This is a genomic window from Aeromicrobium sp. SP1, from assembly GCF_055663785.1.
On record NZ_JBQVVK010000001.1, the window covers coordinates 1416097 to 1642921 of the forward strand.

At 70.9% G+C, this 226825-nt stretch carries 216 protein-coding genes and 3 rRNA genes (2 of these 219 running past the window's edge); 46 read left to right on the forward strand and 173 right to left on the reverse strand.

The features are described 5' to 3' along the window. The 10 genes from recA to dapA all read right to left on the reverse strand — a co-directional run. A protein-coding gene (recA, locus tag ACT26F_RS06910) for a recombinase RecA (protein WP_471669771.1) crosses the window boundary here: on the reverse strand, positions 1-549 show its 5' end (the start). It extends 561 nt beyond the left edge of the window; only the first 549 of its 1110 coding nucleotides appear in the window; it begins with the start codon at positions 547-549; the stop codon falls past the left edge of the window. A gap of 184 nt (positions 550-733) precedes the next feature. Next, on the reverse strand, positions 734-1282 hold the full coding sequence (locus tag ACT26F_RS06915) for a type 1 glutamine amidotransferase domain-containing protein (protein WP_471669773.1): 549 nt from the start codon (positions 1280-1282) through the stop codon (positions 734-736). A gap of 14 nt (positions 1283-1296) precedes the next feature. Beyond that, positions 1297-1491 carry a DUF3046 domain-containing protein gene (locus ACT26F_RS06920; RefSeq protein ID WP_471669774.1) on the reverse strand — a complete coding sequence of 65 codons (195 nt, stop codon included), beginning with the start codon at positions 1489-1491 and terminating at the stop codon, positions 1297-1299. Further along, positions 1488-1790: a helix-turn-helix domain-containing protein gene (locus tag ACT26F_RS06925; RefSeq protein WP_471669775.1), complete on the reverse strand. Its 303-nt coding sequence runs from the start codon at positions 1788-1790 to the stop codon at positions 1488-1490. The genes ACT26F_RS06920 and ACT26F_RS06925 overlap by 4 nt, the downstream gene beginning before the upstream one ends. Then, entirely contained in the window at positions 1774-2307 is a 534-nt protein-coding gene (locus tag ACT26F_RS06930) for a CinA family protein (RefSeq protein WP_471669776.1), read from the reverse strand. The genes ACT26F_RS06925 and ACT26F_RS06930 overlap by 17 nt, the downstream gene beginning before the upstream one ends. Further along, a complete protein-coding gene (gene pgsA, locus ACT26F_RS06935; protein ID WP_471669777.1) occupies positions 2304-2942 on the reverse strand; it encodes a CDP-diacylglycerol--glycerol-3-phosphate 3-phosphatidyltransferase in 639 nt (212 codons plus the stop codon). The genes ACT26F_RS06930 and pgsA overlap by 4 nt, the downstream gene beginning before the upstream one ends. A 37-nt stretch (positions 2943-2979) precedes the next feature. Beyond that, complete coding sequence (locus tag ACT26F_RS06940; protein WP_471669779.1) at positions 2980-5403, reverse strand: FtsK/SpoIIIE family DNA translocase; 2424 nt, start codon at positions 5401-5403, stop codon at positions 2980-2982. A 66-nt stretch (positions 5404-5469) separates the two neighbouring features. Beyond that, positions 5470-6174, reverse strand: a complete 705-nt coding sequence (locus ACT26F_RS06945) for a sirohydrochlorin chelatase (RefSeq protein ID WP_471669780.1) — start codon at positions 6172-6174, stop codon at positions 5470-5472. A gap of 80 nt (positions 6175-6254) precedes the next feature. Continuing rightward, positions 6255-7934 (reverse strand): ribonuclease J, encoded by a 1680-nt coding sequence (locus ACT26F_RS06950; protein WP_471669781.1) that lies wholly within the window; start codon positions 7932-7934, stop codon positions 6255-6257. Then, complete coding sequence (dapA, locus tag ACT26F_RS06955) at positions 7934-8842, reverse strand: 4-hydroxy-tetrahydrodipicolinate synthase (protein WP_471669782.1); 909 nt, start codon at positions 8840-8842, stop codon at positions 7934-7936. The genes ACT26F_RS06950 and dapA overlap by 1 nt, the downstream gene beginning before the upstream one ends. Before the next feature lie 49 nt (positions 8843-8891). On the opposite strand from dapA, the gene ACT26F_RS06960 reads away from it, so the two are divergent. After that, a complete protein-coding gene (locus tag ACT26F_RS06960) occupies positions 8892-9680 on the forward strand; it encodes a thioesterase family protein (RefSeq protein WP_471669783.1) in 789 nt (262 codons plus the stop codon). A gap of 6 nt (positions 9681-9686) precedes the next feature. Here the strand turns inward: ACT26F_RS06960 and ACT26F_RS06965 are convergent, their stop codons facing one another. The 3 genes from ACT26F_RS06965 to ACT26F_RS06975 are packed head-to-tail and all read right to left on the reverse strand — an operon-like array spanning position 9687 to position 11400. Then, positions 9687-10058 carry a VOC family protein gene (locus ACT26F_RS06965; RefSeq protein WP_471669784.1) on the reverse strand — a complete coding sequence of 124 codons (372 nt, stop codon included), beginning with the start codon at positions 10056-10058 and terminating at the stop codon, positions 9687-9689. Positions 10059-10112: 54 nt separating this feature from the next. Further along, positions 10113-10601 carry a dihydrofolate reductase gene (locus ACT26F_RS06970; RefSeq protein WP_471669785.1) on the reverse strand — a complete coding sequence of 163 codons (489 nt, stop codon included), beginning with the start codon at positions 10599-10601 and terminating at the stop codon, positions 10113-10115. A gap of 4 nt (positions 10602-10605) precedes the next feature. Beyond that, entirely contained in the window at positions 10606-11400 is a 795-nt protein-coding gene (locus tag ACT26F_RS06975) for a thymidylate synthase (RefSeq protein WP_471669786.1), read from the reverse strand. Between the two features lie 134 nt (positions 11401-11534). On the opposite strand from ACT26F_RS06975, the gene ACT26F_RS06980 reads away from it, so the two are divergent. Genes ACT26F_RS06980 through ACT26F_RS06990 form a run of 3 tightly spaced genes read left to right on the forward strand, consistent with a single transcriptional unit; the run spans position 11535 to position 13055 of the window. Further along, positions 11535-12065 carry a GNAT family N-acetyltransferase gene (locus ACT26F_RS06980; RefSeq protein ID WP_471669787.1) on the forward strand — a complete coding sequence of 177 codons (531 nt, stop codon included), beginning with the start codon at positions 11535-11537 and terminating at the stop codon, positions 12063-12065. Beyond that, a complete protein-coding gene (locus tag ACT26F_RS06985; RefSeq protein ID WP_471669788.1) occupies positions 12062-12751 on the forward strand; it encodes an AzlC family ABC transporter permease in 690 nt (229 codons plus the stop codon). Before ACT26F_RS06980 ends, ACT26F_RS06985 begins: the two co-directional genes overlap by 4 nt. Beyond that, a complete protein-coding gene (locus tag ACT26F_RS06990; protein ID WP_471669789.1) occupies positions 12744-13055 on the forward strand; it encodes an AzlD domain-containing protein in 312 nt (103 codons plus the stop codon). The genes ACT26F_RS06985 and ACT26F_RS06990 overlap by 8 nt, the downstream gene beginning before the upstream one ends. Positions 13056-13092: 37 nt before the next feature. Here ACT26F_RS06990 and dapB read toward each other — a convergent pair whose 3' ends face one another. The 7 genes from dapB to ACT26F_RS07025 form a co-directional block, all read right to left on the reverse strand. Beyond that, on the reverse strand, positions 13093-13839 hold the full coding sequence (gene dapB, locus ACT26F_RS06995; RefSeq protein ID WP_471669790.1) for a 4-hydroxy-tetrahydrodipicolinate reductase: 747 nt from the start codon (positions 13837-13839) through the stop codon (positions 13093-13095). A gap of 39 nt (positions 13840-13878) precedes the next feature. Further along, on the reverse strand, positions 13879-14949 hold the full coding sequence (locus ACT26F_RS07000; RefSeq protein ID WP_471669791.1) for an ABC transporter ATP-binding protein: 1071 nt from the start codon (positions 14947-14949) through the stop codon (positions 13879-13881). Then, complete coding sequence (locus ACT26F_RS07005; protein WP_471669792.1) at positions 14946-15950, reverse strand: LacI family DNA-binding transcriptional regulator; 1005 nt, start codon at positions 15948-15950, stop codon at positions 14946-14948. The genes ACT26F_RS07000 and ACT26F_RS07005 overlap by 4 nt, the downstream gene beginning before the upstream one ends. Continuing rightward, the gene (locus ACT26F_RS07010) at positions 15947-17308 is read right to left on the reverse strand and encodes a GH1 family beta-glucosidase (protein ID WP_471669793.1); all 1362 of its coding nucleotides are present in this window, start codon (positions 17306-17308) and stop codon (positions 15947-15949) included. The genes ACT26F_RS07005 and ACT26F_RS07010 overlap by 4 nt, the downstream gene beginning before the upstream one ends. Beyond that, complete coding sequence (locus ACT26F_RS07015) at positions 17305-18144, reverse strand: carbohydrate ABC transporter permease (RefSeq protein WP_471669794.1); 840 nt, start codon at positions 18142-18144, stop codon at positions 17305-17307. The genes ACT26F_RS07010 and ACT26F_RS07015 overlap by 4 nt, the downstream gene beginning before the upstream one ends. 1 nt (position 18145) lies before the next feature. Further along, entirely contained in the window at positions 18146-19048 is a 903-nt protein-coding gene (locus tag ACT26F_RS07020) for a carbohydrate ABC transporter permease (protein ID WP_471669795.1), read from the reverse strand. A 98-nt stretch (positions 19049-19146) separates the two neighbouring features. Further along, positions 19147-20385 carry an extracellular solute-binding protein gene (locus ACT26F_RS07025; RefSeq protein WP_471669796.1) on the reverse strand — a complete coding sequence of 413 codons (1239 nt, stop codon included), beginning with the start codon at positions 20383-20385 and terminating at the stop codon, positions 19147-19149. 300 nt (positions 20386-20685) lie between these two features. On the opposite strand from ACT26F_RS07025, the gene ACT26F_RS07030 reads away from it, so the two are divergent. Then, a complete protein-coding gene (locus ACT26F_RS07030; protein WP_471669797.1) occupies positions 20686-23757 on the forward strand; it encodes a hypothetical protein in 3072 nt (1023 codons plus the stop codon). 88 nt (positions 23758-23845) lie between these two features. Here ACT26F_RS07030 and ACT26F_RS07035 read toward each other — a convergent pair whose 3' ends face one another. From ACT26F_RS07035 to hppD, 8 genes are all read right to left on the reverse strand, one after another. Next, the gene (locus ACT26F_RS07035) at positions 23846-26059 is read right to left on the reverse strand and encodes a polyribonucleotide nucleotidyltransferase (protein ID WP_471669798.1); all 2214 of its coding nucleotides are present in this window, start codon (positions 26057-26059) and stop codon (positions 23846-23848) included. 237 nt (positions 26060-26296) lie between these two features. Beyond that, positions 26297-26560, reverse strand: a complete 264-nt coding sequence (rpsO, locus tag ACT26F_RS07040; RefSeq protein WP_471671665.1) for a 30S ribosomal protein S15 — start codon at positions 26558-26560, stop codon at positions 26297-26299. 140 nt (positions 26561-26700) lie between these two features. Continuing rightward, a complete protein-coding gene (locus ACT26F_RS07045) occupies positions 26701-27630 on the reverse strand; it encodes a bifunctional riboflavin kinase/FAD synthetase (RefSeq protein WP_471669799.1) in 930 nt (309 codons plus the stop codon). 20 nt (positions 27631-27650) lie between these two features. Beyond that, positions 27651-28535 carry a phenylalanine 4-monooxygenase gene (locus ACT26F_RS07050; RefSeq protein WP_471669800.1) on the reverse strand — a complete coding sequence of 295 codons (885 nt, stop codon included), beginning with the start codon at positions 28533-28535 and terminating at the stop codon, positions 27651-27653. Between the two features lie 10 nt (positions 28536-28545). Then, complete coding sequence (locus tag ACT26F_RS07055; RefSeq protein ID WP_471669801.1) at positions 28546-29676, reverse strand: fumarylacetoacetate hydrolase family protein; 1131 nt, start codon at positions 29674-29676, stop codon at positions 28546-28548. Continuing rightward, positions 29673-30302 (reverse strand): hypothetical protein, encoded by a 630-nt coding sequence (locus tag ACT26F_RS07060; RefSeq protein ID WP_471669802.1) that lies wholly within the window; start codon positions 30300-30302, stop codon positions 29673-29675. The genes ACT26F_RS07055 and ACT26F_RS07060 overlap by 4 nt, the downstream gene beginning before the upstream one ends. Further along, positions 30299-31477: a cupin domain-containing protein gene (locus ACT26F_RS07065; RefSeq protein WP_471669803.1), complete on the reverse strand. Its 1179-nt coding sequence runs from the start codon at positions 31475-31477 to the stop codon at positions 30299-30301. The genes ACT26F_RS07060 and ACT26F_RS07065 overlap by 4 nt, the downstream gene beginning before the upstream one ends. A gap of 15 nt (positions 31478-31492) precedes the next feature. Next, a complete protein-coding gene (hppD, locus tag ACT26F_RS07070; RefSeq protein ID WP_471669804.1) occupies positions 31493-32692 on the reverse strand; it encodes a 4-hydroxyphenylpyruvate dioxygenase in 1200 nt (399 codons plus the stop codon). A 118-nt stretch (positions 32693-32810) separates the two neighbouring features. Here hppD and ACT26F_RS07075 point away from each other — a divergent pair, with 118 nt between their 5' ends. From ACT26F_RS07075 to ACT26F_RS07095, 5 genes are read left to right on the forward strand one after another with little or no spacing between them, the layout of a single operon-like run. Next, complete coding sequence (locus ACT26F_RS07075) at positions 32811-33302, forward strand: Lrp/AsnC family transcriptional regulator (RefSeq protein ID WP_471669805.1); 492 nt, start codon at positions 32811-32813, stop codon at positions 33300-33302. A gap of 29 nt (positions 33303-33331) precedes the next feature. Then, positions 33332-34273, forward strand: a complete 942-nt coding sequence (locus tag ACT26F_RS07080) for a cation diffusion facilitator family transporter (protein ID WP_471669806.1) — start codon at positions 33332-33334, stop codon at positions 34271-34273. 30 nt (positions 34274-34303) lie between these two features. After that, on the forward strand, positions 34304-34768 hold the full coding sequence (locus ACT26F_RS07085; protein WP_471669807.1) for a hypothetical protein: 465 nt from the start codon (positions 34304-34306) through the stop codon (positions 34766-34768). Beyond that, a complete protein-coding gene (locus ACT26F_RS07090) occupies positions 34765-36129 on the forward strand; it encodes an ATP-binding protein (protein WP_471669808.1) in 1365 nt (454 codons plus the stop codon). The genes ACT26F_RS07085 and ACT26F_RS07090 overlap by 4 nt, the downstream gene beginning before the upstream one ends. Next, the gene (locus ACT26F_RS07095) at positions 36126-36788 is read left to right on the forward strand and encodes a response regulator transcription factor (protein WP_471669809.1); all 663 of its coding nucleotides are present in this window, start codon (positions 36126-36128) and stop codon (positions 36786-36788) included. The genes ACT26F_RS07090 and ACT26F_RS07095 overlap by 4 nt, the downstream gene beginning before the upstream one ends. Here ACT26F_RS07095 and ACT26F_RS07100 read toward each other — a convergent pair. The 8 genes from ACT26F_RS07100 to rimP all read right to left on the reverse strand — a co-directional run bounded on the left by ACT26F_RS07100 (position 36773) and on the right by rimP (position 44677). Beyond that, positions 36773-37246 (reverse strand): hypothetical protein, encoded by a 474-nt coding sequence (locus ACT26F_RS07100; RefSeq protein ID WP_471669810.1) that lies wholly within the window; start codon positions 37244-37246, stop codon positions 36773-36775. The genes ACT26F_RS07095 and ACT26F_RS07100 overlap by 16 nt on opposite strands. A gap of 96 nt (positions 37247-37342) precedes the next feature. Then, the gene (locus ACT26F_RS07105; protein ID WP_471669812.1) at positions 37343-38584 is read right to left on the reverse strand and encodes a phospholipase D-like domain-containing protein; all 1242 of its coding nucleotides are present in this window, start codon (positions 38582-38584) and stop codon (positions 37343-37345) included. Positions 38585-38604: 20 nt separating this feature from the next. After that, complete coding sequence (gene truB, locus ACT26F_RS07110) at positions 38605-39498, reverse strand: tRNA pseudouridine(55) synthase TruB (protein WP_471669813.1); 894 nt, start codon at positions 39496-39498, stop codon at positions 38605-38607. After that, positions 39476-39913 carry a 30S ribosome-binding factor RbfA gene (rbfA, locus tag ACT26F_RS07115; RefSeq protein WP_471669814.1) on the reverse strand — a complete coding sequence of 146 codons (438 nt, stop codon included), beginning with the start codon at positions 39911-39913 and terminating at the stop codon, positions 39476-39478. The genes truB and rbfA overlap by 23 nt, the downstream gene beginning before the upstream one ends. 3 nt (positions 39914-39916) lie before the next feature. Next, the gene (gene infB / locus ACT26F_RS07120; protein ID WP_471669815.1) at positions 39917-42715 is read right to left on the reverse strand and encodes a translation initiation factor IF-2; all 2799 of its coding nucleotides are present in this window, start codon (positions 42713-42715) and stop codon (positions 39917-39919) included. A 155-nt stretch (positions 42716-42870) separates the two neighbouring features. Next, on the reverse strand, positions 42871-43143 hold the full coding sequence (locus ACT26F_RS07125; RefSeq protein WP_471669816.1) for a YlxR family protein: 273 nt from the start codon (positions 43141-43143) through the stop codon (positions 42871-42873). Positions 43144-43151: 8 nt separating this feature from the next. Further along, positions 43152-44216, reverse strand: coding sequence for a transcription termination factor NusA (gene nusA, locus ACT26F_RS07130; protein ID WP_471669817.1), 1065 nt, complete (start codon positions 44214-44216; stop codon positions 43152-43154). Next, positions 44216-44677: a ribosome maturation factor RimP gene (gene rimP, locus ACT26F_RS07135; protein ID WP_471669818.1), complete on the reverse strand. Its 462-nt coding sequence runs from the start codon at positions 44675-44677 to the stop codon at positions 44216-44218. The genes nusA and rimP overlap by 1 nt, the downstream gene beginning before the upstream one ends. Before the next feature lie 73 nt (positions 44678-44750). Here rimP and ACT26F_RS07140 point away from each other — a divergent pair, with 73 nt between their 5' ends. Together ACT26F_RS07140 and ACT26F_RS07145 are read left to right on the forward strand one after the other, a co-directional pair. Then, positions 44751-45164, forward strand: coding sequence for a hypothetical protein (locus tag ACT26F_RS07140; RefSeq protein ID WP_471669819.1), 414 nt, complete (start codon positions 44751-44753; stop codon positions 45162-45164). Then, positions 45161-45562: a DUF4439 domain-containing protein gene (locus ACT26F_RS07145; RefSeq protein WP_471669820.1), complete on the forward strand. Its 402-nt coding sequence runs from the start codon at positions 45161-45163 to the stop codon at positions 45560-45562. The genes ACT26F_RS07140 and ACT26F_RS07145 overlap by 4 nt, the downstream gene beginning before the upstream one ends. Here the strand turns inward: ACT26F_RS07145 and ACT26F_RS07150 are convergent. The 10 genes from ACT26F_RS07150 to ACT26F_RS07195 all read right to left on the reverse strand — a co-directional run bounded on the left by ACT26F_RS07150 (position 45559) and on the right by ACT26F_RS07195 (position 55527). Next, positions 45559-47295, reverse strand: a complete 1737-nt coding sequence (locus ACT26F_RS07150; protein WP_471669821.1) for a proline--tRNA ligase — start codon at positions 47293-47295, stop codon at positions 45559-45561. The two genes, ACT26F_RS07145 and ACT26F_RS07150, sit on opposite strands and share 4 nt — an antisense overlap. 61 nt (positions 47296-47356) lie before the next feature. After that, the gene (locus ACT26F_RS07155; RefSeq protein WP_471669822.1) at positions 47357-47737 is read right to left on the reverse strand and encodes a DoxX family protein; all 381 of its coding nucleotides are present in this window, start codon (positions 47735-47737) and stop codon (positions 47357-47359) included. A gap of 26 nt (positions 47738-47763) precedes the next feature. After that, positions 47764-48630 carry a GNAT family N-acetyltransferase gene (locus ACT26F_RS07160; RefSeq protein WP_471669823.1) on the reverse strand — a complete coding sequence of 289 codons (867 nt, stop codon included), beginning with the start codon at positions 48628-48630 and terminating at the stop codon, positions 47764-47766. Positions 48631-48845: 215 nt separating this feature from the next. Continuing rightward, positions 48846-49976, reverse strand: a complete 1131-nt coding sequence (gene ispG, locus ACT26F_RS07165; protein WP_471671666.1) for a flavodoxin-dependent (E)-4-hydroxy-3-methylbut-2-enyl-diphosphate synthase — start codon at positions 49974-49976, stop codon at positions 48846-48848. A gap of 17 nt (positions 49977-49993) precedes the next feature. Beyond that, complete coding sequence (locus ACT26F_RS07170) at positions 49994-51295, reverse strand: M50 family metallopeptidase (protein ID WP_471669824.1); 1302 nt, start codon at positions 51293-51295, stop codon at positions 49994-49996. Further along, positions 51292-52512, reverse strand: a complete 1221-nt coding sequence (dxr, locus tag ACT26F_RS07175) for a 1-deoxy-D-xylulose-5-phosphate reductoisomerase (RefSeq protein WP_471669825.1) — start codon at positions 52510-52512, stop codon at positions 51292-51294. The genes ACT26F_RS07170 and dxr overlap by 4 nt, the downstream gene beginning before the upstream one ends. Positions 52513-52555: 43 nt before the next feature. Beyond that, positions 52556-53356, reverse strand: a complete 801-nt coding sequence (locus tag ACT26F_RS07180) for an ABC transporter permease (RefSeq protein WP_471669826.1) — start codon at positions 53354-53356, stop codon at positions 52556-52558. Further along, positions 53353-54267 (reverse strand): ABC transporter ATP-binding protein, encoded by a 915-nt coding sequence (locus tag ACT26F_RS07185; RefSeq protein ID WP_471669827.1) that lies wholly within the window; start codon positions 54265-54267, stop codon positions 53353-53355. Before ACT26F_RS07185 ends, ACT26F_RS07180 begins: the two co-directional genes overlap by 4 nt. Positions 54268-54334: 67 nt before the next feature. After that, positions 54335-54799, reverse strand: a complete 465-nt coding sequence (locus ACT26F_RS07190; protein WP_471669828.1) for an AMP-binding protein — start codon at positions 54797-54799, stop codon at positions 54335-54337. Then, positions 54799-55527: an enoyl-CoA hydratase gene (locus ACT26F_RS07195; RefSeq protein ID WP_471669829.1), complete on the reverse strand. Its 729-nt coding sequence runs from the start codon at positions 55525-55527 to the stop codon at positions 54799-54801. Before ACT26F_RS07195 ends, ACT26F_RS07190 begins: the two co-directional genes overlap by 1 nt. A gap of 92 nt (positions 55528-55619) precedes the next feature. On the opposite strand from ACT26F_RS07195, the gene ACT26F_RS07200 reads away from it, so the two are divergent. Further along, positions 55620-56156: a hypothetical protein gene (locus tag ACT26F_RS07200; RefSeq protein ID WP_471669830.1), complete on the forward strand. Its 537-nt coding sequence runs from the start codon at positions 55620-55622 to the stop codon at positions 56154-56156. Between the two features lie 140 nt (positions 56157-56296). Here the strand turns inward: ACT26F_RS07200 and rlmN are convergent, their stop codons facing one another. The 8 genes from rlmN to pyrH are packed head-to-tail and all read right to left on the reverse strand — an operon-like array spanning position 56297 to position 67331. Next, entirely contained in the window at positions 56297-57442 is a 1146-nt protein-coding gene (rlmN, locus tag ACT26F_RS07205) for a dual-specificity RNA methyltransferase RlmN (RefSeq protein ID WP_471669831.1), read from the reverse strand. Between the two features lie 21 nt (positions 57443-57463). Then, positions 57464-58456 (reverse strand): zinc-binding metallopeptidase family protein, encoded by a 993-nt coding sequence (locus tag ACT26F_RS07210; protein WP_471669832.1) that lies wholly within the window; start codon positions 58454-58456, stop codon positions 57464-57466. Positions 58457-58489: 33 nt separating this feature from the next. Continuing rightward, entirely contained in the window at positions 58490-59365 is an 876-nt protein-coding gene (locus tag ACT26F_RS07215) for a transglutaminase family protein (protein WP_471669833.1), read from the reverse strand. After that, positions 59362-61836 (reverse strand): circularly permuted type 2 ATP-grasp protein, encoded by a 2475-nt coding sequence (locus tag ACT26F_RS07220; RefSeq protein WP_471669834.1) that lies wholly within the window; start codon positions 61834-61836, stop codon positions 59362-59364. The genes ACT26F_RS07215 and ACT26F_RS07220 overlap by 4 nt, the downstream gene beginning before the upstream one ends. Further along, complete coding sequence (locus ACT26F_RS07225) at positions 61833-65144, reverse strand: transglutaminase family protein (RefSeq protein ID WP_471669835.1); 3312 nt, start codon at positions 65142-65144, stop codon at positions 61833-61835. The genes ACT26F_RS07220 and ACT26F_RS07225 overlap by 4 nt, the downstream gene beginning before the upstream one ends. Before the next feature lie 57 nt (positions 65145-65201). Beyond that, on the reverse strand, positions 65202-66047 hold the full coding sequence (locus tag ACT26F_RS07230) for a phosphatidate cytidylyltransferase (protein WP_471669836.1): 846 nt from the start codon (positions 66045-66047) through the stop codon (positions 65202-65204). After that, a complete protein-coding gene (gene frr / locus ACT26F_RS07235; protein WP_471671667.1) occupies positions 66037-66591 on the reverse strand; it encodes a ribosome recycling factor in 555 nt (184 codons plus the stop codon). Before frr ends, ACT26F_RS07230 begins: the two co-directional genes overlap by 11 nt. A gap of 35 nt (positions 66592-66626) precedes the next feature. Next, positions 66627-67331 carry a UMP kinase gene (gene pyrH, locus ACT26F_RS07240; protein ID WP_471669837.1) on the reverse strand — a complete coding sequence of 235 codons (705 nt, stop codon included), beginning with the start codon at positions 67329-67331 and terminating at the stop codon, positions 66627-66629. A 50-nt stretch (positions 67332-67381) separates the two neighbouring features. Here pyrH and ACT26F_RS07245 point away from each other — a divergent pair, with 50 nt between their 5' ends. Then, the gene (locus ACT26F_RS07245) at positions 67382-68290 is read left to right on the forward strand and encodes an aldose 1-epimerase family protein (RefSeq protein WP_471669838.1); all 909 of its coding nucleotides are present in this window, start codon (positions 67382-67384) and stop codon (positions 68288-68290) included. 85 nt (positions 68291-68375) lie between these two features. Continuing rightward, entirely contained in the window at positions 68376-68522 is a 147-nt protein-coding gene (locus tag ACT26F_RS07250; protein WP_471671668.1) for a sigma factor-like helix-turn-helix DNA-binding protein, read from the forward strand. Positions 68523-68581: 59 nt separating this feature from the next. Here ACT26F_RS07250 and tsf read toward each other — a convergent pair whose 3' ends face one another. Together tsf and rpsB are read right to left on the reverse strand one after the other, a co-directional pair. Next, complete coding sequence (gene tsf, locus ACT26F_RS07255; RefSeq protein WP_471669839.1) at positions 68582-69397, reverse strand: translation elongation factor Ts; 816 nt, start codon at positions 69395-69397, stop codon at positions 68582-68584. Between the two features lie 28 nt (positions 69398-69425). Next, entirely contained in the window at positions 69426-70376 is a 951-nt protein-coding gene (gene rpsB / locus ACT26F_RS07260; protein ID WP_471669840.1) for a 30S ribosomal protein S2, read from the reverse strand. Positions 70377-70664: 288 nt separating this feature from the next. On the opposite strand from rpsB, the gene ACT26F_RS07265 reads away from it, so the two are divergent. Continuing rightward, positions 70665-71543: a peptidoglycan DD-metalloendopeptidase family protein gene (locus ACT26F_RS07265; RefSeq protein WP_471669841.1), complete on the forward strand. Its 879-nt coding sequence runs from the start codon at positions 70665-70667 to the stop codon at positions 71541-71543. A 2-nt stretch (positions 71544-71545) separates the two neighbouring features. Here ACT26F_RS07265 and ACT26F_RS07270 read toward each other — a convergent pair whose 3' ends face one another. The 5 genes from ACT26F_RS07270 to ACT26F_RS07290 are packed head-to-tail and all read right to left on the reverse strand — an operon-like array spanning position 71546 to position 75472. After that, positions 71546-72466 (reverse strand): tyrosine recombinase XerC, encoded by a 921-nt coding sequence (locus tag ACT26F_RS07270; protein WP_471669842.1) that lies wholly within the window; start codon positions 72464-72466, stop codon positions 71546-71548. 18 nt (positions 72467-72484) lie between these two features. After that, positions 72485-73519: a sulfate/molybdate ABC transporter ATP-binding protein gene (locus ACT26F_RS07275; protein WP_471669843.1), complete on the reverse strand. Its 1035-nt coding sequence runs from the start codon at positions 73517-73519 to the stop codon at positions 72485-72487. Further along, on the reverse strand, positions 73516-74304 hold the full coding sequence (locus tag ACT26F_RS07280) for an ABC transporter permease (protein WP_471669844.1): 789 nt from the start codon (positions 74302-74304) through the stop codon (positions 73516-73518). The genes ACT26F_RS07275 and ACT26F_RS07280 overlap by 4 nt, the downstream gene beginning before the upstream one ends. Further along, positions 74301-75071: a molybdate ABC transporter substrate-binding protein gene (modA, locus tag ACT26F_RS07285; RefSeq protein ID WP_471669845.1), complete on the reverse strand. Its 771-nt coding sequence runs from the start codon at positions 75069-75071 to the stop codon at positions 74301-74303. Before modA ends, ACT26F_RS07280 begins: the two co-directional genes overlap by 4 nt. Then, positions 75068-75472, reverse strand: coding sequence for a TOBE domain-containing protein (locus ACT26F_RS07290; protein WP_471669846.1), 405 nt, complete (start codon positions 75470-75472; stop codon positions 75068-75070). Before ACT26F_RS07290 ends, modA begins: the two co-directional genes overlap by 4 nt. A gap of 48 nt (positions 75473-75520) precedes the next feature. Between ACT26F_RS07290 and ACT26F_RS07295 the strand changes: the two genes are divergently transcribed. The 3 genes from ACT26F_RS07295 to ACT26F_RS07305 are packed head-to-tail and all read left to right on the forward strand — an operon-like array spanning position 75521 to position 77725. Further along, entirely contained in the window at positions 75521-76744 is a 1224-nt protein-coding gene (locus tag ACT26F_RS07295; RefSeq protein ID WP_471669847.1) for a molybdopterin molybdotransferase MoeA, read from the forward strand. Then, positions 76741-77226, forward strand: a complete 486-nt coding sequence (gene moaC, locus ACT26F_RS07300) for a cyclic pyranopterin monophosphate synthase MoaC (RefSeq protein ID WP_471669848.1) — start codon at positions 76741-76743, stop codon at positions 77224-77226. Before ACT26F_RS07295 ends, moaC begins: the two co-directional genes overlap by 4 nt. Then, positions 77219-77725 carry a MogA/MoaB family molybdenum cofactor biosynthesis protein gene (locus ACT26F_RS07305; protein WP_471669849.1) on the forward strand — a complete coding sequence of 169 codons (507 nt, stop codon included), beginning with the start codon at positions 77219-77221 and terminating at the stop codon, positions 77723-77725. Before moaC ends, ACT26F_RS07305 begins: the two co-directional genes overlap by 8 nt. A 5-nt stretch (positions 77726-77730) precedes the next feature. On the opposite strand, the gene ACT26F_RS07310 is transcribed toward ACT26F_RS07305, so the two are convergent. Both ACT26F_RS07310 and ACT26F_RS07315 read right to left on the reverse strand, forming a co-directional pair. Then, the gene (locus ACT26F_RS07310; RefSeq protein WP_471669850.1) at positions 77731-78288 is read right to left on the reverse strand and encodes a nucleotidyltransferase family protein; all 558 of its coding nucleotides are present in this window, start codon (positions 78286-78288) and stop codon (positions 77731-77733) included. After that, entirely contained in the window at positions 78285-79685 is a 1401-nt protein-coding gene (locus ACT26F_RS07315; RefSeq protein WP_471669851.1) for an amidohydrolase family protein, read from the reverse strand. Before ACT26F_RS07315 ends, ACT26F_RS07310 begins: the two co-directional genes overlap by 4 nt. Before the next feature lie 137 nt (positions 79686-79822). On the opposite strand from ACT26F_RS07315, the gene ACT26F_RS07320 reads away from it, so the two are divergent. Next, positions 79823-80839 carry an XdhC family protein gene (locus tag ACT26F_RS07320; protein WP_471669852.1) on the forward strand — a complete coding sequence of 339 codons (1017 nt, stop codon included), beginning with the start codon at positions 79823-79825 and terminating at the stop codon, positions 80837-80839. Here the strand turns inward: ACT26F_RS07320 and ACT26F_RS07325 are convergent. After that, a complete protein-coding gene (locus ACT26F_RS07325) occupies positions 80745-83522 on the reverse strand; it encodes a molybdopterin-dependent oxidoreductase (RefSeq protein ID WP_471669853.1) in 2778 nt (925 codons plus the stop codon). The two genes, ACT26F_RS07320 and ACT26F_RS07325, sit on opposite strands and share 95 nt — an antisense overlap. Beyond that, a complete protein-coding gene (locus ACT26F_RS07330) occupies positions 83519-84325 on the reverse strand; it encodes an FAD binding domain-containing protein (protein WP_471669854.1) in 807 nt (268 codons plus the stop codon). Before ACT26F_RS07330 ends, ACT26F_RS07325 begins: the two co-directional genes overlap by 4 nt. A gap of 107 nt (positions 84326-84432) precedes the next feature. Here ACT26F_RS07330 and ACT26F_RS07335 point away from each other — a divergent pair, with 107 nt between their 5' ends. After that, complete coding sequence (locus ACT26F_RS07335) at positions 84433-85008, forward strand: YdeI/OmpD-associated family protein (protein ID WP_471669855.1); 576 nt, start codon at positions 84433-84435, stop codon at positions 85006-85008. 4 nt (positions 85009-85012) lie between these two features. Here ACT26F_RS07335 and ACT26F_RS07340 read toward each other — a convergent pair whose 3' ends face one another. The 37 genes from ACT26F_RS07340 to tyrS all read right to left on the reverse strand — a co-directional run bounded on the left by ACT26F_RS07340 (position 85013) and on the right by tyrS (position 119495). Further along, the gene (locus ACT26F_RS07340; protein ID WP_471669856.1) at positions 85013-85675 is read right to left on the reverse strand and encodes a class I SAM-dependent methyltransferase; all 663 of its coding nucleotides are present in this window, start codon (positions 85673-85675) and stop codon (positions 85013-85015) included. Next, the gene (dprA, locus tag ACT26F_RS07345; RefSeq protein WP_471669857.1) at positions 85672-86802 is read right to left on the reverse strand and encodes a DNA-processing protein DprA; all 1131 of its coding nucleotides are present in this window, start codon (positions 86800-86802) and stop codon (positions 85672-85674) included. Before dprA ends, ACT26F_RS07340 begins: the two co-directional genes overlap by 4 nt. After that, positions 86799-88379, reverse strand: coding sequence for a YifB family Mg chelatase-like AAA ATPase (locus ACT26F_RS07350; protein WP_471669858.1), 1581 nt, complete (start codon positions 88377-88379; stop codon positions 86799-86801). Before ACT26F_RS07350 ends, dprA begins: the two co-directional genes overlap by 4 nt. Then, a complete protein-coding gene (locus ACT26F_RS07355; RefSeq protein WP_471669859.1) occupies positions 88379-88741 on the reverse strand; it encodes a YraN family protein in 363 nt (120 codons plus the stop codon). The genes ACT26F_RS07350 and ACT26F_RS07355 overlap by 1 nt, the downstream gene beginning before the upstream one ends. A 91-nt stretch (positions 88742-88832) precedes the next feature. Beyond that, a complete protein-coding gene (locus tag ACT26F_RS07360; RefSeq protein WP_471669860.1) occupies positions 88833-90164 on the reverse strand; it encodes an MFS transporter in 1332 nt (443 codons plus the stop codon). After that, the gene (locus tag ACT26F_RS07365) at positions 90161-90469 is read right to left on the reverse strand and encodes a DUF2469 domain-containing protein (protein WP_471669862.1); all 309 of its coding nucleotides are present in this window, start codon (positions 90467-90469) and stop codon (positions 90161-90163) included. The genes ACT26F_RS07360 and ACT26F_RS07365 overlap by 4 nt, the downstream gene beginning before the upstream one ends. Beyond that, positions 90466-91188 (reverse strand): ribonuclease HII, encoded by a 723-nt coding sequence (locus ACT26F_RS07370; protein ID WP_471669863.1) that lies wholly within the window; start codon positions 91186-91188, stop codon positions 90466-90468. The genes ACT26F_RS07365 and ACT26F_RS07370 overlap by 4 nt, the downstream gene beginning before the upstream one ends. After that, positions 91185-91847: a signal peptidase I gene (gene lepB, locus ACT26F_RS07375; protein ID WP_471669864.1), complete on the reverse strand. Its 663-nt coding sequence runs from the start codon at positions 91845-91847 to the stop codon at positions 91185-91187. Before lepB ends, ACT26F_RS07370 begins: the two co-directional genes overlap by 4 nt. 87 nt (positions 91848-91934) lie before the next feature. Further along, the gene (gene rplS / locus ACT26F_RS07380; protein WP_471669865.1) at positions 91935-92285 is read right to left on the reverse strand and encodes a 50S ribosomal protein L19; all 351 of its coding nucleotides are present in this window, start codon (positions 92283-92285) and stop codon (positions 91935-91937) included. A gap of 173 nt (positions 92286-92458) precedes the next feature. Next, positions 92459-93685, reverse strand: coding sequence for an ammonium transporter (locus ACT26F_RS07385; RefSeq protein WP_471669866.1), 1227 nt, complete (start codon positions 93683-93685; stop codon positions 92459-92461). Between the two features lie 118 nt (positions 93686-93803). After that, positions 93804-94493 carry a tRNA (guanosine(37)-N1)-methyltransferase TrmD gene (gene trmD / locus ACT26F_RS07390; protein ID WP_471669867.1) on the reverse strand — a complete coding sequence of 230 codons (690 nt, stop codon included), beginning with the start codon at positions 94491-94493 and terminating at the stop codon, positions 93804-93806. Next, positions 94493-95020, reverse strand: a complete 528-nt coding sequence (gene rimM, locus ACT26F_RS07395; RefSeq protein WP_471669868.1) for a ribosome maturation factor RimM — start codon at positions 95018-95020, stop codon at positions 94493-94495. The genes trmD and rimM overlap by 1 nt, the downstream gene beginning before the upstream one ends. A gap of 4 nt (positions 95021-95024) precedes the next feature. After that, positions 95025-95276, reverse strand: coding sequence for an RNA-binding protein (locus ACT26F_RS07400; protein WP_471669869.1), 252 nt, complete (start codon positions 95274-95276; stop codon positions 95025-95027). Between the two features lie 2 nt (positions 95277-95278). Continuing rightward, positions 95279-95761: a 30S ribosomal protein S16 gene (gene rpsP / locus ACT26F_RS07405; protein WP_471669870.1), complete on the reverse strand. Its 483-nt coding sequence runs from the start codon at positions 95759-95761 to the stop codon at positions 95279-95281. 172 nt (positions 95762-95933) lie between these two features. Continuing rightward, entirely contained in the window at positions 95934-96587 is a 654-nt protein-coding gene (gene cmk / locus ACT26F_RS07410; RefSeq protein WP_471669871.1) for a (d)CMP kinase, read from the reverse strand. Between the two features lie 10 nt (positions 96588-96597). Continuing rightward, positions 96598-97662, reverse strand: a complete 1065-nt coding sequence (locus tag ACT26F_RS07415) for a prephenate dehydrogenase (RefSeq protein WP_471669872.1) — start codon at positions 97660-97662, stop codon at positions 96598-96600. After that, complete coding sequence (locus ACT26F_RS07420; protein ID WP_471669873.1) at positions 97659-98387, reverse strand: pseudouridine synthase; 729 nt, start codon at positions 98385-98387, stop codon at positions 97659-97661. The genes ACT26F_RS07415 and ACT26F_RS07420 overlap by 4 nt, the downstream gene beginning before the upstream one ends. Next, positions 98380-99009: an SMC-Scp complex subunit ScpB gene (gene scpB, locus ACT26F_RS07425; RefSeq protein WP_471669874.1), complete on the reverse strand. Its 630-nt coding sequence runs from the start codon at positions 99007-99009 to the stop codon at positions 98380-98382. The genes ACT26F_RS07420 and scpB overlap by 8 nt, the downstream gene beginning before the upstream one ends. Then, positions 98996-99871 carry a segregation and condensation protein A gene (locus ACT26F_RS07430; protein WP_471669875.1) on the reverse strand — a complete coding sequence of 292 codons (876 nt, stop codon included), beginning with the start codon at positions 99869-99871 and terminating at the stop codon, positions 98996-98998. The genes scpB and ACT26F_RS07430 overlap by 14 nt, the downstream gene beginning before the upstream one ends. A gap of 8 nt (positions 99872-99879) precedes the next feature. Further along, a complete protein-coding gene (locus ACT26F_RS07435; protein ID WP_471669876.1) occupies positions 99880-100191 on the reverse strand; it encodes a hypothetical protein in 312 nt (103 codons plus the stop codon). Next, entirely contained in the window at positions 100176-101027 is an 852-nt protein-coding gene (locus tag ACT26F_RS07440; RefSeq protein ID WP_471669877.1) for a ParA family protein, read from the reverse strand. Before ACT26F_RS07440 ends, ACT26F_RS07435 begins: the two co-directional genes overlap by 16 nt. A gap of 97 nt (positions 101028-101124) precedes the next feature. Beyond that, complete coding sequence (gene xerD / locus ACT26F_RS07445) at positions 101125-102039, reverse strand: site-specific tyrosine recombinase XerD (protein WP_471669878.1); 915 nt, start codon at positions 102037-102039, stop codon at positions 101125-101127. A gap of 14 nt (positions 102040-102053) precedes the next feature. Continuing rightward, complete coding sequence (locus ACT26F_RS07450; protein WP_471669879.1) at positions 102054-102650, reverse strand: NUDIX domain-containing protein; 597 nt, start codon at positions 102648-102650, stop codon at positions 102054-102056. A 10-nt stretch (positions 102651-102660) separates the two neighbouring features. Beyond that, positions 102661-104322, reverse strand: coding sequence for a CTP synthase (locus tag ACT26F_RS07455; RefSeq protein WP_471671669.1), 1662 nt, complete (start codon positions 104320-104322; stop codon positions 102661-102663). A 176-nt stretch (positions 104323-104498) separates the two neighbouring features. After that, on the reverse strand, positions 104499-105365 hold the full coding sequence (locus ACT26F_RS07460) for a copper transporter (protein ID WP_471669880.1): 867 nt from the start codon (positions 105363-105365) through the stop codon (positions 104499-104501). Next, positions 105362-106528, reverse strand: a complete 1167-nt coding sequence (steA, locus tag ACT26F_RS07465; RefSeq protein WP_471669881.1) for a putative cytokinetic ring protein SteA — start codon at positions 106526-106528, stop codon at positions 105362-105364. Before steA ends, ACT26F_RS07460 begins: the two co-directional genes overlap by 4 nt. 78 nt (positions 106529-106606) lie before the next feature. Next, positions 106607-108304 carry a DNA repair protein RecN gene (gene recN / locus ACT26F_RS07470; RefSeq protein ID WP_471669882.1) on the reverse strand — a complete coding sequence of 566 codons (1698 nt, stop codon included), beginning with the start codon at positions 108302-108304 and terminating at the stop codon, positions 106607-106609. Beyond that, entirely contained in the window at positions 108271-109176 is a 906-nt protein-coding gene (locus tag ACT26F_RS07475; protein WP_471669883.1) for an NAD kinase, read from the reverse strand. The genes recN and ACT26F_RS07475 overlap by 34 nt, the downstream gene beginning before the upstream one ends. Further along, entirely contained in the window at positions 109173-110021 is an 849-nt protein-coding gene (locus ACT26F_RS07480) for a TlyA family RNA methyltransferase (RefSeq protein WP_471669884.1), read from the reverse strand. The genes ACT26F_RS07475 and ACT26F_RS07480 overlap by 4 nt, the downstream gene beginning before the upstream one ends. Next, positions 110018-110179: a hypothetical protein gene (locus ACT26F_RS07485; protein ID WP_471669886.1), complete on the reverse strand. Its 162-nt coding sequence runs from the start codon at positions 110177-110179 to the stop codon at positions 110018-110020. Before ACT26F_RS07485 ends, ACT26F_RS07480 begins: the two co-directional genes overlap by 4 nt. Continuing rightward, a complete protein-coding gene (locus tag ACT26F_RS07490; protein ID WP_471669887.1) occupies positions 110176-111171 on the reverse strand; it encodes an HAD-IIA family hydrolase in 996 nt (331 codons plus the stop codon). Before ACT26F_RS07490 ends, ACT26F_RS07485 begins: the two co-directional genes overlap by 4 nt. Further along, positions 111168-111515 carry a single-stranded DNA-binding protein gene (locus tag ACT26F_RS07495; RefSeq protein ID WP_471669888.1) on the reverse strand — a complete coding sequence of 116 codons (348 nt, stop codon included), beginning with the start codon at positions 111513-111515 and terminating at the stop codon, positions 111168-111170. The genes ACT26F_RS07490 and ACT26F_RS07495 overlap by 4 nt, the downstream gene beginning before the upstream one ends. 97 nt (positions 111516-111612) lie before the next feature. Then, positions 111613-112251 (reverse strand): hypothetical protein, encoded by a 639-nt coding sequence (locus tag ACT26F_RS07500; RefSeq protein WP_471669889.1) that lies wholly within the window; start codon positions 112249-112251, stop codon positions 111613-111615. A gap of 312 nt (positions 112252-112563) precedes the next feature. Next, positions 112564-112680, reverse strand: a 5S ribosomal RNA gene (gene rrf / locus ACT26F_RS07505). Between the two features lie 93 nt (positions 112681-112773). After that, a 23S ribosomal RNA gene (locus ACT26F_RS07510) occupies positions 112774-115878 on the reverse strand. A 330-nt stretch (positions 115879-116208) separates the two neighbouring features. Further along, positions 116209-117728, reverse strand: a 16S ribosomal RNA gene (locus tag ACT26F_RS07515). Together the 16S, 23S and 5S rRNA genes form the textbook arrangement of a ribosomal RNA operon. Before the next feature lie 492 nt (positions 117729-118220). Further along, positions 118221-119495: a tyrosine--tRNA ligase gene (gene tyrS, locus ACT26F_RS07520; RefSeq protein WP_471669890.1), complete on the reverse strand. Its 1275-nt coding sequence runs from the start codon at positions 119493-119495 to the stop codon at positions 118221-118223. A 39-nt stretch (positions 119496-119534) separates the two neighbouring features. Between tyrS and ACT26F_RS07525 the strand changes: the two genes are divergently transcribed. Next, positions 119535-120686: a hypothetical protein gene (locus tag ACT26F_RS07525; RefSeq protein WP_471669891.1), complete on the forward strand. Its 1152-nt coding sequence runs from the start codon at positions 119535-119537 to the stop codon at positions 120684-120686. Positions 120687-120689: 3 nt separating this feature from the next. On the opposite strand, the gene ACT26F_RS07530 is transcribed toward ACT26F_RS07525, so the two are convergent. Then, positions 120690-121070, reverse strand: coding sequence for a universal stress protein (locus ACT26F_RS07530; RefSeq protein ID WP_471669892.1), 381 nt, complete (start codon positions 121068-121070; stop codon positions 120690-120692). 64 nt (positions 121071-121134) lie between these two features. On the opposite strand from ACT26F_RS07530, the gene ACT26F_RS07535 reads away from it, so the two are divergent. Further along, the gene (locus ACT26F_RS07535; RefSeq protein ID WP_471669893.1) at positions 121135-121800 is read left to right on the forward strand and encodes a DsbA family oxidoreductase; all 666 of its coding nucleotides are present in this window, start codon (positions 121135-121137) and stop codon (positions 121798-121800) included. 108 nt (positions 121801-121908) lie between these two features. Here ACT26F_RS07535 and ACT26F_RS07540 read toward each other — a convergent pair whose 3' ends face one another. Genes ACT26F_RS07540 through ACT26F_RS07555 form a run of 4 tightly spaced genes read right to left on the reverse strand, consistent with a single transcriptional unit; the run spans position 121909 to position 125371 of the window. Beyond that, positions 121909-122316, reverse strand: a complete 408-nt coding sequence (locus tag ACT26F_RS07540) for a universal stress protein (protein WP_471669894.1) — start codon at positions 122314-122316, stop codon at positions 121909-121911. A 12-nt stretch (positions 122317-122328) separates the two neighbouring features. Further along, entirely contained in the window at positions 122329-123858 is a 1530-nt protein-coding gene (locus ACT26F_RS07545) for a tripartite tricarboxylate transporter permease (protein ID WP_471669895.1), read from the reverse strand. Then, positions 123858-124367: a tripartite tricarboxylate transporter TctB family protein gene (locus ACT26F_RS07550; RefSeq protein ID WP_471669896.1), complete on the reverse strand. Its 510-nt coding sequence runs from the start codon at positions 124365-124367 to the stop codon at positions 123858-123860. Before ACT26F_RS07550 ends, ACT26F_RS07545 begins: the two co-directional genes overlap by 1 nt. After that, positions 124364-125371: a Bug family tripartite tricarboxylate transporter substrate binding protein gene (locus ACT26F_RS07555; RefSeq protein WP_471669897.1), complete on the reverse strand. Its 1008-nt coding sequence runs from the start codon at positions 125369-125371 to the stop codon at positions 124364-124366. The genes ACT26F_RS07550 and ACT26F_RS07555 overlap by 4 nt, the downstream gene beginning before the upstream one ends. A 75-nt stretch (positions 125372-125446) precedes the next feature. Here ACT26F_RS07555 and ACT26F_RS07560 point away from each other — a divergent pair, with 75 nt between their 5' ends. Continuing rightward, on the forward strand, positions 125447-127063 hold the full coding sequence (locus ACT26F_RS07560; protein WP_471669898.1) for a sensor histidine kinase: 1617 nt from the start codon (positions 125447-125449) through the stop codon (positions 127061-127063). Beyond that, positions 127060-127719, forward strand: coding sequence for a response regulator (locus ACT26F_RS07565; RefSeq protein ID WP_471669899.1), 660 nt, complete (start codon positions 127060-127062; stop codon positions 127717-127719). The genes ACT26F_RS07560 and ACT26F_RS07565 overlap by 4 nt, the downstream gene beginning before the upstream one ends. Here the strand turns inward: ACT26F_RS07565 and ACT26F_RS07570 are convergent. Continuing rightward, positions 127704-128273 carry a DNA-3-methyladenine glycosylase gene (locus ACT26F_RS07570; protein WP_471669900.1) on the reverse strand — a complete coding sequence of 190 codons (570 nt, stop codon included), beginning with the start codon at positions 128271-128273 and terminating at the stop codon, positions 127704-127706. The two genes, ACT26F_RS07565 and ACT26F_RS07570, sit on opposite strands and share 16 nt — an antisense overlap. A gap of 53 nt (positions 128274-128326) precedes the next feature. On the opposite strand from ACT26F_RS07570, the gene ACT26F_RS07575 reads away from it, so the two are divergent. After that, positions 128327-129283 carry a DUF2804 domain-containing protein gene (locus ACT26F_RS07575; RefSeq protein WP_471669901.1) on the forward strand — a complete coding sequence of 319 codons (957 nt, stop codon included), beginning with the start codon at positions 128327-128329 and terminating at the stop codon, positions 129281-129283. A 3-nt stretch (positions 129284-129286) separates the two neighbouring features. Here the strand turns inward: ACT26F_RS07575 and argH are convergent, their stop codons facing one another. Genes argH through argG form a run of 8 tightly spaced genes read right to left on the reverse strand, consistent with a single transcriptional unit; the run spans position 129287 to position 137959 of the window. Beyond that, on the reverse strand, positions 129287-130699 hold the full coding sequence (argH, locus tag ACT26F_RS07580) for an argininosuccinate lyase (RefSeq protein WP_471669902.1): 1413 nt from the start codon (positions 130697-130699) through the stop codon (positions 129287-129289). After that, on the reverse strand, positions 130692-131213 hold the full coding sequence (locus tag ACT26F_RS07585; RefSeq protein ID WP_471669903.1) for an arginine repressor: 522 nt from the start codon (positions 131211-131213) through the stop codon (positions 130692-130694). Before ACT26F_RS07585 ends, argH begins: the two co-directional genes overlap by 8 nt. A gap of 10 nt (positions 131214-131223) precedes the next feature. Continuing rightward, a complete protein-coding gene (argF, locus tag ACT26F_RS07590) occupies positions 131224-132147 on the reverse strand; it encodes an ornithine carbamoyltransferase (RefSeq protein ID WP_471669904.1) in 924 nt (307 codons plus the stop codon). Further along, a complete protein-coding gene (locus ACT26F_RS07595) occupies positions 132144-133358 on the reverse strand; it encodes an acetylornithine transaminase (RefSeq protein ID WP_471669905.1) in 1215 nt (404 codons plus the stop codon). Before ACT26F_RS07595 ends, argF begins: the two co-directional genes overlap by 4 nt. Next, positions 133355-134314 (reverse strand): acetylglutamate kinase, encoded by a 960-nt coding sequence (argB, locus tag ACT26F_RS07600; protein ID WP_471669906.1) that lies wholly within the window; start codon positions 134312-134314, stop codon positions 133355-133357. The genes ACT26F_RS07595 and argB overlap by 4 nt, the downstream gene beginning before the upstream one ends. 8 nt (positions 134315-134322) lie before the next feature. Beyond that, on the reverse strand, positions 134323-135474 hold the full coding sequence (argJ, locus tag ACT26F_RS07605) for a bifunctional glutamate N-acetyltransferase/amino-acid acetyltransferase ArgJ (protein ID WP_471669907.1): 1152 nt from the start codon (positions 135472-135474) through the stop codon (positions 134323-134325). Next, positions 135471-136514, reverse strand: a complete 1044-nt coding sequence (gene argC, locus ACT26F_RS07610; protein WP_471669908.1) for an N-acetyl-gamma-glutamyl-phosphate reductase — start codon at positions 136512-136514, stop codon at positions 135471-135473. The genes argJ and argC overlap by 4 nt, the downstream gene beginning before the upstream one ends. After that, a complete protein-coding gene (gene argG, locus ACT26F_RS07615; protein WP_471669909.1) occupies positions 136514-137959 on the reverse strand; it encodes an argininosuccinate synthase in 1446 nt (481 codons plus the stop codon). Before argG ends, argC begins: the two co-directional genes overlap by 1 nt. Before the next feature lie 54 nt (positions 137960-138013). Between argG and ACT26F_RS07620 the strand changes: the two genes are divergently transcribed. Next, entirely contained in the window at positions 138014-139792 is a 1779-nt protein-coding gene (locus ACT26F_RS07620) for a DUF2207 domain-containing protein (protein WP_471669910.1), read from the forward strand. A gap of 59 nt (positions 139793-139851) precedes the next feature. Continuing rightward, a complete protein-coding gene (locus ACT26F_RS07625; RefSeq protein ID WP_471669911.1) occupies positions 139852-140403 on the forward strand; it encodes a LemA family protein in 552 nt (183 codons plus the stop codon). A 15-nt stretch (positions 140404-140418) separates the two neighbouring features. Here ACT26F_RS07625 and ACT26F_RS07630 read toward each other — a convergent pair whose 3' ends face one another. From ACT26F_RS07630 to ACT26F_RS07645, 4 genes are all read right to left on the reverse strand, one after another. Further along, a complete protein-coding gene (locus ACT26F_RS07630) occupies positions 140419-141039 on the reverse strand; it encodes a pyridoxamine 5'-phosphate oxidase family protein (RefSeq protein WP_471669912.1) in 621 nt (206 codons plus the stop codon). A 131-nt stretch (positions 141040-141170) separates the two neighbouring features. Continuing rightward, a complete protein-coding gene (locus ACT26F_RS07635; protein ID WP_471669913.1) occupies positions 141171-143579 on the reverse strand; it encodes an immune inhibitor A domain-containing protein in 2409 nt (802 codons plus the stop codon). A gap of 98 nt (positions 143580-143677) precedes the next feature. Continuing rightward, complete coding sequence (locus ACT26F_RS07640) at positions 143678-144793, reverse strand: branched-chain amino acid aminotransferase (RefSeq protein ID WP_471669914.1); 1116 nt, start codon at positions 144791-144793, stop codon at positions 143678-143680. A gap of 31 nt (positions 144794-144824) precedes the next feature. Further along, entirely contained in the window at positions 144825-145883 is a 1059-nt protein-coding gene (locus ACT26F_RS07645; RefSeq protein ID WP_471669915.1) for a 3-isopropylmalate dehydrogenase, read from the reverse strand. Positions 145884-146367: 484 nt separating this feature from the next. Between ACT26F_RS07645 and ACT26F_RS07650 the strand changes: the two genes are divergently transcribed. Together ACT26F_RS07650 and ACT26F_RS07655 are read left to right on the forward strand one after the other, a co-directional pair. Further along, complete coding sequence (locus ACT26F_RS07650; protein WP_471669916.1) at positions 146368-146931, forward strand: O-methyltransferase; 564 nt, start codon at positions 146368-146370, stop codon at positions 146929-146931. Positions 146932-147013: 82 nt separating this feature from the next. Continuing rightward, on the forward strand, positions 147014-147445 hold the full coding sequence (locus tag ACT26F_RS07655; RefSeq protein ID WP_471669917.1) for an aromatic ring-opening dioxygenase LigA: 432 nt from the start codon (positions 147014-147016) through the stop codon (positions 147443-147445). Between the two features lie 69 nt (positions 147446-147514). Here the strand turns inward: ACT26F_RS07655 and yczE are convergent, their stop codons facing one another. After that, positions 147515-148123: a membrane protein YczE gene (gene yczE / locus ACT26F_RS07660; protein ID WP_471669918.1), complete on the reverse strand. Its 609-nt coding sequence runs from the start codon at positions 148121-148123 to the stop codon at positions 147515-147517. A gap of 189 nt (positions 148124-148312) precedes the next feature. Here yczE and yczR point away from each other — a divergent pair, with 189 nt between their 5' ends. Next, positions 148313-149758 (forward strand): MocR-like transcription factor YczR, encoded by a 1446-nt coding sequence (gene yczR / locus ACT26F_RS07665; RefSeq protein WP_471669919.1) that lies wholly within the window; start codon positions 148313-148315, stop codon positions 149756-149758. A 6-nt stretch (positions 149759-149764) separates the two neighbouring features. Here yczR and ACT26F_RS07670 read toward each other — a convergent pair whose 3' ends face one another. After that, on the reverse strand, positions 149765-151789 hold the full coding sequence (locus ACT26F_RS07670) for a glucose PTS transporter subunit IIA (RefSeq protein ID WP_471669920.1): 2025 nt from the start codon (positions 151787-151789) through the stop codon (positions 149765-149767). Between the two features lie 204 nt (positions 151790-151993). On the opposite strand from ACT26F_RS07670, the gene ACT26F_RS07675 reads away from it, so the two are divergent. Beyond that, positions 151994-153484, forward strand: coding sequence for an APC family permease (locus tag ACT26F_RS07675; RefSeq protein ID WP_471669921.1), 1491 nt, complete (start codon positions 151994-151996; stop codon positions 153482-153484). Next, positions 153481-154371, forward strand: coding sequence for a universal stress protein (locus ACT26F_RS07680; RefSeq protein ID WP_471669922.1), 891 nt, complete (start codon positions 153481-153483; stop codon positions 154369-154371). The genes ACT26F_RS07675 and ACT26F_RS07680 overlap by 4 nt, the downstream gene beginning before the upstream one ends. Positions 154372-154439: 68 nt before the next feature. Here ACT26F_RS07680 and ilvC read toward each other — a convergent pair whose 3' ends face one another. The 6 genes from ilvC to ilvD form a co-directional block, all read right to left on the reverse strand. Next, on the reverse strand, positions 154440-155507 hold the full coding sequence (gene ilvC / locus ACT26F_RS07685; protein WP_471671670.1) for a ketol-acid reductoisomerase: 1068 nt from the start codon (positions 155505-155507) through the stop codon (positions 154440-154442). A gap of 18 nt (positions 155508-155525) precedes the next feature. Continuing rightward, positions 155526-156056 carry an acetolactate synthase small subunit gene (gene ilvN, locus ACT26F_RS07690; RefSeq protein ID WP_471669923.1) on the reverse strand — a complete coding sequence of 177 codons (531 nt, stop codon included), beginning with the start codon at positions 156054-156056 and terminating at the stop codon, positions 155526-155528. Beyond that, positions 156056-157894, reverse strand: a complete 1839-nt coding sequence (locus tag ACT26F_RS07695; protein WP_471669924.1) for an acetolactate synthase large subunit — start codon at positions 157892-157894, stop codon at positions 156056-156058. Before ACT26F_RS07695 ends, ilvN begins: the two co-directional genes overlap by 1 nt. A gap of 216 nt (positions 157895-158110) precedes the next feature. Further along, the gene (locus ACT26F_RS07700; protein WP_471669925.1) at positions 158111-159538 is read right to left on the reverse strand and encodes an SDR family NAD(P)-dependent oxidoreductase; all 1428 of its coding nucleotides are present in this window, start codon (positions 159536-159538) and stop codon (positions 158111-158113) included. Positions 159539-159547: 9 nt separating this feature from the next. Next, positions 159548-160534 (reverse strand): hypothetical protein, encoded by a 987-nt coding sequence (locus tag ACT26F_RS07705; protein WP_471669926.1) that lies wholly within the window; start codon positions 160532-160534, stop codon positions 159548-159550. Between the two features lie 10 nt (positions 160535-160544). Continuing rightward, positions 160545-162239, reverse strand: coding sequence for a dihydroxy-acid dehydratase (gene ilvD, locus ACT26F_RS07710; protein ID WP_471669927.1), 1695 nt, complete (start codon positions 162237-162239; stop codon positions 160545-160547). Between the two features lie 76 nt (positions 162240-162315). Between ilvD and ACT26F_RS07715 the strand changes: the two genes are divergently transcribed. Continuing rightward, a complete protein-coding gene (locus ACT26F_RS07715) occupies positions 162316-164703 on the forward strand; it encodes a PKD domain-containing protein (RefSeq protein WP_471669928.1) in 2388 nt (795 codons plus the stop codon). On the opposite strand, the gene ACT26F_RS07720 is transcribed toward ACT26F_RS07715, so the two are convergent. From ACT26F_RS07720 to ACT26F_RS07735, 4 genes are read right to left on the reverse strand one after another with little or no spacing between them, the layout of a single operon-like run. Then, positions 164663-165346 (reverse strand): hypothetical protein, encoded by a 684-nt coding sequence (locus ACT26F_RS07720; protein WP_471669929.1) that lies wholly within the window; start codon positions 165344-165346, stop codon positions 164663-164665. The genes ACT26F_RS07715 and ACT26F_RS07720 overlap by 41 nt on opposite strands. Beyond that, positions 165346-165969, reverse strand: coding sequence for a SatD family protein (locus tag ACT26F_RS07725; RefSeq protein ID WP_471669930.1), 624 nt, complete (start codon positions 165967-165969; stop codon positions 165346-165348). The genes ACT26F_RS07720 and ACT26F_RS07725 overlap by 1 nt, the downstream gene beginning before the upstream one ends. Positions 165970-166015: 46 nt before the next feature. Next, positions 166016-167044 carry a patatin-like phospholipase family protein gene (locus ACT26F_RS07730; protein ID WP_471669931.1) on the reverse strand — a complete coding sequence of 343 codons (1029 nt, stop codon included), beginning with the start codon at positions 167042-167044 and terminating at the stop codon, positions 166016-166018. A gap of 41 nt (positions 167045-167085) precedes the next feature. After that, positions 167086-167565, reverse strand: coding sequence for a pyridoxamine 5'-phosphate oxidase family protein (locus ACT26F_RS07735; RefSeq protein ID WP_471669932.1), 480 nt, complete (start codon positions 167563-167565; stop codon positions 167086-167088). 75 nt (positions 167566-167640) lie between these two features. On the opposite strand from ACT26F_RS07735, the gene ACT26F_RS07740 reads away from it, so the two are divergent. After that, entirely contained in the window at positions 167641-168702 is a 1062-nt protein-coding gene (locus ACT26F_RS07740; RefSeq protein ID WP_471669933.1) for a zinc-binding metallopeptidase family protein, read from the forward strand. A gap of 37 nt (positions 168703-168739) precedes the next feature. Here the strand turns inward: ACT26F_RS07740 and gatB are convergent, their stop codons facing one another. The 3 genes from gatB to gatC are packed head-to-tail and all read right to left on the reverse strand — an operon-like array spanning position 168740 to position 172037. Further along, positions 168740-170236 (reverse strand): Asp-tRNA(Asn)/Glu-tRNA(Gln) amidotransferase subunit GatB, encoded by a 1497-nt coding sequence (gene gatB, locus ACT26F_RS07745; protein WP_471669934.1) that lies wholly within the window; start codon positions 170234-170236, stop codon positions 168740-168742. Continuing rightward, the gene (gene gatA, locus ACT26F_RS07750; RefSeq protein ID WP_471669935.1) at positions 170233-171738 is read right to left on the reverse strand and encodes an Asp-tRNA(Asn)/Glu-tRNA(Gln) amidotransferase subunit GatA; all 1506 of its coding nucleotides are present in this window, start codon (positions 171736-171738) and stop codon (positions 170233-170235) included. The genes gatB and gatA overlap by 4 nt, the downstream gene beginning before the upstream one ends. Next, positions 171735-172037, reverse strand: a complete 303-nt coding sequence (gatC, locus tag ACT26F_RS07755; protein WP_471669936.1) for an Asp-tRNA(Asn)/Glu-tRNA(Gln) amidotransferase subunit GatC — start codon at positions 172035-172037, stop codon at positions 171735-171737. Before gatC ends, gatA begins: the two co-directional genes overlap by 4 nt. Before the next feature lie 90 nt (positions 172038-172127). Between gatC and ppk2 the strand changes: the two genes are divergently transcribed. Continuing rightward, a complete protein-coding gene (gene ppk2, locus ACT26F_RS07760; RefSeq protein ID WP_471669937.1) occupies positions 172128-173027 on the forward strand; it encodes a polyphosphate kinase 2 in 900 nt (299 codons plus the stop codon). A gap of 42 nt (positions 173028-173069) precedes the next feature. Next, positions 173070-173759 (forward strand): cutinase family protein, encoded by a 690-nt coding sequence (locus ACT26F_RS07765; protein ID WP_471669938.1) that lies wholly within the window; start codon positions 173070-173072, stop codon positions 173757-173759. 10 nt (positions 173760-173769) lie between these two features. On the opposite strand, the gene ligA is transcribed toward ACT26F_RS07765, so the two are convergent. Beyond that, complete coding sequence (gene ligA, locus ACT26F_RS07770; RefSeq protein ID WP_471669939.1) at positions 173770-176043, reverse strand: NAD-dependent DNA ligase LigA; 2274 nt, start codon at positions 176041-176043, stop codon at positions 173770-173772. 73 nt (positions 176044-176116) lie between these two features. On the opposite strand from ligA, the gene ACT26F_RS07775 reads away from it, so the two are divergent. Next, positions 176117-177118 carry a DNA topoisomerase IB gene (locus ACT26F_RS07775; protein ID WP_471669940.1) on the forward strand — a complete coding sequence of 334 codons (1002 nt, stop codon included), beginning with the start codon at positions 176117-176119 and terminating at the stop codon, positions 177116-177118. Between the two features lie 24 nt (positions 177119-177142). Here the strand turns inward: ACT26F_RS07775 and ACT26F_RS07780 are convergent, their stop codons facing one another. Next, positions 177143-178054: a uroporphyrinogen decarboxylase/cobalamine-independent methonine synthase family protein gene (locus ACT26F_RS07780; RefSeq protein WP_471669941.1), complete on the reverse strand. Its 912-nt coding sequence runs from the start codon at positions 178052-178054 to the stop codon at positions 177143-177145. Positions 178055-178153: 99 nt separating this feature from the next. Here ACT26F_RS07780 and ACT26F_RS07785 point away from each other — a divergent pair, with 99 nt between their 5' ends. Continuing rightward, positions 178154-178675 (forward strand): GNAT family N-acetyltransferase, encoded by a 522-nt coding sequence (locus ACT26F_RS07785; protein ID WP_471669942.1) that lies wholly within the window; start codon positions 178154-178156, stop codon positions 178673-178675. 7 nt (positions 178676-178682) lie between these two features. On the opposite strand, the gene ACT26F_RS07790 is transcribed toward ACT26F_RS07785, so the two are convergent. From ACT26F_RS07790 to ACT26F_RS07850, 13 genes are read right to left on the reverse strand one after another with little or no spacing between them, the layout of a single operon-like run. Continuing rightward, positions 178683-179747: an NAD(P)-binding domain-containing protein gene (locus ACT26F_RS07790; RefSeq protein ID WP_471669943.1), complete on the reverse strand. Its 1065-nt coding sequence runs from the start codon at positions 179745-179747 to the stop codon at positions 178683-178685. Between the two features lie 45 nt (positions 179748-179792). Next, on the reverse strand, positions 179793-180878 hold the full coding sequence (gene mnmA / locus ACT26F_RS07795; protein WP_471669944.1) for a tRNA 2-thiouridine(34) synthase MnmA: 1086 nt from the start codon (positions 180876-180878) through the stop codon (positions 179793-179795). Continuing rightward, entirely contained in the window at positions 180875-182083 is a 1209-nt protein-coding gene (locus tag ACT26F_RS07800; protein WP_471669945.1) for a cysteine desulfurase family protein, read from the reverse strand. Before ACT26F_RS07800 ends, mnmA begins: the two co-directional genes overlap by 4 nt. 26 nt (positions 182084-182109) lie before the next feature. Then, a complete protein-coding gene (locus ACT26F_RS07805; RefSeq protein WP_471669946.1) occupies positions 182110-184755 on the reverse strand; it encodes a hypothetical protein in 2646 nt (881 codons plus the stop codon). 19 nt (positions 184756-184774) lie between these two features. Then, positions 184775-185203 (reverse strand): TadE/TadG family type IV pilus assembly protein, encoded by a 429-nt coding sequence (locus tag ACT26F_RS07810; protein WP_471669947.1) that lies wholly within the window; start codon positions 185201-185203, stop codon positions 184775-184777. Beyond that, positions 185200-185622: a TadE/TadG family type IV pilus assembly protein gene (locus ACT26F_RS07815; protein ID WP_471669948.1), complete on the reverse strand. Its 423-nt coding sequence runs from the start codon at positions 185620-185622 to the stop codon at positions 185200-185202. Before ACT26F_RS07815 ends, ACT26F_RS07810 begins: the two co-directional genes overlap by 4 nt. Next, on the reverse strand, positions 185619-186011 hold the full coding sequence (locus ACT26F_RS07820; protein WP_471669949.1) for a TadE/TadG family type IV pilus assembly protein: 393 nt from the start codon (positions 186009-186011) through the stop codon (positions 185619-185621). The genes ACT26F_RS07815 and ACT26F_RS07820 overlap by 4 nt, the downstream gene beginning before the upstream one ends. 3 nt (positions 186012-186014) lie before the next feature. Next, a complete protein-coding gene (locus tag ACT26F_RS07825; protein WP_471669950.1) occupies positions 186015-186215 on the reverse strand; it encodes a hypothetical protein in 201 nt (66 codons plus the stop codon). Between the two features lie 23 nt (positions 186216-186238). Continuing rightward, positions 186239-187132: a type II secretion system F family protein gene (locus tag ACT26F_RS07830; RefSeq protein ID WP_471669951.1), complete on the reverse strand. Its 894-nt coding sequence runs from the start codon at positions 187130-187132 to the stop codon at positions 186239-186241. After that, positions 187129-187983, reverse strand: coding sequence for a type II secretion system F family protein (locus ACT26F_RS07835; RefSeq protein WP_471669952.1), 855 nt, complete (start codon positions 187981-187983; stop codon positions 187129-187131). Before ACT26F_RS07835 ends, ACT26F_RS07830 begins: the two co-directional genes overlap by 4 nt. Before the next feature lies 1 nt (position 187984). Next, on the reverse strand, positions 187985-189292 hold the full coding sequence (locus ACT26F_RS07840) for a CpaF family protein (protein ID WP_471669953.1): 1308 nt from the start codon (positions 189290-189292) through the stop codon (positions 187985-187987). Next, positions 189292-190068 carry a hypothetical protein gene (locus ACT26F_RS07845; RefSeq protein ID WP_471669954.1) on the reverse strand — a complete coding sequence of 259 codons (777 nt, stop codon included), beginning with the start codon at positions 190066-190068 and terminating at the stop codon, positions 189292-189294. The genes ACT26F_RS07840 and ACT26F_RS07845 overlap by 1 nt, the downstream gene beginning before the upstream one ends. Beyond that, the gene (locus tag ACT26F_RS07850) at positions 190065-190832 is read right to left on the reverse strand and encodes an SAF domain-containing protein (protein ID WP_471669955.1); all 768 of its coding nucleotides are present in this window, start codon (positions 190830-190832) and stop codon (positions 190065-190067) included. Before ACT26F_RS07850 ends, ACT26F_RS07845 begins: the two co-directional genes overlap by 4 nt. A gap of 203 nt (positions 190833-191035) precedes the next feature. Between ACT26F_RS07850 and ACT26F_RS07855 the strand changes: the two genes are divergently transcribed. Next, positions 191036-195586, forward strand: a complete 4551-nt coding sequence (locus tag ACT26F_RS07855) for an FtsK/SpoIIIE domain-containing protein (RefSeq protein ID WP_471669956.1) — start codon at positions 191036-191038, stop codon at positions 195584-195586. A 49-nt stretch (positions 195587-195635) separates the two neighbouring features. Here ACT26F_RS07855 and ACT26F_RS07860 read toward each other — a convergent pair whose 3' ends face one another. Beyond that, positions 195636-195941: a WXG100 family type VII secretion target gene (locus ACT26F_RS07860; protein WP_471669957.1), complete on the reverse strand. Its 306-nt coding sequence runs from the start codon at positions 195939-195941 to the stop codon at positions 195636-195638. A 324-nt stretch (positions 195942-196265) separates the two neighbouring features. Between ACT26F_RS07860 and ACT26F_RS07865 the strand changes: the two genes are divergently transcribed. From ACT26F_RS07865 to ACT26F_RS07875, 3 genes are read left to right on the forward strand one after another with little or no spacing between them, the layout of a single operon-like run. After that, on the forward strand, positions 196266-196601 hold the full coding sequence (locus ACT26F_RS07865; protein ID WP_471669958.1) for a hypothetical protein: 336 nt from the start codon (positions 196266-196268) through the stop codon (positions 196599-196601). Between the two features lie 16 nt (positions 196602-196617). Next, on the forward strand, positions 196618-198600 hold the full coding sequence (locus ACT26F_RS07870) for a DUF6571 family protein (RefSeq protein ID WP_471669959.1): 1983 nt from the start codon (positions 196618-196620) through the stop codon (positions 198598-198600). A 2-nt stretch (positions 198601-198602) separates the two neighbouring features. Then, the gene (locus tag ACT26F_RS07875; protein WP_471669960.1) at positions 198603-199175 is read left to right on the forward strand and encodes a hypothetical protein; all 573 of its coding nucleotides are present in this window, start codon (positions 198603-198605) and stop codon (positions 199173-199175) included. 1 nt (position 199176) lies between these two features. On the opposite strand, the gene ACT26F_RS07880 is transcribed toward ACT26F_RS07875, so the two are convergent. The 16 genes from ACT26F_RS07880 to ACT26F_RS07955 form a co-directional block, all read right to left on the reverse strand. Beyond that, positions 199177-200289, reverse strand: coding sequence for a cysteine desulfurase family protein (locus ACT26F_RS07880; protein WP_471669961.1), 1113 nt, complete (start codon positions 200287-200289; stop codon positions 199177-199179). Next, a complete protein-coding gene (gene nadC, locus ACT26F_RS07885) occupies positions 200286-201122 on the reverse strand; it encodes a carboxylating nicotinate-nucleotide diphosphorylase (RefSeq protein WP_471669962.1) in 837 nt (278 codons plus the stop codon). Before nadC ends, ACT26F_RS07880 begins: the two co-directional genes overlap by 4 nt. Further along, positions 201115-202644 carry an L-aspartate oxidase gene (gene nadB / locus ACT26F_RS07890; RefSeq protein WP_471669963.1) on the reverse strand — a complete coding sequence of 510 codons (1530 nt, stop codon included), beginning with the start codon at positions 202642-202644 and terminating at the stop codon, positions 201115-201117. The genes nadC and nadB overlap by 8 nt, the downstream gene beginning before the upstream one ends. Then, positions 202641-203912, reverse strand: a complete 1272-nt coding sequence (nadA, locus tag ACT26F_RS07895) for a quinolinate synthase NadA (RefSeq protein WP_471669964.1) — start codon at positions 203910-203912, stop codon at positions 202641-202643. The genes nadB and nadA overlap by 4 nt, the downstream gene beginning before the upstream one ends. Next, positions 203909-204559 carry an NUDIX hydrolase gene (locus tag ACT26F_RS07900; protein ID WP_471669965.1) on the reverse strand — a complete coding sequence of 217 codons (651 nt, stop codon included), beginning with the start codon at positions 204557-204559 and terminating at the stop codon, positions 203909-203911. Before ACT26F_RS07900 ends, nadA begins: the two co-directional genes overlap by 4 nt. Positions 204560-204654: 95 nt before the next feature. Then, positions 204655-208005, reverse strand: a complete 3351-nt coding sequence (locus tag ACT26F_RS07905; protein ID WP_471669966.1) for an error-prone DNA polymerase — start codon at positions 208003-208005, stop codon at positions 204655-204657. A gap of 174 nt (positions 208006-208179) precedes the next feature. Next, positions 208180-209763 carry a Y-family DNA polymerase gene (locus ACT26F_RS07910; protein ID WP_471669967.1) on the reverse strand — a complete coding sequence of 528 codons (1584 nt, stop codon included), beginning with the start codon at positions 209761-209763 and terminating at the stop codon, positions 208180-208182. After that, on the reverse strand, positions 209763-210446 hold the full coding sequence (locus ACT26F_RS07915) for a hypothetical protein (RefSeq protein WP_471669968.1): 684 nt from the start codon (positions 210444-210446) through the stop codon (positions 209763-209765). Before ACT26F_RS07915 ends, ACT26F_RS07910 begins: the two co-directional genes overlap by 1 nt. Positions 210447-210517: 71 nt before the next feature. Then, positions 210518-212788: a dipeptide ABC transporter ATP-binding protein gene (locus tag ACT26F_RS07920; protein ID WP_471669969.1), complete on the reverse strand. Its 2271-nt coding sequence runs from the start codon at positions 212786-212788 to the stop codon at positions 210518-210520. Next, positions 212785-213762, reverse strand: a complete 978-nt coding sequence (locus tag ACT26F_RS07925) for an ABC transporter permease (protein WP_471669970.1) — start codon at positions 213760-213762, stop codon at positions 212785-212787. Before ACT26F_RS07925 ends, ACT26F_RS07920 begins: the two co-directional genes overlap by 4 nt. Next, complete coding sequence (locus ACT26F_RS07930) at positions 213755-214684, reverse strand: ABC transporter permease (protein WP_471669971.1); 930 nt, start codon at positions 214682-214684, stop codon at positions 213755-213757. The genes ACT26F_RS07925 and ACT26F_RS07930 overlap by 8 nt, the downstream gene beginning before the upstream one ends. Positions 214685-214827: 143 nt before the next feature. Beyond that, positions 214828-216399: a peptide ABC transporter substrate-binding protein gene (locus ACT26F_RS07935; protein ID WP_471669972.1), complete on the reverse strand. Its 1572-nt coding sequence runs from the start codon at positions 216397-216399 to the stop codon at positions 214828-214830. A 280-nt stretch (positions 216400-216679) separates the two neighbouring features. Further along, positions 216680-217627: an electron transfer flavoprotein subunit alpha/FixB family protein gene (locus tag ACT26F_RS07940; protein ID WP_471669973.1), complete on the reverse strand. Its 948-nt coding sequence runs from the start codon at positions 217625-217627 to the stop codon at positions 216680-216682. Between the two features lie 16 nt (positions 217628-217643). Continuing rightward, complete coding sequence (locus ACT26F_RS07945) at positions 217644-218423, reverse strand: electron transfer flavoprotein subunit beta/FixA family protein (protein WP_471669974.1); 780 nt, start codon at positions 218421-218423, stop codon at positions 217644-217646. A gap of 165 nt (positions 218424-218588) precedes the next feature. Further along, on the reverse strand, positions 218589-219368 hold the full coding sequence (locus ACT26F_RS07950) for an enoyl-CoA hydratase/isomerase family protein (protein ID WP_471669975.1): 780 nt from the start codon (positions 219366-219368) through the stop codon (positions 218589-218591). A gap of 43 nt (positions 219369-219411) precedes the next feature. After that, entirely contained in the window at positions 219412-219897 is a 486-nt protein-coding gene (locus ACT26F_RS07955; RefSeq protein ID WP_471669976.1) for a GNAT family N-acetyltransferase, read from the reverse strand. A gap of 38 nt (positions 219898-219935) precedes the next feature. Here ACT26F_RS07955 and ACT26F_RS07960 point away from each other — a divergent pair, with 38 nt between their 5' ends. Beyond that, positions 219936-220820 (forward strand): NUDIX hydrolase, encoded by an 885-nt coding sequence (locus tag ACT26F_RS07960; protein WP_471669977.1) that lies wholly within the window; start codon positions 219936-219938, stop codon positions 220818-220820. A gap of 97 nt (positions 220821-220917) precedes the next feature. Here ACT26F_RS07960 and ACT26F_RS07965 read toward each other — a convergent pair whose 3' ends face one another. From ACT26F_RS07965 to ACT26F_RS07990, 6 genes are all read right to left on the reverse strand, one after another. Then, on the reverse strand, positions 220918-221823 hold the full coding sequence (locus ACT26F_RS07965) for a tetratricopeptide repeat protein (protein ID WP_471669978.1): 906 nt from the start codon (positions 221821-221823) through the stop codon (positions 220918-220920). A gap of 22 nt (positions 221824-221845) precedes the next feature. Then, entirely contained in the window at positions 221846-222508 is a 663-nt protein-coding gene (locus ACT26F_RS07970; protein WP_471669979.1) for a PH domain-containing protein, read from the reverse strand. 11 nt (positions 222509-222519) lie between these two features. Continuing rightward, positions 222520-222672 carry a hypothetical protein gene (locus tag ACT26F_RS07975; RefSeq protein WP_471669981.1) on the reverse strand — a complete coding sequence of 51 codons (153 nt, stop codon included), beginning with the start codon at positions 222670-222672 and terminating at the stop codon, positions 222520-222522. A gap of 57 nt (positions 222673-222729) precedes the next feature. Beyond that, positions 222730-223686, reverse strand: a complete 957-nt coding sequence (meaB, locus tag ACT26F_RS07980; RefSeq protein WP_471669982.1) for a methylmalonyl Co-A mutase-associated GTPase MeaB — start codon at positions 223684-223686, stop codon at positions 222730-222732. A 26-nt stretch (positions 223687-223712) separates the two neighbouring features. Next, complete coding sequence (locus ACT26F_RS07985) at positions 223713-224903, reverse strand: acetyl-CoA C-acetyltransferase (protein WP_471669983.1); 1191 nt, start codon at positions 224901-224903, stop codon at positions 223713-223715. Between the two features lie 77 nt (positions 224904-224980). Next, positions 224981-225406: a pyridoxamine 5'-phosphate oxidase family protein gene (locus tag ACT26F_RS07990; protein ID WP_471669984.1), complete on the reverse strand. Its 426-nt coding sequence runs from the start codon at positions 225404-225406 to the stop codon at positions 224981-224983. 65 nt (positions 225407-225471) lie between these two features. Here ACT26F_RS07990 and mce point away from each other — a divergent pair, with 65 nt between their 5' ends. Both mce and ccrA read left to right on the forward strand, forming a co-directional pair. After that, positions 225472-225921 (forward strand): methylmalonyl-CoA epimerase, encoded by a 450-nt coding sequence (mce, locus tag ACT26F_RS07995; RefSeq protein WP_471669985.1) that lies wholly within the window; start codon positions 225472-225474, stop codon positions 225919-225921. An 83-nt stretch (positions 225922-226004) separates the two neighbouring features. Beyond that, on the forward strand, positions 226005-226825 hold the 5' portion of the coding sequence (gene ccrA / locus ACT26F_RS08000) for a crotonyl-CoA carboxylase/reductase (protein WP_471669986.1). 517 nt of this gene lie beyond the right edge of the window; only the first 821 of its 1338 coding nucleotides appear in the window; its start codon is at positions 226005-226007; the stop codon falls past the right edge of the window.

A 226825-nucleotide genomic window follows, 5' to 3' on the forward strand; every position in this document is an offset into this window, starting at 1 on the left:
TCGGGCCTGCAGGCCGACATGGCTGTCGCCCATCTCGCCGTCGATCTCGGCACGGGGCACGAGCGCCGCGACGGAGTCGATGACGATGATGTCGAGCGCACCGGAGCGGATCAGCATGTCGGCGATCTCGAGTGCCTGCTCACCGGAGTCGGGCTGCGACACGAGCAGGGCGTCGGTGTCGACGCCCAGCTTGCGGGCGTACTCCGGATCGAGGGCGTGCTCGGCGTCGATGAAGGCGGCCACACCGCCGGCGCGCTGGGCGTTGGCGACCGCGTGCAGGGCCACCGTCGTCTTGCCCGAGGACTCAGGGCCGTAGATCTCGACGACGCGGCCGCGGGGCAGTCCGCCGATTCCCAGTGCCACGTCCAACGACACCGCGCCGGTGGGGATGACCTCGATCGGCGCGCGAGCCTGGTCGCCCAGTCGCATCACGGCGCCCTTGCCGTACGAGCGATCGATCTGCGCGAGTGCGTTCTCGATCGCCTTGTCCTTGTTCGCTCGCTCCTTGGCGTAGTCCACGGCGGGCGGGCGGGTCTTGTTCGAAGCCATGTGAGGCGTCCTGTCTGTGTCGTCGGTGGCGGGCCATCTTCGACGGTAGGAGGACCCACAGACATTTCCGAGCCTCATCGACTCGCCTGTGGACGACGTCCTGCCTCACCGTCGGCCTGTGCACACGACACTAGGACGAACAGGTGTTCGATTCACGGCGACACGCCGTGTCGCCGCGGGCGGGTCAGGCCACGAGGGCGTCGGCGACCGCCGAGACGAACGCGGGCAGGTCGTCGGGGTTGCGGCTCGTGATCAGGTTCTCGTCGACGACCACCGTCTCGTCCACCCACTCTCCCCCGGCGTTGCGGACGTCATCGGCCAGACTCGGATAGCTCGTGAGTCGTCGTCCTTGCACGAGGCCGGCGGAGACGAGCAGCCACGGCGCATGGCAGATCGCGGCGACGGGACCACCGGCGGCGAGGTGCTCCGAGACGATCCGCTGCGCCTGCTCGTCGATCCGCAGGTGATCGGCGTTGACCGTGCCGCCCGGGACCACCACGGCATCGGGCCACGCCGGGTCGAAATCGTCGAAGGTGGCATCGACGTCGACCGTGATCGTCTTGTCGACGTCGCCCTGCATCGCCTGCAGCGAGCCACTCTGCGGGGCGTAGATCCGCACCTCGGCGCCCGCCTCGGCGAGCCGGTCCCGCGGCGTCGTCAGCTCGGTCTCCTCGAAGTGGTCGGTCGCGATGATCGCCACGCGCTTGCCGCTCAGATCGGGAAGACTCGTCATCCCTCGACGCTAGCTCAGCGGTCGCGCGCCGGCAGGTCGAGCGCAGCGTGCACGGCACGCCACACGGTCTGCGGGTCGACGCCGGCATCGAGGGCCTCGCCGGCCGTGCGACTGCCGAGCGACGTGATGGAGAACTGGGCCGCCCAGGAGCGCGCGTACGTGGGCCCGAGGGCGAGCTCCATCCGCTCCCAGAACTCGCTGTGCCTCACGCGGCGGAGGCGGAGGCCTGTGCCCCGCTCGGCGCGATCGACGAGATCGTGGCCAGGTCGGCGGCCTCTTCCACCTCGAGCAGCGAGCTGACGTCCAGCAGGACCTTGCTCAGGGGCACGTCGAGGGCCTGGGCGAGGGAGGCGAGCAGCTCGGAGCTGGCCTCCTTCTGGCCGCGCTCGACCTCGGAGATGTATCCGAGGCTGATCCGCGCGCGCTCGGACACGTCGCGCAGGGTCAGGCCCTGGGCGAGCCGTCGGGCCCGGAGCACGTCGCCCATGAGCTCACGCATCGCGGTCATCGCCACCACCTTCCACGTCCGTGCCAACGCCGGTCGGATCGACGTTGTTCCCCAGCCTATCTCGCAGGTCCGTCAGAACGGCGCGGACCGCCGACTCCCGGATCTGCGACCGGTCGCCGTCGAGTCGCAGTGCGCGGGTCGTGGTGCCGTCCGGCCCGGCCACCGCGACATGGACCGTGCCGGCCGGGTGTCCCTCGGCCGGACCCGGTCCGGCGACCCCGGTCGTCCCGAGGCCCCACGTCGCCCCGAGGCGCGCACGCGCACCCTCGGCCAGCTGGACCGCGACGTCCGGATGCACCGTGCCCACCCGGGCGAGGAGACCTGCGTCGACGCCGAGCAGATCCGCCTTGACGTCCTCCCGGTAGGCGACGACTGCGCCGCGAACGACGTCCGAGGCGCCGGGGACGTCGACGAGCGCGGCGCACACGAGCCCGCCCGTGAGCGACTCCCCCGTCGCCACGGTCGCACCTGCTGCACGCAATGCAGCGACGATCGCCGTGACGTCGGGCGAGGTCACCGCGTGACGCCGCCCGCCGACGGCTGGGCCGCGAGCCGTCGGGCCTCGCGCACGTACTGCACGCCCGTGACGAGGGCGACGGCGAGCGCCGCGGCCATCAGGACGTGGGTGATCCACAGCAGGATCGTGGGGATCGTGCCGCCCCAGAGCTCGAACGGCAGGCAGTAGCCCGCGATCGCGACGGACTGCAGGACGGTCTTGATCTTGCCGCCCTGGCTGGCCGGCATCACGAACCCGCGACGCACCATGACGAACCGCATCGCGGTGATGCCCCACTCGCGCACGAGCATGAGCACGATCGCGATCCAGAACAGCCAACCCCACGGCTGGTCGGTGAAGATGATCGCCAGGCCGATGAAGGCCATTCCGGTCAGTGCCTTGTCGGCGATCGGGTCGGCGATCTTGCCGAAGTCGGTGATCAGGTCGTGCTTGCGGGCCAGATCGCCGTCCACCTTGTCCGTCGCCATGAGGACCGTGAACACCGCCCACGCCGTGATGCGGTACCCGATGGACTGGCCGCCGTCGTGCAGCAGCAGCCAGCCGAAGAGCGGAACACCCAGGATCCTGATGACCGTCAGGACGTTCGGGACGTTGAGATTGCTCGGCTTGGCCCGTGCGGGCTCGGGCTGGTCCATGGTCACCAGTATGTCCGAGGCGTCTGAGCCGGCCGGCTCATCCGGCCTGGATCGACATCAGGACGTCGTCCAGATCGTCCGGCTTGACCAGCACGTCACGGGCCTTGGAGCCCTCGCTGGGACCCACGACGCCGCGGCTCTCGAGGATGTCCATGAGCCGACCGGCCTTCGCGAAGCCCACGCGCAGCTTGCGCTGCAGCATCGAGGTCGAGCCGAACTGCGTGTTCACCACGAGCTCGACGGCCTGCAGGACCAGGTCGAGGTCGTCGCCGATGTCGTCGTCCAGCTCACGCTTGGACTGCTGGACCGCCGTGACGTCCTCGCGGTACATCGGCTGCAACTGCTCCTTGCAGTGCGAGACGATCGTCCCGATCTCCTGCTCGGTGATCCACGCACCCTGCATGCGCATCGCCTTGTTCGCGCCCATCGGCAGGAACAGACCGTCGCCCTGGCCGACGAGCTTCTCGGCTCCCGGCTGGTCGAGGATGACCCGGCTGTCGGCGAGCGAGCTCGTCGCGAACGCGAGCCGGCTGGGCACGTTGGCCTTGATGAGTCCGGTGACGACGTCCACGCTGGGTCGCTGGGTCGCGAGGATCAGGTGGATGCCCGCCGCGCGCGCCAGCTGTGTGATGCGCACGATCGAGTCCTCGACGTCGCGCGGCGCGACCATCATGAGGTCGGCGAGCTCGTCGACCACGACGAGCAGGTACGGGTACGGCGTGAGGACGCGCTCGCTGCCGGGCGGCGCCTGCAGCGCACCGGTCGAGACCGCCTTGTTGAAGTCGTCGATGTGCCGGTAGCCGAAGTTGGCCAGGTCGTCGTAGCGCATGTCCATCTCGCGCACGACCCACTGCAGCGCCTCGGCCGCCTTCTTCGGGTTCGTGATGATCGGCGTGATGAGGTGCGGGATGCCCTCGTAGATGTTGAGCTCGACCCGCTTGGGGTCGACGAGGATCATGCGGACCTCGTCGGGCGTCGAGCGCATCAGGATCGACGAGATCATCGAGTTCACGAAGCTCGACTTGCCCGAGCCGGTCGCGCCGGCGACCAGCAGGTGGGGCATCTTGGCGAGGTTGGCCACGACGTAGCCGCCCTCGACGTCCTTGCCCAGGCCGATCACCATCGGGTGGTGGTCGCCGCGCGCCTTGTTCGAGCGCAGCACGTCACCGAGCGACACCATCTCCTTGTCGACGTTCGGGATCTCGACGCCGATGGCGCTCTTGCCCGGGATCGGCGAGAGGATCCGCACCTCGTTGGAGGCGACGGCGTAGGCGATGTTCTTCGACAGCGCCGTGACCTTCTCGACCTTGACGGCCGGGCCGAGCTCGACCTCGTACCGGGTCACGGTCGGGCCACGCGTGTAGCCCGTCACGGTCGCATCGATCTGGAACTGGTCGAGCACCTCGGTGAGACGTGCCACGACCTCGTCGGACGCGGCCGAGCGGGCCTTGTGCGGCGTGCCCTCCTTGAGGGCGGAGGCGTCGGGCAGCGTGTAGACGACGTCCCCGGACAGGGCGAGCTGCTCGGCGCGCACGGGGATCGGCTCGATCGGTCGCGGGTCCGGCTGCGGCTCGGGCTCGGCCACTGCGGCGGGTTCGACCACGGGGACCTGGCGGTCCTCGTCCGGACCGTCGACGAGGGGGTTCTCGAAGGGCTCGTCGAGCGGCACGGTGCGCGGGTGGCGCTTCTTCGCCGGTGTCGGCTCCGCCTCGGGCTCGGCGGTCCGCTCGCGGGCGAACAGCCCTCGGACGCGGCCGGGCACCGCGTGCAGCGGCGTCCCCGTGACGATGAGGACACCGAACAGCACGACCAGCACGAGGATCGGCGCGACGAGCCACGGCGTCTTGAGCAGGTCGACGAGGATCGCCGAGAAGAGGAAGCCGACGGCTCCCCCGGCCTCGGACATCGTGCCGTCGCTCGGCCGCGGCGTGCCGTGGGCGAGGTGCACCAGGCCGAGGACGCCGCCGACGATCGCGCCCCAGCCGATGACCTGGCGGCCGGCGGGGCCGTTGCGGTCCGGGTGGCGCAGCGTGCGCCAAGCGACGACGGCCAGCAGGATCGGGACGGCCCACGCGAGCATGCCCACGGTTCCGGTCGTGACCCGGCGGGCGACGTCGCCGACGAACCCGGTGACGTCCCACCAGACCGCGGCGGCCGTGATCAGGGCGAGCGAGACGAGCGCCAGCCCGACCCCGTCGCGACGCTGCTCGGCGTCGAGCTCACGGGCTCCGTGGCCGATGCTGCGCGCGATCGCGCCGACGAGCCCGGCGAGGCCGAGCCAGAACGCGGTGGACGCGCGCATGACCGCGTGCAGAGCAGCGGAGAAGGGACCAGGACCGGTGGAGCGCGCCGCCGGCCGACGGGCCGGTTGCCGCTTCGCCGCAGGCTTGGCTGCGGGCTTCTTGCGGGCCTGGCTGCCGGACGGCCGCTTGCGCGGCGGGGAAGACGTACGGGTCGCCATGATGGGACGTTAAACCAGAACCTGAGACTTTTCTCGTTCCCACGCCGATTCCGCGCTCGGCGGCCCTCAGCGCGAGGCGGAGTCGACCTCGACCCAGGACCCTCGGGTCGTCGCCCGCGCGAGCACGAGCGAGACCAGTTGGGGATCGGGCGCACCCGGGCCCAGCAGCGGCGCCGTGACGACGTCGGCGCCCAGTCGCCCGATCGCCGTGGAGCCCTCGCCGGACGCCAGCTCGTACATCGAGACGACGACCCGACGCTTGTAGGCGCGGGCGACGTCGAGCGCCTCCTCGACGGGGGTGCCGTCGCCGTCCACGACCCCCACGTGGACGCGCCCGCCCCACACCGCGCTCAGCAGCCGCGCTGCCTTGCCGACGTCGGCGAGGGCCTCCGGGCCGTCCGCCTGCGGAGCCACCATGACGATCGTGTCGGACGGGCGACCACCGGCCTCGATGAGCCGACGCACGCCGATCTCGGCGAGCACCCAGTCAGGTCCGACCGCCGGGGCGACCCGGACCATGTCGTCGTGCGATGCCTGTCCGAGGACCGCGGAGGCCCCGGCGTCGTGCGAGAGCAGGAGGGGAACGATGACCCGGCGCCCGGCGGTCTCGGCGACCACGTCGGCCAGCAGGGGCTGCTGGACGTCGACGAACGCGTCGACGACCTCGTGGTTGCTCGACTCCCGCCGGACGGCGTTCACGAGCGAGGCGAGGGCCGATCGGCCGCTGTGCGACGTCGTGCCGTGCGCGCACAGGATGATCCGGGTCCTCACGCAGCCCAGCGTGCTGAGGCAGTGTTACCTCGGCGTTACGGACCCCGCGACGTTCGGTTACAACTGCGGCACGCCTGCGATCAGGCCTCGAGGACGATCGGGATGATCATCGGCCGGCGACGCAGGCGGCGGCCCGCGAACGAGCCGATCACGCGGCGCATGACCTGCTGCAGGGCAGCCGTGTCGTGAGCGCCGTCGCGCAGCGCCTCCTCCAGCGCGGCCACGACCTTGGGCTGGATCTCGTCGAAGACCGAGTCGTCCTCCGCGAGGCCGCGGGCGTGGATCTCGGGACCGGAGACGATCTTGCCGGTCGTCGAGTCGATCACGGCGATGACGGAGATGAAGCCCTCGGACGCCAGGATCCGGCGGTCCTTGAGCTCGGAGTCGGTGAGGTCGCCGATCGACGCACCGTCGACGTACACGTAACCCGTGTCGTAGGCGCCGGCGATCGTCGCGTGGCCGTCGATCAGGTCGACCGCGTAGCCGTCCTCGGCGATGATGACGTTCGGCACGCCCGTCTCGGTCGCGAGCCGGGCGTTCGCGTGCAGGTGGCGGATCTCTCCGTGCACCGGCATGACGTTCGACGGCTGGACGATGTTGTAGCAGTACAGCAGCTCGCCGGCGGAGGCGTGACCCGAGACGTGGACGAGCGCGTTGCCCTTGTGGACGACGTTCGCGCCGAGCTTGGTCAGCCCGTCGATCACGCGGTAGACGGCGTTCTCGTTGCCCGGGATGAGCGAGGAGGCCAGCAGGACGGTGTCGCCCGGCTCGAGGTGGACCCGGTCGTGGGTGCGGTTCGCGATGCGCGAGAGCGCCGCCATCGGCTCGCCCTGCGAGCCGGTCGACATCAGCACCATCTTCTCCGGGGGCGCCGCGTCGATCTTGTCGACGACCAAGCCGTCGGGCACCTTGAGGTAGCCGAGCTCGCGTGCGATCTGCATGTTGCGCACCATCGAGCGTCCGACGTAGGCGACCTTGCGGCCATGCTTGGCCGCTGCGTCGAGGACCTGCTGGACGCGGTGCACGTGCGAGGCGAACGAGGCCACGATGATGCGCTTCGAGCTGCGCGCGAAGACCGCGTCGATCGCGGGGGTGATCTGGCGCTCGGCGGTCGTGAAGCCGGGGACGTCGGAGTTCGTCGAGTCGGTCAGGAACAGGTCGACACCGGCCTCGCCGAGCCGCGCGAAGGCGCGCAGGTCGGTGATCCGGCCGTCGAGCGGCAGCTGGTCCATCTTGAAGTCGCCGGTGTGCAGTGCGACGCCGGCGGGCGTCTTGATGGCGACGGCCAGGGCGTCGGGGATCGAGTGGTTGACCGCGACGAACTCGCACTCGAACGGTCCGAACGTCTCGACGTCGCCCTCGGAGACGACGTGGACGGGGACGTCCTTGAGCCGGTGCTCCTTGAGCTTCGGCTGGACGAGCGCGAGCGTGAGCCGCGAGCCGATCAGCGGGATGTTCCCGCGTTCGCGCAGGAGGTACGGCACGCCGCCGATGTGGTCCTCGTGGCCGTGCGTCAGGACGACGCCCACGACGTCGTCGAGCCGCTCCCGGATCGGGGAGAAGTCCGGCAGGATCAGGTCGACGCCCGGGTGGTGCTCCTCGGGGAACAGCACGCCGCAGTCGACGATCAGGAGCTTGCCGTCGAACTCGAAGACGGTCATGTTGCGACCGATCTCACCGAGTCCGCCGAGCGGGATGACGCGCATGGCGCCGGGTGCGAGGGGTGCCGGCGTCGCCAGCTCGTGGTGCATGTGGCTCATCAGAGGGAACCTGTGTCCTTCAGCGCGGCGCGGATGACCGCGACCTGCTCGTCGGTGGCGGGAGTGAGTGGGAGGCGCACCGTGGCATTGCCGAGGACCCCGAGCTCGACGAGTGCGGCCTTGGCGGCGATCGCGCCCTGGGTCTGGCCCATCACGGCGTGCAGGACGCCGATCATCGACGCGTCGAGCTCGCGGGCCCGGGCGAGGTCGCCGGCGTCCACCGCCTCGACGAGTGCCTTGATCCGGTCGGCGGCGACGTGCCCGATCACGCTGACGACGCCGGCGGCGCCGATCGCGAGCCACGGCAGGTTGATCGCGTCGTCGCCGGAGTAGATCGCGAAGCGGTTGCGGGCCAGCAGTCGCGTGCCGCGGGCCAGGTCGCCGGAGGCGTCCTTGATCGCGACCACGGTCTCGCGCGACTCCAGCTCGTCGTACGTCTCCTCGGCGATCTGGACGCCGGTGCGGCCGATGATGTCGTAGAGCATGATCGGCGTGTCGCCGGCGACCTCGACCACGGCGTCGATGTTCGCCAGGATGCCCGACTGCGGGGGCTTGCTGTAGTACGGGGTGACCACGAGCAGTCCGTGGGCGCCGAGTCGCACGGCCTGCTCGGTCAGCTCGACGGTGTGGCGCGTGTCGTTCGTGCCGACGCCGGCCACGATCGTGGCCCGGTCGCCGACCGCGTCGAGCACCGCCGTGAGCAACCGACCGTCCTCCTCGCCCGTCGTGGTGGGCGACTCACCGGTCGTGCCGCTCACGACGAGTCCGTCGTTGCCGGCGTCGACCAGGTGGGTCGCGACCTTGGCGGCCGCGTCCACGTCGAGCTTGCCGTCGGGGGTGAACGGGGTGACCATCGCGGTCAACACCCGCCCGAACGGTGCGGACTCGGACGCCAGCGGAGAGGTCATGGTCCGAGGTTACCGTCAGGGTGTCCCCGGCCTCGGGCAGGATGATCCGGTGACCGACTTCTACGTGCAGGACACCACACCGACCCGCGATGCGCGGGGAGATCTCACGCTGCCGATCACGGATCGGTGGAACACGCCGCTGGGCAAGCCGAACGGCGGGTGGGTCCTGGCCTCGATGATCCGGGCCTCCTGCGACCAGTTGGACGTGGGCCGGCCCGCCGCCGCCGCGATCACCTACCTCGCGTCGCCCGAGCCGGGCACCGTGGCCGAGTTCGAGGTCACCCCCGTCAAGCTGGGCCGCCGCGTGCAGACCGTCGACGCCGCGATGACCTCGGGCGGCAGACTGCTGGCCCGGCTGACCACGAACTTCGTGCGCGACCACCACGGGCTGACGCAGGAGCTCGGCACTCCCCCGGACCTGCCGGATCCGTCGTCCCTGCCCGACCCGCGCACGATGGGGATGCCGACCGAGGGACTCTTCGGCCGGGTCGAGTACCGGATGGCCGAGCCGCCGGGCTGGTCGCTCGGCAAGCCCTCGGGCGATGCCACGGCCGTCGTGTGGCAACGCCTCGACGGCGGCACCGAGATCGACTGGCCCGCGCTGGCGCTGCTGGCCGACGCGGCTCCCCCGCCGGTGCTCGAGCTGGGCCAGGTCGCCTCGATGACCGTCCAGCTCACGGTGCACCTGCACCGGTTGCCGCGGCCGGGCTCGTGGGTCGCCTCGCGCTTCACGACGCGTCACGTCGTCGACGGGTTCCACGAGGAGGACGGAGAGCTGTGGGACGAGGACGGCCACTTGCTGGCCCAGTCCCGTCAGCTCGCGATCCTGCTCGGCTGAGCCGCCCTACGCGTCGGGCCGCTCGGTGACGCCCTCGTAGAGGCCGACGACGTTGCCGTCGGGATCCTCGAAGATCGCCCACCAGCTCGTCTCGGAGATCGGCGTCTTCTCCATGAGGGTCCGGCCGCCGCTCTGGCCAACGAGTGCGAGGGTGTCCTCGATCGAGTCGACCTCCACGTAGGACCGTGGCTGGGTGAAGTCCTCGCTGCGCGGCGCGAGGCCGCCGCCGCTGATCTCATTCGGGGCCTGCCACATGGGGTAGCCCTCGAAGCCGGGGATGTCGTCGATCTGCCAGCCGAACAGTGTCGAGTAGAACGTTCGCGCCCGTCCCGAGTCCGAGACCGGGATGTCGATGTGGGTGATGTCTCCGTGCGCCATGGCTGCTCCTGTCGTCTCCTGCAGTCTGCGACGGCAGGGCGGTCAGGACAAGGCTCAGGCGCGCTCGTAGGTGGCGATCTCGAAGCCGGGAGTGCCGTCGAACGCCTCGCGAGACACCTCGTTCCACTCGGCCGGGTCGACCGGATCGAGGAACGCGTCGCCCTCGGGAGCCAGCGGGACGTGCGTGACGACCATCCGGTCGACGAGGCCCGCGGCGCGGGCCTCGGCGTACACGTGGGCGCCGCCGATCAGGAAGACCTCGTCGTCCCGCTCGAGCGCGGCGGCCAGGCCGGCCGCCAGGGAGGGTGCCACGACGACGTCGCGATGGCCGGGATCCCAGTCCGGCTGGCGGCTGAGGACGATCGACGTCCGGCCCGGCAGTGGCCGGCCGATCGACTCGTACGTGGCCCGGCCCATCACGATCGGGTGGCCCCACGTGAGTTCCTTGAACTGGCGCATGTCGCCCGTGGGCGGCCACGGCATCTGGCCGTCTCGGCCGATGACACCGTTCGTGCCGACGGCCACGGCGATGGTGACGGTCACGGCGTCAGACGGCGATCGGGGCCTTGATGGCCGCGTGCGACTGGTACCCCTCGATGACGACCGACTCGAGGGTGAAGTCGTCGATGTCGGTGACGGACGGGTCGAGGCGCAGCGTGGGCAGCGGCAGGGGCTCGCGGGTCAGCTGCTCGCGGGCCTGGTCGAGGTGGTTGACGTACAGGTGGCAGTCGCCGCCGGTCCAGACGAACTCACCGACCTCGAGTCCCGCGACCTGGGCGACCATGTGCGTGAGCAGCGCGTAGGACGCGATGTTGAACGGCACGCCGAGGAACACGTCGGCGGACCGCTGGTACAGCTGGCAGCTCAGCTTGCCGTCCGCGACGTAGAACTGGAAGAAGGCGTGGCACGGGGCGAGTGCCATCTCGTCGAGGTCGGCGACGTTCCACGCACTGACGATGTGGCGACGCGAGTTCGGATCGGCCCCGATCGCCGCGATCACGGCCTTCAGCTGGTCGATGTGCTCACCGCCGGGAGCCGGCCACGAGCGCCACTGGTAGCCGTAGATCGGGCCGAGGTCGCCGTTCTCGTCGGCCCACTCGTCCCAGATCGTGACGCCGTTCTCGCGCAGGTATGCCGTGTTGGTCTCACCGGCGATGAACCACAGCAGCTCTGCGACGACGCTCTTGAGGTGCACCTTCTTGGTGGTCACGACCGGGAATCCCTCGGCCAGGTCGAACCGCATCTGGTGGCCGAACACGCTGAGCGTGCCGGTGCCGGTGCGGTCGCCCTTGGCGACCCCCTCGTCAAGGATCCGTCGGACGAGATCGAGGTACGCCTGCATGGACGCAGACTAGCAATGTCGTGGGACAGGATCCGGTCCGGCGAACGTGTCGTGCGCGGGGCTACGGGCCCTCGACCTGCGTGAGATACTGAGCGCGTGACCGAGACCGCGATGCCGCCCCGGAACTTCGCACGGTGAGCGCCGACGTCTCGGTCCGGCTCGCGTGGCCGGACGACACCCCTGCGATCGCTGCCATCCAGCGCGCGAACTGGCTGGCCGTCTACGGGTCGAGCGTCGACGCGGCAGAGCTCGACGCCCTCGACGTCGTCACGATGACGGCACGGTGGACGCAGCTGATCAGCGCGCCCGCCGACGCTCGGATCCGCGCCCTCGTCGCCGTCGAGCGCGCCACCGTGCGAGGCTTCACGCTCGTCCATCCGTGTCACGACCCGGACGCCGACCAGGTCGGCGACGCCGAGATCGGCGAGTTCGTGGTCGACGCGGCCCACCAGCGCCAGGGCCACGGCGCGCGCCTGCTGCACGCCGCCGTCGACACGTTGCGCGCCGACGGCTTCACCCGCGCGGTGTGGTGGGTCTCGCCCTCCGACGACGTGCTGCGCGCCTACCTGCTCGAGGCCGGCTGGGCGCCCGACGGCGCCCACCGCGAATTCGCCGGCGCCACCGGTCCGGTCAAGCAGATCCGGCTGCACACCGACATCTCGTGACGGCGACGACCGACCGGCAGGTCATCTCGGACTCGCTCGGCGTCGGCATCGGCGTCGGGCTGTACGGCGTCACGTTCGGCGCACTCGCGACGACCAGTGGGCTGTCGGTCCTGCAGACCTGCGCGCTCAGCCTGCTCGCGTTCACGGGCGCCTCGCAGTTCGCGTTCATCGGCGTGATCGCCGCCGGCGGCACTCCCGTCACCGGGGCCCTGACGGCCGTCCTGCTCGGCGCCCGCAACACGTTCTACGGCATCACGCTGGCGCCGATCCTCAAGGTCCGCGGACTGCGGCGGTGGCTGACGGCGCACGTCGTGATCGACGAGTCGACGGCGATGGCCGTCACCCGGGAGACGCCGCACCAGGCGCGGCTCGGCTTCTATTGGACGGGGATCTCGATCTTCGTGATGTGGAACCTGATGACGTTCATCGGCGCCGTCGCGGGCAACGCGATCGGCGACCCGAAGGCGATCGGACTCGACGCGGCCGTCGCGGCGGCGTTCCTCGGGCTGCTGTGGCCGAGGCTGGACTCGACGGCGACGCGACTGCTGGCGTTGCTGGCCGCCGTGGTCGCCCTCGGTCTCGTGCCGTTCACGCCGGCCGGGACGCCCATCATCCTCGGTGGACTCGTCGCGGTGCTCGTCGGCCTGCAGGTCGTCAAGGCAGCACCGGGGGTCGGCGATGACTGACCTGTGGTGGGGCGTGCTGGCCGTCGCGGTCGGGTGCTACGCGCTCAAGGTGCTCGGACTGGCCGTTCCCGAGCGCCTGCTCGAGCACCCACTGACCATCCGCGCGGCCGCACTGATCCCCGTGGGCCTGCTCGCGGCCCTCGTCGCGGTGCAGGGCTTCTCGTCCGGGTCCGAGATCGTGCTCGACGCGCGCGTCGTCGGCCTCGGGGTCGCGGCATTGCTGCTGTGGCGCAACGTGCCGTTCCTGCCGATGCTGCTGGCCGCCGCCGCGTCCACGGCCCTCGTGCGCCTGCTGACCGGATAGGTACGTGGGCCACCGCCCGCCCGGAGCCGGTGAGCGGTCAGGCCAGCCCGAGGACGGGGTCGAGGCCCACGGTGACACCGGGGTTCGCGGGGATCCAGCGCAGCGCCGCGACGACGCCGGGCATGAAGGACTCCCGGGTCGAGGAGTCGTGGCGCAGGCTGAAGATCTCGCCCGGATCACCCAGGACGACCTCCTGCGAGGCGATGAAGCCCCGCGCCCGCACGGCATGGACGTGGATGCCGTCGACCGTGGCGCCGCGCGCGCCGTCGGGATCGGTCGTCGTGGCGTCCGGCAGCGGTGCGGAGCCCCCGGCGCGACGTGCCTCGGCGATCACCTCGGCCGTGCGCACGGCGGTGCCCGACGGGGCGTCGACCTTGTCGGGGTGGTGCATCTCGATGACTTCGACGGACTCGAAGAAGGGTGCGGCGGTCGCGGCGAAGCGCATCATCAGCACCGCCCCGATCGAGAAGTTCGGCACCACCAGGACGCCGACCTCCGGGTGGTCGGCCGCGACGGCGCGCAACTGCTCGACCTTGTCGTCACCGAACCCCGAGGTGCCGATCACGACGTGGACGCCGTTCTCGAGGCACCAGCGCGCGTGGTCGAACGCGACGTCGGGGGTCGTGAAGACGAGGGCGGCCTCGGCGCCGGCGCGGGTGATCGCCGCGAGGTCGTCGCCGACGTCGATCCCGGCCACGAGCTCCAGCCCGTCCGCCGCCTCGATCGCCGCCGCGGACGTCGATCCCATCCGGCCCTTCGCTCCCAGCACCGCCACGCGTGTCATGGGCTCGATGCTATCGACCGCGCGCCGCGCCGGTTCGTCCTACCCGAGGCGCTGCCCCGTGATCGGATCGAAGTGGTGGACGGCCGTGGGGTCGATCACGGCGAGGTGGGACGTGATGCCCTTCTCCGGAGGATGGCGCCAGTCGGTGCGCGCCACGACGGGCAGGTCCACCCCGTCGGCCCGGCCGTACAGGTAGGCGTCGGAGCCCAGCTCCTCGACGACCTCCACGACGATCGGCAGGCCGGCATCGGCGACGACGAGGTTCTCCGGGCGGACGCCCACCACGACCGTCTCCCCGGAGGCCGCCGCCACGGTGGACCGCGGGACCGGGAGCGTCGCCGAACCGAACGAGACGCCCCCGTCGACGACGGTCAGCTCCAGCAGGTTCATGGCGGGCGAGCCCATGAAGCCGGCCACGAACAGGTTCACCGGGTGGTCGTACAGCTCGCGGGGAGCCGCGACCTGCTGTAGGACGCCGTCCTTGAGCACCGCGACGCGGTCGCCCATCGTCATGGCCTCGACCTGGTCGTGGGTGACGTAGACGGTCGTGGTGCCCAGTCGTCGCTGCAGTGCAGCGATCTGCGTACGGGTCTGCACGCGCAGCTTGGCGTCGAGGTTCGACAGCGGCTCGTCCATCAGGAACACCTGCGGCGACCGCACGATCGCCCGGCCCATCGCGACCCGCTGCCGCTGTCCGCCCGAGAGGGCCTTGGGCTTGCGATCCAGATAGTCCGTCAGCCCCAGCAGCTCCGCCGCCTCGCCCACCCGCACCGCGATGTCGGACTTCGCGGTCCCGGCGATCCGCAGCGCGAAGCCCATGTTCTCGGCCACCGTCATGTGGGGGTACAGCGCGTAGTTCTGGAACACCATCGCGATGTCGCGATCCTTCGGCGCCAGGCTCGTGACGTCCCGATCGCCGATCCAGATCCGACCCGCGTCCACGTCCTCCAGACCCGCCAGCATGCGCAGGGTCGTCGACTTTCCACAGCCCGACGGACCCACCAGCACGAGGAACTCACCGTCCTCGATCGCGAGGTCGAGGCGATCCACGGCGGGTCGCTCCTGGTTCTCGAAGAGTCGGGTCGCCCCGTCGAATGTCACTCTGCTCATGAGGACTCCCCCGTCCGCAGCTCGGCTTGCAGGATCACGGACTCCGGCGCGGCGCCGGGGTCGTCGATGCGTCTCCCGAGCAGCTCGACGAGTGCCGTGCCGAGCGCCGCGAGGGGCTGGTCCACGGTCGTCAGCACGGGGGTCGACGCGGCCGCCGCGGGCGAGCCGTCGAAGCCGACGATCGCGACGTCCTCGGGGATCCGCACCCCGTTGCGGGACAGCTCCCGCAGCGCGCCGAGCGCCATGACGTCGTTCGCGGCGAACACCGCATCGATGTCGGCGCGGCGCTCGAGCAGGGCGGCGGCCCCGCGCACGCCGCTCGCATCGGAGAAGTCCCCCGTCTCGACGAGATCCGGGTCGAACGGCAGGCCCGCCGCGGCCAGGGCGTCGCGATAGCCGTCGAGGCGGTCGCGGCCGGAGGCCATGTCCTGCGGACCGGTGACGCACGCGATCGTGCGGCGCCCCGTCCCGACGAGGTACTCGACCGCCTGGCGCGCTCCGCCACGGTTGTCGACGTCGACGAACGACGTGCCCTCCAGCGCGGGCCGGCCCACGTAGACGACGGGCAGGTCGGAGTTGTCGGGCAGGCTCAGCCCGTCGTGCAGCGAGACCACCATGACGCCATCGACGTGCTGGGGGGTGAGGAACTGTCCGAGTCGTGCCAGCCGGGCCTCGTCGGGGACCATCGACAGCACCATCCGTCGCGAGGCGTCGTCCACGGCGCGGGAGATCCCGCGCACGAGCGCGGCGAAGAACGGCTCTCCGAACACGCGCTCCTCGTCCTCGGCGATGACCAGTGCGACCGTGTCGGTCCGCTTCGTCTTGAGTGCCCGGGCGGCCTGGTTGGGGACGTAGCCGAGCTGGCGCACGGCGCTCTCGACCGCCTCGCGGGTACGGGCGGACACGTGCTCCGAGCCGTTGACGACCCGAGATGCCGTGCCGCGGCCCACGCCCGCGAGCCGGGCCACCTCCTCCAGCGTCGGCTGGCGGTGCTCGATCATCCTGCGATCTCCTTCCTGCTGCTGCGCCGGGCGAGATCGCCGAGCCAGCGGGCACTGGCCTTCGGCGTGCGCTCCAGCGTGTCGAAGTCGACGTGGACGATGCCGAACCGCTTGGCGTAGCCCTCGGCCCACTCGAAGTTGTCCAACAGGGACCATGCGAAGTATCCCCTCACGTCCACCCCGGCATCCATCGCGTCGGCGAGTGCGCCGAGATGCCCGGAGAGGAAGTCGATCCGGTCGCCGTCGTCCACGGTGCCGTCGGGGGCCAGGACGTCGTCGAAGGCCGCACCGTTCTCGGTCACGTAGATCGGGATCGGCGGATAGTCGCGGTGCACCTGGGTCAGGACCTCGGTCAGGCCGACCGGATCGACGTCCCACCCCGACGCGGTCTTGGGCCACTCGCGGTTCACGAACTCGACCTGGGAACTGCCCGGCCACGGGCTCGCCGCGACGACGTGCCGCGTGTAGTAGTTGACGCCGAGGAAGTCCAGCGGTGCGGCGATCAGCGCGAGGTCGTCCTCGCCGATGACGTCGGTCCCGCCCACGCCGGCGACGTCGCGCAGGACGTCCTCGGGGTAGCGGCCCAGCAGTACGGGGTCGAGGAACCAGCGGTTCATGAGCCCATCGATCCGGCGGGCGGCCTCGTCGTGCCGCCCCGTCTCGTCAGCCGGCGACACGGCGTAGAGATTGAGCGTCACCCCGACCCGCGCCTCCGGCCGACCGCGGCGGAGCCGAGGCACCGCCAGGCCGTGCGCCAGGTGCAGGTGGTGGGAGGCCGCGAGCGCGGCGGCGGCATCGGTCCTGCCGGGGGCATGGATGCCCGAGCCGTAGCCGAGGAACGCCGCACACCACGGCTCGTTGAGCGTCGTCCAGTTCCGCACCCGGTCCCCCAGCGCGTCCGCGACGATCTCGGCATAGTCGGCGAACCGCTCGGCGGTGTCGCGCACGGGCCAGCCGCCCGCGTCCTCGAGCGCCTGGGGCAGGTCCCAGTGGAACAGCGTCGGCCACGGCTCGATCCCGGCGTCCAGCAACCCGTCGACGAGCCGGTCGTAGAAGGCCAGGCCGCGAGGCTCGACCCGGCCGCGGCCGTCCGGCTGCACGCGCGGCCACGAGATCGAGAACCGGTAGGCGCCCAGACCGAGGTCGCGCACCATCGCGACGTCCTCGGGCCAGCGGTGGTAGTGGTCGACCGCGACGTCGCCGCTGTGTCCCTCGAAGGTGCGTCCGGGCTGGGCGCTGAAGGTGTCCCAGATCGACGGTCCACGGCCGTCCTCGCCGGTGGCTCCCTCGATCTGGTAGGCCGACGTCGCCACGCCCCACGTGAAGCCGGGATCGAATCGTTCGTTCAGGCCGTTCATGACTTCAGTCCGCCTTCCATGATGCCGCCGACGATCTGGCGGCCGAACAGGACGAAGACCACGACGAGCGGCAGGGTGCCCATGAGGGTTCCCGCCATGACCAACGCCTGGTCCGTGTAGTAGCCGCCGGAGAGCCGCGAGAGCGCGACCTGCACCGTCGGATGGTTGAAGTCCAAGGAGATGTACGGCCACAGGAAGTCGTTCCAGCGCTCCATGAACGTCAGCAGGCCGAGCACCGCCGCAGCCGGCCGCAGGGCCGGGAAGACGATCGACCAGAAGATGCGCAGCGTCGACGCGCCGTCGACCCGGGCGGCCTCGATCAGCTCGTCGGGGATGGCCTGCGACGCGTACTGGCGCATGAAGAAGACCCCGAATCCGCTGACCAGGAACGGCAGCGTGACCGATGCCAGTCCGCCGGCCAGGCCGAGCTTCGTCATGAGCATGTAGAGCGGGATCAGGCCCAACTGGACCGGCACCATCATCGTGGCGACGACGACCACGAGCAGCACGTTGCGGCCGCGGAACCGCAGCTTCGCGAACGCGAACCCGGCGAGCGCCGACGTCACCACCACGGAGATCGTGGCGACCGTGGCGACCAGCACGGTGTTCAGCACCGCCTTCGTGAACTGGACGTCCTCGTTCGCGAGCACCCGGTCGATGTTCGTCGCGAGCTGGTCGCCCGGCAGCAGCGGCGGCGGGATGTTGAAGATCTCGCTGTTGGCCCGCGAGGCCATCACGAGCATGAAGTACAGGGGTCCGGCCGACACCATGACCACGAGGATCAGCGCCGCGTACATCGACGGCGGGGCGCCGGCGGCGCGCGTGCGAAGGGCCATGTCAGTCCGCCGATCGGATACGCCGCAGGAGCAGCAGGTTGACCGCCGAGACGACGGCGATGATGAGGAAGAGGACCCAGGCGATCGTCGAGGCGTAGCCGAACCGTTGGCCCGTGAACGCCTCCTGCACGAGGTACATGGCCACGGTCTGGAACTGGCCGCGGTTGCCTCCGGAGATCGCATTGGCACCCGGGTTGAACAGCAACGGCTCGGTGAACAGCTGGATGCCGCCGATCGTCGCGATGATCGTGACGAAGATCAGCGTGGGGCGCAGGATCGGGACCGTGATCGACCAGAACTGCCGCCACGCCGAGGCCCCGTCGATGCGGGCCGCCTCGTAGAGCTCGTTCGGCACCGACTGCAGGGCGGCCAGCAGGATCAGCGCGTTGTAGCCGGTCCATCGCCAGTCGACCATCGTCGCGATCGCGAGCCACGACGACCAGCGGTGCGCCCGCCAGTCGATCGTGTCGACGCCGAACAGTCCGAGGAACCAGTTCGCGATGCCGTAGTCACGAGCGAAGATCAGGCCGAAGATGATGCCGACGGCCGCGACCGAGACGACGTTGGGGATGAGCACGCCCATCCGCCAGAACGTCCGCGCCCGCAGCCGGGTGTTGAGCATCTGGGCCAGCACGGTCGCCAGCACCAGCTGGGGCACGGTGGCCAGGATGAAGATGCCGAACGTGTTGATGAGCGCCCGCCAGAACGCGTGGTCGACGGCCAGCTCGCGGTAGTTCGCCAGACCGATGAACTCCTCCTTGCCGGCCAGCAGCGTCCACTCGTGCAACGAGACCCACGCGGTGTACACGAGCGGAAAGAGCCCGAACGCCGCGAAGACGATGAAGTACGGAGAGACGAACGAGAGTCCCGCGCCCTGCTGCCGTGCCAGTCGCTTGCGTGCCATGACGTGATCCTCTCCGATGTCGAGGGTTTCGGACGTAGTGCAGCCGGTGCCCGCGCCAGGAGGAATCGGGCGCGGACACCGGCCGCGTCAGGGGTGCGTCAGCGTGCAGCCTTCTCGGCTGCTGCCACCGCGTCGTCCCAGCCCTGGGAGGCAGGGACCTCGCCGTTCTCCACGCTGCGCAGGGCGTTCTCGACCGCATCGCGGACGGGGACGTTCTTCGCGCCGAGGTAGACCGGCTCGAGCTGCTCCGCACCGGCCACGAACAGCTGGCCGACGGGTGCACTGTTGAAGTACTCGTTCGTCGCGTCCTTCAACTCGGGCTTGTCGTACAGCGCCGGCAGGGAGGGAAGTCGACCCTCGGCCTCGAAGGCGAGCATCTGGCCCTCCTCGTCGCTGAGGTAGTCGATCAGTTTGATCGCCATCTCCTGGTGCTTGCTGGTCTTCGGCACGGCGAGCCACGAGCCGCCCCAGTTGCCGCCTCCGCCGGGCACCGTCGCGATGTCCCACTTGCCGGCGTTCTCCTCGCCCGACTGGTCCTTGATGTAGCCGGTCATCCAGGCCGGGCACGCGACCGCTGCGAAGCTGCCGTTCTTGAAGCCCGCGTTCCACTCGTCGCTGAACGCCTTGAGCTGGGCCGACAGACCCGCATCGGTCATCTCGACCGCGTAGTCCCATGCCGTCTTGACGGCGGGGTTGGTCTCGATCACGAGGTTCTCGTCGCGGTCGAAGTACGTGTGGTCGCCCTGCTGCATGAGGATCGAGTTGTACGTGTTCGTCGAGGAGTCGATGAACCCGACCTTGTCGTCCTTGATGCCGGCCTCGAACTTCTTGCCGGTGGCGATGAAGTCGTCCCACGTGGGCCAGAGCTTGCCGACCTCCTCGCGATCGGTCGGCAGGCCGGCCTTCTCGAACAGGTCTCGGCGGTAGCACATCGCCAGGCCGCCGACATCGGTGCCGTAGCCGATCGTGGTCTTGCCATCGGACGAGGTCGCCTTGTCCCAGACCCACGGCAGCCAGCGATCCTTGAGGTCGTTGCCGCCCTCGTCCTGCAGGTTCACGAACTTGTCGGTGGCCGACAGGAAGGAGACCGTCTGGCCCTCCTCGATCGCGACCACGTCGCCCGAGTCGCCGCCGGCGGCAATCTGTTGGGTGAGCTTGGTGTTGTACTTGCCGAGGTCGCCCTCGGCGCTCTCGACGATCTTGACGCCGGGATTGGCCGCCTCGAACTTCTTGTACGCCTCCGAGTACCCGAACTTGCCGAACAGGTTCACGTGCAGCGTGATGTCGTCTCCGTCGTCGCCCGAGTCTCCCGAGCCGCACGCAGCCAGACCGCCCAAGGCGACGACTGTGGCGAGGGAGGCGGCGATCCGTCGTGTGCGATTCAACGTCGTGCCTTTCGTCGGTCTCCCACCCGTCCATGGGAGCGCTCCCATGAGTGTGGCGCGCATCACAGCCAGAAGTCAAGAGAAATTTGGGAGCGCTCCCAAAATGTTCCATCTCGGGTCGGTTCGTCGCTCGAGTGACGTATGCGCCGGGTGGGTCGCACGGACCCTTTCGTTCTGCGATTCCAGACCGTTTCTCGATTCCCGCTGCTACCTTCACGGAATCGGGATGGAGTACTCGCGCCGGAGGCCGCCATGTTCCACCGCATCGCCACCGGGGTCACCGTCGCGAGCGCGATCGCCGCAGGCTTGCTGCCCATGACGCCGACCGCCGCCTCGGCCTCCACGTCCGCGCCCTCGTCGGTGTCCGTCGTGTCGGACATCCTCGGCCTGCGAGCGAGCTGGCCGGCCGTCGACGGCGCGACCTCGTACCGGGCCTGGGTGACCGGGCTGCAGACCCAGACCGCGGTGACCGTCCCGGCGGACACCCGCGACGTCTTCCTCGGCCTGCCGGACACGACGACGGCCCGCAGCGTCTCGGTCGCCGCGGTGGTCGCCGCGACGCAGTCCGCGCCGGCCGTCTCGGCCACCCGGCGCGCGACGACCCCGGGTGGGACGGTGACGGTCCCCCGCACGCCGGGGACCGTCGTCTCCACGTCGCTGAAGGCGCGTCGCTCGACGTCGCTGGGCCTGGCCGGTCACGGGGGCATCCCCCGGACGGGCGCCGCCGGGATCTGGATCACCGTGGACGCCACGGCCGCGAAAAGGAACCGCACGGCCACGAGCGTCACCGTGTCGGCTCCAGGCGCGACGACCACGCTCACGCTCGCCCGCCGCGCCCGGTCCGTCCGCACGATGTACGTCCGCCCGGGCAGGATCACACTGCGTGCGGGCAGGGGCGCGGTCGCGGTGCGAGTCCGTGCCGTCGCCTGGAACCTGACCACACCGGCGTCCGCCGGCAGGACGGGGACGGTGAAGACGATCTCCCCGAAGTCCGTGCTCGGGTCCGCCGGGAACCTGAGGGCCGGGAGGTCCTCGTGGGTCACGGCGCGCGGAGGCTCCGTTCCCCCGACGGGCGTCGCCGGCGCCGTCGTGACGCTGACCGCAACCGGCTCGTCCAAGGTCTCGACGATCGGGGTCACCACCGTGGCGAGGGGCTCGGGGACACCCGTGCTCACGACCGTCCCGAGGCGGACCACGCAAGTCACGACTATCGTGCCGCTGGACGCAAAAGGCCGGTTCCGCGTCGTCAACGGGGCCGCGCCGGCATCGATCCGCGCGACCGTGACCGCGTGGATCTCGGCAGCGAACGCTGTCACGGCGGAACCCGGAGCTGCCGGCGAGTGGACCACGCCGCAGTCCGCCCGGGCATTGGCCACGGTGCCCCTGCGAGTGCGCGCAACGACCACGGTCGTCGTGGCCGGGCGCGCCGGGGTGCCGACGCTCACGGGCGCGACTCCCCCGACGGCCGTCCTGGTCACGGCGACCGCGTCCACGACGGCATCCGCGGCCACGATCGGCGTCGGCTCGACGACCGCCGCCCTGCGACCGCTGAGGCAGCGGCCCGACCAGTCGACCTGGTGGGTGCCGATCGCGGCGAACGGCACGATCGCCGTGCGCAACCTCGGCAGCACGAGCGCGAAGGTCGCTCTCGCGATCAGCGGCTGGACCACCGGCACGAGCCTGATCGACCCCGACACCCGCGTCGTGACCTCCGAGGCGGCGTACGGCACCCGCGACGCGGGTTCCGGTGAGCTGACCGTCCCGACGGCGAAGAAGCCGCCCGTCGGCGCCGTGCTCGCCTCGGGTCCCACGTCCGCCAACCCGCAGGGGTTCCTCGTGCGGGTCACGGACGGCACCGACAACGGCGACGGCACCACGACGCTGGCGACCCGCGACGCCTCGCTGACCGAGGCGGTTCGTCGTGGATCGCTCAGTCGCTCGTTCGACTTCGTGCCGACGCCCGACGGGCCTGCGGTCCACCGCGCGACGCGTGTGCAGCCGTCAGGACTGCTCGATCCGCACACCGTCACGTTCGACTGGGAACGAGAGGTCGGCGGCGACACGGCGGCCGCGACACTCGCGGGCTCGGCGTCGCTGACCGTGGACGGCGACATCGACATCGACGTCGGATGGCGAGGCGTGGACGGACACGCGACGCTCGAGCTGGTCGAGGCGCTGGACGCCTCGCTCGCCGCCGAGGCGGCCGCCTCCTGGTCCGAGCGGTTCGACGATCTCGCCGAGGTGTCGTTCGCGACCATCGTGTTCACGATCGGACCGGTTCCCGTCGTCATCCAACCCGGCCTCGAGGTCGACGCGTGGGCATCGGGAGCCGTCTCGGGCGCCGCGACCGTCGAAGGGCACCAGAGCGCCTCGGCCACGATCGGCATCGATCTCGACGACGGGCTCATCACCGACACCGACGCCGCATCCCCGACGGTGGAGGTCACGCGGGCCGAGGCCTCCTTGGAGGCAGAGGTCGGCATCGAGCCCGAGGCGGAGTTGGAGTTCTACGACCACGGAGAACTGGCCGTCGGCCTGCCGACCAGCCTCCGGGCCACGTGGACCTACCCGGAGTGCTCGATCGTGGTCAGCGGCCGACTCGCGTACTCGCTGAACGCGGGACTGGAGATCCTGTCGTTCGAGAAGGAGGCGTCGCACACCGGCACCATCCACGACCGCGAGTTCGGCCGGATCAAGCTCCCGTTCACGCCCGACACGTGCTTCGGACCGTGGCGGGGATCGATCGACGTCTCCACCTCGGCCACCACCTCCACCCCTGGCACTCCGTACGCCTGGGACGGTGTGGCAAGCGGCTCCTACACGGCGCTGAAGCCCACCTCGGAGTACGTCGACCCCAGGTCCTGGACGTACTACTCGGCGAACGTCTCCTACTCCGTCACGTCCAGGTCCTACGGGTGGTGCTCCCCACCTCCGGACGAGGCCGGGCCCTACTACGCCGCGCAGGTCCTCGAGGGGCAGGAATCACGAGCTGGCAACTCGGGAGACCTGAACTTCGTCGGCGGCTACGCGGTCGGGCTGCGGGACGGTCCCGACGGCACGTACGTGCACCCGGGGTCCGCCAACGTGGAGATCCCCGGCCAGTACCTGTGCCGCGGCTGGGAGGGTCCCTACAAGATCAACGAGGGGATCCTCGGCTTCACCCCGGGCGCGAGTGGCACCAGTTCGGACCGGCCCCTGAACGACACCGACCCGAGCCCCAAGCGACTCGTCGGCTCCACGACGTGGCTCGCCGATCCGGGTGGATTCCACGGCGACTCGTACGAATTCACGATCACCTACGACCTGACCCGCGAGGAGCTGTAGGCGCTCAGGCCGTGACCACGTGGTCCGTCCACCGGGGAACGACGAAGCCCCGCACCAAGGGCGCGGGGCTTCGGTCGTGATCGCGGGATCAGGCGTCGACGGACTCCTCGGCGGGGGCCGCCTCGTCCTTCTCCGTGACGGCGGTCAGCGAGATCTTGCCGCGATCACCGAGCTCGGCGATCTGGACCTGGATCTTGTCGCCGACCTTGACGACGTCCTCGACGTTGTTGACGCGCTGGCCACCGTTGAGCTCACGCAGCTTGCTGATGTGCAGCAGGCCGTCGCGGCCGGGGGCCAGCGAGACGAACGCGCCGAAGTCGACCGTCTTGACGACCGTGCCGAGGTAGCGCTCGCCGACCTCGGGCATCGTCGGGTTGGCGATCGCGTTGACGGCCGAACGGGCCGCCTCGGCCGCGTCGCCACCCTCGGCGCCGATGTAGACCGTGCCGTCGTCGTCGATCGAGATCTTCGCGCCGGTGTCGTCCTGGATCTGGTTGATCATCTTGCCCTTGGGGCCAATGACCTCGCCGATCTTGTCGACCGGGATCTTCACCGTGATGATCCGCGGGGCGTACGGGCTCATCTCGTCGGGCTCGCTGATCGCCTCGGCCATGACGTCGAGGATCGTCTGGCGCGCATCGTGGGCCTGCTGCAGGGCACCGGCCAGCACGTCGGCGGGGATGCCGTCGAGCTTGGTGTCCAGCTGCAGGGCCGTGACGAACTCGCGCGTTCCGGCGACCTTGAAGTCCATGTCGCCGTAGGCGTCCTCGGCACCGAGGATGTCGGTCAGCGTGACGAACTTCTGCTCGCCGTCGACCTCACCGGAGATCAGGCCCATCGCGATGCCCGCGACCGGGGCGCGCAGCGGCACGCCCGCGTTCAGCAGACCCAGCGTCGAGGCGCAGACCGAGCCCATCGACGTCGAGCCGTTCGAGCTGAGCGCCTCGGAGACCTGACGGATCGCGTACGGGAACTCCTCGCGCGTCGGCAGGACGGGCAGCAGGGCCCGACCGGCGAGCGCGCCGTGACCGATCTCGCGACGCTTCGGCGAGCCGACGCGGCCCGTCTCACCGGTGGAGAACGGCGGGAAGTTGTAGTTGTGCATGTAGCGACGCGTGGTCTCGGGCGAGAGCGTGTCGAGCTTCTGCTCCAGGTCGAGCATGTTCAGCGTCGTGACACCCAGGATCTGGGTCTCGCCACGCTGGAACAGCGCCGAACCGTGCACGCGCGGGATGACGCCGACCTCGGCGGACAGGGCGCGGATGTCCGCGAGCCCACGGCCGTCGATGCGGATCTGGTCGCGCAGGACGCGCTCGCGCATGAGCGACTTGGTCAGCGAGCGCAGCGCGGCGCCGAGCTCCTTCTCGCGGCCCTCGAAGCGCGCACCGAGCTGGTCGATGACGTTCGCCTTGATCTCGGACTCGCGGTCCTCACGCTCGGCCTTGCTCAGGATCGTGAGAGCCTGCGCCAGGTCGCCCGAGGCGATCTCCTTGACGGCGTCGTACGCATCGTCCTCGTAGTCGAGGAAGACCGGGAAGTCCTGGACGGGCTTGGCCGCGGAGGCGGCAAGCTCGGCCTGCGCGTCGCACAGCTGGCGGATGTACGCCTTGGCGGCCTCGAGGCCACCGGCGACGATCTCCTCGGTGGGCGCCTGGACGCCGGACTGGACGAGGTCCCAGGTCGACTCGGTGGACTCGGCCTCGACCATCATGATCGCGACGTCGTCGCCGGCGACACGGCCCGCGACGACCATGTCGAACACGGCCTCCTCGAGCTGGCTGTGCGTCGGGAACGCGACCCACTGGCCATCGATGAGGGCGACGCGGGTGGCGCCGACCGGGCCGCTGAACGGCAGGCCCGAGATCTGCGTGGACGCCGAGGCGGCGTTGATCGCGAGCACGTCGTACGGGGTGTCGGGGTTGAGCGCCAGGACCGTGATGACGACCTGGACCTCGTTGCGCAGGCCCTTCTTGAAGGTCGGGCGCAGCGGGCGGTCGATCAGGCGGCACGTGAGGATCGCGTCCTCGCTCGGGCGGCCCTCGCGACGGAAGAACGAGCCCGGGATGCGACCCGCGGCGTACATGCGCTCCTCGACGTCGACCGTCAGCGGGAAGAAGTCGAAGTGATCCTTGGGCTGCTTGCCGGCCGTGGTGGCCGAGAGCAGCATGGTGTCCTCGTCGAGGTAGGCGGCGACGGAGCCGGCCGCCTGACGGGCCAGCAGGCCGGTCTCGAAGCGAACCGTGCGGGTGCCGAAGCGACCGTTGTCGATGACGGTCTCGACGGAGTGGATGGTGTCGGACATGGACGTCCCTTCCGCAGGGCGGTGCCCTGCTTCTTCGGACGAGGCGGCACAGAACCCCGTATGGGGCGCCGGTCTTCGATCGAGGCCCTCGGGCCGCTCTGCGGTCCGGGAGCCACTACCGAGGACCGAGCCGGGGCCGACCTCGTCGGTGTCGTGGATATGGAGTTGTGCGCGTCCGGAACCAGGCCCGGACGAGAGAACGGGCGGTCATCCATGGAGGATGACCGCCCGATCAAGTCAGCGGCGCAGACCGAGGCGCTCGATGAGCGAGCGGTAGCGCTCGATGTCGTTGTTCTGCAGGTAGTTCAGCAGCCGACGACGCTGGCCGACCAGCAGGAGCAGACCACGACGGCTGTGGTGGTCGTGCTTGTGCTCCTTGAGGTGCTCGGTCAGGTGCGCGATGCGGCCGGTAAGCAGCGCGATCTGGACCTCCGGGGATCCGGTGTCGCCCTCGCTGGTGGCGTACTGCGCGATGATCTCGGACTTCGACAGGTCAGCCACCGTGGGGGCAGCAGTCTTCTTCGACACGTTTCTCCTTGGAGTTCCGTTGCACGGCGCGCCCGGGCCTGTTCACCGGGGCACTCTCGATCCGTGGCCGTTCGACGGCAACCATCAGTTTATCAGCGCCGACCCACGCGGTCCTAATCGAGGGCGGCCCGTGCGGCGCGCACGTCGCGGTGCATCTGCTCGAGCAGCGCGTCGACCGAGTCGAACGCCGTCATGTCCCGCAATCGGGCCACGAACTCGACCCGGATCCGGTGGTCGTAGAGCTCGAGGTCGTCGCGGTCGAGCACGTAGGACTCGACCCGGCGGCCGGTGACGCCCTCGAAGGTCGGATTCGTGCCCACGGAGGTCGCTGCCGGCAGTCGCGAGCCGTCCGGCAGGAGCACGCGCGTCGCGTAGACGCCGTCCGCGGGCACGACGGACGAGCCGTCCACCGGGACGTTCGCGGTCGGGAAGCCCAGTTCGCGACCACGCCGGTCCCCCGGCACGACGATGCCCTCGACCTCGTGAGGACGGCCCAGGATCGCGGCGGCCTGCTCGACGTCGCCGGCCGCGATGGCGGCCCGCACCCGCGTGGAGGAGAACGCCACGCCGTCGCCGGCCAGGGCGAACTCGGCGGCGACGAAGCCTTGGCGCTCCCCCACCTCGGTCAGGGTGTCGATCGAGCCGGACGCCTTGCTGCCGAACCGGAACCCGTGTCCGACGACCACGACGCGGGCGTCGCACTGGTCCAGGACGACGGCCCGGACGAAGTCCTCGGGGCTCCACGCGGCCATCTCGGGGGTGAAGTCGAGCACGCGCACATGGTCGGCGCCGTGGGCGTGCAGCAGCTCGATCCGCCGCTCGAGACTCGTGAGCCGACGGGGCGCGCGCTCGGGCGCGAAGATCGCGACGGGATGCGGGTCGAACGTCACCGCGACCGTCGCGACACCGCGGGCGGCCTCGCGCGTCGCGGCGAGCAGGGCCTGGTGACCGCGATGGACGCCGTCGAAGTTGCCGATCGTCACCGCAGACGGTTCGCCGACCGGGATGCCGGGTGCTCCCTCCACGGACTTCCAGATCGCCACGGCGTCACTCTAGCCACTCCTCACGCAGCGCCTCGCAGCGCGCCGATCGAATCGTCCGTGCAGGTGTCCCAGAAGCCCCCGACCACGTCGGTGATCTGGCCGAACGACGACGCCGCGAACAGGACTTCCTGGTAGTGCGTGATGTCGTAGTCGGTGGTGCCCATGTCGACGATGTCGAGCGGGCGGATCGTCATGTGGGCGAACTCCTCGATCTCCCCCGGGCTCGACAGGATGCCGGCGCCGTACGCCTTCAGTCCGTCGGGCTCGTGGACCACCCCGAACTCGAGGGTGAACCAGAACGTCTTGCTGACGAACTCCAACGCCTCGTCGGTCTCCACGCGTCGCGCCGCTGCCCCGGCCGCCTCGTACAGGTCCGTGAAGCGCCGGTCCGCGAGCGTGTTGCCGTGGCCGACGACCTCGTGCAGCACGTCGGGCTCGGGCGTGTAGAGCGGCACCGAGTGGTGGCGGACGTACTGCGTCGCCCAGAACCCGCGGTCGGCGAGCGCGCCGTAGAACTCGCGCAGCGGCACCAGACCGGCGGCCGGCTGGTAGGCGAAGCCCGTGAGCGACGCGAGCCGCTCGGTGAGCTCGGCGAGCTGCGGCACGTGGTCGTCGGGCAGGCCGAAGGCCTCCTTGCCGTCGAGGAACTCACGGCACGCGTGGGTCCGGTGCTTCTCACGCAGGTCGGCGCACACGACGCGCCAGACCTCGTGCTCCTCGTCGGTGTAGTCGATGACCGGCGGCGGCTCGCCCGGATGCCACCGCGCCGCCGCCGTGGCGATGCGGTCGCGGCGCTCCCGGTAGACCGGGTCCTCGAGCCCCGGGTGCCCCTGGCCCAACTCGACCGACACGCTGCCGTCGGACTTCTTCGTGATCGGCGCGAAGTACTGACCCTCTTCGAACATGTCCCTGCTCCTATGTCTCGATGACACCGTCGACCTCGCCGAGCGGCAGCTCCCTGCCGTCACGGGTCCGGGCCACGGCCGAGATGGTCACCCGGTCGCCGTCCTCGAGGAACGTCCGCGTGCTGCCGTCGCCGAGCGTCACCGGCTCGGCACCGTTCCAGGTCAGCTCGATGAGTGAGCCGACCTCGTCCCGCTCGGGTCCGCTGACCGTGCCCGAGGCGAACAGGTCCCCCGGCCGCAGCGACGCACCGTTGACGGTCAGGTGGGCCAGCATCTGCGCCGGGGTCCACGCCATCGACGCATAGGGCGGTCGGGAGACGACCGAGCCGTTGATCGCGACGGTCAGCCCGAGGTCGAGTCCGTGACCCGCCGGACGCAGGTAGTCCTGGAGTTCGGCGTGCGGCTCCGGGGGCTCGATCCGCGCGTCGGCGAGCGCCGCCCACGGCACGATCCACGGGGAGATCGACGTCGCGAACGACTTGCCCAGGAACGGCCCGAGCGGCACGTACTCCCAGGCCTGGATGTCGCGGGCGGACCAGTCGTTGACGACGCACACGCCGAACACGTGCTGCGCGAACTCCTCGGCGGCCACGGGGTGGCCGAGTTGCGAGCCGGCGCCGACGACGAAGCCGATCTCGGCCTCGATGTCCAACCGCGCGCTCGGCCCGAACCCGATCGTCCCGTCCGCCGCCCGGGTCTGGCCCGACGGGCGCCGCACGGGCGTTCCCGAGACGACGACCGTGCCGGCGCGCCCGTGGTAGCCGATGGGCAGGTGGTCCCAGTTCGGGGTGAGCGGATCACCGTCGGGGCGGAAGATCCGGCCGATGTTCGTCGCGTGGTTGCGCGAGGCGTAGAAGTCGACGTAGTCCGCGACCGCGAACGGTAGCACGAGCGTCACCTCCGTGGTGGGGCGCGCCCGCGGGCCGCCCTCGACGTGGGCGCCGACCGCGGCGCGCGCCTCCTCCCACGTCTCGGGTCCGGCAGCCAGCAGTGCGTCGAGCGAGCCGGCCGCGAACAGGTCGGGGCGCAGCGCCGTGACGTCGACGACGCCCGTCCCCACGCCCACGCCGACGCGCGGCCCGTCGAGGTCGGGGGCGGTGAAGCTGCAGTACGGCAGCGTGGTCGCGTCGAAGTCGGTCATGTGATCAGCCCCAGCGCCCGCAGGTCCGCGAGCGACTCGTCGATGCCGCACGTCCCGACGGAGCGGAAGAGCCGGCGTGCCTCGCCGAGTGACGCGAGATCCATCTCGTCCGCGGTGGCGTCGAGCACGGGCCGGGGGTCCTGGCCCCGGGTCGCGGCGACGACGGCGGCCATGACGTTGACGAACCCGTGTGCGCCGTCGTGCGCGACGGCGGCGTGCAGCCCCGCCGTCAGCTTGAACGGTTGGTCGTGCGCGACGCAGTGGACGACGGCCGCGGACACCTCCGCCGCACTGGGCACGTACGCCCCGCCGCACCGCAGCTTGAGGATCGCCCCGGTCGGGACGTCGAACCCCTCACCCCACGCGCGTTCGACCACCGTCGGCTCCTCGGGCAGGTCGTCGCTGCGGCCCCACACCTCCGTCGAACCGCGCACGACGGCGACGTCCAGCGGCTCGTCGAGCAACGCGAGCAGGTCGGGCCAGCGCGCCTCGTCGCACACGAACGGGCCGACGAGGGCGCCCTCGGGCGCGGCCCGTCGAGCCAGGTGCGCCTTGAGTGCGACGTCGAGCGGCGCGTTGCCCGGCGGGAAGATCGCCGCGTCGTCGAAGAACCGCTCGAACGTCATCCGCGCCCCCACGACAGGTGGTAGACGCCGTCGTCGACGGCTCGCCCGCCCTCGCCGAGCTCGAGCGGACGGAACGTGTCGACCATGACCGCGAGCTCGTCGAAGCGTTCGGCGCCGAGACTCGCCTCGATCGCCGCCGGCACCGGACCGTGCGAGTGCCCGCCCGGGTGGACCGAGATCGAGCCCTTCGCGATGCCGGAGCCCTTGCGCGCCTCGTAGTCGCCGTCGACGTAGAACATGATCTCGTCGGAGTCGACGTTCGAGTGGTAGTACGGCACCGGGATCGAGAGCGGGTGGTAGTCGACCTTGCGCGGCACGAAGTTGCACACGACGAAGTTGTTGCCCTCGAAGACCTGGTGCACCGGTGGCGGCTGGTGCACGCGGCCCGTGATCGGCTCGAAGTCGGCGACGTTGAACGCGTACGGGTAGAGGCAGCCGTCCCAGCCGACGACGTCGAACGGATGCCGTGGCACGACGTGGACCGTGCCCGACAGGCCTGCCGGTCCGGACCCGCGATGCTTCACGTACACCTCGACGTCGGTCTCGTCGCGCACCTCGGGATCGCCCGGACCGCGCAGGTCACGCTCGCAGTACGGCGCGTGCTCCAGCAGCTGCCCGAACCGCGACAGGTAGCGCTTGGGCGGGCCGATGTGGCTGTTCGCCTCGATGCAGTAGGCGCGGACGTCCCCGTCCGGCACCCACCGGTGGGTCGTGGCCCGGGGAATGACGAGGTAGTCGCCCGGCCCGAACGGCAGGTGCCCGAACACCGTCTCGAGCACTCCCCTGCCGGCCTCGACGAACACGCACTCGTCGCCTGTGGCGTTGCGGTACAGCGGCGAGGTCCGGGCCCCCACGGCGTACGAGATCCGCACGTCACCGTTCCCCAGCACGAGCCGGCGGCCCGTCACGAGGTCCCGTTCGGCGTCGTCGAACAGGTCGTGCAGCCGCAGGTGGCGCGGCAGCAGGGGCTCGTTGGGGGTCGTCGACTGATCGGGCAGCGCCCACGACCGCGCCTCGACGATCGCCGACGGGACGCCCACGTGGTACAGCAGCGACGAGTCGGAGCTGAAGCCCTCCTCGCCCATCAGCTCCTCGCGGTACAGCGAGCCGTCGGCGGCGCGATGCTGCGTGTGCCGCTTGGGCGGCACCTCCCCGGACCTGCGGTAGTGCGCCATCAGGAGCTCCCCGTCCTAGAAGTTTCCACGGCGTGCCTGCTCGCGCTCGATCGCCTCGAACAGCGCCTGGAAGTTCCCCTTGCCGAAGCCGAGCGACCCGTGCCGCTCGATCAGCTCGAAGAACACGGTGGGCCGGTCACCGACCGGCTTCGTGAAGATCTGCAGCAGGTACCCGTCCTCGTCGCGGTCCACGAGGATCCCGCGACGCTGCAGCTCCTCGATCGGCACCCGGACCTCGCCGATGCGCTCGCGAAGCTCGGGATCGGTGTAGTACGAGTCGGGCGTGGCCAGGAACTCGATGCCGGCATCGCGCAGCGCATCGACCGTCGCCAGGATGTCCTGGGTCGCGAGAGCGAGGTGCTGTGCCCCCGGACCGTCGTAGAACTCCAGGTACTCGTCGATCTGGGACTTCTTCTTGCCGACCGCCGGCTCGTTGAGCGGGAACTTGACCCGGTGGTTGCCGCTCGCCACGACCTTGCTCATCAGGGCGCTGTACTCGGTCGCGATGTCGTCGCCGACGAACTCGGCCATGTTCGTGAAGCCCATGACCCGGTTGTAGAAGTCGACCCATTCGTCCATCCGGCCGAGCTCGACGTTGCCCACGACGTGGTCGAGCGCCTCGAAGATGCGCTCCGGGGCGCCGGCCGGCCGCCTCATGGTGGACCGGCGCTCGACGTAGCCGGGCAGGTAGGGGCCCGAGTACCGGCTCCGGTCCACGAGCGTGTGCCGGGTCTCGCCGTACGCGCCGATCGCCGCCATCCGCACCGTGCCGTGCTCGTCGGTGACGTCGTGGGGTTCGGCGAGGATCGTGGCGCCCTGCTCGCGCGCGTGGCGCACGCAGGCGTCGACGTCGGGCACCTCGAGCGCGATGTCGACGATGCCGTCGCCGTGCCGGCGGTGGTGGTCCAGCACCGCACTGTGCAGGGCGACCCCGCCCTTGAGCACGAACCGCACGGCACCGCTCGCGAGGACGTACGCGTGGTGGTCGCGGTTGCCCGTCTCGGGTCCGGAGTACGCGACGAGGTCCATGCCGTAGGCGGACATGAAGAAGTGGGCGGACTGCGTCGCGTTGCCGACGTTCCACACGATGGCGTCCCAGCCGGTGACCGGGAACGGGTCGGTCGTGGGGTCGTGCTCGACGAGGCCGACCAACTGCTGCAACTGGTCGAGGTCGAGGTGCGCGAGGCGTTCGGCGTCCGTCAGATCGAGGGTCATGTGACCCAGCACACGCCTTTCCCTCGATCTGTGCAACCGGTCCATTTCGAGGTGATCAGGAACGACAGTACGACCAGTCAGACCGGCTACGGACTGGTCAGATTGCTAGGCTGAGCGCATGGTGGATCGTTTGGACGTCGCCCTCATCGAGGCGATGCACACGCACCCGCGGGTCGGCGACCTCGAGCTGTCGCGCCTCCTCGGCGTGGCCCGCGCGACGGTCCAGTCGCGCCTGCGCAAGCTGGAGGCGACCGGAGTCATCACCGGCTACGGGCCCGACATCGACCTCGCTGCGGCCGGTCACCCGGTCCAGGCCTTCGTCACGTTGCAGATCGTGCAGGGCTCGATCGACGCCGTGACGGAGGAGCTCGAGTCACTGCCGAACGTGCTCGAGGCCTTCATCACGAGTGGCGATGCGGACATCGTCTGCAAGATCGCGGCGACGTCCCATGAGGACCTCAAGGACACCCTCCTGCACATCAGCGGCTCCGGATCGGTCGCCCGCACGAGCAGTGTGATCGTGTTGTCCGAGCTCGTGCCGGCCCGCGTCCTGCCGATGCTGCGCAAGGGCGCGGCCGACCCTCCCCCGCGCGCGCCCGCGTTCCGCTGACCCGGGCACGGATGGTCCAGACTGGTCGCATGCTGACCGTGCTCGTGGCACTCGTCGCCAACGCGTTGATCGCGTGTGCCAAGAGCATCGCCGCGGCGCTGACCGGCTCGGCGTCGATGGTCGCCGAGGCGGCGCACTCGTGGGCCGACACCGGCAACGAGGTCGCCCTCGTCATCGCCGAACGTCGCGGCTCCCGCCCGCGCGACCCGTCGCACCCGCGCGGCTACGGCCGGGCCACCTACCTGTGGTCGCTGATCGCCGCGTTCGGGCTGTTCGTCGCCGGCTCGGTCGTGTCGCTGTGGCACGGCGGGGCGCAGGTGTGGGACGAACTGCAGGGTCACGGCTCGACGGAGGAGCCCGAGTACCTCGTCAACTACCTCGTGCTCGCCGTCTCGTTCGCGCTCGAGGGGACGTCGTTCCTGCAGGCCCGTCGCCAGGTCCGGGCGCAGGCCGCGCGATTCCATCTCCGCCCGATCCAGTTCGTCAACCGCACGTCCGACTCGACCTTGCGGGCCGTGTTCTTCGAGGACCTCTCCGCCCTCGTCGGTCTCGTGTTCGCGGCTGGCGGCATCGCCTTGCACGAGATCACGGGCGACGCGATCTGGGACGCGCTCGGGTCGATCGCGATCGGCCTGCTGCTCGGCGCGGTCGCGATGTTCCTGATCAGCCGCAACATGGACTACCTGCTCGGCGACGCCGTCGTGCCCGGCGTCCGCGAGCAGTTCATCGAGAAGGTGCTGGCGCATCCGGAGGTCGAGCGGCTCACCTACCTGCACATCGAGTTCGTCGGCCCGCGGCGTGTCTTCCTCGTCGCCGCCGTCGACCTCACCGGCGACGACCGCGAGACCGATCTCGCCCGGCGGCTTCGACGGCTCGAGGCGGAGCTGGAGACCGACGAGCTGATCGAGGACGCCGTGCTGACCCTCGCCGCTCCCGACGAGACCGAGCTGTTCGCCGATCGACCGAGCTGAGCCGGCCGGGGAGACTCTCATCCCCCGCTCATGCGCGGTTTCGTCGGACGCGTCACCATGGAGGGCATGGTCTCCCGTGAGCTGCTCGGCGGAATCGCCGTCGGTGCGGTGCTGGTCGCGCTCGGCGCGGTGCTGGTCGACCGCCTCACGCCGGAGCCTGTCGGCGGCGGGTCCGTGACGCCCGTCGTGATCTCCCCGAGGTCGTCCGCCGAGGACACGAGCATCGCGACGCCGGAGCCGGCCGCCACCACCGCCGCGACGGCACCGCCGGTGGCGCCACGTGCCGCGCGGACGACCCCGACGCCCGCCACCTCGCCGGCGCCGCGCGAGACCGGCGACGACAAGGCCACTTCGCCGACCGAGCCGACGACGTCCCCGCGATACCGCGCGCGCCCCGTGCGCGCCACCCCCGTCGACGGCCATGAGCACGATCACCGTCACCGTCATCGTCACGACGACGACCGGCGCGACGACGATCGTCGACGCGACCGGTGAGACGCCCCCGGCCCTCGGTACGCGATCGCATCGCGATCGCCGTGGCCGGGCTCGTCACGGCAGCCCTCGTCGGCACCGGGGTGGCGATGTGGATCGTCGAGAGCCGCCGCATCGACCAGGCCATCGACGACTCCATCCGCACCGAGATGGCGGAGTTCCGCAAGATCGGCGGCGATGACGCGGACGTGCGACTGGACACGTTCCTCGCCCAGAGCGTCCCGGCGATCGGCGAGGTGCTGTGGATGTTCCCCACGCAGGGCGACCCCAGCTACGTCGGTCAGCCCGAGTCCGGCCTGCTCGACTCGGCCACCCTCGCCCGGACGGTCGACGGCCTGCGCTCGAACGGCGGGATCACCGACCTCACGGTCGACGGGCACGCCTACCGCATCGGCGTGCTGCCGGTCATCGAGGACGACCGGAACGCGGCCCTCGTCGTCACCCGGAACCGCTCCGCGGCCCATGCCGCCCTGCGCGACCTGCTGACGACGTACGCCCTCACCGCCGCGCTCGCGCTCGTCATCGTCGTCGCGGTCTCCCGCTGGTTGGCCGGTCGCCTGCTGCGCCCGGTCACCCGCCTGCGGGACACCGCCCGGGCGATCAGCGCCGGCTCGCTCGACGAACGCATCGAGGTGACCGGGCACGACGACCTCACCGACCTGCAGGTGACCTTCAACGAGATGCTCGACCGGCTCGAGGACGCGTTCACGAGTCAGCGCCAGACCCTCGACGACGCGGGCCACGAGCTGCGCACGCCGCTCACGGTCCTGCGCGGGCACCTCGAGGTGATGGATGCGCGCGATCCGGAGGACGTCGCCGGCACCCGCGCACTCCTGCTCGACGAGATCGACCGGATGTCACGACTCGTCGACGAGCTGCTCATCCTGGCGAAGGCGCGTCGCCCCGACTTCATCCATCGCCGCGAGACGGACCTCGCCGCGCTCGGGGACGGCATCTGGGCCCGGTGTGTGGCCCTCGCCGACCGGGACTGGCGATCGGCACTCGAGGCCACCGGGACCGCCGACCTCGACGGCCAGCGCGTGACCCAGGCGGTCCTCCAGCTGGCCGACAACGCCGTGCGTCACACCCGCTCGGGCACGACGATCACGCTCGGCAGCAGGCGCTCGGGCGACACCGTCGAGTTCTGGGTGGCCGACACGGGCCCGGGCGTCCCCACGCAGGACCGCGAGGAGATCTTCGAGCGGTTCACGACCGGGGAGCACAGCTCGAGCTCCGGCCTCGGCCTGTCGATCGTGCGGGCGATCGCGGTCGCCCATGGTGGGAAGGTGGGAGTCGAGGACCCGTCGTCCGGCACCGGCGCCGTCTTCAGGATGCGCCTGCCCCGGGAAGGAGCGAGCACATGAACCGCGTGCTGGTGGTCGAGGACGAGGAGCGGATCGCCGCGTTCATCGCGAAGGGCCTGCGCTCCGAGGGGTTCACCCCGACCGTCGCCGGCGACGGCACCATCGGACTCGACCTGGCGCGCGGCGGCGAGTTCGACCTCGTCGTGCTCGACCTCGGCCTGCCGGGCACGGACGGCTTCACGGTGCTGCGGACGCTGCGCGAGACCCGTCCGGAGCTGCCGGTGATCGTGCTCACCGCTCGCGACTCGGTGTCCGACACCGTCGCGGCGCTCGAGGGCGGCGCCGCCGACCACATGACCAAGCCGTTCCGGTTCGCCGAACTCGTCGCCCGCATCCGGTTGCGCCTGCGCACTGCGTCGTCACCGACGGCGGTCGACGACGAGCTGACGGCCGGGCCGGTGCGCCTGGACCTGCAGGGTCGCCGCGCCTACGCCGACGACCGCGAGGTCGAGCTCTCGGCCCGCGAGTTCGCCCTGGCGGAGGTGCTGCTGCGCCATCGCGGACAGGTGCTCTCGCGCGAGCAGCTGCTGTCGCTCGTGTGGGGCTACGACTTCGATCCGGGCTCCAACGTCGTCGACGTCTACGTCGGCTACCTGCGCAAGAAGCTCGGCGCCGACCTGATCACCACGGTGCGCGGCATCGGCTATCGCGTGCAGTGACGACCGGCGCGGTGGGCGTGGTGCCCGTGCCGGTGGTGATGGCCGCCGCGATGCGCGCGTCGGTCATCGTGCTTCCTCGCGCCGTGACGATGGGCGTGACCCACCTTCTTGCCGCCGCACTTCGCGTCCGTGGGCTTGACGGTGGGCTTCGTCGTCGGCGCGGTCGTGGGCGTGACGGTGGGCTTCGTCGTCGGCGCGGTCGTGGGCGTGACGGTGGGCTCCGTGGTCGGGGTCGTCGTCGGCTCGGTCGTGGGGACGGAGGTGGGGACGGTCGTCGCGGCCGTCGTCGGGATGGTCGTCGGGGCGGACGTGGGATCGTTCTGCGCCCCACTCACGGCAGCCGCGGCCGAGACCGGCTCCGCGCCGCCCACGGCCGCGTGCGCGACGGCGAGGCCTCCCACGGTCAGAGCGACCGTTCCGCCCAGGGCGACGAGTCCACTGCGGAAGTTGGAGCTCATGGGGAATCCTCCTCGATCGGTGGATCCCAGCGTCCCGTCTGTCGATGAGACCGACGTGAGCCGTCGATGAGAGTGCTCTCATGGACGACCGCCCGCTCAGACCAACGGCCGCCAGACCTGCAGGATCCGCTCATAGACCCGCGAGATCGTCGGCCGGGAGCCCCACGTCTGCTGGTCGAGGGGCTTCGCGCGCTCGGCATCGCGGGCGAAGATCCGGCTCATCCCCTCGGCCAGACCCTCGTCGAGGACCTCGAGGTTGATCTCGTAGTTGCCGGTCAGGCTCAGCCGGTCGATGTTGGCGGTGCCGATCGTGGACCATTCACCGTCGATCGTCATCGTCTTGGCGTGCACCATGTGGTCGGAGTACCGCAGGATCTCGACCCCCGCGTCGAGCAGCCGGCCGAAGTAGCCGCGCGCGACGAAGTCCGCCACGACGTGGTTCGACACCCGCGGCACGAGGATCCGGACGCGCACGCCGCGGCGGCTGGCGTCGATGAGCGCCTCGAGGATGTTGCGGTCGGGGATGAAGTACGCCTGCGTGATCTCGATCGTCGACGTCGCCCGGTCGATCGCCTCGAGGTACATCCCGCGGATCGGGTAGATCAACTGGCGCGGCACGTTGCGGTGCGCGCGCACGTACGGATCCCACGTCGACTCCGCGAGGGGCTTGAGGTCGTCCTCGGGCCGGACCGCGTTCCAGAAGTCGACGAACGCGTTCTCCAGGTCCCACACGGCCGGGCCGGTGACCGCGACGTGGGTGTCGCGCCACTCCGTGGCGTACAGGCTGCCGATGTTGTAGCCACCGACGAACCCGATCATGTCGTCGACCACGAGGATCTTGCGGTGGTCCCGCCCCCACGAGCGCGGGCTGAAGAACGCCCAGCTGCGCGGCCGGATCGGGTACCGCATCACGCGGATCCCGGGCGCGAACCTGAAGAAGCTCGGTCGCACGACGAGGTTGGCGAAGCCGTCGTAGACGACGCAGACCTCGACGCCACGATCCGCGGCCTCGCGCAGGGCCCGCTTGAACCGCCGGCCCATCGGGTCGTCCTTGACGATGTACGACTCGAGCAGCACGCGCCGCCGGGCTCCGGCGATCGCCGCGAGCATGTCGTCGAAGAGCGCCTCACCCGAGACGTAGACCTGCACCTCGTTGCCGCCGCCGATCGTGAAGTGCTCCGCCTCGATCCGCGGCAGCGGTGGGGTGCCCTTGCCACGCAGGATCTTGCGGACCTTGCTGGCGGTCATCAGCGAGAACGCCGCCAGGACGGGGGCGACGAGTCCGGCGAGAACCGTGCGGCGCAGGAGGTGGTGCGGCCAGGGTCTCGCGGTGGGCATGGCCCTCAGCCTAGGGCGTGTCAGACGAAGACGGCGACCGGGCGCGCGCCGGGGCCGGCGGCCTCGTAGAGCGCGAGGAACCGACCGTCGGGATCGAACAGCGCGACCGGCCCGGCCGCGTCGAGCGTGAGGCCCGGGAGGGCGCGTCCGAAGCGCACCGCCTGCGCGTCCTGCGGACCGAGGTCGACCGACGTGAACGAGGCGCGGGCGGCGTCGTCGATGTCCACCATCGTGAATTCGGCCGCCAGCTGGTCGAGTGTGCGCGCGACATCGAGGCCGAAGCCGCCGACGCGCGTGCGCCGCAGCGCCGTGAGGTGGCCACCGACGCCGAGGGCGGCACCGAGGTCGCGGGCCAGGGCGCGCACGTACGTGCCGCTCGAGCACACAACGCGGACGTCCGCCTCGGCTCGCTCCCCGGGCCGGAACGCGAGCAGCTCGAAGGTGGAGACCTCGACGGGGCGTGCGTTGAGGATGACCTCCTCGCCGGACCGCACCCGCGCGTAGGACCGCTTGCCGTCGACCTTGATCGCCGAGACGGCCGACGGGACCTGTTCGATGTGGCCGGTCAACGGCATCATGGCGGCTCGCACGGACGCGTCCGACACGGCCGACGCGTCCGAGACGTGCGTGACGTCGCCCTGGGCGTCGTCGGTGACGGTCGTGGCGCCCAGCGCGATCGTCGCGAGGTACTCCTTGTCGGCACCGGACAGGTGCCCGAGCAGACGGGTCGCCCGGTTGACCCCGACGACGAGCACGCCCGTCGCCATGGGATCGAGCGTGCCCGCGTGACCGACCTTGCGGGTGCCCGCGAGCCGTCGGACCCTGGCGACCACGTCGTGCGACGTCCAGTCGCTCGGCTTGTCCAGGATCACCAGGCCCGCGGGCGGCTGGTCATTCAGCGGAGTCGTCCTCATCTTCGTGCTTCTTGTACGGATCGGCGTCGCCGGCGTACTGCGCACCCTGTGCCTGCTCGGCCACCCGGGCGTCGGACTCGCGGGCCTTCGCCAGCAGGTCCTCCAGCTCGCGGGCCGTCTCGGGCACCGAGTCGAGGAAGAACTCGATCGACGGCGTGTGCCGCACCCCGAGCAGCTTGCCGACCTCGGAGCGGATCAGGCCGGTGGCGCTCGTGAGCGCCGCCGCCGTGTCCGCCCGGGCCTGCTCATCTCCCAGGACCGTGTAGAACACCGACGCGTGCTGACCGTCGCCGGTCAGCCGCACGTCCGTGATCGTGACGAAGCCCAAGCGGGGGTCCTTGACCCGCCGCTCGAGCATCGCCGCGACGATGTCCTTGATCCGGTCCGACTTCTGGGCGTGACGTGGGCCCGCCATGGGTCAGTCCCGCTTCTTCTCGACGAGCTCGAAGGCCTCGATGATGTCGCCGACCTTGATGTCGCTGTAGGTCAGGACGATGCCGCACTCGAAGCCCTCGCGGACCTCGGACGCGTCGTCCTTCTCGCGACGCAGCGACGCCACATCGAGGTTGTCGGCCACGACCGCGCTGTCGCGGATGACCCGCACCTTCGCGTTGCGCCGGATGACGCCGTCGATGACCATACAGCCCGCGATGTTGCCGCCCTTGACCTTGCTCGAGCGGAAGATGTCGCGGATCTCGGCCTGGCCGAGCGTCTTCTCCTCGTAGATCGGCTTGAGCATGCCCTTGAGCGCTGCCTCGATCTCCTCGATGGCCTGGTAGATCACCGAGTAGTAGCGGATCTCGACACCCTCGCGGTCGGCCAGCTCCGTCGCCTTGCCCTGGGGCCGGACGTTGTAGCCGATGATGACCGCGTTGGACGCCGCGGCGAGGTTGACGTCGGTCTCGGTGATGGCACCGACACCACGGTCGATGACCCGCAGCGCGACCTCGTCGCCGACCTCGATACCGGCCAGCGAGTCCTCGAGGGCCTCGACCGAACCGGAGCCGTCGCCCTTGAGGATCAACAGCAGCTCGTCGGTCTCGCCCTTCTCCATCGAGGACATGAAGTCCTCGAGGGTGCGGCGGCCCGAACGCTTCGCGAGCATCGCATTGCGCTCGCGCGCCTCGCGCTTCTCGGCGATCTGGCGAGCGATCCGATCGTCCTCGACGACCATGAAGTTGTCGCCGGCTCCGGGCACGGCCGTGAGGCCGAGCACGAGGGCGGGACGCGACGGGGTCGCCTCGTCGATGTTCTGGCCGTGCTCGTCGAGCATGGCGCGGACGCGGCCGAAGGCCGGTCCCGCCACGAGCGAGTCGCCGACGCGCAGCGTGCCGCGCTGGACCAGGACGGTCGCGACCGGACCACGGCCACGGTCGAGGTGCGCCTCGATCGCGAGGCCCTCGGCGTTCTGGGTCGGGTTGGCCCGAAGGTCCAGGGACGCGTCAGCCGTCAGCACGATCGCCTCGAGCAGGTCCTCCAGACCGGTGCCGGCCTTGGCCGACACGTCGATGAACATCGACTCTCCGCCGTACTCCTCGGGAACGAGGCCGTACTCGGTGAGCTGACCGCGCACCTTGGACGGGTCGGCGCCGGGCTTGTCGACCTTGTTGACCGCCACGACGATCGGCACACCGGCCGCCTTCGCGTGGTTGAGCGCCTCGACCGTCTGCGGCATGACGCCGTCGTCGGCCGCGACGACCAGGATCGCGATGTCGGTCGCCTGGGCACCACGGGCACGCATGGCGGTGAACGCCTCGTGGCCCGGGGTGTCGATGAAGGTGATCGCGCGCTCGTTGCCGTCGACCTCGGTCGTGACCTGGTAGGCACCGATGGACTGCGTGATGCCACCGGCCTCCTTGGCCACGACGTTGGCGTTGCGCAGCGCGTCGAGCAGCTTCGTCTTGCCGTGGTCGACGTGACCCATGACGGTGACGACCGGCGGACGGGCCTCGAGATCGGCCTCGTCGCCCTCGTCCTCGCCGAACTCCAGCGAGAACGACTCGAGCAGCTCGCGGTCCTCGTCCTCGGGCGAGACGACCTGGACGTCGTAGTTCAGCTCCTCGCCGAGGATCTGCAGCGTCTCGTCGTTGACCGACTGCGTGGCCGTGACCATCTCACCGAGGTGGAACAGCACCTGCACGAGCGATGCCGCGTCCACGCCGATCTTCTCGGCGAAGTCGGTCAGCGAGGCGCCGCGCGCCATGCGCACGATCTCGCCGTTGCCCTTCTTGACCCGCACGCCGCCGATCGCCGGCGCCTGCATCTGGTCGAATTCCTGGCGCTTCGCGCGCTTGGACTTGCGGCCACGGCGCACCGGTCCCCCGGCGCGACCGAACGCGCCCTGGGTGCCACCACGCTGGTTGCGACCGGGTCCACCGGGACGACCGCCCGCGGGAGGACCGCTGAAGCCGCCGCCACCGGGACGACCCGCGCCGCCACCGGCGCCGCCGGGACGACCCGCACCGGCACCGGGACGACCGCCGGGAGCCGGCCGAGCGCCGCCACCCTGGCGGGCGCTTCCGGCCTGACGCGCCGGACCGATCGACGACTGCTTGGGCATCATCGCGGGGTTCGGACGGGGCATGCCCGGGCGAGCCGGGGCTCCGCCCTCACGCCCGGCCGGCGGACGCGGCGGACGGTCCTGCTGCATGCCCTGCTTCGACGAGAAGGGGTTGTTGCCCGGACGTGCGCCACCGGGACGCGGGCCGGGACGGGCGCCGCCACTGGTGGGCAGGCCACCGGCCTGGCCCGGACGGGGCGCCGGAGCCGGAGCCGCGGGACGCGGACCGGGGGTACGCGTCGGCGCCGGACCCGGACGGGGTCCGGCCGACGCTGCGGGGGCCTCCGCGGCAGGTGCCTGCGGCGCGGGGGCCTCGGCGGCGGCGGGGGTCTCGACGACCGGGGCGGGGGCCTCGACGACGGGCGCGGGGGCCTCGACGACCGGGGCGGGGGCCTCGGCGACGGGGGCCTCGACCGGCGCCACCTTCTCGGCGGCCGGCGCAGGCCCGGGCTTCGCGGCGGGGGCCTTCTTGGCGCCCTTCTTCGCACCCATCTCGACCAGGCGGGCGCCGTGCTCCTCCTTGAGGCGGCGCACGACGGGGGCCTCGACGGTCGAGGACGCGGACTTCACGTACTCGCCCATGTCCTTCAACGTGGACAGGACGACCTTGCTCTCAACACCGAGCTCTTTGGCGAGCTCATGGACTCTGACAGCCACTGTTCTCCTTCAGGGTGATCCCGCCCTGAAGGAGGCAAGGATCACGAATTGACGTACAGGCTCATTTCGACGTCTTCATCGAATGCTCATGAGCGTGTGCTCCGATTTCGTGTCGGTGGGCCCCCACTGAGATTCAGTGGAGCGTCCCACGATGGTCAGGCGCTCTGGTCGGCCTTGGCCCGGACCCACGAGGCGACGGCGTCCGTCCTGACGGGTCCTTCGAGACGAAGGGCCCTGACGAACGCCCGCCGGTCGAGAGCGAGCTTCAGGCACCGTTCCGTGGGGTGCAGGTGCGCTCCGCGGCCCGGTCGGGAACCGTCGAGGTCGGGGTCCACGGTCCAACCCGCTTCGTCCCGGCCGGCGACGACCCTCACCAGAGTGGTCTTGTCCACACGCTGCCGACAACCGACGCACGTGCGGATCACCATCGTCAAGTCTAGCCGCTCGCACGTGATGACGACGAATCGCCACCCCCGGCGGTCCCGGGGACGGGTGCCGTGTCAGGCCGGATGTCGATGCGCCAGCCGGTCAGCTTCGCGGCGAGCCGGGCATTCTGGCCCTCCTTGCCGATCGCGAGCGACAACTGGAAGTCCGGCACGACGACGCGCGCCGAGCGCGCCATCTCGTCGACGATCGTCACGCCCTTGACCTGGGCGGGCGACAGCGCGAAGGCGATGAACTCGGCGGGCACCTCGCTGAAGTCGACGATGTCGATCTTCTCGCCGTGCAGCTCGTGCATCACGGCGCGGACGCGCTGGCCCATCGGGCCGATGCACGCGCCCTTGGCGTTGACGCCCTGCGTGTTGGCCTTGACCGCGATCTTCGTGCGGTGACCGGCCTCGCGGGCGATCGCGGCGATCTCGACCGTGCCGTCGGCGATCTCGGGCGACTCGAGCGCGAACAGCAGCTTCACGAGGTTCGGGTGCGTGCGCGAGACCTTGACCCGCGGGCCGCGCAGGCCGCGCTCGACCTCGTAGACGTACGCCTTGAGCCGCTCGCCGTGCGCGTACCGCTCCTCGGGGACGCGCTCGGTCGCCGGCAGCACCGCCTCGATCGAGCCGATGTCGATCAGGACGTCGCCGGGCGACCGGCCCTGCTGGATGACACCGGACACGATGTCGCCCACCCGGCCGGAGAACTCGCCGAACTTCTGCTCGTCCTCGGCATCGCGGATGCGCTGCATGATCAGCTGACGTGCGACCGTCGCGGCGAACCGGCCGAAGTCCTCGGGCGTGTCGTCGAACTCCTCGGTCCACGTCGGCACGGGCGCGGCGGGCTCGTCGTCCTCGCCGGCCGGCTGCGTCTTGTCGGCGAGCCGTTCGCGGGCCCACACCGTGACATGGCCGCTCTTGCGGTCCAGTTCGACGCGCGCGTTCTGCTGGGCGCCGGCCGTCTTGTGATAGGCCGACAGCAGCGCGGTCTCGATCGCGTCGACGACGACGTCGACGCTGATCCCCTTCTCGCGCTCCAGCAGCCTCAGGGCGCTCATGTCGATGTCCATCAGACGTCCTTCCGGTTCAGCTCGATCTGCACGACGGCCTTGTCGATCTCGTCGTAGGGGAAACGCGTGGCATCGCCCTTGACCAGCAGGTCGACGCCGGTGTCGTCGCTGTCGCCGACCCGCGCCTCGAAGCGCTCGCCGTCGACGAGGTCGACCGCCACGACGCGCCCGGCGTTGCGGCGCCAGTGGCGCACCTCCGTGAGCGGCCGGTCGACACCCCGCGAGGCGACCTCGAGGGTGTAGGGGTCCTGGCCCATCACGTCGGACTCGTCGAGCACCACCGAGATGGCGCGGGTCGCCTTCGCGATCTCGTCGATGCCGATGCCGCCGTCGGCGTCGACGGCGACGAGGAGGCGGCGCTCCTTCTTGCCCCGCAGCTCGACGCTCTCGAGGTCGAGCCCCAACGAGGTGGTCACGGGCGTGAGGAGCTCCTCGATCCGGCTCGTGTCGCTGGATGTCATGGGTGCTCCTCTTCTGTTGTGAACCGTGCGGACCCCACCCTATCGAAGTCTGGGCCATGGGTACTCTGCCCACGTGAGCAGCCGACGCGTCGTCCTGACCGCCGCAGCCGGCGGAGCGGTGGCCCTGACCGGCCTCTTCGTCACCGGGACGTTCGACGACGCACTGCGCGCCGTGGGCGCCGACCCGAAGCCACTCCCCCGCCCCGAGGACTCCTCCCTGCTGAAGGCAGTCGTCGAGGACCAGCAGCGCGTGCTCTCGATCGCCCGGGGTTCCAGTGCGAACGAGGTCGTCACGCTCGTGGCGGCACAGCTCGAGCAGCTCGGCGCGACCCCCGGGACCGAGCAGGTCGCCGGTGATCTCGCGACCTCGCTGCGCGACGCGGCGAAGCACCGCGCGGCCGATGCGCGCGCGGCGATCTCCCCGGAGTTCGCCCAGGTGCTGGCCTCCATGTCGGCCGGACTCACCCAGGCGGTGACGGCGGTATGAGCGAACTCACGCTGACGCAGAACTGGCTCGCGCTGGAGCACGAGGCGATCTGGGTCTACGAGCTCGTCGGCGCCCGCGTGCGCGACGTGCGGGACGCGGCCCGGCGGCAGGCGTCGGCGCACCGGTCGACGCGCGACCGGCTCACCGCCGTCGTCACCGCGCTCGGCGGCTCGCCCGTGGCGACGCGACCTGCCTACGACGTCGCCGCTCCGGAGAACGTCGATGCGGCCCGGAAGCTCGCACGCGACGTCGAGGGCCGGATCGCGGCGACGTGCGTCGGTCTCGTCGCGGTCACCGAGGACGCCGCCCGCGACCGTGCCGTGCGAGGACTGCGGACCGCCGCCCTCGTGCAGGTGCGATGGGCGGGGACGCCCGAGCCCTTCCCCGGCCTGGACTAGCCCGCGAGCGTCGCCACGAGATCGGCCAGCGCGACGTCGGAGCGCTCGCCCGTCGCCCGGTCCTTGACCTCCACGACGCCGTCGACCAGGCCCTTGCCCACCACGACGATCGTCGGCACGCCGATCAGCTCGGCGTCCTTGAACTTCACGCCGGGCGACATCTTGGGCCGGTCGTCGTAGAGCACCTCGATGCCCGCGGCCTCGAGGTCCGCGACGAGCGAGTCGGCCGCCTCGAACAGGGCCGGATCCTTGCCCGCGACGACCAGGTGGACGTCGAACGGCGCGATCTCCTTGGGCCACACGATGCCGGCGTCGTCGAACGAGCCCTCGACGACGGCCGCGACGGCGCGCGAGATGCCGACGCCGTAGGAGCCCATCGTGACCGTGACGAGCTTGCCGTTCTCGTCCAGGACCTGCAGTCCGAGCCGTTCGGCGTACTTGCGGCCGAGCTGGAAGATGTGGCCCATCTCGATCCCGCGGGCCAGCTCGAGCGGGCCGGAGCCGTCGGGCGCGGGGTCGCCCGCGCGGACCTCGGCCGCCTCGATCGTGCCGTCGGCGGTGAAGTCGCGACCGGCCACGAGGTCGATCACGTGGGAGCCGTCGACGTTCGCGCCGGTGACCCAGCGGGTGCCGTCCACGACGCGGGGATCGACGAGGTAGCGGATGCCCGTGACGGACTCCGCCCCGAGCGCGGCGGGGCCGATGTAGCCCTTCACGAGTCCGGGGAACTTCGCGAAGTCGGCCTCGACGAACGGCTCGACGTCGGCGGGCGCGACCTGCACCTCGAGGCGCTTCGCGTCGACCTCGCGGTCGCCGGGGATGCCGATCGCGAGTGGCTCGGTCGTGCCGTCGGGGTGGCGCAGCGTGACGAGCACGTTCTTGAGCGTGTCGCCGGCGTGCCACGGCCGGTCGTCGCGCGGGAACGCCTCGTTCAGGTGGCTCACGAGCGTCTCGATCGTGGGCGTGTCGGGGGTCTGCTCGGCGTGCGCGGCCGGTGCGTCGCTCCAGTCGAGGGGCTCGGGGACGATCGTCGTGACCGCCTCGACGTTCGCCGCGTAGCCGCCGGGCGAGCGCACGAACGTGTCCTCGCCGGTCTCGGCGACGACGAGGAACTCCTCACTGGCCGAGCCGCCCATCGCGCCGGAGTCCGCATGGACGATCGCGTAGTCGAAGCCGAGCCGGTCGAAGATCCGGATGTACGCCTCGCGGTGCAGCTGGTACGCCTTCTCGAGGCCCTCGTCGGTGACGTCGAAAGAGTACGAGTCCTTCATGATGAACTCGCGCCCGCGCAGGATGCCGGCGCGGGGTCGCGCCTCGTCGCGGTACTTCGTCTGGACCTGGTAGAGGATCGCGGGAAGGTCCTTGTACGAGGAGTACGTGTCCTTCACCAGCAGGGTGAACATCTCCTCGTGCGTGGGCCCGAGCAGCATGTCGTTGCCGCGTCGGTCCTGCAGCCGGAACAGGTTGGGGCCGTACTCGGTCCACCGGTCGGTCTGGTCGTACGGCTCGCGCGGCAGCAGCGCCGGGAAGCGCACCTCCTGGCCGCCGATCGACGCCATCTCCTCGCGCACGATCGCCTCGACCTTGGCCAGCACCCGCAGTCCCAGCGGCAGCCAGGAGTAGATGCCGGGGGCGACGCGACGCACGTACCCGGCGCGCACCAGCAGCTTGTGGCTGGGCACCTCGGCATCGGCGGGGTCGTCGCGCAGGGTACGGAGGAACAACTGGCTCATGCGCATGCGACGAGGCTATCTGCTCCGACGCGGGCGCCCGTGGGCGCCCGCGTCGTCGTGATCAGGCCTTGGCCGAGCGGGACAGGCTGAGCGCCGCACGGATCAGCGGCCACTGCAACGGCAGTCGCGCGATCGTGCCGGCCTTGAACCACGTGGGCGACTTCTTGCTGCCGACGACGTCGACGGCCATCTGCACGTTGGCCGGGAACACCGCCGCGAGCAGGCCCGCCGAGGCCAGTCCGCCGAGTCGTCGCGTGGACGGGTTCAGCACGGCGGCGGCACACGCCAGCTCGGCCACACCCGACACGAGGACCAGCTCACGCTTGCGCGGCAGGGCCTTCGGCACGATCGGCTCGAACACCTCCGGCCGCACGAGGTGGATCACGCCGGAGACGACGAACGGGACGGCAACGAGGGCGAGATCGCGGGAGCGCACGGACACGGGCACCTTCTTCGGAGCGGGATGGGTCACAGCAGGATCGAGGCGAACGTCTCGACCTGTCGGAACCCTACTCGCTCGTAGGCACGGCGTGCGGCGATGTTGTGATCGTTGACGTACAGCGTCACCGCGGGTGCCACGGCCCTGCGGACCTGGCGCACGACCGAGGCGAGCGCGGGCGCGGCGACGCCGGTGCCGCGCAGGTCGGGATGGACCCAGACGCCCTGCAGTTGGCAGCCGGCGTCCGTGGCTGCGCCGACCTCCGTCTTGAACAGCACGGTGTCGTCCTCGATGATCGCCCAGGACCAGCCCATCGACACCAGTTGCGCGACACGCGCGCGGTAGCCGTGGGCCGAGCCCACCGACTCCGGATGCACGCCCACCTCCTCGGTGAACATCGCGACGCACGCGGGATAGAGCGTGTCGACCTGGTCGATCGTGACGGGTCTGACGCGGGGGTCCAACGGGACGTCGGAGTCGTGCTCCATGACCATGAACGGCTGCACGGGGCGCGGTGACCGCGCCGGCCCCCACGTCCCCTCGACGAGGTCCCACAACGGGAGCACCGCGGCCGCCGGGCCGACGAGCGAGCTGGGTCGGTGCCGGTGCGTGAGGAGCCGGTCGGCGAAGGCGGTGATCGCCGCGGGAGTCGCCTGCACGGGCACGACGTTCGCGCCGACGTGGAGCAACGAGACGGGCTCGCCGTCCTCGAAGTAGCCCCACAGCTCGGCGCCGAACCACCTCCGGTCGAGCCGCGTGGAGTCCACGCGATGGCGCACGAACATGTCGACGAGCGGCTGGCGTTCCAGCACCTCGTGCACGAGGTCGATGTCCGCACGACCCAACGCCCTCACGTACGAGGACGTGGCCGCAGGCGGATCGCAGACCTCGGTCATGGAGCAAACTGTACCCAGCCACCACCGCCCCGTCCCCGGCCAACCCGCGCGCCGCACCGCCCGCCACACCGCCCGCCTCCGGGGAACGGATCTTGAGGCATTCGGGTGGCCCAGGCGACCGATCTTGATGCGTTGGGGTGGCTATACCCACCCGAAGGCATCAAGATCCGTGACCACCCGGCCCGCCGACAGGACGAGCGCAGGACGGCGAGGCGTCAGGAGACGGTGACGGAGGCGGAGCCTCCGTCAACGGGCTCCATGGTCTCGGCGATGCGCATGGCCTCGTCGATGAGGGTCTCGACGATCTGGCTCTCCGGGACGGTCTTGACGACCTCCCCCTTGACGAAGATCTGCCCCTTGCCGTTGCCGGAGGCGACGCCGAGGTCGGCCTCACGGGCCTCGCCCGGGCCGTTGACGACGCAGCCCATGACCGCGACGCGCAGTGGCACCTCGAGGCCGTCGAGGCCGGCCGTGACCTGCTCGGCGAGCGTGTACACGTCGACCTGGGCGCGTCCGCACGACGGGCACGAGACGATCTCGAGCTTGCGGGGACGCAGGTTGAGTGACTGCAGGATCTGGATGCCGACCTTGACCTCCTCGACCGGAGGGGCCGAGAGGGAGACGCGGATCGTGTCGCCGATGCCCTTGCTCAGGAGGGCGCCGAACGCCGTGGCGCTCTTGATCGTGCCTTGGAACGCGGGTCCGGCCTCGGTCACGCCCAGGTGCAGCGGCCAGTCGCCGCGCTCGGAGAGCAGCTCGTACGCGCGCACCATGACGACGGGGTCGTTGTGCTTGACCGAGATCTTGAAGTCGTGGAAGTCGTGCTCCTCGAACAGCGACGCCTCCCACACGGCGGACTCGACGAGCGCCTCCGGCGTGGCCTTGCCGTACTTCTCCAGCAGTCGCTTGTCGAGGGACCCGGCGTTGACGCCGATCCTCAGCGAGACGCCGGCGTCCTTGGCGGCTTTCGCGATCGCGCCGACCTGGTCGTCGAACTTGCGGATGTTGCCCGGGTTGACGCGGACCGCGGCGCAACCGGCGTCGATCGCGGCGAAGACGTACTTGGGCTGGAAGTGGATGTCGGCGATGACCGGGATCTGCGACTTCTTCGCGATCGCACCGAGCGCGTCGGCATCGTCCTGGCTCGGGCACGCCACGCGCACGATGTCGCAGCCGGCGGCGGTCAGCTCGGCGATCTGCTGAAGCGTCGTGTTGACGTCGGACGTGAGCGTCGTGGTCATCGACTGCACCGAGATCGGGGCGTCGCCACCGACGTCGACCGTGCCGACCTTGATCTTGCGAGTGGGCCGTCGCGGCGCCAGCACCGGCGGCGGTGCCTCGGGCATCCCGAGGTCGATGTTCGTCACGAGATCCTCACCGGGTTGACGATGTCCGCGTAGATCAGCACCACACCCATGACTATAAGGACGACCCCCACGCCGTAGGCGACCGGCAGCATCTTCGCGACGTCGACGAACCCCGGATCGGGCCGGCCACGCCACCGCGCGATCCGGCGACGACCCTCCTCCCACAGGGCTCCGGCGATGTGGCCACCGTCGAGCGGCAGCAGCGGGATCAGGTTGAACATCCACAGGAACAGGTTCAGCCCCGCGAGCAGGCCGATCACACGCTGGGCGCGCTCGGCCCACGTCGGATCGTCGACGGTCACGAGCTCGCCGGCGACCCGGCTGGCACCGACGACGCTGACCGGCGTGTCAGCCCCGCGCTCGCCGCCCAACGCCGCCTTCGCGACGTCGACCATCCGCTCCGGCATGTGCACGAGGGCGACCGCGGTCGTGCCGATCATCGAGCCCATCTCCTGGACGACGAAGACCGGTCCCTGACGCTCGTTCACGAACTCCGGGGAAACCCCCAGGAAGCCGACCTTCTCGGTCTTGTCGGGGTCGTCGACCGACACTCGCGAGAGCACCGACGTGTTGACCGTGGCCTCGTGCTCGGCGCCGTCCCGCTCGTAGCCGATCGTGGCCTCGCGGTCGCCGTTCTTGCGGATCAGGACGGTGAGCGAGTCCCACTCGTCGATCTGCGTGCCGTTGAAGGTCGTGATGACGTCGCCGGGCTCGAGGCCGGCCTGACGGGCGGGCGTGACCGGGTCGTCGTCGGTGCACGCGCGACCGAGCTCGTCATCGGCGATCGCGCAGTCGGACACCGCGGAGACCGTCGTGGTGGGCGTCGACACGCCGAACGCCATGAACGAGATCGAGAACAGCACGGTGGCGATGAGCAGGTTCACGGTGGGACCGCCGGCCATCACGATGACCTTCTGCCACCACGGCTTGCGGTAGAAGAGCCGGTCCTCGTCCGCCGGATCGACGTCCTCGTACTCGGCGGCGCGAGCGTCGGAGGCCATCTGGGTGAACAGGCCGGTGTCGGACGAGCGGACGATGAGGTGCCCGTCGACGTCGCGCTCCTCCTTCTCCGGAGGCAGCATCCCGACCAGCTTGACGAAGCCGCCGAGCGGGAACGCCTTGAAGCCGTACTCGGTCTCACCGCGGCGGGTCGACCAGACGGTCGAGCCGAACCCGACGAAGAACTGGGTGACCTTGACGCCGAACTTCTTGGCTGGCCACATGTGACCGACCTCGTGCAGCGCGATCGAGAGGGCGACGCCGACCAGGAAGACGACGACACCGAGCGCGTACATCATCGGCCGACCACCTCCGAGCGGGCAGCGACCGCGTCGGCGGCCCGACGGCGTGCCTCGGCGTCCGCGGCGAGCACGCGCTCGACCGTGAGGTCGCCCTCCCCGGACTCGGGGTCGGCCAGATGGGCATCGACGACCTCGGCGACCGTGTCGACGATCCCGAGGAAGTCCAGCTCGCCCGCCATGAACGCGTCGACGCACACCTCGTTCGCGGCGTTGAACACCGCCGGAGCCGTGCGACCGAAGGTACCGGCGCGACGGGCGACCGAGATCGCCGGGAAGGCCGAGTCGTCGAGCGGGAAGAACTCCCACGCCTGCGGTCGCGTCCAGTCGCACGCCGGCACGGCACCCGGAACGCGCCGCGGCCAGGCCAGGCCGAGCGCGATCGGCAGTCGCATGTCCGGCGGCGAGGCCTGCGCCATCGTCGAGCCGTCGACGAACTCGACCATCGAGTGCACGACCGAGGTGGGGTGCACGACGACCTCGATCCGCTCGAACTCGACTCCGAACAGCAGGTGCGCCTCGATCACCTCGAGGCCCTTGTTGACGAGCGTGGCCGAGTTGATCGTGATGACGGGGCCCATGTCCCACGTCGGATGGGCGGACGCCTGCTCGGGCGTCACGTCGCGCAGCTCCTCGCGGGAGCGACCACGGAACGGCCCGCCGCTGGCGGTCAGGACGAGCCGCCGGACGTCGGCCGGATCCTCGCCGCGCAGGGCCTGCGCGAGGGCCGAGTGCTCGGAGTCGACCGGGACCAGCTGCCCCGGCGCGGCCGCGTCGAGGACCAGGTGCCCGCCGATGATGAGCGACTCCTTGTTGGCCAGCGCGAGGGTGGCTCCGGACTCCAGGGCCGCGAGCGTCGGCAGCAGGCCGACGGCGCCCGTCATGCCGTTGAGCACCGTGTCCGCGGGAACCCGAGCGACCTCGGTGGCGGCCTGAGGTCCGGCGAGCAACCGCGGCAGCGCGTACTCACCGGCCGACCAGCCTCGGCGCTGCGCCTCGGCGTAGAGCGCGAGCTGGACGTCCTGCGCCGCCGTGGCACTCGCGACGGCGACGACCTCGACCTCGAACTCCAGGGCCTGGGCGGCGAGCGTCGCCGGATCGGCCCCGCCCGCGGCCAGGGCGACGACGTCGAAGCGGTCCGGATTGGCCCGCACGACGTCGAGCGCCTGCGTGCCGATCGACCCGGTCGAACCGAGGATGACGACCCGAGAGCTCATGGGGTCATTGTGGCACCGCACCCTGAAGTCGGGCTGAGCGCTGCTACTTCACCTCGGCGCGCAACAGTCGCCACAGGCCGAGGCAGAACGGCAGCACGAGCCACAGGGCGCCGGACGTGGCCAACTGTCCCCACTGCTCGCCGGTCAGCGTGTAGTCGCCGGTGAACAGCGGCTGCTGGGCCGTGTTGAACTCGATCCACGGGACGACGGGCTCGAACCAGCTGATGAGGGCGCCCGCGATGTTCGCCACGGTCGGCAGCACGAGCGTGTAGATGAAGTAGGTCACGATCGCGGCGGCCGTGTTGATGAGCAGCATGGCGATCGCGAAGCCCACGAGTACGCCGATCGTGTTCGACAGCACGAAGTTGAACAACGCGTTCCCGGGCAGCGACCAGTCGATGTCGGTGCCGCGCAGGCTGGCCAAGGACGCACCGACCGCCGCGAGCGCGAACGCCAGCACGAGCACGATGAGCGAGATGATCAGCGTCGCCACCAGCTTGGCCAGCACGACGCGCCCACGACGGGGCTCGAGCGTGAATGTCACCAGGCCGGTGCGCTGGCCCCACTCCTGCGTCACGAGCATGATCGGGATGATCGGCAGGAAGTAGCCCAGCGCCCCGCCGGAAGCCTGCACGTAGAACTCGAACTGGTCGACGCCGCCGTTGGAGACCGCGAGCGACATGATCAGCATCACGATCGCGACGAGGATCAGGATCGAGATGCTCAGCCAGCGGCCGGCGCGCGTGTCGAACGACTTGCGCGCCTCGAGCCGGACCAGCCGATGGAACGGAATGCCGGGGACGTCGGTGCGGATGCCGACGTTCGGCGTGGTGTCGGTGCTCATGCGGTGACTCCCGTCGGGTTGATGACATCGCGTTGCGTGTCGGCGGTCATCTGCAGGAACAGGTCCTCGAGCGATTCGCTGTCGTCGGCACGCAGCTCGACGAGCACGGCACCGGCCGCGGCCGCGGCCCGTCCCACGTCCTCGGCCGAGGCGGACGTGCGGAAGGCGCCGTCCTGGGCCGGCTCGGCGGTGATGCCGGCCGACTGCAGCGCGGCGCCGAGGATGGCGGCATCGAGCCCGCGCACGAGCGTGCCCGAGGACTGCAGGAGTTCGGCCTTCGTGCCCTGGGCGATGATCCGGCCGTTGCCGATGACGATCAGCTCGTCGGCGATGACCTCGATCTCGTGCAGCAGGTGCGAGGACAGCATCACGGTGCCGCCCTGCTGGGCGTAGTGCTTGAGCAGCTGGCGCATCCAGTGGATGCCGGCCGGGTCGAGCCCGTTGGCCGGCTCGTCGAGGATGAGGATCTTCGGATCGCCCAGCAGCGCGTGCGCGATACCGAGCCGCTGGCGCATGCCGAGCGAGTAGTTGCGGATCCGGCGCTTGGCCTCCGAGGGCGTGAGGCCCACGAGCTCGAGCATCTCGTCGACCCGCGAGGACGGCAGACCCATCCCCATCGCGCCGAGCGTGAGCACCTCGCGGCCGGTGCGGCCGGCGTGCTGTGCCGAGGCGTCCAACAGGACGCCCACCTGGGTCGACGGGTTCGGGATGTCGGCGTAGGCGACGCCACCGATCGTGGCGGTCCCGGAGGTCGGTGGAGTCAGGCCCGCGATCATGCGCATCGCGGTGGACTTGCCGGCGCCGTTCGGACCCAGGAAGCCGGTGACCCGGCCCGGGGTGCAGGAGAACGTGATGTCGTCTACCGCGCGGAAGTCGCCGTACACCTTCGTGAGGTTCTGGACGGAGATCATGGGTCCATCCTGCCGGGCGGCACCCACAGCGGGCGGACAGGGCGCGTCCCGCGCGCGTCGTCGCAGGTCAGGTCAGGGTGCCGCCGTGCAGGAGCGTCGCGAGCACGTCGCCGTACCGCCGCTCGAGCCGCTCGGCGTAGTCGCCCGGATCGGTGACCGGGGCGGTCGCAGGCTCGTGGCGCCCGGCCCGCAGCACGAGGTCGAGGTCGAGGACCTCGTCGTCGACCTGCACCACGGCCGGGTCGTCGACGATCCGGAACCGGGCGTCGTCGCCCTCGTGGACCGGCTCCGCACCCAGCCTGACGATCGCGAGGACGCCCAGCACCCAGACGCGCCGGTCGGGCACGCTCAGTCGCAAGGGCGTACCGGCGACCACACCGAGGTCGCGCAGACCTCCGGCGAGCGATGCCGACTCGTGGAGCAGTTGCGCGTAGCTCAGCGTGCGGGTGGGCGTGACGAACGCGGGCTCGTCGGCGCGCCCGTCGACGACATGTCGGTCGAGCGCGCGGAAGGCGAGGCTGTGGATGGTCATCAGATCCCCCTGAAGATCGGGTCACGCTTCTCGAGCCGGGCCGCGGCCGCCTCGCGGACGTCCTCGCTGGCCCACACGGCCGTGAAGCTCTCGGTGATGCGGTCGTCGTCGGCTGACGAGCCGTTGAGCACGAGCTTGTTGTGCGCGAGCGTGAGCGGCGCGAGCGTGGCGATCTCGTGGGCCCAGGCGACCGCGTCCTCGAGCGTGCCCGGGCGATCCACCAGTCCGCAGGCGAGCCCCTCCTCGCGCGAGATCGTGTCGGCGGCGAGCATGACCCGCCGGGCGCGTCCGGTGCCGGCGAGCGAGGCGAGCGTGCGGATGGTCCATGCGTCCACGGCCATCCCGTTCCGCGCGGTCGGGACGGCGAAGCGGGCGGTCTCGTCGGCCACCCGCAGGTCGCACGCGATCGCGAGCTGGGTGCCCGCGCCGATCGCCGGTCCGTTGACTGCGGCGATGATCGGCACCGGCACCTCGGCCAGGTGGTGCAGCATCGCGTAGAGCGCGTCAATGAACTCGTCGCCGTAGACCCCACCGAGGTCGGCGCCGGCGCAGAATGCCGTGCCCTCCCCCGTCACCACGATCGCGCGGGCGCCGCCGGAGACGGCCTCGTCGACGGCGTCGTGCAGGGCCCGGCAGAGCTCGGTGTTCAGCGCGTTGCGGCGATCCGGACGCGTCAGGGTCAGGATCGTGACGTCGCCGTCGCGCGCGGTGCGCAGGGTGTCGGACATGACGTCCAACCTATCGAGCCGGGACGGCTCACTCGGCGGCGGCCAACTGGTCGCCGATGGGATGTCGGCCCTCGCCGGAATGATTGACGAGGATGGGTGTCCAGTACTTCATTGACGAGACCAAGGCCAAGAGCTACCTAGTCGTCGCCGTGTCCTGCCCCGACGATTCGCTGCGTGCCGCGCGCCGAACGATCGACGGACTCGTGCTTCCCCGGCAGCGCTCGATCCACATGAAGCACGAGAGTGCGCCCCGACGCCGTCTCATCGCCGATGCGGTCGCCGGACTGCGTACTGCGCGCATCGGCGCGTTCGTCCTCGATGCCGGTCGCGGTCCCGAGGCAGAGCACCGACGTCGCGAACGCGCCCTGCGGGAGATCGTCCAGCGGGCCGCGCGTGAGCCCGTCGCCCAGCTCGTCCTGGACCTCGACCACACCCTCGTGTCACGAGACGCGCGGACGATCGCCTCGGCAACTCGTGACTTCGGAGCGACGGCGATCTCCTATCGCCACCAGACCCTCTCCTCCGAGCCTCTACTCGCCCTCCCCGACGTGATCGCCTGGTGCTGGGCCCGCGGTGGTGAGTGGCGGCGCCGGGTCGCACCCCTGGTGAACGGCGTGACGCACGTGTAGGAAGCGCGAAACCCGAGCGCCACGTCCGTCCGGACGGGTCTCGGGTTCACTTTCTGACGCGGAGCGCGCCAGACGACCTCAGTATGCCGCGCACGGCAGACAGAACCAAGCAGGTGGACGGAACCTCGAGCCGGGACGGCTCACTCGGCGGCGGCCAACTGGCCGCAGGCGCCGTCGATGTCGGAGCCGCGCGTGTCGCGGACGGTCGTCGGGATGCCCTTGGCCTCGAGCCGGCGCACGAACTCGCGCTCGTCCTCGCGCCGCGACGCGGTCCACTTCGAACCCGGCGTCGGGTTGAGCGGGATCAGGTTCACGTGCACCCAGCCCCAGTCGCCGTAGGAGTTCAGCACGTCGCCCAGCATGTCGGCGCGCCACGCCTGGTCGTTGATGTCGCGCATCATGGCGTACTCGATCGAGACGCGTCGCTTCGTCGTCCGGGCGTACTCCCACGCGGCCTCGACGGTCTCGGCGACGCTGAACCGGGTGTTGATCGGGACGAGCTCGTTGCGCAGCTCGTCGTCGGGCGCGTGCAGGCTCAGCGCGAGCGTGACGGGAATGCCCTCGGTGGCGAGCTGCCTCATCCGCGGCACGAGGCCGACGGTCGAGACCGTGATGTTGCGGGCGCTCATCCCGAGGCCGTCCGGTGCCGTGGACACCATCCGGCGCACGGACCCGATCACGGCCTTGTAGTTGGCCATCGGCTCGCCCATGCCCATAAAGACGACGTTCGAGAGCCGGCCCGGCCCGCCGGGAACGGCACCGGAGGCCATCTGGTGGGCGGCGTCGACGACCTGGTCGACGATCTCGGCCGTGCTCATGTTGCGCTGCAGGCCGCCCTGGCCGGTGGCGCAGAACGGGCACGCCATGCCGCAGCCGGCCTGGCTGGACACGCAGATCGTGGCGCGGTCGGGGTAGCGCATCAGGACGGACTCGACGAGCGACCCGTCGAACAGCCGCCACAGGGTCTTGCGGGTCGTCCCGCGGTCAGCCTCGAGCACGCGCACGGTCGACAGCAGCGGCGGCAGCAGGGCGGACACGATCGCGTCGCGGTCCTTGGCCGGCAGGTCGGTCATCGCCTCGGGATCGCGCTCGAGCCGGGCGAAGTAGTGGTGCGCGACCTGCTTGACCCGGAAGCCCTTGAGGCCCAGCTCGTCGGCCGCGGCCTTGCGCTCCTCGGGCGACAGGTCCGCGAGATGGCGCGGCGGCTTGCCGCGACCTCGTGGCGGAGCCATCACGAGGGGAAGCGGCTGGGGGTTCACGTCCGCGACATCGACCTCGTTCGCCATGACCCCAGTCTCCCAGACGAACTACAACTCGGCGTACCGCGACGTCAACGACGCGACGAAGTCGAGCTTGGCGAGCACGGGCGCCGCGATCACGAAGGGGTAGAGCGGCTCCTTGCCCATCGACCGGTTGATCTGGTTGAGCGCGACGGACAGCGGCACCCACACCCCCGTGACGAGGTCGCGGAAGGCGCGGAAGGCCTCCGGGTTGACGGTCGTGAGGCCGAACGCCTGGGCCGTGTCGATCGTGTCGGTGATGTGCAGGAAGTGCGCGAAGGTCTCGGCGAAGTCCTCGAACGGGTGCATCGTCGCGTACGTGCTGATGAACGAGCCCTGCCAGCCCGCGGGCGGTCCGTCCGCGTAGTGCCGGTCGAGAGCCTGCCCGTAGTCGAGGGTCTCGTCGCCGAACACCTCCCGCGAGCGGGTGCGCAGGTCGCCCTGGACGAGCAGCTGCTCGTAGTAGTGGCCGATCTCGTGCCGGAAGTGGCCCAGCATCGTCCGGTACGGCTCGGCCAGCTGCCGGCGGACCTGCTCGCGGTGGACGCTGTCGCTCTCGGCGAGGTCGATCGTGATGACGCCGTCCTCGTGGCCCGTCGTCACGGGGTGGACCGAGCTCGAGAGCAGGTCGAAGGCGAGCCCGTTCGCGGGATCGTCGGCGCGGGTCACGATCGGCAGCGCGAGCGCGTCGAGCTCGACGATGAGGCGCCGCTTCGCCTTCTCGGCGATCGGGAACAGCGACAGGCCACCGACGTCGGCGTCACTGGGCCTGGTGCGGGTCAGCCCGCAGCTGAAGCACAGCCCGCCCTCGAAGCGCGAGAGCCACGTGCACCCGGACAGGTCCAGGTTGCCGCACACCCACCAGATGTAGCCCTCGGCGTCGATGTAGCGCCCGGCGTCGTCGACGGGCACGATCGCCCGTTCCTCGCGGGAGAAGCCGAGCGCCGACGCGCACGTGACGCACGTCGAGTTCTCGAAGTACAGGTCGTTGCCGCAGTTGCGGCACGTGAAGGCGCGCACGCACCCACGGTGCCAGAGACGGTGTGAGCCCGCTCAGCCGATGGGCGCGACGTCGACCCGGACGTCGAGCTCGGACTTCTTCGCGTCGGTGAAGATGATGCCCTTCACGGGCGGAACGTCCTTGTAGTCGCGGCCCCACGCGACGGTGACGTACCGGTCGTTGGCCCACTGGTCGTTCGTCGGATCGACCGCGAGCCACGTTCCGTCGGGCAGCCACACCGACGCCCACGCGTGCGAGGCGTCCGCGCCGACGATCCGCTCCTTGCCCGGCGGCGGAGTCGTCGCGAGGTAGCCGCTGACGTACCGGACGGCCAGTCCGTGCGAGCGCAGGCACGAGAGGGTCAGGTGCGCGAAGTCCTGGCAGACGCCGGCGCGCTTGTCGAAGACGTCGTCGATCCGCGTCGTGACGGTCGTCGCGCCCTTCTTGTACTCGAAGTCGGCGTGGATCCGGTGCATCAGGTCCGTGACCGCCTCCCCCACCGGACGCCCCGGGGTGAGCGACCGCGCGGCGTACGCGTGCGCCTCCTCCGTCTGGTCGACGAGCTTGGACGGCAGCGAGAAGTCGACGGCGCGCCACGCCTCCGCGACGTCGGTCCGCTCGGCCGGACGGGCCTGCTCCCACGGCGTGGCGAGTGCGTCGGCGTCGTACGTCGGCCGGTCGACGTCGACCTCGCTCGTGGCATCGACGACCAGCCGGCGATGTGGATCGGTGACCTGGAAGTAGGTCGTCGCGTTGCCGTAGAAGTCGACGTCGTGCGTCGAGTCCGAAGGGCTGGGGTCGATGCGGACGTCGACCGTGGCGACGTGCTGCGAGGGCAGCTGTCGGGGCACGACGTACGCGATGCCGTAGCTGTTCGACACGTCGTCGTCGTACGTGTAGGTGGTGCGGTGCCAGACGCGGTACTTCACACGTCATCGCCACCGATCGAGACGCCCAGGATCCGCTGCGAGGGTCCGGTCGCGAAGTGCACCTCGGCGACCGCGTCCGAGAGCCGCATGAGCTGCTGCGCCGTGGCCTGGCCGAAGCGGATCAGGTTCGGCCGGTTCTCACCGTCGATCGCCATGAGGGCGGGCACGTCCAGACGCGCGAGCTCCTCCAGGAGGTCGTCGACGAGCCGCTCGGGTCGGGTCGATCCCGTCGAGCCCGGCATCGCCGTGAGGTGCTCGTCGATGGCACGCAGGTTGAACAGGAGCGACCGCGGATTGGCGTCGTCGAGCAGCAGCAGGTCGAGCACCGTGGTCGCGCGCACGACGCCGCGGTACCGGCGGCGGTGGGTGACGGCGCTCTCGGCCGCCTGCAGGACCGCGGTGTTGACGTCCCGGTCGATGTCGATGCCGCGCCGCACCGTGAGGGTCGGACCGACGACGTGGCACAGTTGCAGGCTCCGCTCGATCGCGCGACCGATCTCCATGAGCCGCCATCCCTCGTCGCGGACCATGTTCCCGGTGACGCCGTGCAGCGCGAGGATGTCCGTGAGCATGCGACCGGCGCTCTCGCCGATCTGCCAGCTGTGCGGGTTGGCCGCCAACGAGCCACGGGCCCGCTCCATCGCACCGAACACGCGGAAGAGGTCGGGCGAGACCTGGTCGCGCACGCTCTGGGCGATCTCCTTGAGCCGCACGAGGGTCTGCGCGACAGATCCGCGCCGTCGGGGGTCGAGCAGCAGGGACCTGAGGTCGGACTCGTACTCGAGCGCGTCGAACGGCGAACGGCTCAGCGACCGCATCGCCTCGGCCACGACGGCCAGGGTGCGGCCACCGCTCGTGTACGGGCGGCCCTGGAAGTCCTCGGCCAGACCGTGCGTGACGATCACCAGGCGCAGCATGTCCTCGATCCGCTCGGCGTACCGGCCGAGCCAGAACAGATCGTCGAGCACGCGCGGCACGGGTGTGACGGGGGCGCGGGCGTTCGTGACCGGCAGGACGTCCAGCAGCCCCTGGTCCGGCGCGTCGGGCGACTCCTTGAGCACCCACACGTCCTTGCTGACGCCCACGTCCTCGCGCGTGACGCCGACCGGGCTCGCGCTCGCGAGTCCGCCGATCATGGGCCGGTAGCTGGAGCCGTAGCGCAGCGTGAAGGCCCGCAGCGTGACCTCGTGCGGACGCAGCGAACCGTGCTCGAGCGTGGGCGAGACCGAGACGGTGGGAATCTCCTGGCCCACCCACCGGTGCGGTTCGGCACGCACCGCCGCCTCGAGCTCGGCGCGCGACAGGCCCTCGATCTCGAAGGGCGGGTCGATCCGCCGGATCCGCAGCTGGTCGAACCGGTCCAGCACCTGGGCGAGTCCCTCGGGGGTGCCGGCCCAGAACGTGGGCACCGCCGCGAGCCGCAGGGGCTCGTCGAGCAGCTGCTCGCACATCGCCGACATGAACGGCAGCAGCGCGGGGTTCTCGAGGACGCCCGAGCCGAGTCCGTTGACGATCGTGACGTTGCCCCGTCGGACGGCCTCGGTCAGGCCGGTCACGCCCAGTCGCGACTCGCCGCGCAACTCGAGCGGATCGCTCCACTCGGCGTCGACCCGGCGCAGGATGACGTCGACGCGTTCGAGGCGGCCGAGCACGCGCATCCACACCGCACCGTCGCGCGTGACGAGGTCGCTGCCCTCCACGAGCGGGAAGCCGAGGGTGGCGGCGATGAACGCCTGGTCGTAGGCGGTCTCCGACATCGGTCCGGGCGACAGCACCACGACCCGCGGGTTGTCGAGCCCGTGCGGCGCCGCCTCCATGAGCGCGACCCGCAGCGCCTGGAAGAACGGCGACAGCCGGTGCAGGCCGGCCTCGCGGTAGGCGACCGGAAGCACGCGCGACAGGACGCGACGGTTCTCCATCGCGAAGCCGATCCCGGAGGGCGCCTGCGCGCGGTCGGCGATGACCTGCCAGTCCCCCGCGGCCGTGCGCCCCAGGTCGGTGGCCGAGACGATCAGCGGACGCTGGTTCGCGGCGCTGGGCCGCGCGACGCCACGCAGGAAGCCGCTGTGGCCGAAGACGATGCTGGGCGGCAGCGTCCCCGCCGACAGCAGTCGCTGGGCGCCGTAGAGGTCGACGAGGATGGCGTTGAGCAGCTCGGCGCGCTGGGCCAGACCCTTCTCCAGGCCCGCCCACTCCTCCGCGGAGAGCACGAGCGGCACGGGATCGAGCCGCCACGCCTGCTGCTCACTGCCGGGCGGCGTGTAGGTGACGCCCTCGTCCGACAGCAGCCGAGCGATGTCGTCGCCGACCCGGGTCAGCTGCGGCAGCGTGAGGTCGACCGCCTCGGCCGCGAGCCGCTTCCACGCCGATCGCAGCGTGCCGTCGGGGCTCGCGACCTCGTCGTAGGGCGCACCGGTCTGGCCGAGCGCCGGCTGGATCACCGACGCCGCATAGTCACGCAGAACGGTCACCGGCGCGTCCCGCCCGTCGCCGGTCGGCGCCGTGATGCGCGGGTCGGCTTGAACCGACGCAGGTCGAGGGTGAACGGGTACTCGACGCTGCGCGCCTCGAGATCGCGCCGGATCCGGTTGAGCGAGTGGCCCGAGCTCGTGTGACCGAGCGCCTCGAAGCGGTTCGAGCGACGCGACTCGGCCGCGTTGGCGTTGACCGGGAAGGTGTCGTACGAGCGTCCGCCGGGGTGGACGACGTGGTACGTGCAGCCGCCGAGGGACTGCCCGTCACGCAGGTCGACCAGCTCGACCACGATCGGCGAGTGCACCTCGATCGACGGGTGCAGCGCGGACCACGGCTGCCAGGCCCGGTAGCGGACGGCCGCGACGTACGTGCCCGGATCGGCGGTGGGCGTCAGCGGCACGGCCACCCCGCAGCACACGATCGCGTGCCGCATGAGGTCGACGCCCTTCACCGTGATCTGCAACCGCTCGATCGAGGAGTCGACGTAGCGCGCGGTACCGCCGCTCGTGGCCTCCTCGCCGAGCACGTTCCAGGGCTCGATCGCCGAGCGCAGCTCGATCCCGACGTCGGCCACCTGCGTCGTGCCGATGTGCGGGAAGCGGAACTCGAAGAAAGGCTCGAGCCAGGCCCGCTCGAAGGCGATGCCGGCGTCGTTCAGGTCGTCGATCACCTCGCGGATGTCGCGGCGCACGCCCCACGGGCTGAGCATCTCGTCGTGCAGGCGGGTCCCCCAGTCGACGAGCTCCTCGGTGTAGGGCTGCTTCCAGAACATCGCGACGAGGGAGCGGACGAGCAGCGCCTGCACGAGCGCCATGTGGGGATGGGGCGGCATCTCGAACCCGCGCAGCTCGAGCAGGCCCATCCGGCCGCGCGAGGAGTCCGGGCTGTAGAGCTTGTCGATGCAGAACTCGGCGCGGTGCGTGTTGCCGGTCAGGTCGGTCAGCAGGTGACGCAGGGCCCGATCGGTCACCCAGGGACGCGGTTCCCTCGCCCGGCCCGCGGTGCGCGCGAGCTCGGCCAGGGCGATGCGCATCTCGTACGTGGCCTCGGGGCGGCCCTCGTCGAACCGCGGGGCCTGGCTCGTCGGGCCGATGAACCTGCCGCTGAAGAGATAGGACAGGCTCGGGTGCCGCTGCCAGTACCGGATCATCGAGGCGAGCAGGTCGGGACGGCGCAGCAGCGGCGAGTCGGCCGGGGTCGTTCCGCCGAGCGTGATGTGGTTGCCGCCCCCGGTGCCCGTGTGCGATCCGTCGAGGTCGAACTTCTCGGTGCCCAGCCGCGACGTGACCGCCGTGGCATAGAGCGTGGTCGTCAGGTCGCGCAGCTCGGCCCACGTCCGGCTCGGCTGGAGGTTCACCTCGATGACCCCGGGGTCCGGGGTGACGACGAGCTGGGTCAGCCGGGAGTCCGGCGGCGGCCCGTAGCCCTCCAGCACGAGCGTCGTGCCGGTCTCGACCGCCGCCGCCTCGATGACGTGGGCGAGGTCGGCGTAGTCCTCGAGTCGCTCGGTCGGCGGCAGGAAGACGTGCACGAAGCCGTCACGGGCCTCGAACGCGAGCGCCGTCGTGGGCTGGTCGTGGGCGCCGACGCCCACCCCCGCGGGGCTGCCGGGCGTGAGCGGCGGCCCGGCATGCAGGTAGGACGGATCGCCCGAGGCCTCGGGGTCGTGCCAGCTGATGGAGTCGAGCGGCAGCCGCAGTCCGACGGGCGACGTGCCGGGCAGCAGCACGAGCCGGCCCCGCCGGAAGCGCCACACGGGGCTGCGCCACGTCTCGCCCGTGACGATCGGCAGCACCCAGCCGGAGACGGGTGCCACCGCGTCGACCTGCGCCACGTCATCGACCCGGTCGTCCTGCGGTGCCGGTCCATCGGGCCGGCGCAGCTCGTCCAGGCGCGCGGCCACGAGGTCCTCGTGCGCGGCGAGCAACTGGTCCTCGGGCAGCCCGAGCTGACGGGTGACGGCGCGGGCGAGCTGTTCTGCGTGCACCGTGGCATCGGCGTCGGTGCCCTCGGCCCACGGGTCGGCGAACAGTGCCGGATCGCCCCATAGCGGCTCGCCGTCGGTGCGCCACTGCAGCGCGACCTGCCAGCGCGGCAACGGCTCGCCCGGGTACCACTTGCCCTGCCCGCGGTGGACGAGTCCGCCCCGTGCGTAGATCTCACGCAGCTTCTCGGCCAGCACTCCCGCACGCTCGCGCTTGTGCGGTCCGTCGGCGTCGGTGTTCCACTCCGCGCCCTCCTGGTCGTCCACCGACACGAACGTCGGCTCGCCACCCTGCGTCAGCCGGACGTCACCGGCCTCGAGCAGCTCGTCGACGTACTGGCCGAGGGCGTCGACGCGTGGCCACGCCGACGCGTCGTACGGCTGGGTGACGCGCGGGTCCTCGTGGATGCGCGTGACGCGGTTGTGGAAGCTGAACTCGACCGTCGTGGCCTCGGTCGCACCGCTGATCGGCGCCGCGCTGCTGGGATGCGGCGTCGCCGACAGCGGGATGTGGCCCTCTCCGGCGAAGAGCGCACTCGTGGGATCGAGCCCGATCCAGCCGGCCCCCGGGACGAAGACCTCGGTCCACGCGTGCAGGTCGGTGAAGTCCTCGGTCGGACCGGTCGGGCCGTCGAGCGCGGCCTGCTTGACCGCCTCGTCCGGCGCCAGCTGGACGAGGTAGCCCGAGACGAATCGCGCCGCCAGGCCGTACTGGCGCAGGAGCGACACGAGCAGCCACGCCGAGTCACGGCACGAGCCGATCGCGCGGGTCAGCGTCGTGTCGGGCGTCTGCACGCCCGGCTCCATCCGCACCGAGTACGCGACGTCAGCGTTGACGGCCGAGTTGACCTGGACCAGGAAGTTCACGATCGGCAGACCACCGGCCGGCAGCTCGGGCAACCGGTCCTTGAACGCCGCGACGACCGGGCCGGGCCCCGAGCCAGCGTCGGACTCGTCGACCGGCCGCAGGTACGGCGCGAGATCGGCCTTCAGCCCGGGCTCGTACTCGAACGGGAACGTCTCGGCGTACTCCTCGACGAAGAAGTCGAAGGGGTTGATGCTCTTGAGATTGGCGACGAGGCCGACCGTGATGTCGAGCTCCTCGACCGGTTCGGGGAAGACGATCCGGGCCAGCCAGTTCCCGAACGGGTCCTGCTGCCAGTTGAGGAAGTGGCCGTCGGGCTGCACGTCGAGCGAGTACGCCTCGATCGGCGTGCGGGTGTGCGGGGCGGGACGCAGCCGTACGACGTGCGGCGAGACCTGCACCGGCCGCGGGAACCGGTAGGTGGTGCGGTGCTCCAGCGCGACCTTGACGGACATGGCTTCCATCCTGCCCAATCGAGATTACGGTGACGTCACGGACCCGCGAAGCGCCAGTCAGACCAGCAGATACATCACGAGGTAGGCCACGGGGGCGACGGCGATCAGCGAGTCGAGCCGGTCCATCAGTCCGCCATGACCCGGCAGCAGGTCGCCCATGTCCTTGATGCCGACGTCGCGCTTGATGAGCGACTCGCACAGGTCGCCCAGCGTCGCGAAGCACACGCCCGCGACACCGAGCACGAGGCCGGCCCACCACGGGCCCTCGAGGGCGAGCGTCACGATCAGGATGCCCGCGACGACGCACGCGATGAGCGAGCCGGCGAAGCCCTCCCAGGACTTCTTGGGCGAGATCGTGGGCGCCATCGGGTGCTTGCCGAACAGGACTCCGGCCACGTAGCCGCCGATGTCGGACGCGATCGTGACGAGGATGAACGCGACGACCCGCCACTGACCGTCGTCGGACGCGAGCATCCGCATGACGAACGTGCCCATCAGGAACAGGTACGACAGCAGGAAGATGCCGGCCGTGGCGTCACGGACGAAGCCGTCGGCGCCCGAGCGCAGCCGCCACGCCATCGTCGCGATGACCGTGAGCGCCATGACGGCCGCAGCCGTGTCCATGTCGTCGTAGAACCCCACCACGAGCATGGCGACGCCGCCGAGCAGGACCGGCGGCAGGGGGATCGCGATGTCCGCGGTCGCGAGCGCGCGGGTGATCTCGATCGCCGCGACGACGAGCGCGGCCGCGACGACCAGGACGAACAGGTCCTTGACCCAGAACAGCGAGAGCAGGACGACGACGACGAGGCTGACGCCCACGGTGATCGCCGCACGCAGGTCCCGGCCGGCTCGGCCGGTCTTCTTCTCCCCCGCCGCCGGGGCCGGACCGTCAGACGTCAAGGAGCTCTGCCTCTTTGGACTTGAGGGCATCGTCGATCTCGTCGACGTGCTTCTTGGTCAGGCCGTCGAGTCGCTTCTCGGCGCCGGTGTTGTCGTCCTTGCTGATCTCGGAGTCCTTCTCCGCCTTGTCGAGGGCCTGCTTGGCGTTGCGGCGGACGCCGCGCACCGCGACGCGGCCCTCCTCGGCCTTGGACCGAGCCAGCTTGATGTACTCCTTGCGCCGCTCCTCGGTGAGCTCGGGCAGCGTGATGCGCAGGACCTTGCCGTCGTCGGACGGGTTGACGCCCAGGTCGGAGTCGCGGATGGCCTTCTCGATCGCGCTCTTGGCACCCATGTCGTACGGGGCGATGATGACGGTGCGCGGCTCGGGGACCTGGAAGCCCGCCAGCTGCTGCAGCGGTGTCGGCGTGCCGTAGTAGTCCGCGGTGATCTGGGAGAACATCGCCGGATGGGCGCGGCCCGTCCGGATGGCCGCGAATTCCTCGCGGGTGTGCTCGACGGCCTTCTTCATCCGGCTGTCGGCGTCCCGCAGTGTCTCGTCGATCACGTCATGCTCCGTTTGCGTCGTGGTCTGGCCACTCAGGCGTGGACCAGTGTTCCGATCTTCTCACCCCGCAGGGCTCGGGTGATCGCACCCTCGTCGTTCATGTTGAACACCATCATCGGCAGCCGGTTCTCCATGCACAGCGCGAAGGCGGCCGCATCGACGACCTGCAGGTTGCGCTGGAGCGCCTCGGTGAAGGTGATCTCGTCGAACCGGCGGGCGTCGGGGTTCCGGCGCGGGTCGGCGTCGTACACGCCGTCGACGCCGTTCTTGCTCATCAGCACCTCGTCGGCCTTGATCTCGAGGGCGCGCTGCGCCGAGACGGTGTCGGTCGAGAAGTACGGCATGCCGGCGCCGGCGCCGAAGATCACGACGCGACCCTTCTCGAGGTGGCGGATCGCGCGGCGCGGGATGTAGGGCTCGGCGACCTGGGCCATGTTGATCGCGGACTGCACCCGCGTCTCGACGCCCTGCTTCTCGATGAAGTCCTGCAGGGCGAGCGCGTTCATGACGGTGCCCAGCATGCCGATGTAGTCGGCGCGGGCGCGCTCCATGCCGCGCTGGCTGAGCTCGGCGCCGCGGAAGAAGTTGCCACCGCCGACGACGATCGCGACCTGCACGCCCTCGCCGACCGCCGTGGCGACCTGGGCGGCGGCATCGTTGACCACGTCGGGGTCGATCCCGATGGCGCCTCCGCCGAAGACCTCACCGGACAACTTCAGAAGGACGCGGCGAGCCATGGGTCGAGGTTATCGGATCGGCGCGCGCGTGGCGCCGCTAGCCTCGGGCCATGCCGACTCGACCTCGCTCTGGTGAGCAGTACGTCCTGCGCGACGGTGCGGCCGAGGCCGTAGTCGCCGGAGTGGGCGCGTCGCTGCGCACGCTCACGCACGCCGGACGAGACCTCGTGCTGCCGTACACGGCCGACGAGGTCCGCCCCGCGTACCGCGGCGCGACGCTCGCGCCGTGGCCCAACCGCGTCGTCGACGGTCGGTACTCCTTCGCCGGCGAGGATCTCCAGCTGGCACTCACCGAGCCCGGCCGCGGGCACGCGCTGCACGGGCTCGTCCTGTGGCAGCGGTTCGAGCCGCGCGAGCACGACTCGCGACGGGTCACCCTGGCGGCGACGATCGAGCCGCAGGACGGCTACCCGTGGCGCGTCCGGGTCGAGACGACCTACGCCCTCGACGAGTCGGGCATGACCCAGACCGTGCGGGCGACGAACCTGGCCGACTCCCCCGCCCCGTTCGGAACGGGCCCGCACCCGTACCTCGTGGCGGGCGAGGGCGTCGTGGACGACTGGACGCTGACGCTGCCGGCCGACCGGGTCCTGCTGACCGACGACCGCCTCGCACCGACGTCGCTCGAGGCGGTCGAGGTCGATGCGGCGCGGTTCGACTTCCGCAGCCCGCGCCGGATCGGTGACGTCAGCCTGGACCACGCCTTCACCGGCCTCCCGGACGAGTCGGTCGTACGGGTCGTGCACCCGTCCGGAGGGGGCGTGCAGCTGCTCTGGGGGCCGTCGTGCCGGTGGGTCCAGGTGCACACCGCCGACGGCGGCGGCCGTGCCGGGCTGGCCGTCGAGCCGATGACCTGCGCCCCCGACGCCTTCAACGAGGCCGACTGGGACACCGGCCTGACGGTGCTCGAGCCGGGCGGGTCCACCGAGGCGAGCTGGACGATCTCCGCCATCGCGTGACCCGTCAGCATATGCTGACATCATTAAGGCCCCACCCACGCACGAGGAACCCGAGCCCCGCGATGTCGTCGCCGAGCTCGCCGCCATCGCCACGGCCAAGCAGGAACTCTCCCGACGCGAGGAGATCGCGGTCCGGCGCGCCCGCGTCCGCGGCCTGAGCTGGGCCGAGATCGGCACGCTGCTCGGCGTCACCCGCCAGACCGTCCACCGCAAGTACGGCCGCCGCACCTGACGGTTAACGCACGAGAGCCCCGAGCAGGTGCTCGGGGCTCTCGTGCGGTGAGGCTGGCGTCAGGCGCCGACCTCGATGTGGCTGAAGCGCGTGATGGTGATGCCAGCCTCTTCGGCGACGGCCTTCACGGTCTTCTTGTTCTCGGTGACGCTCGGCTGCTCGAGGAGGACGTTCTCCTTGAAGAAGCCGTTGACGCGACCCTCGACGATCTTCGGCAGGGCCTGCTCGGGCTTGCCCTCCTCCTTGGCGGTGGCCTCGGCGATCTCGCGCTCCTTGGCGACGATGTCGGCGGGCACCTCCTCGCGGGTGAGCCAGCGCGGACGCATCGCGGAGACCTGCATCGCGATGCCGCGGGCGGCCTGCTCGTTGTCGCCCTCGTACTCGACCAGGACGCCGATCGACGGCGGCAGGTCGCTCGCACGACGGTGCATGTAGGTCGCGACGTTGCCCGTGAGGCTGCTGACGCGGCCGAGCTCGAGCTTCTCGCCGATGACGGCGGCCAGGGCGCTGATCGCCTCGGCGACGGTGGTGCCGTCCTCGAGCTGGACGCTCGCGAACTCCTCGGCGTTGGCCGGCTTGGCGGCGTCAGCCGCGACCGCGAGGCGCTCGGCCAGTTCGATGAACTGCTCGTTCTTCGCGACGAAGTCGGTCTCGGAGTTCAGCTCGACGATGGCCGAGCCGGCGTTCGCGACCAGGCCGGAGGAGGCCTCGCGCTCGGCGCCACGCTTGGCCGCCTTCGCGGCACCCGAGATCCGCAGGATCTCGACGGCCTTGTCGAAGTCGCCATCGGCCTCGGTGAGGGCCTTCTTCGCGTCCATCATGCCCGCGCCGGTCGCGTCGCGGAGCTTCTTCACATCGGCAGCGGTGATTGCCATGTTCTACCCCTGTTCTGGTGTCTGGTGGTCAGGAGGCCGGGGTCTCGTCGGCGGCGGCCTCAGCGGGCGCCTCGACGGACTCGGCAGCGGGAGCCTCGGCGGCGTCGGCGGCAGGAGCCTCGACGGCCTCGGCGGCAGGAGCCTCGACGGCCTCGGCAGCAGGAGCCTCAGCGGCGTCGGCAGCGGCCTCGGCGGGCTTGTCGGTGCTCAGCAGCTCCTTCTCCCAGTCGGCCAGCGGCTCCTCGGCGCCGAGCTCGGTGCCCGGGGCCTCCTCGCCCGTCTTGGCGCCACCACGCGAGATGAGGCCATCGGCCACGGCGTCGGCGATGACGCGGGTCAGCAGGCCGACCGAGCGGATCGCGTCGTCGTTGCCCGGGATCGGGAAGTCGACGTCGTCGGGATCGCAGTTCGTGTCCAGGATCGCGACGATCGGGATGCCGAGCTTCTTGGCCTCGTCGACCGCGAGGTGCTCCTTCTTGGTGTCGACGATCCACACGGCGTTGGGCACGCGGCCCATGTCGCGGATGCCACCGAGCGTGCGGTTCAGCTTGGTGTACTCCCGCTTCATCTGCAGGAGCTCCTTCTTGGTGCGGTTGGAGCCGGCGACGTCGTCGAAGTCGATCTCCTCGAGCTCCTTCATGCGCTGCAGGCGAGCCGACATCGTCGTGTAGTTGGTGAGCATGCCGCCCAGCCAACGCTGGTTCACGTAGGGCATGCCGACGCGCTTGGCCTGCTCCTCGACGGGCTCCTGGGCCTGGCGCTTGGTGCCGACGAACAGGATCGTGCCGCCGCGGGCGACGGTGCTCTTGACGAACTCGTACGCCGAGTCGATGTAGGCGAGCGACTGCTGCAGGTCGATGATGTAGATGCCGTTGCGCTCCGTGAAGATGAAACGCTTCATCTTCGGGTTCCAACGGCGGGTCTGGTGCCCGAAGTGCACGCCGCTCTCGAGCAGCTGACGCATGGTGACGACGGCCATCGTCGTACTTCCTCTCTAGCCAAGTTGACGCACCACCGGTCGGCGGTGCCCTGGTGTCCGACGCGGGCCACCCACGAGTGGGACCTGGGCCGCGCCCCGTTCGGCTGTCGCTTCACGGGACCTGGACACGCGAATTTCCGCCCCGAAGGGCAGATGAGGCCATCCTAGTCCACCGCACCCCGCCGGACGAAATCGGCGTCGTCCACAGTCGGCGGGCCCTCCGGAGCCTCATCCACAGGCCCTGCGCGAGCCGTTCCCCCGGCGGCGCCGCACCGGTTGGCTCGGCTCATGCATCCCCTGACGCGCGTCCTCGGCACGGCCCTGCTCCTGCTCGCCCTCGCCGCGGCCCCGGCGGCGGCCGGCCCGTGGAGCTGGCCCCTCGGCGACCACCGGATCGAACGCGACTTCGACCCACCGGACTCCGCCTACGGTCCGGGCCACCGCGGCGTCGACCTGCCCGGAAGGGTCGGTGAGACCGTGCGGGCCGTCGCCGCCGGGCGTGTGACGTTCGCGGGTCGGGTGGCCGGGGTCGCGACGATCACGATCGACCACGGGGGCGAACGGTCGACCTACCAACCGGTCGAGGCGTCGGTCAGGGTCGGCGACGCGGTCGACCCGGGGCAACGGATCGGCCGGCTGCTCGGTGGTCACCCCTCGTGCCGGAGCACGTGCCTCAATCTCGGACGCCTGCGCGGCGAGACGTACCTCGATCCCGCGGACCTGCTCGGCGGCTCGGGCTCCTACCGCCTGATCAACCCCGACGGGCCGGTCCCGGTCGCTCCCCCGACGGCGGACGGCGACCTGCCGCTGGACGGCCCGATCACCTCGGCCTTCGGGATGCGCGTCCATCCCGTCACGGGAGTGCGCAAGCTGCACGACGGCGTGGACATCGGCGCGCCCTGCGGCACCCCCGTGCCGAGCGTCGCCGCGGGGACCATCACCAGGTCAGCCCGACGCGGCGCCTACGGTCAGCAGGTCGAGGTGCGCCACGGCGACGGCACCCATACGTCCTACTCACACCTGTCGGAACGGTCGGTGGCCCGGGGCGACCACGTCGTCGCCGGATCGATCCTCGGCCGGGTCGGCTCCACCGGCTCGTCGACGGGGTGCCACCTGCACTTCATGCGACTCGTCGACGGGGTCGCCGTCGATCCCCTGTCGCGATGACCTCAGGCGCGTGGATGGGCCTGGGTGAAGGCGGCACGCAGGCGATCGGCGCTGACGTGCGTGTAGATCTGGGTCGTCCCCAGCGAGGCGTGGCCGAGAAGCTCCTGGACGGACCGCAGATCGGCACCGCCCTCGAGCAGGTGGGTCGCGGCGGTGTGCCGCAGTCCATGGGGGCCGACGTCGGGGGCGTCCGGGACGGCGGCCACCCGGTCGTGCACGATCCGACGGATCACGCGCGCGTCGATCCGGGCTCCGCGCGCTCCCAGGAACAACGCCGGTCCGCCGTCGCTCGTCGCGAGGACGGGGCGCCCCCGGTCGAGCCACTGCGAGACCGCCTCCGCGGCGGGCAGCCCGTACGGCACCATCCGCTCCTTGTTGCCCTTGCCCAGGACTCGGAGCACCCGCCGATGGGGGTCGAGGTCGTCCACGTCCGCGCCGACCAGCTCGCCGACCCGGATCCCCGTCGCGTAGAGCAGTTCGATCACGGCAAGGTCGCGCAGTCCTTGCGGGCCCTCGTCCTCGACCGACGCGGCGATCGCATCGACGACCGCGCGCATGTCCGCCTGGTTGAGCGCGGGCGGCAGGGTCCGGTGGGCTTTCGGTGCGGCCAGCAGCGCACCGGCGTCGGTCGCGGACCGACCCGATCGCTCGAGCCACGCGGTGAAGACGCGAGCCGCCGTCGACCGCCGGGCGAGCGTCGTCCGGGCGCGGCCCCGGCTCTGCAGGCCCGCGAGCCAACTGCGCAACGTCCGGATCGTCAGGTCGGCGGGGTCGTCGACGTGCATGAGACTCGCGTGGGTGGCGAGGTTCGCCAGGTCGGTGAGGTAGGCCCGGAGCGTGTGGTCGGACAGGTCCCGCTCGTCGCGCAGGTGCCGCTCGTAGTCGGCCAGCGTCGCGGCCCACCGCTCGGAGATCTCAGCCACGCCCCCACCTTCGCACGCTCAGGCCGGATAGACGGTGACCTCGGTGGCCTTGAGGCTGAGCCACAGGTCGGCGCCCGGCTCGATCCCGAGGTCCGCCACGGCGGCGGGCGTGACGTCCACGAGCAGCCCGGCGATCTCGACCCGACACGTGCCACCGCGTTGCTCGAGGCTGGAGACCCGGCCACGCCACACGTTCCGGGGGCTGCCGTCGGGATGGTCACGGTGCAGCGCGACGGCCGCCGGGGTGAAGGTCGCCATCGCCGGCTCACCGATCACGAGCTCGCGCGCGGGCAGCCCGGTGACGGCCGCACCCTCGCCCGGCTGCACCGTGTCGGGCCCGGTGGCGCGCCCCTCCACGAGGTTGACGCCGGCGAGGGCCGCGCCGAAGGCACTGCGTGGGTGCGCCAGGACGTCCCGGCTGGGTCCGGAGTCCACGACGCGACCGGACTCCATCACGATGGTCCGGTCGGCCAGGACGAGGGCGTCGAGCGGGTCGTGCGTCACGATGATCGACGTGCGGTCCGCGAGCACCCGGCGCAGGACGCGTCGCAGCTCGGGGACCGACGGCGCGTCGAGCGCGGCCATCGGCTCGTCGAGCAGGACGACCTCGGGGTCGGTCGCGAGGGCCCGCGCCAGGGCGACCCGCTGGGCCTGGCCCCCGGACAGTCCAGCCGGACGCCGGTCGGCGAGGTCGGTGAGCCCCAACTCCACGAGCCAGCGGTCCGCAACGGCACGGACATCGCCCACGCCTCGGCTGCGCGGCCCGAACGAGACGTTCTCGCGCACGGTCAGGTGCGGGAACAGCCGCGGCGACTGGGCGAGCAGCGCCACCGACCGGCGGTGCGGGGGAACCCACGCGGACGGTCCGGCCAGGACCCGGTCGCCCACGCGCACGTGCACCTCGTCGGGGCGCAGCAACCCGGCGACCGTCGCGAGGACGGTCGACTTGCCCGATCCGTTCGGGCCCACGAGGGCCAGGGTCTCGCCGGGCGCGACCGACAGGTCGACCTCCACGCCGCGGGTCACGTCGTGCAGACCCACGGCGAGGCTCACCACGGGTTCCTGCCCGGTCGGCGGACGACGGCGATCACGACCACCGCGACGAGGACCAGCAGGAGCGACAGCGCGACCGCCGCGTCCGGATCGGTCTCGCGCTGCAGGTAGATCTCCAGCGGAAGCGTGCGGGTCACGCCCTGCAGGCTGCCGGCGAAGGTGATCGTCGCGCCGAACTCGCCCAGCGCCCGGGCGAAGCTGAGCACCGTCCCGGCCACGAGGCCCGGCGCCACGAGCGGCAGCGTCACGCGCCCGAACACGCGCGAGGGTCGCGCGCCGAGCGTCGCGGCGACTTCGGCATACCCGGGATCGGTCGCTCGCAGCGCACCCTCGAGACTCACCACGAGGAACGGCAAGGAAACGAACGTCTGCGCCAGGACGACCGCCGCGGTGCTGAAGGCGATCTGGATCCCGAGCACCGCGAGGTGCTCACCGAGCAGTCCTCGGCGACCGAACGTGTAGAGCAGCGCGATGCCGCCGACGACCGGCGGCAGCACGAGTGGGAGCAGGACGAACGGTCGGGCGACCGCGACCCACCGCGCCGACGACCGCGCCAGGATCAGGGCCAGCGGCACCCCGAACACGAGGCACAGGACGGTGCTCGCGCTGGCCGTCCGCAGGCTCAGCCACAACGCGTCGAGCGACGACTCGGACGTGATCAGCGCACCGAAGTCACTCCATTCGACCCGCAGCACCATCGCGACGAGCGGCAGCGCGACGAACGCCAGCCCGACGACCGCGGGCACGATCGTCCAGCGCGGCAGGTCGACCGAGTCGGTCCTCACGGTGCGCCGAAGCCTGCCTTCTGCAGGACCTCCTGGCCGCTCGCTCCCGTCACGAGGTCGACGAAGTCGGCGGCCAGGTCCGGCTCGCCGGCGTCCTTGAGCGCCACGATCGGATACGTGTTGACGACCAGGTCGGCCTCCGGGACGTCGACACCGTGGACGGAGTCGCCGGCGGCCACGACATCCGTGACGTAGACGAGGCCGGCGTCGGCCTCCCCACTCGTGACCTTGCCGAGCACGTCGGTGACCGACTGCTCCTCGCTCACCGGCTTCACCGTCAACCCGGTGTCCCCCAGCAGCATCTGGGACGCGGCGCCGCACGGGACCTGGGTCGCGCAGAGCACGACCTGCACGGACGGGTCCGCGAGGTCGTCGAGCGTCGTCACGCCGGCCGGGTTGTCCGGCGGCGTGGCGATCTGCAGGACGTTCGTCGCGAACGGCTCCGGCTCGTTCTCGGCGTTGCCGGCGGTGGTGACGAGCGCCATCGTGCGCTCGTCGGCCGAGGCGAAGACGTCGGCGGGCGCACCCTCGTTGATCTGGGCCGCCAGATCGGAGGAGCCGCCGAACGAGAGCCTGACCTCGACGCCGTCGTGGTCCTCCTCGAACTCGTCGGCGAGCTCGGTGAAGGTGCCCTTGAGCGATGCCGCCGCGAACACCGTGATCGTGCGCTCCTGCGTGCCGGAGTCCGAGTCGCCGCCCCCGCACGCGGCGGTGAGGCAGAGCAGGGCCGTCGAGGCGGCGACGGCGGTGAGGCGGGGCAGGCTCATCGGTGATCTCCCGGGGTCTCGACGATGACGTTGGTGGCCTTGACCACCGCGACGGCCACGACGCCGGGCTCGAGCCCGAGCTCGCGCACCGACTCGGTGCTGATGAGCGACACGACGCGGTGCGGGCCGCACTGCAGCTCGACCTGGGACATCACGGTGTCGCTGAGGACGTCGGTGACGATGCCGACGAATCGATTGCGCGCCGAACGCGCGACACTCGTCGGATCGGGCGTCGCCCCCAACTCGTCGCGGGCGTGCCGCGCGAGGCTGCGACCGTCGACCACGGTCCGGCCCGCGTCGTCCTTCCCACTGTCCAGTCGTCCCGAGGCGATCAGCCGTCGTACGGTGTCGGTGCTGACTCCGAGGAAGGTGGCAGCGTCGGAGACTCGCACTTGCGTCATGGACAGCACATTACCAACGCAGGTGCGTCACGAGCGAGAGGAGTCCCAGTGGGCAAATCCGTCGACGAGCACGTCCGCGCGGTGGCCGAGGCGATCCGCACCGCGGCCGCGCGCCGCGCGCAGGACGACCCGGAGGACCTTCCGATCACGCACGTGCGCGGCGGCCGGCTGGCCGAGGCCGTCTCGGCCCGCCTCGACGTTCCCGGCTTCGACAACAGCCAGATGGACGGCTTCGCCGTGTGCGCCGCCGACCTCGTCCACGCGGACGCCGAACCCGTCCGACTGCCGACCGTCCCGCACGTCGTGGCCGGCGGCACGGCCCCGGCGCGGCTCGAGCGTGGCACCGCCGCCCCGATCATGACGGGCGCGCCCGTGCCTCCCGGAGCCGATGCGATCGTCCCGGTGGAGCACACGGCGGCGCGCGACTTCGGACCGGTCGACGGCGGGGCGACGGTGGAGTTCACCGCTCCCGTGGAGCCGGGCACGTTCGTGCGCCGGCGAGGTGCCGACGTCCGGCGGGGCGACGTCCTGCTCGAAGCCGGAGCGGCCCTGCATCCGGCGGCCGTGGGTGCACTCGTGGCCGCCGGGGTCGACCGGGTGCGCGTCGTCCCGCCGCTGCGGATCGCAGTCGTCGGCACGGGCTCGGAGCTCGTGAGCGGCGACGTGCCCGACTCGAACACCGCGGCGCTGCTCGCCCATGCTCGAGACCTGGGACTCGCAGGCGATTCGCACGTCGTGGAGGACGATCCGGCGGCACTCACCGACCTGCTCGCGCGGCTCGCCGCCGACCACGACCTCGTCGTGACGACCGGGGGCGTCAGCGCGGGGACGCGCGAGGTCGTCCGCCAGGTGCTCGAGGGCACCCCCGACGCATGGTTCGGCCACGTCGACGTCCAGCCGGGTGGCCCGCAGGGCCTGGCGCGGATCGCGGTCCCCGGCCGCGAGGTCCCCGTCGTGTGCCTGCCCGGCAACCCGGTCAGCGTGCTCGTCTCGTTCGAGCTCTTCCTGCGTCCTCCGCTCGCGCAGTCCGCCGGGCTGCCGCCGTGGCGCCAGTCCGGCACCGCTCCCCTCGCCGCACCGCTGGAATCTCCGGCCGGGCGGCTCCAGGTCCGGCGCGGACACCTCGATCCCGACGGGCGGGTGGGCCTGGTCGGCGGCCCGGGCTCGCACCTGGTCGCCTCGTACGCGCGAGCCGACCTGCTCGTCCTGGTGCCCGAGGCCGTCACGGCACTGGCCGCCGGCGATACCGTGGAATGGTGGAGGATCGCATGAGCGGGAACGGTGACGCCGGACTGTCGCACTACCGCGACGACGGCAGCGCTCACATGGTCGACGTGACGGCCAAGTCGGCCTCGCGACGCGTCGCGACGGCGTCGGGCCTGCTGCGCACCCGCGCGGACGTCGTCGGCCGCATCATGAGCGGCGACCTGCCCAAGGGCGAGGCGCTCGCCACGGCGCGCGTCGCCGGGATCCTTGCCGCGAAGCGCACGCCCGACCTCATCCCCCTGTGCCATCCGCTGCCGCTCGGCTCGATCACGATCGACTTCACCGCACAGACCGATGCGGTCCGGATCGAGGCGACCGTCGCCACGACGGCGCCGACAGGCGTCGAGATGGAGGCCCTGACGGCCGTGTCCGTCGCGGCGCTGACCCTGTTCGACATGGTCAAGGCCGTCGACCACACCGCCGTGATCGACGCCGTCCGGGTGGAGGCCAAGACCGGCGGCACCCACGACTGGAGCCGTGATGAGTGAACCCGGGGTCCGGCGCCTCGGCGTCGTGGTCGCGTCGACCCGGGCCGCCACCGGCCGACGCGAGGACCTCACCGGCCCCCGGATCGCCGACTGGGGACGGGCGCGCGGATTCGAGGTCTCCGGTCCGCACGTCGTCGCCGACGGCCCTGAGGTCGGCGACCTGCTGCGCCGGCTCGTGGGCGAGGGCTGCGCGCTCGTCGTGACGACCGGCGGGACGGGCTTCTCGGCCGACGACCACACGCCCGAGATCACCGCGGCCCTGATCGACCGGCCGGCACCCGGTATCGCCGAGGCGATCCGCGCCCACGGCCTGCGCTCCACGCCGCACGCCGCGCTCTCACGAGGCGTGGCCGGCGTCAGTGACCGGACCCTCGTCGTCAACCTCGCGGGATCGACCGGTGCCGTCCGCGAGGGCCTCGAGATCCTCGACGGAATCGTGGACCACGCCCTGGAGCAGCTCGGCCACGGTCACGGCCCGGAACGCGTCCTGCACACCTGAGTCGTTCAGGAGGGTTCGTCGATGTCGGCGCCGTCCCACAGGTCGGCCGCCGGCACGAGCTCGACGTCGCGTTGGGCCAGCCAGGGACCGGCGCCGGCGTCACCGCGCAGGGAGGCGGTGAGCGCCGCCCAGTGCGTGCGGCCGACCAGCACCGGATGGCCGTGCGCGCCGTCGAACGTGAGCCGCCGGAGGTCCGTGCGCCCCGAGCCCGCGGCGACGAGCCGCTCCACGGCGGACCGCGGGAGCGCCGGCTGGTCGACGAGCGCGACGACGACGGCCTCCGCGCGCGAGTCCTCGAGGTCGGCGAGCCCGCGGCGCAACGAGGCGGACAGCCCCTCGGCCCAGTCCCGCGCCACCACGACCCGGGCGCCGTCCGGCACGAGCGGAGTCGCCTCCTCGGCCCCGGCGCCCAGCACCACGACCACCGGATCGAGACCGGCGTCCAGCAGCACCTGCGCCACGCGGGCGACCCACGGCGTGCCCTCGGCGTCGCGGACGGTCGCCTTGGGCCGACCGAACCGCGTGCCCGCCCCCGCGGCGAGCACCAGCCCGGCCGTCGTCACGCGACCCTCCGACCCCGCACGACGACACCCGTGATCGCCGACTCGCGCAGGCCGTGCAGCAGCGTGAACAGGGTCTCCCGATCGGCCGCGGCCTCGTCGTCGGATCGGATCCCCCACGCGAGCGCACCGGCCAGGGCCGGGACCCGGTCGGGCTCGAGGAGCAGCAGGTCGGCCTCCTTGCCGACGTCGAGGTTCCCGAACACGTGCTCCTGGTCGAGAGCCCGCGCACCCGCGAGCGTGCCGCTGAACAGCAGCTCCGCCGGGCCGATCGAGACGCTGTCGATCTCGTTCATGTGGACGCCGTGGCCGATGCCCAGGACCCGGGCCACGAGCCACTCCTCCCCCGCTCCCACGTCGGTCCCGATCGCGACGTTGACCCCCGAGTCGACGGTCCGCCGCCACGGCATCGTGCCCGACCCAAGGAACAGCTGCGACGTGGGGCAGTGCGCGATCGACGACCCCGCCGCCGCGAGCCGTTGCAGCTCGTCGTCGTGGCAGTGCACGGCGTGGGCCATGATCGTGCGCCGGCCGAGCAGCGAGTGCCCGCCGCGCTGGCTGCCGGGCAGGAACGAGCCGTCGTACGTGTCGAGGTAGTGGTGGACGCCGTACGTCGCGAGGACGGCGGCGATCTCCCCCGTTCCCGGCCGATCGTTCTCGCTCAGGTGCGAGTGGACGAACACGCCGCGGTCGCGGACCTGCGCGTAGAGCTCGCCCAGCGCCGTCAGCGTGCGCGGCGTCGTCGCGAGGCTGAACCGCGGCACGATCGCGACCTGCAGGAGGGCCTCGTGCTCGGGCCGGGCCTCCGGATCCGTCCCGTGCCAGCGGTCGATCTCGTCGCGCACGAGCTCGACCGCCTCGTCCTCGTCCGTCATGAGCGGCGCGGCGCTCGGCGGTCCGACGACCTGGATGCCGCGACCGCTGACCGTCCGCAGCCCCGCGGTCAGCGAGTGCCGGTAGAGCGCGTCCTGGGCGTGCGGGAACGCCGAGCCGAAGACCATCGCCGCGGTGGTGCCGGCGGCGAGCCGGCGCGCCGTGAAGTCGGCGGCGACCTGCTCGGCGAACTCCGGGTCGGCGAGCCGCGCCTCGGCCGGGAAGATGCAGCGCTCGAGCCACTCCAGCAACTGTCCGCCCCCGTACGCGCCCGTGCTGTACGTCTGCGGGAAGTGCACGTGGGCGTCGACGAAGCCGGGCACGATGAAGGCGCTCCGGGTCACCGGTGCATCGCCGTAGACCTCCGGAAGGCCGGCGTAGGGACCGGTCCAGCCGATCGCGCCATCGGCGTCGACCGCGACCGCCCCGTCGCGCAGCGACACGAGGTGGGAGTCCGCCTCGTGGACGCTCGGCGACCCCGCGACGTGGAACACGTGGCCGCGGTAGACACGACGTCGATCGCCCACGGGTCCCCCTTCTCGTGACGGTGCGGAACGACCACGCTAGCCGCCGTCGTCAGCGCTTCGCGACGCGACGCGAAACCTTTACGCGACCGAAACACCGGTGCGAGCCCGGCGACCCGCGACCGACCTAGCGTGGCGTCATGTTCGAGCACGCGGCCCTCGTCGTCTCCGAGGTGGCGGCCGGTCGCGCCGTCGCACTCGCGGTCGTGACGTCGGTCGGCGGCAGCGCCCCCCGGCCGCCCGGCACGACGATGGTGGTGACCTCGGACGGCAGGGTCCTGGGCAGCGTGTCGGGCGGTTGCGTGGAGTCGGCGGTGCTCCAGCGCGCCCACGCCGTGCTCGCGGGCGCCGCGCCGTCCACCGAGATCTTCGGCTACGGCGATCCGGAGGCGTTCGCCGTCGGTCTGGCCTGCGGTGGGACCGTCGAGGTGCTCGTCACGAGAGTCGATCCGGACACCGACCACCGGGCGCTCGACGTGTGGCGCGCGGCGGCCGTCGGCGACCCGACCGAGGCGGCGTTGGCCGTCGGGCTTGGCGGAGCGGAAACCGGCAGGTTGACCGTGCGATGGGGTGCCGGCGAAGGCTTCCGGCGGCACGACGAGCCCGACGGCTCCTGGCTCGTGGCGCGTCCCACCACGCCCGCCGACTTCCTCGTCTACGGGGGCGTCGACGTCGCGGGCCCGCTCGCCACTCTCGCCCGAATGGCCGGCTTCCGCGTGACGGTGGTCGACGCGCGCCCCGCGTTCGCGGGGACCGAGCGGTTCCCCGACGCGCACGAGGTCGTCCGCGCCCAGCCCGCGACCCACCTGCGAGCGCAGCCGCCACGTCCTTCCACCGTCGTGTGCGTCCTGACGCATGAGGACCGGTTCGACGTGCCGGTCCTGGTCGAGGCGTTGCGTCGCGACGTGGCGTTCGTCGGCGCGATGGGCAGCCGCTCCACGACGGCCGCGCGGCGGCGGCGACTCCTCGACGCGGGCGTCACGGCGTCGGAGCTCGACCGCCTGCACGCCCCGATCGGACTCGACCTCGGCGGCCGGACCGCGGTCGAGACGGCGATCGCCATCATGGCGGAGGTGGTGGCGGCCCGTCATTCTCGCGACGGGGGCTCCCTGAGCGCGTCGTCCGGCTCGCTGCACGCCACACCCGGTCGCGGCTGAACGGCGCCTCCGTCAACCGCTGGCCGATCGCGCGGCTCACGGCGTTGCCGACGGCTGCGGCCACCGGGTTGAACGGCGACTCGCTCATCGACTTCGCCCCGAAGGGGCCGAGCGCGTCGCTCGTGTCGGCGAACATGACCTCGGTCTCGGGGACGTCCGCGAACTGCGGGACGTGGTACGTCCGGAAGCTCGGCGAGGTCACGGTCCCCGCACCGTCGGTCAGCACCTCCTCGTACAGCGCGCTGCCGTATCCCTGGGCGACGCCGCCCTCGATCTGACCGCGACACTGCTCGGGGTTCATCACGGTTCCCGCATCCGCGGCGTGGACGGACTGCAGGATCCGCACCTCACCGGTCGTGGGGTCGACGGCCACCCGGACACCGTGCACGTTGAAGGCCAGCGAGCGCTGCGCCCCGCGCTCCTCCCCCGCGGCCACGAGTCCGGCACCGTCGCGCTCCCGCGGATCGGCCGCGGCCACGACCCGGTCGAACCCGATCCGACCCGTGGGGGTCTCGACGCCGTCGGCTCCCATCCGGCACTCGTCGGGATCGGCTCCCGCGAGCGTCCCGGCCAGCTCGCGGATGCGGCGCTCGAGACTTTTCGCCGCGGCGTGCAGCGCCTTGCCGGCGACCGTGATGCCGGCCGAGGCGAAGGCGCCCGTGTCGTACGGAGCCGCGTCGGTGTCCGCATGGTGCAGCACGACGGCGGAAGGACGCGTCCCGAGCACCTCGGCGACGATCTGCGTGTGCACCGTCGTGGACCCGTTGCCGAACTCGGCGGTGCCGACGCCCGCGAGGTAGGTGCCGTCGGGACGCAGGGTCACGGTGACCTGGGCGATGTGCCCGAAGGGTGCCATCGTCGCGATCATCGCGATCGCCATCCCCTCACCGGTGCGCCAGTGCGCGGGTGCCGCGACCCCGTTGCCCCGCGCCAACGCGGACTGCGCGAGGTCGAGGCACTGGTCGAGCCCGTAGCTGCCGTACACGAGGTCGGGATCGGGGTGCTCGTGCCCGGTGAGCAACGGGTCACCCTCACGGACGACGTTGCGCCGGCGCAGTTCGAACGGGTCGAGGCCGATCCGCTCGGCGAGCATGTCCATGGCCGACTCGACGGCGAGGATCACCTGACCCAGGCCGTAGCCGCGGAAGGCGCCCGACGGCGGGTTGTTCGTGTAGACGGCCTCGCCGGTGACCCGCTTGTTCGTCGTGCGGTAGACGCTGACCGACTCGGCGCACGAGTGGAAGAGCACCCCGCGGGCGTGGTTCCCGTAGGCGCCGGTGTCGCTGAGGACGTCGACCTCCATCGCCGTGAGGGTGCCGTCGGCATCGGCGGCCAGCGTGACCGAGACCCGCATCGGGTGGCGCAGGGTCGTGCGCTCGAACTCGTCCGTGCGGGACATCTCGTACGCGACGGGCCTGCCGAGCCGCAGGACGGCTGCCGCGACGAGGTCCTCCGTCAGCATCTCCTGCTTGCCGCCGAAGCCACCGCCGACGCGGGCCGCGAACACCCGGACGCGCTCGCGAGGCAGGTCGAAGATCCGGCACAGCTCGGCCCGGGTGAGGAAGGGAACCTGCGTGCTGGATCGGATGACGAGCCGGCCGTCCTCGTCGAGCCAACCGATGCTGCCGTGCGTCTCCAACTGCGCGTGGGTCTGGCGCTGCGTGCGCCACGTGCCGCGGACCACGACCTCGGCGTCGCGGACGGCACCGTCGACGTCCCCGCGCTCCTCCCGCAACCCGAGCACGGTGTTGCGCAGGGCGTGGTCGACCCGATCGTGCGGCGAGCGCCCGGGGTGCAGCACCGGGGCGCCCTCGGCGCGGGCCTCCTCGGGGTCGAAGACGGCAGGGAGCACCTCGTACTCGACCTCGATCAGCCGACAAGCCCGCTCGGCCAGGCCGGCGCTCGTGGCGACGACCGCGGCCACGCGTTGTCCCACGTGGCGCACCGTGTCGTCGAGCATGCGGGTGTCGTCCGGATCGTCCGTGCGGTGCTCGTGGCGCCCACTGGAGTAGTACAGGTCGGGCGCGTCGTGATGCGTCAGGACGAGCTCCACACCGTCGAGCGCGAGGGCTGCGGCGGTCTCGACCCGGACGATCCTCGCGTGCGCATGCGGACTGCCGAGCACGGCCACGTGCAGGCAGTCCTCGGGCAACTCGTCGAACGTGAACGGCTCACGGCCGCAGACGATCCGTTCGGCGGCGGGCGGCCGGACCGACCTGCCGACCGCGCCCGTGGGCGCCTCGGTGGCGGGTTGTTCGGGACCGAGGGCCGCCTCGATCGACTCGCGCACGGAGCGATAGCCCGTGCAGCGGCACAGGTTGCCCTTGAGTGCCTGGGGCAGGTCGTCGAGCGCGTCGGCCGTCAGGCACGACGCGGTCACCACCATGCCCGCCGTGCAGAAGCCGCACTGGAACCCGAAGTGGTCGACGAATGACTGCTGGACGGGCGCGAGGTCGCCCGGTGAGCCGAGTCCGGCGGCGGTCGTGACGTGCGCGTCGACCGCTCGCGCCGCGGGATAGATGCACGAGTGGACGGCCTGCCCGTCGAGCACGACCGAGCAGGCGCCGCAGTCGCCGGCATCGCAGCCCTTCTTCACCGCGGTGTGGCCGCTCTCGCGCAGGAAGGTCCGCAGGCACTGTCCCGGCCGGGGCTCGCGGTCGACCGGCCTCCCGTCGACGATCATGGCGCCGCCAGGTCTGACCTGACCCGCGCGGCGAGCTCGGCGGAGACACCCCGCCGCCAGTCGCGAGTCCCCAACGGATCGGTGTAGTACCCCGGCAGCGACGTCACGTCCGCACGCAACGCCCGCTCATCGGGCACGGTGTCGTAGCGCAGGACTTGCGGCGTGAGCGTCGCGGCCGTGACGACGACCGTGAACCGTCCGTCCTCGTCGTGACGGGCGGTGACGACCGCACCCGAACGTCCCAGGTCCGCGAGGGCGATCTTGCGCAGTGCGGTGGTCGCCCGCAGGGCGGCGGCGGGCACCTCGAAGGACCGCAGCACCTCGCCGCCGGCGAGGGTGCTCAGTCCGTTGCCGGCCACGAGGTCGACGACGTCGACCCGTCGCTGCCCACCGTCGGGCGTCCACACGATCGCGACGGCGTCGAGCGTCGCCAGCAGGCTCACCATGGCCGCAGCCGCGTAGGCACGCGCGACGTTGCCTCCGACGGTGGCGACGTTCCAGACCTTCCACGACGCCAACAGAGCTCGACAGGACTGGGCGAACAGCGGGTGGGCCCGCCAGTCGTTCCGGGCCGGGAGCGCCGCGAGCTCGGCGATCGTGCAGGTCGCGGAGATCGTGAGTCCGTCGTCACCGGCCTCCCACGCGGGCCATCCCATCCGGGTCAGGTCGACCAGGCCCGTGACGTCCAGGTCGGGCTCGGAGAACAGCCACGTCCCGCCCGCGACGAACCGCTCACCGGCGGCGAGCGCGAGGTCTGACCGCGACACGGCGAAGCGGTACGACTCGACGGTGTGCTGGTCCACGGTCCTGCGTCCTTCGGCTGGCTGACTGGCGCCGTCAGTCAAGCCGAGGAATGTTGCGGCCACGTCACGACGGGACACCCGCGACGTGACCGGCCTACGATGCCGGAGTGGCCGATCCCGCACAGCCCCGATTCGAGTCGACGACGGTCGCGATGTGGCGCGACTGGCTCGCGCAGCACCACGCGACGTCCGGCGGGGTCTGGCTCGTGTTCTGGCGGTCGGGGTCGGCGCCCAACGCTCCCCTCGACTACGAGGAGGCGGTGCGCGAGGCCCTGTGCTGGGGCTGGATCGACGGTCACACGAAGCGACTCGACGACGGGCGCGCGATGCAGTGGTTCACCCGGCGCGGACGCACGAGCGCATGGGCGGCGAGCAACAAGGCGCGGGTGGCCGAACTCATCGCCGAGGGCCGGATGCAGCCGTCGGGCCAGGCCGTGATCGACGATGCGAAGGAACGCGGCCTGTGGAACCTGCTCGACGATGCCGAGGCACTCGTTGAGTCACCCGAGTTGGCTGCCGCGCTGGACGCCGAGCCCGCGGCCCGCGCCCAGTGGGACGCCTTCCCGCCGAGCGCCCGCAAGTTCGGCCTGACCCAGTTGGCCTTCGCGAAGCGACCCGAGACGAAGACGCGCAGGATCGCCACGATCGTCGAGCAGGCCGCGCGCGGGGAGCGTCCCTCGTGAGGCGTCAGGCGGTGCGACGCACGACGAGCACGCCGTCGCGCAGCGTCACGGGATTGCCCTCGGGGCAGTAGGTCTGCCGGTCGCGCGCCTCGGCGGCCACGACCTCCCACGCGTCCTCGGACAGGTCGAGTGCCGCCAGATCGTCCTCCGGCGTCGGGAAGTGCATGTCGCTCGCGTGGTCGGACCACGGCGGGGACTCCGCGTGCGCGACGACGAGCAGGTGCCCGCCCACCGCGACCCACCCGGCAGAGCGGCGCAGGATGTCCTCACGGCTCAACGTGACCGGGGACTGCAGGAAGCAGGCGGTGACGAGGTCGAAGGCATCGTCGGGCACCCACTCCTCGAGATCGGCGGCGACCCACGTCAGCCGGTCGCTCAGGCTCGCGCGTTCGGCCGCGGCCTCGGCCCGGGCAAGTGCGGTGGGCGACACGTCGACGCCGGTGACCGTCCAGCCACGCTCGGCGAGCCACAGGGCGTCGCCGCCCTCGCCGGCCCCGAGATCGAGGGCCCGCCCCGGCGTCAGGTCGACGGCGACCGAAGCCAGCGCGGCGTTCACGTGACCCGACCAGATCCCGTCATTGGAGCCGTATTTCTCCTCCCAGAACGCGAAGACCTCGCACGGCGAGGCCTCGGCCGGGGACTGACAGGTGTGGGTCGACTCGGTCACCCGGTCAACCTACCCTCGTCGCCTGCGGCCGCGCCCGCAGGTCGGCGAAGCCAGCCGGACTCCTCGCAGCGCACCACATCGTGGCGCTGCAGCTCCTTCAGCGCACGATGGACCGCGACGGTGCCCAACCTCAGTGCACCGGCCAGTCGTTCGACGGACTGGGGCTCGGCGCCGAGCCGCAGCCACACCCGTCGCGCGCCGGCACCGACCGCGGGCTGGTCGTCCGTGACGACGCCGAAGGTGTCCGCCAGGACGTCCGCGCCGGAGGTCACGAGCAGTGCCTTGCCCTCGCGCACCGCCCGGTGCGCGCCCGCCGAGGACTGCGACGTGACCGGACCCGGCACGGCCATGGTCGTGCGACCCAGGTGATCGGCCCAGTTCAGCGTGTTGAGCGATCCGCTCCGGGACGCGGCCTCCACCACGACGACGCCGACGCTCAGCGCCGCGATGAGCCGATTGCGTACGAGGAACCGGTGCCTCTGCGGCGTCGTCCCGGGCGGGTACTCGCTGAGCACGAGGCCGTCCTCGCCGATCCTGCGCAGCAGCGCGGCGTGGGCGCGCGGGTACTCCACGTCGACCCCGCACGCGAGGACCGCGATCGTGGGTCCGCCGGCCAGCAGCGCTCCGCGGTGCGCGCAGGCGTCGATGCCGAAGGCCGCCCCGCTGACGACCGCATGTCCACGGTCGGCGCAGTCCGCCGCGATGTCGCTGGCGCACTCGGCGCCGTACGTCGTGCAACTGCGCGCCCCGACGACGGCCACGGGTGCCGTCGCGAGGTCCGTCAGGTCGCCGCCACCACTGACCCACAGGCCTGCGGGCGGCCCGGCGACCTCGCCGATTCCCGCGAGATGCCCGAGGTCGTCCAGCGCCACCGGCCAGTCCCGGGAGCCGGCGGCGACCCAGCGCGCGTCGACGAGCTCAGCCTGACGGAGTGCGGCATCGGCGCGCCCCGGTGCACGGCCCGCGGCTTCGGTCCACGCAGGCGGGATCTCGGCGCCGCCGCGACAGATCGCGGCCCACAGTTCGGTCGGGTCGCAGCGCTCGCGCCACGGCAGGACCCGAGGATCCCCCGGCTCGACGACGAGCGACGTCAGCAGGAGTGCTCGGGCCTGCGACACCGTGGTCACCCGGCCTCCACGAACCGGGCGACCTCGCCGCCGAGCGGGCTGCCGCGTCGCAGGTCGAGCGCCGTCGCGACGTCGTCCGTCGTCGGCCGCTCGTGGTCGCACAGGTCGGCGACGCTCCACGACAACCGCAGGACGCGGTCGGCCGAGCGCGGTGTGAGCTTGTGCGCGCGGATCTGCTGGTCGATCATCCGCATCCCGAGGTCCTGCGCCGGCCAGTCCCGACGCAGGTCCACCCCCGGCACGGCCGCGTTGACCCGCCACGGCGTCTCGCGCAGTCGGTGTCGCTGGCGTTCCCTGGCCCGCGCGACGAGCGCGCTCAGGTCCGGGGTCGAGAGCGACGTCGCCGTGTCCACGGCCTCCTGGAGAGTGCGCCGAGTCGGTTCGACCAGGACGCGATGGATGTCGATCCGGTCGCGAATGGGTCCGGAGAGCCGGTCTGCGTACCGGCGCCGCGCCGGGGCGGTGCACTCGCACCGGCGCACCGCGGAGCCCGCGTGACCGCACGGGCACGGGTTCGTCGCCAGCACGAGCTGGAATCGCGCCGGGAACACGGCGGTCTGGGCGGCCCGGGAGACCACCACGCGCCCGCTCTCCAGCGGTTGGCGCAGGGCCTCCAGCACGTTGATCGCGAACTCGGGAGCCTCGTCCATGAAGAGCACCCCGTGGTGGGCCAGTGACATCGCCCCGGGTCGCACCCCGCGGCTGCCGCCACCCACGACGGCCACCGCGCTCGCGGTGTGGTGCGGCTCGAGGAACGGCGGGCGGACGAGCATCGGCAGATCGCCGGGCAGGACGCCGGCGAGCGAGTGGATCGCGCTCACCTCGAGCGCCGCATCGGGCTCCAGGTCGGGCAACAGGGTGGGCAGGCGCTGGGCGAGCATCGTCTTGCCCACGCCGGGTGGTCCGGTGAGCAGCAGGTGGTGGCCGCCGGCCGCGGCGATCAGCGTCGCGAGCCGGGCGTCGTCCTGACCGACGACGTCGGCCAGGTCGAGGTCGCTCGCCGCCATGCCTGCCCAGCCGGCGTCCGCCGGGTCGACGAGCGGCGGGACGGGCGGGTCGTCCGGCTCCTCCTCGCCGCGCAGCATCGCGACGACCTGACGCAGCGAGCGCACGCCGACGACGTCCATGCCCGGGACGAGTCCGGCTTCGGCGGCGTTCGCCTCGGGCACGAAGATCCGCTCGAATCCCGCCGCTGCGGCGGCGAGCGTCGCCGGCAGCGCACCGCGTACCGCGCGAAGCCTGCCGTCGAGGGCCAGCTCACCGAGGAAGACCGAGCCGGCGAGCAGATCCGTCGGGACGATCCCCTTCGCGGCGAAGATCCCGAGGCCCATCGCGAGGTCGTAGTGCGGTCCGGTCTTCGGCAGGCTCGAGGGAGCAAGGTTGATCGTGACGCGCGTGTCGGGCCACGAGGTGCCAGCGTTGACGACGGCCGAACGGATGCGATTGCGCGCCTCGCTGACCGTGACGTCGGCCAACCCGACGACGACGGTCGCCGAGAGTCCCGAGGCGATGTCGACCTCGACCTCGACCGGGCGACCCGTCAGGCCGTCGAGAGCGATCGCGTTGACCGACACCATCACGCCACCCCGGAGATGCGCTCGACCTGGGGGCCGCCGGCGCGCGGCACCCAGACCGTGACGACGTCGATGCGCACCGCGTCGGGGGTGACGTCATGCGTCTGCAGCCACGCGTCCGCGAGCCGCCGCAACGTCGTCGCCTTGCGCCCGTTGACCGCCTCCAGCGGCGTGCCGTGGCTGGCCGTCGTGCGGGTCTTCACTTCGCAGATCACGAGCGTGTCGCCGTCGCGCGCGACGATGTCGATCTCACCGAACCGGCACGTCCAGTTCCGGTCGAGGATCACCATGTCGAGGGATCGCAGGTGGTCGGCGGCGACTCGTTCGCCGTAGTCGCCGAGGGCTCGGTTCCGCGCGTACGTCATGGCTCCGAGCCTTCCGGCCGCGCCCGCGCGGCGGAACCGTCCCGACGATGCCTGTGGACACGCGCCGCGGCGGGACCGAGGCTGTGGACGGTCAGGCGGGGGTCGAGGTGAGGTACTGCTCGCTGATCAGGCGATAGGAGCGGGTCGTGAACGCCAGTAGCGCCGCCACGACCATCACGAGGCCCGACACGAGGAAGATGAACGCGATGCCGCGGGCCTCCCCCGTGCCCAGCAGCCAGTCCCAGCGCTCCGCGCCCTCGGGCGAGTCGACCGACGGGATGACCCAGAACTGCGCCAGCGGGGCGATCAGGAACGCGGTCACCGGGGTCGCCGCGGACTCGAAGGCCTGTGCGAAGCCGAACACGCGACCCTGGTTCCGGAACTCGACGACCTTCTGGATCACCGTCTGCTCGGCGGCCTCGACGGGAGGCACGAGCACGAGGTACAGCCAGATGCCGCCGGCGTAGAGCCACCACCACTCGCGCAGCGTGAACACCGCGCCGAGCAGGCCCATCGCGGCCACCACGAGCAGCATCGTGCGGATCGGGTTGGCACCGAGGCCGAACCGCGCCACGAGGGCCCCGCCGACGATGAAGCCGGTCGCCGCCACCCCGAACACGACGCCCCACATCTCGACGCTGAACAGCTCCAGCCCGTAGGGGTCCATGAGGGCCAGGTACACGCCGCCAATGAGGTTGTTGAACGTCGTGAAGACGATCAGCGCGAACAGCCCGGGGGCCTGCCTGATCGCGGCCAGCGCCCCGCGAACGTCCACGCGTGGTGCGTCGGGGCCGGTCGTGTCGGGCTGTTCCTCGGGGATGTCGATCGCCAGCAGGTGCCCGAGCGAGACCGCCGTCATCACGATCGCGACCGCCAGGGTCCAGCCCATGCCCAGCTGACCGATCGCCAGTCCACTGAAGACGCTCGTGACGATGAACGCGATGCCCTGCACCGTGCCGACCAGTCCGTTGGCGTTGGCCCGACGCTCCTCGGGGACCAGTAGGGTCACGGTCGTCGACAGGGCGATGTTCCGCATGCTCTCGACGACCGAGCCGAACAGGACGATCCCGGCGAACAGCCAGAACCACGGGCCCGAGAGGTCGTCGATCCGGTCCGCGCCCACGGCGGCGTAGAGGACGCCGGCGAGCGCGAACGCGACGAGCGTGATCGTGCCCGAGAGGACCATGACGCGGTGCTTGCGGTGCCGGTCGACGATCGTGCCGAACAGCATCGCGAACAGCGCGAGCATCAGCATGTAGGCGCCACCGATGATCCCCGTGGCGAGCACCGAGCGCGTCTCGAGATAGGCCCAGAAGGTCAGGGCGAACCACAGGAAGCTGGTCGTCACGTTCGCCAGCAGCGTGTTCACCAGGACGTGGCCGAAGGCCCGTCCTGCCTCGGTCGGCGAGGTCGCTGGGGTCACGTCGGCGGCAGCTTGACGTCCGCGTCCTGGAGTTCCTCGACGTTGACGTCCTTGAACGTCAGCACCTTGACGTTCTTGGCGAACCGCGCGGGCCGGTAGATGTCCCACACCCAGGCGTCGGTCATCGTCACCTCGAAGTAGGCGTCACCGGACTCGGTGCGCACCTTCACATCGACGGCATTGCACAGGTAGACGCGCCGATCGGTCTCCACGACGTACTTGAAGATCGACACGACGTCGCGGTACTCGCGGTAGAGCGCGAGCTCCATCTCGATCTCGTACCGCTCCAGGTCCTCGGCACTCACGGTGCTCCCACCTCCACCATCGTCTCGTCGATCATGCTAACCGGGTTGTCGGCCGTGGCGTCGCAGCCGGGCAGCCGCCACGACCGCCGGTGATGCGGCGTGGGCCCGTGGGCGGTCAGCGCGGCGATGTGATCGGGCGCCGCGTAGCCCTTGTTGACCTCCCACCCGTACTCGGGGTGCTCCCGCGCGAGCGCGACCATGAGGTCGTCGCGGGCCGTCTTGGCCAGGATGCTGGCGGCGGCGACCGCGGCGCAGCGCAGGTCGGCCTTGATCATCGTGACGACCGGCGGCACGACGTCGATCACGACGGGCGGGCCGAACAGCGCGTCCTGGTCCGGAACGCTGAGGTAGTCGTGGTTGCCGTCGAGCAGGACGGCGTCGGGGGGCGTGCTCAACTGGGCGAGTGCGCGGTGCCCGGCCAACCGCATCGCCGGCACGATGCCGTAGCGGTCGATCTCCTCGGGTGTCGCGTGGCCGACGCCGTGCTCCGGTGCCCACCGTCTGATGAACGGGGCGAGACGCTGCCGCGCCTGCGCCGTGAGCAGCTTGCTGTCGCGCACGCCCTGCGGAGCGGTGCGGGTCTGCTCCGTGACGACGACCATCGCCACCGTGACGGGCCCGCTGAGGGCTCCGCGACCGACCTCGTCGCTGCAGGCCAGCGCCGAGCGCCCCTCGCGCAGCATGCGGCGCTCGATCCTGAGGGACGGTGCGGTGCTCACGGGTCCGGGACCTCGTCGAAGGCGTCGGTGTCCTTGATCAGCCCGAACCGGTCCAGTGGCCAGACGCGCAGCCACGCCTTGCCGACGACGTCGTCGACGGGGATGAAGCCGCCGCCGGGCTCGCCCAGGTGTGCCCGCGAATCGGCCGAGTTGCCCCGGTTGTCGCCCTGCACCCACAGGTAGCCGCGCGGCACCGTGACGTCGAAGGTCTGCTCGGCGTTGACGGACTGGTCCGCGAGGTACGGCTCGTCGATCGACGTGCCGTTGACCACCGTGCGGCCCTTCTCGTCGCAGCAGCGGACCTCGTCGCCGCCGACGCCGATGACGCGCTTGATGAGGTGTCCGCCGGACGGGAAGAGGCCGATCGACTCGAGCGTCCTCTGCACGACGTTGCCCGACGGGTCGACGTCGTCGGGGCCGAGCCAGTTGCCCGGATCGCGGAAGACCACGATGTCGCCGCGCTCGGGACCGCCGGACCAGTACGAGACCTTCTGCACGAGCAGCTTGTCGTTCTTGACCATCGTCGGGACCATCGAGTCGGACGGGATGTAGAACGCCTGGAAGAAGAACGTCTTGACGATCAGCGCCAGCACCAGCGCGGTGGCCACGAGGAGGATGGACTCCTGCCACACGGGCAGTTGACGCTTGGCCTCACTCACTCGAAGAGCGTAGCGGGCACGCCCACGAAAACGACGCGACCCCGCTCCGTGTCCGGGGCGGGGTCGCGTGCGTCGAGAGGCGGGAGGTCAGTCCTCGCGCTTCTCCTTGATCTTGGCGGCCTTGCCGCGCAGGTTGCGCAGGTAGTACAGCTTCGCGCGGCGGACGTCGCCGCGGGTCGCGATCTCGATCTTGTCGATCACGGGCGAGTGGACCGGGAAGGTGCGCTCGACGCCGACGCCGAAGCTCACCTTGCGGACGGTGAACGTGCGGCCGATGCCCGAGCCCTGCACCTTGATGCAGACGCCCTGGAACATCTGCACGCGGGAGCGGTTGCCCTCGACGATGTTGACGTGCACCTTGAGGGTGTCGCCCGCGCGGAACTCGGGGATGTCGTCGCGGCGCTGCTGAGCGGCGATCTGGTCGATGACGTTCGTCATGATGGTCTCCTCGCCGGTGCCACAAGTCACCTGCGGATGATCGATGTTGCTGGGAATCGGGTGGCGCCTCGTGGGAACTCCCTCATGGCAGAGTCGTCCGGCACCAACCAACAATGATGCCACAGCGCCCCGCCCCCACGGAAATCGGGGACGGGGCGCCGTGCGCGTGTGCGTCAGTCGAACTTGTAGGCGCCGCCGCCGTGCAGGACGTTGTCCAGACCGGCGACCTCTTCCTCCTCGGTGACCCGGAAGCCGACCGTGGCGTCGATCGCCTTGCCGAGGCCGAAGGCCACGACGAAGGAGAACACCGCGACGAACACCGACGGGATGAGCTGCGCGATCAGCTGGTCGAAGTCGCCGCCGACGAACAGGCCCGTGTCGGTGGCGAAGAAGCCCAGGTACAGGCAGCCGAGGAAGCCCGCGACCAGGTGCAGGCCGACCACGTCGAGCGAGTCGTCGTAGCCGAGCTTGTACTTGAGGTCGATCGCGAAGCAGCAGATCGCGCCGGCCAGCAGGCCCAGGACGATCGCCCAGAACGGCGAGAGGTTGGCGCACGACGGGGTGATGGCGACGAGGCCGGCGACGATGCCCGAGGCGGCACCGACGGCGGTCGGCTTGCCGTCCTTGAAGTGCTCGACGGCGATGTAGCCCAGGATGCCGGCCGCGGGGCAGGCGATCGTGTTGAGGAAGATCAGCGAGCCGGTGTTGACGTCGACCGCGGCACCGGTGTTGAAGCCGAACCAGCCGAACCACAGGATCGCGGCACCGATGAGCACGAGCGGGACGTTGTGCGGCTCGGCAGCCTCCTTGGCGAAGCCGACGGTGCGCTTGCCCAGCACGAGCGCCAGGGCGAAGGCCGCGGCACCGGCGCTGATGTGGACGACCGTGCCACCGGCCCAGTCGATCGGCGTCGCGTCGCCGATCGTGAGCGTGCCGATCCAGCCCGTCAGTCCGTCTTCGTCGAAGCCCCAGACCCACCCCTGCGAGGGGAAGTAGACGATCGTGGCCCACAGGCCGGCGAAGAGCATCCACGGGAAGAAGCGCGCACGGTCGGCGACCGCGCCCGAGATCAGGGCGGTCGTGATGACGGCGAAGGTCGATCCGAACGCGACGCCGGCCAGGGCCGAGGCGCCGTCACCGGTCGCCAGGTCCTGCAGGGCGAAGTCCGAGAACGGGTTCGCCAGCCAGCCGTTGATGATGTCGGCGTCGCCCGCCGAGCCCATGTTGAAGCCGTAGAGGATCCACAGCACGAAGACCAGACCCATGGCGCCGAAGCTCAGCATCATCATCGAGATGACGCTCTGCGCCTTGACGAGGCCACCGTAGAAGAACGCCAGGCCGGGGGTCATGAAGAGAACAAGGGCGGCGCAGATGAGCAGCCAGATTGTTCCGGGTTCCATATCAACCTCTTTGCAGTCGGTAACACGTGTGAAGGGCGCCCGGGCTCCCTTGCCGCGGCGCTGCGTCGATCCTCGTCAGGCCCCGTTACGGCGGCCGACCAGTGTCGTTACGCGTGTGTTACCCGAACTGCTCGCCGGTTAAATCCGGGCGACGCTCGGCCGTGCGGTGCTGTGCCTGCTCGCGACGCCACGCCGCGATCCGGCCGTGGTCGCCCGAGAGCAGGACGTCGGGGACGTCGAGCTCGCGCCACGTGGCGGGCTTGGTGTAGACGGGGTACTCCAGCAGCCCGTCGGCGTGCGACTCCTCGGTGAGCGACTCGGGATTTCCCATGAACCCCGGCAGCAGCCGGACGACGGCCTCGATGATCGCCAGTGCCGCGACCTCTCCCCCGTTGACGACGAAGTCGCCGAGCGAGATCTCCTCGACGCGCCACCGACTCGCGGCGTGGTCGATCACGCGTTGGTCGATGCCCTCGTACCGGCCGCACGCGAAGACGAGGTGGTTCTCCGTCGACAGCCGGACCGCGTCGGCATGCGTGAAGGGTGCTCCCGACGGCGTGGGCACGACGAGGACCGTCTCGTCCGAGCACACCGCGTCGAGCGCTTCGCCCCAGGGCTCCGGGCGCATCACCATCCCGGCGCCGCCGCCGTAGGGGGTGTCGTCGACGGTCCGGTGCCGGTCGTGCGTCCAGTCGCGTAGGTCGTGGGCCGTGAAGTCGACGAGGCCGCTGCGCCGGGCCCTGCCGGGCAGCGAGAGGTCGAGCGGGGCGAAGTAGTCGGGGAAGATCGAGAGCGCATCGATGCGCATCAGCGCGCCTCGTCCGCGGAGTCCGGGTCGAGCAGACCGGGCCGGTCGACGACCGTGACGGTGCCGGCGTCGAGGTCGACCGCGGGCACGAGCGCCTCGACGAAGGGGACCTGCACCCGTCGACCGTCGAGGTCGATGAGCAGTGTGTCGTGGGCGGGGAGGTGGAGCACCTCCACCACGGTGCCGCGGTCGACTCCTGCGACGACGACGGTCAGGCCCACGAGCTGGCGGTCGTAGAACTCGTCCTCGTCGTCGGGCAGCTCGTCGGGGTCGACCTCGACCTCGAGCGTGACGCCGTGCAACTGCTCGGCGGCGGTGCGGTCGGGCACCTCGGCGAACGAGACGAGCAGGCGGCCGCTGTGCGGCCGCGCGGAGGTGATGGTCAGGACCCGCTCGACCGTGCCGACACGACACAGGACCGACGAGCCCGGGGCGAAACGCCGTTCGGGCTCGTCGGTCCTGGTGTCGACGGACAGGTCGCCGCGGATGCCATGGGCACGGCCGATCCGGCCGACGACGACGCGCATGGGGTCAGCGACGACGGTCGACGTCCACGAAGTCGATCCGCGCGCCGTCGGCGCCGGCGATCGCCGACGCGACGGTGCGGATCGCCGTGGCCGTGCGGCCCTGACGGCCGATGACCTTGCCGAGGTCGTTCGGGTGGACCCGGACCTCGAACAGCTCGCCGCGACGGGTCTGCTTCGCGCGGACCGTGACGTCGTCGGGATGCTCGACGATGCCGGCGACGAGGTGCTCGACGACCTCCTGCAGGGGTGCGGCCACGATCAGGCCTCGTCGGCCTTCGCGTCCTCGGCCGGGGTCTCCTCGGCCTTGGGCTCCTCGGCCTTGGGCTCCTCAGCCGGGGTCTCCTCAGCCGGGATCTCCTCAGCCTTGGGCTCCTCAGCCTTCTTGGCCTTGGACGTCGTGGCCGACTTCTTCGGCTCGGCGTGCAGGTCCTTCAGGGCAGCGTCGAACAACAGGGCCTTGTCGGCCTTGGGCTCGGGCTGCTTGAGGGTGGCGTTGCCGCCGATGTCGCCGGTGAGCTTGAGGATCGCCGCGACGGCCTCGGTCGGCTGGGCGCCGACGCCGAGCCAGTACTGGGCGCGCTCGGAATCGACGTTGATCGTCGAGGGCTCCGTCTTGGGGTTGTACGTGCCGATCTCCTCGATCACGCGACCGTCGCGCTTGGTGCGCGCGTCGGCGATGACGATGCGGTAGAACGGCGTGCGGATCTTGCCCATCCGCTTGAGGCGAATCTTGACTGCCACGAGTGTGGTGTCTCCTTGAGTATCGAACTGTGGTGATTCCGGAACGACATGTGGGGCAGGTCATGCCGGATTCGAGGGGCCGGGTTCGAGAGGCTGAGAGGGGCCTCGGCGACACCGGACGCAATCACCCATTCTGCCAGAACGGGCGCGTGCACTCCAACTCGCGTCCGGTTCAGCCGCGGACGAGCCCGACGATGTGGTCGATGACCTCGTCGAGGGTCAGGTGCGTGCCGTCCACGACGACCGCGTCGTCGGCGCGGGTCAACGGTGAGGCCTTGCGATTCGAGTCGATCTCGTCGCGTCGGGCGAGCGCCTCGCGCATGGCCTCGGCGTCCTCGACACCGAGCTCGGCGGCCCGGCGACGCGCCCGCGCGACGGGGTCGGCCACGAGGTACACCTTGAGGTCCGCGTCCGGCGCCACGACGGTGCCGATGTCGCGTCCCTCGACCACGATGCCGTCGGTGGCCCGCGCGATCGCGGCACGCTGCAGCGCCACGAGCTGCTCCCGCACCGGGGCGACCGCCGCGACGGGGCTGACCGCCGCGGTGACCTCGGCGCCGCGGATCGGCTCGGACACGTCGACGCCGTCCGCCGCGATCGTCGGGTGCTGCGGGTCGGTGCCGGAGGTCAGCACGACCTCACGGGCTGCCGCGGCGACGGCGTCGGGGTCGTGCACGTCCACGCCCCGCTGCAGCATCGCCCACGTCATCGCGCGGTACATCGCGCCCGTGTCGAGGTAGGCGTACCCCAACCGGGTCGCGACCCCGCGCGAGGTGCTGGACTTGCCGGACCCGGAGGGTCCGTCGATGGCGATGACGGTGGTCACGTGATTCTCCTCAGCGGAACGCGGCCCAGCCGCGTTCGGTCAGTGCGGTGTGCAGCGCGGCGGACACGCCCGCCTGCACGACGACCTCGACGACGCCGACCTGGCGGCCGAGCTCGTGGTCGATGCGCATGTCCTCGATGTTGATGCCGGCGGCGCCGATGTCGGAGAACAGCCGGGACAGCTCACCAGGGGTGTCGTCGATCGAGACGTACACGACCTGGAGCGCCGTGGGCCGGTCGCCGTGCTTGCCCGGGACCCGGGCGACGCCCGCGCGGCCGCGGTCGAGATGGGTCGCGACGGAGCCGTCCGCCGAACGCACGGCGGTGCGCAGGTCGGCCAGCCGCTCCTGCAGGTCGTCGAGGATCGCGCCGACCTGGACGGCGTTGCTGCCGATGATGTCGACCCACAGCCCGCGGTCGCTGCCGGCGATGCGGATGACGTCGCGCAGTCCCTGCCCGGCCAGGGCGAGGTCGTCGACCGGGGCCTCGGTCAGCAGTCCGGCCGTCAGGACCGAGACGAGGTGCGGCACGTGGGACACGAGGGCGACCGCCCGGTCGTGCTCCAGCGGATCGAGGTGGCGCGGCACGGCGCCGACACGCGCCGCCAGCCGCTCGAGGGTCGCGACGGCCGATGGGTCCGTGCCCACGGTCGGCACGATCGCCCACGCCCGGCCTTCGAAGAGCTGCGCCGTCGCGGCCATCGGCCCGGAGCGTTCCTTGCCGGCCATCGGATGACCACCGACGAAGCGCGGATCGGTCACGGCCGCGCAGATGGCGCCCTTCACGCTGGCGACGTCGGTCACGACGGCGTCGGGGAACTCCGCGAGCGCTGCGCGCACCGTCTCGACGACGACGGCCGGCGGGGTCGCGACGACGACGACGGCCGGGGCATCGACCGGATCGGCGGTACCGGCGCCCACCGAGACGGCCAGTTCGACGTTGGCCGCGCTGGCGTCACGCAGGTGGACCTGGGCGCCCTGGTCGCGCAGGGCGAGGGCGACGGAGGTGCCGATCAGGCCGCAGCCGACGACGAGTACCGGGCCCGCGACGACGGCATCGGGCAGGGCGGCACTCATGCCTCAACGCTATCGAACAGCGCTCCGAGCTCGTCACGCGACAGGTCGCGCATCGCGCCCATGCGCAGGTCGCCCAGACGCAGCGGTCCGAAGGCGGTCCGGGTCAGCTCGACCACCGGGTGGCCGACCTCGGCGAGCATCCTGCGCACGATCCTGTTCCTGCCGCTGTGCAGGTCGAGCTCGACGAGGCTGCGCCCGCGGCTGCGGTCGCGCACCACGAAGCGGTCGACCGAGATCGCGCCGTCCTCGAGCTCGACTCCCCCGAGCAGCCGTCGGCCCAGGGAGGCGGGCACCGTGCCGTCGACGAGGGCGACGTAGGTCTTGCTCACCTCGAAGGAGGGGTGGGCGAGCCGGTGCGCCAGGTCGCCGTCGTTCGTCAGGATCAGCAGTCCGGAGGTGTCGGTGTCGAGCCGGCCCACGTGGAACAGCCGGTCCGAGCGGTCCGCGAGCAGGCCCGAGAGGTCGGGGCGGCCCTGCTCGTCGGCCATCGAGCTGACGACACCGCGCGGCTTGTTCAGCAGCACGTAAGCGTGGTCGGACGGGGGCGGCACGCGCACGCCGTCGACCCGGATGACGTCGTTCGCGGCGTCGACCCGGGCACCGAGCTGCGTGACGACCTCGCCGTTGACCTCGACCCGGCCCGAGGCCATCAGCTCCTCGCTGCGACGACGGCTCGCGACCCCGGCCTGGGCCAGCACCTTCTGCAGGCGGACCGGCTCACTCACCGGCGTCTCCCGGCGTCTCGGGAACCGCCTCGCGCTCGGCGGTCTGACCCGCCACGCGCTCCAGTTCGCCGTCGAGATCGTCGAGCTCGGGCAGCATCGGCGCGAGCTCGGGCAGCTCGTCGAGCCCGCCCAGTCCCATGCGCTCCAGGAAGTAGTTCGTCGTGCCGTACAGGATCGCGCCGGACTCGCCGTCGTGGCCCAGCTCGACGATGAGTCCGCGCGTCACGAGCGTGCGCACCACTCCGTCGACGTTGACACCGCGGATCGCCGAGATCCGCGATCGGCTGATCGGCTGCCGGTAGGCGACCACGGAGAGCGTCTCGAGCGCGGCCTGGCTGAGCCGCGCCTGCTGCCCTTCCAGCACGAACGCGGCGACGACGTCGGCGTACTGCTCGCGGCTGTAGAACCGCCAGCCGCCGGCGAGCTCGCGCAGCTCGAACCCACGGCCCTGTTCGGTGTACTCGGCGGCGAGCTCGCGCAACGCCTCATCGACGGTCGCCGGCGGATGCCCGACGGCCTGCGCGAGGGCGAGGTGGTCGAGCGGCTCGTCGGCGATCATCAGCACGGCCTCGAGCGCGGGGCGCAGCTCGACGGATTCGGTCCGCTCGTCAGTCTCGCTCATCGTCACTTCCGGTCGTCGGGTCGGCCTGGGCGTCGGTGGTGTCCTCGTCAGGCAGCAAGGGCTCGTCGAACTCGTCGCCGACGTCGATGTCGCCCTCGTCGCTGCCCGTCCAGCGGACGGTCAGCTCGCCGAGCGGCTCGGCCTGCTCGAACGCCAGCATGCCCTCGCGGAACAGCTCCAGCAGGGCGAGGAAGCGCGCAACCTTCGTCATGCCGTCCGGGGCGTCCTGGGTGATGGCACGGAACGTCAGCGACCGTTCACGACGGAGTCGGTCGACCACGAGATGGGCCTGCTCGCGCACACTGACCGCGGGCGCGTGCAGGTGGGCCAGCGACACCAGCGGCGGAAGCTTCGGCGCGAGCGCCGCGGCCGCGAGCTCCGCGAGGTCCTGCGCCGTCGCCGAGATCTCGACCTCGGGCAACAAGGTGGCGAAGCGCGGCTCGAGCGTCACGGCACGCGGGTGGCGCAGCTGCTGGTTCTCGAAGCGCTCGGCCAGGAAGGCGGCGACGAGCTTGAAGGCGCGGTACTGCATGAGGCGGGCGAACAACAGGTCGCGAGCCTCGAGCAGCGCGAGGTCCTCCTCGTCCTCGACCTCGGCCTGCGGCAGCAGCCGCGCGGTCTTGAGGTCGAGCAGGGTCGCCGCGACGAGCAGGAAGTGGGTCGTCTGCTCGAGGTCGTCCTCCAGTTCGCGCGTGTACGCGATGAAGTCGGAGGTGACGACCGACAGGGCGATCTCGGTGATGTCCAACTGGTGCTTGGAGATCAGCTGGAGCAGCAGGTCGAACGGGCCCTCGAAGTTCCCGAGCGAGACGGAGAACCCGGCGTCGGGTGCCTCGGCGGGGGGCGGCTCGGTGACGGACACCGCTGCCCTCACTCCTCGCCGAGCCGGCGGGCGAGCTCGCTGTCGGCGCCGCGGGTCTCGAGGTCGGCCAGGGCACCGGCGATCGCGGCCCGGACGAGTCGTCCCCGGTCGACCTTGCGGCCGAGCACGGAGCGCAGTTCGAGGCGCGCCTGCTCCACCGCCATCAACTCTTCAGCCGTGAGGTAGACGGTCATCTTCTCGTCGTGCTTGACCCGGCCGCTGCCCGACGGAGGAACCGACGGCGTGCTCTCCTGCGACTTGTTCGGTGTGGTGGGCCGGAAGAGCTCGTCCGCACCGGGCAGGTTCACGCGTCGGGGCACCGCTGCAACACTTCCCTCGCGAGCTGGCGGTAGGCCTCCGCGCCCGGTGACGTCGGGGCGTACTCGGTGATCGGCTCACCGGCCACCGTGGAGTCGGAGAACTTGACGGTGCGGCGGATGACGGTGTGGAACACCTGGTCGCCCCAGCCGTCGACGAGCGTCTGCAGCACCTCGCGGCCGTGCAGCGTGCGGCTGTCGTACATCGTGCCGAGCAGGCCGACGACCTTGAGCTCGAAGTTCGTGCGGTCGCGCACCTTCTCGATCGTCTCGTTGAGCAGGGCGACGCCGCGCAGCGCGAAGTACTCGCACTCGAGCGGGATGATCACGCCGTCGGAGGCCGTGAGCGCGTTCACGGTGAGCAGGCCCAGCGAAGGCTGGCAGTCGATCAGGATGACGTCGTAGTCCTGGCGGACGTCGCGCAGCGCGCGGGCCAGCACCTGCTCGCGACCCACCTCGGTGACGAGGCGCATCTCGGCGGCCGACAGGTCGATGTTGGCCGGGACCAGGTCGAGGTTCTCGACCGTCGTCTCCATGATGATGTCCTTCATGGACAGCTCACGGTCCATCAGGACGTGGTAGATGCTCTGCTCGATCTCGTGGGCGTTGTAGCCCAGGCCCACCGTCATCGAGCCCTGCGGATCGAAGTCCAGCAGCAGCACGCGACGGCCGGTCTCGGCGAGCGCGGCGCCGAGGTTGATCGTGGTGGTCGTCTTGCCCACCCCGCCCTTCTGGTTGCACATCGAGATGACGATGGCGGGGCCTTGGGCGGTGCGGGGGCCGGACTCTGGCAGGTCGGGCTGAGGGCGACCGGTGGGGCCGAGGTCCGAACTGGGCATGACGGCCACTGTACCTCTCATCGCGGCGCCGCCGTGAGGAAGCAACGATCGGTCCGTGCGGCGATTCGCGACCCGGATCGTCGGTCGCTGCGATCGCTCACCGCAGGGCCCGCGGGTGGGACGCCGCGTAGGTCTCACGCAGCGAGTCGATCGTCACGAGCGTGTAGATCTGGGTGGTCGTGACGGAGGCATGGCCGAGCAACTCCTGCACCACGCGCACGTCCGCCCCGCCATCGAGCAGATGGGTCGCGAACGAGTGCCGAAGGGTGTGCGGCGAGACGTCCGTGGTCACTCCGGCCCGCGCCGCGGCCTTCGTCAGGACGGTCCAGGCGCTCTGGCGTGAGAGCCGCCCACCGCGGGAGTTGAGGAACATCGCCGGGCCGCTGCCGCCGGTCGCCGTCAGGTCCGGCCGCGCCTTCGACAGGTAGGTCTCGACGGCGTCGCGGGCGAACGATCCCAGCGGCACGATGCGCTGCTTGGACCCCTTGCCGGTCAGTAGGACGGACGAGGTCTCGAGGTCGATGTCGTCGACGTCGAGCCCCACGGCCTCGGAGATGCGGGCACCGGTGCCGTAGAGCAGCTCCAGCAAGGCCCGGTCGCGCATCGCGAGCGCGGTCCCCGGCTCCCCCGCGGCGACCAGGATGGCCTCCACGTCGGACAGCGGGAGCGCCTTCGGCAGCCGGGAGGCCGGGCGGGGCGGCTTGACCGCCGCGGTCACGTCGACCTCGACGAGCTGCTCGCGCAGGCAGAACCGGTGGAATCCCCGCACCGCGACGACCGTGCGCGCGACGCTCGACGTCCCGAGCGGCGGGTGCCCCTCGTCGCCGTGGCGCAGCGCCGCCGCGAAGGCGGTCACGTCCGACTCGGCGATCCGTGCCGGCTCGTCGATCCCGCGCAGGTCGACGAAGTGGGCGTACCGACGCAGGTCGCGACGGTAGGAGGCCAGGGTGTTCTCCGCGAGTCCTCGCTCCACGGACAGGTGCGAGAGGTACTCCTCGACGACGCGCCCCACGCCACCGCCGCCCGTCACCCGCGTGCCACCGCCAGGATCGCGACGGCACTCTTGGCGTCGACGATGCGGCCGTCGAGCACGGCGGCGACGGCGTCGTCGAGGTCGACCCACCAGTGCGTCATGTCCGCCTCCTCCGCCTCGCGCTCCGTGCGCTCGGCGTCGGTGACCGGCCGCAGGTCGGTCGCGACGAACAGGGCGATCGTCTCGGTCGAGTAGCCCGCGGTGGGCGCGATCGTGACGAGCTCGCGCCACGTGCCCGCGACGACGTCGGCCTCCTCGGCCAGCTCACGTGCCGCCGTCTGCTCGGGGCTCTCGCCCTCGACGTCCATGAGTCCGGCCGGGATCTCCAGCATCCGCCGCCCCATGGGGTGCCGGTACTGCTCGACCAGCAGGACGCGGCGGTCCTCGTCGAGCGCGACGACGCCGACCGCCCCTCGCGGACGGACGATCACCCGCGGGTGCTCGGTACCGTCCGGCGCGACGATCGTGTCGATCGTGAGCGTCAGGTACGGATTCTCGAAGCCGACCTCACGACGAGCGAGCGGCCACGCGCCCGGTGCCGCCTCGACGTGCCGGGCGATCCGTCCGGGCAGTCGCGGGTGATCGGTCATCGGCTCACGCTCACGCGCCCTGGACCGGCAGGCGCGCCTCCAGCTTGCGCGTGAGCGCCGCCTTCACCAGCCCGCGGAACAGCGGGTGCGGGCGCGTCGGGCGCGACCGCAGCTCCGGGTGGGCCTGCGTCGAGACGTAGAACGGGTGCACCTCGCGCGGCAGCTCGACGAACTCGACGAGCGTCGAGTCCGGCGACGTGCCCGAGAAGACCAGTCCGGCCTGCTCGAGCTGCGTGCGGTACGCGTTGTTGACCTCGTAGCGGTGACGGTGGCGCTCCTCGACCTTGTCCGAGCCGTACAGGTCGGCCACGAGGCTCCCCTGCTGCAGGCTCGCCGGGTAGAGGCCCAGCCGCATCGTGCCGCCGAGGTCACCGGCGCCCTCGACGAAGGCCTGCTGCTCGGCCATCGTCGCGATGACCGGGTGCTCGGTGTCGGGATCGAACTCCGAGGAGCTCGCGTCCTCGATGCCCAGTTCCGTGCGGGCGTACTCGATCACCATGCACTGCAGGCCCAGGCACAGGCCCAGGACCGGGATCTGGTGGGTCCGCGCGTACGTGAGCGCACCGATCTTGCCGTCGATGCCGCGGATGCCGAAGCCGCCGGGCACGCAGATGCCGTCGACGTCGGCCAGGTGCTGTGCGGCTCCGGTCTCGGTGGCGCACTCGTCCGACGGAACCCAGCGGACCTTGATCCGCACGTCGTTGGCGAAGCCGCCGGCGCGCAGCGCCTCGGCGACCGAGAGGTAGGCGTCCGGCAGGTCGATGTACTTGCCGACGAGCCCGATCGTGACCTCCTCGGCCGGCTCGTGCACGCGCTGGAGCAGGGCGTCCCACTCGGTCCAGTTGACGTCGCGGAACGGCAGGTCGAGCCGGCGGACGACGTACGCGTCCAGACCCTCGGAGTGCAGCACCTTGGGGATGTCGTAGATCGACGGGGAGTCCACGGCGACGACCACGGCCTCCTCGTCGACGTCGCACATGAGGGAGATCTTGCGCTTCACGCCGGTCGGCACGGGCCGGTCCGAGCGGCACACGATCGCATCGGGCTGGATGCCGATCGACCGCAGCGCCGCGACGGAGTGCTGCGTGGGCTTGGTCTTCAACTCCCCCGACGGGCCGATGTAGGGAATGAGCGAGACGTGCAGGAAGAAGACGTTCTGGCGGCCGACCTCCTGGCGGACCTGGCGCGCCGACTCCAGGAACGGCTGGCTCTCGATGTCGCCGACCGTCCCGCCGATCTCGTGGATCACGACGTCGACGTCGGGACCGGACATCGACAGCATCCGCTCCTTGATCTCGTTCGTGATGTGCGGGATCACCTGGACGGTGTCGCCGAGGTAGTCGCCGCGACGCTCGCGCGCGATGACCTCGGAGTAGACCTGTCCGGTCGTGACGTTGGCGCGCCCGACGAGGTCCTCGTCGAGGAATCGCTCGTAGTGGCCGATGTCGAGGTCGGTCTCGGCGCCGTCGTCGGTCACGAAGACCTCGCCGTGCTGGAACGGGTTCATCGTGCCCGGGTCGACGTTGAGGTACGGGTCGAGCTTCTGCATCGTGACCCGCAGGCCACGGGACTTGAGCAGACGGCCGAGGCTCGACGCGGTCAGCCCCTTGCCGAGCGACGACACGACGCCGCCCGTGACGAATACATGCTTGGTGACCGCGTTAGCTGCCAACGTGACTCCCGTGGGTCCGGTTCGGATGCGGAACCGGACGGGGCCGTCGGCACCGCCCGCGTGCTGGCGAGCCACTCAGACGGCTCGGCACTGCTCGGGGTTCCACGGAACTCCAGCCTACCATCGGCGCACTCCTGCACCGGCCGGATGCGCGAACCCGTGGCGTGTCCTGCGACTCAGTTGGGGACGGGCCCGTCGGCCGCGCGCGACGTTCCCCAGGCGCCGGACTGCCCGGCAGCCTCGCGCACGAGGGCCAGAATGGCCGCGACCCGGCCCGTCCCGGTGTCGGTCACGTCGACGGTCGAGACGTTGCCGGCCGCGTCGGATCCGCGCACGGCGTTCACGACGCCGTTCTCGCCCGACGACACCGGACCGACCACCGCGACGCCGGAGCTGCCCGCGTCGAGGGCGGGCGCGATCCCTGCGACGACGGTCCCCTCGCCACTGGACGTGGCGCCGGAGGGTCCGGAGACGATGAGCGCGAGCTGTGCCGACGTCTCGGGGTCCTGCTCGGGCGCGAGCAGGCCACCCTCGACGAACGCGGACCGGATCGTGCGAGCCGTGTCGTCGAGCGTCCCGTCGCCCTTCGTCAGGTAGCCGCGCGCGATCGCGGTGCCGACCTTGTCGTACGCGGACTCGGCGGTCGCGGCGTCGGGGTCGGACTGGGCGGCGACACCCTCGACGAACTGGCGGTTGGAGACCGACAGCAGCTTCGTGGTCATCTCGATCTGACCCGTCACGCGGGCGCCGGCGGTGGTCAGGTTCTCGATCAGCGAGTCGACCTCGCTCTCGCGCGCGCCCGGCGTGCTCAGGATGAGCACGGTGCGGTTCGCGAGCTTCGTGTTGAGCAGGCCCGGCGCCGTGAGCGACGCGTAGCCGGCGTCGAAGCCGGCGAGGGCGGGACTGATCTCGACGTCGTCGTTGCCGGTCGAGCTCGTCGCGGCCTCGCTCTCGTCGAGCACACCCGCGCCGAGCGCGATGCCCGCGGCGAGCGCGAGCAGGACGGCGGCCAGGGAGATGACGTGGTAGCGCAGGTTGATCACGAGACGAGTCCTTCGGTCCAGGAGGTGATCCGGTCGAGCACGGGCGAGAGCCATTCGTGACCGAGCGGGGTGGTGGCGATCGCGGCGACGACCGCGACGGCCCCGGCGAGCAGGAGCAGCAGCGGCGTGAACCAGCTCAGTCGCTGGCGCGCGAACCAGGCCACCGCGTGGGCGTCGACGACGCGCGAGCCGGCCCGCAGCCGGGCGATGAACGTCCCGGCGGCGTCGCCGGAGTCACCGTCGACGAGGTCGACGAGGCGCGAGGCCCCGCCAACCTGCACGATGACCGCCGCCTCGTTCTGGTCGACCAGTAGCAGCGCGAGATTCTCGGGCGTCCCGGTCGCGGTGAAGACGACGGGCTGGCGACCGTGCCGTTCGTACAGCTCGGGACGATCGAGTCGACCCGAGGCCGACACCAGCACGACCTCGCCGCACCGGTCGATCGTCCGGGCGGAGAGGTCCTCGCCGCGGCCGACGACGAGATGCGGACGAAAGCCCGCGGCGACCAGGAGGTCGGCGCCGGCGCCCACGCCCACGAGGACGGGGTCCTTGTCATGGATGAAGGACCGGACCGACTTCAGGTCGGCGGCCGAGTCGGGACCATCGGTCACGACGACGACGGGCCGGTCCTTGATCGCGGTCGCGACGGCGGGGATCCCGGCGCCCTCGAGCAGCATCGCCTTGTCGCGGCGCAGGGTGTCGGCGGCATTCGTGACGATCGAGTCGAGCTGGCTGGAGAGGCCGGACGACGCCTCGTCGAGCTGGTCGCGCACCCGGGTCGGGGTCATCTCGATCCCGGTGGCCACGACGGTGTCGCCCAGGTGCACCGCGCCGGCGTCGACCCGGACGCGGTCGCCGCTGCGCAGCGACTGCCACAGACCCTCGCCGAGCCGGTCCACGAGCGGGATCCCGGCGCCGGCCAGCACCTGCGGTCCAAGGTTCGGATAGCGGCCGGAGGACGACGACGACACGTTCAGCACGGCGGCGACGCCACGCTCGACCAGGGCCTGGGCGGGATCGGCCTCGAGGTCCGTGACATCGAGGACGACGACATCACCAGAGCGGACCGAGGACAGGTCGGAGGACCGGCGGCAGAGCCGGACCGGACCGATGATTCCCGGGCCGTCGGGCACCGCGCGATTCCTGCGCTTCACAATGGGCATGATGCCTTCCATGCTGACACGCACGGCGGCCCGCACCGCGGACGTCCGGCCCGGCGTTTCGCTGGTTTCCGGAGTCGGTCAGCGGGCCCGGGCGAGCTCGAGCAGTTCGCGCGCGTGCTCCTGCGCGGCCGACGAGTCGTCCAGTCCGGCGAGCATGCGGGCGAGCTCGTCCACCCGGCCCGCGTGGTCGAGGCGCACGACGCTGCTGCTCGTGACGGACCCGTCGTCGGACTTGCTGACGACGAAGTGGGAGTCCGCGAACGCCGCGACCTGGGGCAGGTGCGTCACGGCGATGACCTGGGCGTGCTCGGCGAGCCGAGCCAGCCGCCGACCGACCTCGACGGCCGTCCGGCCGCCGATACCCGCGTCGACCTCGTCGAAGACGAGCGTCGGCACCGGGTCGCGGCCCGCCAGCACGACCTCGATCGCCAGCATGAGCCGTGAGAGCTCGCCACCGCTGGCGGCCTTCGCGAGCGGGCGCGGCTCGGAGCCGCTGTTCGCGGCGAACCACACCTCGATGTCGTCGGCGCCGTGGGCGCCCGGTTCCCCCGCGACGACGCGCACGTCCAGCTGCGCCGACGGCAGGGCCAGGTCGGCCAGCTCGCGTCCGACCTCCTCGGCCAACCGGGCGGCCGCCGCCGAGCGTGCTGCGGTGAGTTCCGCGGCGAGGTCCTGCACGATCCGACGCAGCTCGCCGGCCTCCTGCTCGAGGCGGTCGATCGCGCTGTCGTCGAGATCGAGCTCGAGCACCTCGCGCCGCGCCTCGTCCGCCCACCCGAGGACGTCGGCCAGGCCGGGGCCGTAGCGACGCTGGAGGGCGGTCAGGGCGGCGCGACGCTCCTGCACCGACGCCAACCGGGTCGGGTCGAGGTCGACGTCGGCCGCGTACCCGGCCAGCTCGGAGGCGACGTCGGCGACGTCGATCGACGCCCGCCTGAGCCGCTCGCCCAGGTCGTCGAGTCGCGGGTCGTGGCCGGCGACGCCGTCGACGGCCGCGAGGGCCGTCGCGAGCGCGGCGCCGGCGGACTGCTCGTCCTCGGCCAGCGCGGTCCCCGCGCCGGCGGCAGCCGTCGCGAGCGCCTCGGCGTGGGCGAGTCGGTTCTCCTCGGCCACGAGGAGCTCGTCCTCACCGGCCTGCGGTGCGACCTCGTCGATCTCGTCGAGACCGTGGCGCAGGAGGTCGAGCCGCCGCAACCGCTCCCCCGCGTTCGTGCGCAGCTCGTGCAGTCGCGCGACCAGGTCACGCCACCGGGCCCAGGCCGGCTCGTAGCGTTCGAGCACGGTCGAGACATCGGTACCGGCGAAGCGGTCGACCGCGGCGCGCTGCTCCTGGGGTCGGACGAGCCGCTGCTGGTCGGACTGGCCGTGGACCGCGACGAGCTCATCGGCGAGTCGCGCGAGCAGACCGGCCGGGACCGTCGCGCCGCCGGCGAGCGCGCGGCTGCGCCCCTGCGACGTCAGCACGCGGGCGAGCACGAGCTCGTCGTCGACGTGGCCTCCTGCCTCCTCGACCATGGCGCGGACCTCGGGATCGACCACGACGGATGCCTCGATCCGGGCCCGGTCGGCGCCACGGCGCACGAGCGCGAGGTCCGCGCGCTCGCCGCGCAGCAGTCCCAACGCCGTGACGACCATCGTCTTGCCGGCGCCGGTCTCACCGGTGATGACGGTGAATCCGGGTCCGAGCTCGAGCTCGGCCTCCTCGATGACGCCGAGCGACTCGAGCCTCAGGTACTGCCACATCAGCGGCGTCCGGTCCCGGGGGCGCCGCGCCATCCGGCGACGGGCAGCTCGAACTTGCGGACGAGCCGGTCGGCGAACGACGTGGGGTGGATGCGGGCGAGCCGGACGGGCTCGGCGCCACGGCGCACCTCGACCCGGGCCCCGATCGGCAGGTCGGCCGCACGCCTCCCGTCGCACCACAGGATGCCCTTCGTCGCCTCGCCGACGACCTCGACGGCAAGGGTGGACGACGGGGACACGACCATCGGTCGGGCGAAGAGGGCATGGGCGCTGATCGGGACCATCAGCAGCGCCGAGACCTCGGGCCACACGACGGGTCCTCCTGCGCTGAAGTTGTAAGCGGTCGACCCCGTGGGAGTCGCGCACACGACACCGTCACAGCCCATGCGCGAGACGGGGCGGCCGTCGATCTCGACGACGACCTCGAGCATGCGCTCGCGGGACGCCTTCTCGACGGAGGCTTCGTTGAGGGCCCAGTTCCGGGCGACCACCTCTCCCCCGACGAGCACTGCGACGTCGACCGTGAGTCGCTCCTCGACCTCGAGGTCGCCGGCGATGACGCGTTGCGCGACGTCGGCGAGGTCCTCCTCATCAGCCTCCGCGAGGAAGCCCACGTGACCGAGGTTGACGCCGAACACCGGAGTGCCCGTCCCCCGGCAGAGCTCGGCGGCGCGCAGGATCGTGCCGTCACCGCCGAAGACCACGGTGAGTTCGCAGTCGTGGGCCGCGCCCGGAGCCGTCGGCACGACGACGAGACCCGAGGCACCCGCCGCGATGATCTCGTCGGCCTCGGAGTCCAGGACGCGGACCTCGATGTCGGCGGCCTGCAGCGCCTTCGCGAAGTCGGCGGCGATCTGCGGCGCCCCGTCGCGGGCGACGTGCACGGTCAGCAGCACGGTCCTCATGACTCGCCCTCCTGGGTCGGGCTCCCGGCGGATGGTGCCGCCCCGAGCGGGCCGGCGGCGACGGCCGCACGGGCGGCCTCCGGTGACGGTGCGGGAGCATCGGTCCTCAGCCAACAAAAGTACTCGACGTTGCCCGCCGGGCCGGGCAGCGGACTGGGTGCGAGCGCCTTCGTGCCCCAGCCCTGTGCCCATGCGGCCGCGGTGACCCCGTCGACCGCCGAGGCGTGCAGGTCCGGGTCGCGCACGACGCCGTTCTTGCCCAGGTTCTCCCGGCCGACCTCGAACTGGGGCTTGACCATCAGGACCATGTCGCCGTCGGGTCGGCAGACCGAGGCGAGTGCGGGCAGCACGATGCGCAACGAGATGAACGACAGGTCCGAGACGACCAGGTCGACCTCTCCCCCGATCAGCTCGGTGTCGATCGCGCGGATGTTCGTGCGGTCGAAGACGTGGACGCGCGCGTCGGACTGCAACGACCAGACCAGTTGCCCGTACCCGACGTCGACCGCGACGACCTCGCGGACGCCGCGACGGATCAGGACGTCGGTGAAACCTCCAGTGGACGCTCCTGCATCGAGGGCGCGACGATCGGCGACCTCCAACCCGAGCGGCTCGAACACCTCGAGCGCGCCGAGCAGCTTGTGGGCGCCACGGGAGGCCCAGCCCGGATCGTCGTCCTCGCGCACGACGATCGGCTGGTCCGTGGTGACCTGCGTGGCCGCCTTACCGGCGACCTGGCCACCCACGGTGACGTGTCCCGCGGTGATCAGACTGGCGGCGTGGTCGCGCGACCGCGCGAGTCCCCGCCGGACGAGTTCGGCGTCGAGCCGTACCCGACGGCTCACGCCGGGCGGCCGGGTGAGCCGGCGAGCTGGTCGCGAAGTACTCGGTGCACCGCCTCGAAGACGGCGGGGTGGTCGGCGACCTCGAGTTCGTCCAGGTCGACCAGGGAGGCGAGGGCCTCCTCGATCGGGGACCCGTCCTGCGCAAGCTCCGTGCTCATGCGTCGATTGTCGCATCGAGGGTCACGTCACGGCCTGATTCGTCGCGGCACGCCCAGCCGAGAGCGACGACGGCACGCACGGTCGACACGGGGTCACCGGCTGCCGACACGACCACGCGGTCGTCGACCAGCTCGGCGATCGCCTCACCGCAGCGCGCTCGGGTCGCCTCGACCTCGACCGGCGCATGCGGAACATGCAGGCCGGACAGGTCGGGCGCGACGAAGTCGGGGCGCTCGTCGGGAACCGCGCTCACGACGTCGGCGAGGGAGTTCACCCCCGTGAGCACCATGAGGGACGTGATCCCCGCGCGGCGTGCACCGAGGATGTCGGTGTCCAGGCGGTCACCGACCATGAGCGGGGACTGCGGACGGATCCGGGCGATCGTCTCCTCGAACAGCGGGGCGAAGGGCTTGCCCGCGACGACCGGCTGCTGGCCCGTGGCCAGCGCGACGGCGTGGACGAGCGACCCGTTTCCCGGGGCGATCCCTTGATCGGTGGGGATCGTCAGGTCGGTGTTGCTGGCGTACCACGGCAACCCGGACTCGATGGCATACGCGGCCTCGGCGAGGTCACGCCAGCCGAGGTCGGGCGAGTAGCCCTGGACGACCGCGGCGACGCCGTCGGCCGACCTCGTGTCCGCCGGCTCGAGTCCACGAGCACGGAGCGCGGCGCGCAGTCCGTCGCCACCGACGGTGAAGACGACACTGCCGGCCGGCAGGTCCCGCGCGATCACGCCGGCGATCGCCTGGGCGGAGGTCACCACGTCCTCGTCGTGGACGTCGAGACCAAGATCACGCAGGTGCGCGACGACGGCGGCGGGAGCCCGATTGGCGTTGTTGGTGAGGTAGGCCAGCCGCACGTCCCGCGCGGCGTGGAGAGCCTCGACCGCTCCCGGGACGGCATCGCCACCGAGGTACACGACTCCGTCAAGGTCGAGCAGGACCGCGTCGTGGGCGCGGACCAGGGGCACGTCGCTCACGGCGAGGGTCATGCGGTCGAGGCTACCGGGGTGGAGGGCAGCCGGATCAGCGACCCGACATCCACGAACGTGCGACTCGACAAGGCGCCGGCGTTCGTGGAGAACAGTCGGCGCAGTTCGCCGGTGATCTCGACCCGGTCGCCCGCCGCGAGACGCATGGCCTTCGTCCGCAGCCGCGACGTCCACACCGAGCAGTCGAACGTGTCGACGAGCTGGCGTGAGCGGCGCCGGGCCGCGGCGCTGCGATCGACGATGAGACGGAAGGAGACGATCTCGTCGCCGCTGGGCAGGATGCGCGGCTCGGCGACATCGGCGACCCGACCGCGCAGCAGGACCTGGTTGTCAGAAGCACTCATACGGAGAGCCTCCCGGTGAGGGGACTCCCGCGACCAGCGGTGGCGGGCACCGTGTGGACGAGTGGCCCTGCTCAGACCTGCCTGTGGACGCCGGGGCTCAGCCCTCGAGTTCGGCGAGACGGTCCTCGACGTCGGTGACGCCGTTGCCATCGGTTCCGGCGACGCGATGGAACCACTGGATGGCCTCCTCACGTCGGCCGGCGACCGCGAGCGTGTCCGCGTACGCATAGCGCAGGCGGGTGACCCAGTCGGCGCGACCCTTGGTGTTGAGCGGCTCAGACTCCAGCACCTGCAGGGCGGCGTCGATCTGGCCCATGTCGCGACGTGCACCGGCGACGACGATCGAGAGCTCGACGTTTCCGGCCTCGTCCAATTCGGAGCGAATGGCCGGAGTGTCGAACTCGAGCGCCTTCTCGGGGCGCTTCAGAGCGCGCTCCGCGTCGGCCATCATCGGTGCATAGATCTGTCGGCCGGTCATGCGCTTGGCCGCACGGAACTCACTGAGGGCTTCGGACCAGTTGCCACAGGCGTAGGCCGTCTCGCCCGTCGCCTCGCGCACGAGACCGACGCGCATCGCGCGGGCCCGCGCCGCCAGGGCATGCTTGTGCGCCAGCTCCGGATCCTCGTGCAGCAGGATGCCTGCCATCACGAGATGCCGCGCGACCTTGTCGGCGAGCTTCTCGGGAAGGCCCTGCAGTTCCTGGCGCGCGAACTTGTCGAGGTCCTTCGAGCTCACGTCATCAGGAATCGGCGGACCGTCGTAGACCCTCTGGGCCTCGGAGCGTTCCGGCGTCTGGTCGCGACGAGGCGGCCGGCCGCCGGGCCGCGGGGCGCTGCCACCGCGGGAGCGACCTGATTGACCACCCGGGCCAGAGCGCTGCGGACCACCCCGCCCGCCATCTCGGCTTCCGCCGCTGTTGCCGCGCGGCTTGCCGCCACGGCCCTGAGGATTGGGCTTGCGCTGTTCTGCCATGGGTCGATCCTTCCTGCATCTGCAGGTGAAATGCAGCAAGGCCGCTCCCGAAGGAGCGGCCTCGCGCTAATGATTGTCCGGCGACGTCCTACTCTCCCACACCGTCTCCAGTGCAGTACCATCGGCGCTGAAGGGCTTGACTTCCGGGTTCGGAATGTAACCGGGTATTTCCCCTTCGCCATGGTCGCCGAAACTCTATAGAGATATCAACTAAAACCTTGGTCTTTCAACCTGGCTCCCGATCATATCTCGGGAACCTCACAGTGGACGCGGTGGATCTTTGTAAGAAACAAGCCCTCGGCCTATTAGTACCGGTCAGCTCCATGTGTTGCCACACTTCTACTTCCGGCCTATCAACCCAGTGGTCTGCTGGGGGCCTTACCTGGTTAAACCAGTGGGAAACCTCATCTTGAAACGTGCTTCCCGCTTAGATGCTTTCAGCGGTTATCACTTCCGAACGTAGCCAACCAGCCGTGCTCTTGGCAGAACAACTGGCACACCAGAGGTTCGTCCACCCCGGTCCTCTCGTACTAGGGGCAGCCTTTCTCAAGTTTCCTACGCGCGCGGCGGATAGGGACCGAACTGTCTCACGACGTTCTAAACCCAGCTCGCGTGCCGCTTTAATGGGCGAACAGCCCAACCCTTGGGACCTGCTACGGCCCCAGGATGCGACGAGCCGACATCGAGGTGCCAAACCATCCCGTCGATATGGACTCTTGGGGAAGATCAGCCTGTTATCCCCGGGGTACCTTTTATCCGTTGAGCGACGCCGCTTCCACATGCCAGCGCCGGATCACTAGTTCCGACTTTCGTCCCTGCTCGAGCTGTCACTCTCACAGTCAAGCTCCCTTGTGCACTTACACTCGAAACCTGATTGCCAACCAGGCTGAGGGAACCTTTGAGCGCCTCCGTTACATTTTAGGAGGCAACCGCCCCAGTTAAACTACCCATCAGGCACTGTCCCTGATCCAGATAATGGACCTAGGTTAGATATCTAGTACAGTCAGAGTGGTATTTCAACGTTGACTCCACCTGAACTGGCGTCCAAGCTTCACAGTCTCCCACCTATCCTACACAAACTGAACCAAACACCAATACCAAACTATAGTAAAGGTCCCGGGGTCTTTCCGTCCTGCCGCGCGTAACGAGCATCTTTACTCGTAGTGCAATTTCGCCGAGTTCATGGTTGAGACAGCGCCCAAGTCGTTACTCCATTCGTGCAGGTCGGAACTTACCCGACAAGGAATTTCGCTACCTTAGGATGGTTATAGTTACCACCGCCGTTTACTGGGGCTTAAGTTCTGTGCTTCGCTTGCGCTGACACGTCCCCTTAACCTTCCAGCACCGGGCAGGAGTCAGTCCGTATACGGCGTCTTTCGACTTAGCACGGACCTGTGTTTTTAGTAAACAGTCGCTTGGGCCTGGTCTCTGCGGCCTTCAACGCTTCTGGGAGCAAGTCCCATAACGCATCCGGCCCCCCTTCTCCCGAAGTTACGGGGGCATTTTGCCGAGTTCCTTAACCATGATTCTCTCGATCACCTTAGTATTCTCTACTTGACCACCTGAGTCGGTTTGGGGTACGGGCGGCTCTGAATCTCGCTAGATGCTTTTCTCGGCAGCATAGGATCACTCACACTCCACTAAGTGGGTGGCATCGGCTCTCAGGCATAAGAGTGACGGATTTGCCTATCACTCGCCCTACGACCTTACCCGTGGACTACCATCGCCACGGATGAGCTACCTTCCTGCGTCACACCATTGCTTGCCTACTACCAGATCGGGTCGTGCGCTCTGCCGGCCAATGATCCCGAAGGATCTGGAGGCCGGTTTCGGGCACTTAGCATCACTGGATTCAGCATGGGCGATTCAACGCCGGTACGGGAATATCAACCCGTTGTCCATCGACTACGCCTGTCGGCCTCGCCTTAGGTCCCGACTTACCCAGGGAAGATTAGCTTGACCCTGGAACCCTTGGTCATTCGGTGGAAGAGTTTCTCACTCTTCATTCGCTACTCATGCCTGCATTCTCACTCGTGTCGCATCCACGGCTGGGTTACCCCGCCGCTTCGCTCGCGACACGACGCTCCCCTACCGATCCACACGGCTGGACCACGAAGGCCTACCTCATGTGTGAATCCCATAGCTTCGGTGGATTGCTTGAGCCCCGCTAAATTGTCGGCGCGGAATTACTTGACCAGTGAGCTATTACGCACTCTTTCAAGGGTGGCTGCTTCTAAGCCAACCTCCTGGTTGTCTCTGCGACTCCACATCCTTTTCCACTTAGCAATCGCTTTGGGACCTTAGCTGATGGTCTGGGCTGTTTCCCTCTCGACTACGGAGCTTATCCCCCGCAGTCTCACTGCTGCGCTCTCACTTACCGGCATTCGGAGTTTGGCTGAGTTCAGTAAGCTTGTAGGCCCCCTAGCCCATCCAGTGCTCTACCTCCGGCAAGAAACACGCAACGCTGCACCTAAATGCATTTCGGGGAGAACCAGCTATCACGGAGTTTGATTGGCCTTTCACCCCTATCCACAGCTCATCCCCCCAGTTTTTAACCTAGGTGGGTTCGGTCCTCCACGCGGTCTTACCCGCGCTTCAACCTGGCCATGGATAGATCACTCCGCTTCGGGTCTAGATCCAGCAACTCAAGCGCCCTATTCGGACTCGCTTTCGCTACGGCTACGGCTCTCGCCTTAACCTTGCTACTGAACGCTAACTCGCAGGCTCATTCTTCAAAAGGCACGCTGTCACAGATCCGAAGATCTGCTCCAACGGATTGTATGCACATGGTTTCAGGTACTATTTCACTCCCCTCCCGGGGTACTTTTCACCTTTCCCTCACGGTACTTGTCCGCTATCGGTCATCGAGGAGTATTTAGGCTTAGCGGGTGGTCCCGCCAGATTCACACCGAATTTCAGGGGTTCGGTGTTACTCGGGATGACGCACAAGAGCCATGAGCTTACGGTTACGGGGATCTCACCCTCTGTGTCGCGACTTTCCAGTCGGCTTCACCTTCACTCATGGTTTATGACTCTTTGACTGCTCGGCAGAACAGTCTGTGCGGTCCCACGACCCCTTGGATGCAACGCCTGCCGGCTATCACACACCCAAGGTTTAGCCTGGATCCGGTTTCGCTCGCCACTACTTCCGGAATCACGGTTGTTTTCTCTTCCTGTGGGTACTGAGATGTTTCACTTCCCCACGTTCCCTCCAAACGCCCTATGTGTTCAGGCGCAGGTACCTGGACTTTCCTCCAGGTGGGTTTCCCCATTCGGACATCCCCGGATCACAGGTCGGTTGTCACCTCCCCGGGGCTTTTCGCAGACTCCAACGTCCTTCATCGGCTCTCGATGCCAAGGCATCCACCATGTGCACTTAGTAGCTTGTTGTTACTACAAAGATGCTCGCGTCCACTGTGAAGTTCTCAAAATACGATCGGTCCCGTACTCGGTTCCACGCCTGCTCGATCCGAGGATCGAGTGGTTCGAGGGGGTGTACGGTCCGAGGGTTCAACATCTAGTGCTGATCCCTCAGGACCCAACAGTGTGCCTGAGTTGTCGCTGCTTCACATCGAGGTTCCACGCTCCGAAGAGCAGTACTGACGATGTTCCGTCGGCGACAAGCCAAATAGTCGACGTCCACTAGTGAGCTGGACCGCGTCAAACGTGTGTTGACGAACGATCCGCCTGGACTTCTCGAGGAAGCCAGATGCTCCTTAGAAAGGAGGTGATCCAGCCGCACCTTCCGGTACGGCTACCTTGTTACGACTTCGTCCCAATCGCCAGCCCCACCTTCGACAGCTCCCTCCGTAAACGGTTGGGCCACTGGCTTCGGGTGTTGCCGACTTTCATGACGTGACGGGCGGTGTGTACAAGGCCCGGGAACGTATTCACCGCAGCGTTGCTGATCTGCGATTACTAGCGACTCCGACTTCATGGGGTCGAGTTGCAGACCCCAATCCGAACTGAGACCGGCTTTTTGGGATTCGCTCCACCTTGCGGTTTCGCAGCCCTTTGTACCGGCCATTGTAGCATGCTTGAAGCCCTGGACATAAGGGGCATGAAGACTTGACGTCATCCCCACCTTCCTCCGAGTTGACCCCGGCAGTCTCCTATGAGTCCCCACCATTACGTGCTGGCAACATAGGACGAGGGTTGCGCTCGTTGCGGGACTTAACCCAACATCTCACGACACGAGCTGACGACAGCCATGCACCACCTGTATACCGACCACAAGGGGGGCTACATCTCTGCAGCTTTCCGGTATATGTCAAACCCAGGTAAGGTTCTTCGCGTTGCATCGAATTAATCAGCATGCTCCGCCGCTTGTGCGGGCCCCCGTCAATTCCTTTGAGTTTTAGCCTTGCGGCCGTACTCCCCAGGCGGGGCGCTTAATGCGTTAGCTGCGGCACGGAGACCGTGGAAGGTCCCCACACCTAGCGCCCAACGTTTACGGCATGGACTACCAGGGTATCTAATCCTGTTCGCTCCCCATGCTTTCGCTCCTCAGCGTCAGGTAATGCCCAGAGAACCGCCTTCGCCACCGGTGTTCCTCCTGATATCTGCGCATTCCACCGCTACACCAGGAATTCCATTCTCCCCTGCATACCTCTAGTTTGCCCGTATCGGAAGCACGCTCAGGGTTGAGCCCTGAGTTTTCACTCCCGACGCGACAAACCGCCTACGAGCCCTTTACGCCCAATAATTCCGGACAACGCTCGGACCCTACGTATTACCGCGGCTGCTGGCACGTAGTTGGCCGGTCCTTCTTCTGTAGGTACCGTCACTTTCGCTTCGTCCCTACTGAAAGAGGTTTACAACCCGAAGGCCGTCATCCCTCACGCGGCGTTGCTGGATCAGGCTTTCGCCCATTGTCCAATATTCCCCACTGCTGCCTCCCGTAGGAGTCTGGGCCGTGTCTCAGTCCCAGTGTGGCCGGTCACCCTCTCAGGCCGGCTACCCGTCGTCGCCTTGGTGAGCCGTTACCTCACCAACTAGCTGATAGGCCGCGAGCCCATCCCTCTCCGCCGGAGCTTTCCACCACCAGAAGATGCCTTCGGTGGTCGTATTCGGCATTAGCCAGCGTTTCCACTGGTTATTCCGATGAAAGGGGTAGGTTGCTCACGTGTTACTCACCCGTTCGCCGCTCGTGTACTCCCGAAGGAGCCTTACCGCTCGACTTGCATGTGTTAAGCACGCCGCCAGCGTTCGTCCTGAGCCAGGATCAAACTCTCCGTTGAAAATTTCCCGAAGCCGCAGCTCCGGTCAACAACTTGAGTTGATTCCTGACGAACTGACTGCTGACAGTCAATTGTCGGAATTGTCCCTGCGGCTCCGCGCGATTCCAGGCCGAAGCCCTTCATCCTTCGTTTGCCGCCGGGGTAACTAAATTAATTCGTCGACTTTTGGCACACTGTTGAGTTCTCAAGGATCAGACGCACACCTCAGGCTTCACCGTTCCCGGTTCGGCCCTCAGGGCAACTCGTCTAACTTACATCGCCGTTTTCACCGGGTCAAATCCGGGTCGGTCACGATGTGCCTGCCGTTGTCCGCGGCCAGTTTCCGGACCTCCGTAGAGCTCCTGGCGTTGACCGTTTCGGTTCAGGCTTTCCCGCTTCGCTGCGCCGTTCGGTGCAACAAGAAGAACATTACACAGACGTTTCGGGACAATGCAAATCGGGGTGGGCGTGTCCTGAGTCACACCCACCCCGATCACTGGAATTGCAGGGAAATCAGACGACGCGCACGCCCGATACCGAGCGCTTTCCGCGACGAAGCACCGTCCAGGCCCCGCTCAGCACGTGTTCTGGACCGAGCACGAGTTCGGGGTCATCGACACGCTCGTTGTTGACGTACGCACCCCCGTCGGCGATCGCCCGGCGTGCGGCCGACTTGGAGTCGGCCAGTCCGGAGGCGATCAGGGCATCGACGAGGGAGGTCCCGGACGCCACGTCGACGGCCCCTGCCTCCCTCAGGGCGGCGCCCAGCGTGGACTCCGGGAGCTCGGCCAGGTCGCCTCGGCCGAAGAGGGCACCGGAGGCCAGCACGGCCGCGGCTGTCTCTGCCTCCCCGTGCACGAGGGTCGTCAGCTCGGCGGCGAGCCGGCGCTGCGCGGCTCGGGCCCCGGGTCGTTCGTCGTGCTCGGCCATGAGCGCGTCGATCTCGTCGACCGGCAGGAACGTGAACTGCCGGAGGTACTCCCCGACCTTGCTGTCCTCGGCCTGGATCCACGATTGGTAGAACGCGTAGGGACTCATCAGGTCGGGGTCGAGCCAGATCGTGCCGGACTCGGTCTTGCCGAACTTCGTGCCGTCGGCCTTCGTGATGAGGGGCGTCGCGACCGCATGGACCTTCCTGCCCTCCGAGCGGCGGATCAGCTCGACTCCCCCGGTGAGGTTGCCCCACTGGTCGCTGCCACCGGTCTGCAGGACGCACCCGTACCGGCGGTGCAGCTCCAGGTAGTCCATCGACTGCAGGAGCACGTAGCTGAACTCGGTGAAGCTGATGCCGGACTCGAGCCGGCTCGCCACGACGTCGCGCGCGAGCATCCGGTTGACCGGGAAGTGCTTGCCGATGTCGCGCAGGAAGTCGATCGTCGAGAGCGGTTGCGTCCAGTCGAGGTTGTTGACCAGGACGGCTCCGTTGTCGCCGCCGAAGTCGACGAAGCGCGACACCTGCTCCCGGATCCGGTCGACCCACTCCGCGACGGTCTCCTTGGAGTTCATGACCCGCTCCCCCGATTCCTTCGGGTCGCCGATCAGGCCCGTCGAGCCGCCCACCAGCAGCAGCGGCCGGTGGCCGGCCAGCTGGAGCCGTCTGGCGGTGAGGATCTGCAAGAGGTTGCCGACGTGCAGGCTGGGCGCCGTCGGGTCGAAGCCCACGTAGTACGTGATCGGCCCCTCGTCGATCTCGGCGCGCAGGGCGTCGAGGTCGGTGGAGTGCGCGATCAGGCCGCGCGCCTGCAGGTCATCGATCACATGGGTCACGGGAGTCCTTTCGTCCGCCACGAGACTAGCCTCCGGCGGCGGACCCCTACGATCTCGACCGTGACCGCTACCACGTGGACCAGGACCGAGATCGTCGTACGCCCGGTCGAGGGTGACCTCGACGCGGCGATGGCCGCCGTCCGGGCCGGCCTCGCGGAGTACCGCGTCGTCGCGGGCACCGTCGCCGGAGCGCGCGAGGGTCGACCCGAGACCGTCGTCGCCCGCGTGCTCCTCGACCCGCAGCTGCGCCTGGCGACGCAGGAGGACGGCAGCCTGTTGCCGGGGCCCGAGTGGTTCCGCGTCGGCCAGCACCTCGCGCGGCGCGTCGGGGCGCGGGTGACGTTCGACGGCGAGGTCCTCATCGATCCCGAGGGCCACATCCACGAGACGCCGACGCCCGAGGAGGTCGCGGACGTCATCGGGCCCGTGACCGATCGGACGATCGTGGCGTGCCGCTCGCTCGACGCGATGCTGGACGCCGTGTTCGCCTCGTCGTTGGGTGGGACGCGCAGCCTCGTCGTCAACGGATGGCTCCTCGTGGAGGTGTCCGGCCGCCAGAGTGGCGCCTTCTCCAGCACCGAGCTGTCGCGCGAGCGCCGGCCGCTGATCGTCATGCACGCGGCCGGCGAGCACCGCGAGGTCGCCGTCACGCGCACGGCCGACGGGCGCATCGAGAGCTGGCGCCTGGTCCGTCCCGTCCCGGTCGAGCCCGTCGACGGGACGCACGACACGAGCGACCTCGGCCCGCGATACGTCGTCCTGCAGGAGCGGCCCGACAGCGGTCCGGACGAGCGCACGGCCGCGGCGTTCGACGACGCCGTCGACGATCCCTCCACGCTGCTCGTGTTCGCGGCCGGACTGCTGCAGGGACCCGACATCGCGGCGCGCTGGGCGGTCGATCCCGAGGCCGACCGTGGCGCCGCCACCGAGGTGCGGCGGCCGCGACGACGTGAGCTGGTCAAGGACGCGATGGCCGGCGAGCTCCCCGGCAAGGGTCCCTACGCGCGTCTGCGCCGGTTCTTCATGCGCCACCCGGCGTGGTGGCTGGCGTTCGGCATCGCTGAGCTGGTGATCGCCGTCGTCATGCTGCTGCCGGGAGTCGTCAGCGTGCCGGCGCTGAGCTGGATCCTGTGCGCCGTGTGGGCCCTCGACGGCGTCACGAACACGCTCGCGGCCATCGGGGCGTTGCGCGATCGCACCGCGCCCGCGTGACCGTCAGGGCTTGACGGCGATGACGGGCATCGGGGCGTCCAGCAGGATCATCTGGGTGACCCGGCCCATGAGCATCTTGCCGACGGGCGTGCGCTTGCGGATGCCGATCACGAGCCGCTCCGCCCCGGCGGCGACCGCCTCGTCGATCACGACGTCCGAGACCGAGAGCGAGGCCGCGGTGCGGACCTCGTAGGACAGGCCCTTGAGGTCGAACTGCTCGGTGAACTCCGAGAGATCGATCTCCTGCGGCTCGTCGAACTCGGGGTCGGTCTCACTGACGGTGATGAGCACGAGGCGTTCGCCGTTCGCCTCGGCCTCGGCCGCGGCCCAGCGGACCGCCGCCCGTCCGTAGTCGTCCGGGCGGTAAGCGACGGCGATGGTCATGCCTCGAGCGTATCGCGGGGAGGGCGCGGGAATGGGCCGGACGGCCGGAGCGTTGGCACCCAGCGTGAACGCTGCAACTCCCGGCCCCGTCAAGGTCGACATCTGGTCCGACATCGCGTGCCCCTGGTGCTTCATCGGCAAGCGCCGGCTCGAGAGCGCCCTGGCGCAGTGGGACGGCGACGTCGAGATCGAGTACCACAGCTTCGAGCTCGCGCCGGACACCCCGGTCGACTTCGAGGGCAGCGAGGTCGACTTCCTCGCCCACCACAAGGGCATGCCGCAGGCGCAGGTCGAGCAGATGCTGGCGCAGATGACCCAGCTGGCGGCCGACGAGGGTCTGTCGTACGACTTCGGCGCGTTGCGCCACACCAAGACGTTGCTCGCGCACCAGGCGCTGCACTTCGCGAAGGCGCACGGACGCCAGTCGGAGCTCAAGGAGCGACTGCTCTCGGCCTACTTCGAGCAGGGTCGCCACCTGGGCCGGATCGACGACCTGGTCGAGCTGGCCGCCGAGGTCGGGCTCGACGCCGACGCACTGCGCACCGCGCTCGAGTCCGGCGAGTTCGCCGAGGCCGTCGAGGCGGACATCGCCCAGGCCCGCGCGTACGGGATCGGCGGCGTGCCGTTCTTCGTCTTCGACGGTCGGCTCGGCGTCTCCGGAGCCCAGTCGCCCGAGGTCTTCCGCCAGGTCCTCGACCGGGCCGTCGCCGAGGCGGGGGCGGCGTCGTGACGGGCCCGTTCGAGCTCGTCGGCGACGAGACCACGGCGGTCTGCGTCGACGGCGTGTGCGCGATCCCCGAGGCCGAGGCCGCCGCCGAGTCAAAGGACTGACCCAGGGTCAGATCCCGTCCGACTCCTCGTCGGGCTTGACCGCCAGGACCGGGCACGGCGCGTCGAGGATGACCCGCTGGGCGACGCTGCCCAGCAGCGCCTTGCCCACCGGGCTCCGGTGTCGGACCCCGACGACGATGAGGCTCGCCGCCGTCTGGGTCGCGGCCGCCACGACCCCTTCGGCGACGTCGCGTACCACGTCCTGGCGCACCTCGGCATCGAGCCCCAGGGTCGCCAGCCGCGAGCGCACCTGCGCGATCTCCTCCTCGTGCGCGAACCGCGTGTCCACGAGGGCGTCCCCGCGGGTGTCGTTGACGACGAGCAGGTGCTCGCCGCGCAGGGTCGCCTCGGCGGCGCCGTGGGCCAGCGCGGCCCGTCCGTACCGGTCAGGGCTGTAGGCCACCACGATCGTCATGTCGTCGTCCTCTCAGATGTCGTCGGAGTCGGTCGCCGCGGCCCGGTCGAGCACGCGGTCGATCTCGTCGGTGCCGTGGCCGCGGCGGCGCCACGCCACCACCGCCATGATCACGGCGATGACCGCCATCAGGACGTAGACCAGCACGGCGACGGGCTCGCTCCACAGCGTGCTCACGTCGCCCTGCGAGATGGCCAGCGCGGTGGTCAGCTGCTCCTCCAGCCGCGGCCCGAGGATCACGCCGATGATGAGCGGCAGCACCGGCAGCCCGAACCGGCGCATCGCGAAGCCGAGCAGGCCGATCACGAGCAGCAGCGCCAGGTCGAACGCCTGGAAGTTGACGCTGTAGGCGCCCAGTGCGGCGAAGAACAGGATGCCGGCGTAGAGGTAGGGCCGCGGGATGCGCAGCAGCTTCGCCCACACCGGCGCCATCGGCAGGTTCAGCACGAGCAGCAGCGTGTTCGCGATGAACAGGCTCGCGAGCAGGGCCCACACGAGCTCGGGCTCGGTGTCCATGAGCTGGGGTCCGGGCTGGATGCCATAGCTCTGGATCGCCAGCAGCATGACCGCGGCCGTCGCCGTGGTCGGCAGGCCGATCGCGAGCAGCGGAACGAGCGTGCCCGCGGCCGAGGCGTTGTTCGCGGCCTCGGGCCCGGCGACGCCCTCGATCGCGCCCTTGCCGAACTCCTCGGGATGCTTCGTGAGGCGGCGCTCGGTGATGTACGACAGGAAGGTCGGGACCTCCGCGCCGCCGGCCGGCAGGGCACCGAAGGGGAACCCGAACGCCGTGCCGCGCAGCCACGGCTTCCACGAGCGACCCCAGTCGACCTTGCTCATCCACGGCTGTCCGACCGGGATGATCTCGAGCGGCCGGCGGCGCAGGTGGGACGCGACCCACAGCGCCTCGCCGATCGCGAAGATCGCGACGGCGACGACCACGACGTCGATGCCGTCGGCCAGCTCGGGGCGGCCGAACGTGAGCCGCGCCTGACCCGTCTGCGAACCGACCAGCGCGAGCGTGAGCCCGAGGAAGAGCGACGTGAACCCGCGCACCTTCGACGAGCCCAGCACCGCCGTCACCGTGAACAGGGCGAACAGCATGATCGCGAAGTACGAGGGCGCGCCGAGCTGGACCACGATGTCGGCGATGTTCGGCATCAGCAGGACGAGCAGGATCGACCCGATCGTGCCGGCCACGAAGGACCCGATCGCCGCCGTCGCGAGGGCCTGGGCCGCGCGGCCCGCCTTCGCCATCTTGTTGCCCTCGAGCGCCGTGACGACCGACGACGACTCGCCCGGTGTGTTCAGCAGGATCGAGGTCGTCGAGCCGCCGTACATGCCGCCGTAGTAGATCCCGGCGAACATGATGAGCGCGCCGGCCGGCTCGATGTTGTACGTGATCGGCAGCAGCAGCGCGACCGTCATGGCCGGGCCGATGCCCGGCAGCACACCGACGGCCGTGCCCAGCAGCACGCCGATCACGGCGTACATGAGGTTCTCCGGGGTCAGCGCGTTCGCGAAGCCCTCCATGAGCAGATCCATCAGAGCACTCCGTCCAGGATGCCGGCGGGAATCGGGATCCCCAGGCCGACGTAGAAGCCGTACCAGGTCAGCAGGGACATCGCGATGCCCACGCCGAGGTCGAGCAGGAGCCGTCGGCTGCCCAGGATCCGGGCCGAGGCCGCGAACAGGAAGGCGCCCATGATCGCCCAGCCGAGCCACCCGATCAGGGCGATTACGACCACGATCACGGCGATCAGCTGCAGGAGGGTCGTCCAGTCCTGACCCCCGCTCAGGTCGACGTCCTCGCCCTCCTCCTGCTCGGCGACGTCACCGCGCCACGTCGCCACCGCGAGCAGGACGCCCAGGACGAGCAGGACCGATCCGATGGCGTAGGAGAACGCGTAGGGCTGGACCGGTTGGTCGGCGAAGCCCGGGTCGAGGCCCAGCGCGTCGACCAGCACGACGACGCCGACGAAGGCGACGAAGGCGGCCAGCCCGTACTGGGCGGTGTCCACCGTGCGCTGTGGTGTGGTGTCCGGGGTGCTCATGCCAGTCCCAGCTCCTCGAGGGTCGAGGCGACGCGGTCGTTCTGCTCCTGCAAGAACTCGCCGAACTCGTCGCCGGTGATGAAGTCGTCCGTCCAGCCGTTGCGCTCCAGGGCCTCCTGCCACTCGGGCGTGTCGTGCATCTGCTTGACCAGCTCGATGTACTCGTCCCGCGTCGCGTCGGAGACTCCCGGCGGGGCGAGCACGCCGCGCCAGTTGATGAAGCTGAAGTCGATGCCCTCCTCCTTGAGAGTCGGCGCGTCCACCGTGTCGAGGCGCTCCTCGCCGGAGACCGCGAGGACGCGCAGCGAGCCGTCCTCGATCTGCCCCTCGAACTCCCCCAGGCCCGACATGCCGACCTCGATCTTGGAGCCGAGCAGTGCCGTCGTGAGGGGTCCGCCGCCGTCGTAGGTGATGTAGTTGACGTCCGTCGGGTCGATCCCCAACTCCTGCGCGAGCTGCATCGGGAAGAGGTGGTCCGGACCGCCCGGCGACGATCCGCCGCCGATCGTCACGCTCCCCGGATCGTCCTTCCAAGCGTCGACGAGGTCCTGGACGGACGTGAACTCGGAGTCGGCCGGGACGAGGATCCCCTCGGGCTCGGAGACGAGCTGCGCGATGGGCGTCGCCTTGTCGACCGTGGCTTTCGAGCCGTTCGTGAAGACCGATCCGACGACGCCCAGGCCCATCGTCATCATGAGGTCGTCGGCGCCGCGCTCGTTCATGAGCCGCTGCATCGCGACCGTGCCGCCGGCACCGATGACGTTCGTGACCTCGAAGCGGCCCGTGAGCTCGTTCTCCTCCATCGCGCGCACCGCGGCCCGACCGGTCAGGTCGTACCCGCCGCCGGGGCTGTTGGGGATCATCATCCGCAGCCGGCGGTTGGCCGGGTCGTCGTCGGCGGCCCGGGTCACGCCGCAGCCGGCGAGCATCGCCAGCACGAGCGTCACCACGATCCCGACGCCGAGCGTCCGGCTCCGGCGGTTCGTCGTCTCCCAGGTGGTCATCGGTCCTCCTCGTCCTCCACCCTGATCATGCGGGCGGATGTGGCGTGGGTCACGATTGCGGAACCAAAGGAGGTTGTGGTCATTGTGGTCACGCGCAACGGCACACCGAGCGGGCGCCGACTGACGCTGGCGGGGCAGGTCCTGCTGCTGCAGCTGGCGGTCGTCGCCGGCGTGCTTCTCGTGGTGGCGGTCATCTCGTTCCGCCAGAGCACCGCGGCGTTCACCGACGAGCGCGGCAGCGCCATGCGATCGGTGGCCGAGTACCTCGCCGGCGGCGAGGTCGTGCGCACCGCGATCGACGACCCGGCGGCAACCCGGACGCTCGCTCCCTTCGTGGAGCGCGCCGTCGCCCTGTCGGGAGCGACGGACGTCCTGGTCACGGATCCGGACGGCGTCGTCATCGCCTCGGCCGAGCCCGCAGAGGTCGGCACGACGATCGACCTGGGCGAGAGTCGGGTGCGCGAGGGCCGGGGCTGGAGCGGCGACCTCGTCCGTGACGAACGGCGCCACGTCACCGCGCACGCGCCCGTGATCGCCGACGACGGCACGCTCGCCGGCATCGCCGTCGCGGAGCAGGCGTACCCGTCGTGGTGGGACCGGATCACCGAGTCGATGAGCGACCTCGCGCTCTACCTGGGCCTCGGAGCCCTGCTGGGCGGCCTGGGGACGTGGGCCGTGGCCCGCCTGCTGAAGCGGCGCACGCGCGGCCTGGCCGGCGAGGAGATCGCCACGCTCGCCGACCACCGCTACGCCCTGCTGCACAGCATCCGCGAGGGCGTCGTCGCCGTCGACAACTCCGGCACGGTCACCGTCATGAACGACGCCGCGCGACGCCTGCTCGACGTGGCGGACGAGCCGATCGGACGGCGACTCGACGAGCTGGGCCTCGACCCCGACCTGACGGCGCTCATCAGCGGCGATGCCGAGGCCCGGGACGCCGTCGTCCTGACGGGCGACCGGGTGCTCGTGGTCAACCGCCGCGCCGCGTCCAGCCGCGGCCTGGGCATCGGCAGCGTCACGACGATGCGCGACCGCACGGACGTGGTCGAGGTGGAGCAGCAACTCAGCTCGAACCTCTCGATCAGCGATGCCCTGCGCGCGCAGACGCACGAGTTCGCGAACCGGCTGCACACGATCTCTGGCCTCGTCGAGCTCGGCGAGTACGACGAGCTGGCGAGTCTGCTGGGGACGCTCACCCGCGAGCGGGCGGTCCTCGACACGAGCCTGCGCGAGGCCGTGCAGGACCCGGCCGTCGCGGCGCTGCTCGCGGCCAAGGCGAGCCAGGCCGCCGAGGCCGGACTGCGACTGCGGATCGACGAGGGCTCGCACCTGTCCGCCCTCGAGCCCGAGCAGGCCGCCGACCTCACGACGGTGCTGGGCAACCTCGTCGACAACGCCATCGACGCGTGCCGGGGCGGCGCGGGGCACGAGGTCGTCGTCCGGCTGGTCGACGCCGATGGCACGATCGAGGTCGTGGTGAGCGACGACGGTCCCGGTGTCCCGGCGCAGATCGCCGGGTCGATCTTCGCGCGGGGATTCTCGACGAAGCCCGAGGTCCTCGGCGGACGCGGGATCGGCCTGCCCCTCGTCCGGCTCATCGCGACCCGCAGTGGCGGCTCCGCGACCCTTGACGACGGGGGTCCGGGGGCGACCTTCCGCGTCCGACTGCCGCGCAGTGGGGGTGGCGCATGATCCGCGTCCTCGTCGTCGACGACGACTTCATGGTGGCGAGGATCCACGAACGGTTCGTGGAGCGCACGGAGGGCTTCGCCGTCGCCGGGACCGCCGGCACGGGAGCGGACGCGCTGGCCGCCGTCGCCGAGCTCGATCCGGACCTCGTGCTGCTGGACGTGCACCTGCCCGACATGGACGGCATCGACGTGCTGCGCTCCCTGCGGGCTGCGGGGCACGGCGTGGGCGTCATCATGGTCACCGCCGAGCGGGACTCCGAGGTCGTCCGCGCGGCGTTGTTGGGCGGGGCGCAGCAGTACCTCGTGAAGCCGTTCGAGTATCCCGAGCTCGCCGATCGGCTGCGGGCCGTCGCGCGGTCGCTGACGGCGCTGCGCGCCGATCCGGAGCCCGACCAGTCGGCGATCGACCGCGCCTTCGGCGGCTCCCACGGGGCGACCCCGTTGCCGAAGGGTCTCAGCGCGGAGACGGCCGCGTCGATGCTCACCGCGCTCGCGGACGCCGGCGAGGTCTCCGCCGCCGAGGCCGCCGAACTCGTGGGCCTGTCGCGGGTCAGCGCCCGCCGCTACCTCGAGCACTTCGTGGGCACCGGCCGCGCGACGGTGCGACTGCGCTACGGCTCCGCCGGGCGACCCGAGCGGCGCTACCTGCTGGAGTGAGTCGAGTCGGCCCGGGGGTGACGTCGATGGCTCGACACGGTCGGGTCGCCGGTCGCCCAGAACCGCCACGGGACGTCCGGCGCGAGCCGCACGCCGACGCGTGCACCGGCCGAGACCTCGGGACGGTCGACCCGCTCCCCCAGGCACACCGGCACGCCGTCCAGCAGGTCGGTGCCGAGGTCGGCACTCGTGATGCCGAGCGCTCGGGTCAGGTTGCCCGGGCCGCGGGCGAGCGCCGACGCGGCCACCGGTCCGCGGCGCTCGTACGCCAGCGCGAGACCGTCGACGACCTCGCCCGCGCGGACGAGCACGGCGGCGGCCTGCTCCGTCGGGCCGGTCACGACGTTCGCGGCGTGGTGGCCGTGGATCCGGTACACGTACAGCCGCCAGGGCGGGCCGTACATGATCTCCGACCGAGGGGTGCGCACGAAGGCGTGCGAGGCCGGATCGTCCACGCCGCCGTAGGCCTCGACCTCCGTGATCCGCACCGTCACGCCGTGCCCGAGCAGCAGCCGTCCGAGCAGGTCGCGGGCGTGATCGGTGACGTCGGCCATGGATCTCTCCTACCACGCGCGAGGTGGGGAGACCCCGGGCCTACGCTCGACCCATGCCCGAGATCGTCGAGCCCGTCGACCTGGCCGTCGGCCGCCGGCTCAACCCCGAGGCCGTCGGGTGGACACGGCGACCGCTGCACCGCACGGCGCTGCCGTGGACGGGGCGGGTCAAGCGCTGGGAGTACTGGGGCGTCATGACGCCGAGGTTCGTGCTGGGGCTGACGATCGCCGACCTGGACTACGCCCACCTCACGCAGGTGTACGCGTACGACCGCACCCTGGGCCACGAGGTCGTCGCGGACACGACGGGACTGGGCCCGATGCGCCCGCCGCTGTCGGACGGGTTGCCACCCATGACGGCCATCAGTGGTCCGCTGACGTTCACGGACCACGGCCGCGGCACCCGCATCGGCGTCGCCGGCGAACGGGTGCAGGCGGCGCTGGAGGTCGAGGGCGGCAGCGAGGCGCTCGGCGTCGTCGTGCCGTGGGGTCCTCGCCGGTTCCAGTACACGCTCAAGGACCTCGCCCGGCCGGTGAGCGGCACGATCACCGTCGACGGCGAGCGCGAGGCCGTCGTCGCCGGCTGGGCCGTGCTCGACCGCGGACGCGGGGTGTGGCCCTACCTCATGACGTGGAACTGGGGCGCCGGCAGCGGCACCGTGGCGGGCGCCCGACTGGGCCTGCAGCTCGGCGGCCGCTGGACCGACGGGACCGGCCAGACGGAGAACGGCCTGATCGTGGACGGGCGCCTGCACCACTGGACCGACGACCTGACCTGGACGTACGACCTCGAGGACCCCGACTCGGCGTGGGTCGTCACCGGACCCGATGTCGAAGCCGTCCTGACCCCGTTCCACCGCCGCGAGGCGAAGACCCAGCTGGGGGTCATCGCCTCACGGACGTACCAGGCGTTCGGTCGCTGGTCCGGCTGGGCCCGCGGCCCCAAGGGGGTCGACTACCGCCTCGACGGCCTCCACGGCTGGGCCGAGGAGGCGCGCAACCGCTGGTAGGCCTCAGAGGCGGGAGCGCAGCTCGGTCAGCTGCTCGGTGACGCGCGCGAGCGCCGTGCCACCGCGGCCGTCGCGCGAGCCGATGGAGCCGGAGACCGTGAGCACCTCGCGGACTCCCCCGGGCTCGGACGCACCCGCCAGGTGGGCCGAGATCTGGGTGAACTCCTCGTCGGTGAGGTCCCACAGCTCGACGCCGCGCTCCTCGCACGCGCGCACGCAGGCGCCGGAGAGCTCGTGGGCGACCCGGAAGGGCACACCGTGGCGGACGAGCCACTCGGCGATGTCGGTCGCCAGCGCGAAGCCCTGCGGTGCCAGGTCCGCCATCCGCGCCGTGTTGAACGTCATCGTCGCGACCATCCCGGTGAACGCGGGCAGCAGCACCTCGAGCGTGTCGATCGAGTCGAAGACCGGCTCCTTGTCCTCCTGCAGGTCTCGGTTGTAGGCCAGCGGCAGCGCCTTGAGCGTGGCCAGCAGCCCGGCGAGGTTGCCGATCAGGCGGCCGGCCTTGCCGCGCGCGAGCTCGGCGATGTCGGGGTTCTTCTTCTGCGGCATGATGCTCGACCCGGTCGAGTACCCGTCGTACAGCGTGACGAAGTCGAACTCCTTCGTGTTCCAGAGGATGACCTCCTCGGCCAGGCGGGAGACGTCGACGCCGATCTGGGCGGTCACGAAGGCGAACTCCGCGACGAAGTCGCGCGACGCCGTGCCGTCGATCGAGTTCGGCGTCGATCCGGTGAAGCCGAGGTCCGCCGCGACCGCCTCGGGATCGAGTCCCAACGAGGAGCCGGCGAGCGCACCGGAGCCGTACGGCGACTCCGCCGCGACGCGGACGTCCCACTCGCGCAGGCGGTCAAGGTCGCGCACGAGCGGCCAGGCGTGCGCCAGCAGGTGGTGCGACAGCAGCACGGGCTGGGCGTGCTGCAGGTGCGTGCGCCCGGGCATCGGGGCGCCGAGGTGCCGTTCGGCCTGACCCGCGATCGCCTCGACGAGCTCGCGCACGAGCGCGCCGACCTGACGACCGTGGTCGCGCAGGTACGCGCGGAACAGCGTGGCGACCTGGTCGTTGCGGGAGCGGCCCGCCCGGAGCCGCCCGCCGAGCTCGGCGCCCAGGCGTTCCATCAGGCCACGCTCGAGCGCGGAGTGGACGTCCTCGTCCTCGGGCTGCGGCCGGAAGTCACCCGAGCGCACGTCGGCGTCGAGGGCGTCGATGCCCGCGATCATCGCGGCGAGGTCGTCGTCGGACAGCAGGCTCGCGCCGTGCAGCACGCGCGCGTGGGCCCGCGACCCGGCGAGGTCGTACGGCGCCAGTCGCCAGTCGAAGTGCGTGGACCGCGAGAGCTCGGTGAGCTCGGGCGAGGGGCCGGAGGCGAACCGGCCGCCCCACAGGCGGGACTCGGATTCGGGAGTGTCAGTCATCGGTGGGCACCTTACGTGCGAGCGAGGTGAAGTGGGCGGCGAGGTCCTCGCCGCCCAGCGGGTCACGGGAGATCAGCAGGACCGTGTCGTCGCCCGCGATCGTGCCGAGCGCCTCGGTCATCTGGACGTGGTCGATCGCCGAGGCGAGGAACTGGGCGGCACCGGGCGGGGTGCGCAGGACGACGAGGTTGGCCGAGGCCTGCGACGACACGAGCAGCTCGCGCAGGAGTCGCTGCAGTCGGGCCTGGGCGGCCACGGAGTCGGTCGCGGCGCGGGCAGTGCGATCGCCACCCTCCCCCGGCACGGCGTACACGAGCGAGCCGTCGGCCTGCCGCACGCGCACCGCGTCGAGCTCGTCGAGGTCGCGCGACACGGTCGACGCGGTCGCCGAGACGCCCTCGGCCTCCAGCAGGGCCACGAGCTCGCCCTGCGACCGCACACCGCGAGTGCCCAGCAGCCGACCGATCAGCTGCTGCCGTGCGGCCTTGGTGCCCGGGATCGACGCTTCGCTCACGATGGCCCGCTCATCCCTGCTCGAGCAGCCACGTCAGGACCGCCTTCTGCGCATGGACGCGGTTCTCGGCCTCGTCCCACACGACGGACTGCGGCCCGTCGATGACCTCTGCGGCGATCTCGAGGCCGCGGTAGGCCGGCAGGCAGTGCAGGACGATCGCGTCCGGCGCAGCCTTGGCGAGCAGGTCGGTCGTCACCGAGTAGTCGCCGAACAGGGCGACGCGCTCGGCCTTCTCGGCCTCCTGGCCCATCGACACCCACGTGTCGGTGATGACGACGTCGGCTCCGGCCACGGCCTCGAGCGGATCGGTCGTCACCGCGACGGAGCCGCCCGTGCGACCGGCGATCTCGGCGGCGTCCTGCACGATCCGCGGCAGCGGGTGGTAGCCCACGGGCGCCCCGATCCGGACGTGCATGCCGGCAGTGGCGCCGCCGACGAGGTACGAGTGCGCCATGTTGTTGGCCCCGTCGCCGACGTACGCGACGGTCAGCCCCGCGAGGGCGCCCTTGTGCTCGATCACCGTCAGCCAGTCGGCCAGGATCTGGCACGGGTGGAAGTCGTCCGAGAGCGCGTTCACGACCGGCACCCCGGCGTGCAGGGCCATCTCCTCGAGTCCCACGTGGGCGTAGGTACGCCACACGATCGCGCTCGCCATCCGGCCGAACACGCGCGCGGTGTCCGCGATCGGCTCGCCGCGACCGACCTGGGTGACCCCGGAGTCCATCACGATCGGATTGCCGCCCAGCTCGGCGACGCCGGCGGCGAAGGAGACGCGGGTGCGCGTGGAGGACTTGTCGAACAGCACGACGACCGACTGCGGCCCGGCCAGCGGGCGTCGGCCGTAGGGATCGGCCTTGAGCTCGGCCGCGAGGACGAGGATCTCGGCCTGCTCGACCGGGCTGAGGTCGTCGTCGCGCAGGAAGTGCCGGGTCATGACATCACCTCGTCGATCACGGAGTTGAGCGTGCGGACGGCGTTGGCGGCCTCGTCCTCGGAGAGCACGAGCGGCGGCGCGAGCCGAAGGCGGTCGGGGGTCGGGGCGTTCACGATCAGGCCCGCGTCGAGGGCAGCCTTCTGGATCTCGGCGGCCCGCGGCTCGGTCAGGACGACACCGCGCAGCAGTCCGCGCCCGGTGACCGTCTCGACCCGCGTGTTCGCGCCCAGACCCTCGGCGAGCTGGTCGCCCCGGTTGCGGGTCGCCGCCAGCAGGTCCTCGGATTCGATCGTGGCGATCACGGCCAGTCCCGCCGCCGTCGCGACAGGGTTCCCGCCGAACGTCGTGCCGTGGTTTCCCGGCTGGAGCAGGGTCGCGGCGTCGCCGAGCGCGATGCACGCGCCGATCGGGATGCCGCCGCCGAGTCCCTTGGCCAGCGTGACGAGGTCCGGGACGACCCCGGTTCCCGAGTGGCCGAACCACTCGCCCGTGCGGCCGATGCCGGTCTGCACCTCGTCGAGCCACAGCAGCGCGCCGTGCTCGGAGGTGATCCGCCGCGCCTCGGCGAGGTAGTGCTCGGGCGGCACGATGACGCCGGCCTCGCCCTGGATCGGCTCGAGGATCACCGCCGCGACGGTCTCGTCGACCGCCGCCTCGAGCGCTGCGGCGTCGCCGTACGGCACCCAGCGGACGTCGCCCGGAAGCGGCTCGAAGGGCTCACGGTAGGCCGCCTTCGACGTCAGCGCGAGCGCCCCCATCGTGCGGCCGTGGAACGAGCCCTCGGCGGCGACGATCGTCGTGCGGCCCGTCTTGCGGGTCGCCTTGAGCGCGGCCTCGTTGGCCTCGGTGCCCGAGTTCGTGAAGAAGACGCGACCGTCCTGCCCGAGCAGGCCGAGCAGCCTCTCCGCGAGCTCGATCTGCGGTGCGCTCGTGAAGAAGTTGCTCACGTGTCCGAGCGTCTGCAGCTGGGACGTGACGGCGGCGAGGATCGCGGGGTGTGCGTGGCCGAGCACGTTCACGGCGATCCCGCCGAGCAGGTCGAGGTACCGGTTCCCGTCGGCGTCCCACACGTGGGAGCCCTCGCCGCGCACGAGGACGCGCTGCGGGTCGCCGAACGTGTTCATGAGCGCGCCGCGGTAGCGGTCGGCCCACTCCGCGCCACCGGGCCGCGGCTCGCGGCCGTGGATCACGACTCCTTCGGGCAGGCTCATGTGGCCGATCCCTTCGCACTGGTGGTGTAGAGCGCGGAGCGGATCTTCGTCCGCGCACCGTCGAGGACCTGGGTGCCCACGCCCTCGTCCGTGAAGATCTCCAGCAGCACCGAGTGCGGCTCGCGACCGTCCACGACCGTGGCGCGCTTGACCCCGCCGCGGACGGCGTTCAGGCACGCGGTCATCTTGGGGATCATGCCGCTGGCCAGCTCGGGCAGGATCGCCTCGAGCGACTCGGGGCTGATCTCGCCGATGACGTCGGTGCTGTTCGGCCAGTCGGCGTAGAGCCCCTCGACGTCGGTGAGCACGAGCAGCTTCTCGGCGCCCAGCGCGACCGCGAGCGCCGATGCCGCGGTGTCGGCGTTGACGTTGAGCACCTGGCCGTCGGCGTCGGGCGCGACGGTCGAGACGACCGGGATGCGACCGGCCTCGATGAGGTCGATGACGGCCTCGGGGCGGACGCCCACGACCTCGCCGACGAGGCCCAGATCGACCGGCTCACCGTCGACGACCGTCGTCGTGCGCTCGGCCGTGAAGAGGCCGCCGTCCTCCCCGGAGAGCCCGACGGCGAGGTCGCCGTGCGCGTTCAGCAGTCCGACGAGCTCGGAGCCGACCTGGCCCTTCAGCACCATCCGGACGACCTCCATGGCCTCCGGCGTCGTGACCCGCAGACCGCCGCGGAACTCGGACTCGATGCCGAGCCGGTCGAGCATGGAGCTGATCTGCGGCCCACCGCCGTGCACGACGACGGGCTTGAAGCCGGCCAGCCGCAGGAACACGATGTCCTCGGCGAACGCGTGCTTCAGCGCCTCGTCGGTCATGGCGTTGCCGCCGTACTTCACCACGACGATCTTGCCGTGGTACGCCTTCAGCCACGGCAGGGCGTGGGCGAGCGTGGCGGCCTTGTTGGTCGCCTTCGCCCACTCCTCGTGGCTCCACTCGGTCAGTTCGCTCATCTCGTTCCTCACGTGGAATAGGCCGAGTTCTCGTGCACGTAGGCCTGCGTCAGGTCGTTGGTCCAGATCGTCGCGCTCGCATCGCCGGACTTGAGGTCGATCGTGACCGTCACGGACCGCGGTTCCAGGTCGACCAGGTCGATCGACTCGCCCACGCCGGAGTTGCGGCAGACCCACACGTCGTTGACCGCTACGTCGAGATCGAGCGGGTCGAACTGCGCCTGCGTCGTGCCGACCGATGCGAGGATGCGGCCCCAGTTGGGGTCCTTTCCGAAGATCGCGCACTTGAACAGGTTGCTGCGGGCGACGGCGCGGCCGCACTCGAGCGCGTCCTGCTCGCTGGCGGCGTTGATCGTCGTGATGGCGATCTCGTGGTCGGCGCCCTCGGCATCGGCGAGCAGCTGCCGCGCGAGGTCGTGGCACACGTGGGTGAGCGCCTCGGTGAACGCGGCGGCGTCGGGCGTCGCGCCCGAGGCTCCCGAGGCCATCAGCAGCACCGTGTCGTTCGTGGACTGGCAGCCGTCGGAGTCGAGCCGGTCGAAGGTGGCCGCGGTCGCCGAGCGCAGTGCGGCGTCGAGCGTGGCCGCATCGAGGTCGGCGTCGGTCGTGATCACCACGAGCATCGTCGCGAGGGCCGGGGCGAGCATGCCCGCGCCCTTGGCCATGCCTCCGACGACCCAGCCGTCACCGTGCGCGACGGACTGCTTCGCGACGGTGTCGGTCGTCATGATCGCGGTCGCCGCCGCGGTTCCCCCGTCGTCGGCGAGCTCCGCCACGGCCGCGTCGACCCCGGCGAGCAGCCGCGGCTCGTCGAAGAGCCGACCGATCAGACCCGTGGAGCAGACCTGGACGTCGATCGGGCCGATGCCGAGCAACTCGGCGGCACGCTCGGCGGTGCGGTGGGTCGCGACGAAGCCGTCGGGGCCCGTGTAGCAGTTGGCGCCGCCGGAGTTCAGCACGACCGCGCGGGCCGTTCCGGTCTTGATCGCCTGCTCGCTCCAGATGACGGGGTGCGCCTTGCAGCGGTTCGACGTGAACACGGCCGCGGCCGAGGCGGACGGACCGTCGTTCACGACGACGGCCAGGTCCGGCTTTCCGGACTCCTTGAGTCCCGCGGTCACTCCCGCGGCCCGGAATCCCTGTGCTGCCGTCACGCTCATGGCGCCACTCCGATCGTGCTGAGGCCCGTGGTCTCGGGCAGGCCGAGGGCCAGGTTCATGGACTGGATCGCCCCGCCGGCAGTGCCCTTGACGAGGTTGTCGATCGCCGTGACGGTGACGAGCCGGCCCGCCTTCGCGTCGACCGCGACCTGCAGTTGCGCGGCGTTCGCGCCGAGGACGGCGGCCGTCGTGGGCCACTGGCCCTCGGGCAGCAGGTGCACGAACGGCTCGTCGGCGTAGGCCGCGTCGTACGCGGCCCGGACCTTCTCCTCGTCGACGCCGTCGACGAGCCGCGCCGTCGCGGTCGCGAGGATCCCGCGCGCCATCGGCACGAGAGTCGGCGTGAACGAGATCGTGACCTCGTCCGCCCCGGCGCGCGTGAGGTTCTGGACGATCTCGGGGATGTGCCGATGGCTGCCGCCCACCGCGTACGGGGAGGCGGAGCCGAGGCCCTCGGAGGCGAGCAGGTGCGTCTTGAGCGCCTTGCCGGCTCCGGAGAAGCCGTTCGCCAGGACGGCGACGAGGTCGGTGGACTCCACCAGGCCGGCGGCGATCGCCGGTTGCAGGCCGAGCGTCACGGCCGTGACGTTGCAGCCGGGCACGGCGATGCGCGTGGCGCCCGGCAGCGTCGCGCGCTGGCGGGTGTCGCCCGTGATGAGCTCGGGCAGACCGTACGGCCACGTGCCAGCGTGGTCCCCGCCGTAGTACTCGGCCCAGTCGGCACCGGACTCGAGCCGATGGTCGGCACCGCAGTCGATCACGAGCACGTCGTCGGGCAGCTGCGCGGCGACGGCACCCGAGGCACCGTGCGGGAGCGCGAGGAACACGACGTCGTGACCGGCGAGGTTCTCCGGCGTCGTCTCGGCGACGATCCGGTCGGCGAGCGGCACGAGGTGCGGCTGGTGCGCACCGAACCGCGTCCCGGCGGAGGAGGCGGCGGTGAGCGCGCCGATCTCGACCTCGGGATGGGCCAGCAACAGCCGCAGCACCTCTCCCCCGGCGTAGCCCGTCGCGCCGGTGACGGCGACCCTGATCGTCATCAGTCGGCCCCGAACTCCATCGCGGCGTCCTCGAGCGCGATCTCACCCTGCACCTCGTCGGAGTCCGCGTCGATCGCCGGGTTGGCCTCGATCCGCATGGCGCCGCCCTCGGGCAGTTCGCCGAAGAGCGTGCCGTTCTCGACGAGCACCTGGCCCTGGTCGAGGGGCTGGGCCGCGTACAGCTCGAGCTTGGCCCGCGAGTCGGCGATGTCGAGGTTGCGCATCGTCAACTGGCCGATCCGGTCGGTGGGACCGAAGACCGCGTTGTCGGTCCGCTCCATCGACAGCTTGTCGGGGTGGTACGAGAAGTTCTCACCCTGCGTGTCGAGGATCGAGTAGTCGTCACCGCGCCGCAGCCGCAGCGTGACGTGCCCGCTGACGAGCGAGGCGATCCAGCGCTCGATGGACTCCCGCAGCATCATCGCCTGCGGGTCGAGCCACCGGCCCTCGTACATGAGCCGGCCGAGCCGCCGGCCGTGCGCGTGGTGGTTCGCGATCGTGTCCTCGTTGTGGATCGCGTTGAGGAGCCGCTCGTAGGCGATCCACAGCAGCGCCATCCCGGGCGCCTCGTAGATGCCCCGGCTCTTGGCCTCGATGATCCGGTTCTCGATCTGGTCCGACATGCCGAGCCCGTGCCGGCCGCCGATCGCGTTCGCCTCGAGGACGAGGGCGACCGGGTCGTCGAAGGAGACGCCGTTGATCGCGACGGGCCGACCCTCGGCGAAGGTGATCGTGACGTCCTCGGTCTCGATGTCGACCGACGGGTCCCAGAACTTCACGCCCATGATCGGGTCGACGGTCTCCAGGCTCGTGTCGAGGTGCTCGAGGGTCTTGGCCTCGTGCGTCGCGCCCCAGATGTTGGCGTCGGTGGAGTAGGCCTTCTCCTGGCTGTCCCGGTAGGGCAGGTCGTGCTCGACGAGCCACTGGCTCATCTCGGACCGACCGCCCAGCTCGTGCACGAAGTCGGCGTCGAGCCACGGCTTGTAGATCCGCAGCTCGGGGTTGGCGAGCAGTCCGTAGCGGTAGAACCGCTCGATGTCGTTGCCCTTGAAGGTCGAGCCGTCGCCCCAGATGTTGACGTCGTCCTCGTGCATCGCCCGGACCAGCAGGGTGCCGGTGACGGCGCGGCCGAGCGGCGTCGTGTTGAAGTACGTCTTGCCCGCGGACCGGATGTGGAACGCCCCGCACGCGAGCGCCGCGAGGCCCTCGTCGACGAGCGGCCGCTTGCAGTCGATCGCGCGCGCCAGCTCGGCGCCGTACGCCATGGCGCGGCCGGGAACCCCGGAGATGTCCGGCTCGTCGTACTGGCCGAGGTCGGCGGTGTACGTGCACGGGACCGCGCCCTTGTCGCGCATCCACGCGACGGCGACGGACGTGTCGAGTCCGCCTGAGAAGGCGATGCCGACGCGTTCGCCGGCGGGGAGACTGGTGAGGACCTTGGACATGCGGAACATTCTTGCACAACTCTGCAAGAGTTTGCATGCCGGTACGATCCACCCATGACTCGTGTCCTGCTGCGCGTGCTCGCAGCCGTCGTGCTCGCCGGGGTCCTCGTCGTGCCCGCGCTGGCCACGATGGTCGACTCGTCGTCGTCCGGAGTCGCCGACCCGGTCACGATCTCGCGCTACCGCGCCGAGTACCGCGTCGACGCCGCCGGTGACCTCCGGGCGACCGAGACCATCACGGCCCAGTTCCCCGGCGGCCGCCACGGGATCTTCCGGTACTGGGACGTGGCGGACGTCGCGGACGCGTCCGTGCGCTACCGCCCGCACGACGTCACGATCCGGCTCGACGGCAGGCCGGTCCCGGTCGAGTCCCTGTGGGAGCAGGGCCGCCGCTTCCGGGTCGCGAAGATCGGCGACCCGGACGAGTACCTGACCGAGGGCGTCCACACCTACACGATTCGCTACCGCATCGACGGAGTGCTCGCACCGAACCCCGAGCGGGTGGCCGACGCGAGCTCGAGCTGGACCGGCGGGGACGACGACCGCTCCGAGTTCGTGTGGCAGGTCGTCGCCGCCGGCTGGAGCATGCCGATCACGCGGGCCGAGATCACCGTCGACCTGCCGGCCGACACCGACCGGCTGGAGTGCTCGATCGGGGACGGGCGCCCGTGCGAGGTCGACGGCGCGGGCACGTCCCGCGTGAGCCTCACCGCGTCCGACCTCGCCCCGAACACGGCCGTCGTGGTCCGTGCCGCGATGGACGAGCCCGCGCCCGCCCGGGCCCACGTGCCGTGGTCCGTCGGCTGGGACCGGATGCTCGGCGCGCGCTGGTGGCCGTTCCTGACCTCGCTCGTGCTGGCGGCGCTGGCGCTCCTGGCCGGCTGGCTGCTCGATCGGTCGAGCCGCGAACGGCAGCCGGGGTTCCCGGTCGTCTTCGAGCCGCCGACGGGTCTCGGGCCCGTCCAGACCGCCTTCATCGTCGACGAGCGGATCCCCCGGCGTGCCCTGACGGCGACGCTCATGCACCTCGCCGAACAGGGCCACGTCGAGCTGACCGAGTCCGGCGGCGACTGGACGGTCACGAGCCGGCTCGGTCCGCAGGCCCTCGAGGGACTCGATCCGGTCGCCCAGCGCGTCGTCGCGGACCTGGGCCTGCAGACGGCGGGCTCGACGTTCCACGCCGACGGCTCGGTCTCCTCCGGCGCGACCCTCAAGTCGTTGCAGGGCCAGTTGGCCGGAGCCACCTCGTCGTGGGGCACCTCGAGCGGTGCCACCGTCACGGCGGGGCGTGAGTGGCTCTGGCGCGGTCTCCTCGCGATCTCGCTCGCGATCGTCGTGATCGGCACGTTCCTCGGGGTGATCGGGGTGTGGCTCCTGCCGTTCGCCGCGTTCGTGGTCGGCGCCATCGGGCTCGTGCTGCCGGGCGTCGGCTCGCGCCGCACCGCCACCGGACGCGACCTGTGGTCCCGTGCGGGCGGATTCGAGCGGTTCCTCAGCACGGACGCCTCGAAGGACCGCTTCGACTTCAGCGGGCGGGAGGAGCTGTACACGTCGTTCATCCCCTACGCCGTCGCGTTCGACGTCGCCGATCGCTGGGCGCGCAGGTACGAGACCTCCACGGGCCGGTCCGCCCCGATGCCGCTCTGGTACGCCGGGGGCGCCCATTCCTCGGGCACGGGCTACTTCGGCGGCGGCGACGCGTTCAGCAGCTTCGAGAACGCGATGACCAGTTCGATCAGTGCGTACAACGCCACGCAGTCCTCGTCGTCCTCCGGCGGTGGCGGCGGCGGGTTCAGCGGCGGTGGTGGCGGCGGTGGTGGCGGTTCGTGGTGAACCCCACCGCGCGTCAGTAGAGTTCGACCAGTTCCCGAACCCCGGAGGTAGCCGTGATCATGTGGATCGTCCTGGCCGTCGTCGTCATCCTCGTGGTGTTCGGGGTCGTCGCCTTCAACAAGCTGCGCACGGCGGACATCGGCGCCCAGGAGGCGCTCGGCGGGATCGACGTGCAGCTCACCCGGCGCGCCGACCTCATCCCGAACCTCGTCAACACGGTCAAGGGCTACGCCCAGCACGAGAAGGGCGTGTTCGAGGAGGTCACCGCGGCCCGCGCCGGAGTGACCGAGGCCGCGAAGTCCGGGTCGGTCGAGCAGCGGGCCGCTGCCGAGGAGCGCCTGGACAAGGCCCTCGTGGACGTGATGGCGGTGGCCGAGGCCTACCCCGACCTGAAGGCCTCGGCCAACTTCCAGCAGCTGCAGGGTGAGCTGAGCGACACCGAGAACAAGCTGTCGTTCGCTCGCCAGTACTACAACGACGCCGTGCGCCGGCTCAACGAGCTGGTCCGCACGATCCCCTGGCTGTTCTTCAGCGGCGTCGCCGGCGTCAAGGAGCGCACCTTCTACGACGCCCCGGCCGGCCAGGAGACCCCGCCGACCGTCCAGTTCTGACCTCGTCGCGCGGGCTCAGCGCCCGAGCACCTCGCGGTCACCGGGGTCTCGAGCCGGATCGTCCGCCGGCAGGGCGTCCTTCGCCCAGTCCGAGCGCTTCCACTCCGGCACCGGCGTCGGACAGTCGCTGCGCGGCACGAACCGTGATCGCCGCACGAGCTCGTAGTGGTGGATGTACCGCGGGCAGTTCGGGTAGACCACCCGGGTGCGGACCCGGACGACGAACTGCGCCTCCGGCCAGTCGGCCTGCAGCGCATCGTCGGGGTCGATGCTCGCGGTGCCCTCCAGGCGCATCCGGTGCCCGCGCTCGAAGTCGATGAACAGCATGCCGACGTCGGGATTGAGCAGCATGTTCCCGGTCGACAGGTACATGCCGTTCCCGTCGAAGTTGGGGAAGGCGACCGTGCGCGGATCGATCACCCGGACGAACCCCGGCTCCCCGCCCTTGTACGAGCAGGTGGGTCGTCCCTCGGCGTCGGCCGTCGCGAGGAAGAACATGTCACGAGCCTCGATGAAGGCCCGGTCGCCGTCGCCGATGTCCTCCCTGACCAGCAGGTGGTCGATCCGGTCGGCCAGGGCGCGCGTGTCGAAGCGGTCCTGCAGGGTCCGACTTCCGTCGTGGAATCCGTACGTCATGTGCCCTCCAGACATCGGGACCCCTCTGCCAGTATCTCCCCGCGACGGTCGATGGTCGAGACCCTCCGGACGCGCCCGGGCGGCACGAAGGCCCCGTCCCGCGAACGGGACGGGGCCTTCGCGGCATCCTCCTACTTGCTGCCCAGCCTCACCTTCAGCGACGTGCCCTCCTGCTCGAGCACCTTGAGGGTGACGCCGGCGTTCGCGACCTTGACGCTCGCGTACGGCGTCGCCGGGTCCCAGTAGGACCTCGTGTCGTCGAACAGGGGCTGCGCGGCCTGACCCCGGATGTAGTTGGCCTGGCCGTTCACGTGCAACGTGAACGAGTCGGCCTTCTGCAGTCCGAACGTCGAGTCGTAGTTCGCCACGCGCACCCGCCACGGCTGACCGTCCAACCGGTAGATCGGCCTCGGGTGCGCGTCCACCGGCAGGATGAGGCCCGAACCCGGGTGGTTGCCCGAGTCGTTGTCGGCATAGGACGTGTCCCAGTACGACACCAGCAGACCGTCCTGCAGCGGGAAGTGCTCGACCCAGTCGGGCTTGGTCGTCGTCCAGCCGAAGTTGTACGGGCCGGACTTCAGGTACTGGTCGAACGACGAGTACGTGCGGTTCGACGCGAGGTAGAAGTTGTCGTACGACGTCGTCGATGTCGCCGCGGCAACCGTGAACCCGTCGGCCGTCCACGGACCCGTACCGAACTCCGCACCGTCGGACAACAGGGTCGAGCCGCCGGCCGTGACCGTGATGTCGTCGACGAACAGGCCCGCGACCCGGGAGGGGTCCTGGCCGGCCGCCGCGCCGTCGGTGAGGTACCGGAACCGCAGTCCTACCGTCTTGCCGGCGTAGGCCGACAGGTCGAACGACGCATCGGTCCAGCCGCTCGTGAGCCCGTCGATCCCGTTGCCCTCATCAGGCGCGGTGATCGAACCGGGAATCGCCGCCCAGCCCGTGCCGTCGTCGACCTCGACGTACGCGTAGTCGCACGGATCGGGGCCGCAGTCCTCGATGTTGTACTGCGCCTTGAAGTTCAAGGTCGCCGGATCGGCCGGCAGTGGCAGGGACACGCTCAACGTGTTGTCGAGATCGTTCCCGCTGCCGCTCCAGTACGTGAACACCCCACTGGCCGGTGGCACGAGATCGGTCGTCACGTCCTTCTTCGGCAGGACGACCGCGAGCGCCTGGGCCTTCTTCGAGTTGTACTCGTGCGGGCCCAGTTGATACGTGCGCTTCTGTCCGGCGACCGCGATCTCGTAGTCGAGCCAGCCGAGCTGCAGCTTCTCCCACGCACCCAGGTCACCGGGACGTGTGCCGATGCCGACGTCGTTCTTCGCCGAGAGTCGACTCTGCGACATCAGGCTCCAGAACTCGGGACCGCCCTGGCCGACACCGGTCGTGTCGTAGAGGTCCGGCAGGCCGAGGTCGTGACCGTACTCGTGCGCGAACACCGAGAGGCCGCCGTTCTCCGGCTGGATCGTGTAGTCGCCGACCCACAGACCCGTGTCGCCGACCTCGGTGCCGCCGAGCTCGTTGTCGGCGGGCCCGGTCTGACCGGCCAGGTTGTAGAAGGCGTACCAGCGGTGCGACCAGACGGCGTCCTCGCCCTGGTACGGATCGCCGTCGGCCTCGTCACCGCCGGCGTGCACGATCTGGAAGTGATCGATGTACCCGTCGGGCTCGTTGAAGTTGCCGTCACCGTCGAAGTCGTAGCGATCCCACTGGTCGAAGCTCTTCAGGTCCGCGGTGATCTCGGCCTGCGTGCGGCCGGCCGCCTCCTGGTCGGCGACCCAGACGTTCACCGCGTCGCGGACCAGCGCCCACGTGTTCGAGCAGACGTGGCCGGTGCACGGGTACCCGCCACTGCGCCCGTACCGGGCCTCGTTGTACGGCACCTTGACCCAGTCGGTGACCTCACCGTCGACGCTGTATCGGCCCGAGGACTGCTTCTCGTAGTAGGTCTTCAGCGACTCTCCCCGCGTCCCGAAGTACAGCTGCCGGTAGTAGTCCGGGCTGTAGTCCGCCCGCCACACGGTCGAGTTGTCCTTCGACCGGTCGGGCGACGGGATCGCGTTGTGGGCGGGGCCGTTGAACACGGTGGGCCCGGGGGTCGTCGGATCGGTGTCCTGGTCGGGATAGTTCGGGTGCCGCTGATCGCCGAACTCGGCGAGCACGACGAAGATCCGGTCGGTGGACTCACGCTGCAGCTCGACGTACTGGTCGACCTTGCGCGCCTTGACCGACTTGCCGGCATGGGCTCGCGCCCGTTGGGCCGTGGTCGACGGCGCGGCCTTCTCGCCCACCTTCACGACCGTGGACCCGTTGCGCTGGGCCGCGTCGCGCCGACCCGACAGCACGTCGGCGACGGCGGTCTGTCGCAGTTGGCTCTGCTTGTCGCCCAGCGGGTTCGGCAGGTTGTCTGCCGCGACCTGGCCGGGACTCGAACCGCCACCGACATCGGGCGCGGCCGTGGCTACCGGAGCCACCGCGACGAGGAATCCGGCCGTCGTGACGGCCCCCAGCAGCGTGAAAAATGGTGTTCGCATGGAGTCCCCCTGGACTCGCGGACCCGCAACCGTGCCCCCGCACGGTGCTCCGCTCCTGCGAAGGCTAGGCGCGGACGGCCGCGCCCGCAAGGGGTCCGTCAGACGGCGCGCGTCATCCAGCCGTGGCGATCCTCGGCGCGCCCGTACTGGATGTCGACGAGGGCCGAGCGGATGTCGGCGGTGACCTTGCCGCACTCCCCCGCACCGTCGGCGCCGCCGCTGGCGACCTCGCCGCCGTCCCACTTGAGCTTGCCGACCGGGGTGACGACCGCGGCCGTGCCGCACGCGAACACCTCCGTGATCGACCCGTCGGCGACGCCGTCGCGCCACTCCTCGATCGACACCTTCCGCTCGACGACCTCGTGGCCGAGATCGCGGGCGAGCGTGAGGATCGAGTCCCGCGTGATGCCCTCGAGGATCGATCCGCTGAGCTCGGGGGTGACGATCGATCCGTCCGCCTGCACGAAGTACAGGTTCATGCCGCCGAGCTCCTCGATCCACCGGTGCTCGACCGAGTCGAGGAAGGCGACCTGGGCGCAGCCGTGCGCGGAGGCCTCCTGCTGCGGCAGCAGGCTGGCCGCGTAGTTGCCACCGCACTTGGCCGCACCCGTGCCGCCGGCACCGGCGCGCGAGAACGACTCGGAGAGCCAGATGTCGACGGGCTTGACGCCCTCGGCGAAGTACGCGCCGGCCGGGGAGGCGATGACGGAGTACGTGACGTGCTGGCTGGGCCGCACACCGAGGAACACCTCGGAGGCGAACATGAACGGACGCAGGTACAGGCTGCGCTCCTCGCCCGTGGGCACCCAGTCTCGATCGGCCTCGACGAGCGCCTTGACCGAGCCGAGGAACCACTCCACCGGCAGTTCCGGCAGCGCGAGCCGGTGGGCCGAGCGCTGGAGCCGGGCGGCGTTCTGCTCGGGTCGGAACAGCCAGATCGACCCGTCGGCGTGGGCGTAGGCCTTGAGGCCCTCGAAGATCTCCTGCGCGTAGTGCAGGACGGCCGTCGCCGGATCGAGCTGGAGCGGTCCGTACGGCACGACCCGGGGGTCGTGCCAGCCCTGCTCCGGGGTCCACTCGGTCAGGAACATGTGGTCGGTGAAGAAGTTGCCGAAGCCCGGATCGGCGAGGATCCCGGAGCGCTCGGCGGTGCTGCGCGCGTTCGGGTTGCGGTCGGTGCGGGGTGCGAACGCGGGAGTGGTCATGCCGGACATTTTAGTCCTTTCGGGGAGGGAGGGTCATCGGTCAGGAGACCGATACCGCCCCGGCCACGCGAGTGGCGATGGCCTCCCCCACCTCCTCAGTGGAGCGCGGCTCGCCCGTGCGGGCGGCGATGTCGGACTCGACCGCGGCGGTGATCGCGGCGGCGGGCTCGGCGTGACCGAGGTGCTCCAGCAGGAGCCCGGCGGACAGGATCGCGGCCGTCGGATCGGCCTTGCCCTGACCGGCGATGTCGGGCGCCGAGCCGTGGACGGGCTCGAACATGCTGGGCGCCGTGCGGTCGGGGTTGACGTTGCCACTAGCGGCCAGCCCGATGCCGCCCGTGATCGCGGCGGCCAGGTCGGTCAGGATGTCGCCGAACAGGTTGTCGGTGACGATGACGTCGAAGCGGCCCGGATCGGTCACCAGGAAGATCGTCGCGGCGTCGACGTGTAGGTAGTCGACCGACACCTCGGGGAACTCGGGGGCGACGGCGGCGACCGTGCGGCTCCACAGGTGGCCGGCATGGACGAGCACGTTGTTCTTGTGCACGAGGGTCAGCTTGCGGCGCGGCCGGGCCTGGGCCCGCGTGAACGCGTCGCGGACGACCCGCTCGACGCCGAACGCCGTGTTGAGGCTGACCTCGGTCGCGACCTCGTGCGGCGTGCCGACGCGGATCGCGCCGCCGTTGCCGACGTACGGTCCCTCGGTGCCCTCGCGGACGACGACGAAGTCGACGTCACCGGGGTTCGCCAGCGGCGTCGGGACGCCCGGGTACAGCTTGGACGGACGCAGGTTCACGTAGTGGTCCAGGGCGAACCGCAGCTTCAGCAGCAGCCCGCGCTCGAGCACGCCCGACGGCACCGACGGGTCGCCGACCGCACCGAGCAGGATCGCGTCGTGACCCCGGATCTCCTCGAGCACCGAGTCGGGCAGCACCTCGCCGGTGGCGTGCCACCGACGAGCACCGAGGTCGTACGCCGTCCGCGAGAACGCGATGCCGGTGTCGCCCGCGACGATGTCGAGAACCTTGAGGGCCTGGTCGGTGACCTCGGGGCCGATGCCGTCGCCGGCGACGACCGCGAGGGAGTACGTGCTGTTCATGGATGCCATCCTAGAACCCGGAATCTCAGATGCTGAAACCCGGGTCTCACGATTCGATCAGTTGTCCTCGGGCGCTTCGTCGAACTCGGGTGCCTCGTCGCGCAGGTGCGCCGGTCCCCATTCGATCGTGGTGGTGGGTCCGTACATGATGTGCTCCTCTGAAGAGTGGGTGCGGTCGGGCGGGATCCGACGGGACCGGCGACTCAGCGGAGGCCGCGAGTCTCGAGTGGTGTCTCGAGTGATTTCAGAGGAGCGGGACCAGGTTGTGGTCGGCCATCTGCGGCACGGAGTCGTCGGGCCAACGCCAGAACTCCGCGGCAGGTGAGTGGCCCTTTAGGAGGTCCTGCCGCGGCGAGCGACTACTACGAGCTGCTTCCGCATGGCCGCGACTCTACACGACCGCGCGGTGGCATCGAGGTCGCCCCGCCCATCTCATTCCGTGGGCCGGCAGGTCACGGGCCGGTCATCGTGGAAGACTCGGACCATGAGCGCACCGGCCGAGGTTCCCGAACTGGTCTCGCGTGCGCTCGACCTCTCACGCCGCCGCGGCTTCATCACGTCGACGCGCAGCGAGACCGGTCGCCTGCTGGCATCGCTCGCGGCCTCGCGCCAAGGCACCCTCGCCGAACTCGGCACCGGCTGTGGCGTCGGCTCGGCCTGGCTGTCCAGCGGCGCACCCAAGGGCGCGCACATCGTGACGGCCGAGCTCGACCCGGGCCTGGCCAAGGACGTGCAGGGGATCTTCCACGACGCGGAGAACGTCGAGGTCACGTGCGGCGACTGGACCGTCCTGGAGCAGTACGCCCCGTTCTCCCTGCTGTTCGTGGACGTGCGCGACGTGATGGCGAGCATCGACGTGCTCGCCGACCTGCTGGAGCCCGGCGGCATCGCCGTGCTGGACGACTTCGTCCCGTCCGCGTTCTGGCCGCCGATCGTCGACGGTCAGGTGGACACGGTGCGCGAGCAGTGGCTCACCGACGAGCGCTTCGCGGCGGTCGAGATGCTCATCGACCCCGATGCGAGCCTCATCATCGCGACGCGCCGCTGAGACGCGACCCTCGACGGGTGACCCCTTCGATCCCTAGGCTCAGGACAACGGGCGCAACGGGGCCCCGACGGAAGGAAACTCCATGTCCGACTACTCCGCCGAAACGAGCAATCTCAAGAGCGTCCGCGTCGTGGGCCTGCTCTCGATCATCGCCGGAATCGTCCTGATCGTCGCCGGCGCCGTGACCTGGGTCGTCATCACGAACCAGCTCGACGCCGAGAACATCACCGTGTCCGAGGACGCCGACATGTTCGGCGGCAAGCAGGTCAAGGGTCCGTTCACGGCCTACGCGCAGGCGGAGGTCATCAACAAGCACGCCCTGGAGGCCACCGGCGGCAAGACCTACGCCGAGCTCGAGCAGGACGATCCGCTGCGGGCCACCGCGATGAACGCCTCGTTCCTGCGGGCATCGCTGTTCACGTCGGTCGTCGCCTACGGCGTCGCGTTCTTCGCTGTCGGCATGGGCCTGCTCTGGCTGCTGCTCGGCTGGTCGCTGCGCAAGCTCGCGCCCTGATCCATCGGCAGACGAGAAGGAGGGCGCGGTCGCCGTGGCGGCCGCGCCCTCTCTCGTCTCCGGGCCTCGTCAGGAGGTGGCGGGCTCGACTCCCCCGCGCGGCTCGGGGCCGATCTCGAACCACGGCAGGAACGCCTGCACGATCGGCCCGATCGTGACGGCGTAGAGCACCGTGCCGACGCCGACCGTGCCGCCGAGCGCGAAGCCCGTCACCAGGACGGCGACCTCGAGCGAGGTGCGGACCAGGCGCACGCTGGCACCCGTTCGGCGCACGAGGCCGGACCACAGGCCGTCGCGTGGTCCGGTTCCCAGACCCGCCCCGACGTACATGGCGCCGGCGATGCCGTTGCCCACGATGCCCGTGGCGAGCAGCAGCACCCGCACGGCCGGGTCGTGCACCGCCGGCACGATCGCGAGGGTCACGTCGACGGCGATCCCGATGAGCACCACGTTCATCACCGTGCCGATGCCGGGGCGCTGGCGCAGGGGAATCCACGCCAGCAGGACGAGCGCGCCGACGACGATCACGATCTGGCCGAAGGTCAGCGGCACGTGCCGGGTGAGGCCGTCGTGCAGGACGTCCCACGGGTCCAGGCCCAGACCCGCGCGCAGCATGAGCGCCATCGTCGCGCCGTAGAGCCAAAGGCCCGCGACGAGCTGGACGAGCCGCCGGGTCACCGACGGGCCCCAGCCGACCGCACGACTGCTGCCGTCGGGAGACGCCGATGCCCGTCCACCCGGACCGCGCGCACGGTCGCGATGATGGCCCACACCGACAGGGCCAGTAGGAGGATCAGGAAGAGCATGCCTCCAGCATGACCCCAACTGGACTTTGAATCCATGGCCAGTTCTGCCACAGTGGCCTGTATGGACCGGATCGCTCCCCTCTCCGCACGCCAACTGGCCATCCTTGTCGGCGAGCTCGACTCCGGCACCGGACCGACCTACCGCCGGCTCGCCGATCGGGTGCGCGCCGCGATCAAGGACGGCCGGATCACGGCGGACACCCGCCTCCCGAGCGAGCGGACCCTCGCGGGGGCCACCGGCCTGAGCCGGACGACCACGACCCGCGCCTACGAGCTGCTGCGCGACGAGGGCCTGCTCCGGACCCGGCAGGGCTCCGGGAGCGTCGTCGACCTGCCGCTCGGCATCGCCCGGGCGACCAGCATGCTCGCGCGGCCCTCCGGTCCGGACGGGATCGCGCTGACGACGGCGGCCACCGAGGCCCCTGCGGGCTTCGCCCAGCTCGTGGAGCGGGCGATGCGGGCACTGCCCTCGGTGCTGGCGACCGACGGCTACCTGCCCGACGGCCTGCCGGCCCTGCGCGAGCGCCTCGCCGAGAGGTACACGCAGGACGGGCTGCCCACCGATCCCGAGCAGCTGATCGTGACGAGCGGTGCGCAGGGCGCGCTCTCGCTGCTGGCCTCGACGCTCGTCCGACCCGGCGACCGGGTCCTCGTCGAGGGCTGCGGCTACCCGCACGCGTTCGACGTGCTGGGACGCGCGGGCGCGCGGCTCGCTCCCCTGCCGCTCGCCGACACGCCCTGGCCGATCGACGACGTCGCCCGGCTCGCGCCGGCCGCCCGCCTGGCCCTGCTCGTCGTCGACTTCCACAACCCCACCGGGGCGCTGCTGGACTCGGCCGGCCGGGAGCGCATCGCCGGCCTGCTGTCGACGCACGGCGTGACGACGATCCTCGACGAGACGATGCGCGACGTGAACCTGTCCGGCCGGCCCCTACCCGAGCACTTCGCCGTGCACGACCCCGAGGCGATCGTCGTCGGATCGGCCGCCAAGTCACTGTGGGGCGGACTGCGGATCGGCTGGATCCGGGCACCCCATGCGCTCGTGCCGAAGCTCGTCCAGGCCCGCATGGTGCGCGACCTCGGCACGGCGGCCCTCGACCAGGTCGTCGCCGCGGCGGCGCTGACCGGCGACGAGATCGACCACGAGGCACGTCGTGCCGAGCTGAGGCTGCGCCGTGACACGCTGCGTGCGGCCCTGACCCGTCGGCTGCCGTCGTGGCACGTCAACGAGCCCGAGGGCGGACTCTCGCTGTGGGTGACGCTGCCCGAGGCGGCGAGCTCGGCGCTGACCGTCGCCGCGGAGGCCGAGGGCGTCGCGCTGACACCCGGGCCGCGGTTCTTCCCGACCCTGCCCGCCGTCGGCGAGCATCACCTGCGACTTCCCTTCGCCTTGCCTCCGGAGCGGCTCGAGGTCGCCGTGGACCGGCTCGCCCGCGCCTGGGACCGCGTCGGCTCGACCGGGACGGGCGCGACGTGCGATCCCGACGCGGTCAACCTGATCGCCTGAGCGACCTCACGCCGGAGCGGCAGCCGCCTTCGTCTCGATCGAGAGCAGCGGATCGCCCGCCGACACCGGACCGAGCTCGATCGGGTCGACGGTGTCGAACTTGGCGCCGTTCATGACGATGACGGGTGTCACGAGCGAGTACCCGGCCTTCTCGATGACGCCCCGGTCGAAGGTGACCAGCGGCGTGCCCTGCTCGACCTTCTGACCGGCCTTGACGTGCACGTCGAAGCCCTCGCCCTGCAGGTTGACCGTGTCGATGCCGACGTGGATCAGCAGTTCGATGCCGCCGTCGAGCACGAGCCCGAAGGCATGGCCCGTCGGTTGGGCCGCGACGACCATGCCGGCACCGGGTGCGTATACCGTGTCCGACGAGGGCTCGATCCCGACACCTGGCCCCATCGTGCCGCCCGCGAAGACCGGATCGGGCACGTCCGTGAGCGCGATGACGTTGCCGTCGACCGGTGCGGCGACCTGCAGCACCGCGCCGACCCCCGCGTCCGCCGCCGGAGCCGGGGCCGAGGCGGTGGCCCCGGACGCGACCGCGGCCGCACCCGCGCCACTTCCGCCGGCCGCGGCAGTCGCGGCCGCCTCCTCCTCGGGGTTCTTGTAGCCCGAGAGGACGACCAGCGTCATCGCGACGAAGAACGCGGCCGCCACGGCGACGCCGTAGAGCAGGACGCTGTCGAATGCCGGGATCGTCAGCAGCGAGGTGAACACGAACGCGTTCGTGGTGACGCCGCCACCGATGCCGATGATCAGACCACCGACGAAGCAGCCCACGAGCATGCGTGGGTAGATCCGCTTGAACCGCAGATGGATGCCGTACAGGGACGGCTCGGAGATGCCGCCGAGCAGACCGGCCGCGAGGGCGCCGGTGGCGGTCTGCTTCATCTGCGCGTCGCGTTCACGCCACGAGAGCAGCAGGACGCCGGCGGTCGCGCCGAAGCAGGCGAAGTTCCAGGCGCCCATGGGGCCCTGGATGTAGTCGTAGCCCAGCGTCTGGATGTTCAGCAGCATGATCGCGTTGATCGGCCAGTGCAGGCCCAACGGCACCATGAACGGGTACGCCAGCGGGATCACGATCGCGAAGATGAAGGGCGAGAAGTCGTTGATCGACTTGAGCACGTCCGCCAGACCGGCACCGACGTACACACCGATCGGGCCGATCAGGAACGCCGTCAGCGGGATCATGATCAACATGGCGAAGAACGGCACGAAGATCAGCTGGATGTTCTCGGGGATGAGCTGCTTGAGGTACTTGTAGACCAGGCCCAGGACGGCCGCCATGAGCAACGGCGGGAACACCTGCGAGCTGTAGTCGAAGATCGTGAGCGGGATGCCGAAGATCGGCACCGTCGTGATCTCGGAGCCCAGGAACGTCAGCTGCTTGGCCGTGTCGGCCTCGGCGAGGGCCTTGAAGCCCGGCAGCATCAGCACCGCCATGACCGAGAAGCCGATCCACGGATCCACGTCGAGCTTCTTCGAGGCGTTGTACGCGACCATGAGCGGCAGGAACACGAAGACGCACTGCCACATGAGGTTGACGAAGTCCCACGAGGGCGGCAGGTCCGTGCGCGGGTCGGCCCAGTTGCCGATCACGTCGAGCGTCGACATGAGCGACATGAACGTGATGAACAGCGACGCGCCGAGCAGGGCGCCGATGATGGGCCGGAACGAGTCGGACAGGAACTCGAAGAGATTGTCGAGCCACGCGAGCTTCCCGCGCGGGCCCTGCGAGCGGGCCGCCGCCTTGATGTCCGCGTCGGTCGGCGTACCGGCGCCGCCGGACATCTCCGGGAGAGCCATGATCTCGTTGTAGACGGTCTGGACGGCGCCACCGATGACGACCTGGAACCGGTCGCCGGCCTGGGGCACGGCCCCCAGCACGCCGTCGATGGACTCGATCGTGTCCTTGTCCACGGCGGATCCGTCGTGCAGCTGGAAGCGCAACCGAGTGGCGCAGTGGGTCAGGCTCGCGACGTTCGCGGCGCCACCGAGCCCAGCGATGATCTCCGAGGCTGTGTTCGACATGGGACTTCTCCTTTGAAGCTTTCCCGCCGGTATGGGCCGACGCCCCTGAGAGTGACCCTAGTACCGCCCGTGGGCCACTGGCGAGACCTTGCCCACGCCGTAGCGCGGCCGTCCGACGAGCTCTTCCTATTGCGGCGGTCCCCCACGGGCACCAGAGTGCTGTGAGGCGCCTCCGGTCGGGGTGACCGCGACCCGAGGAGATCCATGGACGTCCTGAGGAAGAAGAGCGTCGACGACGTCATCCACCAGAACGACGAGCCCCACGGTGAGGGCGAGAGTCACGGGAACCTGCGCCAGCACCTGTCCGCCTGGGACCTGATCGGCTTCGGGATCGGCATCGTCATCGGCACCGGGATCTTCACCCTGACCGGACTGCAGGCGAAGAACAACGCCGGACCGGCCGTGACGATCTCGTTCCTCATCGCCGGCGCGGTCGCCCTGCTGGCGGCGCTCTGCTACGCCGAGCTGGCCTCGGCCGTGCCGACGGCGGGCAGTTCCTACACGTACAGCTACACGACGATCGGCGAGATCTTCGCCTGGATCATCGCGTGGGACCTGATCCTGGAGTTCGCGCTCGGCTCCGCGGTCGTGGCGCGTGGCTGGTCCGGCTACGTGGCCGGTGTCTTCGACCTGCCTGCGAAGTGGTTCGCCGAGGAGGGCTCGGTCGTCAACATCGGCGCGATCGGCATCACGATCGTGCTGGGCTGGGTCGCGATGCGCGGTATCCGCGAGTCGGCCTGGGTCACGAACGGCCTGGTCATCATCAAGGTCATCGTGTGCGTGTTCGTCATCGCGGTCGGCGTGTTCTACATCGACACCAAGAACCTCGTGCCGTTCATCCCGCCGTCGCAGCCGCCGTCGGGCGACGGCACCGCCGAAGGCCTCAAGGCGCCGCTGTGGCAGTTCCTCACCGGGATCGAGCCCTCGACGTACGGCGTCGCCGGCGTGTTCATCGCCGCGGCCGTCGTGTTCTTCGCCTACTCCGGCTTCGAGGCCGTCGCGAACCTCGGCGAGGAGACCAAGAACCCCAAGCGCGACATGCCGCTGGGTCTGCTCGGCACGCTCGCGATCTGCACCGTCCTGTACGTCGGCGTGTGCCTCGTGATGACGGGCATGGTCAACTACAAGGACCTCTCCGAGGGCGACGCCGTCGCGGACGTCTTCGACCAGGTCGGACTGGAGTGGGCCGGCATCCTCATCGGGATCGCCGCCGTCGCCGGTCTGACGTCCGTGATCCTCGTCGACATCGTCGCGATGGGTCGGATCGGGTTCGCCCTGTCGCGTGACGGACTGCTGCCGGACGTCTTCCGGCGCATCCACCCGACGTGGGGCACCCCCGTGCTGATGACCGCCCTGACCGTCGGTGCCGTCGTCCTGCTGGCCGGGTTCGTCCCGATCTCGGTGCTGGCCGAGATGGTGAGCATCGGCACCCTGTTCGCGTTCGTGGTCGTGGCGATCGCCGTGATCGTGCTGCGCAGGACCGAGCCGGACATGGACCGGCCGTTCCGGACGCCGTGGGTGCCCGTCCTGCCGATCATCACCGTGGCATCGTGCCTGGGCCTGATGGCCAGCCTCGCGGTCGAGACGTGGCTGCGCTTCGTCGTGTGGCTGCTGCTCGGCTTCATCGTGTACTTCGCCTACGGGTACCGCCACTCGCGGCTGAACCAGCGGACGCCCGAGAGCGACGCGGCATGACGATCGTCGTGGGCTACGGCGCCGACGCCCGCAGCGGAGCGGCGCTGGACCTCGCCGCCGACCTGGCCCGGACCTCCGGCGACGAGCTCGCCGTCGTCAGCGTGGTCCAGGACGGCTGGGAGACCCTGCGCGACTTCGCAGGCGTGGACGACGAGTGGAGGCGGCAGGTCCGCTCGCAGGCCGACGAGGCGCTCGCCCAGGCCCGCACCCGGCTCGGCACCGAGGTCACGGCGTCGATGAGTGTCCGCACCTCGCGCTCGATCCCGCAGGCGTTGCTGGAGGAGAGCCGGAAGCGGTCGGCCCGGGTGCTCGTGGCGGGCTCGGCGTCGAGCGGACCACTGGGCCACATCGCCTTCGGCAGCACGAACGACCGACTCGCGCACAGCGCCGAGACACCGGTCGCGATCGCTCCGCGCGGCCACCGCACGAGCGACGGCCGGATCGACCGCATCGTGCTGGCGGTCGATCCCACGGCGTCGGACCTGGACCTCGCGCGGATCGTCGCCGAGACCGCCTCGTGGCTGGGGTGCCGCGTCGAGGTCGTCACGTTCGCCGTCCGCAGCGAGGCACGGACGGCCTTCGCGGCGTTCGCCGACCAGGGCATCGTGGCCGCGTGGCGCGAGATCGTCCGCGACCATCAGCAGCAGGTGGTGGAACGGATCACCGACCTCGCTCCGGAGATCTCCGTCTCGGCGGCCGGGGTGGCTGCCGGCGAACGCTGGTCCCTGGCGCTCGATGCGTATCCGTGGGGCAACGGTGATCTGCTCGCCGTGGGCTCGAGCCGCCACGGCCCGGTCGCCCGAGTCTTCATCGGCTCGACGGCGACCCGCATCGTGCACCACTGCCCCGTCCCCGCGCTGCTGCTGCCGCGGCCCGGAAAGCGCTGAGCGTGACGTTCGAGGGGTGATTCGGGAGGAAACACCCCGCGAACGTCACGCTCAGCGGGTCCGGTGGGTCAGCGCGCGGCCGAGCCCTCCGTGTAGTCGTCGTCGGACTGCTTCCACGCGAAGTGGGCGCGCAGCGCCTTGCCGGTCGCCTCGATCGGGTGGCCGGCCTCCTTCTCGCGCAGCTCGAGGAACTCCTTGGCGCCGTTGTCCTGGTCCGCGATGAAGCGCTCGGCGAACGCACCGGACTGGATGTCGGCGAGGACGTCCTGCATGCGCTCCTTGACGCCCGCATCGATGACGCGCGGACCCGAGACGTAGTCGCCGTACTCGGCCGTGTCGGAGATGCTCCACCGCTGCTTGGCGATGCCGCCCTCCCACATCAGGTCGACGATGAGCTTGAGCTCGTGCAGGACCTCGAAGTACGCGATCTCGGGCTGGTAGCCCGCCTCGCTGAGCGTCTCGAAGCCGGCCTGGACGAGGTGCGACACGCCGCCGCACAGCACGGCCTGCTCGCCGAACAGATCGGTCTCGGTCTCCTCGGTGAACGTCGTCTTGATGACGCCCGCGCGGGTGCCGCCGATGCCCTTGGCGTACGACAGCGCAACGTCCCAGGCCTGGCCCGAGGCGTCCTGCTCGACCGCGATGATGTCCGGGATGCCACGGCCCGCGACGAACTCACGGCGGACGGTGTGGCCCGGCGCCTTCGGCGCGACCATGATGACGTCGATGCCCTCGGCTGGCTTGATGTAGCCGAAGCGGATGTTGAAGCCGTGGCCGAAGACCAGCGTGTCGCCCGCGGCGAGGTTCGGCGCGATCGACTCGGCGTAGACGTGACGCTGGACCTGGTCGGGCGTGAGGATCACGACGACGTCGGCCTCCTCCACGGCGTCGGCGACCGGCAGGACGCGCAGGCCCTCGGCCTCGGCCTTCGCCTTGCTCCGGCTGCCCTCGGCCAGGCCGATGCGGACGTCGACGCCGGAGTCGCGCAGGTTGAGCGCGTGGGCGTGACCCTGGCTGCCGTAGCCGATCACGGCCACGTGCTTGCCCTGGATGAGGGACAGGTCGGCGTCGTCGTCGTAGAACAGTTCAGCCACGATTCTCGGTTCTCCTTGGTTGAGGTGGTTCGCAGGGCGCAGTCGCGCCGTGGTTCGGATTCAGCCCGCGACCGTGCCGGGCACGGCGCGCAGGGTGCGGTCGGTGATCGACCGCGAGCCGCGACCGATCGCGACGCGGCCGGACTGGGCGATCTCGCGGATGCCGAACGGCTCGAGGACGTTCAGCATCGCGCCCAGCTTGCCGGCGTCGCCGGTCGCCTCGATCGTCACCGAGTCGGTGGCGACGTCGACGACCTTCGCGCGGAACAGTTGGACGGTCTCGAGGACCTGGCCACGGGTGCTCGCGTCGGTCTTGACCTTGATCAGCATGAGCTCGCGCTCGACGGCGTTGCCGGAGTCGAGCTCGACGATCTTGAGCACGTTGACGAGCTTGTTCAGCTGCTTCGTGACCTGCTCGAGCGGGAGCTCCTCGACGTTGACGACGATCGTCATGCGCGAGATCTCGGGGATCTCGGTGGGACCGACGGCCAGCGAGTCGATGTTGAAGCCGCGGCGCATGAACAGGCTCGAGACGCGGGCGAGGACGCCGGGCGTGTTCTCGACGAGCACGCTCAGGGTGTGTTGGGGCATCAGAGATCCTCTTCTTCCCACTGGGGGGCCAGATCGCGGGCGATCTTGATGTCGTCGTTGCTCGTGCCGGCGGCGACCATGGGCCAGACCATCGCGTCGCGCTCGACGACGAAGTCGATCACGACGGGAACGTCGTTGATGCCCATCGCCTTCTCGATGACCTCGTCGAGGTCGTCCTCGCTCTCGCAGCGCAGGCCGACGCAGCCGTACGCCTCGGCGAGCTTGACGAAGTCGGGGATGCGGCGCGCGCCGATCGACTCCGGACCGGTGTTGAGGTCGGTGTTGGAGTAGCGCCCGTCGTAGAACAGGGTCTGCCACTGGCGCACCATGCCGAGCGAGGAGTTGTTGATCACCGCGACCTTGATCGGGATGCCCTCGATCGCACACGTGGCCAACTCCTGGTTGGTCATCTGGAAGCAGCCGTCGCCGTCGATCGCCCACACGACTCGGTCGGGTGCACCGACCTTGGCGCCCATCGCGGCGGGCACGCCGTAGCCCATCGTGCCGGCGCCGCCGGAGTTGAGCCACTGGCGGGGACGCTCGAAGTCGATGAAGTGCGCGGCCCACATCTGGTGCTGGCCGACGCCGGAGCTGTAGATGGCCTCGGCGCCGGCGATCGCGTTGATGCGCTCGATGACGGTCTGCGGGGCGAGTCCCTCGGCCGGCTTGTCGTACGCGACCGGGAACTTCTCCTTCACACCGAGGATGTACTGGCGCCACGCGGTGTAGTCGCCGGTCAGCTCGTCCTCGTCGGACTGCTTCTGCAGCGCCCGGACCAGATCGGCGATGACCTCGCGGGCGTCGCCCACGATCGGCACGTCGGCCGTGCGGTTCTTGCTGATCTCGGCCGGATCGATGTCGGCGTGGATGACCTTGGCGCCGGGCGCGAAGGACTCGAGGTTGCCGGTCACGCGGTCGTCGAAGCGCGCGCCGAGCGTGATCAGCAGGTCGGACCTCTGCAGTCCCGCGACCGCCGCGACCGATCCGTGCATGCCGGGCATGCCGAGGTTCAGCTCGTGCGAGTCGGGGAACGCACCACGGGCCATCAGGGTCGTGACGACGGGGATCTGGGTGAGCTCGGCGAGGATCTTCAGCTCAGCCGAGGCGTTCGCCTTGATGACGCCGCCGCCGACGTACAGCACGGGGCGGCTGGCCTCCGCGATGAGCCTCGCGGCCTCGCGGACCTGCTTGTTGTGGGGGCGCGTCGTCGGCCGGTAGCCCGGCAGCGCGAGCTCGTGCGGCCACGCGAACGACGTGGTGGCCTGCAGGGCGTCCTTGGCCACGTCGACCAGGACCGGTCCCGGCCGGCCGGTCGAGGCGATGTGGAACGCCTCGGCGATGACCCGCGGGATCTCGGCGGGATCGGTCACGAGGTAGCTGTGCTTCGTGATCGGCATCGTGATGCCGCGGATGTCAGCCTCCTGGAAGGCGTCCGAGCCGATGACGCTGCTCGCGACCTGACCGGTCACCGCGACGATCGGGACGGAGTCCAGGTAGGCGTCCGCGATCGCCGTGACGAGGTTCGTCGCGCCCGGGCCCGACGTGGCCATGCAGACGCCGACCTTGCCGGTCGCCATCGCGTAGCCCTGGGCCGCGTGGCCGGCGCCCTGCTCGTGGCGCACCAGGATGTGTCGGATCGAGGAGTCGAACAGCGGGTCGTACGCCGGCAGGATCGCTCCCCCGGGGATGCCGAAGATGACTTCGACACCGGCCGTCTCCAGTGCACGGACGAGGCTCTGAGCCCCGGTCATCGTCTCCGGTGCCGTCTCGGTCATCTCCGTACCCGTCTTGTCCTCGGTCGGCCACGTCGTGATCGTGGCCGGTGCTCGGTTTCCCATCGTATTCCCTCGGTTCCGCAGTCGATTCATCGCATGAAAAAACCCTCGGCCGGTGAGGCGACGAGGGTTTGACGCGCACGCTGTCCCATCGGGAGGCGGCGCGTCAGCGGACTACGAGAAGCAGTGCATGCACGCCCACAGTCTGCGTCGTGGGGCGGATGTGGTCAAGTTCTGAGACATATCCGTCCAGAATGCGGACACATGGTCTCGGCCCGCTCACCAGGGGAAGGGGTCGTAGTCCTTGAGGAAGACGCCGTACAGGTCGTCGCCGGCCTCGCCGCGCACGATCGGGTCGTACACGCGCGCGGCACCGTCGACGAGGTCGAGCGGGGCCTTGAAGCCCTCCTCGGCCAGCCGCTTCTTCGTGACGTGGGGCCGCTCGTCGGTGATCCAGCCGGTGTCGACGGCGGTCATCAGGATGTCGTCGGACTCGAACATCTCCAGGGCGCTCGTGCGGGTGAGCATGTTGAGGGCGGCCTTCGCCATGTTGGTGTGCGGGTGTCCCGGACCCTTGTAGCCGCGCGAGAACTGACCCTCCATCGCGGAGACGTTCACGACGTACTTGCGGCGCGCGGCCGCGGCGGCCATCGCGGGGCGCAGGCGGCTGATCAGGATGAACGGCGCGACCGAGTTGCACAGCTGGACCTCGAGCAGCTCGAGGGCGTCGACCTGTCCGACGTGCTGGACCCAGCTGTTCGTGTGGACCAGGTCGGGCAGCAGTCCCCCGGCGTCGATGCGCTCGAGGTCGGCCGAGCCGGCCTCGAGGGCGATCGCGGTCAGCTCGTCGGCGGTGATCGCGTCCGCGGCGAGCATCGGGTGCGATCCGACCGAGCCGACGAGTGACGCCGGATGCGCGTCGCTCGTGTGCCCGAACGTCACGAGCTCGGGGGTGAAGCCCTGCGGCAGCGGCTGCGCCTCGGCATCGGCGATCGCCTGGTAGGCACCCGGCTGGCGCTTGACCGTCTGCGCCGCGTTGTTGATGAGGATGTCCAGCGGTCCGGAGGCCGCCACCTCGTCGGCCAGGCCGATCACCTGGGCCGGGTCGCGCAGGTCGATGCCGACGATCTTGAGCCGGTCGATCCACTCGGCACTGTCGGGCTGGGCGGTGAACCGCCGGACGGCATCGCGCGGGAAGCGCGTCGTGATCGTCAGGTGCGCGCCGTCGCGCAGCAGTCGCAGCGCGATGTACATGCCGATCTTGGCGCGGCCGCCGGTGAGCAGGGCGCGTCGTCCCGTGAGGTCGGTGCGCGCGTCGCGCTTCGCGTGGCTGCGGGCCGCGCAGTCGGGGCAGAGCTGATGGTAGAACGCGTCGACGACCGTGTACTTCTGCTTGCAGATGTAGCAGCCACGCGGGACCTGCAGGACGCCCGCGGAGGCTCCCCGGGTGTTCGAGACGAGCGCGATGCCGGCGGTCTCGTCGTCGATGCGGCGCGGCGAGCCGGTGGCGGTCAGCGAGACGACCTCGCGATCGGCCTCGTTGACGGCGTCACGGCGGGCCTTGCGGCGCTGCTTCTTGACGTCCTTGTAGAACTTCCCGCACGCACGGCGCAGGGCGACGTACGCCTCATCCTCGTCACCGAGGAACTGCGCCTGACCCAGCACCTTGAGGGCGGTCGCGAGTTCGTCGTCGGAGAAGGTCGGCACCGGGCGATTCTACGGGGCGACCGGTGGGCGCTCGGTCGCACGGGCGGCGCACCGCCAGGCCACGGCACCGACGGCGAGCACGATCGCGAGCATCGCCACGTTGTGACCGTACTTCTGCAGCGCACTGGTCTGCCCCACCACGGGGTAGTAGGTGAACGCGAGAAGAGCACGCGAGAGCAGCACCCCGAGGGCCACGGCCACCGTGTGCACCGGCGTCCACGCCCGGCGCGGGCCGAGGACCCACAGGGACCCGGCGAGGGTCGCCACGACGGTCACCAGGATCACCAGACCCCACCACGACACCGGGTAGAAGCTCAGCCCCGAGGCGATCACGAGCGCCCCGAGCAGGGTCAGCCACGGCGGGGGCACGCGACCGTCACGCGGCGCCGGCGGCCGGCTCCGCAGCGCCAGCACGACCAGCACGGCGACGACGACGGCGGCACCGAGGGCCTGGGGCGCCGAGGCACCGTCCTCGGTCCGCATCGCGTCGACGCAGATCAGCGCGGCCACGACGGCCCAGGCCAGCACCGCCGCGCCGAGGCCCCACCGTCCGACCCACGCCCGGCGGGTCCCACCGACGGCCTCGGCCAGGGCGATCGGGGCACCGAACGAGAAGATCGCGTGACCGGTGACGTACTCGACGGCGTTGAGCGCACCGAAGCCCAGCACCGGCACGAGCGTCGCGCTCGCCGAGTCGGCGACGACGTCGATGTCGCGATAGTCCACCGTGAACAGCGACTGGTCGACGAGGCCGGCCTGCAGCACGCCGGCGGCCACGGCCAGCAGCACGATGCCCGGCCAGCCGAGTCCGCGGCGCCGGGCGACCTCGCGGATCAGCAGCGCGGGCGCCCCGTAGAGCGGCACGAAGAACAGCAGCCCGAAGACCAGCGTGAACGGGCGCCCCGTCGTGTCGTCGTACGCCGAGAGGTACTCGGCACACACGGGCGACAGCAGCAGCAGGAGCCACGCTGCCGCCCATCCCCGACGCCGCGTCACGGAACGGCGATCAGCCGGTGACGGCGCCCTCGGCGGCCGAGCTGACGAGCTTGCGGTACTTCGCGAGCACGCCCGAGGTGTACTTCGGCGGGTTCGGCTCCCAGCCCTCCCGGCGGCGGGCGAGCTCGTCCTCGTCGACCTCGACCTCGAGGGTGCGGTTCGCCATGTCGAGCTCGATGATGTCGCCGTCGCGCACGAACGCGATGGGACCGCCGTCGACGGCCTCGGGGGCGACGTGGCCCACGCACAGGCCGGTCGTGCCGCCCGAGAAGCGACCGTCGGTCATCAGGAGCACGTCCTTGCCCAGGCCCGCGCCCTTGATCGCTCCGGTGATCGCGAGCATCTCGCGCATGCCGGGGCCACCCTTGGGTCCCTCGTTGCGGATGACGACGACGTCGCCCGCGGCGATCGTCCCGTCCTCGAGAGCGTCCATCGCGGCGCGCTCGCCGTCGAAGACGCGTGCCGTGCCGCGGAAGACGTCGGAGTCGAACCCGGCGCTCTTGACGACCGCTCCCTCGGGCGCGAGCGAGCCACGCAGGATGGTCAGGCCACCGGTCTTGTGGATCGGTCGGTCGAGCGGCCGGATGACGTCGCCGTCGAGCTCGATGTCGAGGTCCTCGAGGTTCTCGGCCATCGTCCGGCCCGTGACCGTGAGGCAGTCGCCGTGCATGAGGCCCGCGTCGAGCAGCGCCTTCATGATGACGGGGATGCCGCCGACCTTGTCGACGTCGTTCATGACGTAGCGCCCGAACGGCTTGAGGTCGCCCAGGTGCGGGACCTTGTCGCCGACCCGGTTGAAGTCGTCGAGGGTCAACGGGACGCCGGCCTCACGGGCGATCGCGAGCAGGTGGAGCACCGCGTTCGTCGAGCCACCGAGCGCCATCACCATCGTGATCGCGTTCTCGAACGCCTCGAGCGTCATGATGTCGCGCGTCGTGATGCCCTGGCGGAGCATGTTCACGACGGCCTCGCCGGACTTCTTGGCGTAGTCGTCGCGACGGCGGTCGGGGGCCGGCGGCGCGGCCGAGCCGGGCAGGCTCATGCCGAGCGCCTCGGCGGCCGAGGCCATCGTGTTGGCGGTGTACATGCCGCCGCACGCGCCCTCGCCGGGGCAGATCGCCCGCTCGATGCGGTCGACCTCCTCGCGCGTGATGAGGCCCTTGATGCACGCGCCGACGGCCTCGAAGGCGTCGATGATCGTGACGTCCTTGCCGTCGACGTTGCCCGGCATGATCGAGCCGGCGTAGAGGAAGACGCTGGCCAGGTCGAGCCGGGCCGCGGCCATCAGCATGCCCGGCAGGGACTTGTCACAGCCGGCGAGGAGCACGGAGCCGTCGAGGCGCTCGGCCATCATGACGGTCTCGACCGAGTCGGCGATGATCTCGCGGCTGACGAGGCTGAAGTGCATGCCCTCGTGGCCCATGCTGATGCCGTCCGAGACGCTGATCGTGCCGAACTCGAGCGGGTACCCGCCGCCGGCGTGCACGCCCACCTTGACCGCCTTCGCGAGCCGGTCGAGCGACAGGTTGCACGGCGTGATCTCGTTCCAGCTCGACGCGACGCCGATCTGGGGCTTCTCCCAGTCGTCGTCCCCCATGCCCACCGCGCGGAGCATGCCGCGCGCCGCGGTCTTCTCCAGGCCGTCGGTGACATCGCGACTGCGGGGCTTGATGTCGATCTCGCGTGAGTCGGGGGTCTCGGTCATGGCACCTAGGTTACGACCGCCGGATCTGCGCCTGCGATCCGCTCCGGCGTTCGGCGCGGCTCGGTAGGATTCGTCCGTGAATCGTGCTGCATCGGCCGTACTGACGGCCGTGGGACTCGTCGTCTCCCTCATCGTCCTGGCACCCCCGGCCGAGGCGGCGACGAAGGTGACGATGAGCGTCGCCTACGCCGGCAATGCGGTGTCGGGGCACCTCACGTCGAGCCGGACGTGCCGGGCGGCGCGCAAGGTCGTCCTGCAGCGCGCACCCTCATATCGGACCGAGCGCACGGTGAGGACCACGCGATCGGGGGCCTTTCGCATTCCCGTGACGCCCGGACCCGGCTACTACGTCGTCAAGACCACGCCGAAGAAGGGCTGTCGCCACGCCGGGCGGCTGCTCACCGTACGTCCCGCCTCGCTCAGCCTCACGATCACGTCGACCGCGGTGTCCGGTGTCCTGGCCAACCCGAGTCTCGCGACGTGCTCACGATCTCGCACAGTCGTCTTGTCAGCCCCCGGCGTCCCCACGCTCACGGCGCGCACGGATGCCGCTGGCCGATACTCCATCGCGCGCACCGCGTCGACTCTCGCGAAGGCCACCACGTACCGCGCGACGGTCGCCGCCACCTCCACGTGTCCTGCGGTGACCTCCGCCACCGCGACGACGGCTGCCAACCAGCTTCCCTACGCCACCTTCGGACCGAACAACACCGCGACCGTCGGTGTGCCCTACGAGTTCATGATCTACGGCGACCCGAAGACCCACGACCGCGACGGCCACGTCGTCAGCTACGACTGGGACTTCGGCGATGGGTCGACCGGCACCGGCCTGAAGCCGATTCACACGTTCATGAACACCGGGACCTTCCTGGTGGCACTGACAGCCACGGACGACGACGGAGCCTCTCGGACGTACTCCAACAGGATGTACGTCAACGAACCGCCCGCCAACCGGGCCCCGCGAGCCTCCTTCTCCACGACCGAACCGCGCGGCCCCGCACCCTGGGCCATCACCTTCGACTCGAGCGAGTCGGTGGACTTCGACGGCACGATCGTGAGTCGCGACTGGGACTTCGGCGACGGCACGCGGACGACCGGCGAGGTCGTCACCCACACGTTCGACGATCCGGGTACCTACACGGTCACCCTCACGCTCACCGACGACGACGGAGCCTCGGCCGCGTTCACCGAGCGGGTGTACTCCGTGGCGCCGCCCGTTCCGGGACCCAACGGCATCACGAAGATCACGAACGGCCTGGCAGGCGCGCAGGCCGACAACAGCTCCTCGGGGGCGTCCGTCTCCGCCGACGGACGCTTCGTGGCCTTCACCTCCGGTGCCGCCAATCTCGTCGAGGGTGACACGAACCGCAAGATCGACGTCTTCCTGCTCGATCGCTCCACCGGTACGACCACCCTGGTGTCACGCGCGGCCACGGGCGATCCGGCGAACGACCACTCGTCCTCTCCCCTGATCTCCGACGATGGCAGCACGATCCTGTTCGCGTCGAAGGCGACCGATCTCGTGGCCGGCACGACTCCCTCACGCCATGACAACCAGCGCTTCTACATCTGGGACCGCGCCAGCGGGAAGGTCACCGCGACCTCCGACTCGGTCGGTGGGCGGCACTTCAGCGGGCCGACCCCGGTGGCGATCTCCGAGAGCGGCCGGTACGTGACCTTCGTGGGCGATGGCTCGTCCCCCAGCGCGTACACGTGGGATCGCGAGACCGACGAACTGACGCTCGTCTCGACCGAACTCGACGGGCAGCGTGTCACGGTCGGGGGCACGTCGATGTCCGCCAACGGGCGGTACGTGGCCTTCGCTGCGGGCCAGTCCCCGATGGAGATCGTCGAAGGAGTCACCGACAACTCGGTCAAGGTGTACCGCTGGGACCGCACGACCGGGGACACCGTGCTCGCTTCGCGGGCACCCGACGGGGCCATCCCGAACGACACCTCGTACAGCCCGAGAGTCAGCGATGACGGAAGCGTCTTCTACGTCTCGGGGGCGAGCAATCTCGTCACATCCGACACGAACGACCGTGACGACGTGTTCCGTTGGGACCCGACGACCGGCACGACAACGCTGGTGTCGGCGCGCTCGGATGGTCGCGCGGCCGAGTTCAGTTCACAATCCTTCGCCGTCTCCTCCGACGGCCGCACTGTCGCCTTCGTCTCGGGCTCCGCTGACCTCGTCCCCGGCGATGCCAACGCCGCCCGCGACGTCTTCGTGTGGAGCCGCGAGTCCGGCACGGTGCGCATGATCACCCGTGCCCACGACGGCCAGCAGGCGAACGACAGCACCTACATGGACCGACTCGCCGTGTCGGCCGATGGCCGTTTCGTCGCGTTCGATTCGCTGGCGACGAATCTCGTCGTCGGCGACGGCGCCTCGGCGGACATCTTCCTGTGGGACCGCGCAGTCACAGAAGCGGCACGAGGACGAGCGCGAGGGTCCAGCTGACGAAGCTGCCGACGAGGACGTACTCGGCCCGCGAGCCGTCGCCGTCGTCGCGGGAGATCTCCGGGAAGCGCAGGATGCCCTTGGCGGCCAAGATCGCCGCGACGCCGCCGTAGTTGCCGCCGACCGCGAAGCCGAACACGAGGATCCGCTCGAGCGGGCCGATCACCCGGCCGCCCTTGAGTCGTCGCTCCTCGGCCAGCAGGCCCGAACCCACGTGGTCGAGGGCGACCCGGACGACGGCGTTCGCCGGTCCGACGAGCGCGACCACGGTGACGGCGGCCAGCACGAACTGGTCGAGCGAGACCCCGTCGAGGGCGGGAATCTCCAGCGACGTGTACCAGTCGAGCAGCGGCGGCTCGGCGCGGTCGATCGCGGGTGAGGCGATGAGGGCCAGCACGCCCGCGACGGCCGTGACGACCATCCCGGGCACCTGCCACGACGGCACGGAGCGGGCGCTGGCCCACCACAGACCGACCACGACGGGCAGCCAGCCCGCGCCGGGGCCGTAGCCGAGGCCGTAGGCGGCCAGCATCACGAGGGCGCCCATCGCGACGATCTCGAGGAGCAAGGGCCAGCCGGAGTCGAAGTGGCGCAGGTACTCGGCCAGGCATACGGCGAGCAGGACGAGGGCGAGCAGCGCCATCAGCGCACCTGCTCGAGTCCGTCGAGCACTGCGAAGGCACCGCAGCGCCGCAGTGACTGGGAGACGGCGGAGGCCGAGATGGCCTCGGCCTCGGCCAGCTCGCGCTGCGTGCGGCCCTGAAGCAGACCCAGCACGAGCCGCCGCTGGCGACCGTCGAAGTCGCTGACCAGCTGGTCGCGGCTCATGGCGTACGCGTTCACGATTCCCCCTCCTTGCACCCACGTGCGCAGACCGACCTGGCGCGACTCGCGCCGGCCGACCTCGTCGATCGCGGCGCGGGCGTCCCACCACGCGGGCCCGTCCTGGGTGAGACCGTACTCCGAGCGACCGACGACTTCGAAGGTCCCCACGCCCAGTCCCACCCTCGCATCCATCTGCTCGGGCAGAGCGAGCCGGACGACGAGCGCGGCCAGCAGTGCGTCGGCGAGGGTCTCGTGCACCGCCTGGAACTCGTCGCCGATCGTGGGCTCGAGTGGTTGGACGGCGGGCACGAGGCGGTTGGCGACGTCGAGCGCCGCGAGCAGCTCCTGCTGGACCTGCGCGCGCGACGGCAGCCGGCGCGAGCCGACGAGGTCACCGACCATGGCCACGCGCTCGTCGGAAGCCGGGGGCTTCATCTCCATGAAATGAAGCATATGCCTTTATTTGAGGAAAGTGAAGGTGAGGACTTCACTCGGTCGCGCTGTGGGCCTCGACCTCGATCGGTCCCGTGCCCGGCTCCGGCACGGCCGGACCGTGGGGATGACGCGAGATCCAGCGCGAGGCCGCGCGATGGCCCGCATCGAAGAGCCCCTGCCGCTGCTCGCTCGTCAGGTCGAAGTCGGTCCAGCGCACCCCCCGCGGCTTCGCGAAGATGCTGCGGTCGAGGGCCGCCGGATCGCTCACGTGCCGGACCTGGGTCGAGTCGACCGTCGTGAAGATCAGGTTCGTCAGCAACGACAGCGGGCCCGTCACGGGCTTGGCCTTGGCCCGCTCCCCCGCGGGCGAGCTGAGCCGCACCCCGAGCGTCGGCCACCGGCTCGGCTGCCCGTCGCGACGGTCGAAGATCTCGATCGGGTAGCTGCGCAGGAGCGAGCCGTCCGCGAGCGTCAGCGTCCCGAAGGGGGACTTCAGCCGCACGGGCTCGAACAGGAACGGGATCGCGGCCGAGGCCCGGACGGCACGGGCGACCGGGTACGCGTCCGCGTCGTGACCGTGTGCCGGCAGGTCCCACGGCAGGTACATGACCCGTTGCCGCGACAGGTCGCTCGCGGTGATGACGAGTCGGTACGACTGCCCCGGCGGCAGGGCGCTGCCGGGATCGTCGAACGCGAGATCGCCGAACGTGCGCACCCCGAGGTCGGCGAGCACGCCGCGCACCCAGTCGTCCAGGTACCGGCCGGGATGGGCGCCGAGGTGGAACAGGACTCCCCACGCATCGGCCGCGCGCGGCCACCAGCCGAGGAACCGCAGCCCCGGACGCCGATCGAGGAACGCCGTGTAGTCGATCGTGCGCATGATCTCGTCGACCCGGCCGAACGGCTCACCGGCCTGCTGCATCGCCGCCATGATCGAGCCGACGAGCGCTCCCGCGGACGAGCCGCCGATCCGGGCGAAGGTGTACCCGTGCTCGACGAGCGCCGTCGCGGCGCCGACGAGCGCGATGCCCTTGACTCCCCCGCCCTCGAGCACGAGGTCGACCGTGCGCTGCTCATCCACGACTTCGACTCTAGGCCGTCGGCTCGCCGGGGGTACCGCGCTCAGAGCCGGATCGTGTCGTTGTCCCCGAGGTCGGGCTGCGCGTCGGTCACGAGGCCCTTCACGAGCTGGATCGCGGCGCTCACCTTGCCGGGCGACTCCCAGTACTCGGCCGTCGTCGCCTCGATGCGCAGCGCCACGTTCTCGGCGTCGTCGGGACCGCCGGACATGAACGCGCCGGCGGAGGCGTCCCACAGCTGCTCGATCTTCGCGCGGTCATCGCTGACCTGGGCCGTGCCGGCGATCGAGACCCAGCCCGAGTCACTCGCGTACGCCACGTTCACGCGTGGATCGGCGGCGATCGCCTGCGCCTTCTCGCTGCTGCGCTCGGTCAGGAACCACGTCGTGCCGGGGTGGTCGAAGTCCTGCGTGCCCATCGGCGTCGACACCAGCGCTCCCTCACGCGACACGTACGTCAGGGTGGCGAACCGGGTGTCGCGCATGATCGTGGCGACCGTCTCGAGGGCATCATCCGTACTCATGTCTCGACCCTCGCACGCGCATCGGAGCCCCGCCTCCCGGGCGCGGGCCGCACGCGGCGAGGCTAGGCTCCGGACGTGCGTGCCCTCACCTGCCCCCGCTGTCATGCGTTCGTCGAGTTCGAGGACCTCGGCTGCGGGGAGTGCGAGACCGAGTTCGCGTTCCACCACCCGACCTCGACGTTCCACCCCCTCGATCGGGCGGGGATCGAGATCGACGGGACGACGTGGTTCGCGTGCACGAACCGGTCGTGGCGCTGCAACTGGCTGGCCGCCGACGACACCGGCTCGGGCACGTGCCTCGCGTGCCGGCTGATCCGCCGGCGTCCCGCCGCCGACGACACGATCGCCCTGGAGAAGCTCGCCGACACCGCTGCGCGGCTGCGCATGCTCGTGCACCAGCTGATGGACCTGGGCCTGCCGATCCTGCCGTGGGACGTCTACGAGGGCGGGCTCGGCTTCGACCTGCTCTCGAGCCTGAGCGAGGGCGAGCGGGTCACGATCGGTCACGCCAACGGGATCATCACGATCGACCTCGCCGAGTCGCTCGCCGACCACCGCGAGCGGCTGCGGATCCGCCTCGGCGAGCCCTACCGGACGATGCTCGGACACTTCCGGCACGAGGTCGGCCACTACTTCGAGATGCTGCTGTTCCGAGCTCGCCCCGAGCTGATCGACCGCGTGCGCGCCCTCTTCGGGGACGAGCGCGCGAGCTACTCCGACGCGATCGACCGCCACTACAGGTTCGGGGCACCCGACGACTGGCGCGACGCGTTCATCTCCGAGTACGCCACGATGCACCCGTGGGAGGACTTCGCGGAGTGCTTCGCCCACTACCTGCACATCACGGACACGCTCGACACCGCCGCGTGGTCCGGCCTGATCCTGCAGGCCCGCGAAGGCGGCCGCACGCCCGGCGGCGATCTCGCGCCGCCCAAGGCGACCGACGAGCCCGACTTCGACGAGATCCTCGACGACTGGCGCTGGGTCTCGGTCCTGCTCAACCGGATCAACCGGTCGATGGGCAAGGACGACCTCTACCCGTTCCTGATCAACGCCGCCGTCGCCGAGAAGCTCGGCTTCATCCACGAGACCGTCCGGCACACGTACGCCCAGTTGGAGGGCACCGGACGGGACTGAGGCCCGACCGACCCGAGGGTCAGCCGGGCTCAGACCGTCAGGACAGCTTCTCGATGATGAGCTCGCGGACGCGGCCGGCGTCGGCCTGTCCGCGCATCTCCTTCATCACGAAGCCGATCAGCGCGCCGGCCGCGGCGACCTTGCCGTCGCGGATCTTCTGCGCCGCGTCAGGGTCGTTCGCGATCGCGCGGTCGACGGCCTCGCCGAGCGCGCCGTCGTCGGAGACGACCTCGAGCCCGCGGGCCACGACGACGGCCTCCGGCTCGCCCTCGCCGGCCAGCACGCCCTCGAACACCTGACGAGCGAGCTTGTCGTTGATCCGGCCGGCGTCGATCAGGCCCTGGACCTGGGCGACCTGCACCGGCGTGATGGCCAGCGCGGACACGTCCGTGCCCTGCTCGTTCGCGGTGCGCGCGAGCTCGCCGAGCCACCACTTCTTCGCGGCGGCCGGCGGCGTGCCCGCGGCGATCGTCAGGGCGACGAGGTCGAGCGCACCGGCACCGACCGTGTCGCGCATGTCGAGATCGCTGAAGCCCCACTCGACCTGCAGCCGCTTGCGGCGCTCGGCCGGCGGCTCGGGCAGCGTGCCACGCAACTGCTCCACCCAGGCCGGGTCGGGCGCGACGGGCGCGAGATCGGGCTCGGGGAAGTAGCGGTAGTCGTCGGCGTCGGACTTGGGACGACCGGCCGACGTGCTGCCGTCGGACTCGTGGAAGTGCCGGGTCTCCTGGACGACGGAGCCGCCGGCGTCGAGGATCCCCGCGTGGCGGCCGATCTCGTAGCGGACGGCGCGCTCGACCGAGCGGAACGAGTTGACGTTCTTCGTCTCCGACCGCGTGCCCAGCACACCGCTGCCGAGCGGCGTGAGCGACAGGTTGACGTCGGCGCGCAGCGAGCCCTGGTCCATGCGCGCGTCCGAGACATCGAGGGCGACCATGAGGTCGCGCAGGTAGTTGACGTAGGCGCGGGCCACGGCGGGCGCCTTGTCACCGGGCACGTGGATCGTCCTGGTGACGATCTCGATCAGCGGGATGCCGGCGCGGTTGTAGTCCAGCAGCGAGTGGTCGGCGCCATGGATGCGGCCCGTGCTGCCGCCGACGTGCAGCGACTTCCCGGTGTCCTCCTCCATGTGGGCGCGCTCGATCTCGATCCGGTACGTCTCACCGTCGACGTCCAGGTCGACGTGGCCGTCGAAGGCGATCGGCTCGTCGTACTGCGAGGTCTGGAAGTTCTTCGGCATGTCCGGGTAGAAGTAGTTCTTCCGCGCGAACCGGCACCACGCGGCGATGTCGCAGTTGAGCGCCAGGCCGATGCGGATCGCGGACTCGATCGCCTTCGCGTTGACGACCGGCAACGCACCGGGCAGACCCAGGCACACGGGGCAGACCTGCGTGTTCGGCTCGGCGCCGAACTCGGTCGGGCACCCGCAGAACATCTTCGTGGCGGTGTTCAGCTCGACGTGGACCTCCAGGCCCATGACCGGCTCGTAGCGGGTCAGCGCGTCCTCGAACTTCACGAGCGTCGGGCTGCTCATCGGGCGACCTCCAGTTCGGGGGCGAGCGAGGCGAAGGCGGCACCGTCACGCTCGACCAGCAGGCGCTCGAGCGCGGCCGCGGCGTTGTAGAGACGGTCGTCGGCCAGCGCGGGGGCGAGGAACTGCAGGCCGACCGGCAGACCCTCGGACAGGCCGACCGGCACCGAGATGCCGGGGACGCCGGCGAGGTTGGCCGGGATCGTGGCGATGTCCTGCAGGTACATGGCCAGCGGGTCGTCGAGCTTCTCGCCCAACGGCCACGCGACCGTCGGCGCGGTGGGCGAGGCCAGCACGTCGACCTGCGCGAAGGCGTTCTCGAAGTCCTGCGCGATGAGCGTGCGGACCTTCTGCGCCGAGCCGTAGTAGGCGTCGTAGTAGCCGCTGGACAACGCGTACGTGCCCAGGATGATGCGGCGCTTGACCTCGTCGCCGAAGCCCGCGTCGCGCGATGCGGCCATGACCTGCTCGGCGCTGGGGTCCACGAGACCCTCGGGCGTGACGCGCAGTCCGTAGCGCATGGCGTCGAACTTGGCGAGGTTGCTGCTGACCTCACTGGGCATCACGAGGTAGTACGCGGCCAGACCGTGCACGAAGTTCGGGCACGAGACCTCGACGATCTGCGCGCCGGCCTTCTCGAGCAGCTCGATCGACTCGTCGAACCGCTGGCGGACGCCGGGCTCGAAGCCCTCCCCACCGAGCTCGGTGACGACGCCGATCCGCAGGCCCGCCACGTCGGCGCGACGCGCGGCCTCGACGACGGGGGGCACCGGCACGGCCAGGCTCGTGGAGTCGCGCGGATCGTGACCGGCGATGACCTCGTGCAGCAGGGCCGCGTCGAGGACCGTGCGGGTCACGGGGCCGGCCTGGTCGAGGCTGCTGGCCATCGCGACGAGGCCGTAGCGCGAGACGCCGCCGTAGGTCGGCTTGACGCCCACCGTGCCGGTGACGGCGCCGGGCTGGCGGATCGAGCCACCGGTGTCGGTGCCGATCGCCAGCGGGGCCTCGAACGCCGCGACGGCGGCGGCCGAGCCGCCACCGGATCCGCCCGGGATGCGGTCCGTGTCCCACGGGTTGCGGGTCGGACCGTACGCGGAGTGCTCGGTCGACGAGCCCATCGCGAACTCGTCCATGTTGGTCTTGCCCAGGATCGGCAGTCCCGCGGCCTTGAGCCGGCTCACGACGGTGGCGTCGTAGGGCGGGATCCAGCCCTCGAGCATCTTCGAGCCGCACGTCGTCGGCAGGCCGACGGTCGTGAGCACGTCCTTGACCGCGATCGGCACGCCGGCGAGCGCGTGCAGGTCCTCACCCGCGGCCCGGCGGCGATCGACGTCGGCCGCCGTCGCCAGCGCACCCTCGGCGTCGACGTGCAGGAAGGCGTGGATCTCACCGTCGACCGCGGCGATGCGGTCGAGGTGCTGCTGCGTGGCCTCGACCGAGGTCACGCTGCCGTCGGCGAGCGCCGCGGCGAGATCGGCCGCGGACGAGCGGGTCAGGTCGGTCATTCTTCTCCCAGGATCTTGGGCACGAGGAAGCGCTGCTCCTCGCTGGCCGGGGCCATCGCGAGTGCCTCCTCGGGCGTGAGGCCGGGGACGACCTCGTCGGGGCGGAACACGTTGGTCACCGGGACCGGGTGGCTCATGGCGGCCACGTCGTCACCGGCGACGCCCTGGACGACCTTGACGTGCTCGAGGATGGCGGGCAGCTCGGCGCCGAGTCGGTCCAGTTCCGCCTCGGACAGTTCGATCCGCGCGAGGCTCGCCAGGTGGGCGACGTCGTCGCGGGAGATCTCGGGAGACGACATGGTCTCCATCCTAGTGAGCCGGGCAGGACGGCCTCCAGCGGCGTGCCTGCTTCACCATCCGTTCACCCCGCCCGCGTATACGTTCGTGCCATGCTCCCCTCCTCCCTGCTGACGCGTATCCCCGAGGGCTTCACCGTCGTCGACGACGATGACGACGATCCCGTCCTGATCGACCCGGACGGCAACGTGGTCGAGACGTGGCGCGACGGCTATCCGTACGACACGAAGATGACGCGCGAGGAGTACGAGACGCAGAAGCGTCGGCTGCAGATCGAGCTGCTCAAGCTGCAGTACTGGATCAAGGACACGGGGCAGCGGTTCGTGCTCGTCTTCGAGGGCCGTGACGCGGCGGGCAAGGGTGGCACGATCAAGCGGTTCACCGAGTGGCTCAACCCGCGCGGTGCGCGCGTCGTGGCGCTGGAGAAGCCGACGGAGGTCGAGGCCGGCCAGTGGTACTTCCAGCGCTACGCCCGGCACCTGCCGACCCGCGGGGAGATCGTGTTCTTCGACCGGTCCTGGTACAACCGCGCGGGCGTCGAGCGGGTCATGGGCTTCGCGTCGCCCGAGCAGTACGGCGAGTTCTACCGGCAGGCGCCGGCGTTCGAGAAGATGCTCACCGGCGACGGCGTCCACCTCGTGAAGTTCTGGTTCTCCGTCGGTCGTGCCGAGCAGCTCACCCGGTTCACGATCCGCCAGATCGACCCGGTGCGGCAGTGGAAGCTCTCGCCGATGGACCTCGCCTCGCTCGACCGCTGGGACGAGTACACCGAGGCGAAGGAGGCCATGTTCAAGAAGACCGACACGAAGCGGTCCCCCTGGACGGTGGTCAAGAGCAACGACAAGAAGCGGGCCCGGCTCGAGGCGATCCGCCACGTCCTGCACCGCTTCGACTATCCCGGCAAGGACACCGACGTCGTCGGCGTTCCCGATCCGCTCATCGTCGGCGCCGCGGCGGACCTGTTCGACATCGACAACCCCGACTTCGACTGATCCGCGGGCCGGGGCGGGTCGGGCTGATGCCACGATGTGCCCATGAGACTGCCAGCCGCGATCGCGGGCGCGCTGCTCCTCGCGGGCTGCGGCTCCGGGGCCGCCGAGCGCCCGGCCGACGCCTGTCCCGACACCACGATCGTGGGGATCCGGGGCCAGGGGCAGTCGCCGGAGGCCAACGGCGGACTCGGCGCGGAGGTGCGCGGCATCGCCGCCGCGCTCTCGGACCAGCTCGGTGGTGACGTCGACGTCGAGGCGATCCGGCACCGCAGCCGACCAGCGGGGATGACCGAGTACACGCAGGACGTCGACCAGGGACGCGAGCTGCTCCGATCGGCGGTGCGGACCGCGACGGCCGACTGCCCGGACTCACGCCTCGTCGTGATCGGCTTCAGCCAGGGCTCGCAGATCGCCCGGGAGGAGTTGGCCGCCCGACCCGCCCTCGGTCGCAAGGTCGATGCCCTCGTGCTGGTCGGCAGCCCCGTGCGAGACCCGCAGTCGGACGTGCACCGCGTCGACCTCTCCGGCCCGGAGCCGACGAGCCCCGGCATCCTCGGGCCCGGGCCCGACCTCGGCGACCTCACCGAGCGCACGGTGGAGGCCTGCATCACCGGAGACGTCGTGTGCGCGCACGACGGGACCTCGCTCGACTACTCGATCCACAAGCACGCCTACGAGGATCGCGACGTCCAGCAGGCGATCGCGGACGCGACGGCCGGCCTGCTCGGCTGAGTGACGCCGGTCAGGCCAGCGCGTCGGGCCCGCCGTCGAGCAGCTTCTGGAAGCCGGCCTCGTCGAGGATCGTGACGCCCAGCTGCTCGGCCTTCTCCGCCTTGGACCCGGCGTTCTCGCCGACGACGACGTAGTCGGTCTTCTTGCTGACCGATCCGGCCGCCTTGCCACCCGCGGCGATGATCGCCTCCTTGACCGAGTCGCGGGTGAAGTTCTCCAGCGAACCGGTGACCACGAGCGTGAGCCCGTCCAGGACACCGCCCGCCGTGCTCGCCGCCCCCGGCCCGGGATGGTCGGGGATCGCGAAGCGCACCCCCGCGGCCGACCATCGCTCGACGATCTCGACGTGCCAGTCCACGGCGAACCACTCGAGCAGCGAGTCGGCGATGATCCCGCCCACGCCCTCGACGGCGGCCAGCTCGTCGCGCGAGGCCGCGCGGATCGCGTCGAGCGAGCCGAAGTACTGGGCCAGGTCGCGCGCGGCGACCGGACCGACGTGCCGGATGCTCAGTGCCACCAGTTGGCGCCACAGGTCCTTCGTCTTGGCCTTCTCCAGCTCGTCGAGGAGCACGAGCGCCTGCTTCGACGGTTCGCCGGACTTGACCCGGAACGGCGAGCGACGGACCGGCTCGCCCGCGTCGTCGAGCTTGACCTCACCGGTCTCGGCGTCGCGCACCACGACGTCGACCGGCACGAGGTCGTCGAGTGTGAGGTCGAAGATGCCGGCCTCGGTCTGCAGCGGCGCGCCGTCGCCCTGCGTGAGCGCGGCGGCGGTCACCTCGCCGAGCGCCTCGACGTCGAGCGCGCCGCGCGAGCCGATGTGCTCGACACGGCCGCGGACCTGCGCCGGGCAGGCCCGGGCGTTCGGGCACCGCAGGTCGATGTCGCCCTCCTTCATCGGGCGGAGGGCGGCACCGCACACGGGGCAGTGCGTGGGCATCACGAACTCGTGCTCGCTGCCGTCCCGGCGTTCCACGACCGGACCCAGCACCTCGGGGATGACGTCGCCGGCCTTGCGCAGCACGACCGTGTCGCCGATCAGCACGCCCTTGACCTTGACGACGTCCTGGTTGTGCAGGGTGGCCTGCCGCACGACACTGCCGGCGACCCGGACGGGCGCCATGACGGCGAACGGCGTGGCCCGGCCCGTGCGGCCCACGGACACGACGATGTCGAGCAGCGTCGTCTGGACCTCCTCGGGCGGGTACTTGTAGGCGATCGCCCACCGCGGGGCCCGGCTGGTCTCGCCCAGCTCGGGGTGCAGCGCGAGCTCGTCGACCTTGACGACGACACCGTCGATCTCGTGCAGCAGGTCGTGCCGGTGCTCGCCCAGCTCGACGACGCGGGCGATCACGTCGTCGACGGAGCCGTAGACGCGGGTGTTCGGGCTCGTGGGCAGGCCCCACGACCGGAGCAGGTCGTAGACCTCGCTCTGCGCGGCGACCGGAGGGCGGTCCCAGGCCCCGATGCCGTGCACGAACAGGGCCAGCGAGGCGATGCGCTCACGCCCGGCCTCGAGCTCGAGGCCGTCCTTCTTGTCGAGCTGCTGGCGCAGGCCGCCGCTGGCGGCGTTGCGGGGGTTGGCGAAGGCCGGGAACCGCCGGGCCGCGGACGCGTTCGCACGCTCCTCGTCGACTCCACGTGCCGTGGCCTCCGCCACGACCCGGTCGCGCAGCTCGGCCTGGAACGCGTTGAGCCGCTCGAACGCGGCGATGCCGATGAACACCTCGCCGCGCACCTCGACGATCGGCGGGTGCCCCGACCCGGAGAGTCGTTCGGGGATGCCCTCGAGCCGGACCGCGTTCACCGTGACGTCCTCGCCGACCCTTCCGTCGCCGCGGGTCGCGGCGGAGGTCAGCACGCCGTGCTCGTAGCGCAGCGAGATCGCCAGTCCGTCGATCTTGGCCTCGGTCAGCCACTCCACGTGGCGGCCGGCCGACCGCTCGGCCTTGGCACACCACTCGCGCAACTCGTCGGCGGAGAAGACGTTGTCCAGGCTCAGCATCCGCTCCGCATGCTCGATCGGCGCGAGGGCGGAGTTCGCCGCGGCGCCGACGTTGAGCGTCGGCGAGTCCTGGCCCTGGAGCGCCGGATGGAGCCGCTCGAGGTCCTCGAGCCGGTGCATCCACGCGTCGTACGTCGCATCGTCGACCAGCGAGGTGTCGCGACCGTAGTACGCGTCGCGCGCGCCCTCGATCTGCTCGGTGAGCTGCGCGACCTCGGCCCTCGCGGCATCGATGCCGGGATTGTCCGCTGGCAGGTCTGAGCCGGGTGAGTCCGCCATGGGAGCGAGCCTAGTGCGCGGGCCCGACAGTGTTCGGGTTGCCGAGCCGCCGTGGGTTCGTAGGGTGCCGAACATGAGACTGCGCCGCGTCACGACCCGGACGAAGGGCTGGACGCGCCGTCGCGCCGGGGGCGGCTGGAGCTACCTCGACGAGGACGGCGCCATCCTGACCGGCGAGGAGCGCGAGCGCGTCGAGTCCCTCGTGATCCCGCCGGCGTGGACCGACGTGTGGATCTGCCCCTGGCCGAACGGTCACCTGCAGGCGACCGGCGTCGACGAGGCGGGCCGGACGCAGTACGTGTACCACCCCGACTGGGTGCGCCGGCGCAACCTCGAGAAGTTCGACCGGGTCAGCCAGATCGCGACGTCGCTGCCGCGGCTGCGCGAGACGGTCGTCGAGCACCTCGCCCTGACGGACGGGTCGCGCGAGCATGCCGCGGCCCTCGCCGTGCGCCTGCTGGACTCGGGGGCCTTCCGGGTCGGCAACGACGTCTACGCGCGCCAGGGCAGCTTCGGCCTGACGACGCTCGAGCGCCGTCACGTGCGGGCGAAGGGCGATGCGCTCGTCGTGAGGTTCCTCGGCAAGTCCGGCATCGAGCACGAGGTCGTGCTCGACGATGCCGAGGTCGTCGCGGCGCTCAACCGCATGCGACGGCGGCGCGGCGGCGGACCCCGCCTGCTGGAGTACCGCGCCGCGGCGGCGGTCACGGCGCTGGACTCCGCCGACGTCAACGAGTACCTGCGCGAGCAGACCGGGCTCGACGTCTCGGCCAAGGACCTGCGCACGTGGGCGGCGACGGTGCTCGCCGCGGAGCTGCTCGCGCTCAGCGACGAGCCCGGCGACACGACGACCTCGCGGACCCGCGCCGTGCGCGACGTCATGAACGAGGTCGCCCTCGCGTTGGGGAACACCCCCGCCGTCGTGCGCAGTGCGTACGTCGACCCGCGGCTCGTGAGCCTGTACGAGTCCGGGACGGTGATCTCCCGCCGGACCTTCGAGAGTCTGACGACGGAGGCGGAGCGCCGCGCCGCCGTCGAGAAGGCGACCCTGCGGCTGCTCCGCGACGCCGACTGAGGAGGCAGGCGGCATGGGGCCGCCTCAGCCGAACGACGCGGCGACCTTCTTCGTGCGCTCGAGCGTCGCGCGGGCGGCGGCCGGCGACTCCCCCGCGAGGCCGCACGGCGGCGTCGCGACCGTGCGGGCCGCGAAGGACTCGGCCTCGAAGCCGAGCCGGCCCATGAAGTCCTCGATGCGCGCCGCGTCGCCACCGCCGGGCCACAGGTCGACTCCGGCCTCGAACGCCTCGGCCCAGGCATCGCCCGGGCGTGCGAGCGCGAGGTCGAACGAGATCGCGGCGAAGCCCGCGCCCGCCACGAGCGCCACGGGGACGTCGGGGGCGCACGAGTGCAGGACCGGCGTCGCGCCACCGTCGCGGATCGCCGTCGTGAGGTGCCGCAGCATGGCGTCCGCCTCCGGGGGCTGGACCGTACGGTGCCTGCCGAACCCGGACGCCGTCGGCACCGAGCCCGCGAGCACCGCGGCCATGCCCGGCTCGTCGACCTGCACGACGAGGTCGGAGTCCGGGAACCGGCGGCGCAGGTCGGCGACGTGGTCGCGCAGTCCCTCGGCGAGCGCCTCGGCGAGGTCACGCCGCGCGCCGTGGTCGGCGAGCAGCTTGTCGCCGCGGGGTCGTTCGACCGTCGCCGCGAGGGTCAGCGGCCCGGTGACCTGCTGCTTGACGGTGACGCGCAGACCGTCGAGGAGCTCCTCGAGTCGATCGAGGTCCTGGGCGAGCAGCGACCGGGCGCGGCGCTGGTCGATCCCCTCCCCCGGCGCGAGCCGCCAGCCCGCCGGCTGCAGGTCGATCGGCAGTGGCACCAGCCCGAGCGTGCGGCCGATCATGCCGGCCGGCGCCCCGCGGGTGGGCAGCTCGGGCACGAACACGAGCCCCTCGTCGCCGAACGCGTCGACGACGAACCGCGCGGTGAGGTCGAAGTCCTCTCCCGGCATGGACCCGATCCCCGTTGCGCGCACCCGCCCATCCTCCCCCACCGACCCTCGTCCCCGTCGGGTGGCGCAGAGTGGACCGCGAGACGCGACAATCGTCCGGTGACCGTTCGTCCCGCCACCGCCGCCGACCTGCCCGCCCTCGTCGACCTCGCGGCGCTCACCTTCCCGCTCGCGTGCCCGCCCGGCATGCCGCAGGCCGACATCGAGGCGTTCGTCGCCGAGCACCTCAGCCGGGCGCGCTTCGCCGAGTACCTCGCCGAGCCCGAGGCCGAGGTGCTCGTCGCCCACGACGCCTCCGGACTGGTCGGTTACACCCTCACGTTCGCCGGCGAGCCCTACGGCGAGCACGCCCAGATCGTGCGTCGGCGTCCCAGCATCGAGCTGAGCAAGTGCTACGCGGACCCGTCCGCGCACGGCTCGGGCGTCTCGACGGCGCTCATGACGGCGGTCCTCGACCGGGCCGCCACGGCCGGCGCCGCGAGCGTGTGGCTCGGCGTGAACGCGCAGAACTCGCGCGCCCAGCGCTTCTACGCCAAGCACGGCTTCGAGGTCGTCGGCGAGCGGCGCTTCGTCGTGGGCGGTCGCACGGAGGACGACCTCGTCCTCGAGCGCGCGCTCTGACTCCGGGTCAGGCCGACGCGACGTCCTCGCGATCGAGCCGCCGCGCCACCGCCTTGGCCGCGATCCGGCCGGCCCGGTTCGCGCCGATCGTGGACGCGGACGGACCGTAGCCCACGAGCTGGATCCGGGGATCGAGGACCGCGGTCGTCGCGGTCGACGTCGTGGCGCCGAGCTGGATGCCGCCGAGCGGCGAGCGCAGGCGCAGCGGGGCGAGGTGCTCGACATCGGGGCGAAAGCCGGTCGCCCACATGATCACGTCGACGCGCTCGAAGGACCCGTCGGCCCAGCGGACCCCGTCACGCTCGATCCGGGCGAACATCGGACGCCGCTCGTACGCGCCGAGGGCGGCCGCCTCCTGCTCCTGGGGACGCAGCATGAGCCCCGTGACGCTCACGACGCTGCGCGGCGGCAGGCCCCGGCGGACCCGGTCCTCGACCTGGGCGACGGCCTCGCGGCCCTCGACCTCGCCGAACCCGCCCGTGCGCCAGACCGGTTCGCGACGGGTGACCCACACGGTGTCGGTGAGGGGACGGAGCGCGCCCAGGAACTGGACCGCCGAGGCACCGCCGCCGACGACGAGGACGCGCTTGCCGCGGAAGTGGTCCGGGCCCGGGTAGTCGACGGTGTGCCACTGCTCGCCGGCGAACGTCTCGCGGCCCGGGTAGTACGGCACGAAGGGACGCCGCCACGTGCCGGTCGCGTTGACGAGGGTGCGCGTCGTCCAGCTCCGACCGTCGTCGGACTCGACCCTCAACAGGCCGTCGTCGTCGCGCACCGACGTGACGACGACGGGGCGCACGACGGGGAGCTCGTGGTGTCGCTCGTAGCCGGCGAAGTAGGCCGGGACGAAGGCGTTGGCGCGCTCGCGGCCGACCGCCTCGGGCAGGACCTCGTCGGGCAGGTCGGCGACCCGGTGCACGTCGTCCATCGTGAGCGCGTCCCAGCGATGCTGCCAGGCGCCGCCCGGCCGCGGGTTCGCGTCGAGGACGAGATGGCGCACGCCGAGCCGGCCCAGGTGGAACGAGGTCGACAATCCGGCCTGGCCGCCGCCGATGACGATGCTGTCCCACACGTCGGGGTCAACGATTCCGGCGGTCCCGCGATTCCCGACGGGTACTCAGGCTGCGACGGTCCGCGACGTGCGCGAGATCGTGGCCGAGCCGACCACCCGCGTGCCGTCGTACACGACGCACGCCTGGCCCGGGGCGATCCCGAACGCGGGGTCGTGCAGGCGCACGTGGACCTCGTCGCCGTCGACCGTGAGCGTCGCCCGGTGCTCGTCGCCGTGGGCGCGCAGCTGCACGCTGCACTCGAGGTCGCCGACGGGCGGCGCGGCGCACCACAGCGGCTTGATGGCCTCGATCCGGCCGACCGCGAGGTGGTCGCGGGGACCGACCGTCACGGTGCGGCTCACCGGCTCGATGTCGAGCACGAACCGCGGCTTGCCGTCGGCGGCCGGGACGCCGAGCCGCAGACCGCGGCGCTGCCCGATCGTGAACGCGTAGGCCCCGTCGTGCGCGCCGACGACCTCGCCCGACTCGTCGACGACGTCGCCGGGCAGCGGACCCAGCTTCTCGGCGAGCCAGCCGGCGTTGTCGCCGTCGGCGATGAAGCAGATGTCGTGGCTGTCGGGCTTGTGCGCGACCTGCAGACCCCGTCGCTCGGCCTCCTCGCGGACGAGGGTCTTCGGATCGTCGCCCAGCGGGAACACCGACCGCCGCAGCTGGTCCTGCGTCAGCACGCCCAGGACGTACGACTGGTCCTTGCCGTGGTCGGCCGCGCGATGCATCTCGACGACGCCGTCGCGGTCGACCAGCCGCGCGTAGTGGCCCGTCACGACACCGTCGAAGCCGAGCGCGAGCGCCCGGTCCAGGACGGCCGCGAACTTGATCTTCTCGTTGCAGCGCAGGCACGGGTTCGGCGTGCGGCCGGCGGTGTACTCCGCCACGAAGTCGTCGACGACCTCGTCGGCGAACTCGTCGCTCATGTCCCACACGAAGAACGGGATGCCGATGGCGTCGGCCGCCCGGCGGGCGTCGCCGGCGTCCTCGATCGAACAACACCCGCGGGCGCCGGACCGGTACGAGCGCGGATTGCGACTGAGCGCGAGGTGCACCCCCGTCACGTCGTGGCCGGCGTCGACGGCGCGGGCCGCCGCGACCGCCGAGTCGACGCCGCCGGACATCGCGGCGATGAGCCTCATGACGTCCGGCTCCGGACGAGGCCGGCGGCGCGGGCGCGCTCCTGCACCGCGGGCAGCACCGCCAGCAGGCGGTCGACGTCCGCCTCGGTCGAGGTGTGACCGAGGCTGAAGCGGATCGACCCGCGTGCGGCGGCGTCGTCGAACCCCATCGCCAGCAGGACGTGGCTGGGCTGCGGGACGCCGGCCTGGCACGCCGATCCCGTCGAGACCTCGATGCCCTGGGCGTCGAGCAGCATGAGCAGCGCGTCACCCTCGCACCCGGGGAACGTGACGTGGGCGATGTTCGGCAGCCGGTGGTCCAGACCCGCCTGCGGGTCGCCGTTGACGATCGCGTCGGGCACGACTCGCTGCAGCCCGTCGACGAGTCGCGTGCGCAGTCGCTCGATGCGCGCCGAGGTCAACGCCTGGCGCTGGACCGTGAGGTCGAGCGCCGTGCCGAACGCGGCGATCAGCGCCACCCCGACCGTGCCGGACCGCAGGTCGCGCTCCTGGCCGCCACCGTGCAGCAGCGGCGTGGCATCGCGCTCACGCCGGATCACGAGCGCGCCGACCCCGACCGGTCCGCCCAGCTTGTGCGCCGTGACCGTCATCGCGTCGAGACCGCTCGCGCCGAAGTCGAGCGGGACGTAGCCGGCCGCCTGCACCGCGTCGGAGTGGACCGGGATGCCGTACCGCCTGGCCAGGTCGACGACCTCGCGCACCGGCTGGATCGTGCCCATCTCGTTGTTGGCCCACATCGTCGTGATCGCCGCGACGTCGTGCGGGGCCGACTCGACGGACTCGGCGAGCGCCTCGATCCGGATGCGTCCCTGGCGGTCGACCGGGGTCACGTCGATGCGCGCGCCCTCGTGCGCGGCGAGCCACGTGACGGGGTCGAGCAGCGCGTGGTGCTCGATCGAGCTGAAGAGCACGCGGTCGCGCCCCGGGTCCTCGGACCGGCGCGACCAGTACAGGCCCTTGATCGCGAGGTTGTTCGCCTCGGTGCCGCCCGAGCAGAAGACGACCTCGCTGGGCCGGGCGCCGAGGCGCTCGGCGATCAGCTCGCGCGACTCCTCCACGACCCGGCGGGCCCGACGTCCCGACTCGTGCAGACTCGAGGCGTTGCCCGTCCGCTGCAGCTCGCGGTACATGACGTCGATCGCCTCCGGCCACATCGGAGTGGTCGCGGCGTGATCGAGGTACACGCGGTCGCTGACGGGGTTCATGTCCACTCCAGCGTAGTGGCCGTGCCTCAGGAGATCCGGGTCCCCCGGTCCGGCCACAGCTCGTCGACGAGCGTGGCCGTCGTGGGATCCATCGGGGCGCCGCTCAGCGCGGCCTCGAGTTGGTCGACCGCCGCGGAGAGGCCGGCCACTCCGCCGGTGGCGTGACGACTGCGCAGCAGGATCCGCCACGCCTCCTCGTGCGCGGGGTACACGCGCAGCACCGCACCGGCGGCCGCCGCGGCGCCCGCGGGGTCGCCGCCGCCCTCCAGCAGGGTCGCGAGCCGTAGTCCGGCATCGACGACGAGCTCGCCGATCGTGCGCGGCAGGCCGACGGTCACGGTCCATGCGTAGCGGCCGCGCGGCGCCTCGTCGAAGGCCGGTCCACGGACGAGCTTGAGCGCTCGGCGCAGCAGGCCGATCTCCTCGCGCACGAACTCGGCACGACGACTCGCGATCACGAGATGGCGGAACCCGTCCCAGTCGCACACGACGTCCGGGCCGAGCGACAACCGTCCGTCGGTGCCCTCGCGAAGTCTGTGGCTGCCGTCGCGGTCGGTGCCGAGCCAGCTGCGCGCACGGTCGATGTTGGCGTCGCGCACCTCCGGCGTGACGCCCAGCGGCCAGACCGCACCGGTCAGCACCGTCGGGTGCACGCCCTCGGGGTGCACCGCCAGGAACGCGACGAGCTCGGTGAGCGTCTCCGCGCGTCGGTCGTCGGGTTCGGTGGGCGCGTCGACCACGACGGTTCCGAGGATGCCGACCCGGCACGTGGCGGTGAGCCACGCGGCGTCGTCGGCGTCGCGGCGTGGCAGCGCGACCGCGACCCGGTCGTCCTCGCCGGGGCGCGTCGCGAGTCCGGCCGAGGCGAACAGCGCCGCCACGGCCTCGGCATGGCGCGCGCCGATCCGGTTCGCCGTGACACCCAGCCCCAGTTGGGGCACGTGCAGGGTGCCGTGCTCGTCGACGTGGAGGCGCCAGCGCGCGGCCTCGTGGTCGCCGATGGTCACCGCGGCCAGACCGGGGGTGCCCGCCGCGAGCGTCGCGAGTCGATGCATCGCGAACCCGGGCACCGTCGAGCCGACGGCCAGGACCGTGATCTCGTCGTCGCGGCGACGACCGCTCAGCACGTCGTCGCGCACGCCGCGATCGAGGTCGGCTGCGGCCGCCTCGACGTCGTCGACCAGGGTGATCCGCTCGGTCACGGCGGCGATCGCCGGCGGCAGTCCGCTCGCGGCGACCCGGACGCTGCGCGACCACGGGCTCACCGCTGCCTGCAGGGCGAGCGACGTGACGATCTCGCCCGCGACGTGCAGGTCGCCGCCGATCGTGATGAGGCCGCCGGAGGAGGCCAGGTCGACCAGCACGTCGCGGCCCTCCGCGTCGACGCCGAGGCTGACGAGCGACGGGTACGCCGGCGCGACGTCCTCCGGCGGCTCGAGATCGGTGAGGTCGCCGGCGAACCGCCAGAGCGAGCCGCCGTCGAGCGACTCCCAGCCGGGTACCGCCTCGGGCACGGCCGGCGCGAGGTGGAGCAGCACCTCGTCGTGTCCGACGACGGCCGCGTACGCGACGGGCACGGCGACCGCGGACCGGTCGCACGCGAAGGTCAGCTGGCGCAGGACGGCGGCGAGCGTCGCGGCGCGGCCCGGGTCGGCGGCGAGCCGCAGGTCGGCCTCGACCTCGCGCGCGTCCTCGTCGGGCTCGGTGCCGGGCCGGCGGCGGCGCGCGACCGCAAGCGCCGCGAGCAGCCCGCTGGCCAGCAGCCCGGCGCCCATCCACCACTGGGTCGTCTCGGGGGCGGCATCGGTGACTGCCACGTCGGCGGTGTCCGCCGAGGCGGTGCTGCCCGCGCCGGGGCCCTGGCTGCCGCCGGGGGCGGGAGTCGCCGGCTGGGGAGCCACGGGCACGCGATCGACACCGACCGCATCGGCGGGCAGGACGAGCTGCCATCCCGGCTGGATCAGCCGGGCCAGCTCGAGCCGTCGCCCGTCGACCTGCACCTTGTCCTTGTTGAGCTCGTAGATCTCCTTGTAGCGCAGACCGCTGCCGAGGTGCTTCTCGGCGATGTCCCACAGGTTGTCGTGGTAGCCGTCACGCGGAGCCTTGACGGTGTAGACGAGCTCGCCCTCGATCCGCTGCTCCACGCGCTCGGCACGCGTCGGCTTCGACTCGGCGGCGGGCGGGGCGTCCACGACCTGCGCCGCGACCGGGGTCGAGCGGGGCGCGACGTCGTCGGCCGCCGACGCCGTGGCGGCACCGGCCGGTCCGGCCACGAGTCCGGTCACCAGCAGACCGCCGACGAGGGCGCGCGCCAGGTGCTGCAGCGGACCGGCGAACGGCACCGTGCGCGCCAGTCCCCCGCGCCGGGTCGCGACGACCTCGAGCGCGACACAGCCCACGAACACGAGCCAGACGATCCACACGACCGCCACGAGGACGGTCACGAGGTCGTCGGGTCCCAGCTGACGGGCGAGGTCGCGCACTCCGGGCAGCTCGGTGGGGATCGGCGGGGCACCGCCGAGCAGCACGAGCGCGACGGGAAGGCCGACGAGCAGGGCGAGCAGACCCAGCGCGGCTCCGACGCGGGACGCGGTCGACCCTCCCTCGGCCGCCGGTTGCGGCGCCAGGTCCTCGAAACGGGTGGCACCACGGGTGGTGGTGGGATCGGTCATGGTGATCTCCTCGTCCGTCTCAGGCCGTGGCCGCGGTCGCGGTGGCCCGCGCCGTGACCGGGTACTCGTTGATGCCGATGAGCTTGAGCATCGTGGTGTCGCTCGTGTCGTGCAGCTCGACCGCGACGGAGTCCGCCGTCACGGTCACGCTGAACTCGCCGGGGTCGTAGCCGCGGGCCGACAGGAAGTCCTGGGCGTACATCCGGGCCAGGCCCGGGTCGATCACGAGGGCGCCGCCCGCGCGCAACTGGGCCACGTCGACCGCGTTGGCGCCGGCCCGGGCCGCCTGCTCGGCGTCGTCCGCGACGCGCATGCGGGCGTTGATGCCCATGCCGCCGTCGATCACGAGACCGGCGCACAGCATCAGCACGACCGACATCGCGAGCACGAAGATCGTCGCGCCGCCCCGCTCGCGCAGGCTGCGCCGACGCGGTGCGAGGCCGCTCATCCGAACCTCCGGTACTGGTCGATCGGGGCGCTGCTGCTGGCCTCGAACTCGCGCGTTCCGGTGAGTCCGACGAGGCCGAGGCCGGTGTTCGAGACGCGGCACCGGACGGTCACCTCGACGACGCCGCCGGCCTCGAACCGGCCGCCGATGTCGGCGACGACGCACGACGAGAAGGAGTCGTCGGCATCACTGTCGCGCGCGGCGTCGAGGGCGGCGTCGCGGGCCGCGCCGCTCGTGCGCTCGAAGGAGGCCGCGCGAGCCGCGTCGCGGGCGACCGACTCGATGTCGGCGCGCACCGACACGTAACGGCCGCCGGCCAGCACGAGCAGCAGGAACATCACGAGGATCGGCACCATGAGCACGACCTCGACGGACATCGAGCCGCGCTCGCGAGTGGCCGCGGAGCGGAACGGGATCATGGTCCGGTGTCCTCCTCGAACTCCTCGATGTGGCCCTGGGAGACCTCCTCGACGCGCGGCGACGCGAGGAACGGCAGCAGCTGGTTCGCCCGGCCGGACACCGTCGCGCGCATCGTGTCGCCCACGCGCACGACCGTGACCTGCGGCGACTGCAGGACGCCCTGGCCGAGCTGCTGCGCCGACGACACGCCCTTCTGCCGGCCGAGGTCGGCATCGCCGGTGACCCGCGCGACGCGTGCCGCCTCACGGGCGGAGGCGCTCGCGGACTGCTTCGCGAGGTAGGTCAGCGAGAACTGGATCGTGATGATCATCGCGATCATGAGCAGGGGCGTGTACAGGACCAGCTCGATGGCGCTGGTCCCCCGCTCGTCCCGTGCTCGCGATCGCATGGATCAGGGGTTCTGGATGTCGTTGCCGATGTCGTTGGCCTCGCTGGTCAGCGCGTTGACCAGGATCGCGGCGATGGCGCCGCACACCGCGACGAGCACTGCGGCGATGACGACCCACTCGACCGCCGAGGCGCCCTCTTCACGACGGGCCCGCTCGACACGGCCGCCGAGCTGGGCGACCAGGAACGTGAGAGCTGCATACATGGATTTCTCCTTCGGATGGGCGTTCAGAGCCCGGCGATGCCTGACAGCGCCGGGAAGATCAGGAAGACGAGGAAGCCCGTCGCCAGCAGCAGCTGGGCGATGAGCATGGACTGGGACTGCTCCTGCGCGCGGGTCTCGGAGTCGGCGAGCTCGCGCTGACGCATCGACGACGCACGCGCCGTGAGCGAGTCGCGCACCTTCGCACCGTCCTCGGCCACGAGGGCGAGCGCGGCGGCCAGGTCGCGCAGCTCGTCGACCGCCATGTCCTCGCCGAGCCGGCCGAGCGCGGCCCACGGCGTGACGCCCTGCAGACGGGCGTTGTCGATCGTGTCGCGCAGCCGCAGCATGCCCCAGCCCTGGCTGACGCCCGCCGCGGCGGTGAGCGCCTCGGGGACGCCCCGCCCGCCGGCGAGGTTCATCGAGACGAGGTCGAGGAACGCGCTGACGACGTGCCGGAAGTCGCGCCGCCGGTCGTTCGCCTCGCTGTGCAGCTGCACCTGCGCCAGCCCCGCGCCCGCGAGCGCACCGATGATCGCGAGCCACAGCGGAAGGGTCGGCGGCAGGACGCCCAGCACGATGAGCGGACCGAGCGCGATCGCCGGGGCGAAGGCGCCGACGATCGCCGCGACGAGGGTCGAGCCCAGATGGCTCTCGACCGACTTGTCGACGACGGCGAGGTCGGACCGGATGCCCGCCGGCAGTTCGACGCCGCGCACGGCCATGGCCGAAGCCAGCCGGCCGCCGAGGCGCTGCGACCGGGACTCGTCCTCGTGGACCCGGCGAGCCGGGCCACGACGGCGCTGGGCGTCGAGCCGGGCCAGCTCGGACGCGGCCGTGGCGCCGAAGGCCGGCGAGCGGCTCAGCAGCAGCCACGCGCCCGCTCCGGCGATCGCTCCGCACAACAGGATCCAGGTCATCGTGACTCCTGCCTGGCCAGCAGGAACCGCTCGGGCAGCTCGTACTCGGAGAGCCGGCGCATCCACATGAAGCCCGCCGCGAACAGGCCGATCACGACGATCAGGACGAGCTGTCCGATCGGCGTCGCGTACGGCTCGACGTAGGAGCGGTTGAAGATCGCCAGACCCAGCACGAACAGGACCGTGACGCCCATGACGATCTGCACGCTGCGGCGCGTGCTGGACCGGCCGGCGGCGATGCGGCGGCGCATGTCCAGGTCGGAGCGCGCCGACTTCGCCAGGGAGGACAGGACGTCGCGCAGGCCGGGGCCGCGCAGGCGTGCGTTGAGGATCAGGGTGGCGACGATCAGGTCGGCGCTCGGATCGTCGAGGTCGTCGGCGAAGCCCTGCAGCGCGGTCGGCAGCGGCGTGCGCACCCGCAGGCGGTCGGTGAGCGTCAGCAGCGCCGGCTGGACCGCGGGCGAGGCGGCGTAGGCGGTCGCGGGAATCGCCTGCTCGAGCCCGACGGCACCGGCGATCGTGTCGCGCAGGGACTCGGTCCACGCCGCGAGCCCCTCGAGCCGGGCCATCGCACGCCGCTCGCTGGCCAGGCCGCCGAACAGCGCGGGGGCGAACCACACGAGCAGGCCGACCGCGACCGCCAGGACGGGCCACGACGTCAGCACGAGGATCGCGAGGGCGGCCAGGACGCCCAGGAACGCCCGGCGCGCGCTGCCGCGCACCCGCGCCGAGAGGTTGCGGCTCGTGCGCAGCGGCGCCTCCTCGTGGTCGGACATGCCGACCACGACGAGCAGCACCCCGGCGCCGACGACGCCGCCCAGGAGCAGGAAGAGCAGGAGGTGGCTCCCCATGTCAGTACGCCTGACCCTCGTACGCGGTGGGCCGGTAGCCGAACATCTCGAGGTCCTCGATGCAGCTGACGGCCGCGGCGGCGTGCGCCACGCCGTCGGGGCCCTCGGCGAAGACCTCGCTGGACAGCACCCGGCCGTCGACGCCGTTGACCTCGCGCACCGACGTGATGAGCCGGCGCAGGCCGCCGCCGCGGTGGAACTCGTTGCGACGCTCGACGAAGACCACGAAATCGATCGCGCCGGCGATGAGCATCATCGTGGCGTCGGCCGGAAGCCGCTCGGCCGACTGGATCGCGTACGTGCAGATGCGGTTGAACACCTCGAGCGAGGAGTTCGCGTGGATCGTCGAGAGCGAGCCGTCGTTGCCCTGGCTCATCGCATTGAGCATCGTGACGATCTCGTCGCCCAGCACCTCGCCGACGATGACGCGGCTGGGATTCATGCGCAGCGAGCGGCGGACCAGCTCGGCCATCGCGATCGCGCCCTGGCCCTCGGAGTTGGGCAGCCGCTCCTCGAACGCGACGACGTTGGGGTGCAGGTCGGCGAACTCGCCGAGCCCCAGCTCGAGGGCGCGCTCGACCGTGATGAGCCGCTCCTGCGCACCGATCTCGTTGGCGAGGGCACGCAGCAGCGTGGTCTTTCCGGCGTTCGTCGCCCCCGCGATCATGATGTTCTTGCGCGCCGCGACGGCGGCGGACAGGAACGACGCGAGCTCGGGCGACATCGTCTCGCTCTCGACGAGCATGTCGAGCGACACCCTGCTCAGCCGCGCGCGGCGGATCGACAGGCTCGGCCGCTGGGTGACGCCCATGACGGCCGAGAGCCGGCTGCCGTCGGGCAGCCGCAGGTCGAGCTGGGGGTTCGCGGTGTCGAACGGACGGCTGGTCAACCCGGAGTAGGCGCCGAGCACCTGGACGAGCTCGACCAGCTCGTCGTCGCTGTCGGCGACCGGAGGCATCCGCCGCTCGTCGCCGTTGGCGTAGCCGACGAAGACGTTGTCGCAGCCGTTGATGTCGATGTTCTCGACGTCGGGATCGTCGAGCAGCGGCTGCAGCCGGCCGACGCCGTACAGCGCGGCGTGGATGCCGTCGGCCAGCTCGGCCTCCTCGGCGTTCGACAGCGGCGAGCGACCGGCCGAGATCTCCTGGCGGGCGTACGACTCGAGCACCCGCGCGATGACGGCGCGCGCGAACTGGCGCTCGTCCTCGGTCGACATGCCCGGCACGCCGGACGTGGCGTCCTCGCGCCGCTGACGCGACAGCGTGTCGGCAACCTCTTCGCGCAGGGTGCGCAGCAGCACCTGGTCCATCACGCCCCCTGCAGTGCGCCGAAGGAAGCACCGAAGGCGCGGATGCGCGGTGCGATGTCGACGAGCGATCGTGCGAACACGGATCGGGACACGGCCCGTGAGGCCGAGGCCGCACCGCGTGCGACGGCCTTCGGATCGTGGCCGATCGTGCCGAGCATCGTGACGTCGATCTGGGAGACCGCGAGCAGCCGACCGATGTCGTCGACCGCGCGCTGGTCGCGCGGATCGCCCACCACGACGACGCCGACGCCGATCGCGCCCGGGCGGCCGATCGACCACGGCTCGCGGAAGCCCGAGAGCCGATCGCGCAGGTGCGCGACCGCGGCGATCTCGGACCGGACGAGGAAGACGATCGCATCGGAGCCCTCGACGACCGGTGCCACGGGCGAGCCGGCCATGAAGCGACCACCGTCGACGAGGACGTCGGCCGGATGGGCGCGCAGCGTCCGCTGCAGGTGCGGCCACGCCGTGCCCAGGCCCTGGGCCTGACGCGGACCCGAGGCGCCGACGAGCACGTCTATGCCCTCGTAGGTCTGTTGCAGGTGGTCGGCGAGCGCGACCTCGTCGCCCGAGCGTGCGGCGGCGCCGAGCGACACGAGGCCGCGGTGCTCGTCGAGCGCGTTGCCGTCGGCGTCGCGCTCACGGGTGGCGACATCGCCGCCTACGGGGTCGAGGTCGGCGACGACGACCTCGGCGGGCCAGCGCGCGGCGAGGCCGATCACGGCCGTGCTGACGCCGGGCGAGCCCTTCGCGGAGACGAAGCTGACGACGGTCATCGGTCCGCCGCCAGGCTGCGCAGCCGATCGGTCTCGGTCACCGCCACGCCACGGTCGACGAGCGACATGCCGATGCGGTTGTTGCCCGCCGCGTCGACGACGGCGTCCGAGACGTCGAGCGTGACGAGCAGGCGTGCGGCCGCGGCCTCGTCGCTGCTGCCACCGCCGAGGACTCCCCCGCTGCTCTCCACGGTGGGACCGCTGAGCACGAGGGCGACGGCCAGCGGCTGGCCCGCGGTGCCGCCCTCGCCGATGCGCACGACCCGGACGAGGTCGCCGGAGTCGAGGCCGTCCGGCACGCGGCCCTCGACGAGCGGCACGCCCACCTCGGCGACGTCACCATCGGCGAGCGGGTTGGACGTCACGAGCATCGACGTGTCGAGCAGCTGCCCCTGCGACATCGGCACCTTCGCGTACGTGCCGATGACGCTCGAGGCCTGGTCGGCGGGCACGAGCAGTCCGGAGTCGGAGGCGACGTTCGTCTCGCCGAGCAGGTCGCTCGTGATCTCGGTGCCGGCGGGCACGTCGTTGCGCAGCACGAGCACGGGCTCGCGCGAGTCCATCCGCAGCGCGAGCAGTCCGGCGAGGGCTGCGCCGCTCACGATCAGCAGGACGCCCAGCAGCGCGAAGGCCGGCCGACGTCGTCGCGGCGGCGAGGCCTTCGGCCCCGCGGACGTCGCGCGGCCTCCCACACCGCGCGCAGTGCGAGCGCGCTGCCGATCCTGTGCGGCGTCGGTGACGGGCTCATTGGTACGAATCGCCATCGATTGCTTCCCCTCGAAGTCACGTGCAACGTCGTGCGACCCGGGGTTGTCCTTCGGCGCTCCCACACGCCGCACACCCCCGTGGACCACGCCATCGTAGCCCTTTCGAACCAGAAGGGCCGACCGGGAGGCACCCCCGGAATCGGGGGTATCGGCCGGTCGCGCGGCGGCCGAGCGCGAACCCGGCCCCTAGGCTGAGGGCCATGCGATTGCTCGTCACGGCGGAGGCGGCGACGTCGGGGGAACGCCGCGACGTCATCGTCGGCTATGCCCCGGCCAGCACCGTCGGCGACCTCGAGGCCCTGCTGCAGTCGGAGTTCAGCAGCCGCACACCGCACCATGACGTGGCCGACGTGATCGACCTGGCCTCCCGGCGCGAGCACGATCCGGCCGGGCCGGGGCTCTTCCTCGGCTCGCGCCGCCTCGACCCGTCGACGACGCTCGCGACGGCCGGCATCCACCACGGCGCGATGGTCGGCCTCGGGGGTCCCACGACGCTGCGGGCCACCGAGCCCGAGGGCCTCGTCGAGGTCCGGATCAGTTCGGGGCGCAGTGCGGGGCGCGTCCACCGGCTCGGCATCGGTACGTGGACGATCGGCTCGGCCGAGCACTGCTCGATCCGCGTCCCCGGCGCCCCCGACGTGGCCGCCCGGCTCGAGGTCGACCCGCGCGGCGCCGTCACGATCGAGGTGACCGACGCCGCCCGCGACGCGACGCTGCCGGTGCCCCAACGTCGCGAGCAGCCCACCGAGCCGATCGTGCTCGAGGCCAGCGTGGCCACGACCCTGCGCCGCCGCTTCCGACGTCGCCGACCGGGGCCGAGCGCCCTGCAGCAGGGGCGCCAGGTCGATCCGACGGCACCGCTCCCGCTCGTCCGGCTCGACCGGGAGCCGATCGCCCAGGCCGAGCCCTGGCCCGAGGGAGCCGTGCTGGGCGTAGCCGACGTGCTGCTCGAGCACGGCCGGGTCAGCGCGCCCGATGCCTCGCTGTCGCCCTCGCCGAACGGCCCGGAGCTCGACTACAACCGGCCGCCGCGGCTGCACCCGCCGGCGCGCACCCGCGAGTTCTCGCTGCCGACCGAGCCCCAGCGGCCCGACAAGGCGCCGATCCCGGTCGTGATGCTGCTGTCGCCGCTGTTGATGAGTGGCTTCATGTACTGGCGGACGGGCTCGATCTACTCCCTCATGTTCATGATCCTGATGCCGCTCATGATGCTGCTCAACGCCTCGGGCACGCGGCGGCAGCAGAAGGCCCGCTACCAGGCGCAGCTCGCGGAGTTCCACCGCCGGCGCGCCGACGTCGAGCAGGCCGCCGTCGCGTCCCTCGTCGACGAGCGCGGGCAGCGGCGGTCGGTCTACCCCGATCCGGCCTCCGTCCTGCTGTTCGCGACCGGCCCGCGCGCCCGGCTGTGGGAGCGGCGCCGCTGGGACCCGGACTTCCTCGAGCTCAGGCTCGGCACGAGCGACCTGCCGTCGGACGTCGTCGTCAAGGACGCCACGCGCGAGCAGCACGAGGGTCCACTGCGGTGGACGGCGCCGGACGTGCCCGCCGTCGTGCCGCTCGCCACGACCGCCGTCCTGGGTGTCTGCGGGCCCGAGGACGAGTGCCTCTCGACGACGGCCTGGCTCGTCGCCCAGGTCGCCGCGCTGCACTCGCCGGCCGACGCGTCGCTGTGGATCTTCACCGACCGCTCGCGCGCGCAGGACTGGGAGTGGGCCAAGTGGCTGCCGCACGCCCGCACGAGCGACGACCACCCGCGTGCGGCCCGGCTGTCCTTCGAGGACGAGGACCGCGCGGGCATGATCTCGGAGCTGACGGCTCTCGTCGACCGGCGCAAGGAGCTCGACACGGACGAGCGGCAGGCCCTGCCCTCGGTCGTGGTCGTCCTGGACGGCGCACGTGAGCTGCGCATGGCCCCCGGCATGACCTCGCTGCTCAAGTCGGGTGTCTTCGTGCACGTGTACTTCGTGTGCCTCGACCGCACCCCGCGCGAGCTCCCCGAGGAGTGTCGCGCGGTCGTCGAGCTGTCCGGCGACCGGCTCGACCTGCAGACCTCCGCCGAGCGGCACGTCGACGGCGTGCGCCGCGACGTCGTCGAGCCGGCTTGGCTCGAGCGGCTCGGCCGCGCCCTCTCGCCCATCCGCGACGTGAGCACCGAGGACCTCAGCTCGACGCTCCCGGCCGCGAGCCGGCTGCTCGACGTGCTCGGCCTGGACCGGCCGAACGGTGGCGCCCTCGTCCGACGCTGGTCCGGCGGCGGACGCACGACCCGGGCGGTCATCGGCGAGGGCCTCGAAGGACCATTCTCGATCGACGTCCGCGCCGACGGCCCGCACGGCCTCGTCGCCGGCACCACCGGCTCGGGCAAGTCCGAGCTGCTGCAGACGATCATCGCGTCGCTCAGCGTCGCGAACCGACCGGACGAGTTCAACTTCGTGCTGATCGACTACAAGGGCGGCGCGGCGTTCAAGGACTGCCAGCACCTGCCCCACACGGTCGGCATGGTGACCGATCTCGACGGCCACCTGACGACGCGCGCGCTGGAGTCGCTCGGCGCCGAGCTGCGCCGTCGCGAGCACCAGCTGGCGGACGCCGACGCGAAGGACATCGAGGACTACCTCGCCGCCCGGCGGCCCACCGACGAGCCCATGCCGCGACTGCTCATCATCATCGACGAGTTCGCGGCGCTCGTCGCCGAGCTGCCCGACTTCGTCACGGGCCTGGTCGACGTGGCCCGGCGGGGGCGATCCCTCGGCGTGCACCTGATCCTGGCCACGCAGCGTCCCGCCGGCGTCGTGAACGCCGAGATCAAGTCGAACACCAACCTGCGCATCGCCCTGCGGGTCACCGACGCCAACGACTCGGACGACGTCATCGAGTCGAAGGCCGCGGCCGAGATCCCCAAGGCCTTCCCCGGCCGCGCCTACGCCCGACTCGGGCACTCCTCCCTCATCCCGTTCCAGAGCTCGCGGGTCGGCGGCCGGCCGGTCGGTGACGAGCGACCCGAGCTGCAGTCGCGCGGGTTCGGGGTGCACGAGCTGCTCGTGCCGGCCACCACCGGGACCGACGAGGAGGACGTGTCGGTGCCCACCGACCTGGCGTCCCTCGTCGGCGCGATCCGCGAGGCGAACGACCTCGTCGGCCTGCCGCCCATGCGCAAGCCCTGGCTGCCGCCCCTGCCCGAGACGATCACGCTCGACCAGCTGGCGGCGCCGTCCGCCCCGGAGGACGACGCGACGGCGGACATCGCGCCGATCGTCTTCGGCCGCGTCGACCGGCCGCACCTGCAGCAGCAGGAGAACGCCGTGTGGGACCTGCAGCGGGCCGGTCATCTCGTGATCGCCGGACAGTCCCGCTCGGGACGCTCGTGGGCCCTGCGCACGCTGGCCGCCGCGATCGCGCGGCAGACCTCCCCCACGGACGTCCACGTGTTCGGGATCGACGCCGGCAACAACGCGCTGCTGCCGCTCGTGTCGCTGCCGCACGTCGGCGCGGTCGTCACGCGGACGCAGATCGACCGGCTCTTCCGGCTCTTCGACCACCTCGGTCGAGAGCTCACGCGTCGGCAGCAGCTGCTCGCCGAGCAGGGCTTCGCCGACGTCGCGGAGCAGCGCGCAGCCGTCGCCCCCGAGCAGCGGCTGCCGTACCTCGTCGTCCTGCTCGACCGCCTCGAGGGCTTCACGAGCGCCTTCGAGTCCGTCGACGGCGGCGTGCTGCTCGAGCGCCTCGTCGGCCTGCTCCAGGAGGGCGTCGGCGCGGGCATCCGCATCGTGATCGGTGCCGACCGGTCGGGCGTCCTGGGCCGCTACGCCCTGCTGGTCGACGACCGGATCGTGCTGTCGATGAGCGATCCCTCGGACTACTCCGTGATCGGCCTGCCCACCAAGCAGGTTCCCGCCCACGTCCCGCCCGGACGCGGCTTCCGTGCGGGCGAGCGTCCTCAGGAGATCCAGTTCGCACTGCTGGAGGGCTCCGGCGAGGGCACCGCGCAGGTGCGCGCGCTGCACGAACTGGGCCGGGCCGTCGCGGAGCGTCACGGCACCCTGCCACGCGACCTGCGTCCGCACCGGATCGACGAGCTCCCGGTCGCGATCGGCCTCGACGAGGCACTCGCCCTCGAACCGGCCGAGGCATCGCTCAGTCCGACGTTCGTGCCGATCGGCGTCGGCGGCGACGAGCTGACGCTGCGCGGCTTCGACCCGCTGCTGACCGGCCCGGGCTTCCTCGTCGCAGGACCTCCGCGCTCCGGCCGCAGCACCGCCCTGCTGCTGCCGGTCGGGCGCCACCTGTCCCGTCGGCTCGACGTCCTGGTGATCGCGCCGCGACGCTCGCCCCTGCGCGACCTGGCCGATCGCCGGGTGCGCGTGCTGACCGGCTCCGAGCCGATCGAGGAGGTCCGGGAGGCTCTCGCGGGCCTGCGGCGCCAGCATCTCGTCGTCGTGGACGACTTCGAGGTGCTCGGTGCGGACTCGCCCGTCGGTCAGCTGCTCGGGGAGACGCTCGGCGGGATGCGTGACACGCCGAACGCGATGATCGTCGCCGGCGGCATCGACGAGCTCGGTGCGGTCTACCGCGGCCTGCCGTCGGACCTCAAGCGCGGCCGGACCGGGTTGGTCCTGGCCCCACGGGCCTCGAACGACGGCGACGTGCTCAACGCCCGGCTGCCGCGCTCCGTGGGTGCCGCGGTGCCGCCCGGACGCGGCGTGCTGATCTCGCCGTCGGGCTTCGCGTGGGTGCAGGTACCGAAGTCCTGAGACGAGACCGGCCCCGCCCGGGGTGGGCGGGGCCGGACTCGGTGGTCTTTCAGCGGGGCGACTGCAGCGGCGACAGCACGGGGTGCTGGTCGGCCTCCTTGGCGCCCTCGGCGAACTTGTTGTGCTGGAACGCGACGTCGGTTCCTGCGTTCGAGAACGCCTGGCACAGCTGCGTGAGCGCCTGCTTGAACTGGATCCACGCCTCGTTGAACTCCTTGGCGCCGGTGGACTGCCACTCCTCGTTCGCCTGGTTCAGGGAACCATCGACGTTCGTGATCATGACGTCCGTCTCCTGCATGGACTTGTTGAGCGTGTTGTACAGCGCGTAGAGATCTTCGATCCGTGCTTGCACCATCGGGAATTCCCCCTCGTCGTGTGGCCCCGGTCATGGCTGGGAGCCGTTCGTGGACACCGGCAGCCTAACCGAGGAGCGGCCGTTCTGGTCAGTGTGCATGGTCCTTTCGGACCATCCACCCCCCGGAACCGGGGGGTGGCGCGAATTCTCCACCGGGGCCCGCCGTCGCGGTCGTTTCCGCGCTTTTGCCGTGTCCGCCCGGCGCGGAGGCGAGGCCGCGGGTCTCGTTCCGGCGCCTCGTCGGCCGATTCCGATGGCTCGAAGTGGCTACATCCGTGCGCTAGCGTGTCCCTCGAGTGCGGGGCAGGGGGAAGGAACCACACGATGACACCCGAGGACACCGAGGACACGACGGAACTGAACCTGTTCCGGCACACGCTGACGTCGGCCAGGACCACCGTGGTGAGTTGCGGCGAGACCGTGCACTCCGGCTACGGCTCCCCGCTCGACGCGATCGCCAACCCGCTCGCGAACGGCGGGTGGGTGTGCCCCGAGGCCGACGAGTGGATCGCCGAGCTGAAGGACCAGTGCCAGGGCATCCCCGAGGCATTCGACGACGCCGTCTCCACGATCCAGAGCCGGATCAACTCCGAGCCCGACCGGGTCCCCGAGAACGACTGGCGCGGCACCGTGTGGCCGAAGCACTGGTCGATGCGCTGAGGCCGGAGGAGACGCCATGACCACGGTCGAGATCGACATCGAGAAGATCGGCTCCGCCATCACGGCCGCCGAAGGGTTCGTCGAGCGGATCGACGGCCAGCGGGCCCGCGCCACGTATGCGACGCCGATCTCGCTGCCCACCCTCTCCGAGGACACCCTCGGCAAGAAGTCACGCTGGCTCGAGGACAACCTCGAGGAGCTGCGCACGCGGCGCGACCTGGCCATCCTGCTCGACCGCGAGGGCACGGGCACGGCGACGTACGAGGTCGCCTCCGACACCCTCACGAACGTCCAGGAGCTGCTCGGCAAGGAGCTCGCCCACGCGACCGCCGACCTCGGCTACGACCCGGATCCGGAGGATCTCCAGCGGATCGCCGGGGTGCTCGCGACATGGCAGCGCGACCCCGAGGTCATGGCCGCCATGTACACCGAGCTCGGCCCCGACGGCACGGTCGGCGCGATGGCCAACATCGCGACCGCGATGAGCTACAGCGGCGTCCCCTACGACGACCTCGCCGCGTTCGCCGACCAGGTCCGCAGCGGTCTCGCGACGGCCTCCAACGCCCCGGGCTTCCCCGCGACGTGGTTCGGCGAGGAGCTCGTGCGCTACAGCGTCGCCCCGCTGCTGACCGACGAGGAGCAGCGCGCCTTCGACGACGAGTTCGGTATCGGCATGAACGGCGCCAACATCCTCACGTACTTCATGAAGGACACGAACTACTCCGACGACTTCCTGCTCGGCGCCGCGAACACGCTGGACGACTTCGAGCGGCTCGCCAAGGACGGCTACATGCCGGCCGAGGTCTGGTACTCCCACAACGGCTACGGCCCGCTGGACACCGGCAACGACACCGGTTGGTACGACGATCCGATGGCCGCGATCATGCACAACCTCGGCGAGAACCCACAGGCCGGCCTGACCTTCTTCACCGAGCCCACGGCCGACGGCTGGAACCGCCAGGACTACTACTTCGACGAGCGCGAGTGGAAGGCCGACGGGTACGGCGGCATCTCGCACGCCGCCGAGGGCATCGGCACCGACGCGACGAACCTGACGAACGACCCCGAGGCGACCACGAAGCTCGTGTCGTCCTTCTTCGACCTCATCGCCGACAGCGACGGCTTCAACGCCAACGACGCGCAGGCCGCATCGCCGTACGTGGCCGACCTCATGAAGTTCTACATGCCCGCGGTCGACACCGCGCTGCGGTTCCCGAACGAGGACGGCACCGCCGACTCGCAGTCGCTGACGATCGACAACTTCGGCACGTTCGACCACTATCCGGTCATGTTCACCGACGATCTCGACTCCCTGATGCAGGTCGCGATGAGCACGGGCGACGGCGCCGGCAGCATCGCCGAGGGCATCGGCGCCTACCAGCAGACCCAGGTCAACAACATCTCGGCCGCGCTGGCAGCCGACCCGGACAACCCGGACCTGCGGATGCAGCTGCGCGACGTCCTGCAACGCTCGGCGTCCCTGCAGGGATTCGGCGAGTACTCCATCGGCCAGGTCGAGATCGACGGCGCCGAGAGTCGCGACGCGCAGCGGCAGGCCTTCATCGACCTCGTCGGCGACGCGGCCGGGCTCGTGCCGCTGCCGGGCGCGGACGCCGTCGGCGACTGGGGCAGCAAGCTGATCGACTTCGGCTACAGCCAGGCCGTCGACCTCGGCAAGGACGCCGCCGGCGACGCCTTCACGTCCGAGGCGGCCGCCGCCACCGACAACGCCAACGACCGCGCCGCGGCGGGCACGAACCGGGTCAAGATCACGGCCTACCTCGCCCTCGTGGAGTCCGGTGTCATCGAACGCGACGAGGTGCCCGACTCGTTCTACCGCAACGGCCGGCTGATCAGCGTGGGCGACATCTCCGCGGACCAGCTGTCCTCGTACGCCCAGACCGCGATGTCGGGGGTCAGCTCGTACGCGTCGAACAACGACCTCGAGGGACCGTACAAGGACGAGTTCATCGACTACTACGGTCCGGCTGGAGGCTGAGGGTGCGACGACTCATCGCGGTGCTGGCCGTCGTCGCGGCCTGCGCCGCGTGCGGCGAGGACGACCCGGCCGCCGACCACCCGCAGTTGCTGCAGCAGTCCGACCTGCCTGACGTCTCGAAGGTGGAGGCGGACGAGGGCCACAGTGCGAGCAAGACCGTCTGCGCGCCCCTGGACGTCGAGTGGAACGTCGCATCCACCGAGGGCGAGCCGGCGTTCCTGCGGTACACCCTCGACGGCGGCGACTCGGTCGTGTCGACGGTGCAGGGTGTCGCGCTGACCCAGTCGTCGATCGACTACACGTTCGACCGGGTCGACGCGGCGATCGAGGAGTGCGTCACCGACCCGCCGCCGCACGGGACCTTCGCGCGGCTCGACGGGCTGCCCGACGGTGCGATCGGGTTCGTCGAGACCCAGGAGACCTCGAAGGGCACCCGCACGACCGAGCGCGCCTACGGCCGCGTCGACGACGAGCACGCCGCCGTCGTCACCGTGACGCACACCGGCGACGGCGAGCCGTCGGTCACGGTCGCCGAACTGCTGCCGAAGGCCCTCGACCGGGCCCAGGACGACTGAGTCACCCGACGAGGTCGCCGACGACCTGCGCCGTCCGCGCGAGGTCCTCGTCGGTCACCGTGTCGTCGAAGGTGAACCGGATCGCGGTCTGCGCGGTCTCGCGGTCGAGGCCCATCGCGGTCAGGACGTGGCTGGGCTCGTCGCTGCCGGCGGCACACGCCGAGCCGCTGGACGACACGATGCCGCGGGCGTCGAGATCGACGAGGACCGACTCACCGCTGCGGGCGGCGCCGGTGAACACGAACGACGCGTGCCCCGGGAGGCGGCGGGTGGGATGACCCGTGAGCCGCGCTCCCGCCACCCGGTCGCGCACCGCGGCCACGAAGCGGTCGCGGCGGTCGCTCACGACCGCCGGGTCCCCGTGCGTCAGCTCGAGTGCCGTCGCGATCGCCACGGCGCCCGCGACGTCCTCGGTGCCCGAGCGCCGGCCGTCCTGCTGTCCTCCGCCGTGCACGAGCGGCTCCCAGCGTTGGCGCCGATCGGCCCAGAGCACGCCGATTCCCTTCGGGGTGCCGAGCTTGTGACCTGACAGGCTCAGCGCCGTGACGCCCAGAGCGCGCACGTCGAGGTCGAGCCATCCGCCGGCCTGCACGGCATCGGTGTGGAACGGCACGCCCCGCTCCCCCGCGACCGCCGCCAGCTCGACGACCGGCTGGATCGTGCCGACCTCGTTGTTGGCGCACTGCACGCTGACGAGGGTCGTGTCCTCACGCAGCCGCCTCGCGAGCTCGCCGGGATCGACGAGCCCCTCCGCGTCGACCGGCAGCACCTCGATCTCGAAGCCCAGCCGGCCGAGCCACTGCGCCGACTCCAGCACGGCGGGATGCTCCACCGCGCTGACGAGGACGTGACGGCCGCGCGGGTCGGCGAGCGCGACCCCCTTGACCGCCGCGTTGTCGGACTCGGTGCCGCCCGAGGTGAACGTGACCTCGGCGGGCCGGGCGCCCAGCGAGCGCGCCACGCGGGCCCGGGCATCGTCGAGCGCGCGGCGGGCGGCCGCCCCGACCTCGTGGTGGCTCGCGGGGTTGCCGAAGTCGCGGGTCAGGTACGGCCACATCGCCTCGAGCACCTCCCGGCGCACGGGAGAGGTCGCGGCGAGGTCGAGGTACGTCACGAGATCCGCACGTCCAGGCCGAGGTCGAGGTTCGCGACGGCATGCGTCAGGGCGCCGACGCTGATGACGTCGACCCCGGTCGCGGCGATCGCCCCGATCGTGTCGAGACGGACCCCGCCGGACGCCTCCACGAGGGCCCGGCCGTCGACGAGCTCGACGCCCCGACGCAGGTCCTCGACCGAGAAGTTGTCGAGCATGATCGTGTCGACCCCACCTGCGAGCACCGGCTCGATCTGGTCGAGCCGGTCGACCTCGACCTCGACGTGCGTCGTGTGCGGGAGCCGGGCGCGTGCGTCGCGGATCGCCGTGGTCACGTCGTCGACGAGGGCGAGGTGGTTGTCCTTGGCCATCACCGCGTCGGACAGGCTGAAGCGGTGGTTGTGGCCGCCGCCGCACCGCACGGCATGACGTTCGAGGGCGCGCAGGCCCGGCGTCGTCTTGCGGGTGTCGACGACCCGCACGCCCGGTCCGGCGGCCTCGACGTACGCAGCCGTCAGGGTCGCGATCGCACACATCCGCTGGACGAGGTTCAGCGCGATCCGCTCGCTGCGCAGCACCGCCCGGGCGTTGCCGCGGATCGTCGCGAGCCGCGCTCCGGGCTCGAAGGCCTCACCGTCGCGAACCCACAGCGTCACGTCGGCATCGGGATCGACGGCCGTCATCGCCACCTCGACGACGTCGGCGCCGGCGAACATGCCGGCCTCGCGCGCGACGAGGTCGGCGGTCGCGACCGCGTCGGCCGGGATGAACACCTCCGACGTCAGGTCGCCGTGCGGGGCGTCCTCGTCGAGTGCCGCCTCGACGACGCGCTGGACCTGTCGGCGCTCAAGCATGCGGCACCTCGCGCCGGGTCGTCGAATGGACCGCCCACGACGGGTCGGTCGCCGGGAAGTCGGTACGGAAGTGACCGCCGCGCGACTCGCGGCGGGCGAGCGCGGCCGTGACGACGGCGCGGGCGACGACGAGCAGGTTGGCGTCCTCGGCGGACTTGGCGTCCGTGACCTCGGGAGCGACCCAGCCGGAGAGCACATCGAGCGCCTCCCGCAGATCGGTCGCGTTGCGCGACAGGCCGGCCGCGTCCCACATGACGTGCTGCAGGTCGGTCCGACCGAAGGCCTCGGTGCCACCCACGACGTCGACGGTCTCCGGCTCGGCCCAGTCGGCGTCGAACGCGGCGGCGGGCAGGTCGGGATCGAGGACGGCATCGCCGACCCGACGGCCGAACACCGCACCCTCCAGCAGCGAGTTGGACGCGAGCCGGTTCGCCCCGTGCAGTCCGGTGCAGGCGACCTCGCCGACCGCGAACAGACCGGGCACCGACGTGCGACCCCACAGGTCGGTGCGGACTCCGCCCATGAAGTAGTGCGCGGCGGGCGTGACCGGGATCGGCTCACGGGACCAGTCGAAGCCCCGGGCACGCACCACCGCGTCGATCGTCGGGAACCTCCGGGCGAGGAACTCCGCGCCGAGCGCCGTGGCGTCGAGCCGGACCGGTCGACCCGCCTGCCGGGCCATCTGGTCGGCGATCCCGCGGGCGACGACGTCGCGCGGGGCCAGCTCGGCGGCGGGGTGGACCTCGAGCATGAAGCGGCGGCCGGCGTCGTCGACCAGGACCGCGCCCTCGCCGCGAACGGCCTCGGACACCAGGGGGTTGCCGGGGACGGCCAGCGAGGTGGGGTGGAACTGGTGGAACTCCAGGTCGGCCGCCACCGCACCGGCCCGCAAGGCGATCGCGAGCCCATCGCCGGTCGCCACGGCGGGGTTCGTCGTGTGCGGGAACAGCTGGCCCGCTCCGCCCGTCGCCAGCACGACCGCGTCGGCCGCCATGACCCGACCCTCGGACGAGTCACCGAGCAGGCGCACCCCGCACGCGCGTCCGTCGCGCATCACGACGTCGACGACCGTCGTGTCCTCGAGGACGCGCACGTCGCTCGCCCGCAGCCGGGCGATCAGCGCCGTGGCGATCGCCGCGCCGGTGGCATCGCCGCCGGCGTGCAGGATCCGCTCGTGCGAGTGGGCTGCCTCGAGTCCGCGGGCCAGCCGGCCGTCGTGGACGTCGAAGAGGACGCCGCGAGCGATCAGCTCCGCCACGGCCTCCGGTCCCTCGGCGCACAGGACCTCGGCGGCCTCGTCGTCGGACAGCCCGGCACCAGCGGAGAGGGTGTCGGCGACGTGAGAGGCGACGGTGTCGTCCGGATCGGTGACGACGGCCACGCCGCCCTGCGCGTAGAACGTGTTCGACTCGACGAGTCGGGTCTTGGTCACGAGCGTGACGGTCACGCCGGGCCGGGCGACGGCGTCGAGCGCCGTGGTCAGGCCGGCGACTCCCCCGCCGACGACGACGACGTGGGTCATGACCGCGCCTCGGCGGTCACCGGCCGGGGCTGCGCCGCGAGCATCCGCTCGAGCGCGACCTTGGCGTCGGTCGCGACCTCGTCGGCCACGACGATCTCGTTGCGGACCTCGCCCTCGACGAGGCCGTCGAGCACCCAGGCCAGGTAGCCCGGATGGATCCGGTACATCGTCGAGCACGGGCACACGACGGGGTCGAGGCAGAAGATCGTCTTGTCCGGGTGCTGGGCGGCGAGCCGGTTGACCATGTTGATCTCCGTGCCGACGGCGATCACCGCGCCGGCGGGCTGGGCCGCGATGAACTTCTGGATCGCGTCGGTGGATCCGCTCGCGTCCGCCGCGTCGACGACCGCCATGGGGCTCTCGGGGTGCACGATGACCTTGCAGCCGGGGTGCTCGGCGCGTGCCTGCTCGATCTGGGCGACGCTGAACCGCTTGTGCACCGAGCAGAAGCCGGGCCACAGCAGCACCCGCGCGTCGCGCAGCACCTGCTCGTCGACCCCGAGGCCGGGCCGGCGCGCGTTGATCATCGGCATCTGCTCGAGCGGCACGCCCATCGCCTTCGCCGTGTTGCGGCCGAGGTGCTGGTCGGGGAAGAACAGCACCCGCCGGCCCCGCTCGAAGGCCCACTCCAGCACCGTCGAGGCGTTCGACGAGGTGCACACGATGCCGCCGTGGCGTCCGCAGAACGCCTTGAGCGCCGCCGAGGAGTTCATGTACGTGACGGGGACGACGGGTGTGCCGTCCTCGTCGGCGTACAGCTCCATGAGGTACTCCCACGCCGTCTCGACGGAGTCCTCGTCAGCCATGTCGGCCATCGAGCAGCCGGCTGCGAGGTTCGGCAGGATGACGCGCTGTTCGGGCCGGGCCAGGATGTCGGCGGTCTCGGCCATGAAGTGCACGCCGCAGAACACGATCGTCTCGGCGTCCGGCTTCGTGAGAGCGGCGTTCGCGAGCTGGAACGAGTCACCGACGAAGTCGGCGTACTGCACGACCTCGTCCCGCTGGTAGAAGTGCCCCAGGATCACGAGCCGGTCGCCGAGCGAGTCCTTCGCGGCGCGGATGCGCGCGTGGAGCTCGTCGTCGGACATCCGCTGGTACGCCGCGGGCAGCTGACCGGGCCGCGTGACCGGCGCGGGGATCACGTCGTCCTCCGAGGCGCCCGGACCATAGCCGGGGAACCGGTCGAACTCCCACGGCCCCTTCGCCAGGTCGGCGTCGCACGTGCTGCCGGGCGCCGACACGACGAGGTCGTTGATCGAGATGGTCATGGTCGCTCCAGTCGATAGAGGGCGGGAGGGCGGTGGCTCGCACCGGTGACGTGCCGGCCGGTGGCGACGAGGCTCGGGTGCGCGAGCGCCTGCCGGCGGAAGTTGGCGGGGTCGAGGCGGACCTGCCGGACCGCCTCGTGGACCTCGCGCAGCTGGGCGATCGTGAACTCCTCGCCCGTGAACGCGTGCGCGATGTCGGAGTACGTGATCTTGGCGCGCAGCCGGCCGAGCGCGTACGTGACGATGTCGTTGTGGTCGAAGGCCAGCGCCGGGACCTCGTCGGCGACGAACCACTCGACGTTCTCGCCGTCGATCGCGCGGGCGTCCTCGTCGGGACGCACGAGCGCCCAGTACACGATCGAGACGACGCGGTCGGGCGAGCGGTCGAGTCCACCGAAGCTGTACAGCTGCTCCAGGTGCGACGGCTCCAGGCCCGTCGTGCGCTGCAGCGTGCCGCGTGCCGAGCCGACGAGGTCCTGCGCCGGCTCCAGGGGCCCGCCGGGCAGCGCCCACCGGCCGAGGAACGGCTCGCGGATCCGCTTCACGAGCGGCAGCCAGAGGGTGTCGCGACCGGTCACGGGATGGGGACGCAGCGCGAAGATGACCGTCGACACCGCCAGCTCGATCCGCTGCCGCACGACGACCACCTCCTTAGGGTCGCCGCGACCTTAACCGCTTCCTTTTGGTCATGTCAACCCTAAGTCTCGCGAGTCGGCGAGCGGCGTGTCGAGACCACTGCCCGTCACCGGTAGTCGCGGGAGCGGTGGCCGGGCGGCAGGGCGGGATCGAGCAGGGGCTCGATGACCTCGGCCACGAGGTTGACCGCGCCCTGCTGGTGCTCGAGCCGGCCGCGCACCACGACCGCCGCACTCGAGCGGGCGACCGTCCGGTGTCGCTGCCACACCGCGTCGAAGACGACGACGTTGAGCATCCCGGTCTCGTCCTCGAGGTTGAGGAACGTGACGCCACCGGCGGTGTAGGGGCGCTGCCGGTGGGTGATCAGTCCCGCCACCCTGATCCTGCGGTCCGTTTCATGATCGGCCAGAGAGCCCACGGCCAGGATTCCTGCCGCGTCCAGCATCGTCCGCAGGTGCGCGAACGGATGCTCCCTCGGCGAGATCCGGGTGGACTCGAGGTCGGCCAGGGTCAGCTCGACGTCGCTCATCCCCGGCAGCATCGGCGGCGGCGCCACGATCGCCGTGCCCGGCAGCCGGTCCTCGGCGTCGGTGTGGCCGGCGTTCCACAGCGCCTGCCGCCGCGAGAGCCCGAAGCCGTCGAAGGCACCCGCGGTCGCCAGCTGCTCCTGCTGGGCGCGGGTCAGCCCGCACCGACGCAGGACGTCGGCCATGTCGGTGAACGGCCGACGCTCCCGCGCCGCGACGATCCGCTCGGCATCGGCGACCCCGATCCCCTGCACCGACGTCAGGCCCAGCCGGACGGCGTGCCGACCGTCGCGGCGGTGCACCGAGAGGTCGGCGTCGGGGTCGAACGGTCCCACCGGCGGCTGGTCGTGCGCGGCACAGGCCTCGAGACCCGTCGGACCGGGCGATCCCTCGAGGTCGGCGTGCACCCCCGACAGTGCGATGTCGGGCCGGCGCACCTCGACGCCGTGCCGGCGGGTGTCGGCGACGAGCGACTGCGGCGAGTAGAACCCCATCGGCTGGGCACGCAGCAACCCGGCCAGGAAGGCCGCCGGATGGTGCAGCTTGAGCCAACTGCTCGCGTAGACCAGCAGCGCGAAGCTGATCGCGTGGCTCTCGGCGAAGCCGAAGTTCGCGAACGCCTGGATCCGGCCGTAGATGTCGTCGGCGCGCTCGCCGGTGATGCCGTGCTCCTTCATCCCCGCATACAACTGGGCGCGCAGCCGGTCGATCTTCTCGATGCCGCGCTTGGACCCCATCGCGCGGCGCAGCAGGTCGGCCTCGTCGCCCGTGCAGTTGCCGAGCGCCATCGCGATCTGCATGAGCTGCTCCTGGAACAGCGGGACGCCCAGCGTGCGCGCCAGGATCGGCTCGAGCACCTCGTGCGGGTAGGTGATCTCCTCCTCGCCGAGCTTGCGCCGGATGTACGGGTGCACCGCGCCGCCCTGGATGGGACCGGGCCGGATCAGCGCGATCTCGATGACCAGCTCGTAGAACCGGCGTGGCCGCAGTCGCGGAAGCGTGCCGATCTGGGCGCGGCTCTCGACCTGGAACACCCCGATCGAGTCGGCGCGGCACAGCATGTCGTAGACGCCCTGCTCCTCCTTGGGGATCGTCGCGAGCGACCAGTCCTCGCCGACGCGGTCGCGGACGAGGTCGAAGGTGTACTGGATCGCGCCGAGCATCCCGAGCCCGAGCAGGTCGAACTTCACCAGCCCCATGTAGGCGCAGTCGTCCTTGTCCCACTGCAGGACCGTGCGGCCGGGCATCCGGGCCCGCTCGATCGGCACGACCTCGCCCACCGGCCGCTCGGTCAGCACCATGCCGCCGGAGTGGATGCCCAGGTGCCGGGGTGCCTTCATCGCCTGCTCGGCCAACGCCACGACCGGCGCCGGGATGTCGTCCGCCTGTCCGGAGTCCTCGGTGCGGATCGAGCTCCACGAGTCGATCCGCTTGCTCCACGCGTCCTGCTGGCCGACGGAGTACCCCAGCGCCTTGGCCATGTCGCGCACCGCGGACTTCGGGCGATAGCTGATGACGTTGCAGACCTGGGCGGCGTTGCGGCGGCCGTACTTGTCGTAGACCCACTGGATGACCTCCTCGCGGCGGTCGGAGTCGAAGTCCACGTCGATGTCGGGCTCCTCGTCGCGCGAGGCCGACAGGAACCGCTCGAACGGCAGTCCGTAGGCGATCGAGTCGACGGCGGTGATCTCGAGGGCGTAGCAGACCGCCGAGTTCGCCGCCGAGCCGCGACCCTGGCACAGGATGCCGCGCCCGCGCGCGAACGCGACGATGTCGTGGACGATGAGGAAGTAACCGGCGAAGTCCTTGTCCTCGATCACCGCGAGCTCGCGCTGCAGCCGCGCCTCGGCCCCCGCACGGTCGTGCGCGTAGAGCTTGTCGGCGCCGCGGCGCACCAGCTCGCGCAGCCAGCTCATCGGCGTGTGACCGGGGGGCACCTCCTGCTTCGGCAGCCGCGGCGAGGCCTTGCGCAGGTCGAACGCGCACGCGTCGGCGACCTCGACCGAGCGGGCCACCGCCCCGGGCCACCGCGCGAACCGCTCGGCCATCTCCGCCCCCGAGCGCAGGTACGGCGGCGGCGCCAACCAGCCGTCGAGGTCGGCGAGACTGCGCCGGGCCCGCACCGCGGCGAAGGCCTGCGCCAGCCGGGCGTCGCCCGGTCGAGCGGCGTGCACGTTGCCCGTGGCCACGACCGGCAGGCCCAGGCTCGCCGCCCAGCCGGCCAGCGCGTCGTTGGCCGGGCCGTCGCCCGGTCCCCCGTGGTCGGTCAGCTCGACGACGACGGAGTCGGCACCGAACAGGTCGACGAGACGGCGCAGCCCGGTGATCCCCTCGCGGCGTGCCCAGCCCTTGCGGCACCCGGTCAGCACGGTCCACCGGCCCCGACCCCGGTCGACCAGCTCGTCGAGGTCGTAGGCCGGCCGGCCCTTCTCGTCGCCGGCGAGGTTCGCCTCGGTGATCGCGGCGGCCAGGGCGTGGTAGCCCTCGACACCGCGGGCCAGCACCAGCAGGTGGTCACCCTCGGGATCGGGCGCGCCGTTCTGCGGCCCCGTCAGACCGAGCGACAGCTCCGCGCCGTACACGGTGCGCAGACCGTGCAACCGGGACGCCTCGGCGAACCGCGCGGCACCGCTGAAGCCGTCGTGGTCGGTCAGCGCGAGGGCGGACAGGCCCAGCCGCACGCCCTCGCGCACGAGCTCCTCGGGGTGGCTCGCCCCGTCGAGGAAGCTGTGGTTGCTGTGGCAGTGCAGCTCGGCGTACGGCACGGCGTGCTCGGGCCGCTCGACGGTCTCCGCGGGCCGGTAGCTGCCGCGCTTGCGGCTGAACGCCGGTCCGTCCCCACCATCGGGCACCGGCGCCGGATCCTTCCACCGTCCGGACAGCCGCGCCTCGAGCTCGCGCCACGAGATGTCCGGGTTGTTCCACCCCATCAGCGGGCTCCCTTCCGGTGGTCGAGTGGCTCCGCGAGGAACGAGCGGGCGTATCGAGACCACCCATGGCTGGTCGATGCCGTCACCCGTCCGGGTTTCGAGGCTTCGGGCGCTGGGCGCCCTCGCACCTCAACCACCTCGAGCGGTCGGCCGCGCAGCGGCCTCGGCCCTCGGTCAGTCATAGCGGGCCTCGACCCACCAGCGGCCGTTCTCGACGACCATGAGCCACGCACTGCCGTCGACGCCGACGACCTGGAAGCGGGCGACCCGACGGGCCGCGGCCTCGTCCCACCAGTGCTCGTCGACCGGCCACGGGCCGGCCCACGCCGCCACCGGCTGCCAGCCCAGGTCCTCGGCGGGCAGGAAGCGCGTGGGCACCCCCGAGAGCGCGCCCCGACCGCTGACCCGCACCGGCAGGCCCTCGGCGCCCACGACCTGCGCGGGCGCCGGCTCGGAGAACACCGTGGCCGGAGCAGGTGGGGGCACGCTGCCTGGCCACGGCCGGTCGACGGGACGCACCGAGGCGGGGCGCTCGCCCCACGGCGCCGACAGCCGCCGCTCCGCCGGGCCGCGCCCGCCCTGGACGCCCACCGAGCGCACGCCCTCGGGTCCGACGAGCGACTGCAGGCGCGCGACCGACCGCTCGACGTGCTCGTCGGGGCCGCCGCCGAACAGCCCTTCGGCATGATCGCCCAGCGGCTCGACCTCGACGGGGACGAACCCCACCGACACGACGGGTCCGCCGGGGGGCAGCGCGCTGAGCTGCCAGCGCAGCCGGTCGAGCACGTCCACGGAGGAGAACCAGCGCGGATGCCGCCACAGCCGCGCCGCGACGTCCTCGCCCGAGGCCAGACTCGCGGTGACCTCGATCCGCAACGACGCGCACACGAGCGCCCGGCGGTCGAGTCCGCGGACGAACTCCTCGGCGGTCCGCCGGGCGCTGAACACGACGGCCTCGGCGCGCTCCAGCGGCGGCTCGAAGCCGACGGACGCGACCAGCTCCGGTGGCGCGGCGCGGCGCGACACCCCCCGTGGCTCCTCACCACGGGCCCAGCGGTGCAGCAATGCGCCGTGCGCACCGAACCGGGCCTGCACGTCGGCCGCGGACAGGGCCGCGAAGTCACCCACCCGGCGCAGCCCCAACCGGCGCAGCACCGTGACGATCCCCAGCGCAGGGTCGCCCTGCCGCCCCCGGCCCGGCACCGCTGTGGGGCGAGCCCCCGCACCCCCGTCGGGGACGTCGAGCACCTCGACCGGCAGATCGCGCAGGAACTCGCCGTTGCCGCCGGCGGCCACGACGACGCAGTCCTGGGCCGCGGCCCGGCGCGCGGCCAGCTCGGCGACGAACACGCCGTCGGCGATCCCGCAGCGCACGTCCCAGACGCCCAGCCCGACCAGGTGCTCGGCGATCACCGCGGCCGCCTCGGCCTCACCGCCGTAGTACCGGTCGGGCACCGCCAGCGCCGCCAGACCCGGACGCAGCGGCGCGACTCCCGGGCTGAGCTCCTCGATCGTGGTCAGCACCTGCTCGAAGGCACGCGCGTCGACCTCGGGCCGGTGGTCGCACACCACGAGGCCCGGGCAGCGCGCCTGCGCATCGCGACGTCGCATTCCGCGGCGGACCCCCTGCGCGCGCGCCGCGGGCGTGCACGCCAGCACGGCGCCCTTGTCCAGCACCGCCAGCGCGGTGCCGGCAGGCTGTTCGCCCAGCTCGACGAGCGCCGGCCAGTCGGGGACCCACACCACCATCGTGCGCATCAGCCCGCCTCCCGGGCCGTCTCGACCCGCTGGACCGGCGGTGCCGTCCGCTCGACGGGCGCCACGTGCAGCTCATGGCTGGGGAACCACAGCCGGCGGCTGCCGGTGACGCGCCCACCGCGCTCGACCTCGACGGTCGCCTGCCGGGCGACGAGGTGGCCGTGGCCTGATTCCGGGCCGGTCCAGACCGCGTCGCGCAGCCGCAGCCGGGCATCGGCGCGGGGCCAGTCGCCGACCGCCACGAGCACCGCCTGGCGCCGGTGCAGTCTCGCCCGCAGGCGTGACGCCTCGCGTTCGGGCAGCAGCACCCCCCGGGCAGCCGTGTGGACCACGACGACCCCCACGGCGTCGACGAGGGCGCCCAGCACGGAGGCCGGGTCGGCGCCGGCGTCGGGCACCCACACGGTGCGGTCGAGGTCCACGCCGACGGCCGATGCGGCCTCGAGCCCCACGCGGTCCGAGCCGACGATCGCGCACCACGCGCCCTCGGCCGACGGACCGGCCATCAGCAGGAACGCGAGGCTGGTCGCATCGACGGAGTAGCTGGCGCCGGGCTGCAGGGCCAGCAGGCCCGACAGCGCCGGATGCGTGGGCAGGGACAGGACCGCCGGACGACCCTGCATCCGCCCGATCCGGGCCCGCAGGTCGCCCACGACATCGGGTGCGGGGACGGCGAGGCTCACCCTTCCATGATCGAACACCTGTTCGAATCAGTCAACCTGTTCGAACACTCCCACGCGGATGGATCGAGCGATCAGCCCAGTTCGATCGCAGCCCCCGGGATCGCGTCGAGCAGCTTGCGCGTGTAGTCCTCGCGCGGATGGGCGAACACCTCGTCGACCGAGGCGTGCTCGACGACCTTGCCGTTCTGCATGACCACGACGTCGTCGGCGATCTGCCGGACGACCGCGAGGTCGTGCGTGATGAACAGGTAGCTCAGTCCCAGGTCGGCCTGGAGGTCGTTCAGCAGCTGCAGGATCTGCGCCTGGACGAGCACGTCGAGGGCCGACACGGCCTCGTCGCAGATGACGACCTCGGGGTCGAGGGCCAAGGCCCGGGCGATCGCGACGCGCTGGCGCTGACCGCCGGACAGCTCGGCCGGGAAGCGGTTCATGACCGTCGTCGGCAGGGCCACCTTGTCGAGCAGGTCGCGCACCTTGGCCTCGCGCTCCTTGCGCGTGCCGACGCCGAACGTCTGCAGCGGCTCCTCGATCGACTGGTAGATCGAGTACAGCGGGTCGAGCGAGGCGTACGGGTTCTGGAACACCGGCTGCATCTTGCGGCGCAGGCGCAGCTCCTGGGCGCGGCTCTCGGGCAGACTCACGTCGGACCCGTCGAACAGCACGCGTCCCGAGGTCGGCTCCAACAGGCCCAGCACCATGCGCGCGACGGTGGACTTGCCCGAGCCGGACTCGCCCACGATCGCCGTCGTGGTGCCGCGACGCAGTCGGAACGAGACGTCGTCGACGGCGATGAAGTCGTTCGTCTGCCACGGGTGCTCGCCGCGCAGCGGGAAGACCTTGGTCAGGTTCTCCACGACGATGACGTCGTCGACGGCAGCCGGGTCGACGTCGTCGCCCAGGTCGACCCGGGCCACCGCGAGGTTGCCCAGCGCCGTGTCCGGCAGCACGATCGACTTCGCCACGAGGTCGTGCCAGCCCTGACGGCGGCGGTTCGACCGGATGAACACGGCCAGCACGATCGCGCCGATGCCGGCGGTCAGCACGACCGAGGCCCACAGGATCAGGGCACGCACGATCGAGCGGGACAGCCCGATCGGGTGCAGCGTGTCCTGATCGACGATCCACAGGCCCCAGGCCCGTTTGCCCGGCGTGTAGCCGCGGTCGGCCGAGAGCTTCCACATGTAGGCCACGTAGTACGCCAGTGTCAGGCCCCCGGCGATCACGAAGCCGAGCTGGAACCCCTTCGCCGTGGCGGCCCAGATCAGCCCGCCGACCACGATGCCCACGAACGCGGGCACGAGCGCCACCAGCAGCGCGTCGAGCACCACGGCCAGGCCACGCTTGATGAGCGACGCGTGCGTCGTCGAGGTCAGTGCCAGGCCCGTGTCCGAGCCCACGTCGGCGACGGTCGACAGGTCGGAGAGTGCATCGGCGGAGACCTCGGTCGAATGCTCCTCGGAGACCACGCCCTCGGCCACCTGGACGGCCCGCTCGCGCACCTCGGCGCGGGCGCTGCGCGACGAGAGCCGCTGAGACGCCAGGGAGGGCGCCTTCGCGACGAGTCGCTGCGTGTACGGGTGCCGCGGGTCCTGCAGGATCTCCAGCGCGGGGCCGGACTCCACGATCTTGCCGCGGTACATCACGACGAGGTGGTCGGCACGCTCCGCGGCCAGGCCCAGGTCGTGCGTGATCAGCAGGACGGCGACGCCGAGCTCGGCGGTGAGCCCATCGAGGTGGTCCAGGATCTGCTTCTGGACCGTGACGTCGAGCGCGGATGTCGGCTCGTCGGCGATCAGCAGCTTCGGCCGGGAGGCCAGGCCCATCGCGATGAGGGCCCGCTGGCGCATACCGCCGGAGAACTCGTGCGGGTACTGGTTCGCGCGGCGGGCGGCGTCGGGCAGACCCGCCTCCTCCAGCAGCTCGGCGACGCGCTCGTCGGCCTCCTTGCCGTGCGCGATGCCGTTCGCGACGAGCGACTCCTTGATCTGCGAGCCGACGCGCCACAGCGGGTTGAGGTTCGACATCGGGTCCTGCGGCACGAGGCCGATCGACGAGCCCCTCAGCGCCAGCACCTCGCGCTGGTCCGCCTTCGTGATGTCGCGACCCTCGAACAGGATCTCTCCCCCGGTGATGACACCCGCGCCGGGCAGCAGGCCGATGACGGCGTGCGCCAGCGTGGACTTGCCCGAGCCGGACTCGCCCACGATCGCCACGGTCTGTCCCGGGTAGATCGCGAGGCTCGCCCCGTCGACCGCGGGCAGGATCTGCGTCTTCTTCTCACCGCGGAACCCGACGTGCAGATCGCGGATCTCCAGCAGCGGGGTCTGGTCGTGCCGGCTCATGACTTCCTCGCCTTCGGATCGAGTGCTTCTCGCACGGCCTCACCCAGCAGGATGAAGCCGAGCACGGTGACCGCAAGGGCCGTCGCCGGAACCCACATGACGACGAGGTGGGTTCCGGCCCGCACCTGGTTCTGCGCGTCGGACAGGTCGTTGCCCCATGACACGACGTTCTGGGGCAGGCCCAGTCCCAGGAAGGACAGGGACGACTCCGACACGATGAAGATGCCCAGCAGGATCGTCGCGGACACGATCACCGGCGAGAGCGCGTTCGGGACGATGTGCCGACGCAGGTTGGCGAGCCGGGACGCGCCGATCGCGGTGGCCGCGTCGACGAACTCGAGGTTCTTGACCTCCAGCACGGCACCGCGCATCTGACGCGTGATCTGCGGCCAGGCGAACAGCGCCAGCGCGAGCACGACGACGAGCACCGAGCCCCAGAACCCGCGATCGGGGTAGAGGTTGTTGATCACCGAGATGACGACGATGCAGGCGAGCAGCAGCGGGATCGAGAAGAACACGTCGCTGATGCGCGAGATCATCGTGTCGAACCAGCCGCCGTAGAAGCCGGCGATCGCTCCGCTGACCACGCCCAGGACCGTCGTGATGAGCGTCGTGAGCACGCCGACCGCGACCGAGGCGCGCGCGCCGTAGACGGTGCGGGCCCAGACGTCGGCGCCCTGGAAGTTGTAGCCGAACGGATGGCCCGGGCTGGGCGGATCCCACTGCTTGTCCAGTGATGCGGCGTTCGGGTCGGCGTCGGTGAACAGCGTCGGGAACGCGATCATGACGGCCAGCACCGCGATGATGAACGCCGACAGCCAGAACAGCGGCGACTTGCGCAGGCGCTTCCAGGCCTCGCGCCATTGGCTCTCGGGCGCCGCGTCGACGACGACGGCGTCGATGTCGCGCAGCGGCGTCTCCTCGAGCGGGGCGACGTAGCGGGCCTGATGGGGACGAACGATGGACTCAGGCATAACGGATCCTCGGATCGAGCACGGCGTACAGCAGGTCGACGACCAGGCTCATCAGCACGTAGACCATGACCATGACGGCCACGACGGTCACCGTCACGGGAGTGTCGCCCCGGTTCACCGCGCCGTACGCCAGGTTGCCGATGCCGGGGATGTTGAAGATGCCCTCGGTGATGACCGCGCCGGCCATGAGCGAGCCGAGGTTGATGCCGATGTAGGTCACGACCGGCACGAGCGAGTTGCGCAGCACGTGCCGGCGCACCACCACGCCGCGCTTGAGGCCCTTGGCCCGCGCGGTGCGCACGTGGTCGGCGGTCAGGTTGTCGGCCACCGAGGTGCGGGTCAGGCGCATCGTCGTGGCGATGTTCGCGATCGCCAGCACGAAGGCCGGCAGGATCAGGTCCTCGACCGACCAGTCGCCACCGACGACCGCGGGGAACCAGCCCAGCCGGACGCCGAAGATCAGCTGCATCACGAAGCCGACGACGAAGATCGGGATGGACAGCAGGACCAGCGACAGCACGAGCGTCGTGGAGTCGAACCAGCTGTTGCGTCGCAGGCCCGCGATCGTGCCGACGGTGATGCCGATGATCGCGTCCATCGCGAGCGCCATGATCGCGAGCGTCGCGGTGACCGGGAAGGCGTTCGCGATCTTCTCGATCACGGGCTGACCGTCGAGGCCGACGAAGTCGGGGTTGAGCGTGAAGATGTCGCGCAGGAAGTAGAGCCACTGCACGAGGAAGGGGTCGTTCAGGTGGTACTGGTCGCGCAGCGCCTGACGGACCTCCTCGGAGACCGGCTTGTTGCCGACCAGGCCCAGGATCGGGTCACCGGGTCGCAGGAAGACCAGTGCATAGATGAGCAGGGTGGCGAAGAGGAAGACCGGGATCGCCTGTAGGAGTCGCTTTCCGACGTACCACCACACGAAAGACCTCCTGGGTCACGGGAAGAGATCGGTACCGCGATCACGTGCCACCGGTCTGGAGGCCATCGTGCCGCATGTGGGCCGCCCGCGCACAGGGGCAGCCTCTTTGGAGGCTGCCCCTGCGCCGGTGCGTCCGGCTCGAACTACTTCGTCAGAGCGTAGTAGTCCGGCTTCTGCTGCCAGTTGAACACGAACCCACCAAGGTCCTTGTTCGTGACGGCCGTGGCGTTCTGGTACCACAGCGGGACGGCCGGCAGATCCTTGAGCAGGATCGCCTGGGCCTCGCCGATCAACGTGTAGCGCTCGTCACCCTGGGCCGCGGCGGCCTCGGTGGTGAGCTTGTCGAACTGCTTGTTGCTGTAGTCGCCGTCGTTCGAGCCCGCGCCGGTGGCGTAGATCGGGCCGAGGTAGTTGAGCATCGACGGGTAGTCCGCCTGCCAACCGGTACGGAACGGCGTCTGGATGCTGCGATCGGTGACCGCGGTGCGCAGCTCGTCGAACGTCGGGTACGCCTTCGGCGAGGCATCGATGCCCAGAACGTTCTTGATCTGGTTCGTCACCGCCTCGCTGAACTCCTTGTTGCCGGCGCCGTCGTTGTTGTACGCCAGCTGGAACTTGCCGCTCCACGGAGCGATCGCGTCGGCCTCGGCCCACAGCTTCTTGGCCTGGTCGGCGTTGAAGTCGAGCACCTCGTTGCCCTCGACCTTGTCGGTCCAGCCATCGAGCACCGGCGACGTGAAGTCCTTCGCCGGGGTACGCGTGCCGTTGAAGATCTTCTCGGTGATCTCCTCACGGTTGATCGCCATGGAGATCGCCTGACGACGCAGGCGGCCCTCCTCGCCACCGAAGTGGTCGAGACGCTCGGGGACCGTGAAGGAGGAGAAGTTCGAGCCGGGCTCGTTGTACGCCTTGACCGAGTCGTCGGACTCGAACGTGGTGAGCGCGCTCGGCGGGACCTGGTCCAGGACGTCGAGGTCGCCGGACTGGACGGCCGTGTAGGCCGCGTCGGTCGACTCGTAGAACTTGAAGACGAGGCCGTCGTTCTTGGCCTTGCGAGCGCCGTCGTAGTCGCCGTTCGGCTCCATGGCGATCTGCTTGTTCTTCTCCCAGCCAGCGTCGGTCAGCTTGTAGGGGCCGTTGCCGATCGGCTTGTCGCCGTACTCCGTGGTGATCTTGCCGTCCGAGCCGTAGGCCGTGTCCGGGACCGGGAAGTACGCCGAGTAGCCCAGGCGCAGCGGGAAGTCCGACTCGGGGTTCTTCAGCGTGATCGTGAACGACTTGTCGTCCACCACCTTGAGGCCGGAGACCGTGTCAGCGCCCTCGACCGTGTTGCCGACGTCGTCGGTGCCCTCGATCGGGTAGAAGAAGTAGTTGTTGAGCTGCTTGTTGGCCGGGTTGGCGCCGTAGTTCCACGCCTTCACGAACGAGTCGGCGGTGACGGCCGATCCGTCGGTGAACTTCCAGTCCTTGAGCTTGACGGTCCAGACGGTGCTGTCCTCGTTGGGCTCGATCGACTCGGCCACCTCGTTGGTGACGGACCCGTCGGTGTTGTAGGACACCAGACCCGCGAAGAGGTTGTTCAGCGGGTCTCCGCCGCCCACCTCGTTCGTGGCGGTCGGGATCAACGGGTTCTGCGGGTTCGTGCCGTAGACGGTGATGACACTGTCGCCGGCGCTGTCGTCGTCTCCGCCACCGCTGCTGCACGCAGCGAGCATCAGACTGGCAGCGACAAGGCCCACTCCCGCAAGGCGTGTACGCCGAGAGAGTCGCATGGATTCCTCCTGGTTGGAACAGTTGGGCACACGTGTGCCCGGCTTGGTCCTTGCTATCACCCGGGCACAGCGTCTGCACAGTCGAGATGCGGTGCCAGCGGGGTTTGCAATCGAATTGCAACCAAACCAACGGACCAGCACCCCTGGCCCGATCGGGCCACCCGAACACCGAAACGGCCTCGCACCCGAGGGGTGCGAGGCCGTTCGTGCGGCGCGGAGGGGCTCAGCCCTTGCGCTTGGTGATCTCCTCGGTGGCCTGCGGCAGCACGGCCTTGAGATCGCCGACGACGCCGAAGTCGACGAGCTCGAAGATCGGCGCCTCCTCGTCCTTGTTGACCGCGACGATCGTCTTGGAGGTCTGCATGCCGGCGCGGTGCTGGATCGCACCGGAGATGCCGTTGGCGATGTAGAGCTGCGGCGAGACGGTCTTGCCGGTCTGGCCGACCTGGAAGGTGTGCGGCTTCCAGCCGGAGTCGACGGCAGCGCGCGAGGCGCCGACCGCGGCGCCGAGGACGTCGGCCAGGGCCTCGACCTCGGTGAAGTCGCCACCGGTGCCACGACCGCCGGAGACCACGATCGCGGCCTCCGTCAGCTCGGGACGTCCGGTCGAGACGCGCGGCTCCGACGACACGATCCGGACCTGCTTGGCCGAGTCGGGGACGTCGAACGAGACGGCCTCGACGGCGCCCGCGCCGGCGACGGCCTCGGGAGCGGCCGAGTTCGGCTTGACGGCGATGACCGCGGCGGCGGTGGTGACCTGGGCCGCGACCGTGAAGTTGCCGGCGAACGCCGACTGCGTCGTGGTGACGGTGCCACCCTCGACGGTCACGTCGACCGCGTCGGTGATCAGGCCGGACCCGGACTTCAGGGCGACGCGGGCGGCGATCTCCTTGCCCTCGGCGCTGGACGGGACCAGCACGGCGGCCGGGGACGCGGAGGCGACCAGTGCGGCGAGGGCCTCGGCCTTGGGGGCCACGAGGTACTCGTCGTAGACGCTGTCGGCGTACGTGTAGATCTTCTCCGCGCCGTACTCCGAGAGCACCGCCGTGTCGGCGTCACCGAACACGACTGCCGACGGCTCGCCGATGCGGCGGGCGATCGTCAGGAGCTCCAGCGAGGGCTTCGTGACCTTGCCCTGGGGGGCGTCGATCAGAACGAGAACTTCACTCATTGATTCAGGCTCCTACTCACACGAACTTCTTGGACGCGAGGAACTCGACGAGCTTGGCGCCGCCGTCTCCCTCGTCGGTGACGATCTCGCCGGCGGTACGCGGCGGGCGGGCCGTGGTCGAGTCGACCTTGGTCCACGCGTTGTCCAGGCCCACCTCGGACGCGTCGACGCCGAGGTCGGCGAGCGACCACTGCTCGACGGGCTTCTTCTTCGCCGCCATGATGCCCTTGAAGGACGGGTAGCGAGCCTCACCGGTCTGGTCGGTGACCGAGACGACGAGCTTGCCCGTGGCCTCGATCTCCTGCGTGGCCGAGTCGCCGTCGCGACGGATCTTGACCGTGTCGCCGTCGACGGAGACCTCCGAGGCGTACGTGATCGCCGGCAGGCCGAGTCGCTCGGCGACCAGCGTCGGGACGATGCCCATGCCGGCGTCGGTCGAGGCCATGCCGAAGAACACGAGGTCGTAGTCGAGCTTCTCGATGGCCTTGGCCAGCACGAGCGAGGTCGCGAAGGCGTCCGAGCCGGCGATGGCGTCGTCCTCGACGTGGACGCCGGCGTCGGCGCCCATCTGCAGCGCCTTGCGCACGGCGTCGGCAGCGTCGGCCGGGCCGACGGTCAGCACGGTGACCTCACCGTCACCAGCCTCGGTCACCTGCAGCGCCTGCTCGACGGCGTACTCGTCCAGCTCGGAGAGAAGGCCGTCGACGTTCTCGCGGTCGACGGTGTTATCCGCTTCGAACGTCCGGTCCGCCGTGGCGTCCGGGACGTACTTCACAGCGACAACGATCTTGGTCACGAGGACCCTCCTGTGAATTCGGGGCGCGGGAAGCCGGCTTGGCCTCCCGCGGATTTTTCAGGTCCACCTTGCCACGTGGGCAAATCTCCCAGTGAGGCGACCCTTTCCTGCGGTCATGTTACTGGAAGGTAACGACGTGTGAACCTCGAGGAGCTGTGGTGTGGCTCACTTGCCGGTGAAGGTGGCGCGGCCCGGACCGTTCTCGACGAAGGACCGCATGCCGTCGCTCTGGTCCTGCGTCGCGAACAGTCCGGTGAAGCCGACGCGCTCGATCTCCAGGCCCGTCTGCAGGTCGACCTCGAGTCCACGGTCGATGACGTCCTTCGCGGTGCGCAGCGCGATCGCCGGTCCCCCGACGAACTGCGCGGCCCAGGCCCGGGCCCGCTCGTAGACCTCCGCCGCGGGCAGCACCTCGTCGACGAGACCGATCCGCAGCGCCTCGTCGGCACCCACGAAGCGACCCGTGTAGATGAGGTCCTTGGCCTTCGACGGCCCGACGAGCCGGGCGAGGCGCTGCGTGCCGCCGGCGCCGGGGATGATGCCGAGCAGGATCTCGGGCTGGCCGAGCTTCGCGTCGTCGGCACAGAATCGGACGTCAGCCGCGAGAGCCAGCTCGAGGCCGCCACCGAGGGCGAAGCCCGTGATCGCCGCGACGGTCGGCTTGCCGATCGCCGCGATCGCCCGCGTGAACTCCTGCAGGAGGTGTCCGTGCGCGAGCATCTCGGGAAAGCCCATGTCGGCCATCTCCTTGACGTCCGCGCCGGCCGCGAACACGCGCTCGCCGCCCCACACCACGACGGCGGCCACGTCGTCGCGCCGGTCCGCCTCACGGGCCGCCTGCAGCAGCTCGTCCTGGACCTGCGCGTCGAGCGCGTTCATCTTGGGCCGGTCGAGCCGGATCGTGCCGATGCCGTCGGCCACCTCGAGTCGGACGAACTCCGCCATGTGACTGCCTCCTGTGTGGGTTGGGCCGAAGCATAGGACAGCGTCAGGACACCCGACCGAGGGCGTGCAGCGGCGGTCCCGTGAGGCGGTACTCGAGCGAGCCCTGCTTCACCGTCGCGCCGACCGCGTCGTACAGCCGGATCGCACCGTCGTTGCCGACCGAGGCATTCCACTCCAGTCGCGTGTACCCACGGGCGACGCATCGCGCCGCGAGCGTGCCGAGCAGGGCCCGGCCGAGTCCGCCGCCGCGGTGGTCGGGATCGACGCACAGGTCCTCCAGCCAAATCCCGTGCACGCCGTGCCACGTCGAGAAGGTCAGGAACCACAGCGCGACGCCGACCACCTCGCCGTCGACCTCCGCCACATCGGCGAAGACGGCCGGCGCGGGGCCGAAGAGCCGCTCCCCCAACGCCTCCGCGGTCAGCGAGCACTCGTCGGTTCCGCCCTCGTGGGCGGCGAGGACGTGCACCAGACGCACCATGGCTGACACGTCGTCGGGGGTCGCAGGGCGGATTCGCGGATCGGACACGTCATCGATTCCATCACGGCGGGAGTAGCCTCAGGCAGGTGACCGAGGCCACCACGACCCTGCGCGATGACGACCTCATCCTGGAGCCGACGTCCGGCGCCGACGATCTGCACGGCTTCGCGGTCCTGCAGGACCGCGAGCGGATCGGTACCGTCGCGCTGCAACGCGCCCAGGGCAAGGCCGGCCGCCATCGCGGCTCGATGCGCTGGAGGTTCGGACCCGGTCCCGGCGCCATGATCGCGAGCCGGGCGCTGCGCCTGGCCGTGCAGTTCGCCTTCGACGAGCTCGGCTGGAACCGGGTCGAAGCCCGTGTCCCCACCGACGACTCCATCGGGCTGCGTGCCGCGTCGATCGCCGGCCTGCGCCGCGAGGGCGTCGCGCGCGGGGCGGGCGACGAGCTCGACCACGTGCTGCTGGGCCGCGTCGCGGGCGACCCGCCGGCGTTCAGCCACGAGGGCTTCGTCGCGATCCTCAACGCCGGACTGCCGCGCAAGCGCGTGATCGGTCAGGGCCTGTGGCGCGATCGCGACGGCCGCATCCTGCTGTGCGAGCTGACGTACAAGAAGGAGTGGGACCTGCCCGGCGGCGTCGTCGAGGTGGGCGAGAGTCCCGCCGAGGGCCTCGTGCGTGAGCTGCAGGAGGAGCTGGGCGTCACGGTCTCGATCGAGGGACTCGTCACGATGAACTGGCTGCCCGCGTGGCGCCAGTGGGACGACGCGTGCCTGTTCGTGTTCGACCTGGGTGTCACCGACGCCGACGTCGTCGAGCAGATGGTGCTGCAGCGCACCGAGATCGCCGCCGTGCACTGGTGCGATCCGGCCGCGGTGCACGAGCACGCGACCCTCGCCACGATCGAGCTGCTCGACTCACTCGCCGCCGGCGGCCTGGCCTCGTACCGCGAGGCCCCGCGTCAGCCGGAGTGATGGTTTACCACGGTCCCACGGTTCGTTGGCTCCTCCCTCGGTGAACTCACCGAGGGAGGACGCAATATGCCGAGGGACCGTGGTAAACCGACACCCGTCAGAACAGGGCGGCGGCGAGGGCGCGGCGGGCGAGCGCGACGCGGGGGTCGGTCAGCCCGACGACGGTGAACAGGTCGAGCAGGTGCTCGCGCACGCGCTCGCGATCGTCCTCGCTCGTGCGCTTGACCAGACCGATGAGCCGGCCGAAGGCGTCGTCGACGTGACCTCCGCTGACGTCCAGGTCGGCGACCAGCAGCTGGGCGTCGAGGTCGTCCGGGGCGTCCGCCGCGGCCTGGCGCGCGGCCTGCAGGTCGGTACCCGCGACGCGCGCGTACAGCCGCGTCGCCGCGAGCCGCTCGGCGATCTCCGCGTCCGCGGGGCTCTGGGCGAGCAGTCGCTCGTACTCGGCGACGGCGGCGTCGAAGTCACCGCGGGCGTAGGCCTCGTCGGCGACGGCGAACCGCGGATCGTCCGCCGGGTCCTCGGGCTCCTCGGCCACCGGCGCACTCGACGGCTCGGCGCGCCCCGTGAGGCCGTTCTGCTGGGCCAGCCGCACCAGCTCGTCGAAGTAGCGGCGCACCTCCGAGGCCTCGACCGTGCCCTGGAACAGCGGCACCGGCTGACCCTGGACGAGTCCCACCACGAACGGGACGGCGCGCACCTGCAGGGCCTGCCCGATGCCCGGGTTGGCGTCGACGTCGACCCGCGCCAGCTGCAGGACGCCGCCGTACGCCGACGTGGCCTGGGCCAGCACCTCGTTGAAGTCCACGCTCTGCTGCGAACGCGGCGACCAGACGCTCAGCACCACGAGGTGCCGCATCGAGGCGTCGACGATGCTCTGGAAGTCGGCCTCGGTCACGTCGACCGCGTAGATCGCGCCGTCACCGGCCGGGGCGGCACCGGGTTCGGGTCGCGGCTTCGCCAAGGAGGACAGGTCGAACGCGCCGGGCTGCGAGAAGCTCATGGAGCCAGTCTAGGAACCACGCTCACAGGCCGGTGATCGGATCGGTCGTCTCGACGTCCGACACGGGCGACTCGTCGCGGTGCCGCTCGGGCGCGGAGGCGATCCGCTCGCGCCGACGGTTCTCCTTGTTCACCGCGTCGTTGATCTGGCGATCGACGGTGAAGATGTCCGGCACGAACTTGATCTCCCGCAGGCCCTGCTCCTGGGCGGCGGACTCGAAGACGAAGTGGCCGTAGTCGAGGATCCGGCCCAGCGGAGGGCGCGTCATCGTCATGTCCAGGATGCGATTGATCGGCATCGTCGCGACCCGGGCGGTGAGGACCCCACTGAGTCGCACGACGCGCCAGTTGGTCACGACGAAGACGTCGCGCCACTCGACGTAGGCGCGCACCATCGTGACGAGCAGGGCGATCACGGCGATCAGGAACAGCAGCTGGGTCGCGGTGTTCCAGCGCGCCGCCACGAGCGCGAGCGCCACGAACACACCGACGGCCGCGAGCGGGACCGGGTAGTAGACGGCGATGTGCTTGGGCACGACCCGCAGCACCTTCTCGCCGTCGCGCGGATTGAGCCGCGCGAGCAGCCGGGGATTGGCGTGCGGGTCGGGGAACGGGTGGTGGACGCGATGCCAGAACCGCCGCGTCCAGCCGGGCGGAGCCTCTTCGATTCCCAGACGCTCGTCCATCGGCACGGGCCTCAGAGGAACTCGGAGAGGAAGACCCCCACCTGCGAGAACGCCTCCACGGTGACGTCGTAGATCGACCGGACGGTGTCTGCTGCGGCCGACGGGGACGACAGCAGGTACCAGAGCACGAAGAGCCCCACGACCAGGATGACTGCCTTCTTCACGCAGACAGTTCTACCCGAGGGTAGTGCCGAGATGACGGAGGCACGACCGGAATGAGCTCATTCGTCTGCGTCGCCCAGCAGGACGTCGGCCGCCGAGAACGGGTCGATCCGTCCGGCGTACACGTCGGCGGCCAGCTCGGTGAGCCGGTCTCCCCCGTCGACGACGAAGCGTCGTCGTACGTGGTCCAGCGCGATCGCCTGGACCTCACGGCGCAGTCGGGAGGTCCGCCGGCCGGCCAACTGGCCGGTCGAGCGCAGGTGCTCGGCGTGGGCCTCGAGGTCGTCGACGAGCTCGGCGATGCCCTGTCCCTCGGTCGCGACCGTGAGGTCGATCGGCCGCTTCCAGCCGTCCTCGTGACTGGACATCGACAGCATCGTGCGCAGTTCTCGGCGCGTGGTCGTGGCACCGTCGCGGTCGGCCTTGTTGATGCAGAACACGTCGCCGATCTCCAGGATCCCGGCCTTGGCCGCCTGGATCCCGTCACCCATGCCCGGCGCGAGCAGGACGACGGTCGTGTCGGCCAGACCGGCGACCTCGACCTCGGACTGTCCCACGCCGACCGTCTCGAGCAGGACGACGTCGCAGCCGGCCGCGTCGAGGACGCGGATCGCGTGCGGCGTGGCCCACGACAGGCCGCCCAGGTGGCCCCGGCTGGCCATCGACCGGATGAACACCTCGGGGTCGGTCGCGTGCTCGCCCATGCGGATGCGGTCGCCGAGCAGCGCTCCCCCACTGAACGGCGAGGTGGGATCGACCGCAAGCACCCCGACGCGCCGGCCCCGCGCACGCAGCTCGGTGACGAGGGCCGAGGTCGTGGTCGACTTGCCCACGCCCGGCGATCCCGTCAGCCCGATCACGTGCGCATGGCCCACGAGCGGCGCGAGTGCCGCGCTGACCTCGCGCAGGTGGTCGGACTCGGTCTCGACGAGGGTGATCAGACGCGCCACCGACCTGGCCTCGCCGGCTTGCGCCCGCGTGACCAGGTCGGTGACGTCGATGTTCCTGGGGTTCAACGCCCGCGTCCGCGACGATGCAGTGCTCAGGCCTTCGGGACGCGGATGATCAGGGCGTCGCCCTGGCCACCGCCGCCGCACAGGGCGGCCGCGCCGACGCCGCCGCCGCGCCGACCCAGCTCGAGCGCCAGGTGCAGGACGATGCGCGCGCCGCTCATGCCGATCGGGTGACCGAGCGAGATCGCGCCGCCGTTGACGTTGACCTTGTCCTGCGAGACGCCCATCTTCTTGGCCGACACGATGCCGACGGCCGCGAACGCCTCGTTGAGCTCGAACAGGTCGATGTCGGCGACGTCGATGCCCTCCTTCGCGGCGGCCTTCGCGATCGCGTTGGCCGGCTGCTCCTGCAGCGTCGAGTCGGGGCCCGACACGTTGCCGTGCGCGCCGATCTCGGCGATCCACGACAGGCCGAGCTCCTCGGCCTTGGCCTTGCTCATGACGACGACCGCGGCGGCGCCGTCGGAGATCTGGCTGGCGGTGCCGGCCGTGACGGTGCCCTCCTTCGAGAACGCCGGGCGCAGGCGGCCCAGCGACTCCGTCGTGGTGTCACCGCGCACGCCCTCGTCGGCCGAGACGACGATCGGGTCGCCCTTGCGCTGCGGGATCTCGACGGGGACGATCTCGTCGTCGAAGAGGCCATTCTTCTGCGCCTCGGCGGCCAGCTGGTGCGAGCGGGCGCCGAACGCGTCCTGCTCCTCGCGGGTGAGGGTGTCCAACGTGGCGTTGCGCTGCTCGGTGAGCGAGCCCATCGCCTGGTCGGTCAGCGCGTCCCACAGGCCGTCGTACTCCATGTGGTCGAGCATCGTGGTCTTGCCGTACTTGAAGCCGTCGCGCGAGCCCTTGAGCAGGTGCGGCGCCTGGGTCATCGACTCCTGGCCGCCGGCCACGACGACGTCGTACTCGCCGGCGCGGATCAGCTGGTCGGCCAGCGCGATCGCGTTGATGCCCGAGAGGCACACCTTGTTGACGGTGATCGCCGGCACGTCGAGCGGGATGCCGCCCTTGAACGCCGCCTGGCGCGCGGGCACCTGGCCGGCTCCTGCTCCCAGGACCTGGCCCATGATCACGTAGTCGACCTGGTCGCCGGTGATGCCGGCCTTCTCGAGGGCGCCCTTGATGGCGATGCCTCCGAGGTCGGACCCGGACAGGGTCTTCAGGCCGCCTTGGAGGCGACCAATGGGGGTGCGGGCCCCGGCGACGATGACGGACTGGGTCATGGAACGTGCTCCTTCGGTGCGTGCGTTGGGGTCACTGTACCCGCGGGTGACATCGCGCCGACGGGGCGTGCGTCACGTCACATCACGGGCTGGCGCTCCGGCTCCGGCCCGAGCCGGAAGTGCCGTCCGGTGACCTCGCTGACCTCGATCGCGATGAGGTGGTACTTCAGCGTGGGTATCCAGGGGTGCAGCCCCGAGAGGTCGTACTGCGCGGCCTCGGCCTCGTGGTCGATCTCGCGGGCGATCCCCTTCGCGACGACGCTGAGGGCGCGGTCGCCCTCGATGCGGTCGATCTCGAAGGCGACGTGACTGTCGATGACGATGCCGATGAGCTTGGTGCCCTCGGCGGTGCGGAACAGGATCGTGCGCCGGTCGACCGTGTAGTTGATCGGGAAGATCTCCGGCTGGCCCGCGATGGCCAGCGCCAGGCGCCCGAACGTCTGCTCGGCCAGGTGGTCCCAGGCCTCGGTCTCCGTCATGGAGGTGATGGGTTCGGTGTCCATGCCTCATTCTCCCGCGGTTCGGGGTGCATCCGCAGGGGACGCCGGGCCCGACTACGCTTCGCGACATGACCAGCGAAAGCCTTGTTCCGGGCCACCTGCTCACCGCCATCGACCACGTCGGCATCGCCGTCCCCGACCTCGACGAGGCCATCGAGTTCTACTCGCGCGTCTTCGGCCTCGAGTCGATCCACGAGGAGGTCAACGAGGAGCAGGGCGTCCGCGAGGCCATGCTGGCCGTCGGCGACTCCGGATCGTGCATCCAGCTGCTCGCGCCGCTGAACGCGTCGTCGACGATCGCCAAGTTCCTCGACCGCAGTGGTCCGGGCCTGCAGCAGTTGGCGTACCGTGTGACCGACATCGACGCGGTCACGACCACCCTGCGCGACCGTGGCGTGCGGCTCCTCTACGACACCCCCAAGCGGGGCACGTCGAACAGCCGCGTCAACTTCGTCCACCCGAAGGACGCCGGCGGCGTCCTGGTCGAGTTGGTCCAGCCCGCCGCATCCTCGCACTGAACCGAGGCTGCGGTCGCGGCCGAAGTTTCTCGCCAGTAACATCTGGCACGCCCCCACGTCAGCACCGACGCGAAGGAAGATCAGTGCAGCACATCCTCGACGCCATCCTGTCCGGCGATCGTCACGCCGAGACCTACCAGAACCTCGAGCTCCCCGAGACCTACCGGGCCATCACGGTCCACAAGGACGAGGAGAACATGTTCGAGGGGATCGCCTCCCGGGACAAGGACCCGCGCAAGAGCCTCCACCTCGACGACGTCCCCCTGCCCGAGCTCGCGCCGGGTGAGGCGCTCGTCGCCGTGATGGCGAGCGCGATCAACTACAACACCGTCTGGACGTCGATCTTCGAGCCGGTCTCGACCTTCGGCTTCCTCGAGCGCTACGGCCGGCTCTCGGAGTTCACGAAGCGCCACGACCTGCCGTACCACATCGTCGGCTCCGACCTGGCCGGCGTCGTACTGCGTACGGGCCCGGGCGTCAACGCCTGGAAGCCGGGCGCCGAGGTCGTCGCGCACTGCCTCTCGGTCGAGCTCGAGAGCCCCGACGGCCACGACGACACGATGATGGACCCGCAGCAGCGCATCTGGGGCTTCGAGACGAACTTCGGCGGCCTGGCCGAGCTCGCGATCGTCAAGTCCAACCAGCTCATGCCCAAGCCGGGTCACCTGAGCTGGGAGGAGGCCGCGTCCCCCGGACTGGTCAACTCCACCGCCTACCGCCAGCTCGTCAGCAAGAACGGCGCGAACATGAAGCAGGGCGACGTCGTCCTCGTCTGGGGCGCCTCGGGCGGCCTGGGCTCGTACGCGACGCAGATGGTGCTCAACGGCGGCGGCATCCCGGTGTGCGTCGTGTCCAGCCCCGACAAGGCCGAGATCGTGCGCTCGCTCGGCGCCGAGCACATCAT

What these genes read in the sequence shown, in the direction of transcription:
- ACT26F_RS06915 (WP_471669773.1), bottom strand. Translation starts at nt 1,282, where the DNA reads ATGACGAGTCTTCCCGATCTGAGCGGCAAGCGCGTGGCGATCATCGCG.
- ACT26F_RS06925 (WP_471669775.1), bottom strand. Translation starts at nt 1,790, where the DNA reads ATGACCGCGATGCGTGAGCTCATGGGCGACGTGCTCCGGGCCCGACGG.
- pgsA (WP_471669777.1), bottom strand. Translation starts at nt 2,942, where the DNA reads ATGGACCAGCCCGAGCCCGCACGGGCCAAGCCGAGCAATCTCAACGTC.
- ACT26F_RS06940 (WP_471669779.1), bottom strand. Translation starts at nt 5,403, where the DNA reads ATGGCGACCCGTACGTCTTCCCCGCCGCGCAAGCGGCCGTCCGGCAGC.
- ACT26F_RS06950 (WP_471669781.1), bottom strand. Translation starts at nt 7,934, where the DNA reads ATGAGCCACATGCACCACGAGCTGGCGACGCCGGCACCCCTCGCACCC.
- dapA (WP_471669782.1), bottom strand. Translation starts at nt 8,842, where the DNA reads ATGACCTCTCCGCTGGCGTCCGAGTCCGCACCGTTCGGGCGGGTGTTG.
- ACT26F_RS06965 (WP_471669784.1), bottom strand. Translation starts at nt 10,058, where the DNA reads ATGGCGCACGGAGACATCACCCACATCGACATCCCGGTCTCGGACTCG.
- ACT26F_RS06975 (WP_471669786.1), bottom strand. Translation starts at nt 11,400, where the DNA reads ATGCAGGCGTACCTCGATCTCGTCCGACGGATCCTTGACGAGGGGGTC.
- ACT26F_RS06990 (WP_471669789.1), top strand. Translation starts at nt 12,744, where the DNA reads ATGACTGACCTGTGGTGGGGCGTGCTGGCCGTCGCGGTCGGGTGCTAC.
- dapB (WP_471669790.1), bottom strand. Translation starts at nt 13,839, where the DNA reads ATGACACGCGTGGCGGTGCTGGGAGCGAAGGGCCGGATGGGATCGACG.
- ACT26F_RS07000 (WP_471669791.1), bottom strand. Translation starts at nt 14,949, where the DNA reads ATGAGCAGAGTGACATTCGACGGGGCGACCCGACTCTTCGAGAACCAG.
- ACT26F_RS07005 (WP_471669792.1), bottom strand. Translation starts at nt 15,950, where the DNA reads ATGATCGAGCACCGCCAGCCGACGCTGGAGGAGGTGGCCCGGCTCGCG.
- ACT26F_RS07010 (WP_471669793.1), bottom strand. Translation starts at nt 17,308, where the DNA reads ATGAACGGCCTGAACGAACGATTCGATCCCGGCTTCACGTGGGGCGTG.
- ACT26F_RS07015 (WP_471669794.1), bottom strand. Translation starts at nt 18,144, where the DNA reads ATGGCCCTTCGCACGCGCGCCGCCGGCGCCCCGCCGTCGATGTACGCG.
- ACT26F_RS07020 (WP_471669795.1), bottom strand. Translation starts at nt 19,048, where the DNA reads ATGGCACGCAAGCGACTGGCACGGCAGCAGGGCGCGGGACTCTCGTTC.
- ACT26F_RS07030 (WP_471669797.1), top strand. Translation starts at nt 20,686, where the DNA reads ATGTTCCACCGCATCGCCACCGGGGTCACCGTCGCGAGCGCGATCGCC.
- ACT26F_RS07035 (WP_471669798.1), bottom strand. Translation starts at nt 26,059, where the DNA reads ATGTCCGACACCATCCACTCCGTCGAGACCGTCATCGACAACGGTCGC.
- ACT26F_RS07050 (WP_471669800.1), bottom strand. Translation starts at nt 28,535, where the DNA reads ATGTTCGAAGAGGGTCAGTACTTCGCGCCGATCACGAAGAAGTCCGAC.
- ACT26F_RS07055 (WP_471669801.1), bottom strand. Translation starts at nt 29,676, where the DNA reads ATGACCGACTTCGACGCGACCACGCTGCCGTACTGCAGCTTCACCGCC.
- ACT26F_RS07060 (WP_471669802.1), bottom strand. Translation starts at nt 30,302, where the DNA reads ATGACGTTCGAGCGGTTCTTCGACGACGCGGCGATCTTCCCGCCGGGC.
- ACT26F_RS07065 (WP_471669803.1), bottom strand. Translation starts at nt 31,477, where the DNA reads ATGGCGCACTACCGCAGGTCCGGGGAGGTGCCGCCCAAGCGGCACACG.
- hppD (WP_471669804.1), bottom strand. Translation starts at nt 32,692, where the DNA reads ATGACCCTCGATCTGACGGACGCCGAACGCCTCGCGCACCTCGACCTC.
- ACT26F_RS07075 (WP_471669805.1), top strand. Translation starts at nt 32,811, where the DNA reads ATGGTGGATCGTTTGGACGTCGCCCTCATCGAGGCGATGCACACGCAC.
- ACT26F_RS07080 (WP_471669806.1), top strand. Translation starts at nt 33,332, where the DNA reads ATGCTGACCGTGCTCGTGGCACTCGTCGCCAACGCGTTGATCGCGTGT.
- ACT26F_RS07085 (WP_471669807.1), top strand. Translation starts at nt 34,304, where the DNA reads ATGCGCGGTTTCGTCGGACGCGTCACCATGGAGGGCATGGTCTCCCGT.
- ACT26F_RS07095 (WP_471669809.1), top strand. Translation starts at nt 36,126, where the DNA reads ATGAACCGCGTGCTGGTGGTCGAGGACGAGGAGCGGATCGCCGCGTTC.
- ACT26F_RS07100 (WP_471669810.1), bottom strand. Translation starts at nt 37,246, where the DNA reads ATGAGCTCCAACTTCCGCAGTGGACTCGTCGCCCTGGGCGGAACGGTC.
- ACT26F_RS07105 (WP_471669812.1), bottom strand. Translation starts at nt 38,584, where the DNA reads ATGCCCACCGCGAGACCCTGGCCGCACCACCTCCTGCGCCGCACGGTT.
- truB (WP_471669813.1), bottom strand. Translation starts at nt 39,498, where the DNA reads ATGAGGACGACTCCGCTGAATGACCAGCCGCCCGCGGGCCTGGTGATC.
- rbfA (WP_471669814.1), bottom strand. Translation starts at nt 39,913, where the DNA reads ATGGCGGGCCCACGTCACGCCCAGAAGTCGGACCGGATCAAGGACATC.
- ACT26F_RS07125 (WP_471669816.1), bottom strand. Translation starts at nt 43,143, where the DNA reads ATGGTGATCCGCACGTGCGTCGGTTGTCGGCAGCGTGTGGACAAGACC.
- nusA (WP_471669817.1), bottom strand. Translation starts at nt 44,216, where the DNA reads ATGGACATCGACATGAGCGCCCTGAGGCTGCTGGAGCGCGAGAAGGGG.
- rimP (WP_471669818.1), bottom strand. Translation starts at nt 44,677, where the DNA reads ATGACATCCAGCGACACGAGCCGGATCGAGGAGCTCCTCACGCCCGTG.
- ACT26F_RS07145 (WP_471669820.1), top strand. Translation starts at nt 45,161, where the DNA reads ATGAGCGAACTCACGCTGACGCAGAACTGGCTCGCGCTGGAGCACGAG.
- ACT26F_RS07150 (WP_471669821.1), bottom strand. Translation starts at nt 47,295, where the DNA reads ATGAGCCAGTTGTTCCTCCGTACCCTGCGCGACGACCCCGCCGATGCC.
- ACT26F_RS07160 (WP_471669823.1), bottom strand. Translation starts at nt 48,630, where the DNA reads ATGACCGAGGTCTGCGATCCGCCTGCGGCCACGTCCTCGTACGTGAGG.
- ispG (WP_471671666.1), bottom strand. Translation starts at nt 49,976, where the DNA reads ATGCCCGAGGCACCGCCGCCGGTGCTGGCGCCGCGACGGCCCACTCGC.
- ACT26F_RS07170 (WP_471669824.1), bottom strand. Translation starts at nt 51,295, where the DNA reads ATGATGTACGCGCTCGGTGTCGTCGTCTTCCTGGTCGGCGTCGCCCTC.
- dxr (WP_471669825.1), bottom strand. Translation starts at nt 52,512, where the DNA reads ATGAGCTCTCGGGTCGTCATCCTCGGTTCGACCGGGTCGATCGGCACG.
- ACT26F_RS07180 (WP_471669826.1), bottom strand. Translation starts at nt 53,356, where the DNA reads ATGAGCACCGACACCACGCCGAACGTCGGCATCCGCACCGACGTCCCC.
- ACT26F_RS07185 (WP_471669827.1), bottom strand. Translation starts at nt 54,267, where the DNA reads ATGATCTCCGTCCAGAACCTCACGAAGGTGTACGGCGACTTCCGCGCG.
- ACT26F_RS07190 (WP_471669828.1), bottom strand. Translation starts at nt 54,799, where the DNA reads ATGACCATCCACAGCCTCGCCTTCCGCGCGCTCGACCGACATGTCGTC.
- ACT26F_RS07195 (WP_471669829.1), bottom strand. Translation starts at nt 55,527, where the DNA reads ATGTCCGACACCCTGCGCACCGCGCGCGACGGCGACGTCACGATCCTG.
- ACT26F_RS07200 (WP_471669830.1), top strand. Translation starts at nt 55,620, where the DNA reads ATGGGTGTCCAGTACTTCATTGACGAGACCAAGGCCAAGAGCTACCTA.
- rlmN (WP_471669831.1), bottom strand. Translation starts at nt 57,442, where the DNA reads ATGGCGAACGAGGTCGATGTCGCGGACGTGAACCCCCAGCCGCTTCCC.
- ACT26F_RS07225 (WP_471669835.1), bottom strand. Translation starts at nt 65,144, where the DNA reads ATGTCCGTCAAGGTCGCGCTGGAGCACCGCACCACCTACCGGTTCCCG.
- pyrH (WP_471669837.1), bottom strand. Translation starts at nt 67,331, where the DNA reads ATGGCTCGCCGCGTCCTTCTGAAGTTGTCCGGTGAGGTCTTCGGCGGA.
- ACT26F_RS07245 (WP_471669838.1), top strand. Translation starts at nt 67,382, where the DNA reads ATGCCGACTCGACCTCGCTCTGGTGAGCAGTACGTCCTGCGCGACGGT.
- tsf (WP_471669839.1), bottom strand. Translation starts at nt 69,397, where the DNA reads ATGGCAATCACCGCTGCCGATGTGAAGAAGCTCCGCGACGCGACCGGC.
- rpsB (WP_471669840.1), bottom strand. Translation starts at nt 70,376, where the DNA reads ATGGCCGTCGTCACCATGCGTCAGCTGCTCGAGAGCGGCGTGCACTTC.
- ACT26F_RS07265 (WP_471669841.1), top strand. Translation starts at nt 70,665, where the DNA reads ATGCATCCCCTGACGCGCGTCCTCGGCACGGCCCTGCTCCTGCTCGCC.
- modA (WP_471669845.1), bottom strand. Translation starts at nt 75,071, where the DNA reads ATGAGCCTGCCCCGCCTCACCGCCGTCGCCGCCTCGACGGCCCTGCTC.
- ACT26F_RS07290 (WP_471669846.1), bottom strand. Translation starts at nt 75,472, where the DNA reads ATGACGCAAGTGCGAGTCTCCGACGCTGCCACCTTCCTCGGAGTCAGC.
- moaC (WP_471669848.1), top strand. Translation starts at nt 76,741, where the DNA reads ATGAGCGGGAACGGTGACGCCGGACTGTCGCACTACCGCGACGACGGC.
- ACT26F_RS07305 (WP_471669849.1), top strand. Translation starts at nt 77,219, where the DNA reads ATGAGTGAACCCGGGGTCCGGCGCCTCGGCGTCGTGGTCGCGTCGACC.
- ACT26F_RS07320 (WP_471669852.1), top strand. Translation starts at nt 79,823, where the DNA reads ATGTTCGAGCACGCGGCCCTCGTCGTCTCCGAGGTGGCGGCCGGTCGC.
- ACT26F_RS07325 (WP_471669853.1), bottom strand. Translation starts at nt 83,522, where the DNA reads ATGATCGTCGACGGGAGGCCGGTCGACCGCGAGCCCCGGCCGGGACAG.
- ACT26F_RS07350 (WP_471669858.1), bottom strand. Translation starts at nt 88,379, where the DNA reads ATGGTGTCGGTCAACGCGATCGCTCTCGACGGCCTGACGGGTCGCCCG.
- ACT26F_RS07355 (WP_471669859.1), bottom strand. Translation starts at nt 88,741, where the DNA reads ATGACGTACGCGCGGAACCGAGCCCTCGGCGACTACGGCGAACGAGTC.
- rplS (WP_471669865.1), bottom strand. Translation starts at nt 92,285, where the DNA reads ATGACGAACGTCATCGACCAGATCGCCGCTCAGCAGCGCCGCGACGAC.
- ACT26F_RS07385 (WP_471669866.1), bottom strand. Translation starts at nt 93,685, where the DNA reads ATGGAACCCGGAACAATCTGGCTGCTCATCTGCGCCGCCCTTGTTCTC.
- trmD (WP_471669867.1), bottom strand. Translation starts at nt 94,493, where the DNA reads ATGCGCATCGATGCGCTCTCGATCTTCCCCGACTACTTCGCCCCGCTC.
- rimM (WP_471669868.1), bottom strand. Translation starts at nt 95,020, where the DNA reads ATGCGCGTCGTCGTCGGCCGGATCGGCCGTGCCCATGGCATCCGCGGC.
- ACT26F_RS07415 (WP_471669872.1), bottom strand. Translation starts at nt 97,662, where the DNA reads ATGAGTGCCGCCCTGCCCGATGCCGTCGTCGCGGGCCCGGTACTCGTC.
- scpB (WP_471669874.1), bottom strand. Translation starts at nt 99,009, where the DNA reads ATGAGCGAGACTGACGAGCGGACCGAATCCGTCGAGCTGCGCCCCGCG.
- ACT26F_RS07440 (WP_471669877.1), bottom strand. Translation starts at nt 101,027, where the DNA reads ATGCCCAGTTCGGACCTCGGCCCCACCGGTCGCCCTCAGCCCGACCTG.
- ACT26F_RS07450 (WP_471669879.1), bottom strand. Translation starts at nt 102,650, where the DNA reads ATGACCGATCACCCGCGACTGCCCGGACGGATCGCCCGGCACGTCGAG.
- steA (WP_471669881.1), bottom strand. Translation starts at nt 106,528, where the DNA reads ATGCCCATTGTGAAGCGCAGGAATCGCGCGGTGCCCGACGGCCCGGGA.
- recN (WP_471669882.1), bottom strand. Translation starts at nt 108,304, where the DNA reads ATGGCGCGGCGCCCCCGGGACCGGACGCCGCTGATGTGGCAGTACCTG.
- ACT26F_RS07475 (WP_471669883.1), bottom strand. Translation starts at nt 109,176, where the DNA reads ATGAGGACCGTGCTGCTGACCGTGCACGTCGCCCGCGACGGGGCGCCG.
- ACT26F_RS07485 (WP_471669886.1), bottom strand. Translation starts at nt 110,179, where the DNA reads ATGAGCACGGAGCTTGCGCAGGACGGGTCCCCGATCGAGGAGGCCCTC.
- ACT26F_RS07490 (WP_471669887.1), bottom strand. Translation starts at nt 111,171, where the DNA reads ATGACCCTCGCCGTGAGCGACGTGCCCCTGGTCCGCGCCCACGACGCG.
- ACT26F_RS07495 (WP_471669888.1), bottom strand. Translation starts at nt 111,515, where the DNA reads ATGAGTGCTTCTGACAACCAGGTCCTGCTGCGCGGTCGGGTCGCCGAT.
- ACT26F_RS07530 (WP_471669892.1), bottom strand. Translation starts at nt 121,070, where the DNA reads ATGACCATCGCCGTCGCTTACCGCCCGGACGACTACGGACGGGCGGCG.
- ACT26F_RS07540 (WP_471669894.1), bottom strand. Translation starts at nt 122,316, where the DNA reads ATGACGATCGTGGTGGCCTACAGCCCTGACCGGTACGGACGGGCCGCG.
- ACT26F_RS07545 (WP_471669895.1), bottom strand. Translation starts at nt 123,858, where the DNA reads ATGGATCTGCTCATGGAGGGCTTCGCGAACGCGCTGACCCCGGAGAAC.
- ACT26F_RS07550 (WP_471669896.1), bottom strand. Translation starts at nt 124,367, where the DNA reads ATGAGCACCCCGGACACCACACCACAGCGCACGGTGGACACCGCCCAG.
- ACT26F_RS07555 (WP_471669897.1), bottom strand. Translation starts at nt 125,371, where the DNA reads ATGACCACCTGGGAGACGACGAACCGCCGGAGCCGGACGCTCGGCGTC.
- ACT26F_RS07565 (WP_471669899.1), top strand. Translation starts at nt 127,060, where the DNA reads ATGATCCGCGTCCTCGTCGTCGACGACGACTTCATGGTGGCGAGGATC.
- ACT26F_RS07570 (WP_471669900.1), bottom strand. Translation starts at nt 128,273, where the DNA reads ATGGCCGACGTCACCGATCACGCCCGCGACCTGCTCGGACGGCTGCTG.
- ACT26F_RS07575 (WP_471669901.1), top strand. Translation starts at nt 128,327, where the DNA reads ATGCCCGAGATCGTCGAGCCCGTCGACCTGGCCGTCGGCCGCCGGCTC.
- argH (WP_471669902.1), bottom strand. Translation starts at nt 130,699, where the DNA reads ATGACTGACACTCCCGAATCCGAGTCCCGCCTGTGGGGCGGCCGGTTC.
- argF (WP_471669904.1), bottom strand. Translation starts at nt 132,147, where the DNA reads ATGACCCGGCACTTCCTGCGCGACGACGACCTCAGCCCGGTCGAGCAG.
- ACT26F_RS07595 (WP_471669905.1), bottom strand. Translation starts at nt 133,358, where the DNA reads ATGAGCCTGCCCGAAGGAGTCGTGATCCACGGCCGCGAGCCGCGGCCC.
- argB (WP_471669906.1), bottom strand. Translation starts at nt 134,314, where the DNA reads ATGAGCGAACTGACCGAGTGGAGCCACGAGGAGTGGGCGAAGGCGACC.
- argJ (WP_471669907.1), bottom strand. Translation starts at nt 135,474, where the DNA reads ATGAGCGTGACGGCAGCACAGGGATTCCGGGCCGCGGGAGTGACCGCG.
- argC (WP_471669908.1), bottom strand. Translation starts at nt 136,514, where the DNA reads ATGACGATCAGGGTCGCCGTCACCGGCGCGACGGGCTACGCCGGGGGA.
- argG (WP_471669909.1), bottom strand. Translation starts at nt 137,959, where the DNA reads ATGTCCAAGGTCCTCACCAGTCTCCCCGCCGGCGAACGCGTCGGCATC.
- ACT26F_RS07620 (WP_471669910.1), top strand. Translation starts at nt 138,014, where the DNA reads ATGACTCGTGTCCTGCTGCGCGTGCTCGCAGCCGTCGTGCTCGCCGGG.
- ACT26F_RS07625 (WP_471669911.1), top strand. Translation starts at nt 139,852, where the DNA reads ATGTGGATCGTCCTGGCCGTCGTCGTCATCCTCGTGGTGTTCGGGGTC.
- ACT26F_RS07630 (WP_471669912.1), bottom strand. Translation starts at nt 141,039, where the DNA reads ATGACGTACGGATTCCACGACGGAAGTCGGACCCTGCAGGACCGCTTC.
- ACT26F_RS07635 (WP_471669913.1), bottom strand. Translation starts at nt 143,579, where the DNA reads ATGCGAACACCATTTTTCACGCTGCTGGGGGCCGTCACGACGGCCGGA.
- ACT26F_RS07640 (WP_471669914.1), bottom strand. Translation starts at nt 144,793, where the DNA reads ATGTCCGGCATGACCACTCCCGCGTTCGCACCCCGCACCGACCGCAAC.
- ACT26F_RS07645 (WP_471669915.1), bottom strand. Translation starts at nt 145,883, where the DNA reads ATGAACAGCACGTACTCCCTCGCGGTCGTCGCCGGCGACGGCATCGGC.
- ACT26F_RS07650 (WP_471669916.1), top strand. Translation starts at nt 146,368, where the DNA reads ATGAGCGCACCGGCCGAGGTTCCCGAACTGGTCTCGCGTGCGCTCGAC.
- ACT26F_RS07655 (WP_471669917.1), top strand. Translation starts at nt 147,014, where the DNA reads ATGTCCGACTACTCCGCCGAAACGAGCAATCTCAAGAGCGTCCGCGTC.
- yczR (WP_471669919.1), top strand. Translation starts at nt 148,313, where the DNA reads ATGGACCGGATCGCTCCCCTCTCCGCACGCCAACTGGCCATCCTTGTC.
- ACT26F_RS07670 (WP_471669920.1), bottom strand. Translation starts at nt 151,789, where the DNA reads ATGTCGAACACAGCCTCGGAGATCATCGCTGGGCTCGGTGGCGCCGCG.
- ACT26F_RS07675 (WP_471669921.1), top strand. Translation starts at nt 151,994, where the DNA reads ATGGACGTCCTGAGGAAGAAGAGCGTCGACGACGTCATCCACCAGAAC.
- ACT26F_RS07680 (WP_471669922.1), top strand. Translation starts at nt 153,481, where the DNA reads ATGACGATCGTCGTGGGCTACGGCGCCGACGCCCGCAGCGGAGCGGCG.
- ilvN (WP_471669923.1), bottom strand. Translation starts at nt 156,056, where the DNA reads ATGCCCCAACACACCCTGAGCGTGCTCGTCGAGAACACGCCCGGCGTC.
- ACT26F_RS07695 (WP_471669924.1), bottom strand. Translation starts at nt 157,894, where the DNA reads ATGGGAAACCGAGCACCGGCCACGATCACGACGTGGCCGACCGAGGAC.
- ilvD (WP_471669927.1), bottom strand. Translation starts at nt 162,239, where the DNA reads ATGACCGAGACCCCCGACTCACGCGAGATCGACATCAAGCCCCGCAGT.
- ACT26F_RS07720 (WP_471669929.1), bottom strand. Translation starts at nt 165,346, where the DNA reads ATGGCGCTGCTCGCCCTCGTCCTGCTCGCCGTATGCCTGGCCGAGTAC.
- ACT26F_RS07725 (WP_471669930.1), bottom strand. Translation starts at nt 165,969, where the DNA reads ATGGAGATGAAGCCCCCGGCTTCCGACGAGCGCGTGGCCATGGTCGGT.
- ACT26F_RS07735 (WP_471669932.1), bottom strand. Translation starts at nt 167,565, where the DNA reads ATGAGTACGGATGATGCCCTCGAGACGGTCGCCACGATCATGCGCGAC.
- gatB (WP_471669934.1), bottom strand. Translation starts at nt 170,236, where the DNA reads ATGAGCAGCCCGACGCTCGTGAAGTTCGAGGACGCGCTGACCCGCTAC.
- gatA (WP_471669935.1), bottom strand. Translation starts at nt 171,738, where the DNA reads ATGACCGACCTGACCCGCTCGTCCGCGGCCGATCTCGCCGCGGCGCTC.
- gatC (WP_471669936.1), bottom strand. Translation starts at nt 172,037, where the DNA reads ATGTCGTCTCCCGAGATCTCCCGCGACGACGTCGCCCACCTGGCGAGC.
- ppk2 (WP_471669937.1), top strand. Translation starts at nt 172,128, where the DNA reads ATGCTCCCCTCCTCCCTGCTGACGCGTATCCCCGAGGGCTTCACCGTC.
- ACT26F_RS07765 (WP_471669938.1), top strand. Translation starts at nt 173,070, where the DNA reads ATGAGACTGCCAGCCGCGATCGCGGGCGCGCTGCTCCTCGCGGGCTGC.
- ligA (WP_471669939.1), bottom strand. Translation starts at nt 176,043, where the DNA reads ATGGCGGACTCACCCGGCTCAGACCTGCCAGCGGACAATCCCGGCATC.
- ACT26F_RS07775 (WP_471669940.1), top strand. Translation starts at nt 176,117, where the DNA reads ATGAGACTGCGCCGCGTCACGACCCGGACGAAGGGCTGGACGCGCCGT.
- ACT26F_RS07780 (WP_471669941.1), bottom strand. Translation starts at nt 178,054, where the DNA reads ATGCCGGGAGAGGACTTCGACCTCACCGCGCGGTTCGTCGTCGACGCG.
- mnmA (WP_471669944.1), bottom strand. Translation starts at nt 180,878, where the DNA reads ATGAGGCTCATCGCCGCGATGTCCGGCGGCGTCGACTCGGCGGTCGCG.
- ACT26F_RS07800 (WP_471669945.1), bottom strand. Translation starts at nt 182,083, where the DNA reads ATGAACCCCGTCAGCGACCGCGTGTACCTCGATCACGCCGCGACCACT.
- ACT26F_RS07805 (WP_471669946.1), bottom strand. Translation starts at nt 184,755, where the DNA reads ATGACCGATCCCACCACCACCCGTGGTGCCACCCGTTTCGAGGACCTG.
- ACT26F_RS07810 (WP_471669947.1), bottom strand. Translation starts at nt 185,203, where the DNA reads ATGAGCGGCCTCGCACCGCGTCGGCGCAGCCTGCGCGAGCGGGGCGGC.
- ACT26F_RS07815 (WP_471669948.1), bottom strand. Translation starts at nt 185,622, where the DNA reads ATGATCCCGTTCCGCTCCGCGGCCACTCGCGAGCGCGGCTCGATGTCC.
- ACT26F_RS07820 (WP_471669949.1), bottom strand. Translation starts at nt 186,011, where the DNA reads ATGCGATCGCGAGCACGGGACGAGCGGGGGACCAGCGCCATCGAGCTG.
- ACT26F_RS07825 (WP_471669950.1), bottom strand. Translation starts at nt 186,215, where the DNA reads ATGTATGCAGCTCTCACGTTCCTGGTCGCCCAGCTCGGCGGCCGTGTC.
- ACT26F_RS07830 (WP_471669951.1), bottom strand. Translation starts at nt 187,132, where the DNA reads ATGACCTGGATCCTGTTGTGCGGAGCGATCGCCGGAGCGGGCGCGTGG.
- ACT26F_RS07835 (WP_471669952.1), bottom strand. Translation starts at nt 187,983, where the DNA reads ATGGGGAGCCACCTCCTGCTCTTCCTGCTCCTGGGCGGCGTCGTCGGC.
- ACT26F_RS07840 (WP_471669953.1), bottom strand. Translation starts at nt 189,292, where the DNA reads ATGGACCAGGTGCTGCTGCGCACCCTGCGCGAAGAGGTTGCCGACACG.
- ACT26F_RS07845 (WP_471669954.1), bottom strand. Translation starts at nt 190,068, where the DNA reads ATGACCGTCGTCAGCTTCGTCTCCGCGAAGGGCTCGCCCGGCGTCAGC.
- ACT26F_RS07850 (WP_471669955.1), bottom strand. Translation starts at nt 190,832, where the DNA reads ATGGCGATTCGTACCAATGAGCCCGTCACCGACGCCGCACAGGATCGG.
- ACT26F_RS07855 (WP_471669956.1), top strand. Translation starts at nt 191,036, where the DNA reads ATGCGATTGCTCGTCACGGCGGAGGCGGCGACGTCGGGGGAACGCCGC.
- ACT26F_RS07860 (WP_471669957.1), bottom strand. Translation starts at nt 195,941, where the DNA reads ATGGTGCAAGCACGGATCGAAGATCTCTACGCGCTGTACAACACGCTC.
- ACT26F_RS07865 (WP_471669958.1), top strand. Translation starts at nt 196,266, where the DNA reads ATGACACCCGAGGACACCGAGGACACGACGGAACTGAACCTGTTCCGG.
- ACT26F_RS07870 (WP_471669959.1), top strand. Translation starts at nt 196,618, where the DNA reads ATGACCACGGTCGAGATCGACATCGAGAAGATCGGCTCCGCCATCACG.
- nadC (WP_471669962.1), bottom strand. Translation starts at nt 201,122, where the DNA reads ATGCTTGAGCGCCGACAGGTCCAGCGCGTCGTCGAGGCGGCACTCGAC.
- nadB (WP_471669963.1), bottom strand. Translation starts at nt 202,644, where the DNA reads ATGACCCACGTCGTCGTCGTCGGCGGGGGAGTCGCCGGCCTGACCACG.
- nadA (WP_471669964.1), bottom strand. Translation starts at nt 203,912, where the DNA reads ATGACCATCTCGATCAACGACCTCGTCGTGTCGGCGCCCGGCAGCACG.
- ACT26F_RS07905 (WP_471669966.1), bottom strand. Translation starts at nt 208,005, where the DNA reads ATGGGGTGGAACAACCCGGACATCTCGTGGCGCGAGCTCGAGGCGCGG.
- ACT26F_RS07910 (WP_471669967.1), bottom strand. Translation starts at nt 209,763, where the DNA reads ATGCGCACGATGGTGGTGTGGGTCCCCGACTGGCCGGCGCTCGTCGAG.
- ACT26F_RS07920 (WP_471669969.1), bottom strand. Translation starts at nt 212,788, where the DNA reads ATGAGCCGGCACGACCAGACCCCGCTGCTGGAGATCCGCGATCTGCAC.
- ACT26F_RS07925 (WP_471669970.1), bottom strand. Translation starts at nt 213,762, where the DNA reads ATGCCTGAGTCCATCGTTCGTCCCCATCAGGCCCGCTACGTCGCCCCG.
- ACT26F_RS07935 (WP_471669972.1), bottom strand. Translation starts at nt 216,399, where the DNA reads ATGCTCGCTGCGTGCAGCAGCGGTGGCGGAGACGACGACAGCGCCGGC.
- ACT26F_RS07940 (WP_471669973.1), bottom strand. Translation starts at nt 217,627, where the DNA reads ATGAGTGAAGTTCTCGTTCTGATCGACGCCCCCCAGGGCAAGGTCACG.
- ACT26F_RS07950 (WP_471669975.1), bottom strand. Translation starts at nt 219,368, where the DNA reads ATGGCGGAGTTCGTCCGACTCGAGGTGGCCGACGGCATCGGCACGATC.
- ACT26F_RS07965 (WP_471669978.1), bottom strand. Translation starts at nt 221,823, where the DNA reads ATGAGCTTCTCGCAGCCCGGCGCGTTCGACCTGTCCTCCTTGGCGAAG.
- ACT26F_RS07970 (WP_471669979.1), bottom strand. Translation starts at nt 222,508, where the DNA reads ATGGACGAGCGTCTGGGAATCGAAGAGGCTCCGCCCGGCTGGACGCGG.
- ACT26F_RS07985 (WP_471669983.1), bottom strand. Translation starts at nt 224,903, where the DNA reads ATGACCCAGTCCGTCATCGTCGCCGGGGCCCGCACCCCCATTGGTCGC.
- ACT26F_RS07990 (WP_471669984.1), bottom strand. Translation starts at nt 225,406, where the DNA reads ATGGACACCGAACCCATCACCTCCATGACGGAGACCGAGGCCTGGGAC.
- mce (WP_471669985.1), top strand. Translation starts at nt 225,472, where the DNA reads ATGACCAGCGAAAGCCTTGTTCCGGGCCACCTGCTCACCGCCATCGAC.